Origin of the sequence: Pseudodonghicola xiamenensis DSM 18339 (assembly GCF_000429365.1) — a bacterium.
GTDB classification, from domain to species: domain Bacteria; phylum Pseudomonadota; class Alphaproteobacteria; order Rhodobacterales; family Rhodobacteraceae; genus Pseudodonghicola; species Pseudodonghicola xiamenensis.
In genome coordinates this window covers 56,893-238,609 of the sequence record NZ_AUBS01000005.1, presented here as the reverse complement: position 1 = coordinate 238,609, position 181,717 = coordinate 56,893, and the positions used below count along the sequence as shown (strand labels likewise).

Genomic DNA, 181,717 nt, shown 5'->3' with positions numbered 1-181,717 from the left:
TCGGCCCTCGGAAGAGCCGAAACCGAAGTCGCCGCCTGAAGCCAGCAGGGAAAGGGGCAGCTCAATCTCAGCGCCGAATAGCGCAACAAGCCCTCTGAACGGGACGAAATTCCCATTTATCAACGCCCACATTCACGCTGTTTCGCGAGCCTGCCCATTGGTCGTGGACGTGGCCGAACAGCTGTAGGGCGCCTCTGCGTGCGCCGTTCCAAGTGATCATCGGATAATGGCACAGGACGAGGCTGTAATCGCCGTCCTGGATCTCGGCCATGTACTCTGTGCTGGCCCAGGGGAGCGAGATTACTGCTTCATCGTCGTGGTTGCCGATGATCAGATGCTTGCGGCCGGGCAGGCTGTGAAACCAGTTCTCGAACTGTGCCGTATCATCAGCGCGACCGAAGGCGAAATCTCCCAAAATCCAGAGGTCATCATCATGCGCGACACAGGCCTGGAAGTTGGCGATCAGGACCGCGTTCATCTCTGCGGTTGAGGCGAAGGGGCGCTTGCAGAAGTCGATAATGCGGTGGTGGCCGAAGTGCAAGTCGGCCGAATACCAGTTGGCCATACCGGCGCCCTCCCGTGTTCGTCAGACCACAGTTTAGGGACGAGATCACACCGGCGCAAATGTCTGTCAGTTCAGAAGGATTCTGGAAAGCGAGACGTTCGGAATATCAGCAGATGCCAGTCTTGCCCGAGCAATATGCCAAATAGAACCGGATAGGCTCCAATCTTCGGCGAATGTCACAAAAAGGGAACTGGCTGGGGTGGTAGGATTCGAACCTACGGTACACGGTACCAAAAACCGCTGCCTTACCGCTTGGCTACACCCCAACAGTGAGCGGCTATCTACGCGGCTTGTTCGGAGGGATCAAGGGCCCTTTTGAAAAAAAATCACGGCGTCGGTGTCCGGTTGGTATCTGGCAGTGCCTGGTTGGAAAATCGGCCCGCCGGGGGGGCCTTCGGGGGGCTCTCATGGGGCCATGATGACAGGGCTGGGCGCGCGGGTGGACGGCTCAGTCGCGAATCTCGTCGTCGTCGACGCCCCAGAGATTGGTCTTCAGTGTCCAGCCGCGATAGCCGCCTGAGGAAATCCGGCACCAGTCCCTGGTGCATTCGCCGAGTCGGGCGATCACCCCCAGTTCGAACCGGGCGTTGAGCTGGGATTGCGGATCGGGGCGGTTGTAGATCGGGATCATATCCTGTTCGACCAGCACCGTGCGCACCCCCGAGAGCAGCGCGTAATGGACCCAGCCGCCGGCGCCGTCGCGGTCCTGCACCCTGCGCCAGTGACCGTGTTCGGCGGTGACCTGCAGCGGCATGTCGCGGCGTTTGAACACCCAGTCGATGCGATGGGTCAGCGACGGGCCGCGCCTGACGTTGCCCTCGTCCGTCTTCAGAGAGACATAGCGCGGCAGCGGCAGATGGGTCACCGGGCCCAGATTCTGCTCTTTCGCCTGTGCCGGCAGGGTGAGAAAACTGATCGCCAAGAGCGCCATGGTTCGGCGCGTGATACCTGATGCCATGGTCAAAGACGGCCTGCCCGCAATTTTCTTTCGTCTCGGATGAAAAAGCCTGCGTCATAAGTGCATGGGGTTCTTGTGCCCCGGCTGTTCCTGCGCCACGATGCCATGGCGCAGGCAAGTTTGGAAGCTTTGGAGGAGCAGAAGTGTCAAGAGAACGACTGAGTGTTGTTGTCACGCGACGGTTGCCGGAGGCCGTGGAAACCCGGCTGAGCGAGCTTTTCGATGTGCGTCTGCGCGAGGACGATACGCCGATGACCCGCTCTGAACTGGTCGAGGCGGTGAAACAGGCCGACATTTTGGTGCCGACGCTGACCGATTCGATTGATGCCGGCCTGATCACCCAGGCGGGTGAGCGGCTTAAGCTGATTGCCAACTATGGCGCCGGGGTCGATCATATCGACGTCGCCACGGCGCGGCAGCGCGGGGTGCTGGTGTCGAACACGCCGGGCGTGCTGACCGACGATACCGCGGACATGACCATGGCGCTGATCCTCGCCGTTACCCGCCGCATCCCCGAGGGCCTTGCCCTGATGCAGAAGGGCGACTGGAGCGGCTGGGCACCGACCGCGCTGTTGGGCGGGCGGATCAGTGGCCGGCGGCTCGGCATCCTCGGCATGGGGCGGATCGGTCAGGCGGTGGCGCGCCGCGCCGCGGCCTTCGGCATGCAGGTGCATTATCACAATCGGCGCCGGGTGCGCCCGGAGATCGAACAGGCGCTTGAGGCCACCTATTGGGAAAGCCTCGATCAGATGGTGGCGCGGATGGATGTGATTTCCGTCAACTGCCCCTCGACCCCCAGCACCTTCCACTTGATGAACGCGCGGCGGCTTGGGCTGATGAAACCCTCGGCGGTGATCGTCAACACCTCGCGCGGCGAGGTCATCGACGAAAGCGCGCTGGCGCGGTTGATCCGTGCGGGCGATATCGCCGGTGCCGGGCTCGATGTTTACGAACGTGGCAGCGATGTCGCCGCCAAGCTGCGCGATCTGCCCAACGTGGTGCTGCTGCCGCATATGGGATCGGCCACCATCGAGGGGCGGATCGAGATGGGCGAGAAGGTGATCATCAACATCAAGACCTTCGAAGACGGTCACCGGCCGCCCGATCTGGTGGTGCCGGGGATGCTGTAACCCCAGAGCGATGCGGGCCTTTCTGGCCATCGCCCTCTCTGACGCGGCAATCGCCGCGCTGAGCCGGCTGCAGGCGGGGCTGCCCCTGGGCCGCCCCGTGGCGCCGGAGAACCTGCATCTGACCCTGGCCTTTCTGGGCGATCAGCCGGAGGAGGCGCTGGAGGCGCTGCATGAGGAGCTTGAACGCCTTGCGGTCAAGCCCTTTACGCTGCACTTCACTGGCCTGGGCCGTTTCGGTGCCGCCAAGCCCCGACTGATCTTTGCCGATGTCGCGCCCGATCCGGCCTTGTTGAAATTGCGCGAGGATATCCTGCGCGCGCTCCGCCGTGCCGGCCTCTCCGCGCCGAAGGAACGGTTCCATCCCCATGTCACCCTCGCCCGGTTGGGCGGGAACGCAGGCAGCGGACGCGAGGCCGAGGTGCTGCAGGGCTTTTTCGAACGGTTCGGCGATACTCTGCTGCCGGAGGTGCCGGTGACTTGCTTTGGACTCTATCGGTCGGTCCTGCATCCGAAGGGGGCCCGGTATGATCGGCTGGCAGACTATGGGGCCGCGGCGATCTGAGGGCTTCTCCGGATTGCCTGCCGGCGCCGATCCGCTACACTCCGCCAACTCATCGAAAGGGGAGAGCATCCCATGCGTCAGTTCACCTTTGCCTGTCTTTCCGGGCTGCTCCTCGCCTCGCCGCTTGGCGCGCAACAGGCGGCCGATACCGTCGCGCCGGAAGAGGCGACAGAGGCAGGTGGTGGATTTGCCGCACTGTCTCCTGCGGTGGCGGCGGCATTGGAGGCCAAGGCGGCGGGCCGGCCGGTCGAAGCCACGCATTGGATGATCGCGGTGGCCAACCCGCATGCGGCCGAGGCCGGTGCCGCCGTGCTGCGCGCCGGCGGCACCGCGGCGGATGCGATGGTCGCGGCGCAGACGGTGCTGGGGCTGGTCGAGCCGCAATCCTCGGGGCTGGGCGGCGGGGCCTTTCTGGTCTGGTACGATGCTGCCAGCGGTGATCTGACCACGCTCGACGGGCGCGAGACCGCGCCGCTCGACGCCCGTCCACGGCTGTTCCAGGATACCAGCGGCCAGCCGCTCGGATTCTATGATGCGGTGGTCGGTGGCCGGTCGGTCGGCACCCCGGGGACGCCGGCGCTGCTGGCCGAGGCGCATCGCCGCTGGGGGCGTACCGACTGGCGCGATCTGTTCCGGCCTGCCATCGACCTGGCCGAGGGAGGCTTTGCGGTCTCCGCGCGCCTGGCGGCGCTTGTCGAGGCGGATGCCGAACGTCTGGCCCGGTTCCCGGCGACGGCGGAATACTTCCTGCCGGGTGGTCAGCCCCTGGCGGCGGGGCAGCGGCTGACCAATCCGGCCTATGCCGACACGCTGAGACAATTGGCGGATAACGGCGCGGCAGGTTTCTATGCCGGTCCGGTCGCTGCAGATATCGTCCGCACGGTGCAGGAGGGGGCAGGGGACAATCCCGGGGTGCTCTCGGGGCTTGATCTGGCGCTTTACCAGGTGCGGGAACGGGCGCCGATCTGCGTGCCCTATCGGACATATGAGGTCTGCGGTATGGGCCCGCCGTCCTCCGGGGCGCTGACGGTGGGGCAGATCCTCGGCATGCTCAACAGTTTCGCGATGCCGGGGCCTGACAGCCCCGAAGCCTGGCGGCTGATCGGCGATGCCTCGCGGCTCGCCTTCGCGGACCGGGGGCGGTATATGGCGGATGAGGATTTCGTGCCGATGCCGACCAAGGGGCTGGTCGACCCCGCCTATCTGGCCGAGCGCGCCAAGCTGTTGGAGGGGGGCGATGCCCTGCCCGAGGTGGCGCCGGGCAATCCGGTCTTTGATCACGCCTTGTTGCAGGCCGATGACGAGGCGATCGAATTCCCCTCGACCTCTCATATCTCCATCGTCGATAGCTATGGTAATGTGTTGTCGATGACCACGACGATCGAAAACGGCTTCGGGTCGCGGCTGATGGTGCGCGGCTTTCTGCTGAACAACGAACTGACCGATTTCTCGTTCCGGACCCACAAGGACGGGTTGCCCATCGCCAATCGGGTGGAGCCGGGCAAGCGACCGCGGTCGTCGATGGCCCCGACCATCGTGATGGCCGAGGGCAAGCCGGTGCTGGCGATCGGTTCGCCCGGGGGCAGCCGCATCATCGGCTATGTGGCGCAGGCCATCGTCGCCTGGGCGGACTGGGGCATGGATGTGCAGCAGGCGGTGGCGCTGCCGCATGCGGTGAACCGCTTCGGCACCTATGATCTGGAGGCCGGCACCGGGATCGAGGCGCTGGCGCCCGAGCTGGAGGAGATGGGCTATGAGGTGGCGCCGAAGGTGCTGAATTCGGGCCTGCATGCGATCGAGATCGGCCACGGGCTGAAGGGGGGCGCCGACCCACGTCGCGAGGGGATCGCTCTGGGCGACTGAGGCGCTGCCCGCCACCGCCAGCGATCCGGGTGGCCGATTGACGAGGGGGGGAAACCGGGTATTGTCCGCCCCCTAAACGGAGTGAGAGACATGGTGCAAGCAACCGCGCTGCCGCGCAATGAAACCGGTATCGAAACCGCCGTCGGCATCCTGAAGCAACGTTTCGGCGATCGCTGCCAGACCGGCCTGTCGATCCGAGAGCAGCACGGCCATACGACGACCTATATCCAGAACCAGATCCCCGATGCCGTGGTCTTTCCCGCAGGTACCGAGGAGGTTTCCGAGATCGTCAAGATCTGTGCCGAACACAAGGTGCCGGTCATCCCCTTTGGCACCGGTACCTCGCTGGAGGGCCATGTGAACGCCCCCGCCGGCGGTATCTCGGTCGATTTCACCCAGATGAACCAGATCCTCGCCGTGCATGCGGGGGATCTCGATTGCGTCATCCAGCCCGGGGTGACGCGCGAACAGCTCAATACCCATTTGCGCGATCAGGGGCTGTTCTTTCCGATCGACCCGGGCGCCAATGCCTCGCTGGGCGGCATGGTCTCGACCCGCGCCTCGGGCACCAATGCGGTGCGCTATGGCACCATGAAGGACAATGTCGTCGCGCTCGAGGTGGTTATGCCCGATGGCGAGGTGATCCGCACCGCGACCCGGGCCAAGAAAAGCTCGGCCGGTTATGACCTGACCCGGCTGATGGTGGGATCGGAAGGCACCTTGGGGCTGATCACCGAGATCACCCTGCGCCTGCAGGGCATCCCCGAGGCGATCTCTTCGGCGCGCTGTTCCTTTCCTTCGGTCGATGCTGCCTGCCAGGCGGTGATGATGACGATTCAATACGGCGTGCCGGTGGCGCGGATCGAGCTGCTGGACGAGTTGAGCGTGAAGGCGGCCAATATCTATTCCAAGCTCGATCTGCCGGAAACGCCGCTCCTGCTGCTGGAATTCCACGGGTCCGAGGCCGGGGTGCAGGAGCAGGCGGAGACTTTCGGGTCGATCGCCGAGGAATTCGGCGGCAACGGCTTCCAGGCCACCACCAGCACTGAAGAGCGCAACAAGCTCTGGCAGGCGCGCCATGACATGTACTGGGCGTGCCACGGGCTGCGCCCGGGCGCCAAGGGACTGTCGACCGACGTCTGCGTGCCGATCTCGCGGCTGGCGGAATGCGTTGGCGCCGCGACCGCCAAGGCGGCCGAACTGGGAATGATCGCTCCCATCGTGGGCCATGTGGGCGACGGTAATTTCCACTGTCTGCCGCTGATCGACATGGAGAGCGCGGAGGAGATCGCAAAGGCCGAGGAATTCGTCGGCTGGCTGAATGACCTGGCGATTTCGGTCGAGGGCACCTGTACCGGCGAACATGGTATCGGCCAGGGCAAGAAGCCCTATCTCTACAAGGAGCTGGGGCCGGCGATGCGCTACATGGCGGCGATCAAGGCGGCGTTCGATCCCGACAACATCATGAACCCCGGCAAGATCGTCTGATCCGACCTCAGGTTTTCATATGCCTCCTTCCCATGCGGGGAGGGGGCGTGATGGCGCGCGGCGCCTGCGGGCCCTTGTGCAAGCTTTGACTGAGGGAGTCTCCGGCGAGAGTATCGTCGCAGAGAGGAAACTGCGGTGGCGTCTCGGACGCTTGATCGGCAGGGCCGGGGGCGCGCCGATCTGGCTTGCCGGGCACCGGGCTTCCGGTGAAGATACTGCACCGGCTCCGGGATGCGACGATCACCGAGGACAGCCCCAATGACCCGAAGACCCGAACCAACCGCGTCGACGGCTGAGACAGGCGCCTTCCGCAGGCTGGCGCTGGTCCTGTTTGCCGCGCTGGCGCTGGTCGCTGCGGCTTATTCCGACAGCAACCCGCTGACCCGGCGCGCGGAGGGCTATGCCCGCACCGTCGCGGTGGCGAGCGCGGGAGTCTATGTCACCCTGCGGACGTTGAATGCCGTGCTCTCAGCCGCGCAGGAGATCGAGGTTGGCGGCTCCATGGTGGTTTCCGGTACCGCGCAACCGCTGAAGCTGCTGGAGCCGATCGACGACACCGTCGAACGGGTGGCGGGTGGCGTTTTCGCCCTGATGGTGACGACCGGCATTCTGTCGGTGTCGATGGCACCGGTCGGCGCAGTGGGGTTTGGTCTTCTGGCATTGGGGTGCGGGCTGGCGGCTCTGGGGCGGGGGGCGCTGCAGGCGCCGGCGCAGCGGCTCGGATGGTACGGCGGCAGCCTTGCGGTGATGCTGCCGCTGGCCTTCGTTCTTTCGGGGGTGATCGCCGATCCGATGACGCAGGCGGCCTGGGATCGCAATATGGCGGTGATCGAAGATATCACTGCGCAGGTTAACGGGACAGCCCCCACTGCGACTGAGCCGGGCGGTTGGGGGGCCAGCCTGCGGTCCGCCCTGGGGGAGGTCGATCGCTATCAGGAACTGGCACGAAACCTTTATACACGCGCGGACGAGATGGTCGGCAGTTTCGTTGCCATCTTCGCGATTTTCGTCTTCAAGCTCTTCGTGCTGCCCCTGCTGCTTCTGGGCGCCTGCTGGGGGGCGCTCAGATCCTTCGCGCGCCCCGCGGCCTGAGAGGCCCTGCCGGCGGGCGGCGAAGCCCCCGGCTGGGCCGGTGCGACCGGGTTAGGCGGCGCTCAGCTCGTCATAGCATTCCAGTGCCTTGGCGGCATACATCATGGCCGGGCCGCCTCCCATCTGGATGCACATGCCGAGAACGTCTGCCACCTCTTCCCGGGTGGCGCCGGCCTTGATCAGCGCGTCGATGTGCAGCCCGATGCAGGCCTCGCAGCGTTCCGCCACGGCGATGCCGAGTGCGATGAATTCCTTGACCTTGAAGTCCAGCACGCCGCCGTCCTTGACCGCCTTGCTGAGCGATCCGAAGCCGCGCATCACCTCGCCGTTGGCGCCGTTGAAATTGCGCAGGCCGTTGCGGGTGTCAGCGATCTTGTCTTTCCAGCTCATTTTGATGCCTTTCACAGTTAGGTTTGTTCCCACTGATCATGGCGATGCGGGTAGGACATTGATCTTGATCAGAAAGCCGGCTTTTCTGCGACGACGGCCAGATTGTTGGCGGGCATTTCCTTCTGGGTCCTGACAGTCAACCCGGCGGTGATGAGCAGGCGCAGGATATCGGCAATTTCCTTGTAGCCGATGCGCGGGTCCTGCGCCGTCAGGCTGGCATGAAAGGCGCGATCGCCGTCGCTGATGAGCTGGCCGTCGCGCAGGAACGGCCCATAGAGGACGAAGCGTCCACCGGGGGCGAGGGCCTGGGCAGCCTCGGCGATCAGCACCTTGACCCAGTCCATCGGGATCAGGTGGAGCAGGTTGACCAGCAGGATCAGCTCCTGCCCGGCCAGCCGGCGGCCCCAGCCGGGGGTGGCGGCGTCGAGGTCGAGCGCGGGGGAGATATTGTCCCGGCCGCTTTCGGCGGCATAGGTGTCGATGCTGGCACGGCGAGTGGGGTCGGGATCGCTCGGCTGCCAATGCAGCCCGGGCAGGCGCGCCGCGAAGGCCGCAACATGCTGGCCGGTGCCGCTGGCGATCTCCAACGCGCGGCCGCAGCTGGGGGCCTCTTTCGCCAAGAGTGCCGCGATCGGTTCCAGATTGCGACTGGCCGAGGGGGCGACCAGCTTGCCGCCTTGGGCCTGAGTGGCAATGCTGGCGGTGTCGGGCAGGGTCAGACGGTTGGTCATCTGCCGAACCTCCCGGGGCTGAGCGCGGCGCGGATATCGGCCTCCAGTTGCGGCGGGCGGCCGAGGATCAGATCGGCGGCCAACTGACTGGCAGCGGGGCAGGTGAGAAAGCCATAGCCACCCTGGCCGGCCAGCCAGAAGAACCCCTTTGCCACCGGATCGGCACCGATCACCAGATTGCGGTCGGGGGCGAAGCTGCGCAGCCCCGCCCAGTTCGAGATCATCCGGGTGACCGGAGTGGTCACGAAGGCCTCGTATCGCGCGATCCCCTCGGCCAGCACCATGTCGTCGGCCCAGGCATCATGCGGCGTGGTCGGATCCTCTTCCGCCGGAGAGATCAGAAGCGCGCCGGCGTCGGGTTTCATGTACCATTCCTCCCGCACGCCGAAGATCATCGGCCAGGGGGCGGGGTCCATCCCCTCGGGGGCGGCAACCCGCGCCATGGAGCGGCGCATGGGGGTGAGGCCGATGGGGGCGACGCCGGCCATTTGCGCCAGTCGATCGGCCCAGGCGCCGGCGGCATTGATCACCAGGTCGGCCTCGTAACGGGCTCCGGGCGTGGTCACCTGCCAGCGGCGGCCGGGGGTGATGGCGGTCACCGGCGATTTGGTCAGGATCTGGCCGTCATGAGCGCGGATCGTCTTGGCGAAATCCTGCATCAAGCGGTCGGTGTCGATATCCCAGGCCTCGGGGGTGTAGCCGACCTGCGCGGCGATCTCGGGGTCCAGAATCGGCAGCTGCTTCAGCGTCTCGGCGGGGCTCAGCCGTTCCATCCCCATTTCGGCGCATTCGCTGGCAAAGGCTTCGGCCTGATCGGCGCGACCTGCCAGCATCAGCCCGCGGGGGCTGAGGTAATCGCTCTGGTTCAGGAAAAAATCGCCGCTGGCACGGGCCAGCGCCATGATGGAGGGCTTGCCATAGCTGGCTTCGTAAAGCGCGGCGGACCGGCCCGAGGCGTGATAGCCGGTGGCGGTTTCCGCCTCCAGCAGGGTGACAGTGGCATGGGGGGCGAGGCGCGCGCCGGCGGAGAGCCCGGCGATGCCGCCGCCGATGATCAGGATATCGGTTTTCATATCGGTCATGAGCGGGAGACTGCCATGGGGCGAGGAACGGGGGAAGGGGAGAGTGCAGGTCGGGGGTATTCAGGAGGCCTTCGTTGTTGTCCCCGGCGAAGGAACACTGGGCGGACGAGATGAGAGTTCGGTTTGATCGTGTCAATGTCGCTGGCTTTGGGATCAGAAAGTTCCGATGTATATCGAACCGTAGGCCTGCTGGGTCTACGCCAATGCCACAGCTGCGTTCGAATGAACTCACGTCCGGAAAGAGACATGCTGCATGATTGCCTACGTCACAGTCGGTGCGGATGATATCGCGCTTGCAAAACGCTTTTATTCCGCGCTCTTGCCAGCCCTTGGCTACGAGCTGGCGGAGGGGCAGGAGGGGCTGAGCTATTCTCTGCCCAAGGCGCAGGGGCAGTCTCCTGTTCTGCCCGATTTCTACGTCAAACCACCCTTTGACGGATGTCCGGCTTCGGCCGGAAACGGGGCCATGGTCGCCTTCGAGGCGGGCAATCAAGGCCAGGTTCGCGACCTCCATGCCGCCGCCCTTCTCGCTGGCGGGACCGACGCGGGGCAGCCGGGCTTTCGTGCCGCCTATGGACCCCATTTCTATGTCGGTTACCTTCGCGATCCCCAAGGCAACAAGATCGCACTTTTCTCCAGCAATCCCAACGAAGCGGGACGAGACGGATAGGCGGGAGACATGAATGTCGGAGGCCCTTCGCCGCTGATGGCGGTCCGACGACCGCAAAGGGGCGACTGCTTGGGCCGATCTTGGAGCGATATTTGGCAGCTCGTGATCTTTCATCACGCGTTGGCTCCGCGAGACAGAGTGAGATAAGGGGGCGGCCTCGATCCGCCCGTCCCGGCACAGGGTGCGATAGTCCCGAGACCCGCCCCCAACGAAAAAGGCCCCGGGAGGGTTCAACCGCCCGGGGCCTGATGAGCGTCGCGTTCGAAACCCTTATTGCGGGATGCTGCCCTCGACGCCTTCGACATAGAAATTCATGCCGGCGAGCGTGCCATCGTCAGCCACTTCGCCAGCGGCCAACCAGGGGGTGCCGTCCTGCTTGTTCAGCGGGCCGGTGAAGGGGTGGTATTCGCCCTTGGCGATCGATTCTTTCAGCGCCTCGGCCTCGGCCTTCACGTCGGCCGGCACCGCATCGGTGATCTCGCCGATGCCGACCATGCCGGTGCTGATGCCGTCCCAGGCGTTATGGCTTGCCCATGTGCCGTCGATTACCGCCTGAACCTCTTGGATATAGTAAGGCGCCCAGTTGTCGATGATCGAGGACAACCGCGGTTTCGGCGCGAATTCGATCATGTCGGCCGCCTGACCGAAGCCATAGCCGCCGTTCTTTTCCAGCACCGCCAGCGGTGCGGTCGAATCGGTATGCGCCAGCACCACGTCGACGCCCTGGTCGATCAGCGTCTGGGTGGCATCGGCCTCTTTCGCCGGGTCGAACCAGGTGTTCAGCCAGATCACCGAAAGCTTGACGTCCGGGTTGGCCTTCTTGGCATGGATATAGGTCGAGTTGATGCCGCGGATCACCTCGGGGATCGGGAAGGACCCGATATAGCCGATCTTGTTGGTCTTGGTCATCTTGCCGGCAATGAATCCGGTCACCGCACGGCCTTCATAGAAACGAGCGGAATAGGCCGACATGTTCGGTGCGGTCTTATAGCCGGTGGCGTGTTCGAATTTCACCTTGGGGAATTTCTTGGCCACGTTCATCGTCGCATCCATGAAGCCGAAGGAGGTGGTAAAGATGATATCTGCCCCCTGCAGCGCCATCTGGGTGATCGCCCGTTCCGCATCGGCACCTTCGGGCACGCTTTCCCGATAGACCAGCTCCACCTTGTCGCCGAAATGCTCTGCCATCTTCTTGGCGGATTCGTGATGGTGTTGGCTCCAGCCGCCGTCGTTGATCGGGCCGACATAGATAAAGCCGACCTTGGTCTTATCCGCGGCCATGGCGGTCGAGGCCAGGCCGATCGCCAGCGCGGCGCCGGCAAGCAGTTTGCTGAGTTTCATACGAAAAGGCTCCCTTCGTTCGTATCGTTGCTGTTGGCTCGCCCTCAGGACGAAGCGTGGAAAATCCGTCCCAGCGATCCCGGCGCACTGGATTTGTCCCGGGACAGGAGCACCAAGACGATGATGGTGATCACATAGGGCGACATGGAAAGATATTCGACGGGAATGGCAATTCCGACCCCCTGCAGGTTGAACTGCAACACGGTGACGCCGCCAAAAAGATAGGCGCCGGCCAGCACTCGCCACGGCTTCCAACTGGCGAAGACCACCAGCGCCAGGGCGATCCAGCCAACCCCCGCGGTCATCCCGTCGGTCCATTGCGGCACCCGGATCAGGCTGATGTAGGCGCCACCCAGGCCGGCACAGGCGCCGCCGAAAAGGATCGCCAGAACCCTTATGCGCACCACCTTGTACCCCAGGGCATGGGCCGCATCGTGGTTTTCACCCACCGCTCGCAGGACCAGGCCCATGCGGGAGTATTTCAGCACCGCCCAGACCGCGGCCACCAGCCCCAGGCTGAGGTAGAGGATCGGGTCATGACCGAAGAGGATCGGCCCCACCACCGGCAGATCGTTCAGCGGGCCGAGATCGACCTCGGCCATGGGTGGTGGCTTCTGGCCGCCATAGCTCTGTCCGATCAGCGCGCTGAGTCCGAGCCCGAAGAGGGTGAGCGCGAGGCCGCTGGCCACATGGTTGGCCAGCGCCACCTGGGTCAGGATGGCGAACAGCACCGACAGCAGCGCACCACCGGCCGCCGCCGCCAGGAATCCAAGCCAGGGCGATCCGGTTTCGACCGCCACGGCGAAACCGCTGATCGCGCCGGTGATCATCATCCCCTCGACCCCGAGGTTCAGGACACCGGCCTTCTCGACGACGAGTTCGCCGATCGCCGCCAGCAGAAGCGGGGTGGCCGCCACCATCAGCGTGGCGATCAGCTTTATCGGGTCGATATCGCTCAAATCCATCTCAGGTTCTCTCTTTCACGGCCAGCCGAAGCCGGTAGTTTGTCAGCAAGTCGAGCGCCAGCAGGAAGAACAGCAGCATCCCCTGGAACATCTGGATGGCGGCGGCGGGCAGTCCCAGATTGTCCTGGGCGATCTCGCCGCCGATATAGGTCAATGCCATCAGTGCCGCGGCCAGCAGGATGCCCAGCGGATTGAGCCGGCCCAGAAAGGCCACGATGATCGCGGTAAAGCCATAGCCCACGTTGAAATCGATGTTGATTTGGCCGGCAGGCCCTGCCACCTCGAACAACCCCGCCATGCCGGCCAGGGCGCCCGCCAGCCCGAGGCAGAGCAGGATCAGCCGCGCCGGGTTGACGCCGGCAAAACGCGCCGCGCGCGGTGCCTCGCCGCTCAGCCGGATGTGAAAGCCCAGCATGTGGCGGTTGAGAAGGACATAGGCAAAGATCACCGCGATCAGCGCGGCGGCGACGCCCCAGTGCATCCCCAGATCCTGCGCGATCCAACTGTTTCCCGCCGGGTAGTCATTGAAATTCCGGCTGCCCGGGAAACCATAGCCCTCGGGGTTCTTCAAAAGCCTCGTCGACATCGAGCCCAGGATCAGTTCCGCGACATAGACCAGCATCAGCGAGACGAGGATTTCATTGGTGCCGAATTTCACCTTCAGCAGCCCCGGGATCATCGCCCAGGCCCAGCCGCCAAGCGCGCCTGCAATCACCATGAGCGGAAAGACATACCAGGCGTCCAGCGGATAGAAGGCCAGCCCGACACCGGCGCCCGCCAGCGCCCCCATGATGTACTGGCCTTCCGCCCCGATGTTCCAGATGCCGGCCCGAAAGCCCAGCGACAGGCCGATGGCAATCAACACCAGCGGCGCGCCCTTCACCAGCAACTGCGGCCGATAGAAAAAGGAATATTCGCCGAACAGAGGGTCCCAAAAGATCGTCTGGATCGCGACAAAGGGGTTCTTGCCAAGGGCCGCGAACAACAGCCCGCCGAAGACCATCGTCGCGACCACGGCCAGCAGCGGGGTCGCCATCGACCAGGCGCGTGACGGCTGCGGTCGTTTCTCCAGCCGGATCATGCACGCTCTCCTGTCGGTCTTCTTCTCGTTTCAAATACGGCCGCCGGAGGCGGAATTTGGCGCCAGGTCTCACGCATGCGCCACCTCCATCCCATGGGCCCCACCCATCATCAGCCCGATTTCGTCGACGCTCAGCCCCTCGGTCGGGCGCGGCTCGCTCAACCGGCCCTCGTTCAGCGCGGCGAAGTTGTCGGCGATCTCCATCAACTCGTCCAGATCCTGGCTGATGCAGATCACCGCTGCGCCGCCGGCGGCCAGATCCAGCAGCGCCTGCCGGATCGACGCGGCGGCGGCGGCATCGACACCCCAGGTCGGCTGGTTCACCACCAGCACCTTCGGGTCCTGTAACACCTCTCGCCCGATGACGAATTTCTGCAGGTTGCCGCCCGACAGCGACCGCGCCGCATTCTCCGGTCCCGGGGTGCGCACATCGAAGGCCTGGATGATCCGCTCCGCGAAGCCCCGTGCCGCGCCCCATTTCAGAAAGCCGTGGCTTTCCAGCCTCTCGCGTACCACGCCGGTCAGCAGCGCGTTTTCGGTCAGGCTCATGTCCGGGGCGGCGGCGTGGCCCAGCCGCTCTTCCGGTGCTGTCAGCACCCCCAGTTGCCGTCGCGCCGTGGGCCCCATGCGTCCGATCGGCTGGCCGGCCATCTTGACCGCCCCGGCATCGGTCGTGATTTCCCCTGAGAGGACGCCCAGCAGCTCTTCCTGCCCGTTGCCGGCCACCCCGCCAATGCCGAGGATCTCGCCCACGCGCACGATCAGATGCAGGTTCTTCAACGCAGTGCCGAATTCGGTCGGAGAGGACACTGACAGCCCGGTGATATCGAGCGCGACGGGGCCAAGCGTTCGGCCGCTGCGCTCCGGCGTCTTCAGGCTGCTGCCCACCATCATTTCGGCCATCTGCCGCGCGGTGGTCTCGCGCGGGATGCAGTCGCCCACAACCTGGCCCAGTCGCAGAATGGTGGCCGTGTCGCAGAGCGTGCGAATTTCCTCCAGCTTGTGCGAGATATAGAGGATCGAGGTGCCCTCGGCCTTCAACTGCTGCAGTGTCTTGAACAGGATCTCGACCTCCTGCGGGGTCAGCACGCTGGTGGGCTCGTCCATGATCAACAGCTTCGGATCCTGCAACAGGCAGCGGATGATCTCGACCCGCTGGCGTTCGCCGGCCGACAGATCGCCCACCGTGCGAAACGGATCGAGCGGCAGCCCATAGGTTTCCGACACCTCGCGGATGCGGCTGGCCAGATCGCGCAGGGCGGGCGGGTTCTCCATCCCCAGCGCGATGTTCTCGGCGACGTTCAGCGCGTCGAACAGGGAAAAGTGCTGGAACACCATGGCGATGCCGTCGGCCCGCGCCACCCGCGGCTCGCTCGGTGCATAGGGCGCGCCGCGCAGGGTCATGCCGCCGCTGTCGGGTTTCACCAATCCGTAGATCATCTTGACCAGTGTCGATTTCCCGGCGCCGTTCTCGCCCAGCAGCGCGTGCACCTCCCCCTCTCCGATATCGAAGGAGATCTCGTTATTGGCGATCACGCCGGGATAGGCTTTGGTCAGCCCCTTCAAGCTCAACAGCGGCTGGCTCACGCGCGCTCCCTCGTTTCCGTTGCGGCCGTGGCGGCGCGGTGCAAAAGCTGCGTGGCGACGCCGATGGCGATCTGTTGCGGGTGTTTGCCCAGGCCGGGCTCTCCGATCGGGCAGGTGATGCGGGCGATGACATCGGGACCATGCCCCAGCGCCGCCAGCCGTGACCGGAATCGCGCCCATTTCGTAGCCGATCCGATCAGCCCCGCAAAGCCAAACCCGTGGGAAAGCAGCTGGTGGCAGAGCTCAAAATCCAGGGCGTGCGAATATGTTAGCACCAGATGCTCGGCATCGCGGGGGGCATAGCGGACCAGATCGGCCGGCTGCGACGTGGGCAGGGGGGTGACACCCTCGGGGATGTCTTGCGGGAATCGTTCCGCCCTGGTGTCGATCCAGGTGATCGCCAGATTCGGCAGGGGAGACAGAACCGACACCAGCGCGCGCCCGACATGGCCTGCGCCCCAGATCCAGAGCTGCCGGTCAGGGCGGCTGACCGGCTCGATCATCCAGCCGTCGATCAGTTGCGGCTCGGGCCGTTCGCCCTGTGCCCGGGCCCGGTCGAGCAGACGCCGAACGCTCAGCGGCAGGGGACCATCCCCGGTTACCGGGCGGGCGATCACCTCGCCCTTGAACGCCGCCAGCGCTGCCACGTCATAGACCTCCGACAGCAGAATGACCGACCCGCCGCAGCATTGCCCCAGCTCCGGCCCCAGCGCATGGCGGGTCAGCCGCCGCGCGCCCTCTTGCCCTCGCGCGGCTTGCGCCGCCGCATATTCCAGCGCGCCGCCGCCGATGGTGCCCGATTGCCCGCCGCTCGCCGCATCGCCCCAGACCAACATCGCGGCCCCCACCTCGCGCGGGGACGAACCGCTCAGGCCCGCGATCACCACCCGGGTGACGCGGCCATGGGCCTCTATGGCGGATTTCAGCGCTTCGAGTTCGAAACTCATCCGCGCACCCTCCGCACCGCCGCCCAGACCCGCTCGGGCGTTGCCGGCGCATCCAGCGCCGGATAGGCGCTGCCACAGGAGGCCACCGCATCGCTCAAGGCGAGAAAGGCCGAAATCCCCAGCATGAAGGGCGGCTCCCCCACCGCCTTCGAGCGATAGATCGTCTCCTCCCGGTTGCATCCATCCCAGAGCGCGACGTTGAAGATATCGGGCTGATCGGAAAACGCAGGGATCTTGTAGGTCGAGGGCGCATGGGTACGCAAACGCCCCTGCTGATCCCAGACCAGTTCCTCCGTCGTCAGCCAGCCGGCTCCCTGGACATAACCGCCCTCGACCTGGCCCAGGTCCAGCGCCGGGTTCAGGCTGGCGCCGGCGTCATGCAGGATGTCGGCGCGCAGGATGCGGTATTCCCCGGTGCGGGTGTCCATGGCCACCTCGGTCACCGCCGCGCCATAGGCGAAGTAATAGAACGGCCGCCCCTGTCCCTTGACCCTGTCCCAGGACACCTTGGGGGTCTTGTAGAAGCCGGTGGCCGACAGGCCCACGCGCCCCTCGTAACAGCGCTTGGCCGCCTCGGCAAAGCTCAGCACGGCACTGCCGACACGTACCTCGCCCGCTTCGAACCGCACCTCCTCCGGCGCCGCCTGATGCGCCTCGGCCAGATACGCCGCCATCCGGTCCCGGATCGCGTCACAGGCGATCTGCGCTGCCATCCCATTCAGATCGGACCCCGACGAGGCCGCGGTGGCCGAGGTATTGGGCACCTTGCCGGTATCGGTTGCGGTGATCTTCACCGCCTCCAGTCCGACACCGAAGCGGCTTGCCGCCACCTGCGCCACCTTCTGGAACAATCCTTGCCCCATCTCAGTGCCGCCGTGGTTGAGGTGGATCGACCCGTCCTGATAGACATGCACCAAGGCGCCCGCCTGATTGAGATGGGTGAGCGTGAAGGAAATCCCGAATTTCACCGGCGAAAAGGCAATCCCCTTGCGGATCGCGCCGCCCTCTGCGTTCCACTCCGCCACAGCCTGTTTCCGCGCCGCGTAATCACAGCTTTCCAGCAGCGCGGCGGTGATCCCGTGCAGCGCGAAATCCTCCACCTCCATCCCGTAAGGCGTGGTCTGGGGCAGGGCGCCGCTCCCCCCCTTTTTCTGGCCGGAAATATCCCGGGGGGGCTCCGCAGGAGCGGGGGCAGGGCCCCCCGTGGCCTCGGCGTAATAATTGCGCCGCCTGAGCTCGACCGGCTCCAGCCCCAGTTGATGGGCGGCGTGATCCATCAACCGTTCCATCCCCAGCATGCCCTGCGGCCCGCCAAAGCCACGAAAGGCGGTGGCGCTCTGGGTGTTGGTCTTCAGCCGGTGGCTCTCGATCCGGGCTTGGGGCAGCCGATAGGCGCTGTCGGCATGCAGCATGGCTCGGTCTGCCACCGGCAGCGACAGATCCTGTGCCCAGCCGCAGCGGGCGTATTGGAGGAATTCCACCCCCTCGATCCGCCCGTCCGCATCGAAGCCAGCGCGATAGCTGACCCGGAAGTCATGCCGCTTGCCGGTGATGATCATGTCGTCGTCGCGGTCATAGCGCATCTTGCAGGGCCGCCCGGTCAGACGCGCCGCGACCGCGCAAGAGACCGCCAGCGCATTGCCCTGGCTTTCCTTGCCGCCGAAGCCGCCGCCCATCCGCCGCACCTCGACCCGGACGCCATGCATCGGCAGGCCAAGCGCCTCGGCCACCTTATGCTGGATTTCGGTGGGATGTTGGGTGGAGGAGTGGACGACCATGTCGCCGCCCTCCTGCGGCAGGGCAAGCGCGGCCTGGCCTTCCAAATAGAAATGCTCCTGCCCGCCGATCTCGAAACTGCCCTCGATCACATGGGCCGCCCCGGCGATGGCGGCGGCGGCATCGCCCTTCTGCCAGATCACCGGGCCGCCCTCGAACCGGCTGTCGGCGGCCAGGGCCTGGTCGATGGTCAGAATCGGCGTCTCCTCGGTGATCCGGATGTCGCCCAGCTTCGCCGCCTTGCGCGCCGCCAGATGGGTTTCGGCGACCACCAGGAACAGCGGCTGGCCGACGTAGTTCACCCGATTCACCGCCAGCAGCGGCTCGTCATGGATGGAGGGCGAGACGTCGTTGGCAAAGGGCAGATCGGGCGCGGTCAGCACCGCGACGACACCCGGCGCCGCGCGAACAGCGGCCAGATCCATCGCCTCGATCACCCCGCGCGCCACGGGGCTCAGGCCGAAGGCCAGATGTAGCGTGCCGCGCGGGGTCGGGATATCGTCGATATAGCGCGCCGCACCCGTCACATGCAGGCGGGCGGCATCATGGGGCAGGGGGCTCGTCACGCTCATGCCGACACCTCCAGCACCGTGCCGGTCTCGCCCTGATCCTCGGCGAAATAGCGGCCCAGCATCGCCCGCGCGGTCTCCAGCCGATAGGCGGCGCTGGCGCGCATGTCGGAGAGCGGCGCGAAATCGGCGTCGAACCCGGCCTCGGCCATACGGATGGTGCCGGCCTCCCAGGGTTGGCCCAGAAGGGCGCTTTCCACATGGCGGGCGCGTTTTGGAATGCCCGCCATGCCGCCGAAGGCGATCCGCGCCCCGGTGACGATGCCGCCTTCGACCGTGATGTTGAAACAGCCGCAGACGGCCGAGATATCCTGATCGAAGCGTTTCGACAGCTTGTAGCATTTCAGCCGGTCGGGCTGGCGCGGGATGCTCACCGCCTCGACGAATTCGCCCGGGCCGCGGTCCTGCTTGCCGTAGTCGACGAAGAACGCCTCGATCGGCAGGCTGCGCCGCGCGTCGCCTTTCCGCAAATGCAGATGCGCCCCCAACGCGATCAGCGCCGGCGGGTTGTCCCCGATGGGGGAGCCATTGGCGATATTGCCGCCGATGGTTGCCGCCGCCCGCACCTGGGTGGAGGCATAGCGTCGGATCATCTCGGCATAAGAGACGAAATGCGGCGCCAGCGCCGCGCGCACCGCGTTCATATCGGTCATCGCGCCGATGCGGAGTTCCGCATCGGCGATCTCCACGCCCTTCAGATCGTCGCAGCCAGCCAGAAAGATCACCGGATCGAGATCGCGCAGCGCCTTGGTGACCCAGAGGCCCACGTCGGTGGCACCCGCGACCAGCGTTGCCTCTGGATGGGCGGTATAGATCTGCGCCAGCTCGTCGGCGCTGGCGGGGCGGAAGGCGTCGCCCGTGTGGCCGGGCAGGTCATCGTCCAGCCAGCCCGGCACGGGCTGATCCGCTGCAGCCTCGGCCGCGCGCAGGATCGGGGCATAGCCGGTGCAGCGGCAGAGATTGCCGGCGAGCGTGGTGGCATGATCGCGGTCGCCGTTCAGATGCGCCACCGCCATCGACATCACGAAGCCGGGGGTGCAGAAACCGCATTGGCTGCCGTGGTGATCCACCATCGCCTGTTGCACCGGGTGCAGCTGACCCTCCGGACCAGAGAGCCCCTCGACCGTGCGCACCGCCTTGCCGTCGAGCTGCGGCAGCAACAGGATGCAGGCGTTCAACGCCCGGGCGCCATCGCCATCGCGCAGCATCACCGTGCAGGCGCCGCAATCGCCTTCGTTGCAGCCCTCCTTGGTGCCCGTCAGCCCGCGCGTCTCGCGCAGCCACTCCAGCAGCGTGAGCGTCGGCGCACTATCCGACAGCTCAACAGTCTCTCCGTTCAGAAGAAACCTGATCGTCATCCGTGAAACCCGTCGCCTTACCCCGTTATACCCTGAAATGCCCCCTTCGATGCGACGTAGAAGGACAGGCGGGCCTTGTTTTCCCTGGGCAACAGGTTACGGACAGCCCGGTTCGTTAGGCAAGGAAAACTGCGGCCTGGGGGGCGCGCGCCGCAGTCGGAGAAACCGGCGTCGCCAGGGCGAGAGCGTGAAAATTCAACGTTTTTGACCCCCGGCGGCGCTGGCAGGCCCGCTGGTGGCGTTGAAACTCCTTCAGGAAAAACGATAAAATTCTGCCATATTTTTCAGCTTTTCCGGTTGGTCTCACTGTGGGGCTGCCGGTCAGGCCCGTTCGGCTGCCGCCGGGTAGACGCCAAGGATGGTGACATTCGTGGTGAAATAATCCAGCTCGTCCAGCGCCAGCTTGACCATCGGATCCTCTGGGTGGCCTTCGATATCGGCATAGAACTGCGTCGCGGTGAAGGAGCCTGCGACCATATAGCTTTCCAGCTTGGTCATGTTAATCCCGTTGGTGGCGAAGCCACCCAGCGCCTTGTAGAGCGCGGCGGGAATGTTGCGCACCTGGAACACGAAGCTGGTGATCATCCCGTGCTTGCCTCGGCGCGAGAAATCGGCCTCGGGCGACATCAGCAGGAAACGGGTGGTGTTGTTCGACTGATCCTCGATATGCCGTGCCAGCACGTCGAGCCCATAGATCTCGCCCGCCAGTTCGCTGGCCAGCGCCGCGGTGGTGGGATTGCCCTCTTCGGACACCTGCCGGGCCGAGCCGGCAGTATCGGCGCCGGTGATCCGGCGGATGTCATGGGCGTGCAGGAATTCCTTGCATTGCCCCAGCAGCACCGTGTGGCTCATCGCGTGGGTGATGTCGGACAATTGCGTGCCGGGCAGGCCGAGCAGGTTGATATGCACCCGCACGAAGGCCTCTTCGATGATCTTCAGCCCCGAGCGCGGCAGCAGGGTGTGGATATCGGCCACCCGGCCATAGGTCGAATTCTCGACCGGCAGCATTGCCAGATCGGCGCGGCCGGATTTCACCGCCTCGATCGCGTCCTCGAAGGTGCGGCAGGGCAGGGCCTCCATGTCGGGGCGGGCCTTGCGGCAGGCTTCGTGGCTATAGGCGCCGGGCTCTCCCTGAAAGGCGATGCGGTTTGTCATACCTTGGTTTCCATGCAACATTGGGGCGTATTGGGTGGTTGGTCGTGGTCTCTATACCTTGCCAGACGCAAGGGGAAGCCTTAGACAATCTGCTAATGCGCAGCTAGATAAACAGCTAGAACGGACAAGAGAACCATGTTTGACACAATGACAGTGACGAAGGCCGCTGCCGGTGTTCTCGGGGCCTTTCTGGTGCTTCTGCTGGCGAAATGGGGGGCCGAGGGAATCTATCACACGGAGGCGCATGGCGCTGCTTCCTACGTGATCGAGACGGCGTCCGACGAGCCCGCCGAAGCTGCCCCGGAAATGAGCTTTGAGGAGATGCTTGCATCCGCCGATGTCGGCAAGGGCGCAAAGGTGTTCAAGAAATGCCAAGCCTGCCACAAGATTGAACCGGGCGTGAACTCCACCGGCCCGTCGCTTTATGGCGTGGTGGGGCGGCAGGTCGCTGCGGTTAGCGATTTCGGCTATTCGGCGCCGATGTCTGAACATGGTGGCGCCTGGACGCCGGAAAACCTGGATCATTTCCTGACCAAGCCGAGTGCAGAGGTGCCGGGCACCGCGATGAGCTTTGCCGGCCTCAAGAAGCAGGCCGACCGGGTCAATGTGATCGCCTATCTGCAAAGCGTGGCGCAGTGATCCCGGCGCAGTGATCCCGGGCGTCACAGGTTCGGAGGGCGCCCGTTCCGATCATCAAGGACAAAACGCCGCGGCCCGGTTTTTCCCCGGGGCGCGGTTTTCACGTTCCTCTGTCGGCCTACTCACGGAAACTCAACTTGAACATTCCTGCCGCAGACCATTAGCTTGTGGCGCAGTACCGCCCAACGGAGGAAGCGCCAGATGACCCCACCCCGTGCCGCCACGCGCGTGTCTTCGCCCGCAAGGGCCGTTGTCAGCAGTGTGGAGGGGCGGCTTTTGCCGGTTCTGGCCCTGTCCCTTCTGATGCTGCTGGCCTGGACCGGGCTATTGGCGGCACAGCAGGAAAAGATCATCAAGAGCCATGGCTTTTCCGAATTCGGCGACCTGAAATATCCCGAGGGGTTCGCGCATTTCGATTATGTGAACCCGGACGCGCCGAAGGGGGGGGAACTGTCCTACGCCGCGCAGGGCACCTTCGACAGCCTCAATCCGTTCAGCCGGCAGGGCCGGGCGGCGGCGCGGTCGGGCGACCAGTATGAATCGCTGCTGACCCCCTCCTATGACGAACCGGGAACCTATTACGGTCTGCTCGCCGAGAGCCTCGAATATCCAGAAAGCCAGGACTGGGTGATCTTCAACCTGCGCCCCGAGGCGAAGTTCTCCGACGGCACGCCGGTGACGGCGGAGGATGTGGTCTTCTCGCACGAACTTTTGCTGGATCAGGGGCTGAAGTCCTATGCCGACGCCGTGCGCAAGCGCATCCCCAAGGCCGAGGCGCTGGGGCCGCATCGGGTGAAATTCTATTTCAGCCCCGATTATCCGCGTCGGGCGATGATCAGCCAGGTCGGCGGCACCCCGGTGTTTTCCAAGGCATGGTTCATGGCCGACCCCGAACATCGCCGGCTCGACAAGTCGCGGATGGTGCCGGGGATCGGCTCGGGGCCCTATGTGCTGGAAAGCTATGATACCAACCGGCGGGTGATCTATCGCCGCAATCCTGATTACTGGGGCGATCATCTGAATGTGAATGTGGGCCGGAACAATTTCGATACCATCCGGATCGAATATTTCTCGGATTCCATCGCGGCACTGGAGGCTTTCAAGGCCGGTGAGATCACCTTCCGCCGCGAGAACAATTCCAAGAGCTGGGCCTCGGCCTATGACTTTCCGGCGATTTCCAACGGTTGGGTGGTGCGTCGTGAGCTTGAGGACGGTAATGTCCCCAGCAACGCCGGTTTCGTGATGAACCTGGACCGACCGCAGTTCCAGGATATCCGAGTGCGCGAGGCGGTGCAGCTTGCCTATAACTTCGAATGGACCAACGAGAGCCTGCAATACGGCCTGTTCCGGCACCGGTCGTCCTTCTGGCAGAACAGCCCGCTCGAGGCCAAGGGCCTGCCCGAGGGGCGCGAACGCGAGGTGCTCGATGCGCTCGGCGACAAGCTCGATCCGGCGATCCTGACGTCTGAGCCGGTGATGGCGCATGAAAGCCGCGCCGAGCGGCCCAACGACCGCAAGAACCTGCGCGCAGCGATGAAGCTGCTGGACGATGCCGGCTGGGCGGTTGGCCAGGACGGTATCCGCCGCAACGCCTCGGGCGAGGTGCTGAAGATTGAATTCCTGTCGGCGGATCCGGTGATGGACCGCCTGGTGATGCCCTTCGCGGAAAACCTGCGCACCATGGGGATCGACGCCAGCTATAACCGCATAGACGACGCACAGTTCACCTTGCGTCGGCGCGAGCGTGACTTCGACATGATCTATGCCGCTTATCCCAGTTCGCTGGAGCCTTCGACCGGTCTCTATCAGCTTTATGGCGAAGAGGCAGCGAGCTATAGCGTGTTCAACCCCTCTGGCGTCCATGGCCCCGATATCGAGGCGCTGATCGACAATATCGTCCAGGCCAAGACGCGCGAGGATCTTGAGGCCAATGCCCGCGCTTTGGACCGGGTGCTGCGGTCGAAACGCTTCATGGTGCCGACCTGGTATCTGGGCAAGTATTGGGTGGCCTTCTGGGACATGTACGAGTATCCGGATCTGCCGCCCTATGCGCTGGGGTTTGAGGACCTGTGGTGGATCAACACCGACAAGGCCGCCAAGCTGAAATCCTCCGGCGCGCTGCGCTGAGCTGAAGAAGGTCCGCCGCCCCGATGGGAGCCTATATCCTCCGCCGCCTGTTGTTGGTGATCCCGACGCTGCTGGGCATCATGATCATCAACTTCACGCTCGTGCAATTTGTCCCCGGTGGGCCGGTGGAGCAGATCATTGCCCAGATGGAAGGCGGCGGCGATGTGTTCCAGGGCTTTGCCGGCGGCGGCGCCGATGTGAATACCCAAGGGGCGGGGAACGAACGCTATGTCGGCGCCCGCGGTCTGCCGCCAGAGTTCATTGCCGAGCTTGAGAAGGAGTTCGGTTTCGACAAGCCGCCGCTGGAACGGTTCCTCAACATGTTGTGGAATTACATGCGGCTCGATTTCGGGCAGAGCTATTTTCGGTCGATCAGCGTGACCGATCTCGTGCTGGAGAAGATGCCGGTGTCGATCAGTCTGGGTCTGTGGTCCACCATCATCGCCTATCTGGTGTCGATCCCTCTGGGTATCCGCAAGGCGGTGAAGGATGGCAGCCGTTTCGACACCGGGACCAGTGCTCTGATCATCGTGGCCTATGCGATCCCGGCGTTCCTGTTCGCCATTCTGTTGCTGGTGCTCTTTGCTGGTGGGTCTTATTGGCAGATCTTTCCGCTCAGGGGGCTGGTATCTGACAATTGGTCCGATTTCAGCCTGTTGGGAAAAATCGTCGATTATTTCTGGCATATCGCCCTGCCGGTTGTCTCGCTGACCATTTCCGCCTTTGCGACGCTGACATTGCTGACCAAGAACAGCTTTCTCGACGAGATCAAGAAACACTATGTCATGACTGCCCGCGCCAAGGGGCTGTCCGAAAGCAAGGTGCTCTACGGCCATGTGTTCCGTAATGCGATGCTGATCGTGATTGCAGGCTTTCCGGCGGTTTTCATCGGTGTCTTCTTCTCCGGTTCGCTGATTATCGAGACCATCTTCTCGCTCGATGGGCTGGGCCGGCTCGGGTTCGAAGCGGCGGTGGCGCGGGATTATCCGGTGATCTTCGGAACACTCTTCATCTTCGGGCTGCTCAGCCTGGTGGTGGGGATCCTGAGTGATCTGATGTATGTGCTGGTCGATCCGCGCATCGACTTCGAAAAGCGGGAGGGGTGAGGAATGGCGCTCTCCCCCCTGAACCAACGCCGCTGGCGCAACTTCAAGCGCAACCGCCGGGCCTTCTGGTCGCTGTGGATCTTCGCCGTGCTCTTCGGTCTGTCGCTGTTTGCCGAGTTTCTGGCCAACGACAAGCCGATCCTGGTGAACTATCGCGGTGGCTATTACATGCCGATCTTTCGCTTCTATCCTGAAACCGCTTTCGGCGGCGATTTCCAGACCGAGGCGATCTATCGCGATCCCGAGGTGCAATGCCTGATCGTCTCCGGCGGGGTGGAGGACTGTTTTGACGAACCCGAAAAGATCATGGCGGCGATCAAGGACAGCAGCTTCGACCAAAACACCGAAGGGTTCCGGAAGGGCTGGGCGATCTGGCCACCGATCCCCTATTCCTTCAACACCACGGTCGACCGCCCCGGCGCGGCGCCGCTGCCGCCGAACCGGCAGAACTGGCTGGGAACGGATGACACCAAGCGCGACGTGCTGGCCCGGGTGATCTATGGTTTCCGGCTGTCGATCCTCTTCACCCTGATGGTGACCAGCGCCGCCAGTCTTGTCGGTATCTTCGCCGGCGCCATTCAGGGGTTCTTCGGCGGCAAGATCGACCTGATCTTCCAGCGGCTGATCGAGATCTGGGGGGCGACGCCGTCGCTTTACGTCATCATCATCATGTTCGCCATCCTGGGCCGCAGCTTCTGGCTGCTGGTGGCGCTGATGGTGTTGTTCTCCTGGACCTCGCTGGTGCATGTGGTGCGGGCTGAGTTCCTGCGCGCCCGCAATCTGGAATATGTCCGCGCCGCCAAGGCGCTGGGGGTCGGCAACCTGACCATCATGTTCCGTCACATGCTGCCCAACGCCATGGTGGCGACGTTGACCATGCTGCCCTTCATCGTCACCGGCACCATCGGATCGCTGGCGAGCCTCGACTTCCTGGGCTTCGGTCTGCCGTCCTCGGCCCCCTCGCTGGGCGAGCTGACGTTGCAGGCGAAACAGAACCTTCAGGCGCCCTGGCTGGCCTTCACCGCCTTCACCGTCTTCGCGCTGATGCTGTCGCTGCTGGTCTTTATCTTCGAGGGCGTGCGCGATGCCTTCGACCCCAGAAAGACCTTCTCATGAGCGGCTTCACCTGTTCGTCCCGTGCCCAATGCCGGCTGAACGGCCTGTTCGGCACCGCCGTGGCGCTTTGTACGCTGATGCTGCTGTGGAGCGGTGTCGCCATGCTGACCTCGGGTGCGGCGCCGCTCGCCGCGCTGGGGCGCATGGCCGGCGTCTGGCTGACGCTGCTGGCGCCGACCAGCCTGTCTGTCCTGCTCTGGGTCGCGATGCGCGCCACCGGGCGCCAACCGGGCTGGCTGACCTCCGGCTTTGTTCTGATCGGGGCGGTCTGGGGAATTGCCATGCTGAACGGGGTCGCGCGGCTATGAGCGTTCTTGAGGTTCAGAACCTGCGCGTGGCCTTCCGCCAGGACGGCGAGACCATCGAGGCGGTGCATGGGGTGTCCTTCTCTGTCGACCGGGGCGAGACGGTGGCGCTGGTCGGCGAAAGCGGTTCAGGCAAGTCGGTTTCGGCGCTTTCCACCCTGTCGCTCTTGGGCGAGACGGCCGAGGTTTCCGGGTCGGTCACCTATCGCGGCACCCAGATGATCGGTGCTGCCGAGGCCGATTTGCGCCGGGTGCGTGGCAATGACATCAGCTTTATCTTTCAGGAGCCGATGACCTCGCTCAATCCGCTGCACACGATCGAAAAGCAATTGGCGGAATCGATTGCGCTGCACCAGGGGCTGGCGGGCGAGGCGGCGCGGGCGCGCATTCTGGAACTGCTGACCAAGGTGGGCATCCGCGATCCCGAAAGCCGGCTGGGCGCCTATCCGCACCAGCTTTCCGGCGGGCAGCGGCAGCGGGTGATGATCGCCATGGCGCTGGCCAACAAGCCCGAGATCCTGATCGCCGACGAACCGACAACCGCGCTCGACGTCACCATCCAAGCGCAGATCCTCGATCTGCTGGCCGAGCTGAAGGACAGCGAGGGCATGGGGCTGTTGTTCATCACCCATGATCTGGGCATCGTGCGCCGCATCGCCGATCGGGTCTGTGTGATGAAGGGGGGCGAGATCGTCGAGGAAGGCCCGACCGAGGCGATCTTCTCCAACCCGCAGCACCCCTATACCCGCAAGCTTCTGGCCGCCGAACCCTCGGGTGAACCCGAACCGGTGGCGGAAGACGCGGCAGAGATCCTGAAGGCCGATCACCTCAAGGTCTGGTTCCCAATCCAGCGCGGGTTGATGCGCAAGACGGTGGATCATGTGCGCGCGGTCAACGATGCGACGCTTTCGGTGCGGGCAGGTGAGACGCTGGGCATCGTCGGTGAAAGCGGCTCGGGCAAGACCACGCTGGCGTTGGCGTTGATGCGGTTGATCGGGTCAGAAGGCGGCATCATCTTTCAGGGCCGTGACATCCGCAGCTATAGCACCCGGCAGCTCAGGCATCTGCGCAAGGACATGCAGATCGTGTTTCAGGATCCCTTCGGCAGCCTCAGCCCTCGGATGACCTGTGCCCAGATCATCGCCGAGGGGTTGGCGATCCACAAGGTCGATCCGCACCGCGCCCCGCGCGATCTGGTGGCCGAGGCGATGCGGGAAACCGGGCTCGATCCGGCGGCGATGGATCGTTATCCGCATGAATTCTCCGGCGGGCAGCGGCAGCGGATCGCCATCGCGCGGGCCATGGTTCTGCGTCCCCGCCTGCTGGTGCTGGACGAGCCGACCTCGGCGCTCGACATGACGGTACAGGTGCAGATCGTCGAGCTGCTGCGCGGTCTACAGCGCAAATACGGTCTGGCCTATCTCTTCATCAGCCACGACCTGAAGGTGGTGCGGGCGATGTCGCATAAGGTTATGGTGATGAAGCAGGGCGATGTGGTCGAGGCCGGCAGCGCCGCGCAGATCTTCGAAGATGCGCAAACCGACTATACCCGGGCGCTGATCGCCGCCGCCGGCTGATCTGAGAGGGATTGCCGAGGGGCGATATCGCCCCTCAGATTGCCGAACTGTGGCCGGCCTTGCTCAGATCATAGGCATCGAGGGCGCGGGCGATCATCCGGGTCAGCGGATAGGCCTCGTGCCGGATCGCCAGTGCGTCGGGGCCGATTTCCAGCATGCCGGGAAAGGCCTGCGCCACTTCTTCGAACATCGCCTGCAGCGCTGGCGCGGAGATATGGAAATCTTCGCTGATCTCTCCGGCGTTGATGCGGCGATCGCACATCAGCATCTCGATCATCCGGCCCCGCATCAGATCCTCTCCCTGGAATGCGTGTCCCCGGCTGGTTGAAAGCCGCCCCTCGCGGATTGCCCCGGTATAGGCGGAGGTCGCCGGTGCGTTCTGGGCGTAGCCTTGTGGAAAGCGCGAAATCGACGAGGCGCCGACGCCGATCAGAACCTCGGCCTGGTCGTCGGTATAGCCCTGGAAGTTGCGCTTCAGCGTGCCGGCCTTCAGCGCTCGGGTCAGCCCGTCTTCGGGGCGGGCGAAATGGTCGATGCCGATCTCGGCATAGCCGTCCCAGAGGAACAGCCGTCGCGCGGTATCGAACAGCTCAAGCCGCGCCTCTGGCGTCGGTAGGGCATCAGAGGGGATCAGTTGCTGTCGCTTGGCCATCCACGGCACATGCGCATAACCATACAACGCCACCCGGTCGGGGTTGAGCGACAGCAGCTTCTGCACGCTTTCGGTCATCCGCGCCTTGCTTTGATGCGGCAGGCCGAAAAGGATATCGGCGTTCAGGCTGTAGATGCCCCGAGCGCGGATCATCTCCACTGCCTGGCGTGTCACGTCATATCCCTGAATGCGACCGATGGTCTTCTGAATCTCAGCGTCGAAGTCCTGCACCCCGATCGAGGCGCGGTTCATCCCCGCTGCCGCCAATGCGTCGAGCCGCGCCTCGTCGATCTCGTTCGGGTCGATCTCGACCGAGAATTCGGCCTCCGGACCAAGCGGGGCCAAGGCGAAGATCGCCTCTGCCAGTTCGGTCATCAGGGCCGGTGTCAGCAGGGTAGGGGTGCCGCCGCCCCAGTGCAGTCGCGACAGGGTCACGCCAGCAGGCAATCGGCGGGCCAACAACGCCAGTTCCGCCTTCAGCGTTTCGACATAGGCCGCGACTGGGGTGTCGCTTTGGGTGCCCTGGGTCCGACAGGCGCAGAACCAGCACAATCGCCGGCAGAAAGGCACGTGGACATAGAGCGAGATCGAGGCGCGCTCGGGGATCGCCTCGATCCAGTTGGCATAGGTATCGGGCCCGACCGCCGCGCTGAAATGCGGTGCGGTGGGATAGCTGGTGTAGCGCGGAACCCGCGCGTCAAATAATCCCAGCTCGGCCAATTGTGATTTCACGGACATGTGGCTAAGCTATCGGGGAACGAAGGCGCCATGCCTTGACGCAGATCAACTGGGGCTGAGATGTCTGTGCAGAGCCAAGCATTCACCGGCAATTGTTCGGACTGCCCGGTCCGGCATCGAGCAGTCTGTGCGCATTGCGAGATTGACGAGCTCGATGAGCTTGAGAGCATCAAGTATTACCGGACTTTCGAGGCTGGACAGACCATCATCTGGTCGGGTGACAAGATGGCCTTTGTCGGTTCGGTCATTGCCGGCATCGCCTCTCTGACCCAGACGATGGAGGACGGGCGGACCCAGATGGTCGGTTTGCTGTTGCCATCGGATTTCGTCGGCCGCCCAGGGCGCGACGGATCGGCCTATGATGTCACTGCGACCACCGATGTGGTCATGTGCTGTTTCCGCAAGAAACCTTTCGAGCAGCTTATGGCGCGGACGCCGCATATCGCCCACCGTCTGCTGCAGATGACATTGGACGAGCTGGACGCGGCACGGGAATGGATGCTGGTGCTGGGACGCAAGACCGCGCGCGAGAAGATCGCTTCGCTGTTGTCGATCATTGCCCGCCGCGATGCCTCGCTCAGCCCGAACGGGCCGTCTGGGGCGATGGTGTTCGACCTGCCCCTGACCCGGGAGGCGATGGCGGATTACCTTGGCCTCACGCTGGAAACCGTCAGCCGCCAGATGTCGGCGCTGAAGCGGGACGGGGTGATCCTGCTCGAGGGCAAGCGCCACGTCACGGTGCCCGACATGGGCCGGCTGATGGAAGAGGCCGGCGACGACAGTGACGGCGGCCTGATGGCCTGACGGCCTTCCTGTCTTTCGTGGATGTGCGATGCGCCGCGCCGCTTGGCGTTGCGGTTCGCGGCAGGGCCTTGCCGCGAACTCCCGCTTGAACAGCCCATGAGATCATCGGGCGCGCCGCCAGAACGATCAGGGCGCTGGTGGCCTGTATGGGATGGAGGTCGCCGCGCCTACAAGGTCACGACGGACATAAGACATACCGGGGTGCAGAGACAAAGCGCGCCCCGGGGCTCTCAGGCCGCGGGGCGCGTAATCTTTCCGATGCCGTCGGTCGGCAGGTCAGCGCGACATGAAGACCGGCACGGTGGCCTGTTCCAGCATGTTTCGGGTCGCTCCGCCCAGGATCGCCTCGCGGAAGCGCGAATGGCCATAGGCGCCCATCACGATCAGGTCCGAACTGGTATCGGTCGCGTGACGGTTCAGGATGTCCGAAATCCGCGGCATCGTCTTGCTCAGCACGTCGATCTCGCAGGTCACGCCCTGACGCGCCAGCATCTGCGACAGCAGCCCGCCCGGATCAGAGCGTTCCGGCCCGTGTTGCGGCGGGTCGATCACCACGATGCGCACTTGTTCGGCCGCGGTCAGGAAGGGCATCGCCTTGCGGATCGCCGCCATCGACTCGACGCTTTCGTTCCAGGCGACCAAGACGTTCGAGAACGTGCCTTTGGGCGTATTGTTGTCGGGCACCACCAGAACCGGGGCGTGGCCTTCGAACAAGGCGGCCTCGACGATCGGTTCGGCCTCGGCGCCGCGATCTTCGCCATAGGGGCGCGGCAGCACCACCAGATCAGAGAAGCGTGCGCGATAAGCGATATGACGGCCCAGATCGGCGATCTGGGCGACACCGTCCTCGACCGACCAGCGGACATCGGACAGGCCAAGCTTTTCTTTCGCGTAGGCGAGGGTCGCTTCGGCCTCGGCACTGGCGCGTTCCAGGGTCTCCTGGAGGATCATCGCATTGGCACCAGCGTAGTAGTACCCGGTCTGGGTACGGTCGACGCCCAAGCAAAGCGCTTCGGCGTGGGCGTCCTGCGCCTCGGCCAAGGCAACAAGCTGCGCCATGGTGGCGTCTGACACCTTCGGATCGGTCAGAACGGTCAGCAGGGATTTATAAGCCATTGGAACCTCGTTGTATTCGGGCATTTCTCAGAATGAGCGTCTGGACAGCCTTCGACCCCCAGTTTCGATGCCTGCCACGGAAATGGCAAGGGCGTCTTGACGCAGATCAAAGCGTGCAAGAAAGCCATCTTGCAGGTAAGCTTGTAGTCTGAACCCGTCTGACGCGGCGGCAGAATCGCGTGGGACTAGGCAAAGGGACGAGGAATGTCTAACACAATCAAGCTTATTGCGCTTGGTCTGGTCACATTGTTCGCAGCAATGGCGGCAAACTATGCGCGAGATACGGCCTATATGGTTCACGCCATCATTGTGATGCTCGTGGCCGGCGGTCTGTTTCTCTTCACATTGCGGCGGACCGGGGAACCGGTGCTGGCTGCTCCGCAAAATGAATATTTCGATAGCGTCGTGCGCGCCGGGGTCATCGCCACCTGCTTCTGGGGCGTCGTCGGCTTTCTGGCGGGCACGTTCATCGCCTTTCAGCTTGCCTTTCCGCATCTGAATTTCGAATTCCTGCAGGGGTATGGCAACTTCGGGCGGCTGCGTCCACTGCATACCTCGGCGGTGATCTTCGCCTTTGGGGGGAATGCGCTGATCGCCACTTCGTTCTATGTGGTGCAGCGAACCTCCGCCGCGCGGCTCTGGGGCGGTAACCTCGCCTGGTTCGTGTTCTGGGGCTATCAGCTCTTCATCGTGCTGGCGGCAACCGGTTATCTGCTGGGCGCCACCCAGTCCAAGGAATATGCCGAGCCGGAATGGCATGTCGATCTGTGGCTGACGATCGTCTGGGTTGCCTATCTGGCGGTCTTCCTCGGGACCATCATCAAGCGCAAAGAGCCGCATATCTACGTCGCCAACTGGTTCTATCTGTCCTTCATCGTCACCGTGGCCATGCTGCATGTGGTCAACAACATCTCGATCCCGATCTCGATCTGGGGATCGCGGTCGGTGCAGGTGATGAGCGGCGTTCAGGACGCCATGACGCAATGGTGGTACGGCCATAATGCGGTGGGCTTCTTCCTGACCGCAGGCTTCCTGGGGATGATGTATTATTTCATCCCGAAGCAGGCCGAACGCCCGGTGTTCAGCTATAAGCTGTCGATCATCCACTTCTGGGCGCTGATCTTCCTGTATATCTGGGCCGGTCCGCACCACCTGCACTACACCGCGCTGCCGGATTGGGCCTCGACGCTGGGGATGGTGTTCTCGATCATGCTGTGGATGCCTTCCTGGGGTGGCATGATCAACGGTCTGATGACGCTGTCGGGCGCCTGGGACAAGCTGCGCACCGATCCGGTGATCCGGATGATGGTGATCTCGGTCGGCTTCTACGGCATGTCCACCTTCGAAGGTCCGATGATGTCGATCCGCGCGGTGAACTCTCTGTCGCACTATACCGACTGGACCATTGGTCACGTCCATTCCGGCGCTCTGGGCTGGAACGGCATGATCACCTTCGGCGCACTTTATTTCCTGACGCCGGTGCTGTGGAAGCGTGAGCGGCTCTATTCGCTGCAGATGGTGTCCTGGCACTTCTGGCTCGCCACCGCCGGCATCGTGCTCTACGCCGCCTCGATGTGGGTGTCCGGGATCATGGAAGGCCTGATGTGGCGCGAAGTGGATGCCAACGGTTTCCTGGTGAACTCCTTCGCCGATACCGTCGCGGCCAAGTACTGGATGTATGTGGTGCGGGGCCTGGGTGGGGTGATGTACCTGAGTGGTGCGCTCATCATGGTCTATAACCTGTACATGACCGTTCGTAAGGCGCCGGCCAAAGAGGCCAGCCTCGCGGTCACGGTTCCCGCCGAATAAGGGAGGAGGGAACAATGTCCATTCTGTCAAAGCACAAGTTCATCGAAACCAACGCGACCCTTTTGCTGGTCTTCAGCTTTCTGGTCGTGACCATCGGCGGCATCGTCGAGATCGCGCCGCTGTTCTGGCTGCAGAACACCATCGAGAAGGTGGATGGCATGCGCCCCTACACCCCGCTGGAGCTGGCCGGGCGCGAGATCTACGTCCGCGAGGGCTGCTATGTCTGCCACAGCCAGATGATCCGCCCGATGCGGGACGAGGTCGAACGCTATGGCCATTACAGCCTAGCGGCTGAATCGATGTACGATCACCCGTTCCAATGGGGGTCGAAACGGACCGGGCCGGATCTGGCCCGGGTTGGGGGTCGCTATTCGGATGAATGGCATGTCGACCACCTGACCAACCCGCAATCGGTTGTGCCGGAATCCGTGATGCCGAAATACGGCTTCCTCAAGCACAAGATGATCGAAGGTCAGTACATCGAGGACGTGATGAAGAGCCATGCCTTCGTCGGTGTCCCCTATACCGAAGAGATGCTGGCAAGCGGTCAGGCCGATTTCCTGGCCCAGGCCGATCCGGATAGCGATTACGACGGGTTGCTGGAACGCTACGGGGAAGACAGCGTGAATGTGCGCAACTTCGACGGGCAGCCGGGCGTATCGGAAATGGATGCGGTCATCGCCTATCTGCAGATGCTGGGCACTTTGGTCGATTTCTCGACCTTCACGCCTGACGAAAGCCGCTGAGGAGGGCCGAGATGGATCATTATTCGTTTCTGAGGCAATTCGCGGACAGTTGGATGCTGCTGGTCCTCTTCTTCTTCTTCGTGGGGGTGGTCTTTTGGGTGTTCCGCCCGGGCAGCAGCAAGACCTATCGCGATACGGCGGATATTCCGTTCCGACACGAGGACAAACCCGCGACGGATAAGACGGATAAGGAGGCGCGGACATGAGCAAGGCACCCCAACATCACAAGGGCGACCCGCAAACCACCGGCCATAACTGGGACGGGATCGAGGAATTCGACAACCCGATGCCGCGCTGGTGGCTGTGGACCTTCTATGCCTGCATCGTCTGGGCGATCGGCTATTCCATCGCCTATCCAGCCTGGCCCGGGATCAAGAGCGCCTCGGCCGGTCTGCTGGGCTGGTCTACCCGCGCCGATGTCGCCCGGGAGATCGAGGCGGTCAACGAGGCCAATGCCGCGATCAATGCGCGGCTGGTGGCGGCTGATCTGACACAGATCTCGAATGATCCGGAACTGAACAGCTATGCAGTGTCCGCCGGGGCCGCGGTCTTCAAGACCTGGTGCGCCCAATGCCACGGGGCCGGCGCTGCCGGCGCCAAGGGCTATCCCAACCTGCTGGATGATGACTGGCTGTGGGGCGGGGATATCGAAAGCATCCATTACACCGTCACGCACGGGGTGCGGAACGAGGATGACGGCGATGCGCGTTATTCGCAGATGCCGGCTTTCGGTCGCGACGATCTGCTGAGCGACGAAGAGATCGACCAGGTCACGAACTTTGTCATGTCGCTGTCTGAAACGCCGATGGATGCGTCCCTGGTGGCAGCTGGCAAGGTGGTGTTCGAGGACAACTGTGCGTCTTGCCATATGCCCGACGGCACCGGCGACCGGACGCAGGGGGCGCCGAACCTGACCGATGCGATCTGGCTGTATGGTGGGGATTACGACACCATCAAGGAGACCGTGACCAATGCCCGTTTCGGCGTGATGCCGGCCTGGGGGTTGCGGCTGAACGAGGATCAGATCCGCGCTGCCGCGCTCTATGTCCACCAATTGGGCGGTGGCGAGTGATCTGAGATAACGAATACCTGCGGGCCATTTCCGTGGCCCAAAGGGGCGGCGCCGGCTTTTCGATCTGTTCGCGCGTTTCCTGGAAAGCCGGCGCCGATTTATTGTAACTCATAGGCAAGATTCAGGGGCCCGTCCACAGATGTCGCTGTGGGCGGGCCCTTTGTCATTCGGCCGCATGTGCTGGCGGGCGGGGCGCTGGGGCGAGACGGGGCCGCGCCAACCGGAAACGCCGGGGTAACCAGCCGCGCCGCCGGGGCCTTGGCGCTTCGACCTTGCGTGTTGGCGCAGGGGGGAAGTCGGCGTTCACCCGCGTCGCAATCATGAAAGTTTTGGCATAGATTCCCAACATGTTCCGCTCCTATTTTGGGTTTCCATCTCCTGTCATTCTTGTCTGATGGGGGATTTCATGCCATTCAATTCCCTATCCATCGTGTAATCTGGGATTACATATGAACTGGCTCTCCTTGCCGCCGCTCTCATCCCTCAGGGCCTTTGCCGCCTTTGCCGAAACCGGCAACCTGGCGCGGGCGGGGGGCGCATTGAATGTCAGTCATGCCGCGATAAGCCAGCAAATTCGCGCGCTTGAGGGGCATCTGGGCGTCGCGCTTGTCGACCGCTCGGGCCGGGCCATGGTGCTGACGGCAGAGGGGCGGCAGCTTTCTGATGCGCTGGCGCTGGGATTCGGCGCGATCGGGGCCGCGGTGCAGGATCTGGCGGCGCAGACGGCGGATCGGCCATTGCATGTCAGCGTGACGCCCAGCCTGGCGGGCTATTGGCTGTTGCCGCGGCTGGCCGGGTTTTCGCGCCTGCATCCCGAAATCAGCCTGCGTGTGGACCCCTCCCCGGAACTGGTCGACCTAAAGCCCGGAGGGATCGACCTGGCGCTGCGTCATGGCGAAGGGGGCTGGCCAGGGGTGGAAAGCGAGCCGCTGTTGCCGGCGCCGCTTGCGATCGTGGCGGCGCCGCAGCTCTTGCAGGGGCAGCGGGTGGCGACGCCCGCCGATCTGGCCGATCTGCCCTGGATCGAGGAGCTTGGCACCACCGAGGCCAGCGCCTGGCTGGCCGAGCAGGGCGCGCGGATCGGGGCCGGGCGCAGCACGCAATTGCCGGGCAATCTGACACTGGAAAGCGCCCGTGCCGGGCAGGGCTTGTTGCTGATCGTGAGGCTTTTCGTCGAAGCCGATATCGCCGCAGGCCGCTTGGTCGAACTGTTCGCGACACGACAGAACAGCCATTATCACATCATCACCCGCCCGGGGGTGCAGCGTCCCGCTGCCCGCGCCTTTATCGCCTGGCTTCGCCGGGAGGCGCGAGGGGCGGGCGCGGCAGGGCGCTCCGGGGCCGAGGCGAGGGATGGGGGCGGACAGTAGCGCCCCCGCCACTGCGGTGTCTGCGTCAACTGGAACATGGGCAAAGATGCGTGTCGAATGCTATGATTGACTCAAATCAATGTGTGTAGGCCACCGGAATGGGACAAGGCGTGCACCCCAGAGCTTGACGCCGGAGAGCTTACGTGACCGAAACCAATCCCGCCCCCAGCTTGTATTCCGCCAGGGAGCCGATCTTTCCCCGCCGCGTGTCCGGCAAGTTTCGCAGCCTGAAATGGGTGCTGTTGTCGCTGATGCTGGGGATCTATTACCTCACCCCTTGGATCCGATGGGATCGTGGTCCGGAACTGCCGGATCAGGCGGTGTTGCTGGATCTGGCAAACCGGCGGTTCTATTTCTTCTGGATCGAAATCTGGCCGCATGAGTTCTATTTCGTTGCCGGTCTGCTGATCATGGCGGGGCTTGGGCTGTTCCTGTTCACCTCGGCGCTCGGTCGGGTCTGGTGCGGTTATGCCTGCCCGCAGACGGTCTGGACCGATCTTTTCATCCTGGTTGAGCGTTGGGTCGAAGGCGATCGTAACGCGCGGTTGCGGCTGCACCGGCAGAAAAAGCTGGATTTCCGCAAGGTCCGGTTGCGGCTGACCAAATGGACGATCTGGTTCCTGATTGGTCTGGCCACCGGTGGCGCCTGGGTGTTCTATTTCGCCGATGCGCCGACCCTGCTGCACGATCTGGTCACTGGCCAGGCGCATCCGGTGGCCTATACCACCATGCTGGTGCTGACCTTCACCACTTTCTTCTTTGGCGGTTTCGCCCGCGAACAGATCTGTATCTATGCCTGCCCCTGGCCGCGCATCCAGGCCGCCATGATGGACGAGGATACGCTGGTCGTCGGCTATCGCGAATGGCGGGGGGAGCCGCGTGGCAAGCACCGCAAGGCCGATGGCGCAGAGCAGCTGGGCGACTGCATCGACTGCAATGCCTGCGTCAACGTCTGTCCGATGGGGATCGACATCCGCGACGGTCAGCAACTGGCCTGCATCACCTGCGCGCTGTGCATCGACGCGTGCGACGATGTGATGGCGAAGATCGGCAAACCACGCGGGCTGATCGACTACATGGCGCTGAGCGACGAGGACAACGAACGCTCCGGTCAGGCGCCGCGCAGCGTATGGAAACATATCCTTCGACCGCGCACCATTCTTTACACCGTGATGTGGTCACTGGTGGGCTTTGGCCTGTTGTTCGCGTTGTTCATCCGGCCCGATATCGACCTGACGGTCGCGCCGGTGCGCAATCCGACCTATGTGACCCTGTCCGACGGCACCATTCGCAATACCTATGATATACGGCTGCGCAACAAGCATGGCGAGCCGCGGATGTTCGAATTGTCGGTGGTGGGCGATCCCTCGATGCAAATCCAGCTTGAAGGTGTCGATGGCAGCAAGGTCCAGGTGCCCGCCGATACGGCTTATTTGCAGCGGGTCTATGTGACCTCGCCCAAGGGGGCTGCACCGGCTGCGGCCGAGGCAACGCCGCTGCGCTTCTGGGTGGCGGATCTGGTCAGTGGCGAGCGGGCCTATAAGGACAGTACCTTTAACGGCAGGGGGCGTTAATAGATGGCAGAACGGGAATTCACCGGACGGCATGCGCTGATGGTTTTCGTCGGGGCCTTCACGGTGATTATCGGCGTCAATATCTGGATGGCCTATAAGGCCATCCGCACCTTTCCCGGGCTGGAGGTCAAGAATTCCTACGTCGCCAGTCAGGAGTTCAACACCCGCCGCGCCGCGCAGGAGGCCTTGGGCTGGACCGTCAATGTCCGCTACGCTGGTGGGCTGGTGATCATGACGGTCACCGATGGTGCAGGCGCGCCGGTTCGCGCAGCCGAGATCGCGGCGACCATCGGGCGGGCCACCGAACGGCAGGACGATTTCGTCCCGGCGTTCGACTTCGACGGGGTTGCCTATGTTGCCCCGGCCGAGCTGCGCCCGGGCAAATGGGATCTGCGGCTGAAGGCGCAGGACCGTGACGGCACCGAATTCGTCCAGCGCCTGGTGTTTCACGTGAATGGCTAGGCTAGGTGCGCCTCGTCTTTTTCCGGTCGGTCCGCCTGAACCGGCCTCGGTTCGGAGCCCTTGGAGCGCCTTATGACGGCAGAGTTTCGCCCCCCTTCGGCCGCCGCCTGCCAGGGCTGTCTTGCAGCCCCGGTCGGGCCGGTAGAGGATGCGCCGAAAGACGCGCGCATCGCCCTGTCGCTGCCTGGGGTTCACTGTCAGGTCTGCATCACCACGGTCGAACATGCGCTGAGCGATCTGCCCGGGGTGCATTCGGCGAGGGTCAACCTGACCCTGAAACGCGCCCTGATCGAGGCCGATCCGGAGGTGCGCGCCGCCGATCTGATCCCGGTGCTGGAAGGCGTCGGATACGAGGCGCATGAGCTTGATTCCGGTGCGTTGCAGGCCACCCAGACCGACAGGGCCGGGCGCGATCTGCTGATGCGCCTCGCAGTCGCCGGCTTTGCCTCAATGAATGTGATGCTGCTGTCGGTGTCGGTCTGGTCGGGGGCGACAGATGCGACCCGGGACATGTTCCACTGGATTTCGGCGGCGATCACCCTGCCGGCCATCGCCTTCGCCGCCAAACCCTTTTTCGTGAATGCCTGGAGCGCGCTGCGGGTCGGGCGGCTGAATATGGATGTGCCGATCGTTCTGGCCATCGTCCTGGCGTTGGTGACCTCGCTTTGGGAAACCTCGCTTTCCGGCGAACACGCATATTTCGATGCGGCGCTGACGCTGACCTTCTTCCTGCTGGCGGGCCGTTACCTCGATTATCGCACCCGGGCCGTCGCCCGATCGGCGGCCGAGGAGCTTTCGGCGCTGGAAGTGCCGCGGGCCCTGCGGCTGACCGGCGATGGGCAAGAGGAAGAGGTTGCTGTCGCCGCTCTCGGGATCGGCGATCTGATCCGTATCCGCCCCGGTGCGCGGATGCCGGTCGATGGCGAAATCACCGAGGGCCGGTCTGAACTGGATCGCTCCCTGCTGACCGGAGAGACCCTGCCGGTCTTCGCCGAGCCGGGGCTTGCGGTCAGCGCGGGGGAGGTCAACCTGACCGGCCCGTTGACGATCCGCGCCACCGCCGTCGGCAAGGATACCTCGCTGCATCGGATGGCCGATCTGGTGGCGATCGCTGAATCGGGCCGTTCGCGCTATACCTCTCTGGCTGACAGCGCCGCCAAACTCTATGCGCCGGGGGTGCATATCCTCGCGGCGCTCAGCTTTCTGGGCTGGTATCTCTATTCTTGGGATGTTCGCACGGCGCTGAACATCGCCGCTGCGGTGCTGATCATCACCTGCCCCTGCGCGCTTGGGCTCGCGGTGCCGGCAGTGACCACCGCCGCCTCGGGACGGCTGTTCCGCAAGGGGATGCTGATCAAACATGCCACCGCGCTGGAGCGGCTGGCCGAGGTCGATACCGTGGTCTTCGACAAGACCGGCACGCTGACCGCGGGCACGCCTGAACTGACCAACCTGCAAGATCACGCCAGCACCGATCTTGCCGTCGCGCTGGCGCTGGCCGAAGTCTCGGCGCATCCGCTTTCCGTCGCGCTGACCCGCGCCGCGCGCGCCGCCGGGATCGTTCCCGCCGAGATCACCGATGTGACTGAAGTGCCGGGATACGGCACTCAGGGTCAATGGCAGGGGCGCCTGGTCCGTCTTGGTCGTGCTACGTGGGTCGGGGCGGCTCAGGGCAGCCAAACGGCCGCCTGGCTGTCGGTGGGGGAGGGGGAGGCGCGGCCGTTCTTCTTCTCTGACGCGCTGCGCCCGGGGGCCACCGAAGCGGTGGCGGCGCTGCAGAAGGCCGGGGCGGAAGTGGTGCTGATGTCGGGGGACACCACGCTGGCGGTGGAAGCGCTGGCCCGGCGTCTTGGGATTTCCCGCTGGGTGGCCGAGGCACTGCCGCAGGACAAATCCGCCCGTATCGTCCGCTTGTCGGAAGAGGGCAAAAAGGTGCTGATGGTGGGCGACGGGCTGAACGATACTGCGGCACTGGCTGCGGCCCATGTCTCGATCTCGCCGGCCTCGGCGTTGGATGCGGCGCGTGTGGCGTCGGATATCGTGCTTCTGGGGCAGGATCTGGCACCGATTCCCGAGGCCTGTGACGTTGCCCGCAAGGCGACCCGACGCATCCGCGAAAACTTCCGGATTGCCACGGTTTATAACCTGATCGCCGTACCTCTGGCGGTGGCCGGGCTGGCGACGCCGCTGATGGCCGCGCTGGCGATGTCCTCCTCCTCGATCACCGTTTCTCTCAACGCGCTCAGGCTGAGGTAATCGCCGATGGACGTTCTGGTTTTCCTGATTCCGATCTCGCTCTTTCTGGGCGGTGTGGGGCTGCTGGGGTTCATCTATACTGTCAGATCCGGCCAGTATGACGACCCCGAGGGCGATAGTCACCGCATTCTCAGCGATGAATGGGACGATCACCCCAGGCCGTGATTCAATCCGTCCTTTCGGCGCTCGCCGGTTACCGCCGGGCGGCAGGCAAACAAAAAAGGAGTGGCCGGGCCACTCCTTTCTTCTTTGTCAAAGATCAACTGCTGGGGCCGATCAGGTCGGGCCGATCAGATTGCAGGTCACGTTGCGCGCCTTCAGGCGGCGGCAGGCCAGATCGGCAGTTTCCTCGCTCATGCCAAGGAAATTCGCGTCAAAACCGCGAGGGCTGTGAACCACCTTGCGCAGGGTGCCGTCGAGAGTTTCCATTTCTGACAGAGCTGTCCGCAGCAGTACTTTTTCAGCGTCATACCGGCTGGAATAGCGGCCGACGTTGATGCCCCAGTGCCGGCCACCGTTGGTGGATACGCGGGTCACGACCTCAAGTTGTTCGGCTCCGGCATCTGCCACGACCAGATCATCGCGCAAATCCTCGGGGCGCATGGCTGGGCGCGGTGCCGTGGCGGGTGCCTCTCCGTCCGACGAGCTCAGGATGGCTTCGGCGACGGCGGCGGCGATGATATCCGCGTCCGGCGTGGTGTCGGCGCGGGCCACCAGTTCGGTTTCAGCCGAGGCGGGGGCCGAGGAGCCGCCCGGGCGCGGCACCGGGCGCAGGCTGGCGACAACGGCACCGTTCACGCGAATGGTCTTGCCTGCGGGGCCTGTGTCCTTGCCGACATAGGCCGGCGGCGAGGGTTTGCGCAGCGGTGTCGACCGCGGTGCCCGGCGGAACCCGACATCCAGAAGCTCGGCCACCTTGGCATTGCGCCAGGTCGAGGATTTGCCGCCGAAAACTGTGGCGATGATGCGCGTATTTCCCCGTTGGGCCGAGGCCACGAGGTTGAAGCCAGCGGCCCGGGTATAGCCGGTCTTGATGCCGTCGGCGCCGCGATAGCTGTCGAGAATCCGGTTGTGAGAGGTCACCGTCTTGATGCCCGCATTGGTGCTGCGGCGCGAGAAGAGGTTGTAATATTCGGGGTAATCGTAAAGCAGATGCCGCCCCAGGATCGTCATGTCCCGGGCGGTGGAGAGATGGCCGTTTTCGGTCAGGCCATGGGCGTTCTTGAATGTGGTCCGTTTCATGCCCAGGGCCTTAGCGGTCCGGGTCATCCGGAGGGCGAAGGCGTCTTCCGATCCGCTGATCGCCTCGCCGATGGCGGTGGCGGCGTCATTGGCGGATTTCACCGCCGCGGCCCGCACCAGATAGCGCAGCGCGATCTTCTGCCCAGGTTTCAGGCCCAGTTTGGACGGGGGTTCCGACGCGGCATGAGACGAAACCCGCACCATCGTATCCATGGAGATCTCGCCATTGCGCACCGCTTCGAAGGTGACGTAGAGCGTCATCATCTTGGTCAGGGAAGCCGGATGCAGCCGGGTATCAGCGTTGCGGGATTGCAGGATTTCGCCGGTACGGGCGTCCATCACGACCTCGGCATAGGGGGCTGCCTGCACCCTGTTTGCACTGGCCGTGACCAGTAACACGCCCCAAAGCGACGCCAAAAGGAGTGCGAAGAAGAGATTCAGCCCTGACCGGGCCGACCGAATACGCCGGACCTGCACGATATTGCCTCTGTCTGCCTCGTCGGGCCCGGTTGATCCCGACCCGTTTGTGGATTTGTTTCGACCAAGATATCATAGGAAATAATCAAAATAAACCCGCAGCTTGTGAGGGGATGTTGAAACGCCGTGATGGCTAATTCCCACATCTTGGGGTGTAGGGCTCGGCATCCGCAACACCGGCTAAACAGGGCCTGAGGCGGGGCGTGCAGGCCGATCACATTTTATTCAATATATGCCAAGTCTTTCATCAATCCGCGCCACCAGGCCAGGCAGGTCTCCCAGGGTGTCGATGCTGTGATACCGGGGCGATCCCTCGGGGGTGTCGGCCCGCTCGATCTCCCAGATCAGCCCATGCGGGACATAGACGCCCCAACCGCCGGCCGCGATTGCCGGCACCACATCCGAACGCATGGAGTTGCCCACCATCAGTGCCCGGTCGGGGCCATCCCCATGGCGTGAGAAGATCTCGGCATAGATTGCGGGGGTCTTCTCGGATACGATTTCGACGCCGTGAAACAGGTCTCCCAGGCCGGATTGCGCCAGCTTGCGTTCCTGGTCGATCAAATCGCCCTTGGTGATCAGGATCACGCGGTGGCTGTCGGCCAGGGTTTCCACCGCCTCGCGGGCATGGGGCAACAGCTCGATCGGATGGGCCAGCATTTCCTGCCCGGCCTCGATCAATTCCCGGATGACGTTGGCGGGCACGCGGTCTTCGGTCACCTCGATCGCGGTCTCGATCATGGACAGGACGAAGCCCTTGATGCCATAGCCATAGTGCTGGATGTTGCGCCGTTCCGCCGCCAGCAGCCGTGCTGACAGAAGGTCCGCCTCGGCGAAATCCTTAAGCAGGTCGGTAAAGCGGGCCTGGGTCAGGCGGAAAAAGCGCTCATTATGCCACAGGGTGTCGTCCGCGTCGAAACCCACCGCCGTCAAACTGCCCGCCATGGCTTGCTTCTCCGCTTAGGCTTTTCTAAACCCCACGGAGCGTTATATATAGGGGACCCATAAATCCCCATACCCCGGATTAGAGCTTCGCGATGCTGCTACAGCCATTGAGGATGTCGGACAAGCAGGATGACGAAGGCGATACCTCGATCCTGCTCAAGACCCGGCCCAAGACCCAGCGCCCGCCCCTGTACAAGGTGCTGCTGCTGAATGACGACTACACGCCGATGGAATTCGTCGTCCACGTGCTGGAGCGGTTCTTCAACATGACGCACGCCCAGGCGTTCGAAGTGATGCTGACCGTGCACAAGAAGGGCGTCGCCGTTGTCGGCGTCTTCAGTCATGAGATTGCCGAGACCAAGGTGGGACAGGTGATGGATTTTGCCCGTCGGCATCAGCATCCGCTGCAATGCACCATGGAAAAAGAGGAATAGGGGCGCTTGACCGTCCGTCTTGCACTTGCTGTCGGTGAAGGAGGGCTGACCCTTCCCGAGACCGGCCCGTTGGCGGTGTTCCACCCTCGCGCAAGCGCCGATCTGTCGGTGCTGCCACGCGATCGGGCGCTGCTGATTCAACCCTTCCGCCCCGATTATGATGCGCTTGCCGCCGCTGGCTGGGCGGTGGATAGCCAATTGCCGCAGGATATGCGCTGTGCTGCCGCGCTGGTGTTTCTGCCCCGTGCCAAACGTCAGGCTCAGGCGTTGATCGCCCGCGCTGCTGCCTGCTGCGACGGGCTGGTGGTGGTCGATGGTGCCAAGACCGACGGGGCCGATAGCCTCTGGCGTGAGGTGCGCAAGCGGGTGCCGGTGCTGGGCAGCCTGTCGAAGGCGCATGGCCGGCTGTTCTGGTTCCAGGCCGATGAGGGCGCCTTCGCCGATTGGGTCGAGCCTGCGGCACAGGGCGTCGAGGGATTCGTGACCGCCCCGGGCGTGTTCTCGGCCGATGGTGTCGATCCGGCCTCGCGCCTTCTGGTCGAGAGCCTGCCGCCGCATCTGGGCGCCCATCTGGCCGATCTGGGCGCTGGCTGGGGCTACTTGTCCACGCATCTTCTGCGGGACGATCGGCTGAAGACGCTGGAGGTGGTCGAGGCCGACCGCATCGCGCTGAACTGCGCAGAACGGAATATCACGGATCCTCGCGCCCGGTTCCATTGGGCCGATGCCACCGGTTTCAAGCCGGATCAGCCGCTGGATGCGGTGGTGATGAATCCGCCGTTTCACACCGATCGCAACGCCGATCCGGGGTTGGGGCAGGCCTTTATCCTTGCCGCCGCCAGGATGCTGGCGCCGCGGGGGCAGCTCTGGCTGGTGGCCAACCGTCATCTGCCTTATGAGACGACGCTGGCACAGGTCTTCGCTGAACATCAGGAAGTGGCCGGCGACAGCCGGTTCAAGATCCTTCATGCCGTGCGTCCCGTGCGGCTTCGTGCCTGAACGATCCACAGGAGAGTTGAGATGTCATTTTCCATCGCCGGCAAGACTGCCATCGTAACCGGCGCCGCCAATGGCATTGGTCTGGCTATCGGTCGGCAATTTGCCGGAAAAGGGGCGAATGTCATGTTCGCCGATATCGACGAAGCCGGCCTGATCGAAGAGTTGGGCGAACATGTCGAGGACAGCAATGTCCGTTATTTCGCTGGCGACCTGCGCGAAAGGTTGACCATCGCCAACCTGCTGTCAGCCACGATCGACGCCTTTGATCAGGTCGATATCCTGGTCAATGGGGCACGGCAGGTGACCCCCTCTGATCCGCTGGATCCGGACGACGATTCGGTGATCGCGTTGCTGAACCAGAACGTGTTGCCGGCGATGCGGCTCAGTCAGCTTGTCTCTCGGCGGATGATCAAGCAAGCCAAGGAACGGCCCGGCGCGGGCTGCGCTGGGTCGATCATCAACCTCAGCTCGATTGCCGCGCGCCGGACACACCCTGATCTGATGGCCTATTCTGTCAGCTCGGCGGCGCTGGATCAGTTGACCCGGTCGTTGGCAGTGGCGCTGGCGCCGCATCGGATTCGGGTCAACGCGGTCGCCATCGGCTCGGTCATGAGCGCGTCTCTCAAATCCACGCTGAAGGACAATCGCGAATACCGTCAGGAAATCGAGGATCACACGCCGTTGGCGCGCATCGCCGCCCCCTCCGAACTTGCCGATACCGCGCAATTCCTGGCTTCGGACGCTTCCGGTTTCATGACCGGGCAGATCCTGACACTCGACGGCGGGCGGACGCTGCTCGATCCTGTTACCGCCCCCGCGCATTGACGCGCCCCCCTTCCAGCGCTTGCCGGGTGTGCCGGCAGGCAGCAAGACATCAACCGGGGAACAGCCATGACAGATTCGTTCGACCGTGAAAAAGCCCGTGCCGCGGCCTGGTTCCGCGATCTGCGCGACCAGATCGTCGCCGCCTTCGAGGGCCTGGAGGACAGCCATGCAGAAGGTCCCTTCGCCGATGAACCGCCGGCGCGGTTCGAGGTGAAACAGACCCGGCGCGTCTCGGAGGACGGTAGTGACGCCGGCGGCGGCCTGATGAGCGTGATGCGCGGCGGTCGGGTGTTCGAAAAGGTCGGTGTCAATGTCTCCACCGTCTATGGGCAACTGGGAGAGCGGGCCCAAGCCGCGATGATGGCACGCAAGGGGCTGCCGGGAATGAAGGATGATCCGCGGTTCTGGGCCTCGGGGATTTCGCTGGTCGCGCATATGCGCAACCCGCATGTTCCTGCGGTTCACATGAATACCCGAATGTTCTGGACCCCGCATGCCTGGTGGTTCGGCGGTGGCTCGGATCTGAACCCCTGCATCGAATATGCCGAGGATACCGCGCATTTCCATGCCACCCAAAAGGCGCATCTGGACCCGCATGGGGCGGGTCATTACCCGCGGCTGAAAGCCTGGGCGGATGAATATTTCTATATCCCCCACCGCAAGCGGGCGCGCGGTGTCGGCGGGATTTTCATGGACGATTATTGCACCGGCGATTGGGAGGCCGATTTCGCCCTGACGCAGGACATCGGCCGCGCCTTCCTGCCGGCCTTCCTGCCGCTGGTGGAAAAGCGCCGGGGGCACAGCTTTTCCGAGGCGGATCGCGACACCCAGCTTATCTATCGCGGTCAATATGCCGAATATAACCTGGTTTATGACCGGGGGACCAAATTCGGGTTGGAAACCGGTCACGATCCGGAAGCGGTGCTGATGAGCCTGCCGCCCCTGGCGAAATGGCCCTGAGCCGTCTTCCCCGGTGATTGCCCGCCCCAGTCGTGGGGCGGGATCGGGAGTTGTTCAGTCGAAGGTGCCCGCGACCCGGCCCACCAGCATGAAGGCGCGGGCGGTGCGGGTTTCGGCCAGCGCGGTGATTTCGGCATCTGTGGCCTCTTCCGCGAAGGCTGCGAACATCTGATCGAAGCGGCGCAGGAAATGGTGGACCGCATCGCGAAAGATCGGGTCCTGTTTCATCCGCGCTGCCGTCAGCGCCAGTGAAGACCTATCACGCACGCCGCCAAGTGCTGCTACTGCACGACCGCGGACGCCTTGCGCGAATTGCCGCCACACTTCCGGACGGGCGCGGTCCGGGTGCAGGTCATCCATATAGATGCCATCCTGGCTGAGCAGGGTCAGAACGTCCTGTGCAGCCTGAATCAACTGTGCGGCCTTGCGATCCTTCAACGTCCGGCGCAGCGCACCGAAGCCTTCTTCGTCTTCTGCGGTTTCCGGGAAATGCAGTGCGCGGACGAAATCCTCGATCACCAGTGGTGCCGAAAGCGCCTCGGCCGGGGTGCCCAGTTCCAGTGCCGCCTGATCGTCGCTGTCGCGGGCTGGTGCCGGGACGGGCGGGGTCACCGGGCGGGGCTCGGACTGCCGGATGGTGTGGAAGGTCGCCAGCGCGGTCTCGGTCTTTTTCGCCGTCGCGGCGATTTCATCCAGTTTCTTCTGGATCGCGCCATCGGCCGGAATCGCGCCCCGCTGGGCCTGGGCAATCTGCGCCTGGCGGATCGCGTCGACCGCCATCTGCAGCCGTGCGCTTTCCTCGCGCATGACCCGCGCGGTGCGCAAGGTGGTGGCTGCGACCCAGATCATCGCCACGGGCAGGAAGATTGCCATCAGCGTGACGACAAACCGCAATCCGTCAACCGCCGTCTCGCCGGAGGCAGGGCGCGTCAGGAGATACAGCGCCGAACCGGCCAGCCAGATCAGGCTGAGCGCGCCGGCGGTCAGCTCGATCCCGGACAGTCGCGCGGCGCTGGGGCGGGCATACATGCCCAGGGGGGTGCTGCGGTCCCGGTCGCCGGGGCGCGATTCTGAGCGAGGGTCAGACATTCTGTTCGACCCCGTCAGATATATGCAATCTTCAGCACCTCGTAGGATCGTTGGCCGCCGGGCGTGCGGACCTCGACGCTGTCGCCTTCGTCCTTGCCGATCAGGGCACGGGCGATCGGTGATTTGATGTTCAGCAGGCCGTTTTCGATATCGGCCTCATGCTCGCCGACGATCTGCCAGGTCTTTTCCTCGTCGGTATCCTCATCCACCAGGGTGACGGTGGCGCCGAACTTGATCGGACCGGAGAGTTTCGAGGGCGTAATCACATCGGCCAGGGACAGAACGCCTTCAAGCTCTTTGATGCGGCCTTCGATGAAGGACTGTTTTTCCCGTGCAGAGTGATATTCCGCATTCTCCGACAGGTCGCCATGTTCGCGGGCCTCGGCAATCGCCTTGATGATCGCGGGGCGCTCGATGGACTTGAGCTGTTTCAGTTCGGCCTCGAGCGCGGCGAAGCCCGTTGGCGTCATCAGGATTTTTTCCATATCTTTCGCTTCCACGCATGATTTTCGCCCCGCCGCACGATGCGCCGGGGCGATTGATAGGTTGGCGAATACCTGACCCAAACGCATGGCAGAATGCAAGGGGGAGTACGCAGGTTGGGGCGGGGAGCTGCCTATCGCCACTGCTCAGGCGGTGGTGGCGGCGGTGGCGGCCCCCAATAGAGCGGTGAGCTGATCCGCAGCTGACAATCAATCATCATAGGCCACCACTTCGAATTCGACGCCGTCGGCATCGTGAAAATAGAACCGCTTGCCAGGTTCGTAATCGGCATGGCTGTGTGGAGCGAACCCCGCCGTCCTGACCCGCGCTTCGGTGGCGTCAAGGTCATCGACGCGGATGCCGATGTGGTTTAGCCCGCCTAGCTGGGTATAGCTGTCGTTGCCCGACCGCAGTGGTTCGGCCGGACGGTAGAGCGCGAGATAGTCCGACCCGTTGCCCACATGCACGGTATACCCGCCGCCGAGCGCCGGCCCCGACCAGCGGACTTGCCATTCGAACACCTGCGTCAGCCAGGCGGCAGTGGCATCCGGATCGGTGACGGTGAGATTGCCGTGTTCCAGTTCAGAGGTCATCGGCCAGTCCTTTTCGTTTTGCCTTGACCTGATCGAGTCTAATTTCTCAACCTAACTTGAGGTCAAGATGTTTTTGAAAGGTGGGCAATGGCGCTGCAGAAGGATACCCGGAAGGGGCTGTCGATCGGGGCGCTGGCGGCGCGGACCGGGGTGGCCGTCTCGGCGATCCGTTATTACGAAGAACAGGGGCTGATTACCCCGTGGCGCAACTCTGGCGGGCAGCGCCGGTTCCTGCGCGCCGATATCCGCCGGCTCAGCTTTGTTAGGATCGCACAGCAGTTTGGGTTCACCCTGCCGGAGATTCGCGACCTTTTGGCCGAATTGCCCAATGGGCGCACCCCGACACCTGCAGACTGGAGCCGCATGGGCAACGGCTTTCGGGCCAGGTTGGACGCGCGAATCGAGACCCTGCAGCGGCTGCGCGACAATCTGGATGGCTGTATCGGCTGCGGCTGCCTGTCACTGCCGAAATGCGCGCTCTACAATCCCGGCGATCAGGCCAGTCAAAAGGGCGATGGGCCACGCTATCTTATGGGGGACAAGCCGGAAATCTGAGCCGAAATGTCGTTTCCGTGGGAGTCGTGCTGACGCGGTGTTGCGATTGACCGAAGGGGCTGCCAAAAGGTAACGAGCCACGAAAGATTGTTGCCCACAATATGGGCACTCGAAGAAGATCTAGCCAGGGAGCCGCTCAATGGCCGAAATTGAACGCGAAGCGATGGAATATGATGTGGTGATCGTCGGGGCTGGCCCTGCTGGTCTCTCCGCCGCCATCCGCCTGAAACAGCTCGACGCCGATCTGAATGTGGTCGTTCTTGAAAAAGGTTCCGAAGTCGGGGCGCATATCCTGTCCGGTGCTGTACTGGATCCGGTCGGTCTGACCGCGCTGATTCCCGACTGGAAGGAAAAGGGCGCGCCGCTGAACACGCCGGTGAAGGAAGACAACTTCCTGATGCTGGGCGAGGGCGGCAAGATTCGCATTCCGAACTGGCCGATGCCGCCGCTGATGAACAACCACGGCAATTATATCGTGTCGATGGCCAATGTCTGCCGCTGGATGGGCGAGCAGGCCGAGGAGCTGGGCGTCGAGATCTTCCCGGGTATGTCCTGTTCCGAGCTGGTCTATGGCGAGAACGGTGAAGTGAAGGGCGTTGTTGCCGGAGAGTTCGGCAAGAACCCCGATGGCACCCCCGGCCCCTCCTATGAGCCGGGGATGGAACTGCACGGTAAATATGTCTTCCTGTCGGAAGGGGTGCGCGGTTCGTTGGCGAAAGAGGTGATCGCCAAATACGATCTGTCCAAGGGACACTGCCCGCAGAAATTCGGTCTTGGCATGAAGGAAATCTGGGAGATCGACCCGGCCAAGCACAAGGAAGGCTCGGTCACCCATACGATGGGCTGGCCGCTGGGATCGAACGCCGGCGGCGGGTCCTTCATCTATCACCTTGAGAACAATCAGGTTTACATCGGGTTCGTGGTTCACCTGAACTATCAGAACCCCTATCTCTTCCCCTATATGGAGTTCCAGCGCTTCAAGCATCATCCGATGATCGCTGAACTTCTCGAGGGCGGCAAGCGGGTGGCCTATGGCGCCCGGGCGATCTCGGAAGGCGGCTGGCAGTCGATGCCGAAGATGGTCGCCCCGGGCGTGGCGCTGCTGGGCTGCTCGGTCGGCATGGTCAACGTGCCGCGCATCAAGGGCAACCATAACGCGATGCTGTCGGGCAAGGCCGCGGCCGAGGCCGCCTATGAGGCGATCCAGGCCGGTCGTTCCGCCGATGAGCTGACCGCCTATGAGACTGAAGTGCGTGAAGGCGCCATCGGTCAGGACCTGAAGAAGGTCCGCAACGTCAAGCCGATGTGGTCGAAATGGGGTCTGCTGCCGTCGCTGGCCTTTGGCGGGCTCGATATGTGGACCAATACGCTGGGCTTCTCCTTCTTCGGTACGCTCAAGCATGGCAAGACCGATGCGGCGGCCACAGGCGAGGCGAAGAACTTCAAGCCGATCGACTATCCCAAGCCCGATGGCAAGATCAGCTTTGACCGGCTGACCAACGTGTCGTTCAGCTTCACCAACCACGAGGAAAGCCAGCCCTGCCATCTGCAGCTCAAGGATCCGTCGATCCCGCTGCAGGTGAACCTGCCGAAATACGCCGAGCCGGCGCAGCGCTATTGTCCGGCAGGTGTCTATGAGGTGGTCGAGGAAGAGGGCAAGGATCCGCGCTTCGTTATCAACTTCCAGAACTGCGTCCACTGCAAGACCTGCGATATCAAGGACCCGAGCCAGAACATCAACTGGACTACGCCGCAGGGCGGAGACGGCCCGAACTATCCCAACATGTAAGAATGCATAGACAGAACGCGCCCCAAGTCGGGCGCGTTCTTGCCCTTGTCTGCCGATCAGCCTAGCTTGGGGCTGTCGCATGAAGAGAGGCAGATTTCTGGTGACATCCCTGTTCCGTTGCGCGGCCACCGCCCTTCTGGCCGTGTCGGTCGCATTTCCCGCGCCGATCTGGGCGCAAACCGCAGACACATCGCCCCAAAAGCCCATCGTCGAAGTCGGGGCTGGCGCCTATCTGGCGGGGCGCCATGCATTGTTCGACAGTGATTTTTCGGCATCTGCCGGGTATTTCGCGCGGGCGCTGGCCGAGGATCCCGATAATCCGGGCCTGATGGAAAGCCTGGTGCTGTCGCAGCTTGCGCTGGGGCGGGTCGATCTGGCGCTGCCCGTGGCCCAGCGGATGACCGCGATGGGGCTGCAAAGCCAGGCGGCGCGGATGGCCATCGCGGCCGATCGGATCATGCGCGAGGATTTCATGCCGCTGACCACAGCGGATGGCGACAAGGACGGCATCGGCCCGCTGATCGACGGGCTGCTGGCAGCCTGGGCCTATATGGGCACGGGGTCGGTTTCCAAGGCGCTCGAGCGGTTTGACGCTCTGGCCGAGGAAAAGGGGCTGCGTGGCTTCGCGCTTTACCAAAAGGCGCTGGCGCTGGCGCTGGTCGGTGATTTCGAGAGCGCCGAGGCGATCTTTGCAAATGATCGCACCGGGCTGTCAGGCTTGTCGCGGCGGGCGGTGATCGCACGTGTTGAAATCCTGTCTCAGCTTGGCCGCGATGATGATGCGCTGGAGATCATTGCTGACGCCTTCGGGACCGGCCTCGATCCGGCGCTGAGCGCCCTGGCTGAGCGCCTGACTGCAGGAGAGACGGTGCCTTTCGATCACGTCACCAGCATCCGCGATGGCATGGCAGAGGTGTTCTTTACCATCGGCGCGGCGCTGAGGGGGGAGGGCTCGGAAGATTATGCGCTGATCTATGCCCGCATCGCCACCTATCTGCGTCCGGGTCATGTCGATGCGGTGCTGCTGAGTGCCGATCTTCTGGACAAGCTGGGCCAATACGACCTTGCGGTGGAAACCTACAAGCAGGTGCCGATCGGCAGCCCGGACAGGCATGCCGCGGAGCTGGGCCGGGCGGAGGCGTTGCGGCGCGGCGGCAAGTCCGAGGCGGCGATCGAGGTGCTGGAGCGGCTGGCGCGGGATTACCCGGCACTTCCCATGGTGAACAGCGCCTTGGGGGATCTCCTGCGTCAGCAGGAGGATTATCAGGGCGCCGTCGCGGCCTATGACAAGGCGCTGGAGTACACCGAAGAAGGGGCGCCGGGCGAATGGTTCCTGCTCTATGCCCGGGGGATCGCGCGAGAGCGGCTGAAGCAATGGGACAAGGCCGAGGCCGACTTCCGCCATGCGCTGCGGCTCAATCCCGACCAGCCGCAGGTGCTGAATTACCTGGGCTATTCCATGGTCGAGCGGCAGACCAATCTGGACGAGGCGCTGGCGATGATCGAGCGCGCCGTCGCTGCACAACCCGACAGCGGCTATATCGTCGATTCGCTGGGCTGGGTGCTGTATCGCATGGGGCGCTATGACGAAGCGGTCGAGCATATGGAGCATGCGGTTGAGTTGATGGCCGTCGATCCGGTGGTCAACGATCACCTGGGGGATGTCTATTGGGCGGTCGGCCGCACGCGCGAGGCGGAATTCCAGTGGCGGCGGGCGCTGTCCTTCATCAAGCCGGACGACACCGACGGCGAGGCTGACCCGGCCCGGATCCGGCGCAAGCTGGAGGTCGGGCTGGACGTCGTGTTGCAGGAAGAGGGCGCCCCGGCGCTGCATGATCCGCATGGCGATTGAACTGGCGGCCCCTGTCAAGATCAACCTGACATTGCATGTCACCGGGCGGCGCCCCGACGGGTATCATCTGCTCGATTCCCTCGTGGTCTTCGCTTCTCTGGGGGATCGGCTGTGGGTGGAACCTGCCGAAGAGATGGCGCTGCAGCTGAGCGGCCCTTTTTCCCGAGGGGTGCCGGCGGATGGGCGAAACCTGGTCTGGCGTGCGGCTGAACTGGCAGGGCAGGTTCTGCGAATCCGGCTGGAAAAGAACTTGCCGCATGGCGCTGGGATCGGCGGTGGCTCTGCCGATGCGGCGGCGATCCTGCGGGCCTTCGACGCGCCGCAGCGCGCGATCGAACTGGGGGCAGATGTGCCGGTCTGCCTGTCATCGCGTCCGCAGCGGATGCAGGGGATCGGTGACCGGTTGAGCCGGGCCGAGACGGTGCCGGCGCTGCCTCTGGTCCTGGCGAACCCAGGGGTGTCATTGCCGACCCCCGCCGTCTTCAAGGCGCTGTCCGAGCCGGAAAACAACGATATGGGAGAGCTGCCGGCCTGGCCGGATCGGGATGGCTTTCTGGACTGGCTCGGCGCGCAGCGCAACGATCTGGAGCGACCGGCGCGCGGCCTGGCGCCGGTGATCGGCGATGTCCTGGCGGCCTTGAGCGGGGCCGGGGCCGGACTGGCGCGGATGTCCGGGTCGGGCGCGAGCTGTTTTGGCCTGTTCCCTTCAGAAGCGGCGGCAGAGGCCGCTGCCGATCGGATATCCCGTGCACATCCCGGCTGGTGGGTGCGCTCGGCGGTTACCATTCCGGGGGCTGACCTCTGAACCTGGCCGTTTCCCCGCTCTGAAAACGATCCGGAATTCCTGCAACGTTCGACGCGCCCGCCGGGCGGCGCCTTGGCTGCAAAGATCGCAGCCCGTCAGGGTCTCGGGGTGGGCCCTGCGGTGGACTGGCCGTCAGGGCAGGACGTCAGGACAGCCGCGAGACCACATAGGCCGAGAGATCGTGCAGCATATCCCGGATCTCGTGATCGGGCAGGGCAGTCAGCGCTGCCTGCGCCTTTTTCGCCCAAGCCTCGGCGTCGCGGCGGGTGGCGGTGAGCGTGTCGTATTTCGCCATCAGCGCCAGCGCCTGATCCAGGTCGCCATCCTCTTGCTGCCCCTTCTCGATGGTCCGTTTCCAGAACGCGTGTTCTTCGGGCGTCGCCTTGGCCACGGCCTTGATCACCGGCAGGGTCAGCTTGCGTTCGCGGAAATCATCGCCAACGTTCTTGCCCGTGGCAGAGCTGTCGCCCTGATAATCCAGCAGGTCGTCGGCGATCTGGAAGGCGATCCCCAGCGCATCCCCATAGTCGAACAGCGCCTTGACCTCTGTTTCTGAGGCTTGGGCAATGACGCCGCCGGCCTCGGTCGCCGCCGAGAACAGCGCGGCGGTCTTGCCGCGGACCACTTGCAGATAGACGCTTTCATCGGTGCGCAGATCGGTGGCGGCGGTCATCTGCAGGACCTCGCCTTCGGAAATCGTGGCCGAGGCGTTCGAGAGGATTTCCAGCACCCGCAGGCTGCCGGTCTCCACCATCAGCTGGAAGCTGCGGGAGAACAGGTAATCGCCCACCAGCACGCTGGATTTGTTGTCCCACAGCAGGTTGGCGGTGGGCCGGCCCCGGCGTTTTTCACTTTCGTCGACCACATCGTCATGCAACAGCGTTGCGGTGTGGATGAATTCCACCGCAGTGGCGAGGCCGATGTGATGTTCGCCCTGATAGCCTGAGAGCTTGGCCGCTGCCAGGGTCAGCATCGGGCGCAGCCGCTTGCCACCGGCTTCGACCAGATGGGCGGTGATTTCGGGGATGCGGGGCGCGTGATCCGAATGCATCCGGGCCCGGATCAGCCGGTCGACCGCGGCCATTTCCTCGGACAAGGCCGAAGCCAGCCGGTCATGCGGTTTCGTGACGATAGTGATATTCATGGCGCTTTCATCCCCGAGGCTCGACATCGCGCGTAGCTTGCCCTTACATCCCGTCTTATGAAGGAACTTTTGCGCAGCACCGACCCGACCGTCCTGGCCTTTGCCTCTGCCCTTCTCGAGGGTGAGGGTATAGACTGCTTTCAAATGGACGTAAATATGAGCGTTCTCGAGGGCGGCATCGGAATCTTTCCCCGCCGAATGATGGTGCGCGAGGATGATTATGACGCGGCGCTGCGTGCCCTGCGCGACAATGATGTTCCGCTGGGCCGGTGATCCATTTCGCCGATCATGAGCTGAGCCGGGATGCCTTTCTGGGCGGGCGGCTGCACCTGTATCAGCCAAAGGCCGGCTATCGTGCCGGGGTCGATCCGGTGCTGCTGGCTGCGGCCGTTCCGGCCCGACCGGGGCAGAGCGTGCTGGAGCTGGGCTGTGGTGCCGGGGCCGCGATTTTCTGTCTGGGCGCGCGTGTCGCCGATCTTGCGCTGACCGGGGTGGAGCTGCAGCCGGCCTATGCCGAGCTGGCGCGGCGCAATGCCGCGGAAAGCGGGCTGCCGTTCGAGATCTTTTGTGCTGATCTGGGCGCATTGCCTGCCGCATTGAGGCAACGTCAGTTCGATCATGTGATCGCCAACCCCCCGTATTTCAGGCCTGGGGCGCATTCTCGGGCGGTTGATGCCGGGCGCGCCACGGCCCTGAGCGAGACTGAAACGCCACTTGCTCTCTGGGTGGCGGTGGCGGCCAAGCGATTGGCACCAAAGGGATATCTTCACATGATCCAGCGTGTCGACCGGCTGCCCGAGATGCTGGCGGCCTGTGAGGGGCGGCTGGGGGCGCCGGAGGTGTTGCCGCTTGCTGCGCGTGCCGGCCGGGCACCGGAGCTGGTGATTCTGCGCGCCCGCAAGGGCGGGCGGGCCGCGTTCCGGCTGCATGCGGCGACCATTTTGCATGACGGTGAACGGCACCTTGAGGATGGGGAAAGTTACTGCCCTGAAATCATTGATATTTTGCGGGGTGGTGCCGGGTTGTCCTGGCCGCTGTGAGCGTAACGTTACCTAGGGTCGCAACACCGTTAAAGGCAATATGTCGCTTTTGTAAAAATCTAATGCGACTGCAGCGTGACAGGGGGGCAAACTTGTGCTCCACTGATCTTGCATCACAGTCAGAGGAGGATTGCCATGAGCGTAAGTTCGTATCTGTCGGAACTGAAGCGGAAGCATGAAAGTCTGAGCTCCGAAGTGGAGCGAGCGCAACGGACGCCGAGCGTCGATGCGCTGCATCTGGTTTCCTTGAAGAAACGCAAACTGAAGCTGAAAGAAGAAATCGAACGCCTGTCAAACTGATCCGGCGCAGGTTGCAACCGGAAAGGACGGGAATACAGGAAAAGCTGTGCTCCTTTCGGGGGGGGGGGGCTTTCCTCCGCTGAGTGTTTCAGAGGATTCTATTTTGTCGCCGGCCAATCCCTTTGGGATGGCTTGTGGAGTTGTCATGCGGGCCGGTCCCGCGTGGTGGGAAACGAGAAGGGCCGGCCTGGTGGGCCGGCCCTTTGTCTGCGTCATGCCGGGATCGGTGGGGTCAGACGAAGAACTGGCCGCCGTTCGCGGTGAGGGTCGATCCGGTGATGAACCCGGCGTCATCGGCGGCAAGGAAGGCCACGCAGCGGGCGATTTCCTCAGGCTCGCCCAGCCGGCCCACGGGGATCTGGGCGATGATCGACTCGCGCACCTTTTCCGGAACGGCCATCACCATGTCGGTCCCGATATAGCCGGGGCAAATGGCGTTGGCGGTGATATTGAACCGGGCGCCTTCCTGGGCCAGCGATTTGACGATACCCAGATCGCCGGCCTTGGTGGCGGCGTAGTTCACCTGGCCGAACTGTCCCTTCTGCCCGTTGATCGAACTGATCACGATGACCCGGCCGAACTTGCGCTCGCGCATGCCGGGCCAGATCGGGTGGATGGTGTTGAACACGCCGGTCAGGTTGGTGTTGACCACGTCGTGCCATTGCTCGGGCGTCATCTTGTGGAAGGGGGCATCGCGGGTGATGCCGGCGTTGGCCACCACCACGTCGATCGGGCCCAGATCGGCCTCGACCCGGGCGATGCCGGCCTTGCTGTCTTCATAGTCACCGACATTCCATTTGTAGGTCTTGATGCCGGTTTCTTCGCTGAATTTCGCCGCGGCCTCATCATTGCCGGCATAGGTGGCTGCAACCGCATATCCCTGGGCCTTCAGGGTCTGCGAAATCGCCGCGCCGATACCGCGCGAACCGCCGGTGACGAGTGCTGTACGTGCCATTGAGGTTTCCTCCACTCTCAAATTGCCTAAGTAATGCTGTTACATATCCTTGCCGTTATGAGCAACAATATTTCGTGATGAAACTCCAGGACGAGCGGAAAATATTCCGGTTTTCAGGCAAATCCTTGCTGGAAAAAGAAAAGGGCGCCCAAAGGCGCCCTGTCCGTCTGTTCTGTCAGCGTTGCTGTTACGGCCGCTCAAGGCACATCGCAACACCCATGCCGCCGCCGATGCACAGGGTGGCCAGGCCCTTCTTGGCGTCGCGGCGCTTCATTTCGAACAGCAGGGTGTTGAGGATGCGGCAGCCCGAGGCGCCGATCGGGTGACCGATGGCGATGGCGCCGCCGTTGACGTTGACGATGGCCGGATCCCAGCCCATGTCGGCGTTGACCGCCAGCGCCTGGGCGGCAAAGGCTTCGTTGGCCTCGACCAGATCCAGATCGGAAACGCTCCAACCGGCCTTTTCCAGCGCCTTGCGCGACGAGGGGATCGGACCGGTGCCCATGATTGCGGGATCGACCCCGGCAGTGGCCCAGGATGCGATGCGGGCCAGCGGTTCGATGCCGCGTTTCTCGGCCTCGTCGGCGGTCATCAGCAGCACTGCGGCGGCGCCATCATTGATGCCCGAGGCATTGCCGGCGGTGACGGTGCCGTCCTTCATGAAGGCCGGGCGCAGACGGGTCATCGCTTCCAGCGTGGCGCCGTGACGGATGTATTCGTCGGTGTCCATCACCGTTTCGCCCTTGCGGGTCTTGATGACAAAGGGGACGATCTCGTCGGCGAACTTGCCAGCAGCTTGCGCGGCTTCGGCCTTGTTCTGGCTCGCCACAGCGAATTCATCCTGCATTTCGCGGGTGAGCTGCCATTTGGCGGCGACGTTCTCGGCGGTTTGCCCCATGTGATAGCCGTTGAAGGCATCCCACAGCCCGTCCTTGATCATGGTGTCGATGAACTTCATGTCGCCCATCTTGTGGCCGGCGCGCAGCGCCGCGGCATGGGGGCTGAGGCTCATGCTTTCCTGACCGCCTGCGGCCACGATGGCGGCGTCGCCAAGCTGGACATGCTGCGCCGCCAGCGCCACCGTCCGCAGACCCGAACCACAGACCTGGTTGATGCCCCAGGCAGCGCTTTTGATCGGCAGGCCTGCGTTGATATGGGCCTGACGGGCCGGGTTCTGCCCCTGCGCCGCAGTCAACACTTGCCCAAGGATGGTTTCCGAGACCTCCTCCTTGGCGATGCCGGCACGTTCGACCACGGCCTCAAGAACGGCCGCACCCAGCTCATGTGCCGGGGTGTTGGCGAATGATCCGCTGAAGCTCCCGACGCCGGTACGCGCCGCCGATACGATAACTACATTTGTCATGTGATCCGGTCCTTTGCCATCCAAAGGGCGGTATCCTCCTGATCCGGCCTCGCGGACGGGTCTCTCCTCCGTCCGGGGGACCGCCGCCCCGATATTTCAGGTGATACCGGATTGCTGCGCGCGCAGCAACAACAGCCGTGCGCCTGCGGCATTCGGGGGCAGGGCGGGCCCGCCGCAGGGGCCCGTGCCGGTCAGCCGGCGGCGCGGGTTCCGTCCTGCGCGGCCCAGTCCGGTCGCAGCGTCGGGGCACCGAACAGATAGCCCTGCATGCAGTCGATCCCCAGCGTCATCAGGTATTCGGCATCCTCGCTCTGCTCGACCGACTCGGCGATGATCAGCATGTCGAATTCGCGCGCCATGGCGATCAGGGCCCGCAGCATGGCCTGGGTGTCGTGATCGCGATGCACGCCCCGGATATACTGGCCGTCGATTTTCACCGCATCGAAGAAGAAATCACGGAAATGCCGGATGTTGATGGCCCCGGAGCCGAAATCGTCCAGCGCGAAGGCAATGCCGTGACCCTGCAGCCGGTCCATGAAATCGATCACCAGTTCGGGCACCGTCATGGCTGAGGTTTCGTTGATCTCCAGCGTCAGCCGTTCGCCCAGCCGTTCGTCCCGGCGCAGTGCGCCGTTCAGCGTCTCCATCCAGCGGCTGTAGCCGATCGATCGGGCCGACATGTTGATCGAGAGCCGCAGCGTCGGATGCTGGATCAGGGCCTGCAACCCGCTGTCGAGAGCGAGGCAGTCGATTTCGCGTCCGAGTTCGGTATTTTCCACCACGGGCATGAAGTCTCGGGCGGGAATGACCCGGCCGGTTTCATCCAGAACGCGAATCAGCCCTTCGTAGAAGGCGGTGTTATGCGGCGGTCGGGCCTGAACCACGGGTTGGAAGGCCAGCAGGCATTGCTTGTGACGCACCGCCTGGGCCACCATGTCGAGGGTGGAGCGATCACGCGCCACAAGCGCGGCGTTCAGCGGGCTGTCGAAGCCTTCGGGCTGGTCGGCAAAGCGGGGGCGGGAGCTGTTCATTCCGGTCTCTCGGATTCTGGGGTAAGGGTCAGTTCCAGACCAGCGTCGGCCAAAATCCTTTAGGGGCTATTAACGCTGTCGCAAATTGCATGTTGCCGGAGGAGAGTTTGATGGAAACCACCAGCGGACGTTGCGGTTGGGCCGGGTCGGAGCCGATCTATGTTGCCTATCACGATACCGAATGGGGCGTGCCAGAGCGAGACAGCCGGGCATTGTGGGAGAAACTGGTGCTCGACGGGTTCCAGGCCGGGTTGAGCTGGATCACGATCCTGAAGAAACGCGATAATTTTCGGGCTGCCTTTGCCGGGTTCAATCCCGATGTGATCGCCACCTGGGGCGAACAGGAGGTGATGCGCCTGTTGGCCGATCCGGGAATCGTGCGCCATCGCGGCAAGATCGAGGCGACCATCGGCAATGCGCGCGCCTGGCAAAAAATCGAGGCCGAGCAGGGCTTTGATCGGTATCTGTGGGATTTTGTCGGTGGCGCGCCGATCCAGAATCGCTGGGCGACGCTTGCCGAGGTGCCGGCGGCAACCCCGCTGTCCGCGGCCCTGTCGAAGGATCTGAAAAAGCGGGGGTTCCGTTTTTGTGGCCCAACGATTGTCTACGCCTTCATGCAGGCGGTGGGGATGGTGAACGATCATCTGACCTGTTGCCCCTGCCATGACCGGGTGCGGCGGCTGGGGACGCACGTTTAGGGCGCGTTCAGCAGGTTCAGCCAATGGGCGCGTTCGCTGGTGTCGAGCGTCAGGACGGCTGCGGGCGTGTCATAGTCGTGAAAGATCAATCGCAGCGTTTTGCCTTCGTCGAGAAGGTCGTAATCCAGTAATCGGCGCAGCAGAACCTCCTGACCCGAGGTCCAGACCAGCGCCGGTCCTCCGTCGCCGAGAATCAGGGCCGCGTGTCGGTCGCGCGACAGAGTCATCTGGCGGATCGGTGCGCCGGCGGTGGCGCTTTGCCAGGCTTCGCGGGCGCGGTCCTCGTCCAGAAGGGCCCGGCGCGGTCGGCTGGCGAGGGCCAAAAGGCCGGCTAGGACAGCAATGGCAAGAGAGACCAGCGGAACAATCAGATAGGCTGACATTTCATACCCCTTCGCCCGATCATAGCCGGGGGCAAAGGGGGGGTGTCAAAAGAGAACGTGCCGCTGTCGGCCGGTTTGCCGCCCGTCGTGGGGGAAGACGGGCGGCCGCGGCCGTCAAATCCAGGCGAAGATATCGGAGCCGTCGGTTGCTTCGATCTGGGTTTGAACGGTGCGTATCTCATCGGCCAGCCCGTCACCGTCGACGTCGAAGCTGGCAGTGGCGATCACGGTATTGACGGCGCCCGCCGTGGTGTCGAGCCCGCTCAGCGCGCCGGAAAAGCCAAGGTCGCCGCCGCCAAGATCGACCAGGTCGGCGCTGTTCAGGCCGGTATCGGTTCCGTTAACGCTGAGATTGAATTCGATCACATCCGCCGGAAAGAGCGGCGAGGCGCCAAGCGCGTCCCCCAACTGTGAGGCATTGGCGAAGACCTGCGCGCCGCCGGTGTTGTCGATCTGATCCAGCCGTGGCTTGTCGACCGAGCCGAAGCCGAGCGCGGTGACAGAGGTGCCGGCCGCCCAGATCGCCTGAACTTCGTCCATGTAGTAGCTGGGGCTGGAGGAATTGATGGAGGTGCCGTTGCCGTTCGGGTTGTAGGCGGTCAGGGGCACCCCGTCCGAGATGAAGACCATATAGTTTTCGTCGCCATCCTGCGGCACCAGGAAATCCCTGGCCAGGCGCAGCCCGGCCTCGTAATTGGTGACCTGGCGCAGTTGCGAGGACAGCGGCGTTCCGGTGGTGATATCGTCCAGCGTATGGTCGAAAAGGCCAAAGCTGGCGCCGAAGGCGTCGGGGGTGGAGCTCGGTTCGCCCGAGAATTGCACAAGCTGGATTTCGACATCCGTACCGGTGCCGTCGAAGCGACTGCGCAGCAGGTCGATGGTGTCCTGCACGGCGGCAAGTTGTTGCGCCCATTCCGCCGCGTTGATCGACCCCGAACCGTCGATCACGAAGGAGACATTCACATCCTTCTGCGCCAGGTCGCCGAAATTGATGGTCCCCGCCACCTCGCTTTCGTCGTTATAGGTGCGGTCCTCTGTGGTCAGGCTCATCGCGATGGTCTGACCGTTCAGCGCCGCGACAGAGGAATCGGTGTCGGTTTCGATCAGCGGGTCGATCACATGGACGTAGGCATAGGCGGTATTGCTGGCCGTGCCTTCATTGTCATCGACCGTATAGCCGATGGCGCCGACGCCGGACCCATCGCTGCTGTCGCCGCCTACATCATTGGCGTGAAATTCGATCTGGCCGCTGTTGATCGAGGCGGAACCGAGCGGGGTAGGCGCGACGATCGTCAGTGTCGCGGGATCGAGACTGCCGTCGCGGTCCTCGTCATTGGCGAGCACGTCGATGCTGATGCTGTCGCCGCTTTCCACCACCAGGCGATTGTCCGCGCCGAGACCGTCGTCATAGGCATCGGGCGGCAGGTTGATATAGGGCGCGTCGCCCACGACCTTCTGGCCGCCGTCGCGATCGAGATCGCTGCCGATCGAGGTGACCCGGACGCCGAAGCGCATCTCGCTGAGCAGATCGAGGTTCAGATCGCCATCGGTCGACGCCAGCGTAAAGCTGGTGTGGTCGATGTCGTCCCGGGCCATGCCCGGGGTGCCGAAACCGACCCCGGCGTCAAAGCCGTTGCCCTTGTTGGTGTGTTTGCCGTTCATATTGTTGCCGCGTCCCAGATCGGTGACGTCATTGGCGGCAAATTGCGATCCGGTCACGTCGGCGCCACTGATCGAGAGGGAGCCGAGAGCGCTTTCATCGGCGAGATCGAAATACAGCCCGCGCAGATCGCCCTCGGTGCCGGCGCTTTCGTCGACGCTGACGTCGAACTGCAATTCCCGCAGGCCGGTAAGGGGATTGATGACTTCGGTGACGGTAACGATGGTGTCGACCGTGCCGGGAATGGTGAATGTGACGCTGGCCATGAGCTTGCTCTCCCTGAAAATGGACTTGATCTAATAAACAAGGGCCATTGGAAGGCCCGTAAACTTGTCAACACGCGTGGAAAGAGGGGGGATCCCCTTGGGGCCGAGGTCGGTCGCGGCACATAAACATCCACTCACGACAATCCTGGGATGTCGCGTTGACCTAACGTCTCCTGGCGCAGGTAATCGCGCCGATTTTTTGGGAATCAGTCTCCTTCCATAACGAAAGTTATGCCATGATTCCCGATTTGGGTCACCTGTTGGGTGACTTAGCGTAAACTTTGTGCTGATGGCCGGACTGACGCGGCAGGGGAGGGGCTCAGGCGTCGTCGAGCAGCAGGGCCGAGATGATGGCCTTGGCGCTGTCCGAGCTCCAGTCCGCGTCCCCCATCAACCGGCCGATCTCGCGCCCCTCGGGGTCGACAATCACGGTGACGGGCAGGCCCAGCACCGCCATGTCACGGGCCAGCGCCTGTTTCGGATCCTGATAGCGCGGTAGGTCGGTCACGCCGATCTCGTCGAAGAACTTCCGGATCCCGGCAGGAGAGTTGCGGCCGGTGGCGATGGTGACCACCTGGAAGCGGTCGCCGCCGAACTCCTCCTGCAGGGCGGCGAGCATCGGCATCTCCTTGCGGCAGGGGGCGCACCAGGTGGCCCAGAAGTTCAGCAGCAGATATTTGCCGCGAAAATCGGCCAGCGTTGCGGTTCCTGCGCCATCGGCAAGCTGGAAGGGAAGTTCGGACACCGGTTTCGGCTCGGCGTGGAGGGCCAGTTTCTTCATGTCGCCCTCGCGCAGCGCCCCGAGTTCAGAGAGATCGGCGGCAAAGGCGGCGTTTGCACCCAGAAGCAGGGCCATATAAAGGGTGAGGGAACGGAACAGGCGCATTTTACCTCCACGGGTGCAGAACATGGCAGATCAATCCTCGAACCAGATGTGGGGCGGCCGCTTCGCCGCCGGACCGGACGCGATCATGGAGGCGATCAATGCCTCGATCGGGTTCGACAAGCGGATGGCGTCCCAGGATATCGCCGGTTCCAGGGCCCATGCCGCCATGCTGGCTGCGACGGGCGTGATCAGCGATAACGATGCCGAGGCCATTCGGGAAGGGCTTCTCACGGTCTTGTCAGAAATTGAGGCCGGAACCTTCCAGTTCTCCACCGCGCTGGAAGACATCCACATGAACGTGGAAGCCCGGCTGAAAGAGATCATCGGAGAGCCGGCGGGCCGGCTGCACACCGGCCGGTCGCGCAACGACCAGGTGGCGACCGACTTCAAGCTCTGGGTGCGGGACCAATTCGATGCCGCCGAAGCCGGGCTCATCGCGCTGATCCGCGCGCTTCTGACGCAGGCCGAGGCCGGCGCCGATTGGGTGATGCCGGGCTTTACCCACCTGCAGACCGCCCAGCCGGTGACCTGGGGCCACCACATGATGGCCTATGTCGAGATGTTCGGTCGTGACCTGTCCCGCGTGCGTGACGCGCGTAAGCGGATGAACGAAAGCCCGCTGGGCGCCGCCGCGCTGGCTGGCACCTCCTTCCCGATCGACCGGCACATGACTGCCGAGGCGCTGGGCTTTGATCGGCCGTCTGCCAATAGCCTGGATGCCGTGTCCGACCGTGATTTCGCGCTGGAATTCCTGTCGACTGCCTCGATCAGCGCCATGCACCTGAGCCGCTTCGCCGAGGAACTGGTGATCTGGTCTTCGGCCCAGTTCCGTTTCGTGGCGCTCAGCGATCGCTTTTCCACTGGCTCCTCGATCATGCCGCAGAAGAAGAACCCCGACGCGGCCGAGCTGATCCGCGCCAAGATCGGCCGCATCTTCGGTGCCAATACCGCGCTGATGATGGTGATGAAGGGGCTGCCCTTGGCCTATTCCAAGGATATGCAGGAAGACAAGGAACAGGTCTTCGACGCCGCCGACAACTGGATGCTGGCACTGGCCGCGATGGAAGGCATGGTCAAGGACATGACCGCCAACCGCGAAAACCTGGCCGCTGCCGCGGGCTCGGGCTTTTCCACCGCCACCGATCTGGCCGACTGGTTGGTGCGGGTGCTGAAAGTACCGTTCCGCGATGCCCATCACGTCACCGGTACGCTGGTCGCCATGGCCGAAAAGAAGGGCTGTGATCTGCCCGATCTGACGCTGGCTGAAATGCAGTCGGTCCACGCTGGCATCACCGAGGATATCTTCTCTGTGCTCGGCGTCGACAACTCGGTCAATTCGCGGCTGTCCTATGGCGGCACTGCGCCCAAGCGGGTGCGCGAACAGATCGCCCGCTGGAAAGAGGCTCTGGCATGATCCGTGCGGGTCTGCTGATGCTGGTGGCCTGCGCCGGGCTGGCCGCCTGCGGCGTCGATGGGGAGCCGATCCCGCCCAGCCGGATGGCTCAGTCGGGCCCGGCAGCAGTATTCTAATCCCGGCATTCCTCCGGCCCCGCCCGGGGCCGAGGGCTATCCTGCACCGGTGTGAGAGATGGAGTTGCCGATGTCGCCCCTGCGCATGATCTATCTGGCCCTGGCGATCTGGGGGGCCGCCCATCCGATGGCACATCTGGCGCGCTGGGCGTCGCAGAACGGTTTCTCCCCCTCCGGGCTGATCGCCGAATGGCTGTCCTCCCCCGCCAGCGCGGCGCTGACCTGGGATCTGGTGATCTCGGCCATCGCGCTGAGCGTCTTCATCCTGGCGGAGGTGGCAGTGCGGCGGAACTGGATCGCGCTTGTCGCCCTTCCGGCGACCTTCCTGATCGGGGTGAGCTGCGGCTTGCCGTTGTATTTGTTCCTGCGCAGCCGCCCGGTGGTGTGAGCCCGGGGCGCTTGGGCTTCGCCTCCGGTTTCGGCTTTCCGCGGCCGGTGCTGGCCCAAAGGCCCCTGGGAGGACAGGGGAAAGGCCCCCGCGCGTGTTTATAATTGAACTGTAGCGCGGATTCTCTTAATCGCGCGGTATGGATCATTTTCTCTACAGAGATGGCGCTCTCTACGCCGAAGATGTCCCGCTGACCGAGATCGCGGCTGCGGTGGGTACGCCCTTCTATGTCTATTCGACCGCGACGCTGCTGCGTCACTTCCATCTGTTTGATCAGGCTTTGGAAGGGTTGGATCATCTGGTCTGTTATGCGGTCAAGGCCGCGTCGAATCAGGCGATCCTCAGGACCCTGGCCGAGGCTGGGGCGGGGATGGATGTGGTCTCTCAGGGAGAATACCGCCGCGCTAAGGCGGCTGGTGTCCCGGGCGAGCGGATCGTCTTTTCCGGCGTCGGCAAGACGGCCGAGGATATTCGCGTCGCGCTGAGCGGTGGTATTCGCCAGTTCAATGTCGAATCAGAGCCCGAGCTCGAGGTGATCAGCGCCGTGGCGCAGGAGCTGGGCGTGATCGCGCCGATCACCGTCCGGGTGAACCCCGATGTCGACGCCAAGACCCACGCCAAGATCGCCACCGGCAAGTCCGAGAACAAGTTCGGTATCCCGATTGCGCGCGCTCGTGAGGTTTATGCCCGTGCGGCCAAACTGCCGGGCATTGATGTGATCGGCATCGACGTCCATATCGGCAGCCAGCTGACCCAGCTGGAGCCATTCGAGATGGCCTACCATAAGGTCGCCGAACTGACCGAGCTGCTGCGTGCGGACGGTCACAATATTCGGCGGCTGGATCTGGGAGGCGGTCTGGGGATCCCTTATGCGCGTTCGAACGAGGCGCCGCCGCTGCCATCGGATTATGGCGCTCTGGTGCGGCGCACCCTGGGCCATCTGGGCTGCGAGATCGAAATCGAGCCGGGCCGTCTGGTGGTCGGCAATGCCGGGCTGCTGGTTTCCGAGGTCATCTATGTCAAACATGGCGAGGGCCGGGATTTCCTGATCGTCGATGCCGCGATGAACGATCTGATCCGCCCCGCCATGTACGAGGCGCATCACGATATCGTCCCGGTGATCGAACCAGCGCCAGCGGTGGAATTGGCTCCGATCGACGTCGTCGGCCCGATCTGCGAGACCGGCGATACCTTTGCGCGGCAACGCCCGATGCCGCCGTTGGCGGCCGGTGATCTGATCGCGTTCCGCAGCGCGGGGGCTTACGGCGCCGTGATGTCGAGTGAATACAACAGCCGTCTTCTGATCCCCGAGGTGATGGTCAAGGGCGATCAGTTTGCGGTAATCCGCCGACGCCCGACCTTTGACGAAATGATAAATCGCGATACCATCCCGGAATGGCTCTGACCCCTCGCAGGGCTGTGATGGAGTGTGATCGCTTATGTCCCGGGCGCCCGATGACGACCCTGTGAGCAAGACGCTGCGCCTGCCGCTTGCGCTGACGTGGGTCGGCCTGCTGGCCGAACGGCTATTGCGGGCCTTCTGGCCGGTGACCTCGATCGTCATGGCCGTGCTGGCGGCGCTGATGCTGGGGCTGCACGAGCTTGCGCCGATCGAAGCGGTCTGGATCCTGGGCGTGATCGCCATTCTGGCAACGCTCTGGTTCACGCTGCGCGGCGGGCGGCGGTTCCGCTGGCCGCGCCGGGCCGAGGCGTTGGCGCGGTTGGACGAGACCCTGCCGGGCCGGCCGATCCAGGCTCTGCTGGACGATCAGGCTGTTGGGGCCGGGGATGCGGCTTCGGCTGCGGTCTGGCATGCCCATCAGGCCCGGATGCAGGCCAGGTTGGCCGAAGCGCGTGCGGTCCATCCAGATCCTCAGCTTGCCCGCCGGGATCCCTTTGCGCTGCGCTATGTGGCGCTGTTGGCGTTGCTGGTCGGTCTGATCTTCGGATCGGTCTGGCGCGTGGGCTCGGTTGCCGGAATGGCGCCGGGCGGGGCGCCTGCCGTCGCCGGCGGCCCGGCTTGGGAGGGTTGGATAGAGCCGCCACGCTATACCGGTTTGCCGACGCTTTATCTCAACGATATCTCCGGATCTGACCTCCGGTTGCCCGAGAACAGCCAGATTACCCTGCGGTTTTATGGTGAGATCGGTGCGCTGACCCTGGCCGAAACCGTATCGGGCCGTATCGGAGAGGTGCCGTCCGCATCGGATCCGCAGCAGGATTTCACGGTGACGCGCAGCGGCGATTTGCGGATCGACGGGCCGGGCGGACGTGCCTGGAAGGTCTCGGTTATCCGCGATGCGGTGCCCGAGGTGGGCATCGCTGGCCCGGCCGAGGTGGGACCCCAGGGGCAGATGACACTGCCGTTTCGGGCCCGCGACGATTATGGCATCGTGTCGGGCCAGGCGGTGATCGCCCTGGATATGGATCAGATCGCGCGCCGCTATGGTCTGGCGGTGGCGCCTGAGCCGCGCGATCTCATCACTGTCGATCTGCCGATGCCGATCACCGGGGATCGCAAGGACTTCAGCGAAAAGCTGATCGAGGATTTTTCCAAGCACCCCTGGGCCAATCTGCCGGTGACCGTGACCCTGAGCGTGATGGACGCTGCCGGGCAGACGGGGGTGTCCGCGCCCTTTGCCTCGCCGTTGCCGGCGCGGCGTTTCTTCGATCCGCTGGCGGCTGCGGTGGCGGAGCAGCGGCGCGATCTGCTGTGGTCGCGCGAGAATGCGGTGCGGGTGGCGCAGGTCTTGCGCGCAATCTCGCATCGCCCGGATGAGGTGTTCCGGTCGCAAACGGCTTATTTGCGGCTCAGGGTCGCGCTGCGCCGGCTGGAGAATTACACTGCGCATGGGCTGACCCCGAGCGAACGCGATGAGGTGGCCGAGGCGCTGTGGACGTTGGCATTGGCGCTGGAAGAGGGTGATCTGGGCGATGCGCTGGAGCGCTTGCGACGGGCGCAGGAGCGGTTGAGCGAGGCGATGAAGAACGGCGCCAGCGATCAGGAGATTGCTGAGCTGATGCAGGAGCTGCGCGACGCGACCGACGATTACATGCGCCAACTCAGCCGCCAGGCGCGCGAAAACGGTGAGACCGGCGAACAGGCGACGCCGTCGGGCGATGCGGTTCAGATGACGCAGAACGATTTGCAGCGGATGATGGATCGCATCCAAGAGCTGATGGAGCAGGGCCGCATGGCGGAGGCGCAGCAGGCGCTGCAGGAATTCCAGCAGATGATGGAAAACATGCGCGTGACTCAGGGCGAGGGGCAGGACGGTTCCTCTGAAGGTCAGCGCGCGATGGATGGGCTTGCCGATACGCTGCGCAATCAGCAGGGACTGAGCGATCAGGCCTTCAGAGACCTGCAGCAACAGTTCAATCCCGACAGCGGCGCCGGCCAGTCACAGCAGAATCAGGGGCAAAGCGGCGGTCAGGGTCGGGGTCAGAGCCATGAGGGTCAGCAGGGCCAGGGCAGCGGTCAGGGCGGTGAGACGGGTGGCGAAACGGGGCAGCGCCCGGGCGAGGAGGGCGCGCTGGCGGAGCGTCAGCAGGCGCTGCGGCGTGAGCTGGACCGCCAGCGCGGTGGCTTGCCCGGGGCGGGAACGCCGGATGGCGATGCGGCGCGTGACGCGTTGGACCGGGCCGGGCGGGCGATGGACGGTGCCGAGGAAGCGTTGCGCGGCAACGATCTGGCCGAGGCGATCGACCGGCAGTCCGAGGCGATCGAGGCCCTGCGCGAGGGGATGCGCTCTCTCGGTGAGGCGATGGCACAGCAGCAACGGCAGACCCGTCAGGGACAGGGTATGGCCGAGGGCGATGCCCAGGGCCGGGCCCGCGATCCGCTGGGGCGTGAGGCGGGGGCAAATGGCGCCGTCGGCTCGGATCAGGGGCTGTTGCAGGGCGAGGACGTTTATCGCCGGGCGCGGGAGCTGCTGGACGAAATCCGCCGCCGTTCCGGTGAGGGCGCGCGGCCCAGGATCGAGCTTGATTATCTGCGCCGCTTGCTGGACCGCTTCTGAACCGCGCCCAAGCACCGGGGTCCGCGCACCGGGGTCTGAGCTCCGGAACGGGCCGGAAAATTCAGAATGTTCCGGCTTGGAAACCTTGAAAAATTCCGGCCGCCGTCCGGACTGGTGCCGATGGGATCACTCGCTCGGTTGGCCGCCGAGTTTGGCGTCTATCCAGTAGCGTGCCTGATCGACCATCGCCACATAGGCGCTCAGGGCCGGATCAGCCTGTGGCACGGCGCGGGCGATACGTGGGGCATTGGCATAGGCCAGCAGCAGCAGCGCGCCCAGAACCAGCGCCGCCGCAAAGCCACGCATGAAGCTGCTGCCTCGTGGAACATCTGCATCCTGCACCGGGGTGTCGGCCCCGGTGGTCCGAGCGGCGGCGCCGCCGGTTCGCAGAGTCGAATTGATCTCTTCGATGTCAGGCAAAAGGTCACGACGCGAGGACGAAGAGGGCAGCGGCGCATTGTCCGCGTCCTCATCCTCGAACTGATCGACGGGTCGGCCACGCCGCCGGTCGCGGGGCTCCGGCGCCGGCGTGTCGCTGTAATCGTAATTCTCCAGCCCCAGATCGGGCTGGCTTTCCAGTCCGCTGGCTGTTTCCTTCGCGCGAAGTCGGGTTTCGCGCTCGGCCTCCTCGCGCAGAATGTCCGAGATCGAGGTGTCGATCGTCGGGCGGGCCGTGCCGACAGGTGCAGGAGAGATGTCTTCCTCAGCCTGCTCCTCATCGTCGTACTCGGTAGCCTCGTCCTGCTCTTCCGGCCTCACCACAATCTGTTCCGGGGCCCGCGCCCCGGCGGCGGCTGGCTCTGGTGCGACGGATTGCAGCTGACCAGAGGAAGAGGTCTCATCCGTTTCGGGGACGGGCGCATCTTCGTCGGTGCCGTGGTCCCAGTCCTCGGAACTCTCCGGCGTCTCTGCGGCTTCTTCGCTGGTCGGGTGGTCAGAGATCTGGGGGTGGGGTTCGCCGGCCTGCATGGCCCCTGCTTCGAACAGCTCGTCGCTCAGATTCTGCGGTTCCTGAAACCAGGTGTGGCCACAGGCGGAACATTGCACATCGCGCCCGTCGAGGGGGATCACATCGTCCGGCACTTCATATTGTGCCCCGCAGTTCGGACATGTCAGACGCATGCAGCCCTCCTGGCTTCGGCGAAATTCCTGAGCGTTTGCCCGATCATAGGGCGCAACGCTGGTTCGGGGAAGAGAGGAAACCTGCCCGTTTCACGCCGCGGCCCCGGTGGCGGCGCTCTTTTCATTGAAACTGCGCGGGCGCTGGGGCACAAGACCGTGTGAAACCAAGGGGGCATCGCGTGATCGAGCTGGAGGATGTTGGCTACAGCTATGGCGGTGGTGAGCTGCTGAGCAATGTCTCGGTCAAGCTGGCGCCGGGATCGTTCCATTTCCTGACCGGCCCCTCCGGCGCGGGCAAGACGACATTGCTCAAGCTGTGTTATGGCGCGCTCACCCCCAGTTCGGGCCGGGTGCTGGCGTTCGACGCGGATATGCGCGGGTTGGACCGTGACCAGATGGCACTGCTGCGGCGGCGGATCGGGGTGGTGCATCAGGATTGCCGGTTTCTTGATCACCTGCCGGTCGCGGACAATATCGCCCTGCCGCTGGTGGTCTCCGGCCGGGACATGCTGCGCGAGGCGGAGAACCTGCGGGAACTGATGTCCTGGGTCGGCCTCTCGGCGCGGGCCGATGCACGCCCGCCCGAGTTGTCGGGGGGCGAGCGCCAGCGCGCAGCGCTGGCCCGCGCGGTGATCATGTCACCCGATGTGGTGCTGGCGGACGAACCGACGGGCAACGTCGACTGGGATATGTCAACGCGGCTGCTGCACCTTCTGGTTGAGCTCAACCGGATGGGCAAAACGGTGCTGATCGCCACACATGATCTGTCGTTGATCCGCGCCGCCAAGAGCCAGGTTCAGGCCCGGGTGTTGCGGATTTCGAACCGGCGGCTGCAACTGGCGGGGGCGGATCTGTGAACCGGGGGACCGTCCGCAGCTATTTCATCGGCGACGCGCAGGCCGACCGGGTGGTGCCGCCCTCGGGCTTTACCGCACAGCTCACCCTGTTCGCCGCCGGGGCGATGGCCTTTCTGGCGGTCTTCGCGCTGGCGCTGTCGCTGGCGTCGGGACGGCTGGCGCATCGCTGGGCCAGTGAACTGGCCCGCAGCGCCACCATCCGTATCTCCGCGCCGCAGGACCAGCTTTCGGATCAGACCGCGGTGGCGCTGAAAATCCTGCGCCAGACCCCGGGTGTGGCCCGGGCTAGGGCGCTGAGCCAGAAGGAACAGGCGGATCTCTTGTCACCCTGGTTCGGTCCCGGGCTGGATTTGACGACCCTGCCGGTGCCGCAACTGATCGAAGTCACTGAGGACGAGACCGGCTATGACGCGCAGGGGCTGCGGCTGCGGCTGGCGGCTGAGGTGCCCGGAGCGGTGCTTGACGATCATACCCGCTGGCGCAAGCCGTTGGTCGAGGCGGCCAGCAGCCTGCGGCGGCTCGGGCTGATCTCGATCCTGCTGATCGGCGGGGCGATGGCGGCGATGATCACGCTGGCGGCCAATGCGGCGCTGGCGGCCAATGCCCAGGTGATCGAGGTGTTGCGCCTGGTCGGGGCCCGGGATGTCTATATCGCCAGCGCCTTCGTGCGCCGCTTTACCCTGCGGGCGCTGATCGGCGCGGTGGCGGGCACCGTGCTGGGCGTGGCGGGGCTGTTGCTGTTGCCCGCCGCCTCGGATGAAGGCGGATTTCTCACCGGTCTCGGCTTGCAGGGGCTGGACTGGCTTTGGCCGTTGCTGATCCCCGTGCTGGGCGCGCTGGTGGCCTTCGGTGCCACCTGGGCCGCCGCCCGCCGCCGTCTGAAGGAGCTGACGTGATGCGCAAGCTGCTGCAACCTCTGTTGTCGCTGACCTATGTGGTCCAGGTCTATGTCGCCATGGCTGTGCTGGGGGTTTCCTTCACGCCCTGGGCGCTGGTGTCGAAACGCGGCGCATTGGTCGCCTGCAAGCTCTATGCGCGCTATGCCATCTGGACGGCGCGCTGGATGCTGGGCCTGAAGGTCGAGGTTCGCGGCCCGGTGCCGCAGGGCGAGGTTCTGGTCGCTGCCAAGCATCAGTCGTTCTTCGATATCCTGATCATCTTCAGCGCCTTGCCGCATGCCAAGTTCATCATGAAACGTGAGCTGATGTGGACCCCCTTCATCGGGCTTTATGCCAAGCGGCTGGGCTGTATCCCGGTCAATCGTGGCAAGCGCGGCGGAGCGATCGCCAAGATGGTCAAGGATGTGGCGGCGGAATTCGCCGAACCCGGCCAGCTCGTGATCTATCCGCAGGGTACCCGGGTCGCGCCGGGCGAACACAAGCCTTACAAAGTGGGCCCCGCCGTTTTGTACGAGGGCACGGGCTATTCCTGCGTGCCGGTGGCGACCAATGTGGGGCTGTTCTGGCCGCGCAAGGGGATCATGCGCTATCCCGGGTTGGGAGTGGTCGAATTCCTCGACCCGATTGCGCCGGGGGTGGAACGGCATGCCTTCATGGCGCGGCTTGAACAGGACATCGAAGCACGTTCGGATGCTCTGATGGCCGAGGCGGAGGGGCGAGGACATGGAGTTCGTTGACAGTATCGAGGCGCTGGAAGCGCTCTATGGGCGGCCCCCGGAGGCGGCCATCGTCAAGGTCGCGCGGCGGATGACGCCCTGTTATCGGCAGTGGATCATGGCGTCGCGCCTGTGCGTGCTGAGCACGGTGGGCCCGGAAGGCACCGACGCCAGCCCGCGCGGCGACGATGGTCCGGTGGTGCTGGAGCTCGACCCCGGAACGCTGGCGCTGCCGGACTGGCGCGGCAACAACCGGATCGACAGCCTGCGCAATATCGTCCGCGATCCGCGGGTGTCGCTGATGTTCCTAGTGCCGGGGTCGAACAATGTCATGCGCGTGAACGGTATTGCACGGGTGAGCGCGGACGACGGGTTGCGGGCCAGGTTCGACAAGTCCGGGCGCCGGCCGGTGACGGTGATCGTGATCGAGATCGAAGAGATCTACAGCCAATGCGCCCGGGCGCTGATGCGGGCGCGGACTTGGGCCAGCGGCGATGAAAGCGCCGGCCTGCCCACCGTCGGACAGATGCTGAGCGAGATGACCAAGGGCGGTATCGACGGCGACGCCTACGATCAGGCTTGGCCGGCACGGGCCGCAGACACCCTGTGGTGAACTGGGCGCCCGGGGAATGTCGTCGGGGACGGTGACGGGTGGCTCTTCGACCATCGCGGTCTCATCGCCGTTCTTCCCGGTGCCGCCAGCTTTCCGCCGCGAGGGCGTGAAGCCTGATGCCTGAAGCTTTTTGTGGCAGTGTTCTGAATTGTTGTTTTGCTGTCAGAGCCGCCTCGGCGTCTTCGGGGCCAGAGAGGCGTGTTTCGAACTGCTCAATAGTCGTCAGGCCATCGACCGTCCCATGCCTGACGGGGTCGAAACGGGAAATATCAGGACGCTGCTGGATGATGTCCCAAGGTTTGCGGTCCCCGAAGCCTGACCATGTGCGGCGATCCAGGAGGAGCGGGATCGAGGCGTTCAATTTGGCATGATGCGCTGGCGGCGACGCGCCGCGCCGCCATGGCTGGTGCTTTCGCTTGGCCAGGTCGGCGGAGGATGTTCCTGGAGCTTGGTTCGGCTTTACCGCGCTCGGAGGCTTTCCTGCGATCATGGCGCCCGGGAGGGAGGCCCATGTAGGGGCGACGCGTCGTGGAAAAGGCATCTCGGCTGGAGGGAGAGGCGTGAACGCCCGCGCCGGGCGAAAGGGACGCCCGCCACGCAGATGCGCGGCGGGCGACAGGATCAGATGTGGATCGGGCCGTCGCCGCAGGCCAGGGCCGCCTCGCGCACCGCTTCCGAATAGGTCGGGTGGGCGTGGCAGGTCAGTGCGATATCCTCGGCCGCAGCGCCGAATTCCATGGCAACGCAGATCTCGTGGATCAGCTCACCCGCCGACGGGCCGATGATATGGGCACCGAGTACCCGGTCGGTATCCTTGTCGGCGAGGATCTTGACGAAGCCCTCGGTCGAAAAAGTTGCCTTGGCGCGACCGTTGCCCATGAAGGGGAACTTACCGACCTTATAGGCACGGCCCTCTTCCTTGAGCTGTTCTTCGGTCTTGCCGACATTGGCGACCTCGGGGTTGGTGTAGATCACGCCCGGGATGACGGCATAGTTCACATGACCATGCTTGCCGGCGATTTGTTCGGCCACCGCCATGCCTTCGTCTTCGGCCTTATGGGCCAGCATCGGGCCGGGGATCACATCGCCGATGGCATAGATGCCGGGAACGTTGGTCTGCCAGTCGGCGCCGACCTTGATCTGTCCGCGCGGCAGCATCTCGACCCCGAGCGCTTCCAGACCCAGGCCTTCGGTATAGGGTTTGCGGCCGGTGGCGACCAGCACGGTATCGGCGTCGATCTCATGCTCGCTGTCGTCCTTGCGCAGCTTGTAGGTGACCTTGGCCTTGCCACGGGCGATCTCGGTCTTCTGCACCGCGGCGCCCATGATGAACTCCATGCCCTGCTTTTTCAGGATGCGCTGGAAGCTCTTCTGCACTTCGCCGTCCATGCCGGGGGTGATGAAATCGAGGAATTCGATCACGGTGACTTCGGCGCCCAGGCGCGAGTAGACCGAGCCCAGTTCCAGCCCGATGACGCCGGCGCCGATGATGACCAGCTTCTTCGGAGTCTTGGCCAGTTCCAGCGCGCCGGTCGAGGTCACCACGGTTTTCTCGTCAACTTCGACGCCCGGCAACGATGCGGGTTCGGAGCCGGTGGCGATGATGATGTTCTTGGCCTCGTGCACCTCGTCGCCGACCTTGACCTTGCCGGCCTCGGGGATCGAGCCCCAGCCCTGCAGCCAGTCGATCTTGTTCTTCTTGAACAGGAACTCGATGCCCTTGGTGTTGCCTTCGATCACCTCGTCCTTATAGGCGAGCATCTGTTTCCAGTCGACGCTGGGCGCCTTGCCCTTCAGGCCCATCTTGGCGAAGTTGTGTTCCGCCTCGTGCAGCTGGTGGGTGGCGTGGAGCAGCGCCTTCGAGGGGATGCAGCCGACGTTCAGGCAGGTGCCGCCCAGGGCGCCACGGCCCTCGACACAGGCGGTCTTCAGGCCCAGTTGGGCGCAGCGGATCGCGCAGACATAGCCGCCGGGGCCGCCGCCGATGATGATCACGTCATATGTTGCCATGGGTAGGCTCCTTTCGTTGAAGGGGGAGGGGGCGCTGCCCCCACCGCGCTTTGCGCGGCTCCCCCGGGATATTTGGGGCCAGAAAAAGGCCGGGAAAACGGGTGGGTGTCATATCAGCGCCGCCAGCAGCATCACGATCGTGGCGAGAAAGCCGGCGGCCCAGATGATCGAACGTCCCGGCGCCCAGCCCCGCGCATAGGCGGGGATATAGAGGATGCGGGCGCCGAGGTAGACCCAGGCGCAGGCGGCGGTGAGGGGCGAGGACTGGCCCGAGAGGGTGATCACCACCGCCGCGATGGTGAAGAGCGCCAGCCCCTCGAAATGGTTATCGAGCGCGCGCTGTAGTCGTCCGGCGGTGCCGGTGAGCTGCTTGGCCTCGTCCCGGGGGGAGGCGGCATAGGCGCCGCCGACCTGTTTCTGCGCGCTGGCGGAAAACAGACCGATCTGGACCACCTGCAGCAGGGCGGCGAGGGTGAGGGCGGTGAGTTCGGGGGTCATGGTGCACGCTCCGTGGATCGGAAATCCATCGCCGTCTCGGCACAGGCTGGCAAGCCAGGGGGCCCTGGACCTGATTGGTGCCTGAGGCGGACTTCGGCCCGCCCCGGGCAGGCTGGGCCGAAGCCCGGCCGTCTTTACTTACAGGTCCATCAGCAGGCGACGGGGATCTTCCAGCGCTTCCTTGACGCGCACCAGGAAGGTCACGGCGCCTTTGCCGTCGACGATGCGGTGGTCGTAGGACAGTGCCAGATACATCATCGGGCGGATCTTGATCTCACCGTTGATGACCATCGGGCGATCCTGGATCTTGTGCATGCCGAGGATGCCGGATTGCGGGGGGTTCAGGATCGGCGAGGACATCAGCGAGCCATAGACGCCGCCGTTGGAGATGGTGAAGGTGCCGCCCTGCATTTCCGCCATCGACAGCTTGCCGTCCCGGGCGCGCTTGCCCTTTTCGCCGATCGCCTTCTCGATCTCGGCGAAGGACATCTGGTCGGCATCGCGGATGACCGGAACCACCAGGCCCTGGGGCGTACCGGCAGCCACGCCCATGTGGACGTAGTTCTTGTAGATGATGTCGGTGCCGTCGATCTCGGCGTTGACTTCCGGCACTTCGCGCAGCGCATGGATGCAGGCCTTGGTGAAGAAGGACATGAAGCCCAGGCGGACGCCGTGTTTCTTCTCGAACAGGTCTTTGTACTCTTTGCGCAGTGCCATCACCTCGGTCATGTCCACCTCGTTATAGGTGGTCAGGATCGCGGCAGTGTTCTGTGCATCCTTCAGGCGGCGGGCGATGGTCTGGCGCAGGCGGGTCATCTTCACCCGTTCCTCGCGCGCGGTGTCATCTGCAGACACCGGCGCACGCGGCGCGGCGGCGGCCGGTTGTGCCGGAGCAGCGGCGGTGATGCCGGCGGCCAGTGCCTTTTGGACGTCTTCCTTCATCACGCGACCGTCGCGACCGGTGCCGGTGACCTGATCGGCCGAGAGGCCGGCAGCCGCCATTGCCTTTTGCGCCGAGGGGGCGTTTTCCACATCCTTGGCACCGGACGCTGCCGGGGCTGCTGCCGGGGCGGGGGCTGCGGCGGGGGCCGCGACCACACCGGCAGCGGAGCCGGAGATCACCGCCAGTTTGGCGGCGGCGTCGACCGTGGTGCCTTCGGGGGCCACGATTTCAGCCAGGACGCCGGCGGCAGGGGCGGGAACCTCGACGGAAACCTTGTCTGTTTCCAGCTCGCACAGCATTTCGTCCTGGGCGACGGTGTCGCCGACCTTCTTGAACCAGGTGGCGACGGTGGCCTCGGTCACGGATTCGCCCAGGGTGGGGACCATGACGTCGACACTGTCGGCACCGCCGGCGGCTGGCGCCGGAGCGGCGGGGGCTGCCGTGGCAGCCGGCGCCGGGGCAGCCGCTGCGCCCGCACCTTCGGCGATGGTGGCCAGCAGTGCGTCGACGCCCACAGTCTCACCTTCTGCGGCGACGATCTCACCCAGGGTGCCGGCGGCCGGGCTCGGCACTTCGACGGTCACCTTGTCGGTTTCCAGCTCACACAGCATTTCATCGACCGCGACGGCATCGCCCGGTTTCTTGAACCAGGTGGCGACGGTCGCTTCGGTGACGGATTCGCCGAGCGTGGGGACGCGAACTTCGATAGTCATGTTCCGTTATCCTTCGATCGTGAGCGCTTCGTTCACGAGCGCTTCTTGTTGGGCTTTGTGTTGGCTGGCCAGACCCGTCGCGGGCGAGGCCGATGTGGCGCGACCGACATAGCGCGGCCGTTGGTGCTGGGCCCCGATGCGGGTCAGCGCCCATTCGATATTGGGCTCGATGAAGGTCCAGGCGCCCTGGTTCTTGGGCTCTTCCTGACACCAGATCATCTCGGCGCCCTTGAAGCGTTCCAGTTCCTTGACCAGCGAGATCGCCGGGAAGGGGTAGAACTGTTCGATCCGGAGCAGATAGACATCGTCGATGCCACGTGCGTCGCGTTCTTCCAGCAGGTCGTAATAGACCTTGCCCGAACACATGACGACGCGCTTGATCTTGTCATCCGCAGCGAGCGTGGTGGAGGAGCTGCCGGTTTCCGCATCGTCCCAGAGAACGCGGTGGAAGCTGGAGCCGGTGGTGAAGTCCTCGGCCTTGCTGACCGCCAGCTTGTGGCGCAGCAGCGACTTCGGCGTCATCAGGATCAGCGGCTTGCGGAACGAGCGGTGCAGCTGACGGCGCAGGATGTGGAAGTAGTTCGCCGGGGTCGAGCAGTTGGCAACGATCATGTTGTCCTGACCGCACATCTGCAGATAGCGTTCGAGCCGGGCAGAGCTGTGTTCCGGGCCCTGACCTTCGAAGCCATGCGGCAGCAGGCAGACGAGGCCCGACATCCGCAGCCATTTGCTTTCGCCCGAGCTGATGAACTGGTCGAACATAATCTGCGCGCCGTTGGCGAAGTCGCCGAACTGGGCTTCCCACAGCGTCAGCGCATTCGGTTCCGCCAGCGAATAGCCGTATTCGAAGCCCAGCACCGCATATTCCGACAGCATCGAGTCGATGACTTCATAATTCGCCTGACCCGCGCGAATGTGGTTCAGCGGGTAATAGCGTTCTTCGGTGTTCTGGTTGATCAGGCCCGAATGGCGCTGGCTGAAGGTGCCGCGGGTGGAATCCTGACCGGCCAGGCGGACGCCGTAACCTTCGGTCAGCAGCGAGCCGAAGGCCAGCGCTTCGCCGGTGGCCCAGTCAAAGCCTTCGCCAGTGGCGAACATTTCCTTCTTGGCCTCGAGCAGACGTGCGACGGTCTTGTGCAGAGCGAAACCGTCGGGCACCGTTGTCAGGCCGCGACCGACCTCTTGCAGCGTTTCCGGAGAGATCGCGGTTTCGCCGCGAACATATTCCTCGCCCTCGCGGTTCAGCCCGGACCAACGTCCGTCCAGCCAGTCGGCCTTGTTGGGCTTGAAGTCCTTTCCGGCCTCGAACTCTTCGTTCAGATGCGCCTGGAAGGCGGCCTTCATATCCTCGATTTCGCCTTCCGGGATCAGGCCATCCTTGACCAGCCGCTCGGTATAGAGGCTGAGCGTGGTCTTGTGGGTCTTGATCTTCTTGTACATCACCGGGTTGGTGAACATCGGCTCATCGCCTTCGTTGTGACCGAAGCGGCGATAGCAGAACATGTCGATGACCACGTCCTTGTGGAACTTCTGCCGGAATTCCGTCGCTACCTTGGCGGCATGCACGACAGCCTCGGGGTCGTCGCCGTTGACGTGGAAGATCGGCGCTTCGACCATCAGGGCGATATCGGTCGGATAGGGCGAGGAGCGCGAGAAATGCGGCGCCGTGGTGAAACCGATCTGGTTGTTGACGACGAAGTGGATGGTGCCGCCGGTGCGATGGCCGCGCAGGCCCGACAGGCCGAAGCATTCCGCAACGACGCCCTGGCCGGCAAAGGCCGCATCCCCGTGCAGCAGCACGGTCAGAACCGCGGTGCGGTTTTCCTTATCGTTCAACTGGTCCTGCTTGGCCCGTGCCTTGCCCAAGCAGACGGGGTTCACCGCCTCGAGGTGCGAAGGGTTGGCGGTCAGCGACAGGTGAACCTTGTTGCCGTCGAATTCACGGTCCGACGAGGCGCCGAGGTGATATTTCACATCGCCCGACCCATCGACGTCATCCGGTTTGAAGCTGCCGCCCTGGAATTCGTTGAAGATGGCGCGGTAGGGTTTGCTCATCACGTTGGCCAGCACCGAAAGCCGGCCGCGGTGCGGCATGCCGATGACGACTTCCTTGATCCCCAGCGCACCACCGCGCTTGATGATCTGTTCCATCGCCGGGATCAGCGCTTCGCCGCCATCAAGACCAAAGCGTTTGGTTCCCATGTACTTGACGTGCAGGAATTTTTCGAAGCCCTCGGCCTCGACCATCTTGTTCAGGATCGCCTTGCGGCCTTCGCGGGTAAAGGCGATTTCCTTGCCCAGCCCCTCGATCCGCTCTTTCAGCCAGGCGGCTTCCTCGGGGTTGGAGATATGCATGTATTGCAGCGCGAAGGTGCCGCAATAGGTGCGTTTCACGATGTCGATGATCTGCCGCATCGAGGCGATCTGAAGGCCCAGCACGTTGTCGATGAAGATTGGTCGGTCCATGTCGGCATCGGTGAAGCCGTAGGTCTTGGGATCAAGCTCGGGGTGCGGCACCTTTTCGGAATCGCGCATGTCCAGCGGATCGAGATCGGCGATCAGGTGACCACGGATGCGATAGGCGCGGATCAGCATCAGCGCCCGGATCGAATCCAGCACCGAGCGTTTCAGCTGTTCGTCAGAGACGGCGACGCCCTTGGCTTCGGCCTTCTTGGCGATTTTCTCGCCAGCGGCCTTGGCTTCGGTAGCCGCCGGCCATTCGCCGGTCAGCGCTGCGGTCAGATCGTCATTCGGCATCGGCGGCCAGTCGGTGCGGGCCCAGGAGGGGCCCTGCGCCTCGGCCTTCACGTCCAGCTCACTGTCGCCGAGCTGGCGGAAGAATTCGGCCCAAGCGGCGTCAACCGCGTTGGGGTCGCCGGCATACTGCGCGTAAAGCTGGTCCAGATATTCCGCGTTCTGCCCCTGCATAAAGCTGGAGGCGTGGAAAAAGTCGTTGGGGGAGTGCTCTGTCATCTTGCTACCTCTGAGCGTCTAGCGCACGGATATTCGTGAATTGGGGGCGGGGCCGGATCGGTCACGCAGTCTTGTCCCGGCGGGGCCGGGACTGAACCCTGCGGTCCAGATCCGAACGGTGGTGGCGGAAATCTGATGGCGGGCGATCGCCACGCCTGTGGCGCCGGCGGGCCGGGACATGGAAGAACGGCGATGTCCGGAAAGGCCGGTCGTCATTGCGGCCTGAAGCGGGCAGGCATCTGCTGCCGGGACGGCTAGGGGAACCTTCATGGCTGCACCCCACAGGGGCACGCTCGACCGGCTGCGCGTCCTGCGCTTGGCCGGAGGGAGGTCCGTTCTTGCGACATGTCGACTGGCATCTGCCAAGCCTCCAGGGGAATGCGCCGCCCGTCGCGGGCGGCGCTAGTCATACAGAACAGTTGCGCCGGGCGACAGGGCCGCCCGATGCTGCATCTATGTATTAGCCGATTGCTTTCAACACGGCTTCGCCCAGCGTGGCGGGGCTGTCGGCAACGACGATCCCGGCCTTTTGCATGGCTTCGATCTTGTCTTCGGCGCCGCCCTTGCCGCCGGCGACGATGGCGCCAGCGTGGCCCATGCGACGGCCCGGAGGGGCGGTGCGGCCGGCGATGAAGCCTGCGGTCGGCTTCCAGCGGCCCTTTTTCTTCTGGTCGGCCAGGAATTCAGCGGCTTCCTCTTCGGCAGAACCGCCGATTTCGCCGATCATGATGATCGCCTGGGTTTCCGGATCATCCAGGAACATGTCGAGCACGTCGATGTGCTCGGTGCCCTTGATCGGGTCACCGCCGATGCCCACGGCCGAGGATTGGCCCAAGCCCAGATCGGTGGTTTGCTTCACGGCCTCATAGGTCAGCGTGCCCGAGCGGGACACGACGCCCACCTTGCCGCGCTGGTGGATGTGCCCGGGCATGATGCCGATCTTGCAGGCGCCGGGGGTGATGACTCCGGGGCAGTTCGGGCCAATCAGCCGCGACTTGCTGTCCATCAGCGCGCGCTTCACCTTCATCATGTCCAGCACCGGAATGCCTTCGGTGATGCAGACGATCAGCTCCATCTCGGCGTCGATCGCCTCGAGGATCGAGTCGGCCGCGAAGGGCGGCGGAACATAGATCACGGTGGCGTTGGCTTCGGTCACGTGCTTGGCTTCGTGAACCGAGTTGAAGACCGGCAGGTCCAGGTGGGTGGTGCCACCTTTGCCCGGGGTCACGCCGCCGACCATCTTGGTGCCGTAAGCGATTGCCTGTTCAGTGTGGAAGGTGCCCTGGGACCCGGTGATCCCTTGGCAGATGACTTTGGTATTTTCGTCGACGAGGACTGCCATGCTGGCGTCTCCTGATATCTTGCGGCTAGGCCGCTTATGTTCTCAACTGGTGAGGCGCAGGGGCAGGGCCCGGGTACGCCTCAAACGCTCAGCCCTTGACCGCTTTCACGATCTTCTCGGCACCGTCGGACAGGTTGTCGGCGGCGATCACGTCCAGACCGGACTCGTTGATGATCTTCTTGCCGAGTTCGACGTTGGTGCCTTCCAGACGAACGACCAGCGGAACCTGCAGGCCCACTTCCTTCACCGCGGCGATCACGCCCTCGGCGATGACGTCGCAACGCATGATGCCGCCGAAGATGTTCACCAGGATGCCCTTCACGTTCGGGTCCGAGGTGATGATCTTGAAGGCTTCGGTCACCTTTTCCTTGGTGGCGCCGCCGCCGACGTCGAGGAAGTTGGCCGGTTCCGCGCCGTAGAGCTTGATGATGTCCATGGTGGCCATCGCTAGGCCGGCACCGTTCACCATGCAGCCGATCTCACCATCCAGCGCGATGTAGTTCAGATCGTATTTCGAGGCTTCCAGCTCTTTCGGGTCTTCCTCGGTGGTGTCGCGCAGCTCGGCAATATCGGGGTGGCGATAGATCGCGTTGCCGTCAAAGCCCAGCTTGGCGTCCAGCACCTTGAGGTTGCCGTCGGTCATCACGATCAGCGGGTTGATTTCCAGCATCTCCATGTCCTTCTCGACGAAGGCTTTGTAGAGATTGCCCATCAGCGCCACGCATTGCTTGACTTGCGCGCCGGTCAGACCCAGCGAGAAGGCGATGCGGCGGCCGTGGAACGGCTGGTAGCCGGTGGCCGGATCGACCGAGAAGCTGAGGATTTTCTCTGGGGTGGAGGCAGCGACTTCTTCGATGTCCATGCCGCCTTCGGTCGAGCAGACGAAGGAGATGCGGCTGGACTGACGGTCCACCAGCAGCGCCAGATACAGCTCACGCTCGATGTCCGAGCCGTCTTCGATGTAGATGCGGTTGACTTGCTTGCCGGCTGGGCCGGTCTGATGCGTCACCAGGGTCTTGCCCAGCATCTGCTTGGCCAGTTCGGCGGCTTCTTCCACCGATTTGGCCAGACGCACGCCGCCCTTTTCACCCGCTTCGGGTTCCTTGAATTTACCTTTGCCGCGACCGCCGGCGTGGATTTGCGCCTTGACGACCCAGAGCGGACCGTCGAGCTCGCCTGCGGCGGTCTTGGCGTCTTCGGCTTTCAGGACCGCGCGGCCGTCGGACACCGGCGCGCCGTAGCTGCGCAGAAGTGCCTTGGCTTGGTATTCGTGGATGTTCATCGGTAGAATGTCCTCCCGTCGGGGTGCGATTTAGTTGTGTATAGGCAGGTCTGTGCGCGGCGTTAAGGGAATTTTGGGGCGAGTAAAAGGTTTGGGCGCAAAATCGCGCAGTTTGTGATCACAGATTTTTGTCGTGTGATCACAAAGATGATTTCCGACCGAAAACCGAATATGAGAAAAGGAATCAAACTGTTCGCCGGCTGTGTATTGCCGATCGCCAGGCGGTCACGAGTCGTTCACGGGACGCTGATCCCACGCCATCTGGGGCGGAACGTTTGGGGCGGTTCGGAGAGGCTGCGCCGGGATGAGCCGAGATCCGGGGGAGGGGCGGGCAGTCAGCAAGGCCAAAAGGCCAGGTGCGCACGTCGTGTCCGAAATGAGCCGTGCCCGAAATGAAAAGGGCCGGTCCCTTCCTTGGGCCGGCCCTGTCAGTCTTACGATGCGATGTGGCCTCAGGCCAGGGTGCTGTCGATACCCTTGCAGGCTTCGACCAGGCCTTTGACGGCCGCGACCGATTTGTCGAACATCTCTTGCTCTTCTTTGTTGAGCTTGATGTCGACGATCTTTTCGATGCCGCCGGCGCCGATCACGGTGGGCACGCCCACATACATGTCTTTCACGCCGATCTCGCCGTTGCAGTAGGCGGCGCAGGGCAGAACGCGCTTTTGGTCTTTCAGATAGGCTTCGGCCATTTCGATGGCCGAGGTGGCCGGCGCGTAGAAGGCAGAGCCGGTTTTCAGCAGGCCGACGATTTCGGCGCCGCCGTCACGGGTGCGCTGCAGGATGCCGTCCAGTTTTTCTTGCGTGGTCCAGCCCATTTCGATCAGGTCGGGCAGCGGGATGCCGGCGACAGTCGAATAACGGACCGAGGGAACCATGGTGTCGCCGTGGCCGCCCAGAACGAAGGCGGTGACGTCTTTCATCGACACGCCGAATTCCAGCGACAGGAAGTGACGGAAGCGGGCCGAATCCAGCACGCCGGCCATGCCGCAGACCTTGTTCGCCGGCAGGCCGGAGAATTTCTGCAGGGCCCAGACCATCGCGTCGAGCGGGTTGGTGATGCAGATCACGAAGGCGTCGGGGGCGTGTTTGCCGATGCCTTCGCCGACCGATTTCATGACCTTCAGGTTAATGCCCAGCAGGTCATCGCGGCTCATGCCCGGCTTGCGCGGTACACCTGCCGTCACGATGCAGACGTCGGCGCCGGCGATGTCCTCATAGGACTGGGTGCCTTTCAGCGAGGCGTCGAAACCTTCGGCGGGGCCGGATTCTGCGATGTCGAGCGCTTTGCCTTCCGGCGTGCCTTCCGCGATGTCGAACAGGATAACATCGCCGAGTTCTTTCAGAGCGGCGAGGTGGGCGAGCGTGCCACCGATCTGACCTGCGCCGATCAGCGCAATCTTGGGTCTGGCCATGGAACTAATCTCCGGTCGGGTTGGAATTGCCGGTTGCCTAGTGCCAATCGGACGCGCGCGCAAGGCTTCCGCGTCTGCTCGTGCCGCGGCGCAGCGGCGCAGTGTCAGGGCGGTTTGGCTGAATTGTATCAGGATTCCACAATCTTAGCGCTCAGTGTCTCGCTCCGAAAGGACGTGCTCTTTTTCCCCTCAAGTCCCGAAGCTGTGATCGTTCCATGTGCTTCGGTGCGGCGTTTCGCCCTGTCTCGGCGCCCCGTTTCGATTCTGGTGGCGGTCTGGGGTGGTTGCCCCTGGCCGGCATGGGAGGGGCCGTGTGGCGTGCCGATCCCGCCTTTGTGCTGCGGCGCGGCGATTTTCTCTTGAATTTTCCGGAAAAGAATGCCCCTTTCGCGCGCAACATTATGACCCGAGGAGAGTTTCATGGACCCCCGTTCGCGCCCTTACCGTTCCGTCCTCTATATCCCCGGCTCCAAGCCGCGCGCTCTGGACAAGGCACGTGGCCTGCCGGTGGATGCGATCATCTTCGATCTCGAGGACGCGGTTTCCGCCGATGAAAAGGAAAACGCCCGCGATACGTTGAAAGAGGCGCTGGCGCAGGGGGGCTATGGTCAGCGGATCAAGATCGTGCGGATCAACGGGCTCGATACCCCCTGGGGGCATGATGACGCCCGTGCCGTGCGCGAGATGGACGCCGATGTGGTGCTGCTGCCCAAGGTGGGCTCGCCTGCAGATATCGACGCGCTGGCCGCGATCACTGGCGATCTGCCGATCTGGGCGATGATGGAGACCCCCCGCGGCATGCTGAATGCGGCCGCGATTGCGGCCCATCCGGTGCTGACCGGTATGGTGATGGGCACTAACGATCTGGCCAAGGAATTGCAGACCCGCTTCCGTGCCGACCGGCTGCCGATGATGGCGGGGCTTGGCCTCTGCCTGCTGGCGGCCAAGGCCGAGGGGCTGATCATCGTCGATGGTGTTTATAATGCCTTCAAGGATGACGAGGGGCTGGCTGCGGAATGTGCCCAGGGCCGCGACATGGGCTTTGACGGCAAGACGCTGATCCACCCGGCGCAGGTGGATGTCGCCAATGCCGCTTTCGCGCCCTCGGCGGAAGAGGTCGACCTGGCACGCCGTCAGATCGCTGCCTTCGAAGAGGTTGAAGCCTCAGGCCAGGGGGTTGCGGTGGTCGATGGCAAGATCGTCGAGAACCTGCATGTTGCCACGGCGCGGGAGACTCTGGCAAAAGCCGAAGCAATCGAGGCATTGCAAGCGGGGTAAGCCGACATGGGCTTCACACTTCTGATCCTTGGGCTGGCCCTGTGGTGGGCGGCCCATTTGTTCAAGCGGCTGGCGCCGGCGCGCCGTGCCGCCATGGGCAACGCCGGCAAGGGCGTTGTCGCACTACTGCTGGTGCTGGCCGTCGTGCTGATGGTGATCGGCTTCCGCGCGGCGCCGTTCATTGCGGTCTGGACGCCGCCGGCCTTCATGATCCACATCAACAATCTGCTGGTGCTGATCGCGATCTTCCTGCTGAGCCCGGCGGGCAAGCGGGGCCGCATCCTGCATGGGGTGCGCCACCCGATGCTGGGCGGGATTCATGCCTGGTCGGTTGCTCACCTTCTGGTGAACGGTGATCTGGCGTCGATTGTCCTCTTCGGCGGCATCTTCCTTTGGGCGCTGGTCGAGATGAAGGTGATCAACCGGGCTGAACCGGCCTGGACGCCGGGACCGGCTGGCACCTATGCCAAGGACGTGATGTTCCTGGTCGCTTCAATCGTGCTGATGGGCATCATCGGCTATATTCACGGCCTTCTGGGCTATCCGGTGTTTGGATCATGACCACACTTTATCGTTTCCTGACCGAGGATGATACTTCGGCCTTCTGTCACAAGGTCAGCAAGGCGCTGGCCCAGGGGTGGGTACTGCAGGGCACGCCCACCTATGCTTTTGACGCGGCGCGCGGCGTGATGCGCTGCGGCCAGGCCGTCACCAAGGAGGTGGAGGTCGCCTATACCCCTGAGCTGAAACTGGGAGAGCAATGATGGCTGCCAAGACCAACCCGGGCCGGTTTTTCGAAGATTATGCCGTCGGCGACGTGCTGAAACACGCCGTCCCCCGCACCGTCTCGGGCGGGGAACGGGCGCTGTATCACGCACTTTATCCGGCGCGGCATGCGCTTTATTCCTCGGACGCCTTCGCGCAGGACTGTGGTCTGCCGAAATCGCCGATCGACGATCTGGCGGCTTTCCATGTGATCTTCGGCAAGACCGTGCCGGATGTTTCGCTGAACGCAGTGGCCAACCTTGGGTATGCCGAAGGTCGTTGGCTGCTGCCGGTCTATGAGGGCGACACCCTGCGGTCTGAATCCGAGGTGATCGGGCTCAAGCAGAACTCCAACGGCAAGACCGGCGTGGTCTATGTCCGCACCCGTGGCCTGAACCAGCGCGACGAGGTGGTGATGGACTATGTGCGCTGGGTGATGGTGCGCAAATCCAACCTCGATGCGCCGGCGCCGGAGACCGTTGTGCCGGAGCTGAAAAAGGCGCTGACACCTGCCGATCTGGTGATCCCGGAAGGGTTGGATTTCTCCAACTACGATTTCACCCTGGCGGGGGAGCCGCATCGTTGGGGCGATTACGCCGTGGGTGAGACGATCGACCACGTCGATGGTGTCACCATCGAGGAGGCCGAGCATATGCTGGCCACCCGCCTGTGGCAGAATACCGCCAAGGTGCATTTCGACCTGACCTTCCGTCCGGAAGGCCGGCTGATCTATGGCGGTCACGTGATTTCCATGGCCCGCGCGCTCAGCTTCAACGGGTTGGCCAATGCGCAGATGATCGTCGGGCTGAACGGCGGGGCGCATGCCAACCCCTGTTTCGCTGGTCAGACCGTCAAGGCCTGGTCCGAGGTGTTGGACAAGGCCGAGACCGCGGCGCCGGGCGTCGGCGCGATCCGACTGCGGCTGGTCGCCACCAAGGGCGGTGCGCCCTTTGAGCTGAAGGGCGAGGACGGCAAATACAAGCCCGAGGTTCTGCTCGATCTCGATTACTGGGCCTTGATGCCGATGTAAGGCGGGCAGGTCAGCCCCCCTTGCGCTGCTCTCCTTTGAGTTGAGGCCCCTTGCGCGGAACAAGGCCGGAGGCCGCCGCTTGGCCGACGTAAGCGCGCCGATCAAACCCAGCTCGGATTTGGCTGGGATAAACCGCGCCGATCAGAGGGGGCTGCGCGGCCCCATGATCTGGCACTCGCGCAGCTTGCGCTTTGGCGGCGGGGCTCAGGCCCCGCCGTTTTCTTTCAGCCACTCCGCAATGATCGGCCAGGCCTCGGCCAGGGTATGCGATCCCATGAACAGCCCGATATGGCCCCCGGGCACCAGCTTTTCGACAATATGCTTCTTCGGCGTGCCGATCAGGTCGCGCGCGGCGAAGACCTGTTCCTTGGTGGTGATGTCGTCGGATTCGCCGGCCAGCAGATAGGTGGGGCAGGTGATCGACTTCAGCGACAGTTTCTGCCCCAGCGCGGTGAATTCGCCCTTGGCAAAGAGGTTCTGTTTGAACAGCAGGTCGATGGCCTGCATGTAATAGACCCCTGGCAGGTCGACCGGGTTCTCATACCAGCTTTCGAAATGTTCGGTCCGCTTCAGATAGCTGGGGTCGTCGACATGTTCGTAGAGGTCGAGGTATTTCTCCACATACTGCTTGTCTGGGTGCATGTTCTTCCAGCCAGCCAGCATGTTCTTGCCCAGCATCCGGCCGCCGCCCTGCTTCACCAGTTCCTTGTAGAAGCCGAGCGGGAGGCTGTGAGCCATCTCGCGGATCGGGCCCTCGCCGGCATTGGTGTCGATCGGAGAGCCGGCCAGCACCAAGCTGGCGACCTTGGCAGGGAAACGGCTGGCGTACATCGCCGACATCCAACCGCCCTGACACAGGCCGACCAGATTCACCTTGCCGCCGAGTTCGTCCACCACCACGTTGATTTCGGCCAGATATTTGTCGATATCGAAGTCCCGCATCTCCTGCGTCGCGGTTTTCCATTCGGTCACCAGAACCCGGTCGATGCCGTTGTCGAGCAGGGTCTTGACCAGGCTCTGTCCCTTGCCGAAATCGGCAATGGTCGAGCTGTGCCCGGCGAAGGGGGCGTCGATCAGTACGGGCGTGCCCGTGGCCCCGGAGGCCGAGAAATCCCGTAGCCGCATGGTATCGAGGTCGAGCAGAACCTTGTTCGGCGTCGCCCATTTGGGTTCTGGCGGGTGATCGACCTTTTCGGCCAGGCTGACGAACTTCATGTTGTGCCGGAACATGTCCAGCGCGGTTTCACCCAACTCCATTCCGGCCGCCATGGGCCAGAAGAACGGAACGCTGATCTCTTGGTTGGATTTGTCTTGGCTTGACCGCGTCATCGGAAAACTCCTTTTCTGCCGGGTCCTTCCCTGTCTTCAGATTTGGACAGGATCGCGCGGGATGCAAGTGCAGCATTTCGGACGTGGCGAATTGCTGCGGTGTGGTGTCGGGAAACGGAGACTCAGGGGCGGGGGCGGGTGGTTGCGATCACAAAACAGATGATATTTGTGATCACGGCTGCGTTTCATGTGATCACATTTGAAATATTCTGCATAACCGCGTCAAAAAACCGTAGATTTTGATGTGGCCCGCGCGTGACAGATGCGCCAAAAAGAGTACAAACGGCGCAGCCAATCGGAAAGGAGCCAACATGGCCGATGTCAATCGGGGCAATCGCCCGCTTTCGCCATTCATGCTGGGCAAGTACTACAGGTTTCAGCTCAATTCCGTCACCTCGATCTTGAACCGCATCACCGGCAACGCGATGATCGTCGCCGCGCTGTTGATTGCCTGGTGGTTCCTGGCCGCCGCAACCGCGCCGGAATATTACGCGTTTGTGGATTGGGTCATCACTAGCTGGTTGGGCGATCTGGTGATGTTCCTGTCGGTCCTTGGCATGTGGTATCACCTTCTTGCCGGCATCCGGCACCTGATCTGGGAAAACGCGAAGGGGCTGGACATTTCCACCTCGGACAAGATGGGCTGGGCCGCACTGATCGGCTCGGTCGTGCTGACCCTGATCACTGTCGCGGTTATCTGAGGAGACCTCCCCCATGCGTTATCTGACCGACCGCAAGCGCGTTGACGGGCTGGGCACCGCCAAGTCCGGCGTCCATCATTTCTGGGCGATGAAGGTAAGCTCCATCGCTCTGCTCGTGCTCATTCCTCTGTTCATCTTCACCTTTGGCTCGATTCTCGGGGCGCCTTACGAGGCGGTTCTTGAATATTATTCGCGGCCGTTCCCGGCGATCGTGGCAGCGCTGACCCTGGTCGTGGGGATGCGTCACTTCCACCTCGGCGCGCAGGTGGCGATTGAGGATTACGTGCACGGCTGGAAACAGCGCGGGCTGATCATCGCGGTGATGTGCCTGAGCTATGCCGTGATCGCGGTGGGGCTGTTCGCCATCGCCCGCATCGCGCTCTAACCCCGAACGGGAGACTACAAGCAATGGCTGCTTACGAATACGAGACGCATAATTATGACGTCGTGGTTGTCGGTGCCGGCGGTGCCGGGCTTCGCGCCACGCTCGGCATGGCGGAACAGGGGCTCAAGACTGCCTGTGTGACCAAGGTCTTCCCGACCCGTTCGCATACCGTCGCGGCACAGGGGGGCATCGCTGCCTCGCTGTCGAACATGGGGCCGGACAATTGGCAGTGGCACCTTTACGACACCGTGAAGGGCTCTGACTGGCTGGGCGACACCGACGCGCAGGAATACCTGGTGCGTGAGGCGCCCAAGGCGGTTTACGAGCTGGAGCACTACGGCGTGCCCTTCTCGCGGACCGAGGAAGGCAAAATTTACCAGCGGCCCTTCGGCGGCCATACCACCGAATTCGGTGAAGGCCCCCCCGTGCAGCGGACCTGCGCTGCCGCCGACCGGACCGGTCACGCCATCCTGCACACGCTCTATGGCCAATCGCTGAAGCAGAAGGCGGAATTCTATATCGAGTATTTCGCCATCGACCTGATCATGTCCGAAGACGGGCAGTGCCAGGGCGTGGTCTGCTGGAAGCTCGATGACGGCACCATGCATGTGTTCAACGCCAAGATGGTCGTTCTGGCCACCGGCGGTTATGGTCGTGCCTATTTCTCGGCGACCTCGGCCCATACCTGCACCGGTGACGGTGGCGGCATGGTGGCCCGGGCGGGTCTGGCGCTGCAAGACATGGAATTCGTCCAGTTCCACCCCACCGGCATCTACGGCTCCGGCTGTCTGATCACCGAAGGGGCGCGCGGCGAGGGCGGTTATCTGACCAACTCGGAAGGCGAGCGGTTCATGGAACGCTATGCGCCGACCTACAAGGATCTGGCCTCGCGCGACGTCGTGTCTCGCTGCATGACCATCGAGATCCGCGAAGGTCGCGGCGTGGGCGAACACAAGGATCACATCCACCTGAACCTGTCGCACCTGCCGAAAGAGGCCTTGGCCGAACGTCTGCCGGGGATCTCGGAATCGGCGCGTATCTTCGCCGGTGTCGATGTCACCAAGGAACCGATCCCGGTTCTGCCGACGGTGCACTATAACATGGGCGGCATCCCGACCAACTATTGGGGCGAGGTCATCAACCCGACCGCCTCCGACCCCGATGCAATCGTGCCCGGCCTGATGGCCGTGGGCGAAGCTGGTTGTGCCTCCGTCCATGGGGCGAACCGCCTCGGCTCCAACTCGCTGATCGACCTCGTGGTCTTCGGTCGGGCCGCCGCCATCCGCGCCGGCAAGGTCGTCGATCCCGAGGCGCCGAACCCGGAGCTGAACCAGGCCTCGGTCGACAAGGCGTTCGAACGCTTCGACGGGCTGCGCTATGCCAAGGGCAATATCGCCACCGCCGAACTGCGGCTCGAGCTGCAGAAGACCATGCAGGCTGACGCCGCCGTCTTCCGCACCGAGAAAACGCTGGCCGAAGGGGTGGAGCGGGTCAAGGCCGTGGCCGCGAAGATGGATGACATCCATGTGACCGACCGCTCGTTGATCTGGAACTCCGACCTGATGGAGACGCTGGAGCTGACCAACCTGATGCCGAACGCTCTGGCCACCATCGTCGGTGCCGATGCGCGCAAGGAATCCCGCGGCGCCCACGCGCATGAGGATTACCCCGAGCGTGACGATGCCGAATGGCGCAAGCACTCGATCATGCATGTCGAAGGCAACCAGGTGGATCTGACCTATCGTCCGGTTCACATGGATCCGTTGACCTCGGAAGAGGATGGCGGGATCGCGCTGAAGAAGATCGCGCCGAAGAAACGGGTCTACTGATGATGCACCCCGGTTCCCAATCGCTCGGGCTTCGGCCGGCACTCCGCTTCGCGCGGGTCGCCGGCTGTTACCGGTGCGGTGGGGCCGGGGAGGCCTTCAGCGCCCCTGGGTGCGCCCTGACCGGGGCGGCCCTCGTCTGGGGGGCCGGGGCATGACCCGGCTCGTCCTGCATTGTGGCCTGCAAAAGACCGGCACCACCTCGTTCCATCACTTCGTGCAGAGGAACGCCGGCGCCCTGCCGGAGGGGCTGCGCATCCTGACGCCCGAAAAAGGCACGGTGGCCCGGGCCGCCGGGCGCCGTTCGGTCCTCTGGACCAGTGCGCCGGACGACAAGACCCGGGCTGAGTTCGTCGCTGCCATCACCGATTTGCGCCAGGCTATCGAAGCCGAGGTGGAGGCCGGGGCTGAAACCGTCCTCGTCTCGCATGAAAACCTGCCCGGTGCCATGCCCGGCTATTGGGGCGAGACCCGGCTTTATCCGCATCTGGAAGAGGTCATCGACCTTCTCGATACCCATCTGGCGCCCTTCGTGCCGGAATATGTGTTCTATGTGCGGGAGATGAACGGCTGGAAGCGCAGCGTGCATAATCAGGCGGTCAAGTCGGACGGTTATACCGGCGACTGGGACCAGTTCCTGACCGAAACTGCGGCCTATCCTGACTGGTCCGGCTTTCGTGCCCGTCTGGAAGCTGTGCTGGGGGATCGTCAGCATGTCTTTGCGCTGGAGGACGAAGCCGACGCCAGCCGCCCCGGCACGCAGCTTTTGCAGCATGTGGGATGCCACGAGGACGCCCTTGGCGCGATGACCTTCAAGCCGGCGCGGCTGAACCAGAGCCTGAACGCCGGCGCGCTGGAGTTCATGCGCCAGATCAACGCTCAACACCTGGATCGCGTGGCGCGGCGGAAGGTCGCCCAGCTCGTCCGCGATAATCAGGCCCTTTTCAAGACGGTAGATCCGTAGAGCACCGCCAACCGTAGAGGAAAGCTCAAAATGGTACAATTCTCGCTACCCAAGAACAGCCGTATCACCACCGGCAAGACCTGGCCGAAACCGGAAGGCGCCAAGAATGTGCGGACCTTCAAGATCTATCGCTGGGATCCCGATACCGGTGAAAACCCCCGGGTCGACACCTATTTCCTCGACATGGACAAGTGCGGTCCGATGGTTCTGGACGCGCTGATCAAGATCAAGAACGAGATCGACCCGACGCTGACCTTCCGCCGTTCCTGCCGTGAGGGTATCTGCGGCTCCTGCGCGATGAACATCGACGGGCACAACACCCTGGCCTGCATCTTCGGCCTGGACGAGGTCAAGAAATCCGAGGTCACGATCTATCCGCTGCCGCATATGCCGGTGGTCAAGGACCTGATCCCCGACCTGACCCATTTCTATGCTCAGCACGCCTCGATCATGCCCTGGCTGGAAACCAAGACCAACCGCCCGGCCAAGGAATGGCGCCAGTCGATCGAAGACCGCAAAAAGCTGGATGGTCTTTATGAATGCGTGATGTGCGCGTCGTGCTCGACCTCCTGCCCGTCCTACTGGTGGAACGGCGATCGGTATCTCGGCCCGGCCGCGCTGCTGCACGCCTACCGCTGGATCATCGACAGTCGTGACGAGGCCACCGGCGAGCGTCTGGATGGTCTGGAAGACCCGTTCAAGCTTTATCGCTGCCACACCATCATGAACTGCACCCGCACCTGCCCGAAAGGCCTGAACCCGGCCAAGGCGATCGCGGAAATCAAGAAGATGATGGTCGAGCGCGCAGTCTGATTCCGCAGACGGCTTTCGGTTCATGGCCCGGTCTTTGCGCCGGGCCGTTTGCGTTTTCGAACATCTCAGATGCTGCAATGCAGAAAGCGCATGGCAAGGTTGCGGTTTTTCCGGGGTGTGCCAGCGCCCCCGGCCCATTAGGTAGCCGCTCAGGGAGGACATTGTCCTGCAACGGAGTGTCCGATGGAACGTCGCACCGAAAACACCAAGGTCTCCGCCGAGGCCGCACTGCACATCCTGGAAGAAGCCTGGGCGTATTACACGCCGCTGCCGCTGCCGGCTGAGGCCGAGCATGTGGCCGATCAGGAAGAACTCTTCCACTACCACAACGCGGCCTGATCTGGCTGTGGCGGTTACGACCGGATAGGCAGGGGATATGATCGTTCTCCTGCCCCTTCTGGTTCTCGCCTTGGTCGCCTATTTCACCTGGCGGCATTTCACGTCTTCACTGACCCGAGACTGCCGGTGGCGCCTGGACCGCGCCAGCGGCGTCTGGCGTTGTTCGGCCTGTGGCGCCGAATTGCCCTGCGAGGGAAGCGCGCCACCCCGAATCTGCGCCAACCGAAGCCAGTGAATTTTGATCATATATCCATTTAAGATTTTGATCATATTGAACTTTTTGCGGCTTCAGAGGTGGTTTGGCCGGGTGATGCGGGGAAATTTGCCCTCGGTCGGCTAAAAAAGTGGGTCGGATGCAAATTACCTCTTGATCGACTCGTCATTCGCGACGATATGCGCGCTCAAGACGCCAACGCACGCGCCTCTGGCGAGAGGGGTAAGTCCCCTGCGGTTACGTAGCGACGGTAACGTCTCCCGTGGAAGTGAGCGGTCTGCGCCGGGAAACCGGAATGGCCGGGTCTGATGGAGATGACCAATGAACGCATACGTAACCGGGTTTCCGGTGGCGCAAGACGTGCGCCCGCAATCCCGCATCGAGAACTTTATTCGCTCGACCCAGTTCGATCGTCCGACCTTGGTTCTGGACGTCGATCGCGTCGCCGATCAATATCACGCGCTGAAGGCCGGTCTGGGCCGCGCGCGCATCCACTATGCCGTCAAGGCCAACCCGGCGCGCGAGATCATCGAGCGTCTGGTGAACCTCGGCTCGGGCTTTGATGCCGCTTCGCGTGCCGAGATCGAGCTGTGCCTGTCCTTGGGTGCGCATCCGGATCACATCTCGTTCGGCAATACCGTGAAGAAGCCGCGCGATATCGAATTCGCCTGGCACGCTGGGATCACCCTCTTCGCCGCCGATGCCGAGGAAGAGCTTGAGAAAATTGCCGAATTCGCCCCCGAATCGCGAGTCTACATCCGTCTGATCGTCGATGCCTCGGAAGCCGACTGGCCGCTGAGCCGCAAGTTCGGCTGTGCCCGCGACAAGGCGATCGCGCTGATGGATTATGCGGTCGAATTGGGGCTGAGCCCGGTCGGCATGTCGTTCCACGTCGGCAGCCAGACCCGCCGTGCCGAGATGTGGACCACCACGCTGGATCAGGTTGCCGCCGTCTGGCACGCCGCCCGCGAGGCCGGCCATGCGCTGGAGCTGCTGAACATCGGCGGCGGTTTCCCGGCCTATTACGGTGAGGAAATCGAAGGTCCGACCGCCTATTCCGCGCGGGTGATGGAGCTGATCGGGGAACGTTTCGGCGATGTGGCCGAGGTCATGGCGGAGCCAGGGCGCGGTCTGGTGGCCGAGGCTGGCATGATCGCCGCGGAGGTGCTGCTGGTGTCGCGTAAGTCCGACAGCGATCTGCATCGTTGGGTCTATCTGGACATCGGCAAGTTCTCCGGGCTGGCCGAGACCATGGATGAGGCAATCCGCTATCAATTCGTGACCGAGCGCGATCACGAACCGATGGGGGCCTGCATCCTGGCCGGGCCGTCGTGCGATAGCGCCGATGTGCTTTATGAGAAGCGCCCGGTCGAGCTGCCGCTGGGGCTGAAGGCGGGCGACCGTTTTCTGATCCGCAACTGTGGCGCCTATACCTCGACCTACGCTAGCATCGGTTTCAATGGCTTCCCGCCACTGGACGTGATCGCGATTTAAGCGACGCGCCCAGAGACAGAACAGAGCCAGAGACAGAACGGCGCCCGGTCCTCCTTCGGCCGGGCGTTGGTCGTTGCGGCTGGGGGCTCTGCCCCCCACGGCCTGTGGCCTCCCCCCGGGATATTTTCGGCCAGAAAAAGAAGGGCAGGGGAAAAGATGGGAAAGCGTGCTTGCGATTTCGGGCGGGGCGCGGTTTGCTGAGCCAGGTCCCTGTCGAGGTCATGATGACATTGCCACCCCCAGATGCCGATGCCCGCCGCGCGATCGCGCCGGTGATCTGTTATCCCGCCGATGGGTTGCCCCGGCCTGATCTGGCGCTTTATGCCCGGGCACGGGCCGGGGCGCGTAAAGTGGAGGAAGTGGTCGCGCCGCCGCGTGAGGCTGTCTGTTTCGAGGTGGCGGCAGGGCAGGTTGTGCGGATTTCCTGCATCGAGGGGGCGCAGGTTGGTGATCTGAACCTATGGAATGCGCGGGATCTGCGCGAGCGCTTTTATTCCGGTAAAACGCGGGCGCTGCATGGCAGCCATGTAAGCGTCGGCGACCGGCTGTGGAGCAGCTTTCCGTCGCTGCGGCCGATGGCGACGATCCTTGAGGATACGCTGGGCTGGTATGGGATCGACGAGCATGGCGGCGCGGTTCATGATGTGATCGGCACCCGCTGCGATCCTTATACGCATAATCTTCTGTCGGGCGGTCAGTATCACCATTGCTGCCATTCCAACCTGATCCGCGCCCTGGCGGATCACACAGGCATGAGCCTGCAGGAGGCGGAACCGCATGTCCATGACGTGCTGAATGTCTTCATGTGTACGGGCTTCACCCGCGACACCGGGCAGTATTTCATGAAGGCGAGCCCGGTGCGGCCGGGGGATTATCTTGAGCTCTTTGCCGAGATCGACCTGCTGGGTGCACTCAGCGCCTGTCCGGGTGGGGATTGTTCGTCAGAGCATTCCAGTGACACTGCCGCCTGCCATCCGCTGCGGATCGAGGTTTTCGCGCCTGACGAGGGCGCGCTGGAGGGATGGGCGCCGCCGGCCGTGAACGGCTATGATCGCGGGCATGGACGGTAGCGATCAGCCCGGAAAGGCGGCGTGGAGCGCGATATCCACCATGTCGGAGAAGCTGCGCTCGCGATGCTGCGCATGCAGCGCTTCGCCCGTGCCGAGATGGTCGGAGACCGTCAGTACCGCCAGCGCGCGGCGACCGTAGCGGGCGGCCAGCGTGTAGAGCTCGGCTGCTTCCATCTCGACCCCGAGGATACCGTGGCGGACCATCTGTTCATTCAGATCGGGGCGTTCGTCATAGAAGGTATCCGACGAATAGATGCCGCCAACATGGGTGGGAACGCCCTTGGCCGCCGCCGCATCGGCTGCAGCGCGCAGCAGTGACCAATCGGCACAGGGGGCGAAGTTCACCTCGCGGAAGATCGCCGAAGAAGGGGAGCCGAGGGTAGTGGCGGTCATTGCCAGGATCACGTCGCGCAGGCCCACCTGAGGCTGCATTGCCCCGCAGGAGCCGATGCGGATCAGCGTCTGGGCGCCAAAATCCCGGATCAGTTCGTTCACATAGATCGACAGCGACGGCATCCCCATACCGCTGCCGTGGATCGTGACGCAATGGCCGCGCCACAGCCCGGTAAACCCGAGCATGCCGCGCACCGCGTTGATCTGCCGGACATCGGACAGGAAATGTTCCGCCGCCCATTTCGCGCGATAGGGATCCCCGGGTAATAAGACCGTTTCGGCAATATCGCCCGGTTCTGCGCCAATATGGATGGTCATGTCCGACAGGGTCCGTTCAGATTTCCAGATCCGTTATATCGGCCCCGGCGGTCAGTGCCTCATGCACCCAGCGGGGTTTGCGACCGCGACCCGACCAAGTTTCTTCCGGGTTGTTCGGGTTGCGATATTTCGGCGGCGTTTTCGGTTGTTTCGAGACCGGTCGCATTTTGCTGTCAGTGGCGAGTTCCGACAACGAGAAGCCGAATTCGGCTGCGGCTTGTTCGGCCGCCTTCAAGGCTTCGCGGCGTTCACGAACCTCAGCATCCTTGAGCGCCTTTTCCACGCCCGCTTGAAGCTCAATTAATTCTTTGCGGGACAAGATAGAAAGGTCGATCGCCATTTGAATCTCCATATACCAAAATGTGTGCCGGTGCATAGCGCCGGCACAATGTTGGCACAATAGCGATCAGGCTGACGCTAATCAGCGTCAAAGTGAATTGTGTCTATTCCGCTGCGATTTGTTGGGGGTCAACGAGCGCCACAATGTCGCTCATAATTACGTTGAGCTCAAAATCCTTGGGCGTATAGACCTTTGCGACGCCCATGGTTTTCAATTTCTGAGCATCGCTTTCCGGAATGATGCCGCCGACGATCACCGGAATGTGATCCAGTTCTGCCTTTTTGAGCCGCTCCATCACCTCTTCGACCAGTGGAATATGGCTGCCGGAAAGAATCGACAGGCCGATTACATGCGGGTTTTCGGCCAGGGCTGCGGAAATGATCTCCTCCGGCGTCAGGCGGATACCTTCATAACTGATGTCCATGCCGCAATCGCGGGCGCGGAACGCGATCTGTTCGGCGCCGTTGGAATGGCCATCGAGCCCGGGCTTGCCGACCAGGAATTTCATTCGCCGGCCCAGCCTGTCGCTGACCATGTCGACGGCGGCACGCAGATCCTCCAGCCCTTCTGTCTTGTTCGAAACCGCCCGCGACACCCCGGTGGGACCGCGGTAAGTGCCGTGAACTGCACGCATTTGTTCGGCCCATTCGCCGGTGGTGGCGCCAGCCTTGGCGGCGGCGATCGAGGCGGGCATGATATTGACACCGGTCGCGGCAGCTTCGCGAAGGGCGGTCAGGGCCTTTTGAACGGCTGCTTCATCGCGCGCGGTGCGCCAGTCGTTCAGGCGGGCGATTTGTTCCTTTTCCACCGCCGGGTCGACCACCATGATGCCGCCATCTTCGGTTTGCAGCGGCGATGCCTCGCCCTCGGTCCATTTGTTGACGCCGACAACGATGGTTTCGTTGCGTTCGATCCGGTTCAGCCGGTCGGCATTGGAATCGACCAGGCGGGCTTTCATATATTCAATTGCCGAAATGGCTCCGCCCATGGAATCGAGGTTGGCCAATTCGGCGCGGGCCCCTTCTTTCAGCTCTTCGACCTTGGCGTCGACCGCCGGATTACCGTCGAACAGGTCACCATATTCCAGCAAATCGGTTTCATAGGCCAGGATCTGTTGCATCCGCATCGACCATTGCTGATCCCAGGGGCGGGGCAGGCCCAGGGCCTCGTTCCAGGCGGGAAGCTGCACGGCCCGGGCCCGGGCCTTTTTCGACAGCGTCACTGCCAGCATTTCGATCAGGATGCGATAGACGTTGTTTTCCGGCTGCTGTTCGGTCAGGCCGAGAGAGTTGACTTGGACCCCATAGCGGAAGCGGCGGAATTTCGGATTCTCGACGCCATAGCGGTCGCGGCAGATTTCGTCCCAGAGATCGACAAAGGCACGCATCTTGCACATTTCGGTGACGAAGCGGATGCCGGCGTTCACGAAGAAGGAAATGCGGCTGACCATGGCCGGGAAATCCTCGGCCGGGACCCGTGGGCGCAATTCGTCCAGAACCGCGATTGCGGTGGAAAGGGCGAAGGCCAGTTCCTGCTCGGGCGTCGCGCCGGCTTCTTGCAAGTGATAGGAACACACGTTCATCGGGTTCCATTTCGGGACGTTGCGATAGCAGTATTCGGCAACGTCCGCGATCATTTTCAGCGACGGCTTGGGCGGGCAGACATAGGTGCCGCGGCTGAGGTATTCCTTGATCAGATCGTTTTGCACGGTGCCTTGAAGCTTGGAAATATCCGCGCCCTGTTCCTCGGCCACGGCGATGTAGAGCGCCAGCAGCCAGGGCGCGGTGGCGTTGATCGTCATCGAGGTGTTCATCTGCTCCAGCGGGATCTGATCGAACAGCATCCGCATGTCGCCCAGGTGGCAGACCGGCACGCCGACCTTGCCGACTTCGCCATGCGCCAGTTTGTGGTCGCTGTCATAGCCGGTCTGGGTGGGCAGATCGAAGGCTACTGACAGCCCGGTCTGACCCTTGGCCAGGTTGCCACGGTAAAGCGTATTCGAGGCCTGGGCCGTGGAATGGCCGGCATAGGTGCGGATCAGCCAGGGGCGGTCTTTCTGCGTCTGCGTCATCGGGAGCCTCTTGAATCGTGGTCGCAACAATCTTTCACTTTTTTGTTCTAGATCGTAATTTTTGGCCTCTGTCAATTCGCCGCAACGCGGCATCGAGCGAAGATGCCGCCTCGGGGTGCCCTGTCTGAGGTGAGCCCGGGGCCAATCTGGGCCAGTCCGAGGCCAGCTTGCCCGCTTCGGGGCGGCTTGCCAAAGGGAATCCTTTGTCGGCAGGGCCCGGTATGAGACGCTGTAGGGGGGAGGGGACGAGATGAAGACGCTGAGCGTGCAAAACCTGGAGAGAAACTGTGCACTTCGCGGGCGCAGCGCTGGCGCTTGGAGATATGCTGCATCCGCAAGGTCATAAAGTTTCAAAATTACAACTTGATGTATTGCAATGTTGCGCGGCCATGTTTATCCCACCTGCAGGGCCGCGATTCTGCATCGCGGCGGAAAGGCTAACTGAGGAGGCCGGCATGGCTCTGGACACCAACGGTGGAATCGCGCCGTATGAGGCGCCCGAAAAAGACCTGTACGAGATGGGCGAAATGCCCCCGCTCGGCTATGTGCCGAAGCAGATGTACGCCTGGGCCATTCGCAAGGAACGGCATGGTGAACCCGATACCGCGATGCAGCTCGAGGTGGTGGATACGCCGAAGCTCGACAGTCACGAGGTGCTGGTTCTGGTGATGGCTGCCGGGGTCAACTACAATGGCGTCTGGGCCGCTCTGGGCAAGCCGATCAGCCCCTTCGATGGGCACAAGCAATCTTATCATATCGCCGGTTCCGATGCGGCGGGCATCGTCTGGGCCGTCGGCTCGGCGGTCAAGCGCTGGAAGGTCGGTGACGAAGTCGTCATTCACTGCAACCAGGACGATGGCGACGACGAGGAATGCAACGGCGGCGACCCGATGTTCTCCTCCTCCCAGCGGATCTGGGGATACGAGACGCCTGATGGGTCCTTTGCGCAGTTCACCCGGGTGCAGGCACAGCAGTTGATGCCGCGCCCGCGGCACCTGACCTGGGAAGAAAGCGCCTGTTACACGCTGACGCTCGCCACCGCCTATCGCATGCTGTTCGGCCACCATCCGCACGAGCTGAAGCCGGGTCAGAACGTTCTGGTCTGGGGGGCTTCGGGCGGTCTGGGGTCCTTCGCGATCCAGCTGATCAACACCGCCGGTGCCAACGCTATCGGCGTGATCTCGGATGAGGACAAGCGCGAATTCGTCATGGGGCTGGGCGCCAAGGGCGTGATCAACCGCAAGGACTTCAGCTGCTGGGGCCGTCTGCCCACCGTCAACACGCCGGAATATAATGACTGGCTGAAAGAGGCGCGCCGGTTCGGCAAGGCGATCTGGGAGATCACCGGCAAGGGCGTCAGCCCAGACATCGTCTTCGAACACCCCGGCGAGGCGACCTTCCCGGTCAGTTCGCTCGTCTGCAAGAAGGGTGGCATGGTGGTGATCTGTGCCGGCACCTCCGGCTTCAACTGCACTTTTGACGTGCGCTACATGTGGATGCACCAGAAGCGTCTGCAGGGCTCGCACTTCGCGCATCTGAAGCAGGCGGCGGCGGCCAACCGGTTGATGATCGAACGCCGGATCGACCCCTGCATGTCCGAAGTCTTCACCTGGGCGGAACTGCCCCAGGCGCATATGAAGATGCTGCGGAACGAACATAAGCCCGGCAATATGTCGGTGCTGGTGCAGTCGCCGAAAACCGGTTTGCGCACCTTTGAAGAGGTGCTGGAGGCCGGCCGCGCCTGAGCTGAACCAGCATGGTCAGAAGCAATGAAAGCCGCGGGGGCGCTCTGACCCCGCGGCTTATTCGTCATGCCCGGAATGATCTTTTGATTTATTATTACTTTAAGTTGTGCTAGCCTGATATTCCTTCTTCCTTAAGGTGAATTATGGCTGGCCCTGATTGGATTCTTGCAGTGCTGGAGGACCTGCGATCCTGTGCAAAGACCAACGGGATGAGGGGGCTTGCCGCGCAGCTCGAACGTGCAAGCGAGATCGCGATAGAGGAGCTGGCGCAATCGGAGAGCCCGCGGTCCGCCGCCACGTCGGAGCCTGTAAATTCGCGAAACCACGCGTGATCTGCCGGCCTGGTCCGGGGTGCTTGTCTCTGGCGCCGGGACATGGGGCAGGGTAGGGTCGCGCCATGACCAAACCGCCCATCACATTTTCCGAAGATCAGGCCGCGGCCTTCGATCACGTGGCCGAGATGCTGCGCCAATCCGGCGTGAATATGGAAGATGGGCTGCTGGTTCCCCCGCGTGAGGCCGGCAGCGGTGTGATGGCCGTGATCGGCAAGGCGGGATCGGGAAAGACCCTTTTGTTGTCAGAGCTTTACAAGACCCTGCAGCAGTCTGGCGTGGATATCGTTTCGGGCGATTTCGAAAGTCGCAAGCGACGGGAGGAGCGCCGCACGCTGGCAATTCTGGCGCCGACCAACAAGGCGGCGAGCGTGCTGCGGTTTCGCGGAGTGCCTGCGACGACGATCCACCGGATCCTCTATACCCCGGTCTACGATCCCGAATACGAGCGTATCGCCGAATGGCTGGCCGGGAACGACGAACGCCCCGAGATCGAAGGGTTGACCGATCAGGCGTTGGACCGGGCCTTTGCCTTCTATCAGACCAACAAATCGATTCCGGGTGCGCTGGCTGCGGCGGGATTGCGTGGATCGGATTTCATTACCGGCTGGAAACGGCGCGAGGACCCGCTCGATATCGGTTTCGTGGATGAGGCCTCGATGCTCGACGATCGGCAGTTTCAGGACCTGAAGGAGATTTTCCCGAATCTGCTGTTGTTCGGCGATCCCGCGCAGTTGGCGCCGGTGAACCAATCGGGGGCGATGGTCTTCGATGGCCTGCCGGAGGATCGCAAGCTGATCCTCCACCGCATTCACCGGCAGGAAGCGGATAACCCGATCCTCGACCTGGCTCATGCCCTGGCCGATCCGCAGCTTGGCTTCGAGGAATTCGAACGCATGATCGAAGAGACCGCGCGCCGCGACGAGCGTGTGGTCTGGGGGCAGCGGGTCGAGGTCGATCTGATGGCGCGCAGCCCGGTGCTGGTCTGGCGCAATGCCACCCGGATCCGGCTGATCACCGCCTTTCGCCATGTCTATGGCGCGCCCGAGGATGATCTGCTGGAAGGGGAGCCGCTGATCTGCGATGGGATCGAACTGCCGATGAAGCACCGCAAGAAGCGTCTGGACCTCGAGGCGCGCGGGCTGATCAAGGGGGCGCAGGTGATCTATCTGGGGCCGGGGCGCAAGCCGGGGTTTTCGCGCCTGCATGTGATCGGCGCCGAGGATCCCCAGGTCTCGGCCGCCTCGATCATCAAGATCGAGAAACCGGACGAGGAAGAGCCCTTCATTCCCTTTGCCGCCCGCATGGGCGCGGCCTTTCTGCATGGGGCAGCGGTGACCATCCACAAGGCGCAGGGCAGCCAGTGGGATACGGTGCAGGTCTTTGCCCCTGATCTTTACGCTGCTGCCCGCATGGGCCGGGTCGAGGCCGGCCAGCCCTTGTGGAAGCGGCTGGCCTATGTTGCCATCACCCGGGCACAGGAGCGGTTGATCTGGGTGGTGCGCAATCGGCTGTCGAAACCCACGCATCCGCTGACAGTTGACGATTTGCGTGCGGCCCCTGCCGCGACCCTGACTCTGGAGGCGGAGGAGAGCCTGCTGTGAAAACCATTCTGATCACCGGCGCGAGTTCGGGCATCGGCCGCGCCACCGCGGAACTGTTCCTGGCCGAGGGCTGGCAGGTGGGCCTGCTGGCGCGCCGCGCCGATCTGTTGCAGAAGATGGCGGAAGGGCAGCCCAATGCGGTGCCGCTGGTCGCCGACGTGACCGATCCGTCGGCGGTGGAGCGGGCCTTTGCCGATTTCATCACCCAGGTCGGTCGGCTGGATGTGCTGTTCAACAACGCCGGCATCTTCACCCCGCCGGCCACGATTGACGAAATGCCGCTCGACGATTGGTATCGTTCGGTCAACGTCAATCTGAATGGCATGTTCCTGGCGGCGCGGGCCGCCTTCGCCGCAATGCGACGCCAGAGCCCGCAGGGCGGGCGGATCATCAACAACGGCTCGATTGCCGCCCATGTGCCACGGCCGGGGTCGATGCCCTATGCGGCGACCAAGCACGCGATCACGGGCTTGACCAAATGCCTGTCGCTGGATGGGCGGCCCTTCGATATCGCCTGCGGCCAGATCGACATCGGCAATGCCCGCACGCCGCTGGTCGAGGATATGGCCGAGAAGCTGAAGGCCGTCGATCCGGGTCAGCCCGAGCTTGAGACCATGGCGGTCGAGGATGCGGCGCGGTCGGTCCTGCACATGGCGGAGTTGCCCCTGCAGGCGAACGTTCAGTTCATGACAGTGATGGCGACCAAGATGCCCTATATCGGCCGCGGCTGAGGCCTGGCCGTTCATCGCCCCGGTCGGGGCTTTTCGCGTGGCTCAGCGGTTGCGCAGCAGCGAGAAACCCGCCGAGGCACCCCAGCCCGCGACGATGGCGATCGTCAGCGACAGTAGGCCATAGAGCACCGCGTGCTGGCGCGATAGCACATAGAGCCAACGTTCCAGCCCGACCTTGCGGACATTGATCACGGTTTCATATTGCGACACTACGGCGCCGCCACGGGTCAGGAAGATGCGGGTGGAATAGTCGCCCTCGGTCAGGTCGGCGGGCATGTCGATGGCGGTCCGGAACAGCGTCTGCTGGTCGAAGGCAACCGTTCCCTCCAGTTCCTGATAGAGGCCGTGATCGTCTCGGATGCGGATCAGTGCATCGGTGAACCGGGCTGAATCGCGGATATTGTCGGGCGCTCCGACCGAGCGAATGGCGCGTTCGATGCTTATCTTGTGGCGCAGATCCTCGGTCTGCGATAGCACTTGCCGCAGCGGTCCGGTGGTCGCGACCGCATAAAAGCTGGGGGCTGCATCGACCATCACCGCATCGGTGTTGATCCACATGCCGTAACGATGCGCCTTGCGTCGGACCAGCACCGGATCCGACGGGCCGGCGACGGTGATCACGATTTCAAGCGGTTCATCCTTGATCGGGGTTTCGCGTTTGATCGCGCCGAAGATCAGGATTTCCGATCCGTTGAAACTGGTGGTGATGGCGACCTTGTCGGTCGACAGGCCTAGTACTACCTCTTCGGTGCGACCGGGCAGTGCGCTCAGGCAAAGCAGGAACAGGGCCAGCAGCAGCCGCATCACATCGCTCCGACCTTGGAGAGGTTGTAAAGTTCTCCCGGTTCGATCAGCAGATCCAGTGCCAGTTTGGCGCAGACGGCCAATACCATCGCGGCCAGCAGGACGCGCAGTTGTTCGGCCTTCAGCTTCAACCCGATCTGGGCGCCGATCTGCGCCCCGATCACCCCGCCCAGGATCAGATAGACCGCCAGCACGATATCGACGGTCTGGTTGGTGACCGCGTGCAGCATGGTGGTGAAGGCGGTGACAAAGATGATCTGGAACAGAGAGGTTCCGACCACCACCTTGGTCGGCATGCCCAGCAGATAGATCATCGCCGGGACCATGATGAACCCGCCGCCGACCCCCATGATCGCCGATAGGATCCCCACGGCGAAGCCGACCAGCAGCGGCGGGATGACGGACATATATTGGCCCGAGGCGCGAAACCGCATCTTGAAGGGCAAGGCATGGATCAACGTGCGGGGCCGTCGCCGCGCCGGTTTCGACGGCCCTTGCCGATGCGCTTTGCGCAGCGCATTCAGGCTTTCGATGAACATCAGCCCGCCGATGATACCCAGAAAGACGACATAGCACAGGCTGACCAGAAGATCGACCTGGCCCAGGCTTTTCAGGTAGTTGAAGATCCAGACCCCCAGCGCCGAACCGCTCAGCCCCCCGACCAGCAGCACGGTGCCCATACTGAGATCGACCGTTCGTTTCCGGAAATGCGCCAGAACCGCCGAGAAGGATGAAGCGACGATCTGATTGGCGCCTGTGGCCACGGCGACCGAGGGGGGGACGCCGATGAAGAACAAAAGCGGTGTGATCAGAAAGCCGCCGCCGACGCCGAACATGCCCGAAAGGATCCCGACAAGCCCACCCAACCCAAGAAGAAGCAGGGCGTTGACTGAGACTTCGGCGACCGGCAGGTAGGTTTGCATAGGGCTAGTTAGGCTCCGTTGGAGAATGCGTCAATTCACAATTCCCGATTGGTTCGGGGCGGTTGCGCGCGGTGGATCAGCGCTCTTTCACATAGGGTTCGCCGCCGGCGCGGGGTGGGATTGCCTTGCCGACGAAACCGGCAAGGATCACCACGGTCAGGACGTAGGGCAGGGCGTCTATCGCCTGCACCGGGATCACCAGCCCCCAGATATCTATCTTCTGATACCACAATGCGACAGCCTGCAGGTAGCCGAACAACAGGCAGGCCCACATCGCCTGCCAGGGGCGCCATTTGGCGAAGATCAGCGCGGCCAGCGCGATATAGCCGCGGCCGGCGGTCATGTCTTTGACAAATCCGGCCTGCAGTGCAGTGGCCAGATAGGCCCCGGCCACACCGCAGAGAATCCCGCAGATCATCACTGCCGCGAAGCGCAGCCCGACAACCGAAACGCCAGCCGTATCGACGGCGGCCGGGTTCTCTCCCACCGCGCGCAGGCGCAGACCGAAGCGGGTGCGGTAGAGGACCCACCAGCTTGCCGGGACGGCAAGAAAGGCCAGATAGGCCAGCGCCGAATGGCCGGACAGCAGGTCGGAATAGATCGGCCCGATCACCGGCACCGGGGCAAGGGTCTGGGCCAGTGGCAGGTCGATCGGAGCGAAGCGGCCGCCGCCGATCAGTGACGGGGTGCGACCGCCCTGTTGGAACCAATGCTGAGCGATCAACAGGCTCAGCCCGGCGGCGAGGAAATTGATCGCCACCCCGGAAATAAGCTGGTTACCCCGGAAGGTGATCGCCGCCACTCCGTGGATCGCGGCGAGTACCATCGAGGCGGCGATCCCGGCCAGCAAGCCCAGCCAGGCCGATCCGGTGACCGCGGCCACCGCCGCCGAGAAGAAGGCCGCCATCAGCATCTTGCCCTCGAGCCCGATGTCATAGACGCCGGCGCGTTCGGAAAAGAGCCCGGCCAGACAGGCTAGCAGCAGCGGCGTAGACAGGCGGATGGCGCTGTCGAGCACCGGGATTGCAATGAAATCCATCATGCGCGCATTCTCCCGAGGGTCACGAACAGCTTTTCAATCGGCATCCGCACCATGTTGTCGAGTGCACCGGTAAACAGGATCACCAGCGCCTGGATCACCACGATCAGCTCGCTCGGGATCTGGGTCATGAGGGCGAGCTCGGCCCCGCCCTGATAGAGAAAGCCGAAGAGGATGGCGGCAAGGAAGACGCCAAGGGGATGGCTGCGCCCCATCAGGGCCACCGCGATGCCGATGAAACCGGCCTCTTCTGTCGCGTTCAGTACCAGTCGTTCCGCCTCGCCCATCACGTTGTTGATTGCCATCATGCCCGCCAACCCGCCCGAGATCAGCATGGTGATCATGGTGATCCGGACGGGAGAGATGCCGGCATAGAGCGCACCGGTTTCGGAATGGCCATAGGCACGGATTTCGTATCCCAGCCGGCTGCGCCAGATCAGCAGCCAGATCAGCAAGCAGGCGGCCACCGCCACCAGCAGGCTGACATTGGCCGGTCCTGCCTTGGAAAAGGGGACGCCGATCGGCGCCAGAAGCTCGTGCAGGGTGGGCAGATGGACGCTGTCGGGAAACCGCGCGGTCGCGGTATCCCTTGCCCCCTTGGGGCGCATGATATCGACCACAAGATAGTTCAGCACCGACGCCGCGATGAAATTGAACATGATGGTGGTGATCACGATATGGCTGCCGCGCCTGGCCTGCAGCCAGGCCGGGATGGCGGCCCAGGCGGCGCCGAAAAGGGCCGCCAGCGTGCCGGCGCCGATCAGTGCCAGGCTCCAATGCGGCCAGGGGATATAGAGACAGGCGACTGCCACGCCCAAACCGCCCAGCATCGCCTGACCTTCGCCACCGATGTTGAACAGTCGCGCATGGAAGGCCACCGCCACCGCCAACCCGGTGAACATGAAGTTGGTGGCGTAATAGAGCGTATAGCCCCAACCAAGGGTCGACCCCAGCGCGCCGGAGACCATGATCTTGACCGCTGCCACCGGATCTTCGCCGATGCCGAGGATCACCAGCGCCGAAATCGCCGTGGCCAGGATCAGGCTGATCAGCGGGATCAGTACCACATCGGCCCATTTGGGCATCTTGTCCATCACGAGGCCTCGGTAACTGTGTGAGTGCAACGCTTAAGGAGCGCCCGCCCGCGGACAGGCGTACACCGACCGGCGGCCTGGTCAATGAGTGGTCCAATCAGCATCACGCCGCCTCCCCCGACACGCCGGCCATCAGCAGGCCCAGTTCCTGTTCGTCGGTCTGGTCGGGCAGGCGTTCGCCCATGATGCGGCCGTCGAACATCACCGCGATACGGTCCGAAAGCGACAGGATTTCATCCAGCTCGACACTGACCAGCAGGATCGCGGCGCCCTGATCGCGCAGCGCCACGATCTGCTTGTGAATGAATTCGATCGCACCGATATCGACGCCGCGGGTCGGCTGCCCCACCAGCAGCAGGTCGGGATTGCGCTCGATCTCGCGCGCGACCACGATCTTCTGCTGGTTGCCGCCCGAGAAGTTCCTGGCCGCCAGCGCCGGAGCCGGAGGGCGGACATCGAATTTCTTCATCTTCGCCTCGGTGTCGCGGATCAGTGCGGCGTTGTCCATCAGCAGCCCACGCTGATAGGCCGGATCGTGGTGATAGCCGAAGGCGACGTTTTCCCAGGCGTGGAACTCCATGATCAGCCCTTCGCGTTGGCGATCCTCGGGCACATGGGCGATGCCGGCCGCACGCCGCGCCTGGCCGTCTGCGCCGCGACCGTCCAGCGCCAGCGCCGTGCCGTTCAGCAGCACGGTGCCGGCCCCGGAGCGCATGCCACCCAGAACCTCCAGCAGCTCCGATTGCCCGTTGCCGGCCACCCCGGCGATGCCGAGGATTTCACCGGCCCGCACCGTCAGGTCGATGCCCTTGACCCGCTCCACCCCCTGGTGATCGCGCACGTGCAGGCCCCGTACCTCCAGCACTGTCCGGCCAGGGTGGGCAGGGGCCTTGTCAATCTGCAGCAAGACCTTGCGGCCCACCATCAGCTCGGCCAGTTCGTCGGGGGAGGTCTCCGAGGTTTTCACTGTCGCCGTCATCTCGCCGCGGCGCATCACGCTGACGGTATCGGTGGTCTCCATGATCTCGCGCAGTTTGTGGGTGATCAGGATGATCGTCTTTCCTTCCGCCCGCAGGTTATCGAGAATGCGAAACAGGTGGTCGGCCTCGGCCGGTGTCAGAACGCCGGTGGGCTCGTCCAGGATCAGGATATCGGCCCGGCGATAGAGCGCCTTGAGGATTTCGACCCGCTGCTGCATGCCGACGCCGATCTGGTCGATGCGGGCGTCGGGATCGACGTTCAGCTCGTATTCCCGGGCCAGATCGGCCAGGATCCTGCGTGCCTTGGCCAGAGAGGGGCGCAACAGGCGCCCGTCCTCGGCCCCCAGCACGACGTTTTCCAGGACAGTGAAATTTTCCACCAGTTTGAAGTGCTGGAACACCATGCCGATGCCAGCGGCGATGGCCGCCTGGCTGTCGTGAATCTCGGTCTTGCGACCGTTGATGAAGATGTCGCCCTTATCGGCTTTGTAAAAGCCGTAGAGGATGCTCATCAGCGTCGATTTCCCGGCGCCGTTCTCGCCGATGATGCCGTGGATCGTCCCCGGTCTCACCTGGATCGAGATATCCTTGTTGGCCTGTACCGGGCCGAAGGCCTTGGAAATCCCGCGCAGTTCTATGGCTGGAGGAGATATGCCGGTCATGCGACCCCCGCTGTCAACTGGGGCCATGCGCACCAAGAGGCGGCACGGCCCTCAGGTCGTGTCTGGTGGCGTCAGATCAGAAGTCGAGAACCGGGCAGTTGTCGTTGTCGTAATAGCTGGCGACCTTGATCTCTCCGCTGATGATCTTCGCGCGCGCCTCGTCCACCGCCGCCTTCATTTCGGGGGTGATCAGATCGGCGTTGTATTCGTCCAGCGCATATCCGACGCCATCTTCGGCAAGCCCCAGGATGAAAACGCCGGTTTCCACAGTGTCACCGGCTTTCATGGCATCATAGACCGCCACATCCACGCGTTTGAGCATCGAGGTCAGGACCTGGCCCGGGTGCAGGTAGTTCTGGTTGCTGTCGACGCCGATCGACAGGATATTTTCATCGGCTGCGGTTTGCAGCACCCCGACGCCGGTGCCACCGGCAGCGGCATAGATTACATCTGCGCCCTGGCTGATCTGTGCCTTGGCCAGTTCCGACCCCTTCACCGGATCGTTCCAGGCGGAGGCGGTGGTGCCGGTCATATTGGCGATGATCTTTGCATCCGGATTGGCGGCCTTGGCCCCCTGGGCATAGCCGCAGCCGAACTGCCGGATCAGGGGGACGTCCATGCCGCCGATAAAGCCGACGGTGCCGGATTTCGATGCCATTTCGGCCAGCAGTCCGACCAGATAGGACCCTTCGTGTTCTGCAAATCCGATCTGGCGGATATTGTCGCCTTCGATCCAGGTGACATCGACGACGACGAATTTCGTGTTGGGGTAATCGGGGGCCACCGAGGTCAGGGGATCGGCCATGGCAAAGCCCATGGTGATGATCGGATTGGCTCCGGCCTCGGCGAAACGGCGCAGTGCCTGTTCGCGCTGGGCCTCGGATTTCAGTTCGATTTCGCGGAATTGGCCGCCGGTTTCCTTGGCCCAGCGTTCGGCGCCATTGAAGGCGGCCTCGTTGAAGGATTTGTCGAATTTGCCGCCGAGATCGTAGATCAGCGCCGGCTCTGCAATGGCGGCGCCGGCCATCAGGGCGGAGGTGGCGGCGGTGCTCAGAAAGGATTTGAGGAAAGTCATAAGAAAGGCTCCCGGTTCGTTTTCTTTCGTGGGGCGATGGGGCACAGCCGCAGGCCCGGTCCGGCATCCTGGCCGGCCAAGAACGATTAAGGCCGGAGCCCCGGCAGGGGGTCAACAGGTTTTTGACCGGCTGGTAGAGGATTAGGCGTCTGCCTGGGAGCGCAAGCTTCGGGCCATCAAAATGGCATCACTTGGCGCCAGATCTGGGCGCGGATAATAACCGCGTCTGAGCCCGACAGGATCGTAGCCGCAGCTTTCATAAAGCGACAGGGCCGCCGGGTTGTCAGCCGCGACCTCCAGAAATGCGCGGGCGGCGCCGCGCGCCGCTGCCTTGGCCTGCCACTGCGCCATAAGGGTGCGGGCACGGCCCTGGCGTTGGTAATCCGGGTGGGTGGCGATGGTCAAAAGCTCCGCCTCGTCGGCAATCACCCGGATCAGGGCGAAACAGCGGGCATCGCCACAGGCGAAGGTTCCGCTCATGGACAGGAGGTCGGCGAATTCCTCGGCGCGCCAGGGGCGGGACTGGGTGAAGGCGGCGGCATGGGTGGCTGCCATGTCCTCGGGCGTCATCAGTCCAGCAGCGCCGGCGGTGCGTCGCGCGCCGGTGCCGCGTCGGCGGGGCGCAGATAGAGCGGGCGGGGCAGCGGGGCGTCGCTGTCCAGACGCGTGGCTGCGACGCGGGCGATGGCCTCGGCCAGGGGCCAATGGGGCGGCAGGGCGCGACCGCCGGTCAGCGTCGCCAGCGCCTCGGCCTCGGCACCGGCGACGGCAAGGCCGCTGCCAAGCAGATCGGCGGGCAGCTCTCCGGGTGAAAGTGGGCCTAGCGGTGTCGCGCCGGGGGGCTGCAGATAGACAGCCCCACGCGGCGCCGCCACAGAGGCGATCGCCGGTTCGGTCAACCCGCAGACCAGCGCCTCGAAGGTCGAAACCCCGATCGCCGGAACCTTCAGCCCCAGGGCCAGCCCGCGCGCGGCGGCCACTGCGATGCGGATGCCGGTGAAGTTGCCGGGGCCTTCTCCTACCGCCAGCGCTGCCAGATCGTGCCAGCCGTGGCCGGACTCGGCTAGGAGCTCCTCCAGCAGCGGCAGCAACCGTTCGGCCTGACCGCGCCCCATCTCCTCGGTGCGGGAGGCAACCAGATCCTCGCCCGAGACGAGCGCGGCCGCGCAATGCGCGGCCGAGGTGTCGAAACCGAGGATCAAAGGGGGAGTGTTCATGACGTTGGGATCAGGCCGGTCTCGGGATCAGACCGAGACCGGGCGTACTTCGACCACTTCGGGAATATAGTGGCGCAACAGGTTTTCGATGCCCATCTTCAAGGTCAGCGTTGACGAGGGGCAGCCGGCGCAGGCGCCTTGCATGTGCAGATAGACCACGCCGCGATCGAAACCGTAGAAGGTGATATCGCCGCCGTCCTGGGCCACCGCCGGGCGCACCCGGCTGTCGAGCAGTTCCTTGATCTGGCCGACGATCTCCTCATCTTCGCCGCTGAATTCGGCATGGCCGGAAGCTGCGGCTTCCTCGCCTTCCATCACCGGGGCGCCGGATTGGTAATGTTCCATGATCGCGCCGAGGATCGCCGGTTTCACGTGATCCCATTCCACCGCGTCATCCTTGGTCACGGTGACGAAATCATTGCCGAAGAAGACGCCGGTCACGCCCTTCACGGCAAACACGCGGGTTGCCAGCGGCGACTTCTCAGCAGCTTCGGCCGAGGGGAAATCGGCAGTCCCGACCGCGAGCACGGTCTGGCCAGGCAGGAATTTCAACGTCGCCGGGTTCGGGGTCGATTCGGTCTGAATGAACATTTTTTGCACACCTTTCCTCGGTTGCAATCTATATGCGCTCCGGCCCTGATCGCGTCAAGCTTTGGAACGATTCTAAATGTGTGGCCTGGCGCCGCTCGTCGCGCCCGAGGGCGCTTCTCGCGGGAGGGGCGTCAGGTGATCGCTTCCAGCTTTTCCTTGCTCAGATCGCCGGGCACGATGGTGATCGGGATCGGCAGGCTGCCCGCGTTTTTCGACATTTGCGTAACCAGCGGCCCGGGTCCCTTGCGGCCGGTGCCGGCGCCCAGCACCAGAACACCGATGCTGGGGTCGCGCTTGATCTGTCCGATGATCTCGTCAACCGGCTGGCCCTCGCGGATCACCAGTTCGGGATCGACGTTCTGCTTGTCGCGCATCCATTTGGCGAAGACCTCGAAATGCGCATGAATGCGTTCCCGCGCCTCTTCGCGCATGACCGCGCCGACGCCGATCCAGTGATTGAACTCCTCGGGCGGGATCACCGACAGGATGGTGACCCCGGCACCGGTATGGGCGGCCCGCATCGCGGCGAACCGCATGGCGTTCAGGCATTCGCGGCTGTCGTCGAGCACGACGAGAAACTTGCGCATGTGGGGTTCTCCTTCCGGCGGATCATGCCGCAAGCCCCGGGGGCGGGCAAGTAGCTGCTGCCTGGTGCGACGGTCTCAGCGTGTCGAAGCCGCCCAGTCCCAGTAGAGTTCGCGCGCGCGGCGGGTGACCGGGCCGATCTGGTATTGCGTGTCGTCAAAGCCGGTCACCGGGGTCACCTTGGTCAGGTTGCCCGACAGGAAGACTTCGTCGGCGGCATGGAAATCCTCGAAGCTCAGCACCGCCTCATGCACGGTGAAACCGTCGGCGCGCAGATTCTTGATATGGCGCGCCCGGGTGATGCCCGACAGGAAAGTGCCATTGGCGATAGGGGTGAAGACCTCTCCATCCTTGACCATGAAGACGTTGGCAGTGGCGCTTTCGGCGACATTGCCCATCGCGTCAGACACCAGCGCGTTGGAAAACCCCTTCGATCGCGCTTCGGCCAGCATGCGGGCATTGTTGGGGTACAGACAACCGGCCTTGGCGTTGCAGACCGCGTTTTCCAGCACAGGGCGGCGGAACCGGGTGCGGGTCAGCGTGGCGCCGGCATCTGCGGGCGGCATCGGGATTTCTTCCAGGCTGATGGCAAAGCCGGTCTGGTCGGGGCTGGGGATGATGGCAGAAGGATCGCCGTCGATGCCCCAGTACATCGGACGGATGTAGACAGCGGCATCGGGTCCATAGGCCTTGAGCCCCTCCTCGACGATCTCGACCATCTCGGCATCGCCGACCGTCGGGGTCAGCATCAGCGCCTTGGCCGAACGGTTGATGCGGGCGCAATGCAGGTCGAGATCCGGGGTCATGCCGTTGAACAGACGCGCCCCGTCGAAGACGGTCGAGCCGAGCCAGGCGCCATGATCGGCCGCCTGCATCACCGGGACGTCGCCGTCATGCCAGGTGCCGTTGAAATAGGTGCGGATGTTGGTGCCGGTCGCCATATGCGTTCTTCCTCGGATCGGGCCATTCAGTTGGCGCGACCCTAGGCAGAAGGCGCGGCAAGGTCCAGTCCCGCAGATGTCGCGGCAGGAGGGGACGGCGGCCCGCCGGAGCAGGCCGCCGATTGGATCAGAGCTCGACCGGGCCGACCATGCCGACGATCTCGTAAGTCTTCTTCAGGATCGGCGCGGTGATCTCGCGGGCACGTTCGGCGCCACGGGTAAGGATGCGGTCGATCTCGTCCTGGTTGTCCATCAGTCGTGACATCTCGGTCGAGACCGGAGACAGTTGTGCCACCGCCAGATCGGCCAGCGCCGGCTTGAATTCCGAGAACGGGCGGCCACCGAAATCGGCCAGCACCTGATCGACCGTCTGATTGTTCAGCGCCGCGAAGATATTGACCAGATTGCGCGCCTCGGGCCGGTCCTCGAGCCCCTTGGCCTCGGAGGGTAGCGGCTCGGGGTCGGTCTTGGCCTTGCGGATCTTCTTGGCGATGGTGTCGGCATCGTCGGTCAGGTTGATCCGGCTGGCATCCGAAGGATCGGATTTCGACATCTTCTTGGATCCGTCGCGCAGGCTCATCACCCTTGTGGCGGCGCCTTCGATCACCGGTTCGGTCAGCGGGAAGAAATCGACGCCATAATCATGGTTGAACTTGGTGGCGATGTCGCGGGTCAGCTCAAGATGCTGTTTCTGATCCTCGCCCACCGGCACATGGGTGGCGTGATAGACCAGGATGTCCGCCGCCATCAGCGACGGATAGGCGAACAGCCCCAGCGAAGCCGCTTCGGCGTTCTTGCCGGCGGTCTTGTCCTTCCACTGGGTCATGCGGCCCATCCAGCCCATGCGGGCGACACAGTTGAACACCCAGGCCAGCTGCGCATGCTCGGGCACCTGGGACTGGTTGATCAGGATGGATTTCTCGGGGTCGATGCCGCTGGCGATGAAGCCGGCGCAAAGCTCGCGCGTCGCGCGGCGCAGATCTGCGGGGTCTTGCCAGACGGTGATCGCATGCAGATCGACCATGCAATAGATGGTCTCCGTGCCGCGCTCTTGCCAATCGGCAAAGCGCTTCAATGCGCCAAGGTAATTACCAAGGTGCAGGTTGCCCGAAGGCTGGATGCCGGAAAACACGCGGGGCGTGAAACTGGTCTCGATCATGTGAGACAACTCCCGTCTGGTAAAAAGACCCTGTGTCGCTTACCCATGCGCCCAGGTGGCGTCAACAGCCGCCAGCGTGTCGGCGTGCAGGGCCGGCATGATCGACAGGCAGGACAGAGAAGCCAGGGAGCCGCGCAATGCAGCCGAACGAAAGACATCCCGCAGTCAATCCGTTGCCGCCGGTGGTGGTGGCGCTGTTTCTGGTGATCATGGGAATCGAAATGACCTTCTGGCTCGGCTCGCAGGGGGTGATCGGTGGGCCCGCCGCGATCGGCTGGCGGCTGGAGGCGATCCAGCGCTATGCCTTTTCCGCGCAGATTCTCGACTGGATGATCGAAAGCGGTCATTGGCCGGTGCAGCATCTGCTGCGCTTCGTCTCTTATGCCTTCGTGCATGTGACCTTCACCCAGGCGCTGTTCGTCGGCGTTTTCGTGCTGGCCATGGGCAAGATGGTGGCCGAAATCTTCGGCAGCCTGGCACTGGTGGCGCTCTATGTGGTCTCGGCTGCCGGCGGGGCGTTGATCTACGGGCTGATCCTGCCCGATCCGCTGCCGCTGGTGGGCGGTTTCCCGGCGGTCTACGGGCTGATCGGCGCCTTCACCTATATCCTGTGGCGCCGGCTGGGCGCGGTGGGGGCCAACCAGACACGGGCATTTTCGCTGATCGCGACGCTGTTGGGGATCCAGCTTCTGTTCGGCCTGATCTTCGGAGGCAATTTCGACTGGGTAGCCGATCTGGGCGGTTTTCTGACCGGCTTCGTGCTGTCTTTCTTCGTCGCCCCTGGCGGCTGGGCCCGGTTCCGGAGCAAGATCCGGCACGATTGATCCCGGTTCAGCCGGGATCGGCCCGATGGTGGCGCCCCCCCCGATCCCCGGCGGGGCTGGAGGCGCCAAGCGTTCAGGTGATCACTTTTTCATCGGGCAGGTGTTCAGCCCGAAGATCTGATACAGCGGGCAATAGCCCAGCACCCCGGTGAGCAGCGGGATCAGTCCGATCAGCCCCCACATGGTCTTGGGGCCGACGAAGACCAGTGCCAGCAGGATCAGACCGACAATGATGCGGATGGCACGGTCGAGTGTACCTTCGTTGCGCGGCATGACGTTCTCCTTCAATGAGACTCAGCGTTTCATGCGCAATGATAGACCCGTTTTTTGCCGGCGTCTCGGATACCGTGCCGACGCGGCCATCAGCCGCGCCGGCGCCTGAGTGCCCCGGCAAATTCGGCCAGCCGGACGCCACCGATCACCTGTGCGGTGCCGAAATAGACCACGATCCCCAACCCGATCAGCCCAGCTAGCGCCAGATAGCGCAGGCCGCCGGTCTGCAGGGCATCTGCCAGCAGCCGCGCCGCGGCCCAGAGCGCGGCCCCCATGACCCCGGCCGCCAGACAAATGCGCCAGATGCGGGCGCGGAAACGGTCGTCGAAACGGGCGACATCGCCGAAGCGGCGACCGCCGATTGCCAACAGGATGACCATCGCCCAGCCGGCCGCCGTGGTGGCGATCGCGGGGGCGATCCAGCCGAAGACCGGGGCGAGCCCGATGGCCGCCGCCGCGTTCAGCACCATCGCCACGATCGCATAGCGGAACGGCGTCGTTGTGTCCTCGCGGGCGAAAAACAGTGGTTGCAGGATTTTCTGCAGCACGAAGGCGGGCAGGCCCAGCCCGTAGATCGCCACCGCCAGCGCGATGGCGCGGCTGTCATCGGCCGTCATTTCGCCGCGCTGGAACAGCACTGACACCAGCGGCAGCGGGATCGCCACCAGCGCCACCGCCGAGGGAATGGTCAGGGCCAGAGACACCTCGCCCGCACGGGAAAACGCATGGCGGGCGCCGGTGTGATCCTCGGCCGACAGGCGCCGCGACAGATCCGGCAAGAGAACCACGCCGATGGCGATGCCCACCACGCCCAGTGGCAGTTGATAAAGCCGGTCGGCGGCATAGAGCCAGCCTACCGCGTGCTGGAAATAGCTGGCCACCTGTTGGCCCACCAGCAGGTTCACCTGCACCACCCCTCCGGCCAGCGCCGCGGGAATGGCGATCTTGACCAGCCGGGCCAGCTCCGGCGTCCAGCGCGGTCGCTTGAACCGCAGGGCAAAACCGGCGCGGGCGGCGGCGATCCAGACCAGGGCGAGTTGCGCTGCGCCCGAAACCGGGATCATCCAGATCAGCGCCCGGGCGACGTCGCCGCCGACCAGATGCGCCACCGCCATGCCTGCGACCAGAAAGATATTCAGTACCACCGGGGCGGCGGCGGCGGCGGCAAAGCGCCCGGTGGCGTTCAGGATGCCGGAAAACAGCGCCGCCAGCGAGATGAACAGCACATAGGGAAAGGCGATCCGCCCGAATTCCACCGACAGCGCGAATTGCTCCTGTCCAGTGAACCCGGAGGCGGTGGCAAAGATCAGCCAGGGCATTGCCACCTGGGCGATCAGTGTCAGCACGATCAGTACCGAGGCCAGGCCGCTCAGCGCATCCTCGGCAAAGGCGCGCGGGTCTTCCTCGCGTTCGAACTTCTTCGAGAACATCGGCACGAAGGCCATGTTAAAGGCGCCCTCGGCGAAGAAGCGGCGGAACATGTTGGGCAGCCGGAAGGCGACCACATAGGCCTCGTAGAGCGGACCGGGCCCGACCAGAGCCAGGATCATCGCATCGCGGACAAAACCCAGGACGCGGCTGCCCAGGGTCCAGATGCCGACGGTGAAAAAGCCGGCCATCAGGCGGATCGGTTTCATGGAGCCCTCATCCTCGGCGCGGCATCTTGGCGCCGCTGTCTTCTGCTGTGTCGCAGCTTTATCCGTGGCGATGTGCCGGGGGAAGGGGGCGCATCAGCCGTCGGCGCGTTCCGCCCCCTCGATGATCGCCTGCCTGAGCTTGGCCTCAAGCGACTTCTGCTTCGATTGCGAGTGATATTTCAGCCCGAACATGTCCTTGACATAAAAGCTGTCCACCACCTGCTCGCCATAGGTGGCGATCACCGCATTGGCGACATAGACGTTGGCCGAGGCCAGCGCACGGGCCAGATCGAAAAGCAGCCCCGGACGGTCGCGGGTCTCGACCTCGATGATCGTGTAGATGTCCGACCCTTCGTTGTCGAAAGTGACATGGGTGGGCACGTTGAAGGCCTTTTCCCGCTTCTTGATCTTGTCGCGGGACTTCAGCGCATCGGCTGTCAGAACCTCGCCCTTCAGGGTCTTGTGGATCATCTGGCTCAGCCTGGGCAGTCGGCTTACCTCATAGGGGCGCCCTTCCACATCCTGGATCCAGAAGGCATCGGTGATATAACCGTCCTTGGTGGTGTAGCTGCGCGCATCCACCACATTGGCCCCGACCAGCGCCAGCGCGCCGGCGATGCGGGCGAAGATCCCCGGGTGGTCGCCCATGACAAAGCTGGCCCGGGTGGCATCGCGGTCTTCATCCGGATACAGCCGGATCACGATCTCGGCGGGATCGCCCTTGCTCTCCAACTCGTGCAGCATTTCGGCGAAATCCACATGGGCAGAGACATGCAGCCCCTGCCAATAGGGGGCATAATGGCGCGCGGTTTCAGCCTTGAGTTGTGCCTTGGGCCAGTCGGGAAGGGCGGCGCGCAGGGCGCGCTTGGCCTCGGCGCCACGGTTTTCGCGGGTCAATGCCTCCATGCCGCCTTGCAGCGCATGGCTGGTCTGATTGTGCAGCGTCCGGATCAGCGCCGCCTTCCAGTTGTTCCAGGTCGAGGGGCCGACGCCGCGGATGTCGCAGACGGTGAGCACGGTCAGAAGCTCCAGCCGCTTGACCGTCTGCACCGCCTTAGCGAAATCACGCACTGTGCGCGGGTCCGAGATATCGCGCTTCTGTGCCAGGTCGGACATCAGCAGGTGATAGCGCACCAACCATTCGACGGTTTCGGATTCCGATTTGTTCAGCCCCAGCCGTGGCGCCACCTGACGAGCGATCTTGGCGCCGAGGATCGAATGATCCTCGGGCCGGCCCTTGGCGATATCGTGCAGCAGCAGGGCCACGTAGAGGATGCGCCGGTTCACCCCGCGCTTGAGGATGGTGGTCGAGGTCGGCAGCGCATCCTGCAACTCGCCCTTCTCCAGTTTGGCGAGCTGGGCAATGCATTGGATGATATGTTCGTCGACGGTGTAGCTGTGATACATGTTGAACTGCATCATCGCCACGATGGGTTCGAATTCCGGGATGAAGGCGGCCAGCACCCCCAACTCGTTCATTCGCCGTAGCGCCCGTTCCGGATTGCCATGCTTCAGCAGCAGATCCAGAAAGATACGTTGCGCTTCCTTGTTGTTGCGCATCTCGTCGTCGATCAGATCGAGATTCGCCGTCACCAGCCGCATCGCGTCGGGGTGGATCAGCATGCCGGTGCGCAGCCCTTCCTCGAACAGGCGCAGCAGGTTCAACTTGTCCGACAGAAAGGCCGTGGGATCGACGATGGCGAGCCGATTGTTGATCACCTTGTAGCCGGCCCGCACTTTCGGGCGGCGCCGGAAGATGCGTTCCAGCAGCGGTTCGCTTTTCAGGTGGATCGCTTCCAGTTTGGTCAGGAAAATCCGGGTCAGATCGCCCACCGCGGTGGCTTCGCGGAAATAGCGCTGCATGAAGATTTCCACGCCGCGCCGGCCGGCGCGGTCGCGATAGCCCATGCGCTCTGCCACCTCGACCTGCAGATCGAAGGTAAGCTGCTCGGTCGCGCGTCCGGTCAGCAGGTGCATATGCGATCGCACCGCCCAGAGGAAATCCTCTGCCTGCACGAAGCGGGCGAATTCATCGGGGCGGAACACGCCAAGAGGCACCAGTTCGGCCGCGTCCTCGACCCCGTGGATATACTTGGCGATCCAGAACAGCGATTGCAGGTCACGCAACCCGCCCTTGCCCTCTTTCACGTTGGGCTCCACCACATAGCGTTCGCCCTGCTTGCGGTGGCGCGCCTCGCGTTCGGACAATTTCGCCTCGATGAAAGCACGGGCGCCATCCGAGAACAGTTCCTGTTTGAGGGTCTTGCTGAACTCTGTCGCCAGGCTTTCGTCGCCGTCCAGGAACCGATGCTCCAGCAGCGCCGTGCGGATGGTGAAGTCGTCATGCCCCAGCCTGACGCAATCGCGGATGGTCCGGCTGGCGTGGCCGACCTTCAGCTTCAGATCCCACAGCATGTAGAGCATTGCCTCGATCACATTTTCCGCCCAGGAGGTGATCTTGTGAGGCGTGAGGAACAGCAGGTCGACGTCGGAGTAGGGCGCCATTTCGCCCCGACCATAGCCGCCGACGGCGATCACCGCGATAGGTTCTGCCGATCGCGGCGTGGCGCTGGGGTGCAGATAGGTGATCGCGACATAGAGTGCGGTGGTGACCAGGCCGTCGGTCAGAAAGGTATAGGAGCGGGTCAGTGGGCGCGCGGCGAAGGGATGGGCGACGAAGGCCGCCGCAATCGCCGCGCGACCCTGATCCTTGGCTGCGCGCAGGATAGAAAGCGCCTCGGCTCTCACTGCGGCGGTGTCTTGCGCGTCGCGGGCAGCGGCGTCGATGCGGGCCCGAACTGCGTTCAGGTCGAAGACGGCCTGCGGATCGCAGATCAGCAGGCCGTTCGGGTCTGGTGCAGGCAGGGCGGGAGAGGCCGGTTCAGAAACCGGCGCCAGAGAAGCTTGCGGGAGCCGGGTCAATCACAACCACCTGTTTGTTCTGGATCGTGGCCACGGCAAGACCACGTTCGTTGGTGCCGTCCGGGCGCAGGCGGAAGATGCCGCCGACGCCCTTGAAACCGGCGTTCTGGGTCAGCGCCGCACCGGTCAGCGCGTTCGACTTGCCGGCGCCGACAAGGGCGCCGATCGCGGCGATACCGTCATAAGCCAGCCCGCCGATAGGATGGGGAAGTCCGCCGTATGTCATCGCATAGCGGCTGCGGAATTGATCCGACAGCACCGGGTCGGGCATGGCGAACCAGCCGCCTTGCACGCCGGGCAACTCCAGTGTCTGGGCCGGGATGTCCCAACGGGTCAGGCCGATGTATTGCACCGTCGCGGGCGAAACCCCGGCCTCGGGCAGAAGCTGCGAGAACAGAGGCAGCGCGCCCGCCGTGGTCGCGGTCAGGAAGATCGCATCGGCGCCGCTGGTGGTGACGGTCTCGCGGATGGTGGGGATCGAGGCGATCACCCCCTGTTGAGACAGCTGGTGGCTGACGCTGCCGGCATCGCGCAGGCCGGCCTGCGCCAGGGCCTGCTGGATTGCATCGCGGCCAAGCTGTCCCGCGACATCGGTGGAATGGACGATGACCACGTTGCTCTTGCCGTGGCGGGCAGCATAGGTCGACAGCCGCTTGGCGGTGTTCAGGAAGGTCGGCCCCAGCACGAAGACATTGCCGCCGGCGATCGAGGCATTGTTGGAAAAGGACAGCACGTTGATCTGGCGCGACGCCACGGCCAGCCCGGCGGCATTCGCGGCCTCGGCATAGACCGGTCCGAGGATGATCTGGGCGCCGTCATTCACGGCCTGCGTGGCCACGGAGGCCGCGGTGGCGGCATTGCCCTTGGTGTCGTAAACCCGCAGGTCGATTTGCACGTTCTGCAGATCGGCGATCGCCAGACGGGCCGCGTTTTCAAGGCTCTGCGCCAGGATGGCGTCGCCACTTTGTCCCGATCCCTTGGGAACCAGAAGCGCCACCGGCACCGGTTTGCTGGTGTTGATGGTCGGGCCGAGAGAGTCGATCATGGACGTATCGCAGGCGGCGACCAGCACCAATGCGGCAAGGGCAAGGAACCTCGTGGCGACAATCCTTGTCACTGCCTTGCGGGCGGTGGCGAAACGGGCAAACATGTCCTAATGAACTCCTGAATCCGGCAGCGGCGGGACCGCATGTAAATCAGTTCCGGATAATAGACGTCAGAAAGGTCGGGTCCAGCGTTGAATCACCAAAAGGTCAGTTTGGCCCCCGGGCTCTATTTCCTCGCCACCCCGATCGGAACGGCGCGCGACATCACGCTCAGGGCGCTTGATATCCTCGCCTCGGCGGATGTCATCGCGGCCGAGGACACCCGCAGCCTGCGCCGGCTGATGGAGATCCATGGCGTGCCGCTGGAGGGGCGGCGCATCTTCGCCTATCACGATCACAGCGGCCCGGCGGCCCGCGCGCATCTGATCGAGGCGCTGCGAGAGGGGCATTCGGTCGCCTATGCCTCCGAGGCCGGCATGCCGCTGATCGCCGATCCGGGCTATGATCTCGGGCGTGCGGCAGCCGAGGCGGGCTTTGCCGTGACGGTGGCGCCGGGGCCATCGGCCGCACTGGCGGCACTGACGCTGGCCGGCCTGCCCACCGATGCGTTCTTCTTTGCGGGTTTCCTGCCCAACGCCAAGGGCGCGCGCCGGACCCGGCTGGAGGCGCTGCGGGACATTCCCGGAACGCTGATCTTTTACGAATCGCCGAAACGGATCGAGGCAAGCCTTGCCGATATCGCCGAGGTGCTGGGGGAGGAACGCTCCGCCGCAGTCTGCCGTGAACTGACCAAGAAATTCGAGGAAATCCGCCGCGGCTCCCTGGCCGAACTGGCTGAGGGCGCCCGCTCGGACCCGCCGCGGGGCGAGATCGTCATCCTGGTGGACCGCAGCCATTCAGAGCCCGTTAACGCTTCTGACATAGAGTCGGACCTGCGTGCCGCGCTGCAGGACCACAGCGTGCGGGATGCTGCTGATCTGGTGGCCAGGATGCACGGGCAGAAGCGGCGTGAAGTGTACCAATTGGCGTTACAATTGTCGAAAGGGTAAGGGGATGGCGGGCTTCGGGACAAGGCGGATGGCGAATCGGCGTGACCGGGGCCTGCGGGCGTATCTGGCCGGAGAGGCTGCCGAGGCGCGTATCGCCCAGGATTACGAACGCCGCGGCTTTACCATCGCCCGCCGGCGCTGGCGCGGTGAGGGCGGTGAGATCGACCTGATCGCGCGCTTGGGGGATGCGGTGATTTTCATCGAAGTGAAATCGGCCCGCGATTTCGCCACGGCGGCCGGCTATCTCGGGACGCGACAGATGGCGCGTTTGTATGATGCGGCGAATGAATTCCTTGGCAATGAACCCGCCGGTCTGTTGACCGAGGCGCGGTTTGATGTGGCGCTGGTGGACGGGCAAGGCGCCTTTGAGATCGTCGAAAACGCCTTTACGGCCTGAACCTGATTGATCCCCATTGATCCCCTGGCGCGGCTGCGCCATGTATCCCCTGCAGCCGACAGAGGGGAAGCGCCATGAAGATCGCCTTTCAGATGGACCCGATCGGGGACGTGAACATCAATGCCGACAGCACCTTCCGGCTGGCCGAAGAGGCGCAGAAGCGGGGGCACGAGCTGTTTTATTACGGCCCCGACCAACTGGCTTATCAGGAAGGGCGGATCACGGCACGGGGTCAGGATTTCACGGTGCAGCGGGTGGCCGGGACGCCGGCGATCCTCGGCGAGGAGCGCGAGGTCGATCTGGCCGATTACGATGTGGTCTGGCTGCGTCAGGACCCGCCCTTCGATATGCATTACATCACCTCGACCCATCTGCTTGATCGGCTGAAGGGCCAGACGCTGGTGGTCAACGATCCGTTCTGGGTGCGGAATTATCCTGAGAAGCTCCTGGTCCTGAATTTCCCCGAGCTGACGCCGCCGACCGCGATTGCCCGCGATCTGCGCACCATCCGTGCCTTCAAGGAAAAGCACGGCGATATCATCCTCAAGCCGCTTTACGGCAACGGCGGCGCCGGGGTGTTCCGGCTGGACGAGAACGACCGCAACCTCGCCTCGCTGCACGAGCTTTTCACCGGCTTCTCGCGCGAGCCGCTGATTGTGCAGAAATATCTGCCCGACGTGCGCAACGGTGACAAGCGGGTGATCCTGGTTGATGGCGAGGCCGTTGGCGCGATCAACCGGGTGCCGGCCGCTGGGGAAACGCGGTCGAACATGCATGTGGGCGGGCGGCCCGAAAAAATCGGCCTGACTGCGCGCGATCTGGAGATCTGCGCCGCCATCGGGCCGCTTCTGAAGGAGAAGGGCCAGGTCTTCGTCGGCATCGACGTGATCGGCGATTACCTGACCGAGATCAACGTGACCTCGCCCACCGGCATTCAGGAACTGGAACGGTTCGACGGCACCAATGCTGCCGAGAAGATCTGGCAGGCGATCGAAGCCAAAGTGGGATGAGCTGGCAGGGCGCCGTCTTCAATCGCCTGCTGCGGTTGACGGAAAAGCCCTATCTGTCGCGCGCCTCGGACCCTGAGGCGATGCGCGCCCGGTTTCTTGGCCGGGCGCGTTTGTTTTTCCCGGTTCCGCGCTCGGTGCCGGTGACGGCGGTGCCCGGCGGGCTCTGGGTCGGTGGCGCGCCGGGGCGGGGGCCGGTGATCCTTTATTTCCATGGCGGCGCCTTTGTCTTCGGCGCGCCGGAGACCCACAAGGGGCTGGTGGCGCGGTTGGCGCAATTGGCTGGGATGCCGGTGGTCCTGCCGCGTTATCGGCTGGCGCCCGAGGGGCCGTTTCCGGCGGCGCTTGTGGATGCACGCGCCGCTTACGAGAGCTTGCTGGCGCGAGGTGTGGCGGCCGAGCGGATTGTGATCGGCGGCGACAGTGCCGGCGGTGGGCTGGCGTTGTCTTTGCTGGGCGATCTCTGTTCCCGGGGGGCGCCACAACCGGCGGCCAGCTTTGCCTTTTCGCCAGTGACCGATCTTACCTTTTCCGGGGAGAGCATCCTTTCCAACGCGGTCAGGGATGTGATGCTGCCGGCGGCGCGCACCCGGGATTTGGCCACGATCTATCTGCAGGGCGCCGATCCGCGTGATCCGCGCGCCTCGCCGCTGTTTGCTGATTTCACCGGTGCCGGACCGGTCTGGCTGACTGCAGGACGGACCGAGATTTTGCTGGACGATACCCGGCGGATGGCCGAACTGCTCCGTCAGCAGGGGGTGCCGGTGGAGGAAATCATCGCCGGCGACCTGCCGCATGTCTGGCCATTTTCCTGGCGCTGGCTACCCGAGGCGGATCGGACCCTGCGCGATCTGGCCGGCTGGATCAGGACGGCAGTTGCGCCGTCAGTCGAAAGCTGAGCGCTTCGGCCAGATGCGGCCGGCGCACCGCCTTTGATCCGTCGAGATCGGCGATGGTGCGCGCCACCCTGAGGATGCGGTGATAGCCGCGGGCAGAGAAGCCGAAGCGTTCGGCGGCCTTGATCAGCAATTCGCGCCCCTCGGTATCGGGGGTGGCGATCTGCTCGAGCAGGCGGCCTTCGGCATCGGCGTTCTGCCGGGCGGTGGCGTGGCCGTCGAAGCGTGCAGCCTGCCGGGCACGGGCCTTGGCCACCCGCCCCGCGATGGTTTCGGAGCGTTCGCCATCGGCGGGCAGGTCGAGATCGGTAAAGGCTACCGGGGGCACCTCCACCCGCAGATCGAACCGGTCCATCAACGGTCCCGAGATCCGGCCGAGGTAGTCGGCGCCACATTGTGGAACCCGGGCGCAGGCGCGGGAGGGGTCGGAGAGATAGCCGCATTTGCAGGGGTTGGCAGCGGCCACCAGCAGGAAGCGGCAGGGATAGGTGACATGGGCATTGGCGCGGGCGACCATGACCTCGCCGGTCTCGATCGGCTGGCGCAGGGTTTCCAGCACGGTGCGGGAGAATTCGGGGAATTCGTCCATGAAGAGGACGCCGTTATGGGCCAGGCTGATTTCCCCCGGTCGGGCGCTGCGGCCGCCGCCGACGATCGCTGCCATCGACGCGGTGTGATGCGGTTCGCGAAAGGGCCGGGTCCGGCTGATGCCGCCCTCTTCCAGCACGCCGCAGAGCGATTGGATCATCGAGGTTTCCAGCGCTTCGGGGGGGGAGAGCGGTGGCAGCAGGCCGGGCAGCCGGGCGGCCAGCATGGATTTGCCCGACCCGGGCGTGCCCACCAACATCAGGTGATGGCGCCCGGCGGCGGCGATCTCCAGCGCGCGCTTGGCGCGTTCCTGGCCCTTGACCTCGCTCAGGTCACGATCCGTGGGTGGTGCGGTCACCTCTCCGGGGCTGGCGGGGGGGATCGCCGCCTGGCCTGTGGCGTGGCGGATCACCGCGCCCAGATCCTCGGCGCCGATCACCTGGCAATGGCCGACCCAGGCGGCTTCTGGCCCGCAGGGGGCGGGGCAGATCAGGCTGCGGTCTTCTTCTGCGGCGGTCATCGCTGCAGGCAGGGCGCCGGGCACCGCGACCAGTCGGCCGTCGAGCGACAGCTCCCCCAATGCCACAGCGGTTTCTGCGGCGTCGTCCGGGATGATGCCGATCGCCGCCAGTAGAGCCACCGCGATCGGCAGGTCGAAATGGCTGCCCTCTTTCGGCAGATCGGCGGGGGAGAGGTTGACGGTGATCCGCTTGGCAGGCAGCGCGATGGACAGCGCGCTCAGGGCGCTGCGCACCCGGTCGCGCGCCTCGGAGACCGCTTTGTCGGGCAGGCCGACGATGGCGAAGCCGGGCATGCCGGCGGTGACGGCGCATTGCACCTCGACCAGCCGGGCCTCGACCCCCTGGAAGGCGACGGTATAGGCGCGTGAGACCATGCGGACATCCTGCGTTTCTGGGTCTCTATCGCTAGCGGGGGGTGGTTTCCAAATTGTTAACGGCGCCACGAGGGGCGCCGTCGGAAAGTGTGTATTTGGGCAGGGGGAGGGATCAGGCCGGGATCGGCCAGTCGGTGGCAGGCAGATCGCAGCCATAGGGTTCGGGATCGTAGGAGACCTTGAGGCCCTCGGCCCGCCAAACACGCACCGAAGGATCGCCGAGCAGGGCCAGCGCATAGCTGCGGGCGGCGTCGCTGACCGGCAGGTCATAGCCGATGATGCGGGCGGCGACCGGAGTGTAGAAGACATCGGCCAAGCTATAGTCGCCGAAAAGCCAGCCCTCGGTCGTGGCGGAGAGGGTACGGGCATGGGCCCAGAGGGTTTCCAGCCGGGCGAGATCGCTCCGCACCGCTTTGGACGGCTCGAACCCCCGGTAGACGCGCAGAAGCTGCATCGGGCAGGCGCCGCGCAATGCGGCGAAGCCGGTGGCCATTTCGGCAGCCAGCCAGCGGGCGGTGGCGCGCTGGGCCGGGTCGGCGGGCCAGAGGCCGGCGTCCGGGTGACGTTCGGCCAGCGTCTCGGCGATGGCGAGGCTTTCGCCCACCACCGTGCCCTCGGGCGTGCGCAGCACCGGCACCAGCCGGGCCGGCGCGATGTCGGCCAGATCCTGGGCCATGGTTCCCGAATAGAGGCCCACCATATGGAGGCGGCAGGGGAGGCCGAATTTCTCGAGCATCAGCCAGCCGCGCAGCGACCAGCTCGAAAAGCTCCGGTCGGCGATATAAAGATCATAGGTCATGGGGGGAGCCTAGACCGGCCATGGCGCTGAGGGGAAACGACATTTCGTGACGATCCTCGTCACGGGCAGTGATTGATCCGGCCCAACCGCCAGCCCGCGCCCTCGCGGTGGAGTTCGGTCAGAGACAGGTTGTCGATTTTCTGGCCGAAGGCTTCGGTGGCTGAGAGGCCGAGTGCGCGTTGGTACTGGCTGAGGATCAGGCCGAAATGTGCCACCACCACCAGATCGATGCCGGGGTGGCGGGCGACCAACGTGTCGATGGCGGCATCGGCGCGGGCACGCAGATCGTCCCAGCTCTCTCCCTGTGGCGGGCGCACCTTGCCGGGAGTTTCCCAGAAGGCGCGGATGCGGGCGGGATCTTCGGCTTCGATCTCCTTGAAGCGGCGCAGTTCCCAGGCGCCGAAGTTCATTTCTCGCAGGCCGGCATCGTGCGGCAGCCGGGGACGGGCCCCCTGGATCGCGTCGGCGGTGGCGACCGCGCGCACGAGGTCGGAGGAGATTACCGTCGCATCGCCGGGCAGGGCGGCCGAAAGGCGGGCGAGCGCGGCGGTGTCGGAAAGATCGGCGGGCAGGTCGGACCAGCCGACCATGGACTTCGCGTGGGTCGGTCCGTGACGAACCAGATACAGCCGGGTCATGGCAGATGTCCTTTCAGCACCAGCGGTAGCCCGGCCACCACCTGCACCGCCAGGTCGGCTTCGCGCGCCAGGGCGATGTTCAACCGGCCCTGCGCTTCGCGGAAGCGGCGGGTCATCGGATCGGCCGGCACGATGCCCTGACCCAATTCGTTCGACACCACGATCACTGGCGCCCGGCAGGCGGCCAGTACGGCGATCAGCTGGGTCTGGCGGTCTGCGAGATCGCGGTCCGCCATCATCTGATTGCCGAGCCAAAGCGTGGCGCAGTCGAACAGGCACACGCAATCGTGATGGAGTCCGGCAAGCACGGGTTCGACATCCAGGGGCGCTTCATGGGTGACCCAATCGGGGCCGCGCCGGGCCTTATGTCGTTCTATTTTCTCGTCCATCTCGCGGTCCGAGGCCTCGGAGGTGGCAAGATAGTGCTTTGCCAGGCCGGAGCTTTCGGCCAGCCCTTCGGCAAATTCCGATTTGCCGGAAGCGGCGCCTCCGAGTATAAATGTAAGTCCGGGAAACATGTTTTTTCCTCGTGTCTGCCCTACCGGTCCCCGGGCAGGGGTATCAGGATTAGGGCCCAAGACAAGATGCGCCGCCACAGACCGGAAAGGGAAGGGGGACGACATGGCACTTGATCTGACCGAAGACACCTCGATATCCCGCCAGGCCAGAAAGGCCGAGCTTCTGGATGCCGAAACCGAATTGGCGCTGGCCCGCGCTTGGCGCGATCAGCGCGACGAGGCCGCGCTGCATCGTCTGATTACCGCCTATATGCGGCTGGCGATCTCAATGGCGTCGAAATATCGCCGCTACGGGGCGCCGCTGAATGATCTGATCCAGGAGGCCGGGCTGGGCCTGATGAAGGCCGCCGACAAGTTCGATCCAGATCGCGGTGTGCGGTTTTCGACCTATGCGGTCTGGTGGATCAAGGCCTCGATCCAGGATTACGTGATGCGCAACTGGTCGATGGTGCGCACCGGGTCGACCTCATCCCAGAAATCGCTGTTCTTCAACATGCGCCGGGTCCAGGCCAAGCTTGAACGCGAGGCCAACGCCGAGGGGGCAGCGCTGGACCGCCACCAGCTGCACCAGATGATCGCCTCGGAAATCGGTGTGCCGCTCAGGGATGTCGAGATGATGGATGGCCGGCTGTCGGGCAGCGATTTCTCGCTGAACGCGGTGCAGGCGGCGGATGAGGATGGGCGCGAATGGATCGACACGCTCGAGGACGAGGCGGCGCAAAGCGCCGAGATCGTGGAAGAGCATCACGATACCGAACAGTTGCGGCAATGGCTGATGGTGGCGATGAAGACGCTGAAGCCGCGGGAGCAACTGATTATCCGCGAACGCAAGCTGCGCGACCCGCCGCGCACGCTGGAAAGCCTGGGCGAGGAATTGGGTCTGTCGAAGGAACGGGTGCGTCAGCTTGAGGCCGCAGCCTTCCAGAAGATGCGCAAGAGCCTTGAGGCGCAGTCCGAAGAGGTGCAGAACTTCTTGCTATGAGGAAGCTTCTGGGGGCCTTCGCCCTGATCCTTTCCGCCACCCCGCTGTGGGGGGCCTCGCTGTCCGACCAGATGCCGGCGGACGCCCTTGCGGCGATGCGCGCCGCAGATGTGGTGTTCCTGGGCGAACTGCACGACAATCCTGCGCATCACCAGATCCAGGCGGAGGCCGTTGCGGTGATCCGTCCCAAGGCGCTGGTCTGGGAAATGATGACTGCTGATATCGCCGCAACGGTTGACCCTGCGGTGATTGCCGATCCTGAGGCCTTGGAGCGCTTGACCGGCTGGGCCACCAGCGGCTGGCCGCCCTTGGCCGATTATCTGCCGGTGTTTCGGTCCGTCGGTGAGGCCCGCCATTATGGCGCCCTGATCCCGCGTCAGGCGTTGGGACAGGTGATCGCCGAGGGGGCCGTTGCCGCCTTTGGGCCCGAGACCGGGCGCTTTGGTCTGGCGCTGCCGTTGCCGGCGGACGAGCAGGCCGCGCGCGAGGCCGACCAACAGGCGGCCCATTGCGGTGCCATGCCGGCGGACAAGCTGGGGCTGATGGTCGATATCCAGCGGCTGCGCGATGCCACCCTGGCGCGTACCGCCCTGCAGGCCCTGGCGGAAACTGGCGGGCCGGTTGTGGTGATCAGCGGCAATGGCCATGCCCGCCGCGATCGCGGCGTGCCGCTTTACCTGTTGCGCGCGGCGCCCGAAACAAAGGTCTTCGCGCTGGGGCAGGCCGAGGCCGGGCGGATCGAGGGCAGCTTCGATGCGGTCGTGGACAGCCCCGCCGTCGACCGCCCCGATCCCTGCGCCGTCTTCACCAAATCCTGATAGCCGCATTCTGCGCTGGCGATTCCGGCGGCGCTTGCCTAGGGTCCGGGCAAAGGCCGGGCCTGTGCCGGCGATGAGGAGAGCTGAGAAAACATGCTGGCCGGAAAGCGTATTCTGCTGATCGTCGGAGGCGGAATTGCCGCCTTCAAATCGCTGGAGCTGATCCGCCGCCTGCGCGAACGCGGGGCCGAGGTGGTGCCGCTGCTGACGGCGTCGGGGGCGGAATTCGTGACGCCCTTGTCGCTGGCAGCCCTGGCCGGGCACAAGGTCTATCAGGAGCTGTTCGATCTGACCGAAGAGGCCGAGATGGGGCATATCCAGCTGTCTCGCAGCGCCGATCTGATCGTGGTGGCGCCGGCCACCGCCGATCTGATGGCGAAGATGGCGAACGGGCTGGCGAATGATCTGGCCTCGACCCTGCTGCTGGCGACCGACACGCCGGTACTCCTGGCGCCGGCGATGAATGTGCGGATGTGGGATCACCCGGCGACCCGACGCAATGTGGCGCAGCTCAAGGCCGACGGGATCGGCTTTGTCGGCCCCAACGAGGGCTCCATGGCCTGTGGCGAATTCGGGCCCGGGCGGATGGCCGAGCCGATGGAGATCCTCGCCGGCATCGAGATGCGCTTTCGTGAGGGACCACTGAGCGGTAAGCGCATTCTGGTGACCTCGGGCCCCACGCACGAACCGATCGACCCGGTGCGCTATATCGCCAATCGCTCCTCCGGCGCGCAGGGCAGGGCGATCGCTTCGGCGCTGGTCGGGCTGGGCGCCCATGTGGTCTTTGTGACCGGCCCCGCCGAGGTGCCGCCGCCCGAGGGGGTCGAGCTGATCCGGGTTGAGACCGCGCGGCAGATGTTGGCGGCGGTGCAATCGGCGCTGCCCGCCGATGCCGGGGTTTTCGTCGCCGCCGTCGCCGATTGGCGGGTGGCGAGCGAGGCGGACACCAAGTTGAAGAAAAGCCGCGATGGCCTGCCGGTGCTCGAATTCGCCGAGAACCCCGATATCCTCAAGACCGTGTCACGGATGGCCGAGGGCCGCCCCGGGCTGGTGGTGGGCTTCGCGGCCGAGACCGACAATGTGCTGGAACACGCCACCGCCAAGAGGGCGCGCAAGGGGTGCGACTGGATCGTTGCAAATGACGTGAGCCACGCGACCGGCATCATGGGGGGCAGCGAAAACGCTGTCACCCTGATCACCGATGAAGGGGCCGAGGGCTGGCCGCGCATGGGCAAGGATGAAGTGGCCCGGCGTCTGGCCCATCGCATCGCCGCGGCGCTGGCGGAGTGAGAGAAAGGACAGAACATGGTTGCCATCCGCCTGATCTATGATGAAGACGCCGACCGGGACATGGCGCTGCCGGCCTACGAAACCGAAGGCTCGGCCGGCGCCGATCTGCGTGCCAATTTCTCCGACCGGGGAGAGGTGGTGCTGGCGCCCGGTGCCCGGGCGCTGATCCCCACCGGGCTCAGGATCGAGATCCCTAATGGCTATGAGGCGCAGATCCGTCCACGGTCCGGCCTGGCGCTGAAGCATGGGATCACCCTGCCGAATGCGCCCGGCACCATCGACAGCGATTATCGCGGGCCCTTGGGGGTTATCGTGATGAACGCGGGCAGCGAGGCCTTCACCATCTCTCACGGCGACCGGATCGCCCAGATGGTGGTGGCACCGGTGGTGCAGGCCCGGTTCGACCTGGTCGACGACCTGAGCGAGACCGATCGTGGAGCCGGCGGTTTCGGTTCGACCGGGCGGCGCTGATGCTGCTGGTTTTGGCGCTGGGCGCGGCGATCTGGGGGCTCGGCTGGGCACTGCGTCTGCCGCAGCGGTTGCGCTGGGCTGGGATCGCGGTGCTGTATGGCGCGGTTCTGGGGTTGCACCTGACCCTGCCCGGCGGCCATCCGCTGCGCCAGGCCACTGGCGAGAGCGCGGCGCTTTGGCTGATCCTGGGCGGCGTGGCCTTGGTCGGGCTGCTCTATGCCGGGGCGGTGGCGGCGCTGAAGCGGCGGGCGAAGAAGATGGCGCCGCCGCCGCCTCCCGCGCCGGAACCCGGGGGCAGCTTTTCCGATGCCGAACTGACCCGCTATGCCCGCCATATCGTGCTGCGCGAACTGGGCGGTCCAGGGCAGAAGCGGCTGAAGAATGCCCGGGTGCTGGTGATCGGCGCCGGGGGGCTGGGCTCGCCTGCGCTGATGTATCTGGCCGCTGCCGGGGTGGGGACCATCGGGGTGATCGACGGCGATACCGTCGATGCCTCGAACCTGCAGCGCCAGATCATCCATGCCGAGGCCCGGGTGGGCATGGCCAAGGTGTTCTCGGCCCAGGTCGCGCTTGAGGCCTTGAACTCCCATGTCACCATCCGCCCCTATAATCGCCGGTTGGACGAGGATACGGCGGCCCAACTTTTCGCCGACTACGACGTGATCCTCGATGGTACCGACAATTTCGACACCCGCTATCTTGCCAACCGTACCGCCGTGGCGCTGCGCCGGCCGCTGATCTCCGGCGCCTTGGCGCAATGGGAAGGGCAGGTGAGCGTCTTCGACCCCGCCCATGGTGCGCCCTGCTATCAATGCATCTTCCCCGAGGCCCCGGCCGAGGGGCTGGCGCCTTCCTGCGCCGAGGCCGGCGTGGTCGCGGCCCTGCCCGGGGTGATCGGGGCCATGATGGCGATGGAGGCGATCAAGGTCATCGCCGAGAGCGGTGAGCCGCTCAGGGGGGCGATGCTGATCTACGATGGCCTCTATTCCGAGACCCGCAAGATCGGTTTGAAACCGCGCCCCGATTGCCCGATCTGCGGCGGACTGCACCGGGCCTGAGCGAAGAGATTGCCCCGCCTGCGGCGGCGCAAACCTCCGGCGGGGATATTTGAAGCCAGAAAAAGCCGCAAGGCGGCGTGGCGCGGTCGGGGCCTCTGGACCCCGGGAGGCGCCGCCCCTAGCTTGTGCGGCAAAGGAGATACCCGATGACCAACCCGATCCTCTCTGACTGGAAGACCCCGTTCGAGATTGCCCCCTTCGACCAGATCGGCGACGAGGATTTCGCCCCGGCGCTGGATGTGGCGCTGGCCGAGCATGACGCCGAGATGACCGCGATTGCCGAAAATCCCGAGGCGCCGAGCTTCGCCAATACCATCGAGGCGCTGGAAGGCGCCGGGCGCGATCTCGACAAGGTTCTGTCGGTCTTCTTCACCGTGGCGGGTGCCGACAGCAACCCCAAGCGGCAGGAGCTGCAGCGCGATTTCTCCCCCCGCCTCGCCAAGCACTGGGCCGAGATTTCGGCCAACAAGGCGCTGTTCGCCCGGGTGGCCGATCTCTGGGCCCGCAAGGACGATTTGGGGCTGATGCCGGAGCAGGAGCGGGTGCTGATGCTGACCCATCGCGGCTTCGTCCGCTCCGGCGCCGCGCTGGAGGGGGAGGCCGAGGCGCGGATGAAGGAAATCAAGGCGCGGCTGGCGGTGCTGGGCACCGAATTCACCCAGAACCTGCTGGCCGATGAGAGCGAGTGGTTCATGGAACTGTCCGAGGCCGATCTCGATGGCCTGCCCGACTTCGTCCTCGCCGCCGCCCGCGCGGCGAGGGAGGAGAAGGGCGCCGAGGGGCCGGTGATCACCCTGTCGCGGTCGCTGATCGTGCCCTTCCTGCAATTCTCCTCCCGCCGCGATCTGCGCGAGAAGGCCTATCTGGCCTGGGCCGCGCGCGGCGCCAATGGCGGCAAGACCGACAACCGCGCCATCGCCGCCGAAATCCTCAAGCTGCGTGAGGAACGCGCGCATCTGTTGGGGTATGAGAATTTCGCCGCCTTCAAGCTGGAAACCGAAATGGCCAAGACGCCCGCCCGGGTGAAGGAGCTGTTGATGGACGTCTGGGGCCCGGCCAAGGCGCGGGCGGAGGCGGATGGCGAAATCCTGACCCGGATGATGCATGCCGAGGGCGGCAATGGCGATCTGGAGCCTTGGGACTGGCGCTACTATGCCGAGAAGCGGCGCCGCGCGGACTATGACCTCGATGAAGCGGCACTGAAACCCTATCTGCAGCTTGAAAAGATGCGCGAGGCGGCCTTTGCCTGCGCCAACCGCCTGTTCGGGGTGGAGTTCGAACCGCTTGACGTGGAACTCTATCATCCCGATTGCCTGGCCTGGAACGTGACACGGAACGGCCAGCATCTGGCGATCTTCATCGGGGACTATTTCGCGCGCGGCTCTAAGCGCTCGGGGGCCTGGTGTTCGGCGATGCGCAGCCAGGCGAAATACCCGGACGTTCAGACGCCGGTGGTGATCAACGTCTGCAACTTCGCCAAATCGACGCCGGCGCTTCTGTCCTATGACGATGCGCGGACGCTGTTTCACGAATTTGGCCACGCGTTGCATCAGATGCTGTCGAATGTGACTTATGAGAGCATCTCGGGCACCTCGGTGGCGCGCGATTTCGTCGAATTGCCGAGCCAGCTTTTCGAGCATTGGCTTGAGGTGCCCGAGGTCTTGAGCGAATTCGCCACCCATGTTGAGACCGGCGCGCCGATGCCCGAGGCGATGCGCGACAAGGTGCTGAAGGCCGCGACCTTCGACATGGGGTTCCAGACGGTGGAATATGTGGCCTCGGCCCTGGTCGATCTGGAATTCCACGACGGCCCGGCGCCGGTTGATCCGATGGCGAAACAGGCCTCGGTTCTGGCCGAGCTGGGGATGCCGCACGCCATCGGCATGCGCCACGCAACGCCGCAATTCGCCCATGTCTTCTCGGGCGATGGCTATAGCTCGGGCTATTACAGCTACATGTGGTCCGAAGTGATGGATGCTGACGCCTTTGCCTCTTTCGAGGAGGCGGGCAACGCCTTTGATCCCGCGCGGGCCAAGTCTCTGGAAGACAACATCCTGTCGAAGGGAGGCTCGGAGGATCCGGAAGAGCTCTACAAGGCTTTCCGCGGCCGTCTGCCGGGAGTCGAGGCGCTGCTCAAGGGGCGTGGCCTGGCGGTCTGATTGCGCCTGCGGCGCAAGCCTCCGGCGGCCGTACTTGGACCGAGAAGAAGCGGCGGCCCCGCTTAGGGGCTGCCTCGCGCTGGCTGGGAGGGGCGCGGCGCCTTCCGGCTTCTTCTCGTCTCAAATACGGAAAAACCGACAAGAACGCCGGGCGCCTCAATAGCCCAGAGCGCGGTCGACCAGATGCAACAGCGGCTCTCCCGCCTCGCCACGCCGGACGTTTTCCGCGATCACTTCCGATGCGGTGGTAGCGCGTGTTTCCGATGCGATATGCGGGGTGACGGTAACCTTCGGGTGCGCCCAATAGGGATCATCGGCGGGCAGCGGTTCGATCCGGAAGGCGTCGAGCGTGGCGTGTGCGATCTGGCCGCTGTCGAGCGCTGCCAGCAGCGCTGCATCCTCGATCAGCGTGCCACGTCCAGGGTTCAGGACGACGGAGCCTTGGGGCAGTTGGGCTATCGTCTGTGCATTCAGGAGGTCGCGGGTTGCCGGGGTGTCGGGCAGCAGCAGCACCAGGATATCGGCTGTCGACAGCGCCTGTTTCAACCCGTCGGGGCCGGAGAGGCAGGTAATGCCCTCGACCGTCTTGGGGTTGCGGCTCCAGCCGCTGACCGGGAAGCCGAGAGAGGCGAGCGCCCGACCGCAGGCGGTGCCGAGCGTGCCGAGGCCAAGGATTGTTACTCTCCGGTCCCGCGCCAGGGGGGGCGCGATCGGCTCCCAGATGCCATTCTGGCCGAGGATATGGGCATCCATCCCCAGATGATGGCGCAGCACATGGCCGGTGACCCATTCCACCATGCCCTGGGTCAGACCATGATCGACCATTCGCGCCAGCGGCGCCGTCAGGGTGGGGTTTTCGATCACCGTCTCGATCCCGGCCCAAAGGCTGAGCACCGCCTTCAATCGGGGGAATTGGGTGAAATCGTGATCGGTGGCGCCTCCGGGCGCATAGACGATGTAGTCGACCTCGGCTGCCGGCAGCTCCTCGGCCAGCCGAAAGTCGAGGCCGGTGGCGGCAAGCGCATGGGTCAGCGGGGGCTCATATTCGGCCCAGCGTTTCGGGGTGGAGAGAAAGAGGATATTGGTGGTCATGAATACTTCCGTGTGATCTGGATCAGCGCGGTCGGTGGACATGCGCACTTTGCACGATGCCGAAGGCGGCCATCAGGACAAGCATGGCTGAACCGCCATAGCTGACCATCGGCAGCGGCACGCCCACCACCGGCGCCAGTCCCATCACCATCGACATGTTCACCGCGAAGAACAGGAAGAAGGTGATGGCGATCCCCATAGTGGCGAGCGATGAGAACCTGTCGCGTTCTGAGATCGCCGAGGCGATGCAGAAGACAATGATCAGCGCATAGAGTGTCAGAAGCGACACTCCGCCGATAAAGCCGAATTCCTCGGCCAGGGTGGTAAAGATGAAGTCGGTGTGTTTCTCGGGCAGGAAGTTCAGCCGCGATTGCGTGCCCTGCATGAAACCGCGTCCGGCCCAGCCGCCCGATCCCAGGGCGATCTTCGATTGGGTGATGTGATAGCCCGCCCCCAGCGGGTCGCTGCCGGGGTCGAGGAAGGTGTCGATCCGACGGTATTGGTAATCCTTCAGCAGTTGCCAGGGGGTGCCGCGGGATTCGAAGACTGCGGTGACAAGGCCGATGCTGATGGCCAGGACGAATGCGAAATAGCCCCAGTGAACGCCGGCCAGGAACATCACGCCGGCCCCGGCGATCAACAGCAGCAGCGCGGTGCCGAGATCGGGCTGTTTCAGCACCAGAAAGGTCGGTAGCAGGATCAACACCACCGGCACCAGCACCCAGAACAGGCGCGATGTCTTTTGTGCGGGCAACCAATCGTAATAGGCGGCCAGCATCATCACCAGGGTGATCTTGGTCAGTTCGGAGGGCTGCAGCCGCATGAAGCCCAGGTCGATCCAGCGCTGTGCCCCCATGCCGATCGACCCGAAGAACTCCACCGCGAACAAGAGCAGCACCGACAGCCCATAGGCCACCGCGGCCATGTTGCGCCAGAACCAGATCGGCACCATGGCGATGGAGAACATCACCGCCAGTCCGAGCACGAAACGCTTGATCTGCGGTTCGGCCCAGGGGGTGAAGGAGCCGCCGGCGACGGAATAGAGCATCAGGACACCGACGCCGGCGACCGACATCAGCAGCAGCGTCAGCGGCCAGTTCAGATAGAGGACCTTGCGAAATCCGGTTGGCGCGGATTTGACGGCATATTCGAGATAACTCATGCGCGGCCGCTTTCCTCTTCGTCGCGGCGCAGGCGTTCGCGGCGCAGGCGGTCCTGCAACTCTTTCACTCGCGACCGGTCCTTGGCCGGATAGGCGGTCAGCGGCGGGGTATCGCCGTAAAGCGCCTGGAGCATGATGTCGCGGGCCACCGGCGCCGCCACCGACGAGCCGCCGCCGCCGTGTTCGATCACCACCGAGACCGCGTATTTCGGCTTGTCATAGGGGGCGAAGCAGACGAACAGCGCATGGTCCCGCCGTTCCCAGGGCAGATCCTCGTTGCGGACCACGCCTGAGGCGCGTTCGGCGGCGGTGATGTTGCGGACCTGGCTGGTGCCGGTCTTGCCGGCCATGCGGAATGCGTCCTCGATGATCCGGCTGCCGTAGGCGGTGCCGCGCCGGTCGTTCGAGACCGCATACATCCCCTTGCGCAGCATGCGCAGGTTGACCGGGTTCAGCTCCATCGCCTCGCCCGCGCCCGAGGGTTGTTCGATGCCGTCGATCGACTTGATCAGCCGCGGCGTGACCGACCTCCCGGTGGCGACACGGGCGGTCATCACCGACAGTTGCAGCGGCGAGGCGAGCATGTAGCCCTGGCCGATCGAGGCGTTGGCTGTATCGCCGATCAGCCATTCCTGACCGTGCACGCGCTGTTTCCAGTCGCGGTTCGGGGCCAGGCCGCGGGCAACGGCGGACATCGGCAGATCATGGCGCACGCCGATGCCAAAGCGTTGGGCCATGGCAGAAATCTTGTCGATCCCGACCTTCATGGCGAGATCGTAATAATAGACGTCGCAGCTTTGTTTCAGCGAGGTTTCAAGGTCCACATGGCCATGGCCGCCGCGCCGCCAGCAGTGGAACCGGCGGCCCGAGACCTCAAGATACCCGGGGCAATAGACGGTATCGGTGGGGCCGATGATGCCCTCCTCCAGTGCCGCGAGCGCGGTAATCACCTTGAAGGTGGAGCCGGGCGGATAGACCCCCTGCACCGATTTCGAGGACAGGGGGCGGTGTGGGTCTTCGGTCAGCTTGCTGTAATCGGCGACCGAGATGCCGCGCACGAAAAGATTGGGATCGAAGCTCGGCGCCGAGACGATGGCGCGCAGGTCGCCGGTTTCGCAATCGAGCACCACGGCGCTGGCGCTTTCGCTGCCAAGCCGGGCCTGGACGTAATTCTGAAGTTCGGCATCCAGCGTCAGTTGCAGATCGGCGCCGGGCTGGCCTTCTCGGCGGTCGAGCTCGCGCATGACGCGACCGGTAGCGTTGACCTCGACCCGCTTGGCACCGGCCTTGCCACGCAGCATCTCTTCGCGTTTCGCCTCGAGCCCGACCTTGCCGATCTGGAACCGCGGGATGCGCAACACCGGTTCGGGGTCTTCCAGCTTGCTGAGATCGTAATCGCTGACCGGGCCGACATAACCGATCACATGGGCGAAATCGGCGCCACGGGGATAGATGCGGGTCAGGCCCACCTCAGGAGTGATGCCGGGCAGGGCAGGGGCGTTGACCGCGACCTTCGAGATATCGTCCCACCCTCTCTGGTCGGCAAGCGTCACTGGCAGAAAGGGCGGGCTGCGGCGCATTTCGGTCAGCGCCCGGTCAAGCTCTTCCTGATCCAGCGGGATCAGTTCCGAGAGGTGTTGCAGCACCTGATCGACATCGCCGGCATCCTCGCGCACGATGACGATGCGGTAGCTGGGAGAGTTCTGCGCCAGCACATTGCCGTTGCGGTCGAAAATCTTGCCGCGCGCGGGGGGGATCAGGCGGATGTTGATCCGGTTCTCTTCGGCCAGCAGGCGAAACTGATCGGCCTGGTCGATCTGCAGATAGCGCATGCGCAGGGCCAGGCCTCCGGCAAAGGCCAGTTGCAGGCCGCCGACCAGAAGGGTGCGGCGACTGGTGCTGCGTTGCAACAGCGACAATTCGCGGGGATTGCGTCTCATGCGCGGCCTCCCATGGCTTCGGCATCGCTGGGGGTCAGTTTGCTCACCCCCATTAGGGATTGTGTCACCAGTACCACCGGCGGATAGGCCAGCATGGTCATCAGCATCTGGATCAGGCTGAGGCTGAGCTGCGCCTGTTCGACCGCGAGGATCGACAGGACCAGCCGGTTCAGCACGGTGATCGCCAGCAGGGTCAGACAGACCGCCAGCCATTCGGCGACAAAGCTGGCCCCGCGCAACGTCGCGGCGCGGCTTTTCAGATACTCGCTGCCCAGAACCACCAGAAGCGCCATCAGCCCGGGCGGGCGCTGGAAAAGCAGATCGGCCAGCAGCATGACACCGGCAATGATCAGCAGCGGCGCATAGTCGGGACGACGCAGGCACCAGGCGAAGGAAAAGGCGATCAGAAGATCGGGAGGCGCCCAGCGGCGCGGGACGGTATCGAGCGGCAGCAGGTGGAAGAAGATGATCAGCACCCCGAGGCCGAGAAAGGCGGCCCGCATCAGCCACAGACGAGATGCGGAGAAATTAGCCATTGCCATCCGCCCCGGTCTGCGCCGCGCCCTCCCCGGTGTCGGGGGCAAGCGGAGCGGGATTGTCCGGGCCCGAGGGCAGCACGATCCCGCCGGGGTCGGTTACCGTCTCGGTGCCATGGTGGCGCAGTACCCGCAGGAACTCCAGCCGTTCGTAATCTGCCGCCAGTCGCACCCGCAGCCGCCCCGTCGGATCGGCCGCGACCTGTCCGATCAGCAGCCCGGCGGGGAACACGCCACCATCGCCCGAGGTGATCACCCGGTCGCCGGGGCGCACCAGGTCGGGGTTTTCCAGAAAGTCGATCAGCGGAGCGGCGGTGTTGTTGCCGGTGATCAGCGCGGTCTGTCCCGACGGCTGGATGATCGCGGGGATCGAGCTGGAGGCATCGGTCAGCAGGATCACCCGGGAAGTGTTTTCTCCGGTGCCGGAGATGCGCCCGACCAGGCCGATGCCATCCATCGCCGCCCATCCATCGCGGATGCCGTCGCGGGCGCCGACGTTCAATAGGACCGATTGACGGAACGGAGAGCCGCTGTCGGCCAGCACCACGCCGGTGATATAGGTCAGCCGCGGGTCGAGCCGGACATTGTTCAGATCCAGCAGGCGGGCGTTTTCCTGCTCAAGCTGCAGCGCCGCCTCTTTCCAGGCCTTCATCTGGCGTAGCTCGCGGCGCAGTTCCTGGTTCTGCTCGGCAAGCTGGCGATAGCTTTTGAAATCGCGCAGCAGGTTGATGGTGCCGGTGACCGGGGCCATCGCCCAATCCATCGACGGCACCACCCGGTCGACCACCTGGGCGCGAAACCGCTCGACCCGCGGGCTGTCGATGCGCCAAACCAGAAAGATGCCGATCAGGCAGAGAACGACAATCCCAAGCACCAGCCGGCGCAGGGGGGCGGTGTAATCGTCGCGCTGCGAACGGTCTCTGGCCAATGGCTTCCTTCCGTCATGCCGGGCGCGAACACCCGGCTGCCGTCAAACCTTGCGCCGGGCTCAGCTATCGTAGTCGATGGCGTGGCGCAGTTGTTTTTCGTATTCCAGCGCCTTGCCGGTGCCAAGGGCGACGCAGTTCAAGCTTTCGTCAGCGATCGACACCGCCAGCCCGGTCTGTTCGCGCAGCGCCAGATCCAGATCGCCCAGCAGCGCACCGCCACCGGTCAGCATCACGCCGCGGTCGACGATATCGGCGGCCAGATCGGGGGGCGTGGTTTCCAGTGCGGTCATCACCGCCTCGCAGATCTGCTGTACCGGTTCGGCCAGCGCCTCGGCGATCTGCGCCTGGGTGACCTCGATCTCCTTCGGGACGCCGTTCAGCAGGTCACGCCCGCGGATCTGCATCGAGGTGCCGCGCCCGTCGTCGGGCATCCGTGCGGTGCCGATGGTGGTCTTGATCCGCTCGGCGGTGCTTTCGCCGATCAGCAGGTTCATGTTGCGCCGCAGGTAGGAGATCACGGCCTCGTCCATGCGGTCACCGCCGACACGGACCGAACGGGCATAGACGATATCGCCCAGCGACAGCACCGCCACTTCGGTGGTCCCGCCGCCGATATCGACAACCATGTTGCCGGTGGGATCGGTGATCGGCATGCCGGCTCCGATGGCGGCGGCGATCGGTTCGGCGATCAGCCCGGCGCGGCGGGCGCCGGCGGACAGAACCGACTGGCGGATCGCACGTTTTTCAACCGGGGTGGCGCCATGGGGCACGCAGACGATGATCTTCGGTTTCGAGAAGGTCGAGCGTTTGTGCACCTTGCGGATGAAGTGCTTGATCATCTCTTCGGCGGTGTCGAAGTCGGCGATCACGCCTTCGCGCATCGGGCGAATGGCCTCGATCGAGCCGGGGGTCCGGCCCAGCATCAGCTTGGCATCCTCTCCCACGGCCAGAACCTTCTTCACGCCGTCCTTGACGTGATAGGCCACCACCGAGGGTTCCGACAGGATCACACCCCGGCCTTTGACATAGACCAGCGTATTCGCCGTGCCGAGGTCGATCGCCATATCCGAAGAAAAGAGACCGCCCAGATTTCCAAACACCGCCATTCCTGTGAGATCCTGCTGAAATGCTACAGATGTGCCCCTCGATTCCCGGGGACGCTTGACTTTTGCCTTATATGCGGCAGCGGCATCGGGCGAAAGGGTGGAATCCGGCGGGGCGCGCCTTTTCGCCGCCCGCTGCCGGCAGACGCCCGGCAGGCGCCCCTGCTGTGCATTTTCGGGGCGGACAGTCGGCGGAGGGAAAGCTGTTTCGCCATCGCGCGATCATGTGACACGCCACTGATCGTGGGGGACTATTTTCAGCTGGTGGGGAGTGTGCCGGCCTGTCGGGGATGGGGGCCTCGCTTCGAAGCGGCGCAGGCGGAGGCCAGAGAGATTGCCGGCGCGAAAGGGGGCCTTCGCGCCGGCGGCACAAGATCAGTGCATGTCTTTGTAAGAGATTTCACGGGTATCTGCGCCGGGACCGGTCTTTTGGCGGCGTACCGCCAGGCGGTTCAGCGCGTTGACATAGGCGCGGGCCGAGGCAACCACCGTGTCGGTATCCGCCGACTGGCCGGTGACGATCATGCCGTCCTCTTCCAGACGCACGGTCACGGTGGCCTGGGCATCGGTGCCCTCGGTCACGGCACTGACCTGATAGAGCTGCAGATGCGCCTTGTTCGGGTAAAGCGCGCGCACCGCCTTGAAGCTGGCATCGACCGGGCCGTCGCCATGTTCGGTGGCGATCATCTCCTTGCCGTCGATTTCCATTTCCAGCGTGGCTTCCGCCGGGCCGCCGGTGCCGCAGAGCACCTTGAGCGACACGATCTGAAGCTTGTCCTCTCCCGCATCCGATGTGGCGCCGACGAGGGCGACGATATCGTCGTCGTAGACCTCTTTCTTGCGATCAGCGAGCTCCTTGAAGCGGATAAAGATGTCGCGAAGCTGGTTGTCGCCAACCTCATGGCCGAGCTGTTTCAGCTTGTCGCGCAGCGCCGCGCGGCCCGAATGCTTGCCAAGCGGCAGGCTGGACCCGGTGAGACCCACGTCCTCGGGGCGCATGATCTCGAACGTTTCCTTGTTCTTCAGCATGCCGTCCTGGTGGATGCCGGATTCATGCGCAAAGGCGTTCTTGCCGACGATGGCCTTGTTGAACTGCACCGGAAAGCCCGACACCGTGGCGACGCGGCGCGAGATATGCATGATCTTGCTGCTGTCGACGCCGGTGGTCCAGGGCATAATGTCATGGCGCACCTTCAGCGCCATCACCACCTCTTCCAGCGCGGTGTTGCCGGCGCGTTCGCCCAACCCGTTGATGGTGCATTCGATCTGCCGTGCGCCGCCGGCGACGGCGGCCAGCGCGTTCGCCGTCGCCATGCCCAGATCATTGTGGCAATGGGTGGCGAAGATCACCTCATCGGCGCCGGGGACGGTCTCGATCAGTCGCCGGATCAGCGAGGCACTTTCTTCCGGCGCGGTGTAGCCGACGGTATCGGGCACGTTGATGGTGGTGGCGCCGGCCTTGATGGCGATTTCCACCACCCGACAGAGGTAATCCCATTCCGTCCGCGTCGCATCCATCGGCGACCATTGGATATCGTCGCACAGGTTGCGGGCGTGGCTGACGGTTTCGTGGATCTTCTGCGCCATCTCGTCCATCGTCAGGTTCGGGATGGCCCGGTGCAGCGGCGAGGTGCCGATAAAGGTATGGATGCGCGGCTTGGCGGCGTGTTTCACCGCCTCCCAGCAACGGTCGATATCGGCAAAATTGGCGCGGGCCAGCCCGCAAATCACCGAATTCTTCGAATTCGTCGCGATCTCGGACACCGCGTGGAAATCGCCTTCCGAGGCGATCGGGAAGCCGGCCTCGATGATATCGACGCCCATGTCATCGAGCAGGCCGGCGATCTCCAGCTTCTCGTTATGGGTCATGGTGGCGCCCGGGCTCTGTTCGCCGTCGCGCAGAGTCGTGTCGAAAATCAAGACGCGGTCTTTGTCGGATGCAGTGGTCATGTCGGTAACTTTCGTATCTGTCCTAAAGCCTCGTGGCGCGCAGGCGTCCTCCTCTGAGCGGGCGCGCCGAAGGGCACGCTCAGAGGCGGGTTAGGATCAGTAGGCCACGCAGCGACGCGCCGCAAAAAGCGGTCCGGGTCGGGATATGTGCGTGGCTGGTCATGGGGCGAACCATATACCGGGAGCTGCAGAAAAGAAAAGGCCAAACTTCGCCGCGTGGGGGCAAGACGTCGGATGGCGGCGGTGCCTGCCCGGTGGATTCTCGGTTCCGGGGAAGCGTTCCTGTTTGATATGTTTTGATTTTCGAATATGTTCAGGATCAGGGAGGCCCGCCGGATGGTTCGGCGCGGAGGATCTGCGACAGGCAGGGGGCCCGATCGGGGTGCGACCGGTCGCTGGCAGTATCTTGGAGGATCGAAAATGACGCATGTGGTTATCCTGGGGGCGGGGCTGGGCGGAACCATCCAGGCCTATGAGCTGCGCGACGCTCTTGCCGCGACGGACAAGGTCACGGTGATTTCGAACAAGCCTTATTTCCAGTTCACGCCCTCGAACCCCTGGGCCGGGATCGGCTGGCGAAAGAAGGAAGAGATCACCATCGACCTCGCTCCGGTGATGTCCCGGCGTGATATCGACTTCATCTGCGACGGCGCGGTCAAACTCGATCCCGACGCCCAGATCATCCATCTGCAGAGCGGCCGAGAGGTCAGCTATGATTATCTGGTGATCGCAACCGGCCCCGATCTGGCCTTTGACGAGATCGAGGGCTTCGGGCCCGAGGCGCTGACCAATTCGATCTGCCAGATCGAACATGCCGAGATCTCGGGCAAGAATTGGGAGGCCTTCTGTGCCAACCCGGGGCCGATCGTGGTGGGGGCGGTGCAGGGCGCCTCCTGTTTCGGGCCGGCCTATGAATTCGCCATGACGCTGGATACAGACCTGCGCCGGCGCAAGATCCGCGACAAGGTGCCGATGACCTTCGTGACTTCGGAACCCTATGTCGGTCATATGGGGCTCAATGGTGTCGGCGATACCAAGGGCATGATGGAAAGCATCATGCGCGACCGGGATATCAAGTGGATCACCAATGCCAAGGTCGACAAGTTCGCCGACGGCACCGTCTATGTCACCCAGGTGGATGACGACGGCGCCGAGAAGAAGACATACGAACTTCCCTTCTCCTATTCGATGATGCTGCCCGCCTTCCGCGGCATTCCGGCGCTGATGGGGCTCGAGGGGCTGGTGAACCCGCGCGGCTTTGTCCTGACCGACGAATATCAGCGCAACCCGAAATACCCCAATATCTTCGGGATCGGGGTCTGCATCGCCATCGCGCCGCCGGACCCCACCCCGGTGCCGACCGGCGTGCCGAAGACTGGCTTCATGATCGAAAGCATGGTGACGGCCACCGCCAAGAACATCCCGCTGCTGATCGCGGGCCAAGAGCCGACCTATCAGCCTACCTGGAACGCGCTTTGCCTAGCCGATTTTGGCGATCGTGGCGCCGCATTCCTGGCAATGCCGCAGGTGCCGCCGCGCAACGTCAACTGGGCGGCAGAGGGGCGCTGGGTCCATTGGGCCAAGCTGGTCTTTGAGTGGTATTTCATGCGAAAGATCCGCACCGGCGTCAGCGAGCCGTTCTATGAACGCTTCGTGATGAAGCTGGCCAAGATCCACAAGCTCAAGGGGGAATGAGCCCGGGATCATGCCGGCCCTCGTGGGCTCACATGGCTCACATGGGGCCGGATGCCAGGGGCGGTTTAGCGCCGGTGACCGGCCTCAGTCGCCGGTCTTCAATGCGCCGTTTTCCCAGGTGCCGCTGGCTTCCTGACCGGTGGCGTAACGCATGGTGCCGTCGCCCTGCCGCTTGCCGTTCTTGAACGTGCCCTCATAGACATCGCCATTGGCATAGGTGGCCACGCCCTTGCCGTTGATCTCGCCGCCTGACCATTGTCCCTTGTAGTGGAAGCCGTCGGTCATGGTGATCTCGCCTTCGCCATCGCGCTGGCCCTGAACGAACCGCCCCTCATAGACCGAGCCGTCGGCATAGGTGGCCTTGCCCTGACCGTCGCGCTGGCCCTCTTTCCACTCGCCCTCGTAGCGATAGCCGTCGGCATAGGTCATCACCCCATAGCCGTCGTTCTTGGCGTTCTTGAACTGCCCCTTGTAGACGATGCCATTGGGATAGGTGGCGGTGCCCTCGCCGTCGATCACCCCGGCTTTCCACTCGCCCTCGTAGGTCGAGCCATCGGGATAGGTGATCTTGCCGGTGCCATCGGCCAGATCGGCGCGGAACTGGCCCTCATAGACCGAGCCGTCGGGATAGGTGACATGACCCTGGCCCTCGATCTGTCCGGCCACCCAGTCGCCAGTATAGATATAACCATCCCTGCCGGTGAAGGTGCCCTGACCGTTGCGGCGGTCGTCGGCGAATTCGCCCTCGTAGGTATCGCCATTGGCATAGGTGACCTTGCCCTTGCCCTCGCGCCGGCCGGCGACCAGATCGCCGACATAGACGTCGCCATTGGCCTGGGTCAGCGTGCCCTGGCCGTTGATCTGCCCGTCGGCCCAGTTCCCCACATAGCTCAGCCCGTCGGGCAGGGTCAGCTTGCCCTCACCCGAACGCTGGCCGGCCTCGATGGCGCCGTCATAGACCGCCCCATCGGGATAGGTGATCACCCCATGGCCCTGTTTCTCGCCATTCACCCAGTCGCCGCGGTATTCATAGCCGCCGGGGCTTGTCATCACCCCGTAGCCGTCATGCTGGGCGTTCTTGAAGCCACCCTCGTAGCGCACGCCATTGGCATAGGTCGCCACCCCCTGGCCGTTGATCACCCCGTCGGCCCAGTCGCCTTCATAGGTGCCGCCGTCGGCAAAGGTGATCTTGCCCAGTCCGTTCGGCTTGCCCTTGGCGAACTCACCCTCATAGACCGAGCCGTTGGGAAAGCGCGCGGTGCCCTTGCCCTTGATTTCCCCGTCCACCCATTCGCCGGTGTATTCATAGCCGTTGGGCAGCCGGTAGGTGCCGGTGCCATGCTGCAACCCGCCGCGGAAGGTGCCCTCGTACACGCCGCCGATATCGTCCTCGGTGGTCAGAACTTGAGAATCCTGCGCCCGCGCCGCGCCGCTCAGGGCCAGTCCGGTCGCCGCCGCCGCCAATGCCATGCCAAGATTTTTCATCGGACGTCCTGCCTGCTTCAACGTTGTGCCGCGATCCTGCGAAAGTCTCCCGGAAACTAGGCGAGGGGCAGGGGACAGGCAATGTCTTTTCCCCCTCTCGGCTGCTCTCGGCCTTTCCCTCGGGGCGGGATCTGTTAAATGGCCTTCAGAGGACTTGGAACGCACAAAGGGCACGAGGTCAGGATGGAACAGGGGATGTCGGGCCGGTTTCGCGTGACGCTGGCGCAGCTCAATCCGGTGATGGGCGATCTGAAGGGCAATGCGGCGCAGGCGCTCGCGGCCTGGGAGGAGGGACGTGCCGCCGGGGCCGATCTGGTGGCGCTGCCCGAGATGTTCATTACCGGTTACAACACCCAGGATCTGGTGATGAAGCCGGCCTTCCAGATCGACGCGATGGAAGCGATCAAGGCACTGGCGGCCGAGGTCGCGGATGGCCCGGCGCTGGCCATCGGTGGCCCCTGGGTCGAGGGCGATCAGCTTTTCAACGCCTATTTCATCCTCAAGGGCGGGCAGATCGCCAGCCGGATGCTGAAGCATAACCTGCCCAATGAGCTGGTCTTCGACGAGGTGCGGATTTTTGATTCCGGTCCGCTGGGCGGCCCCTATTCGGTGGGCAATACCCGTATCGGCAGCCCGATCTGCGAAGATGCCTGGCACGAGGAAGTGGCTGAGACTCTGGCCGAGACCGGGGCGGAATTCCTGCTCGTGCCCAACGGATCGCCCTATTTCCGCGGCAAGCATGACGTGCGGCTGACCCATATGGTCGCCCGCGTGGTCGAGACCGGTCTGCCGCTGATCTATCTGAACATGGTGGGTGGTCAGGACGATCAAGTGTTCGATGGCGCCAGCTTCGGGCTGAACCCGGGCGGCAAACTGGCGTTCCAGATGCCGCAGTTCGACGAGGCGATCGCCCATATCGACCTGGAACAGGGCGCCGATGGTTGGCGCATCCTGCCCGGTGAGGAGCATGTCCATGCTTCGGATTGGGAGCAGGACTATCGCGTGATGGTGCAGTCTTTGCGCGATTACATGGGCAAGACCGGGTTTTCGAAAGTGCTGCTGGGGCTGTCGGGCGGTATCGATTCGGCCATTGTCGCGGCCATCGCCGTCGATGCCCTGGGGGCGGAAAACGTGCGCTGCGTCATGCTGCCGTCTGAATACACCAGCCGGGAGTCGCTGGAGGACGCCGAGGCAGTCGCCAAGGCGCTGGGGTGCCACTACGACTATGTCCCGATCGCCGAGGGACGCGCCGCCATCACCAATACTCTGGCGCCGCTCTTCGAGGGGCGTGAACCCGATCTGACCGAGGAAAACATCCAGTCGCGCCTGCGCGGGCTGCTGCTGATGGCAATGTCGAACAAGTTCGGCGAGATGTTGCTGACAACCGGCAATAAGTCCGAAGTGGCGGTGGGCTATGCCACCATCTATGGCGACATGGCGGGCGGCTATAACCCGATCAAGGATCTCTACAAGACCCGGGTGTTCGAGACCTGCCGCTGGCGCAACGCCAATCACCGGTCCTGGATGAAGGGCCCGGAAGGCGAGGTGATCGCGCCGCGCGTGATCGACAAACCGCCAAGCGCCGAGTTGCGCGCTGATCAGAAAGACAGCGACAGCCTGCCGGATTATCCTGAACTGGATGCAATCCTCGATATTCTGGTGGACCGGGACGGTTCAATCGCTGATTGTGTCGAGGCGGGCTTTGACCGGGCTACGGCCAAACGGGTGGAGCATCTGCTTTATATCAGTGAATACAAACGCTTCCAGTCCGCTCCCGGGGCGCGGTTGACCAAACGGGCGTTCTGGCTCGACCGCCGGTACCCGATCGTCAACCGCTGGCGGGACCCAAGCTAAAAAGGACCAGGCATGACCGCGCCAGACCTCAGCCTTCGCCCCGCCGCGCCGCATCTCTGGCAACTTCGGGCGATGGTTGCGCTGGCGGGGTTTGCCTGGGGAATGACCGGCCCGCTGACGAAACTGGCGATTTCGACAGGGCATAACGCCATCGGCATTTCTTTCTGGAGCACGCTTTTCGCCGCCGGAATCCTGAGCGGTGTTCTGTTGCTGCGCGGTCAGCGGTTGCCACTGGGCGGGCGCCATATTCGGCTTTACCTCAGTGCCGGTCTTCTGGGCACGGCGCTGCCCAATGCGCTTTCCTTCACGGCCTATGGTCATTTGCCCATCGGTATCATGGTGATGCTCTTGTCGCTGCTCCCGATGGTGACGCTGTTGATGGCCTGGCCGCTGGGGCTGGAGCGACCGACGCCGCGGCGGCTGGCGGGCATCGTGCTGGGCATGCTCGGCGTGGCGCTGATCGTGCTGCCGGGTACCAGCCTGCCGGACCCGGCGCAGGCGATCTGGATCCTGGCGCCGCTGATCGTGGCGATCTCCTATTCCGGGGAAAGCATCGTGATCGCCTGGGCCGATATCCGCGATATGGGGCCCACCGCCACGTTGTGTGGCATGAGCTGGGGCGCGCTCAGTCTGATTACCCCGGTGATGCTGATCACCGGCACCGGTTTCGACATCACCGCTTTCGGCGCGCCGGAGCTGGCCGTGATGGGGCTCGCGCTGCTCAATCTGGTGGCCTATGCGGGCTATATCTGGCTGATCGGGCATGCCGGGCCGGTCTTTGCGTCGCAGACCGGTTATGTGGTGACGGGCACCGGGGTGCTGTTGGGCATGATTTTTTTCGGCGAGCGGCATTCGATCTGGGTCTGGGGCGCGCTGTGCCTAATCGTCGTCGGCGTGACCATGGTGCAGCCGAAACAGGACGACCCCTAGTCCGCGCCCGCCGCCGGGGTTTCGTGTCCCGGGGCGGGCGCGGGTGGGGTGGTGTCACATCATCTGATAGCTGACCGGGACGAAACGGAAGCCTTCGCCGCGCGTCTCCACGTATCCGGCGGCAGGGAAGGGCATGTGATAGCCGATCATCGGCAGCTTTTCTGTCGCCAGCATGTCCAGCACCCGGCGGCGCGAGGCGGTCGCATCGGCCTTGTTCATGTCAAAGCTCACCTCCCATTCCGGATGGGCGAAACACCAGACATAGTGGTTCGCCAGATCGGCGGTCAGTATCAGCCGCTGTCCGTGGTTCTCCAGGTGATACGACATGTGCCCCGGCGTGTGGCCGAAGGTCGCCATCGCGGTGATGCCCGGCGCTATCTCGGCCCCGTCCTCGATGAAACTCATCTTCTCGGCCAGCGGTGTGACGTTTTTCGCCACCAGCGCGCCGGCGCCCTTGCTGGCATCGGCCTTTGACCAGAAATCATATTCCACCCGGCCGGTGACATATCGCGCATTGGCGAAGGTCGGTGCGCCGTCGGTCATCAGCCCGCCGATATGATCGGGGTGCATGTGGGTGATCACCACCAGGTCGATCTGGTCAGGTGTGACGCCGGCCTGCGCCAGCGCCTGGGCGATGCCGCCCTGGCCGAGCCCGGTGTCGAACAGCACCCGCTGGCCGTTCACCTCGACCAGCGTGGGGGTGAAATAGAATTGCGCCATGTCGGCGGGGATGAAGTTCTCGGCGGAAACACGGGCGAATTTCTCTTCCGAGGCGCCGCCGCCGAAGATCGCGCGCGGGTTCTCGCGCGGGGCAGAACCGTCGAGCAGGGAGGTCACGCCCATTTCGCCCAGCTTGAAGCTGCGGGCGCGGGGCAGGTGGGGCGCGGATTGCGCGCGCGCCGCCCCGGGTAGGGAGAGGGTTGCGGCAGTCAGGGGCAGGGCGGCGGCGCCGGCCAGGGCGGCACGGCGGGTCAGGCTGGTCGTCATGGTCTTCACTCCTCTGGAACTCTGCGTCCTATGTAGGGCCGCAGCCTGGTTGGGCGAGGGGAAGGCGGGCAAAAGTCAGACGATGCGAGGGCCCAACTCGGCGGGGTCGGCATCGGTGTGCCAGAATTCTACCGCGCCCACCGGGCAGGCGGCGACGGCGCGCTCGAAGACGGCGGGCAGCACCGCGCGGCGCAGGGTCCAGGCGGTGGCCTCGATCGCATTGTCGGGGGTCAGATTGTGATGGGGGCGCAGCGCCTTGGCCTCGACGGTCATCTCCTCGCGGCTGCCGAAGGGCAGTTGCGGCAGCGCGATATCCCAATCCTCGACAAAGATCGCGCGCGGCACGCAGGGCAGCATCGAGGCGAAGATCAGCCCCTGCTGCACGGTGACGCGGCGGCGGAACACGTAAAGCACCCCCTGCAGGGCGGTATAGGCCGAATTGTCGGAAATCAGCCCCATCCGGTCCTTGGCATCGTCCATCATGGCGCGCCATTCACGGCTGGCCTGGCGGTAAGTGTGCGGCATCGGCATGGCGGAATCCTCCTTGCCGCAAGCCTAGATCGCCGGCCCGAACTGGACAACCGGCCCCCTCTGTGACAAACGGCAGGCAATAGGAGACGCCCAATGATCACCACCCGTTTCGCCCCGTCGCCCACCGGCTATATCCACGTCGGCAACCTGCGCACCGCGCTGATGAATTACATGATCGCCCGCAAGGCTGGCGGCACCTTCATCCTGCGGATCGACGACACCGATCAGGAACGGTCGAAGCAGGAATATATCGACGGGATCATGGAAGATCTGGAGTGGCTGGGGATCGGCTGGGACCGGATCGAATATCAGTCCAAACGGCTGGACCGCTATCACGAGGCCGCCGACAAGCTGCGTGCGATGGGCCGTTTCTATGAGGCCTTCGAGACGCCGACCGAACTGGATCTGAAACGCAAGAAACAGCTCAACATGGGCAAGCCGCCGGTCTATGACCGCGCCGCGCTGGAGCTGTCGGATGCTGAAAAGGACGCGCTGCGCGCCGAGCGGGGCAATGGTGTCTGGCGCTTCTTGCTGAACCGCGAGCGGATCGACTGGGAGGATGGCATTCTCGGCGCGATCTCGATCGACGCGGCGTCTGTCTCCGACCCGGTGCTGATCCGTGGTGATGGGCAGATCCTCTATACACTGGCCTCGGTGGTCGATGACATGGAAATGGGCGTGACCAATATCGTTCGTGGTGCCGATCACGTGACCAATACCGCGACCCAGATCCAGATCATCGAAGCGCTGGGTGGCACCGCCCCGGCCTTCGCGCACCACTCGCTGCTGACCGGCCCGCAGGGTGAGGCGCTGTCGAAACGTCTCGGCGCGCTGTCCCTGCGCGACCTGCGCGCGCAGGGGATCAAGCCGATGGCGCTCCTCAGCCTGATGGCGCGGCTCGGTTCGGCCGATCCGGTAGAGCTGCGCTCCTCCATGGATGAGTTGATCGAGGGGTTCGACATTTCCCGCTTTGGTGCGGCGCCGACCAAGTTCGACGTCAATGACCTGTTCCCGCTGACGGCGCATCACCTGCAGTCGCTGCCGCTGGAGGCCGTGCGGGCCGAGATCGACGCGCTTGGCGTGCCGGCCGATCTGGCCGAACCCTTCTGGCTGATGGCGCGGGACAATATCTCCACGCTGAAGGATCTCGATGGCTGGTGGACGCTCTGCCGCGACGGAGCGGAGCCGCTGATCGACGACGAGGATAAAGAGTTCATCGCCGAAGCGATGACGCTGTTGCCCGAACCGCCGTTCACCGCCGAGACCTGGGGCCAATGGACCGCAGCGGTGAAGGCCGCCACCGGTCGCAAGGGCCGGGGCCTGTTCATGCCTCTGCGCAAGGCGCTGACGGGCATGAACCATGGGCCCGAGATGGCGGCGCTGATGCCGCTTTTGCAAAAGGTGCGGGCGAAGGCCTAAGCCTCCGGCACGACCGTCGCACCCAGGGTGGTGAGGCGGTCGTCGACAAAGGCTGCCTCCGCCGGGCTCAGGTGCTGGTGGCGGGGATAGCGCGGCGCCGCCCGATCGTTCAGGATCGGTGCGTCCCAGCCGTCGGTGGTGGCGAAGAATCGCGCTGCGCCCTCGGCCCCGAACTCCCGCAGATAGCCCTGTACCACCACGTCCAGATAGCTCAGGAGGATGGGGTGGCGGATCGTTTCGTTGCTCTGCCGGTGATCGGGCACGGCATAGACCGCGATGTCGATCTCATGCGGGATCGCATGGCTGACGGCATCGCTCGCCGGCAGCCGGTCATAGGCCCATTCCCTTTGATCCAGTGCCACCCAGTCGCCGTTTGGCACATGGGCGATCATGCCCTCGATGACGGCCTGCGGATCGGGGATCGCGGTGAGGAAGGCGACCGGGCGCAGATCGGTATGCCGCCAGGCCCGGCGCCAGCCAGTCAGCCGGGCCGGGCGGGGATCGTCGAAATCATGGGTAGAGGTGTTCACGAGGCTGCCGTAGCCGAAGAAATAGGGGTCTGCCATATCTGTCCGTCGTATCGTTACGAGGGCGGTATTGATGTATGTCAAACCGCCATTTCGGTAAGACTGGCATAACTGCGCAAATCATCCAAGTCGGGGGGATTGTCTCGGCCGGCCAAGTAAGAGGGTTTCCAGTGCGGATCACCAAACGGACCAATATCGCCATTCGGTTGCTGATGTATTGTGCCGCGCATCCTGAGCGGCTTGTCACCAAGTCCGAGATTGCCCAGGTTTGCAACGTCTCGGAAAACCATCTGGCGCAGGTGATCAACCAGCTTGGCCAGCTCGGATACCTGCAAACGCATCGCGGCCGCAATGGTGGCATGAGCCTGGCACGGTCCGCCGAAACGGTGCAGATCGGCGAGGTCTTCCGCCTGATGGAGGGCAGCCTGCCGTTGGCCGAATGTTTCGCCGATGCCGAAAACACCTGTCCGCTGGTCAGCGCCTGCCGGTTGCGGCTGGCACTGATGGATGCTGCCCAGGCCTTTTATGCTTCGCTGGACGAGGTGACGCTGGATGCGCTGATCTGCGACAACCTCGATCTGGTGGAGCTGTTGCAGCCGGTCGGCTGCAACCGTGCCAAGACCGTGTCTATTCCCGCGATCTGAGAACGCGGGCTGGCCGTGCCTTGAGCGGCAGCCAGGCAAAGACCAGACCCGCGATCAGCGTGGCGAGGATGCCGCCTGTGACCACCAGCAGGGCGGCGGGCCAGATTACGGTGAAGGCGGTCTCAAGCACCTTATGCGATACTGCCCAGGCGCCGGCGATGCCGGCTGCCAGGGCGACAAGCCCCGCCGCGGCGCCGAGAAGCGCGCTGCGTAGGGCAAAGCTCAGCAGGATGCGGGCGCGGGTGGCGCCCAGTGTCTTCAGGATCGCGGCCTCTGTCGTGCGCGCACCCACCCCGGCGGCGGCGGCGCCGATCAGCACCAGAAAGCCGGTCAGCAGGGAAATTCCCGCGCCCCAGCGGGTGGCGCCGGCGATGCCCGATAGGACCTCGGCCACCCGGTCGATGGCGTCGCGCACCCGGATCGCGGTGATATTGGGAAATTCCCCGGCCAGGTCGCGCAGGATCGGTGCCTCGGCCGCCGGATCGGCATAGACGGTGGCGATGAAACTGTGCGGTGCGCCGGCCAGCGCGGCCGGGTCCATCGTCAGGATGAAGCCCATCCCGGCGCTGGAGAAATCGACCTCGCGAAAGCTGGTGATGGTGGCGGTGATGTCGCGGCCCAGCACATTCACCGTCATGGTGTCGCCAAGTTTCAGCCCCATCTCGGCGGCTTCCTCGGCGGCAAAGCTGATCTGCGGCGGACCGGCGTAATCTTCGGGCCACCACTGGCCGGCGGTGATGCGGGTGTTGGCGCCGGGGGTGGCGGCATAGGTGATGCCGCGGTCCCCCCGGATCACCCAATGATTGCCGGCCACCTCGCGCGCGGGCCGGTCGTTGATCCTGGTGATCACGCCGCGCAGCATGGGTGCAGTTTCGACGCGGTGCACGCCGGGGTCGCCCGTCACCCGGGCCAGAAAGCCGGGCATCTGATCCTTCTGGATATCGACGAAGAAGTAAGACGGCGCGATCTCGGGCAGATTGCCCGAGATGGCGTTGCGCAGGGTGCCGTCGATCTGCCCCACGGCGGAAAGGACAGAAAGGCCAAGACCCAGAGACAGCACCACCGATCCTGCGCCTTCCTGCCGGGCCGCGATGGCGTCGAGCGCCCACCGCAGCGCCGGGCGGCCATGGGCGAGGGGGGCGGCGCGGCGTGCGATCCAGCGCATCGCCCCGGCGGTGAGCGCCAGCAGCACCAGCGCCCCGGCGATGCCGCCGGCGGTCCAGAGCGTCAACGCCCAGGTCCCTGAGAAGAGCGCCGCCAGCGCGATGAGCAACGCCAGCGCGGCACCGATCGCCAGCAGATAGCGCGGCGCCGGGATCAGCCGGGCGCCCGACAGCGCGTCACGATAGAGCGTGGCGGCGCGCACCTCTTCGGTGCGGGCGAGTGGCCAGAGGGTGAAGATCAGCGCGGTCAGCAGGCCATAGATCGCAGCCTCTCCCAAGGGCTTGGGATAAAGCGCGAAGATCGCCGGCACCGGCAAGTCTGCCCCGATCAGAGGCCCCAGCAGCAGCGGCAGCCCACCGCCCAGCAGCACCCCCATGGCAATCCCCAGCACCGACAGCGCGCCGATCTGCAGGAAATAGGTCAGGAAGATCGTCGCCCGATCCGCCCCCAGCGTGCGCAGCGTTGCGATCACCGCGGTCTTTCCCGCCAGATAGCTGCGCACGGCGGAAGAGACGCCGATGCCCCCCACGGCGAGGCCCGACAGGCCGACCAGCACCAGGAAGGCGCCCAGCCGGTCGACGAATTGTTTCACCCCCGGCGCGCCATTACGGGAATCGCGCCAGCGCATGCCGGTTTCCGCAAAGCGTTGCCGTGCCTCCCCGGCAAGCTGATGCAGATCGTGGCCCGCCGGCAGCAGCAGCCGGTATTTCGTTGAAAACAGCGTCCCCGGCGCCAGCAGACCGGAGGCGGCGAGCGCCCGGGTCGCCACGATGGTCCGGGGACCGAGGCCGAAGCCTGCCGCGGCGCTGTCGGGTTCCTTGGTCAGTGCAGCCATCAACACGAAGTCCTGCGTGCCCAGCCGGAAACGATCGCCGGGGGCCAGGCCCAGACGGTCGCTCAGCACCCGTTCCATCACCGCGCCGGGCAGGCCGTCCCGCCCGGCAAGCGCCTGATCCAGTGGCATGTCAGGCGCCAGTTGCACCCGGCCCACCAGCGGATAGGCGTCGTCCACCGCCTTGACCTGGGTCAGCGCCCGCTCCGCACCGGCAGTGCCATCGACCACGGCCATGGAGCGGAAATCGACGATCTCCGATGTCTTCAGCGCGGTCCGGGCCATCCAGTCGCGTTCCTCCGCCGTGGCGAAGCGATAGGTGAACTCCATCTCGGCATCGCCACCCAGAAGCGCCGCACCTTCACGCGTCAGTCCCGCCTCGATCGCGGCGCGGACCGATCCGACAGCGGCGATGGCGGCAACGCCCAGCGTCAGGCAGGCCAGGAAGATGCCGAAGCCGCGCAGGCCGCCGCGCAGCTCGCGCCGGGCAAAGCGCAGGGCGAGGGTGAGCGATCTCATGCCTCGATCACCTCGTGGTCGATCTGGCCGTCACGCAGCCGCACCACCCGGTCGCAGCGCGCCGCCAGTTCCGGCGCATGGGTGACCAGCACCAGCGTGGCGCCATGGCGGTCGCGCAGATCGAACAGCATGTCCATGATCGCCCGGCCGTTCGCCTCGTCGAGATTGCCGGTGGGCTCGTCCGCAAGCAGGATCTGCGGCCGGGGTGCTGCGGCGCGGGCCAGCGCCACCCGCTGCTGTTCACCGCCCGACAGCTCCGACGGGTAATGTCCGGCGCGATGCGCCAGCCCCACCGCCTCAAGCTCGGCCCGGGCGCGGTCAAAGGCGTCGCGGGCGCCGGCCAGTTCCAGCGGCGTGGCCACATTCTCCAGCGCGGTCATGGTGGGGATCAGGTGGAAAGATTGGAACACCACCCCCATGTGATCGCGGCGAAACCGCGCCAAGGCGTCTTCATTCATCGCGGTCAGATCGCGATCCAGCGCCCAGACGCTGCCGCCGGTGGCGCGCTCCAGCCCGCCCATCAGCATGAGGAGCGAGGATTTGCCCGATCCAGACGGGCCGGTCAGCCCCAGGGTTTCGCCCGCCGCGACCTGCAGCGAGATGCCGCGCAGGATATCGATCCGCCCCGCATTGCCATCCAGCGACAAAACCGCATCTTTGAGCATGAGGATCGGGTCGGGCATCGGCGGCATCCTTGTCTGGCACCCTCGGGATATGGAGCGCGCGGCGAAATGTACAAGTTTATCATGACATTGATCCTGGCCCTTTGTGGCGTGGCGGCAACGGCCGGGCCGGTGACCGTGGCGGCATTGGGCGACAGCCTGACGCAGGGCTATGGTCTGCCTGAGGGGGACGGCTTCGTGCCGCAGCTTCAACGCTGGCTTGGCGATCACGGCGCCGATGCGGTGCTGATCAACGCGGGCGTCTCGGGCGATACCACCGCCGGGGGCGCCGCGCGGGTCGCCTGGACGCTGAGCCCCGAGGTCAAGGCGATGATCGTGGCGCTCGGCGGCAACGACATGCTGCGGGGGCTCGACCCGGCGGTGACGCGCGCCAATCTCGAAACGATCCTGACCACGGCGGATCAGGCCGGGGTCAAGGTGCTGCTGATCGGCATGCAGGCGCCCGGCAACTACGGGCCCGACTACAAGGCTGAATTCGATGCGATCTATCCCGATCTGGCGGCGGAACATGGGGCGCTTTACGCTGCGAGTTTCTTCGAGGGGTTGCAGGAGATCAGCAGCGATCCGGCGGCGCTACAACCTTTCATGCAGGCTGATGGCATCCATCCCAACGCCGAAGGCGTCACTCGCATCGTCGCGGCGTTGGGCCCGAAGGTGCTGGAGCTGGTCCGCGCGGCACAATAGGGGGTGGCGGGAAACCTACGTGCCGCGTCCCGAAACGCCGCGTCTGATGGGCAAAATCACCTGCCGGAGGGGCTTGCCGGCGTGGGGTCCGGGCGGTGGACTGAGCCCCGCGCTGTCGGCGCCTCTTTCACCCGGGGCCGATATCCGCTAAAGCCGCTCTGACCCATGACAGACACGCGGACCGCGACCGATGAAATTCACCCTCTCCTGGCTGAAAGACCACCTCGATACCACCGCATCGGTGGAAGAGATCTCCGAGGCGCTGACCGACCTCGGGCTCGAGGTGGAAGAGATCACCAATCCGGCAGAGCGGCTGAAGGATTTTACCATCGGCCGTGTCACCCATGCTGAACAGCACCCCGATGCCGATCGGCTGCGGGTTTGCACTGTGGCAACCGATAGCGGCGAAACCCAGATTGTTTGCGGTGCGCCGAATGCGCGGGAAGGCATCACCGTGGTGGTGGCCAAGCCCGGCACCTATGTCCCGGGCATCGACATCACCATTCAGGTCGGCAAGATCCGCGGCATCGAGAGCCACGGCATGATGTGCTCGGAACGCGAGATGGAGCTGTCGGACGAACATAACGGCATCATCGAGCTGCCCTCGGGAGAGGTCGGTCAGCGTTTCATCGACTGGCTGGCCGAGAACGATCCGGCCAAGGTCGATCCGGTGATCGAGATCGCCATCACCCCCAACCGTCCCGATGCGCTGGGCGTGCGCGGCGTGGCCCGCGATCTGGCCGCCCGTGGCCTTGGCACGCTGAAGCCGCGCGAAACCGTGCCGGTGCCGGGGGAATTCCCCTGTCCGGTCAGCGTCACCATCGACGAGGATACGCTGGATGGCTGCCCGGTCTTCGCTGGCCGGCTGATCCGGGGCGTCAAGAATGGCCCGTCGCCGCAATGGCTGCAGGATCAGCTCAAGGCGATCGGGCTGCGGCCGATTTCGGCGCTGGTCGATATCACCAACTTCTTCACCTTCGACCGCAACCGCCCGCTGCACGTCTTCGACGCCGACAAGGTCGGTTCGGAGCTGCGGGTGCATCGCGCCAAGGGCGGTGAGACCCTGCTGGCGCTCGATGAGAAGGAATACACCATGCCCGAGGGCGCGATGGTGATTTCCGACGACAAGGGGATCGAAAGCATTGCCGGTATCATGGGCGGCGAGGACAGCGGTTGTTCCGATGCCACCGTGAACGTCTTTGTCGAAAGCGCCTTTTGGGATCACATCCAGATCGCGCTGACCGGCCGGGCGCTCAAGATCAATTCCGACGCGCGCTATCGGTTCGAGCGTGGCGTCGATCCGGCCTTCACTATCGAGGGGCTGGAGCTGGCGACGCAGATGATCCTCGATCTCTGCGGTGGCGAGCCCTCCGAAATCGTGGTGGCTGGTGCGATCCCCGACGTGTCGCGTGCCTATCGGCTGGACCCGGCGCGGGTGCAATCGCTGGTCGGCATGGATATTCCCGAAAGCGATCAGCGCCAGACGCTGACCCGGCTGGGCTTCCGGCTGGAAGGCAACATGGCCCATGTGCCGAGCTGGCGCCCCGATGTGCAGGGCGAGGCCGATCTGGTCGAGGAGGTGGCGCGGATCGCGTCGTTGACCGGGCTGCAGGGCCGGCCGTTGCCGCGTCTGACCGACGGGGTGTCGAAACCGGTGATGACGCCGATGCAGCGCCGGTTGCAGATCGGGCGGCGCACCGTGGCCGCGCTCGGCTACAACGAATGCGTGACCTATTCCTTTATTGATCAGGCTTCGGCGGCGTTGTTCGGTGGTGGCGACGACACGACCATGCTGGAAAACCCGATCAGCAGCGACATGTCGCATCTGCGCCCGGCGTTGCTGCCGGGGTTGTTGCAAGCGGCGGCGCGTAATCAGGCGCGTGGTTATATGGACCTGGCGCTGTTCGAGGTGGGCCCTGCCTTCCACGGTGGTGAGCCGCAGCAGCAGCACGAGCTGATCACCGGCCTGCTGGTCGGTCGCACCGGCCCGAAGGATGTGCATGGGGCCTCGCGGCCGGTCGATGTCTTTGACGCCAAGGCCGATGCCGAGGCGGTACTTGCCGCCATCGGCGCGCCGGCCAAGGTGCAGATCCTGCGCGGCGCGCGCGAGTGGTGGCATCCCGGCCGTCATGGCAAGATTTGCCTCGGGCCGAAGAAGGTTCTCGGGATCTTCGGCGAGTTGCACCCCCGCGTGCTCGAGGCGATGGATGTGAAGGGACCGGCGGTCGCCTTCACCCTCTGGCCGGGCGAAGTGCCGTTGCCGCGCAAATCGGGCGCCACCCGCCCGGCGCTGGAATTGCGCGACCTGCAGGCGGTGGAACGCGATTTCGCCTTTGTCGTCGATGCCGAGGTCGAGGCGCTGACGCTGGTCAATGCCGCCGCTGGTGCCGACAAGACGCTGATCGAAGAGGTGCGGGTGTTTGATGAATTCGTCGGCGGCAGCCTGGGTGAGGGGAAGAAATCCCTGGCCATCACGGTGCGGCTGCAGCCGAGCGACAAGACCCTGACCGAAAAAGAGATCGAGGCGGTCGCCGTCAAGGTCGTCGAGAAGGTCACCAAGGCGACCGGCGCCACCCTGCGCGGCTGAGGTCATCCCCTGCGGGGGAAAATCGGAATGAAGGAAAGGGGGCGCGCTGGCGCCCCTTTTTGCATTCTGTTCCTCGGGGGTGGCTGCAAAGGGCGGCATGGGGCATCATGTGGGCGGACTTAGGAGCAGGAGCCGGGAGAAGGCACATGTTTCAGGACCGTGACGATGCGGGACGACAGTTGGCCAGGGCCGTGATCGCGGCGGCACCAGCGGATCCGGTGGTTCTGGCGCTACCGCGTGGCGGGGTGCCGTTGGGGGTGGCGGTGGCCGGGGCCCTGGGCGCGCCGCTCGATCTGTTGATGGTACGCAAGATCGGGATGCCGGGACAGCAAGAGGTGGCGGCAGGCGCCGTGGTCGACGGTCCGGCGCCGGTCACGCTTTTCAATACGGAACTTCTGCGCCGCACCGGGCTGAGCGAGGCGGATTTCGCCCCACGGATCGCCGAGCTGAAGGACGAGATCGAGGCGCGCAGAAGCCGGTATCTCTCCGGGCGGGCGCCGGTGCCGGTGGCGGGCAGAACCGCCATCGTGGTCGATGACGGCATTGCCACTGGCGCGACCGCGCGCGTGGCGTTGCGGGCGCTCAGGGGGCAGAATCCGGCGGCGATCTGGATCGCGGTGCCGGTGGTGCCCACCGCACTGCTGCCCCGGCTGGAGGCCGAGGCCGATCGGGTGATCTGCCTGGATGCCCCGCAGCAGTTCTGGGCGGTGGGGGACGCCTATCGCGATTTCTCGCAGGTCGGGGACGCGGCGGTTGTCGATTGCCTGCGCCGCTTCGACCGGGGCTAGTGGTCATGGCCGGCGTGGCAGGCTATGCCGGGGCGGAGCGAATTTAGAGGAGATGCCGATGGCCCTGAACGTATATCTTTCCGGTGAAATCCACACTGATTGGCGCGACCGCATTGTCGCCGGGGCCGCAGGGCTCGATATCGCGTTCGAGGGGCCGGTGACCGATCATGCGGCCAGCGATGATTGCGGCGTTCGTATCCTGGGCGCCGAGCTGAACAAGTTTTGGCACGATCACAAGGGGGCCAAGCTGAACGCGATCCGGACCCGCAGGGGTATCGCCGGTGCGGATGTCGTCGTGGTCCGGTTCGGTGAGCAGTACAAGCAATGGAATGCCGCTTTCGACGCAGGCTATGCTGCGGCACTGGGCAAGTCGCTGATCGTGCTGAGCCCGCCGGACCATCAGCATGCCCTGAAGGAGGTTCACGCCGCCGCGCTGGCGGTGGCGCAGGAGCCCGAGCAGGTGGTGCAGATCCTGCGCTATGTGCTGACCGGGGATTTGCCGGGCTGATATTGCCGTAGCGCGGCGGCAAGGCGCGCGACACCGGTTTCCAGCGCATCGGGGGCGAACCCGGCATAGCCCAGCACCAGCCCCTGGGGGCCGTCTCCGTCGGGCCAATAGGCCGAAAGCGCCCGCAAGGTGATGCCGGCGGCCTGCGCGATGGCGGAAATCTGCAGGTCGGGGACGCCGCTCAGCGCTGGTCCGATCCGGCAGATCAGATGCATCCCGGCCGGATCCGGCGCGGCGATCAGATGTTCGGGCAGGTGTCGGGCCAGGGCCGCGCGCACCGCCGTTTGCCGCGCGGCATAGAGCCGCCGCATCCGGCGCAGATGGGTGGCGAATTCACCGCTGTCCATGAACCCTGCCAGCGCGGGTTGCGGGATCAGCGAGGCGCGCGGCCCGGTCTCTGCCAGTGCCGCGCGCATCGGGGCCAGCAGCCGCTGCGGCAGCAGCACATAGCCGAGGCGCAGCGCGGGAGAGAGCAATTTCGAGAAGCTGCCGACATAGATCACCCGGTCTGCATCAAGCGCGGCGAGTGGTGGCAGGGGCGTGCCAGTATAGCGGAATTCGCTGTCGTAATCGTCTTCGATCACCCAGGCATCGGTGCGCCGTGCCCAGTCGATCAGGGCCAGCCGGCGCGCCAGCGGCAGGGTCATGCCCATGGGGTAATGACGTGACGGGGTGACGATGACGCCGCGGGCCCTGGCGCCCGGGGGCAGGACGGCGCCGTCGTCGTCCAATGCCATCGCAACCGGGGCCGTTCCGGCGCGTGTCAGCGCCGCCCGCATTGGTGCATAGCCGGGGCTCTCCGTCAGCACCTGGTCGCCGGGACGGAACAGGATGCGCGCGAGAAGCTCGAAGGTTTCTGTCGCGCCGGAGGTGATCACCACCTGGGTGCCGGATCGGTCAAGCCCGCGCCAGGCAGCCAGATGGGCGGCGATGGCGGCCCGCAAGGGGGCCCAGCCGAAGGGGTCGGCGCGGGCCAGCAGCGCCGGTTCCGGTCGGCGCCAAGCGCGGTCCAGGTGGCGGGCCCAGGCGGCATGGGGGAATTGCGCCATGTCGGGGGCACCGGGCTGAAACATCCTGAGTGGCTCGGGCGGTGGTGGCGTGGTGTCGATGGCCGGTGCCGGAGGCGGTGCCAGATGCGGCAGATCGCGGGCGACATAGGTGCCGGCCCCGGGGCGAGTTTCCAGGTACCCTTCGGCCAGAAGCTGGTCGAGGGCGGTCAGGGCGGTCTGCCGCGAGACGGAGAGATCGCGCGCCAACTGCCGGCTGGCAGGGAGCCGGGCGCCGGGGTGCGCGCGTCCCGAGAGGATCATCTGTCTGAGAGCTTCGGCCAGTTGCTGGTGCAGCGGCGGGCCGGCAGCGCGGTTGAGGCTGAGGCCGAACAATGCAGCCTGAAAATTGGTCCGTTCTGATTTATCAAAATTGGCCATTTCTAGAAGACCAATCTCATGCGAGGGAGGGCAGCACAAGCCATTCCGGAAAGGACCGCCATGGATCTGAAGATCACCGACCGCAGCCGGTTGCGCCGCGCGCATGAGCGGGGGCACTTCGACCGTGCCAGCATCGACGCCATTCTCGACGCCCAGCCGACGTGTTCGGTGGGCTATGTGATGGAGGGCAAGCCCTATGTCACCCCCACGCTGCAATGGCGCGAGGGCGATCATGTCTATTGGCACGGCTCCAGCGCCAGCCGGGCGCTCCGGGCGGGCAAGGAGGCGGAGGTTTGCCTGAACGTCTCGATCCTCGATGGCTTCGTGATGGCGCGCTCGGGGTTCCACCATTCGGTCAATGCGCGGTCGGTCACCCTGTTCGGCACCGCTTTCGTGGTGCCGGAGGAGGAAAAGCAGGATCGGCTGTCCACCTTCATCGACGGGCTTTGGCCCGGGCGGGCGGCGATGCTACGGCCGAACAACGCGCAGGAGCTGAAGGCGACGATGATCCTGGGGTTGGAGATCAAGGAGGGGGCGGCCAAGGTGCGCAGTGGCCCGCCGGGCGACGACGAAGAGGATTACGCGCTGCCGATCTGGGCGGGCGTCATTCCGATCGAAAGCCGCGCCGGCGCGCTGGTGCCCGATCCGCGCAATCTCGAGGGCGTCGAGCCGCCCGCGCATCTGACCGGGTTTCGCTGGCCGCGCTGAGCACGGCCAGCCAGAAAATCAGGGGCGGGGCGGGATGTTCATCCCGGCCTGCACCGCCGGACGGGCGAGGAAGCGGTCGAGATAGGCGATCACATTGGGAAAGCCGGTCCAGCCCACCACCTCCTTCGCGCCATAGAAATCGAGCGCGTTCAGCCAGGGGGCGATGGCGATATCGGCGATGGAATAGGCGCCGCAGACCCAATCGCGCCCCTCAAGGCGGTTCTCCAGCACGCCGAGCAGCCGCTTGGCCTCGGCGATGTAACGCTCGCGCGGGCGGGGGTCTTCGATCTCGCTGCCGGCGAACTTGTGGAAGAAGCCAAGCTGCCCCAGCATCGGGCCAAGGCCTGCCATCTGCCACATCAGCCATTCGATGATCTCGGCCCGCTCGGATGCGGTCGTGCCGATCAGCTTGCCGGTCTTTTCGGCCAGATAGATCAGGATGGCGCCGCTTTCGAACAGTCCGAGCGGCCCACCGTCAGGCCCCTGCGGGTCGATGATCGCGGGGATCTTGTCGTTGGGATTCAGCGACAGGAATTCCGGGCTTTTCACATCGGTGTCGTCCAGCGTGACCAGATGCGCCTCATAGGGCAGGCCGGTTTCCTCCAGCATGATCGCGACCTTCACGTCGTTCGGTGTCGGATAGGAATAGAGCTGCAGGACGCCGGGATTGGCGGCGGATCATTTCTGGTCGATGGGGAAGTCGGAAAGATCGGGCATAGGAGCTCCTTTCAGGTAGGTCCTGTCCTAGTGGGTTTTGCGTCTGGCTGACAGGGGCAGGCGCGTCAGCGCTTGGCCTCCCCGGGGCTGGCGTTTCGATTCACCGGACCTGCAAATCGCAGGGTCTTGCGGTTCACGAGACCTTGAAACTTGATTACTGTAGAAATATCGCGCGGTTACTGTGCGTTCTGGGGGCAAGAGGAACAAGGGACATGATTCAGGAATTTCGTAAATTCATTTCCAAAGGCAATGTGATGGACATGGCCGTGGGGATCATCATCGGTGCCGCTTTCACCGCAATCGTCAAGTCCATGGTCGACGATCTGGTCAATCCGATTGTCGGGTTGTTCACCGGCGGAATGGATTTCTCGGACCGCTACGTGGTGCTGTCCGGTGAGGTGCCGGCGGGATCGACGCTGGACGCGGCGCGCGAGGCCGGAGCCGCGATTTTCGCCTACGGGTCATTTATCACTGCCGTGATCAACTTCCTGATCATCGCCTTCGTGGTGTTCATGCTGGTGCGCTATGTCAACAAGGTGAAAGAGATGGCGCAGTGCAAGGACGAGGCGCAGGCCGAGGCCGCGGCGCCCGCGGGTCCGACCGAGCTTGAGGTGCTGCTGGAAATTCGCGACACGCTGAAGAAGGGCTGAGGCCGCCGCCGGGAAGTGCCGCGACCCGCTGTTCAAGTACGATTGAAAAGGAAAGGTAAGTAGAATGCAGGAAACGATCTCGGGGCTGAGCAGTGAGCTCAGCAACGAACTGGGCTGGCTGATGCCCTTGCTGACCAGCGCGGTGAAGGCGCTGGTGGTTCTGATCGTTGGTTGGATCGTTGCCGGGTGGGTTGGCAATGTGATCCGCCGCCGCATCAACAGAACCCCGCATATCGACCCGACGCTGGGAAATTTCGTCGCCAGTACGGTGAAATGGGTCGTGCTGGCAATGGTGCTGGTGGCGATCCTCGGGATCTTCGGGATCCAGGCGACCAGTCTTGTCGCCATCATGGGCGCTGCCTCCCTGGCTATCGGTCTGGCCCTGCAGGGCACATTGTCCGACCTGGCCGCTGGGGTGATGCTGGTGGTCTTTCGGCCCTACAAGCTGGGGAATTTCGTCGATATCGGTGGCACCTCGGGCACAGTGAAGGATCTGACGCTGTTCACCACCGAACTGGCGACAGGTGACAACATCCAGATCATCATTCCCAACGGCAAGGCCTGGGGTGCGGTGATCACCAATTATTCGGCCAACCCGACCCGGCGGGTCGATCTGACCTTCGGCATTGATTACGGTGATGATATCGACCGGGCGATGGAAATCATCCTTGAGCTCGCCAATGCCGATGCCCGGGTTCTGAGCGATCCGGAGCCCTGGGTGCGGGTGACCAATCTGGGTGACAGTTCAGTCGATATCACCACCCGGCTGTGGTGTGCCTCTGCGGATTACTGGGAGCTGAAATTCGCCATGACCAAGGCGGTGAAGGAAGCCTTCGACAAAGGCGGCATCTCGATCCCCTATCCGCATCAGGTCGAGGTCCGCAAGGAGGGCTGAGCGGGTCTTTCACGGGCATGACGACCGGCCGGGGATATCCTTCCCGGCCGGTTTTCTTTTGCCTTGCCGCTCGGCGCCCCGGGGCGGGGGCTTTTCGCCAGGGGCGGCTCAGGAGCGGACGGCGCTGGCTGGCGACAGCACCTTGATCCCCTGCGCCGCGCCGACGGCGGCATAGGTCAGATGGCCGGCGTGGACGTTCAGCCCGTTCAGCAGGTTCGGATCGTCCAGACAGGCCTGGCGCCAGCCCTTATCGGCCAGGGCCAGAAGGAAGGGCAGGGTGGCGTTCGACAACGCGATGGTCGAGGTTCGCGCGACCGCGCCGGGCATATTGGCGACGCAATAGTGCAGGATGCCGTCGACCTCGTAGATCGGGGCGGCGTGGGTGGTGGCGTGGGAGGTCTCGAAACAACCGCCCTGGTCGATCGCCACATCGACCATCGCCGCGCCGGGTTTCATCAGCGCCAGATCGGCCCGGTGCACCAGCTTGGGCGCTTCGGCCCCGGGGATCAGCACCGCCCCGATCACCAGATCGGCCCGGGCCAGATGTTCGGCCAGCACCCCGGCCGAAGAATAGCCGGTGCGAAAATCCCGCCCGAAGACATCGTCGAGATAGCGCAGCCGGGGCAGCGAACGGTCCAATACGGTGACATCGGCGCCCATGCCGGCGGCAACCCGGGCAGCATGGGTGCCGACCACCCCGCCGCCGATCACCAGCACCCGGGCGGGATTGACACCGGGCACGCCGCCCAGCAGCACGCCGCGGCCGCCATTGGCCTTTTGCAGCGTCCAGGCGCCGACCTGCGGCGCCAGCTTGCCGGCGACCTCGGACATCGGCGCCAGGAGCGGCAGGCCGCCGCGATCGTCGGTCACCGTCTCATAGGCGATGCAGGTGGCGCCGGAGGCCAGCAGATCGCGGGTCTGATCCGGATCGGGGGCGAGGTGGAGATAGGTGAACAGAACCTGACCCTTGCGCAGCAGGGCGCGCTCACCGGCCTGGGGTTCCTTGACCTTCACGATCATCTCGGTTTCGGCAAAGACCTCTTGCGCGGTCCGGGCGATGCCGGCGCCTGCGGCGATATAGGCCGCGTCGTCGAATCCCGCGCCGACCCCGGCGCCGGTCTCGACCAGCACCTTGTGCCCATGGGCCGCCGCCTCGCGGGCGGCGTTGGGCGTCAGGCCGACGCGGAACTCCTGCGGTTTGATTTCTTTCGGGCAGCCGATTTTCATCCTGAGTCCTCCCATTCTGAATGTGCTTATAAAATAGGCTGAAATGACCGCAATTTCTGGGAAATTTTAGCTCGCATAGCAGGGGTGATTTCGAATATTCTTCTGGGGTAAGTCTTGTTTTCGCAAAGGACGTGCGCAAATGTCGCTGGACGATACCGATAAACGCATTCTGACCCTGCTGCAGAAGAAGGGGCGGATGTCGAATGCGGATTTGTCCGAGCAGGTGAACCTGTCGCCTTCGGCCTGTCACCGGCGGGTGCAGCGGCTGGAGGCGGATGGCTATATCCGCGATTACGTGGCGCTGCTGGACGCGCGCAAGATGGGCGTGCCGACAACGGTTTTCGTCGAGATCACCCTACAGGCCCAGGCCGATGAGGTGCTGGATGCCTTTGAACGCGCGGTGGCGCGGATCCCGGCGGTGTTGGAATGCCATCTGATGGCGGGCAGCGCCGATTACATCCTGAAGATCGTTGCCGAGGATACCGAGGATTTCGCCCGCATTCACCGGCAATATCTGTCGCGTCTGCCTGGCGTGGCGCAGATGCAGTCCAGTTTCGCGCTGCGCACGGTGTTCCGCACCACTGCTCTACCGGTTTGAACGCCTCGGGTCACCGGGGGCTCAGTCCCTGTCCGTTCGGGGAGTGGGCGTCGTGATTGGGGCCTGGCGCTGATCCTGTGACAATTGCGCCATCGCCTGGGCCACATCGGCCGCCGCCGCGGTTTCTCCCAGATCTGTCAGCATGATGTGGCAATCCTCCAGCGCGAGCAGCACGGTGGTACGTTCTGATCGAACGGCAGCTGCGGAATCGTGACCGCCCGCGGCCTCGCGGACCGCCTGAAGTGCGGAGCTCAGGTGTTTGCTGACGGTATAAAGCTGCGCCTCCATGGCGTGCCGGACCAGTTCTGCAAGCGAATCCTGCAGCCAGGCATAACGCGATTGGGTCATGTGCCGCCTTTCATCGTCAACAGAACTTACCTGCGCTTCCAGGCGGGGGACAGGGGCAGCGAAGGCGGGTACCGTTTAAACATTTTTCAAATACATTTAAGGAGTTTGCCGTGATTCCTCTGCATCGGCAAGCCGGATGCGGGGTCTGCATCGCCGACGGGATCGCGCAGTCTCGCGGGGTTCTCTCTTGTGTCCGATGGCGAGTGATATCAACTATCCGGTGCCGGTTGCCCGTCGTGCTGGCGATTGACACCTAGAATTTACATCGGGGCGCTAGCCCCCAGCTGAGACGCGTCAGAGACGAGAAAAGGAGCAGACCTTGACCGAGGATAACGGGGCCCAGTCGATGGACTGGCTGGAAGCCGAATTGCAGGACACCTTTGACGAGGATCTGGAAATCGAATTCGCGGAGCCGATGCTGTCGCTGGAGATCCGCAAGATCTATAACGAGGCGCACCCGGACCTGCTGGATCGCAAGGTTTATTTCCGCAACCTGCTGAGGCTGCAGGCGGAGCTGATCAAGATGCACTATTGGGTGCAGCATACCGGTGCCAAGGTCTGCATCCTGTTCGAAGGGCGGGACGCCGCCGGCAAGGGGGGCGTGATCAAGCGGATCACCCAACGGCTGAACCCGCGGGTGGCCCGGGTCGTGGCCTTGCCGGCGCCGAGCCGGCGGGAACAGAGCCAGTGGTACTTCCAGCGTTATGTGCCGCATTTGCCGGCCGCGGGCGAAATCGTGCTGTTCGATCGGTCCTGGTACAACCGCGCCGGGGTCGAGCGGGTGATGGGCTTTGCCTCGGACGATCAGGTCGAACAGTTTTTCCAGGACGTTCCCGAATTCGAACGCATGCTGGTGCGCTCCGGCATCATCCTGTTGAAATACTGGTTCTCGATCACTGACGAGGAACAGCAGTTCCGCTTTCTGATGCGGATCCACGATCCGATGAAACAGTGGAAGCTGTCGCCGATGGATCTGGAAAGCCGGATCCGCTGGGAGGATTATACCAAAGCCAAGGAAGAGATGTTCGCCCGCACCAATATCGCCGAGGCGCCTTGGTACATCGTCGAGGGCAACGACAAGAAACGCGAGCGGTTGAACTGCATCGAACACCTGCTGACCAAGATCCCCTATGAGGATATCCCGCAGGAGAAGGTCGAACTGACCGAGCGCATGTATAATCCGGATTATGAACGTCAGGTCCTGCCGGATGAGCTCTACGTGCCCAAGATCTACTGATCCTGGTCAGCGACGCGCGTCCAGAAACGCCTCGAATGCCTTGAGCGTCACGTCTGAGACGTGATGCTCCATCCCTTCTGCGTCCAGTTCGGCAGTTTCGGGCGGCACGCCGAGCGCCGTCAGCACTTCGACCACCACCCGATGCCGGGCCCGGACCCTGTCGGCCAGGGCCAGTCCATCTTCGGTCAAAAACACCCCGCGATAAGGGCGCGAAACCGCAAGGCCTTCGCGCTTCAGTCGGGCTACCGCCTTGGTGGCTGTGGGGTGGGTGACCCCCATGCGCTTGGCGATGTCGGTGATTCGGGCCTCGCCCATCTCTTCCATCAGATCGCCGATCATCTCGGCATAATCTTCGAGAATGGCGACCGATTGCGCCGCGCGGGCCTGGTTGAACCGGTCGGCGGCCTCTGATTCGGCTGCGGTGCAGGTCTGCTCGGTCTGCGGCATGGGGGCAATCTCCTGCGGTTGCGGCGGTCCGCCTCTCCGACGTGGTCGAAAGCGGGGGTACATATTGCAGATGCTACTTCATTTTGCAAACCGGCTTTCAAAATTTTGAGGGAGACGGGGCGACATGTCGTTGCCTCTTGTCAAAAATGTAGCTTTGGCTTTATTTCGTCATTGCCAGGCCCGAAGGCCAGATATTGAAGGATGAGTTCCGATGACCACGGGCCGCGCTCCCAAGCTTTCTCGAAGTACCCGCAAGACCCAATTGGGGATGGCCCAGGTTCTGTCCGGCCACCGGCGCGGGGTGAGGGCGGCGCTGCTTTTTGCAGGGCCCGCGATCATCGCCTCGGTCGCCTATATGGATCCGGGCAACTATGCGACGAACATTCAGGCCGGTGCCGGCTATGGGTACAAGCTGTTGTGGGTGGTGCTGGTCGCCAACCTGATCGCGATGCTGTTTCAGGGGCTGTCGGCCCGGCTTGGGATCGTCACCGGCAAGAACCTGGCCGAACTCAGCCGCGATCACTTTCCGCGTCCGGTGATCTGGGTCATGTGGGCGGTGAGCGAGGTGGCCGCCATGGCCACCGATCTGGCCGAGTTTCTGGGCGGCGCCATCGGTCTGGCGCTGTTGTTCGACATGCCGCTGCTGGCGGGGATGGGGATCACCGCCATCGTCACCTATGCATTGCTGCTGTTCGAAGGGCGTGGGTTTCGCCCGATGGAGCTGATCATCGGCGCTTTCGTCGGCACCATCAGCCTGTGCTATCTGGTCGAGGTCTTCATTGCGCCCATCGCCTGGGGGGAGGCCGGGGCTGGGCTGATCACGCCGGATCTGCCGGACCTGGCGGCTCTGACCATTGCGGTGGGGATCATCGGGGCGACGGTGATGCCACATGCGATCTATCTTCATTCGGGACTGACCCAGCACCGGGCCCTGGTGCATGACGATCGGGAGCGGCGGCTGGTTCTGAAATTCTCGAATATCGAGGTGGTGGTGGCGCTGGCCGCTGCCGGTCTGGTGAATATGGCGATGGTGATGATGGCGGCGAGCGCCTTTCATTCCGGCCACAGCGAAGTGGCCGAGATCGAGACCGCCTATCACATGCTGACCCCGCTTCTGGGCGGTGCGGCGGCTGCGGTCTTCCTCATCTCGCTGATTTCCTCGGGGATCTCCAGTTCGGTGGTCGGCACCATGGCGGGGCAGTTGATTATGCAGGGGTTCTTGCGTGTCAGCTTGCCGTTGTGGTTCCGCCGCGCGGTGACGATGGTGCCGGCCTTCGCGGTGGTGGCAATGGGGGCCAATGCGACCGATGCGCTGGTGATTTCCCAGGTCATCTTGTCGATCGCCTTGCCGGTGCCGATGGTGGCGTTGATCATCTTCGTCTCGCGCCCTGACATCATGGGGGCCTTCCGCATTCGGCGCCCGACCCAGGTTGCCGCCGTGTTGGGCGCGGCGCTGGTGTTGTCGTTGAACATGGTGCTTCTGGTGCAGGCCTTCGGGATCGACTTGCCGGGGCTGGGGTGACGGCGGAAGGGTGGAAGCGGGCCTTGAGGAAACAGGGGCCTAAAACGACAAACCCCCGGGGCCGGGCCGCGGGGGTCGTCTGAAACGTATTTAAGCGCCGGAACTGGCTGCTTGACGAAGGGCTTAGAGAAGACCTTCGCGCTGGGCTTTCTTGCGCGCCAGTTTACGGGCACGACGGATCGCTTCAGCTTTCTCGCGCGCTTTCTTCTCGGACGGTTTCTCGAAATGTTGCTTCAGCTTCATTTCACGGAAAACGCCTTCGCGCTGCAGCTTTTTCTTCAGGGCACGAAGCGCCTGATCGACATTGTTGTCGCGAACACTAACCTGCATGTGGTTGTCACCACCTTTCTAGATTCGAGTTGCAAGGATTTGCAGGAAGTGGCCGTATAGCAAGCAAAGCCTATTTTGTCTAGTGTGCAGGTAGATGGCGAAGGAGGCCTGATCATGCAATCCGATGACACCCCGATTCCGACCCAGGACGAGATCAAGGCGCGGCTGCTGGACGCGGCGCTGATCCATGTGGCTTTCGATGGCTGGACCGAGGCGACGTTCAGGGCCGCGGCGCAGGATGCCGGGATCGAGCCGGCGATGGCCCTTGCCCTGTGCCCGCGCGGTGCGGTCGATCTGGCAATCGCCTATCACAAGCGCGGCGATCTGGCGATGGTCGAGCGGATGAAGATCTCCGACATGACCGGGATGCGCTATCGTGACAAGGTGGCGCAGGCGGTGCGGTTCCGGCTGGAGGCGGCCACCGACAAGGAGGCCGTGCGGCGTGGCGTGACGCTGTTTGCCTTGCCACAGCACGCCGCCGATGGCGCCAAGCTGATCTGGGGCACCGCAGATGCGATCTGGACCGCGCTTGGCGATACCTCTGAGGATGGTAACTGGTATTCGAAGCGTGCGACGCTCTCGGCAGTCTATTCCTCGACCGTGCTCTATTGGCTGGGCGACGACAGCCCGGAGCATGCGGCGACCTGGGCGTTCCTTGATCGGCGGATCGACGATGTGATGCGGATCGAAAGCTTCAAGGCGCAGGCGCGGCGCAATCCCCTGCTGATGCCCTTCATGATCGGCCCCGACTGGCTGGCCAAGCAGATCAAGGCGCCGAAGGAGCGGGATCAGGATTTGCCCGGCTCTCTCCAGCCGCGCGCCTGAGAGGGACTCGTCACGAGGGGGCAACCCGTATATCCCTGATGCGAAACAGCAATGGGCGCGCCGGGCAGGCGCGCCGCGGGAAGGGAGAGCCCAGATGTCCGAGACCATGCGCGCCGTCGAGATTGCCGATCCCGGCGGGCCGGAGGTTCTGAAACTCACCTCGCGCCCGATGCCACGACCGGCACCGGGACAGGTGGTGTTGAAGGTCGCCTATGCCGGGGTCAACCGTCCCGATGCGTTGCAACGGGCGGGCAAATACGCGCCGCCCCCGACCGCCAGCGATCTGCCCGGGCTCGAGGCCTCGGGCGAGGTGGTGGCGCTGGGTGAGGGCGTGTCAGGTTGGGCAATCGGCGACAAGGTCTGTGCCCTGCTGCCCGGCGGCGGCTATGCCGAATATGTGGCGACGCCGGCGGTCCATTGCTTGCGGGTGCCCGAAGGCATGGGGATGAAACAGGCGGCCTGCCTGCCCGAGACCTTCTTTACCGTCTGGTCGAATGTCTTCATGCGCGGCGGGCTGAAGGGCGGTGAGCGGTTCCTGGTCCATGGCGGTTCCTCCGGCATCGGAACGACGGCGATCCAACTGGCCAATGCCTTCGGTGCGCGGGTCTTCGCCACCGCCGGGTCGGCCGAGAAATGCGCGGCCTGTGCCGCGTTGGGGGCGGAGCGGGCGATCAATTACCGCGACGAGGATTTCGTCGAGGTGCTGCGCGCCGAGGGCGGGGCGGATCTGATCCTCGACATGGTCGGCGGCAGCTATATTCCCCGCAACGTCAAGGCGCTGGCCGATGACGGGCGGCTGGTGCAGATCGCCTTTCTGACCGGTCCCAAGGTGGAGCTGAACTTCGCCCAGGTGATGACCCGTCGGCTGACGATCACCGGATCAACACTCAGGCCGCAAAGCGATCTGGCCAAGGCGCGGATCGCCGGAGAGCTGTCCGAAGCGGTCTGGCCGTTGCTGGATGCGGGCAAGGTCGCCCCGGTGATGGACAGTGAGTTCCCCTTCGAAGACGCCGCCGCCGCCCATGCACGGATGGAAACCTCCGGCCATATCGGCAAGATCGTCCTGAAGGTCGCATAAGTGCGCCAATTTTCTTGAAACGAAAATTGCCCGGAAAATTCATAATTTTCCGGGCCTTTGTCTGGCGTTCCGCTGTTTTCTATCTGCGGTGCGAGAGGCTCAGCGCAGCAGCGGCAGGCGTCCGCAAATCCGGTCGACCGCCTTGCGCGGTCCGGCCAGAAGGATCGCCTGCGGTGCATGATCGGCGAGCGGGGCGGCAGCGATGCGCGCGGTGTAATCGGTATAATCCCGGGCCCGGAAGGCGGCCTCCATATAGGCCAGACGGACCGGCAGTTCGGCCGCGGCTTCGTAGAGCGTGCCGAGCGTTTCCGCAGGGGCTGAGAGGATCGGCAGGGCGACGGTGGTGATGCCCGGAACGATCTCCTGATCCTGGGTTGGCGTATCTGCCCCGACCAGTTCGGGGTGGCGCTGACCCAGGCTCATTCCCAGGACGGCGGCGAAATTTGCCTTGAGCCCCAGCGGAAGCGTTTCGGCAAGGATGATGACGGGTTTGACTGACATGAGCGGCTCCTTTCGGGGCTGCTCTGCCATGGTGGCGGTGGCAAGGATTGGACGAAATTGACCTTTGGCCGGTCTCGGTGATCAGTGCCGGACCAGTGCCCCGGGGGTTACGCCGTAATGCCGCCGGAACTGACGGATCAGATGCGATTGATCGCAGAAGCCGGCGGCCAGAGCCGCCTCTGCCGCTGTCATTCCGTTGAGCAGTTGGCGGCGGGCGTGATCGACCCGGGCGCGCAGCAGATGGCCGTGGGGCGTCAGCCCCGTTGCGCGGCTGGTGCTGCGGATCAGATAGGAGGGGCTGAGCCCGACCTCTGCCGCCAGTTCTGTCAGGCTGGGGGCGGAGCCCTCCGCCACGCTGGCGGCCAGCCTTTCACGCAGATATCGGATCGCGGCAGGCTCGCTGCCGGGCTGGCGTAACGTTGCGCCGCCGTAATGGGCGAAGGCCTGGGCCAGCACCCGGTGCGCGGCCTCCTCGACGCCGAGGCGCCAGCCGGGGCTCTGTGGGCTGTTCAGCCGCTCCGCCAGTATCGCCAGCGCGCGGGTCAGCCGCAGCCCCTTGTCCTGCGGCGCGATGGTGGCGAACCCCCGCAGGTCGCGCAGGCCGAGAATTTCGCGCACCGCCTGTTCCGAGGCATAAAGCATGTTGTACCGGACCCGTCCGGCGGCGGCGTGTCCGGTGTGGGGTTCTTCCGGGTTCATCAGCGACAGCGATCCCCGCGGCAGGATCATGCTTTCGCCGCGGCAGATATAGCCGCCGGTGCCTTCGGCGATGGCGCCGATGGCGAAGCCTTCATGGGCATGGCGGGTGAAGGTCTGGGTGCTGAAGGCGGCCTCGAACAGCTCGAGCCCGTGATGCCAGCCGAGATGGTGATAGCGGTTGCGCGGCATGGTGGTGGCTTATCAGCCCGAATGGGCGGAGGGAAGCGGTTGCCGCGATGGGGAGGGGACTTGGCGCTGTCGCGAGGCATTCAGAGGCATGGACAAGCTGGATGAATTCGGCATGATCAACGTTCCGCGCCACATACGCGCGCTCCAAGAGGGAGAGCAATCATGACCGAAACCGCCCGCACCGTTGTTTTCGACGCCCCTGGAGGGCCTGAGGTGATGCACATCGTGGATCGTCCGGTGGGGGAGCCCGGCCCGGGAGAACTGCGCATCCGTCATCGGGCCATCGGGTTGAATTTCATCGACACCTATCAGCGCTCGGGTCTCTATCCGATGGATTTGCCGCATCCTCTGGGGATGGAGGCCGCGGGCGTGATCGAGGCGGTGGGCGAGGGGGTTACTCATCTCAAGCCCGGAGATCGCGTGGCCTATGCCTGTCAGCCGCCCGGTGCCTATGCCGAGGCACGGGTGATGAAGGCCGATCAGGTCTGCCCGTTACCGGGGTCGATCAGCTTTGAACAGGGGGCGGCGATGATGTTGAAAGGGATGACGGTGGAATATCTGTTCCATCGCACCACGCCCCTGAAACGCGGCGACACGGTGTTGTTTCACGCGGCCGCCGGCGGGGTCGGGCTGATCGCGTGTCAATGGGCGCGGTCCGAGGGGATCACCCTGATCGGAACAGCCGGCACCGACGAGAAATGCCGTCTGGCGCTGGATCACGGGGCGAGCCATTGCATCAACTACCGGACCGAGGATTTCGTCGCGCGGGTGCGTGAGCTGACCGGCGGGGCAGGTGTTGACGCGGTGATGGATTCGGTGGGCAAGGACACGTTCGAGGGATCGCTCGATTGCCTGAAACCGCTGGGTATGATGATCTCCTTCGGCAATGCCTCGGGCCCGGTGCCGCCGTTCGATATCGGCATTCTCGGGCGGAAAGGATCGCTGAAGCTGACGCGTCCGGTGCTGTTCACCCATCTCGCCGATCACAAGACCTGTCAGGACATGGCGCGACATCTGTTCACCAAGGTGTTGGACGGAGATGTGACGATCCGGATCGACCAGCGGTTTCCGCTCGATCAGGTGGTCGAGGCGCATCGTGCGCTGGAGGCCCGCACCACCACCGGTAGCACCATTCTGGAGCCGTGATTGCTGGGCTTTCCCACGTGGGGCTGGGCGGAAAATTCAGAATTTAATTCTGAATTTTCCTGGGAATTTTCTTTGAGGAAAAATCTCCCCGGCGTTCCGCGCGCGGCCCGGTCGGCCAGCGATTCGCGCTGACACGATCTGTTGGCTGGAAAGCTGAGGGGATGAGGTGAGAGGCTGGACAACGACCCAAGCGGGGCTCGTTACGGCTGCTTCCTTCCGGACCTGACCGGGTTGGCGAGGCGCTCGCCCGCGCCAACCTCTCGCCGGACTACATAGTGGGGTGGGGGGCGGATGGCAAGGCCGCCTGGGCGCTGGGGGTGTTGGCTGGGACAGAATGTCCAACGGGGCCGTCCTGGTGCCCTGTCGCGTCGGGGGAGGCAGGCGCGTCTCCTCTCGGTTAAGCCTTTTGCGCTTGTGGCCGTGGCGGGATGATCAATTCGCCAGTGCTGCCATGCATGTCGCCGGAGCGTAGGACCGGCTTGAGCGGTCGGAGCTCCGGTTCGGCTGTTCCGGTTCGCTGGGCGCGAGCACATGGTCGGCTGGCTGCGGCGGAACCGCACCTCGCGCGGTGTGACGTGACGGGCCAACAGGACAAGCGGCCCGTGTTGCATCGGCGCGTGGAAGAGCGCAGAAAACGGGGCGGAGAACATTGGTGAGAGGCAGGGTATGAAAACGGCGGAACAGGTGACCTTTGGTGGATCGGGTTTGAACCGTGCGGCGGAAATTCGCGGTGATCGGGACCGGCTGGCGGTGCTGCGACGGGACGCGACCGCGCGTTGCCTGCCGGTCTGGCGTGGCAAGCCCTTGCTCTGCGGCGAGGGGTTTTGCGAACTGGCGCTGCTGGAGATGGATCACCCGGTACTGACCGCCGATTATGGCGGGGTGTTGTCCGAGCCGATGTTTCTGGGGCTCGAAGACGATGGAGCGCCACGCTTTGCCGTCGATCTGTCGGGCTGGAGCCCCGAAGAGGTGGACCTGGCCGCGCTCGGGGCCTTCTTCGATCCGACAGAGCAACACCATCCGGATTTGCCCGACGATACTGCCTTTGTCGAATTGCGCCGTGCAATGACGCGGCTCGGCCCGCGCGACGCTGAGCTTGCCGCCACTGCCAAGGCGGTGATCGGCTGGCATGGCAGTCACCGTTTCTGTTCCGCCTGCGGCAAGGAAAGTGTGGTGTCACAGGCCGGCTGGCAGCGTGACTGCCCTGCCTGTGGCACCCATCACTTCCCGCGCACGGATCCGGTGGTGATCATGCTTGTCACCCGTGGCGACACCGTGCTGATGGGGCGGTCGCCCAATTGGCCCGAGGGGATGTATTCCTTGCTGGCGGGCTTCATCGAACCGGGAGAGACGATGGAGGCCGCGGTGCGCCGTGAGGTGTTCGAGGAGGCCGGTGTCCGGGTCGGTCGCGTCCGCTATCTGGCCAGCCAGCCCTGGCCGTTTCCGGCCTCTTTGATGTTCGGCTGCATCGGTGAGGCGCTGACGCAGGAGATCACGGTCGATCCGAAGGAAATCGAGGACGCGATGTGGGTCGGGCGGTCCGAGATGATGGCGGCTTTCGCGGGTGAACACCCTTTGCTCAAACCCGCACGCAAGGGGGCAATTGCGCATTTCCTGCTGCAAAACTGGCTTGCGGACACCCTGGATTAAAGGGAGACTTGCGCTCAGGATATTGAACATGGACCAGGCATGCAGTTTTCGAGCAAGGAAGATATTGACGCCCCCGTCGATACGGTTTTCGCCGCACTAAGTGAATTTGAGGCTTTTGAACGTTCTGCAATCCGCCGAGGCATCGAGGTGCGGCGCGTTGACGAGGACTTGAACACGATCCGGGCCGGCATGGCCTGGGATGCGGCCTTCGATCTGCGTGGCAAGCGGCGCGATCTTCACCTGAAGCTCTGCGATTACGAGGCGCCGAGCAACATGCGGTTCGAATCCGAAAGCTTCGGCCTGATCGGGACCCTGACCATCGACCTGGTGGCGCTGTCGCCGAAGCGGACGCGGATGGGGATGGTTCTGCATCTGGCCCCCAAGACGCTGTCGGCGCGCCTGTTCCTGCAGTCGCTGAAACTTGCCAAGTCCAATCTGACCAAGCGGTTCAAGCAGAAGACCGCTGATTTTGCCAAGAGCATCGAGACCGGCAGACCGCGCCGTCTGTAATCCGGCAAGAAACCGGGAGCGGCTGCCGCCTTGCGATTGAGCCGGGCGGCGGCTGTAGTTAAGGTCGCGGCATGAGCAGCTCCCCCCGATTCATTCACCTCAGAACCCATACCGAATACTCTCTTCTCGAAGGCGCGGTGCGGCTGAAAAAGCTCCCCGCCCTGTGCGAGAAGATGGAGATGCCGGCGGTCGCGGTCACCGACACCAACAACATGTTCTCGGCGCTGGAACTCGCGGTCACCCTGTCAGGGGCCGGTATCCAGCCGATCCAGGGGTGTCAGGTCGATCTGGCCTTCGAAGAGGCCGACCCGACCAGCCGCCAGCAGGGCCCCTCGATCGGGGCGCTGGTGCTGCTGGCGCAATCCGAGACCGGGTACGAGCATCTGATGAAGCTCAACTCCTGCCTCTATCTGCGCGACGACGGCCAGGTGCCCCATGTCACGCTTGAAGATCTGGGGCAGCATTGCGACGGGTTGATCTGCCTCTCCGGCGGGCCGGACGGCCCGGTCGGCCAGTTGTTGCAGCAAGGCCGCCGCGACGAGGCCGAGGCGCTGATGCGCCGGCTGCAGGGGATGTTCGGCGACCGGCTTTATATCGAGCTGCAGCGCCATCCGGGCGAGGATGGTCAGCCCGAGGCCGAGCGGCTGACAGAACGCGGTTTTGTCGAGATGGCCTATGCGATGGATATCCCGCTGGTCGCCACCAATGACGTCTATTTCCCCGCCACCGACATGTACGAGGCGCATGACGCGCTGATCTGCATCGCCGAGGGCGCCTATGTCGACCAGGCCGCGCCGCGCCGCCGATTGACCGCGCAGCACTATTTCAAGTCGCAGCAGGAGATGATCACGCTGTTCGCCGATCTGCCCGAGGCGATCGAGAACACTGTGGAGATTGCGCGCCGATGCGCCTTCATGGCCTATAAACGCGCGCCGATCCTGCCGAAATTCGCCGATGACGAGGTTGAGGAATTGCGCCGCCAGGCCAAGGAAGGCCTGGAAAAACGCTTGGCCGTGATCCCCCATGCCGCGCCAGTCGAGGAATACGAAAAGCGCCTCGCCTTCGAGATGGGCATCATCGAAAGCATGGGGTTTCCGGGCTACTTCCTGATCGTGGCCGACTTCATCAAGTGGTCCAAGGAACACGACATCCCGGTCGGCCCTGGGCGGGGATCGGGCGCAGGCTCGCTCGTCGCCTATGCGCTGACCATCACCGACCTTGATCCGTTGCGCTATTCGCTGCTGTTCGAACGCTTCCTCAACCCGGAACGGGTGTCGATGCCCGACTTCGACATCGACTTCTGCATGGACCGGCGCGAAGAGACGATCCGCTACGTTCAGGAGAAATACGGCCGCGACAAGGTGGGGCAGATCATCACCTTCGGTGCACTTCTGTCCAAGGCGGCGGTGCGCGACATCGGCCGGGTGCTGCAGATGCCCTATGGCCAGGTCGACCGGCTGTCCAAGCTGATCCCGGTCGAAGGCGTCAAGCCGGTGTCGATCAAGCAGGCGCTCGAGGATGAGCCCCGCCTGCGCGAGGAGGCCCGCAACGAAGAAGTGGTCGAGCGGTTGCTGACCTATGGCCAGCAGGTCGAGGGGCTGCTCAGGAACGCCTCGACCCACGCCGCAGGCGTGGTGATCGGCGACCGGCCGCTGGACGAACTGGTGCCGCTCTACCGTGATCCGCGCTCGGACATGCCGGCGACCCAGTTCAACATGAAATGGGTCGAACAGGCCGGTCTGGTGAAATTCGACTTTCTGGGTTTGAAGACGCTGACGGTGATCCAGAATGCGATGCATCTGATCTTCAAGTCGGGCCGGCCCCTGCATGTGGCGCCGGATGGCACCCAGCTTTATGAACCCGCCCCGGGGGCGGAGAACCAGATCAACGCCATTCCGCTTGATGACGAGAGGACCTACAAGCTTTATTCCGAGGCCAAGACGGTCGCGGTGTTCCAGGTCGAAAGCTCGGGCATGATGACCGCGCTCAGGCAGATGAAACCCACCTGCATCGAGGATATCGTCGCGCTCGTGGCGCTTTATCGCCCTGGCCCGATGGAAAACATCCCGACCTATTGCGATGTGAAGCACGGCCGCAAACCGCTTGAATCGGTGCACCCGACGATCGACCATATCCTGGCCGAAACCCAGGGCATCATCGTCTATCAGGAACAGGTGATGCAGATCGCCCAGGTGATGGCGGGCTATTCGCTCGGCGGTGCCGACCTGTTGCGCCGCGCCATGGGGAAGAAGATCAAGGAGGCGATGGACGCCGAACGTCCGAAGTTCGAAGCCGGCGCCGCCAAGAACGGCGTCGACAAGAAGAAGGCTTCCGAGGTCTTCGACCTGCTGGAGAAATTCGCCAACTACGGGTTCAACAAATCCCACGCGGCGGCTTATGGGGTGGTGTCCTACCAGACCGGCTGGCTGAAGGCGAACCACCCGGTCGAATTCATGGCCGGCATCATGAACTGCGATATCCATCTGACTGACAAGCTGTCGATCTACATGGA

The 181,717-nt window shown here is 64.1% G+C and carries 169 protein-coding genes, 1 tRNA gene, 1 other RNA gene and 1 pseudogene (1 of these 172 cut by a window edge); 89 read left to right on the top strand and 83 right to left on the bottom strand.

The annotated features are described in order from the left end of the window. Positions 1-67: 67 nt before the first annotated feature. The 3 genes from G455_RS23670 to G455_RS0108665 form a co-directional block, all read right to left on the bottom strand. On the bottom strand, positions 68-565 hold the full coding sequence (locus tag G455_RS23670; protein WP_035366407.1) for a metallophosphoesterase: 498 nt from the start codon (positions 563-565) through the stop codon (positions 68-70). 191 nt (positions 566-756) lie between these two features. After that, positions 757-831 (bottom strand) — tRNA-Gln (locus G455_RS0108670). Positions 832-1,013: 182 nt separating this feature from the next. After that, positions 1,014-1,496, bottom strand: a complete 483-nt coding sequence (locus G455_RS0108665) for an SH3 domain-containing protein (protein ID WP_229861746.1) — start codon at positions 1,494-1,496, stop codon at positions 1,014-1,016. Positions 1,497-1,666: 170 nt separating this feature from the next. Between G455_RS0108665 and G455_RS0108660 the strand changes: the two genes are divergently transcribed. The 5 genes from G455_RS0108660 (at position 1,667) to G455_RS0108640 (ending at position 7,658) form a co-directional block, all read left to right on the top strand. Then, on the top strand, positions 1,667-2,653 hold the full coding sequence (locus tag G455_RS0108660) for a 2-hydroxyacid dehydrogenase (protein WP_028093342.1): 987 nt from the start codon (positions 1,667-1,669) through the stop codon (positions 2,651-2,653). Positions 2,654-2,663: 10 nt separating this feature from the next. Then, on the top strand, positions 2,664-3,215 hold the full coding sequence (thpR, locus tag G455_RS0108655; RefSeq protein ID WP_028093341.1) for an RNA 2',3'-cyclic phosphodiesterase: 552 nt from the start codon (positions 2,664-2,666) through the stop codon (positions 3,213-3,215). 72 nt (positions 3,216-3,287) lie between these two features. Further along, a complete protein-coding gene (ggt, locus tag G455_RS0108650) occupies positions 3,288-5,078 on the top strand; it encodes a gamma-glutamyltransferase (RefSeq protein WP_028093340.1) in 1,791 nt (596 codons plus the stop codon). Positions 5,079-5,168: 90 nt separating this feature from the next. Then, the gene (locus G455_RS0108645) at positions 5,169-6,566 is read left to right on the top strand and encodes an FAD-binding oxidoreductase (RefSeq protein ID WP_028093339.1); all 1,398 of its coding nucleotides are present in this window, start codon (positions 5,169-5,171) and stop codon (positions 6,564-6,566) included. 258 nt (positions 6,567-6,824) lie between these two features. Continuing rightward, entirely contained in the window at positions 6,825-7,658 is an 834-nt protein-coding gene (locus G455_RS0108640; RefSeq protein ID WP_028093338.1) for a hypothetical protein, read from the top strand. A 51-nt stretch (positions 7,659-7,709) separates the two neighbouring features. Here the strand turns inward: G455_RS0108640 and G455_RS0108635 are convergent, their stop codons facing one another. The 3 genes from G455_RS0108635 to G455_RS0108625 all read right to left on the bottom strand — a co-directional run bounded on the left by G455_RS0108635 (position 7,710) and on the right by G455_RS0108625 (position 9,852). Further along, positions 7,710-8,048 carry a carboxymuconolactone decarboxylase family protein gene (locus tag G455_RS0108635; protein ID WP_028093337.1) on the bottom strand — a complete coding sequence of 113 codons (339 nt, stop codon included), beginning with the start codon at positions 8,046-8,048 and terminating at the stop codon, positions 7,710-7,712. A 68-nt stretch (positions 8,049-8,116) separates the two neighbouring features. Next, a complete protein-coding gene (locus G455_RS0108630) occupies positions 8,117-8,779 on the bottom strand; it encodes a DUF938 domain-containing protein (protein WP_028093336.1) in 663 nt (220 codons plus the stop codon). Beyond that, positions 8,776-9,852 (bottom strand): NAD(P)/FAD-dependent oxidoreductase, encoded by a 1,077-nt coding sequence (locus G455_RS0108625; RefSeq protein WP_051312297.1) that lies wholly within the window; start codon positions 9,850-9,852, stop codon positions 8,776-8,778. The genes G455_RS0108630 and G455_RS0108625 overlap by 4 nt, the downstream gene beginning before the upstream one ends. A 262-nt stretch (positions 9,853-10,114) precedes the next feature. Here G455_RS0108625 and G455_RS0108620 point away from each other — a divergent pair, with 262 nt between their 5' ends. Next, complete coding sequence (locus G455_RS0108620; protein WP_028093334.1) at positions 10,115-10,531, top strand: VOC family protein; 417 nt, start codon at positions 10,115-10,117, stop codon at positions 10,529-10,531. Between the two features lie 270 nt (positions 10,532-10,801). Here G455_RS0108620 and G455_RS0108615 read toward each other — a convergent pair whose 3' ends face one another. From G455_RS0108615 to G455_RS0108580, 8 genes are all read right to left on the bottom strand, one after another. Next, complete coding sequence (locus G455_RS0108615) at positions 10,802-11,872, bottom strand: BMP family ABC transporter substrate-binding protein (RefSeq protein ID WP_028093333.1); 1,071 nt, start codon at positions 11,870-11,872, stop codon at positions 10,802-10,804. 44 nt (positions 11,873-11,916) lie between these two features. After that, complete coding sequence (locus G455_RS0108610; protein ID WP_028093332.1) at positions 11,917-12,837, bottom strand: ABC transporter permease; 921 nt, start codon at positions 12,835-12,837, stop codon at positions 11,917-11,919. A 1-nt stretch (position 12,838) separates the two neighbouring features. Beyond that, entirely contained in the window at positions 12,839-13,918 is a 1,080-nt protein-coding gene (locus tag G455_RS0108605) for an ABC transporter permease (RefSeq protein ID WP_028093331.1), read from the bottom strand. A 69-nt stretch (positions 13,919-13,987) separates the two neighbouring features. Then, positions 13,988-15,505 (bottom strand): ABC transporter ATP-binding protein, encoded by a 1,518-nt coding sequence (locus G455_RS0108600; RefSeq protein ID WP_028093330.1) that lies wholly within the window; start codon positions 15,503-15,505, stop codon positions 13,988-13,990. After that, positions 15,502-16,452, bottom strand: a complete 951-nt coding sequence (gene xdhC, locus G455_RS0108595) for a xanthine dehydrogenase accessory protein XdhC (RefSeq protein ID WP_028093329.1) — start codon at positions 16,450-16,452, stop codon at positions 15,502-15,504. The genes G455_RS0108600 and xdhC overlap by 4 nt, the downstream gene beginning before the upstream one ends. After that, positions 16,449-18,800 carry a xanthine dehydrogenase molybdopterin binding subunit gene (xdhB, locus tag G455_RS0108590; RefSeq protein WP_028093328.1) on the bottom strand — a complete coding sequence of 784 codons (2,352 nt, stop codon included), beginning with the start codon at positions 18,798-18,800 and terminating at the stop codon, positions 16,449-16,451. The genes xdhC and xdhB overlap by 4 nt, the downstream gene beginning before the upstream one ends. Further along, the gene (xdhA, locus tag G455_RS0108585; RefSeq protein WP_028093327.1) at positions 18,797-20,155 is read right to left on the bottom strand and encodes a xanthine dehydrogenase small subunit; all 1,359 of its coding nucleotides are present in this window, start codon (positions 20,153-20,155) and stop codon (positions 18,797-18,799) included. Before xdhA ends, xdhB begins: the two co-directional genes overlap by 4 nt. Before the next feature lie 321 nt (positions 20,156-20,476). Beyond that, positions 20,477-21,310, bottom strand: coding sequence for a prephenate dehydratase (locus G455_RS0108580; RefSeq protein ID WP_028093326.1), 834 nt, complete (start codon positions 21,308-21,310; stop codon positions 20,477-20,479). Between the two features lie 135 nt (positions 21,311-21,445). On the opposite strand from G455_RS0108580, the gene G455_RS0108575 reads away from it, so the two are divergent. The 6 genes from G455_RS0108575 to G455_RS0108550 all read left to right on the top strand — a co-directional run bounded on the left by G455_RS0108575 (position 21,446) and on the right by G455_RS0108550 (position 28,180). Next, positions 21,446-21,949 carry a c-type cytochrome gene (locus G455_RS0108575; RefSeq protein WP_028093325.1) on the top strand — a complete coding sequence of 168 codons (504 nt, stop codon included), beginning with the start codon at positions 21,446-21,448 and terminating at the stop codon, positions 21,947-21,949. A gap of 201 nt (positions 21,950-22,150) precedes the next feature. Beyond that, positions 22,151-24,076: an extracellular solute-binding protein gene (locus tag G455_RS0108570; RefSeq protein ID WP_028093324.1), complete on the top strand. Its 1,926-nt coding sequence runs from the start codon at positions 22,151-22,153 to the stop codon at positions 24,074-24,076. A gap of 23 nt (positions 24,077-24,099) precedes the next feature. Further along, positions 24,100-25,182 carry a microcin C ABC transporter permease YejB gene (locus G455_RS0108565; protein WP_028093323.1) on the top strand — a complete coding sequence of 361 codons (1,083 nt, stop codon included), beginning with the start codon at positions 24,100-24,102 and terminating at the stop codon, positions 25,180-25,182. Positions 25,183-25,185: 3 nt separating this feature from the next. Next, a complete protein-coding gene (locus G455_RS0108560; protein WP_028093322.1) occupies positions 25,186-26,298 on the top strand; it encodes an ABC transporter permease in 1,113 nt (370 codons plus the stop codon). Continuing rightward, positions 26,295-26,606, top strand: coding sequence for a hypothetical protein (locus G455_RS0108555; protein WP_028093321.1), 312 nt, complete (start codon positions 26,295-26,297; stop codon positions 26,604-26,606). Before G455_RS0108560 ends, G455_RS0108555 begins: the two co-directional genes overlap by 4 nt. After that, positions 26,603-28,180 carry an ABC transporter ATP-binding protein gene (locus G455_RS0108550; protein ID WP_028093320.1) on the top strand — a complete coding sequence of 526 codons (1,578 nt, stop codon included), beginning with the start codon at positions 26,603-26,605 and terminating at the stop codon, positions 28,178-28,180. The genes G455_RS0108555 and G455_RS0108550 overlap by 4 nt, the downstream gene beginning before the upstream one ends. Positions 28,181-28,214: 34 nt before the next feature. On the opposite strand, the gene hemN is transcribed toward G455_RS0108550, so the two are convergent. After that, positions 28,215-29,570, bottom strand: coding sequence for an oxygen-independent coproporphyrinogen III oxidase (gene hemN, locus G455_RS0108545; protein WP_028093319.1), 1,356 nt, complete (start codon positions 29,568-29,570; stop codon positions 28,215-28,217). A gap of 66 nt (positions 29,571-29,636) precedes the next feature. Here hemN and fnrL point away from each other — a divergent pair, with 66 nt between their 5' ends. Beyond that, entirely contained in the window at positions 29,637-30,374 is a 738-nt protein-coding gene (gene fnrL / locus G455_RS0108540; protein ID WP_407636242.1) for a transcriptional regulator FnrL, read from the top strand. A 276-nt stretch (positions 30,375-30,650) separates the two neighbouring features. Here fnrL and G455_RS0108535 read toward each other — a convergent pair whose 3' ends face one another. After that, on the bottom strand, positions 30,651-31,490 hold the full coding sequence (locus tag G455_RS0108535; protein WP_028093317.1) for a universal stress protein: 840 nt from the start codon (positions 31,488-31,490) through the stop codon (positions 30,651-30,653). A gap of 204 nt (positions 31,491-31,694) precedes the next feature. Between G455_RS0108535 and ccoN the strand changes: the two genes are divergently transcribed. The 9 genes from ccoN to ccoS all read left to right on the top strand — a co-directional run bounded on the left by ccoN (position 31,695) and on the right by ccoS (position 40,944). Further along, positions 31,695-33,299, top strand: a complete 1,605-nt coding sequence (ccoN, locus tag G455_RS0108530; protein WP_028093316.1) for a cytochrome-c oxidase, cbb3-type subunit I — start codon at positions 31,695-31,697, stop codon at positions 33,297-33,299. A gap of 14 nt (positions 33,300-33,313) precedes the next feature. After that, positions 33,314-34,045, top strand: coding sequence for a cytochrome-c oxidase, cbb3-type subunit II (gene ccoO / locus G455_RS0108525; protein ID WP_028093315.1), 732 nt, complete (start codon positions 33,314-33,316; stop codon positions 34,043-34,045). A gap of 11 nt (positions 34,046-34,056) precedes the next feature. After that, on the top strand, positions 34,057-34,251 hold the full coding sequence (locus G455_RS0108520; protein WP_028093314.1) for a CcoQ/FixQ family Cbb3-type cytochrome c oxidase assembly chaperone: 195 nt from the start codon (positions 34,057-34,059) through the stop codon (positions 34,249-34,251). Then, positions 34,248-35,117, top strand: coding sequence for a cytochrome-c oxidase, cbb3-type subunit III (gene ccoP, locus G455_RS0108515; protein ID WP_028093313.1), 870 nt, complete (start codon positions 34,248-34,250; stop codon positions 35,115-35,117). Before G455_RS0108520 ends, ccoP begins: the two co-directional genes overlap by 4 nt. Before the next feature lie 449 nt (positions 35,118-35,566). Continuing rightward, a complete protein-coding gene (locus tag G455_RS23665) occupies positions 35,567-36,487 on the top strand; it encodes a LysR family transcriptional regulator (protein WP_051312294.1) in 921 nt (306 codons plus the stop codon). A gap of 143 nt (positions 36,488-36,630) precedes the next feature. Then, positions 36,631-38,061, top strand: a complete 1,431-nt coding sequence (gene ccoG / locus G455_RS0108505) for a cytochrome c oxidase accessory protein CcoG (protein WP_028093312.1) — start codon at positions 36,631-36,633, stop codon at positions 38,059-38,061. Positions 38,062-38,064: 3 nt separating this feature from the next. Then, positions 38,065-38,523: a FixH family protein gene (locus G455_RS0108500; RefSeq protein WP_028093311.1), complete on the top strand. Its 459-nt coding sequence runs from the start codon at positions 38,065-38,067 to the stop codon at positions 38,521-38,523. A 72-nt stretch (positions 38,524-38,595) separates the two neighbouring features. Then, a complete protein-coding gene (locus G455_RS0108495) occupies positions 38,596-40,779 on the top strand; it encodes a heavy metal translocating P-type ATPase (RefSeq protein WP_028093310.1) in 2,184 nt (727 codons plus the stop codon). 6 nt (positions 40,780-40,785) lie between these two features. Further along, entirely contained in the window at positions 40,786-40,944 is a 159-nt protein-coding gene (gene ccoS / locus G455_RS0108490; protein WP_028093309.1) for a cbb3-type cytochrome oxidase assembly protein CcoS, read from the top strand. Positions 40,945-41,055: 111 nt separating this feature from the next. On the opposite strand, the gene G455_RS0108485 is transcribed toward ccoS, so the two are convergent. Both G455_RS0108485 and G455_RS0108480 read right to left on the bottom strand, forming a co-directional pair. Beyond that, positions 41,056-42,498, bottom strand: coding sequence for a D-alanyl-D-alanine carboxypeptidase family protein (locus tag G455_RS0108485; protein WP_028093308.1), 1,443 nt, complete (start codon positions 42,496-42,498; stop codon positions 41,056-41,058). A 225-nt stretch (positions 42,499-42,723) separates the two neighbouring features. Continuing rightward, positions 42,724-43,443, bottom strand: coding sequence for an HAD family hydrolase (locus G455_RS0108480; RefSeq protein WP_028093307.1), 720 nt, complete (start codon positions 43,441-43,443; stop codon positions 42,724-42,726). A gap of 92 nt (positions 43,444-43,535) precedes the next feature. Between G455_RS0108480 and clpS the strand changes: the two genes are divergently transcribed. From clpS to hemF, 4 genes are all read left to right on the top strand, one after another. Next, positions 43,536-43,877 carry an ATP-dependent Clp protease adapter ClpS gene (gene clpS / locus G455_RS0108475; RefSeq protein ID WP_028093306.1) on the top strand — a complete coding sequence of 114 codons (342 nt, stop codon included), beginning with the start codon at positions 43,536-43,538 and terminating at the stop codon, positions 43,875-43,877. 6 nt (positions 43,878-43,883) lie between these two features. Continuing rightward, positions 43,884-44,876: a class I SAM-dependent methyltransferase gene (locus tag G455_RS0108470; protein ID WP_028093305.1), complete on the top strand. Its 993-nt coding sequence runs from the start codon at positions 43,884-43,886 to the stop codon at positions 44,874-44,876. Positions 44,877-44,897: 21 nt separating this feature from the next. After that, positions 44,898-45,701 carry an SDR family NAD(P)-dependent oxidoreductase gene (locus tag G455_RS0108465; RefSeq protein ID WP_028093304.1) on the top strand — a complete coding sequence of 268 codons (804 nt, stop codon included), beginning with the start codon at positions 44,898-44,900 and terminating at the stop codon, positions 45,699-45,701. Positions 45,702-45,767: 66 nt separating this feature from the next. Further along, on the top strand, positions 45,768-46,661 hold the full coding sequence (gene hemF, locus G455_RS0108460) for an oxygen-dependent coproporphyrinogen oxidase (RefSeq protein ID WP_028093303.1): 894 nt from the start codon (positions 45,768-45,770) through the stop codon (positions 46,659-46,661). Positions 46,662-46,715: 54 nt separating this feature from the next. Here the strand turns inward: hemF and G455_RS0108455 are convergent, their stop codons facing one another. The 3 genes from G455_RS0108455 to G455_RS0108445 form a co-directional block, all read right to left on the bottom strand. Then, on the bottom strand, positions 46,716-47,750 hold the full coding sequence (locus G455_RS0108455; protein WP_028093302.1) for a hypothetical protein: 1,035 nt from the start codon (positions 47,748-47,750) through the stop codon (positions 46,716-46,718). Positions 47,751-47,764: 14 nt separating this feature from the next. Then, positions 47,765-48,235, bottom strand: a complete 471-nt coding sequence (gene greA / locus G455_RS0108450) for a transcription elongation factor GreA (protein ID WP_028093301.1) — start codon at positions 48,233-48,235, stop codon at positions 47,765-47,767. A gap of 207 nt (positions 48,236-48,442) precedes the next feature. After that, entirely contained in the window at positions 48,443-48,826 is a 384-nt protein-coding gene (locus tag G455_RS0108445; RefSeq protein WP_028093300.1) for a VOC family protein, read from the bottom strand. Positions 48,827-48,913: 87 nt separating this feature from the next. On the opposite strand from G455_RS0108445, the gene soxR reads away from it, so the two are divergent. The 4 genes from soxR to G455_RS0108425 all read left to right on the top strand — a co-directional run bounded on the left by soxR (position 48,914) and on the right by G455_RS0108425 (position 53,827). Beyond that, the gene (gene soxR / locus G455_RS0108440; RefSeq protein ID WP_028093299.1) at positions 48,914-49,381 is read left to right on the top strand and encodes a redox-sensitive transcriptional activator SoxR; all 468 of its coding nucleotides are present in this window, start codon (positions 48,914-48,916) and stop codon (positions 49,379-49,381) included. 139 nt (positions 49,382-49,520) lie between these two features. After that, on the top strand, positions 49,521-51,170 hold the full coding sequence (locus G455_RS0108435) for an electron transfer flavoprotein-ubiquinone oxidoreductase (RefSeq protein WP_028093298.1): 1,650 nt from the start codon (positions 49,521-49,523) through the stop codon (positions 51,168-51,170). 79 nt (positions 51,171-51,249) lie between these two features. Then, entirely contained in the window at positions 51,250-53,022 is a 1,773-nt protein-coding gene (locus G455_RS23660) for a tetratricopeptide repeat protein (RefSeq protein ID WP_084437029.1), read from the top strand. After that, positions 53,012-53,827 carry a 4-(cytidine 5'-diphospho)-2-C-methyl-D-erythritol kinase gene (locus G455_RS0108425; protein WP_028093297.1) on the top strand — a complete coding sequence of 272 codons (816 nt, stop codon included), beginning with the start codon at positions 53,012-53,014 and terminating at the stop codon, positions 53,825-53,827. Before G455_RS23660 ends, G455_RS0108425 begins: the two co-directional genes overlap by 11 nt. A 145-nt stretch (positions 53,828-53,972) precedes the next feature. On the opposite strand, the gene G455_RS0108420 is transcribed toward G455_RS0108425, so the two are convergent. Continuing rightward, on the bottom strand, positions 53,973-54,971 hold the full coding sequence (locus G455_RS0108420) for a polyprenyl synthetase family protein (RefSeq protein WP_028093296.1): 999 nt from the start codon (positions 54,969-54,971) through the stop codon (positions 53,973-53,975). 57 nt (positions 54,972-55,028) lie between these two features. Here G455_RS0108420 and G455_RS0108415 point away from each other — a divergent pair, with 57 nt between their 5' ends. From G455_RS0108415 to G455_RS25990, 3 genes are all read left to right on the top strand, one after another. After that, positions 55,029-55,244 (top strand): putative signal transducing protein, encoded by a 216-nt coding sequence (locus tag G455_RS0108415; RefSeq protein ID WP_028093295.1) that lies wholly within the window; start codon positions 55,029-55,031, stop codon positions 55,242-55,244. Then, a complete protein-coding gene (locus G455_RS0108410) occupies positions 55,241-56,011 on the top strand; it encodes a tRNA1(Val) (adenine(37)-N6)-methyltransferase (RefSeq protein ID WP_028093294.1) in 771 nt (256 codons plus the stop codon). Before G455_RS0108415 ends, G455_RS0108410 begins: the two co-directional genes overlap by 4 nt. Before the next feature lie 135 nt (positions 56,012-56,146). Further along, the gene (locus tag G455_RS25990; RefSeq protein ID WP_084437028.1) at positions 56,147-56,311 is read left to right on the top strand and encodes a YdcH family protein; all 165 of its coding nucleotides are present in this window, start codon (positions 56,147-56,149) and stop codon (positions 56,309-56,311) included. 232 nt (positions 56,312-56,543) lie between these two features. On the opposite strand, the gene phbB is transcribed toward G455_RS25990, so the two are convergent. From phbB to G455_RS0108390, 3 genes are all read right to left on the bottom strand, one after another. After that, entirely contained in the window at positions 56,544-57,266 is a 723-nt protein-coding gene (phbB, locus tag G455_RS0108400; RefSeq protein ID WP_028093293.1) for an acetoacetyl-CoA reductase, read from the bottom strand. Positions 57,267-57,453: 187 nt separating this feature from the next. Further along, positions 57,454-58,629, bottom strand: a complete 1,176-nt coding sequence (locus G455_RS0108395) for an acetyl-CoA C-acetyltransferase (RefSeq protein WP_028093292.1) — start codon at positions 58,627-58,629, stop codon at positions 57,454-57,456. A gap of 191 nt (positions 58,630-58,820) precedes the next feature. Beyond that, positions 58,821-59,660, bottom strand: coding sequence for an EAL domain-containing protein (locus G455_RS0108390; protein ID WP_028093291.1), 840 nt, complete (start codon positions 59,658-59,660; stop codon positions 58,821-58,823). Positions 59,661-59,770: 110 nt separating this feature from the next. Between G455_RS0108390 and G455_RS0108385 the strand changes: the two genes are divergently transcribed. Next, positions 59,771-60,358 carry a DNA-3-methyladenine glycosylase I gene (locus tag G455_RS0108385; RefSeq protein WP_035366401.1) on the top strand — a complete coding sequence of 196 codons (588 nt, stop codon included), beginning with the start codon at positions 59,771-59,773 and terminating at the stop codon, positions 60,356-60,358. Here G455_RS0108385 and G455_RS0108380 read toward each other — a convergent pair. The 3 genes from G455_RS0108380 to G455_RS0108370 form a co-directional block, all read right to left on the bottom strand. After that, positions 60,355-60,741 carry a hypothetical protein gene (locus tag G455_RS0108380; RefSeq protein ID WP_028093289.1) on the bottom strand — a complete coding sequence of 129 codons (387 nt, stop codon included), beginning with the start codon at positions 60,739-60,741 and terminating at the stop codon, positions 60,355-60,357. The two genes, G455_RS0108385 and G455_RS0108380, sit on opposite strands and share 4 nt — an antisense overlap. 114 nt (positions 60,742-60,855) lie before the next feature. Beyond that, positions 60,856-62,667 carry a vWA domain-containing protein gene (locus G455_RS0108375; protein WP_028093288.1) on the bottom strand — a complete coding sequence of 604 codons (1,812 nt, stop codon included), beginning with the start codon at positions 62,665-62,667 and terminating at the stop codon, positions 60,856-60,858. Positions 62,668-62,986: 319 nt separating this feature from the next. Then, entirely contained in the window at positions 62,987-63,553 is a 567-nt protein-coding gene (locus G455_RS0108370; protein ID WP_028093287.1) for a TlpA family protein disulfide reductase, read from the bottom strand. Positions 63,554-63,575: 22 nt separating this feature from the next. Here G455_RS0108370 and argH point away from each other — a divergent pair, with 22 nt between their 5' ends. The 4 genes from argH (at position 63,576) to G455_RS0108345 (ending at position 69,490) form a co-directional block, all read left to right on the top strand. Further along, positions 63,576-64,967: an argininosuccinate lyase gene (argH, locus tag G455_RS0108365; RefSeq protein WP_028093286.1), complete on the top strand. Its 1,392-nt coding sequence runs from the start codon at positions 63,576-63,578 to the stop codon at positions 64,965-64,967. 186 nt (positions 64,968-65,153) lie between these two features. Next, positions 65,154-65,471 (top strand): DUF2834 domain-containing protein, encoded by a 318-nt coding sequence (locus tag G455_RS0108355; protein WP_028093285.1) that lies wholly within the window; start codon positions 65,154-65,156, stop codon positions 65,469-65,471. A 139-nt stretch (positions 65,472-65,610) separates the two neighbouring features. Then, positions 65,611-66,876, top strand: a complete 1,266-nt coding sequence (lysA, locus tag G455_RS0108350; RefSeq protein WP_028093284.1) for a diaminopimelate decarboxylase — start codon at positions 65,611-65,613, stop codon at positions 66,874-66,876. A gap of 34 nt (positions 66,877-66,910) precedes the next feature. Next, a complete protein-coding gene (locus tag G455_RS0108345) occupies positions 66,911-69,490 on the top strand; it encodes a TIGR02302 family protein (RefSeq protein WP_035366397.1) in 2,580 nt (859 codons plus the stop codon). 126 nt (positions 69,491-69,616) lie between these two features. On the opposite strand, the gene G455_RS0108340 is transcribed toward G455_RS0108345, so the two are convergent. Continuing rightward, positions 69,617-70,612: a zinc-ribbon domain-containing protein gene (locus tag G455_RS0108340; protein ID WP_028093282.1), complete on the bottom strand. Its 996-nt coding sequence runs from the start codon at positions 70,610-70,612 to the stop codon at positions 69,617-69,619. Positions 70,613-70,791: 179 nt separating this feature from the next. Between G455_RS0108340 and G455_RS0108335 the strand changes: the two genes are divergently transcribed. Genes G455_RS0108335 through G455_RS0108320 form a run of 4 tightly spaced genes read left to right on the top strand, consistent with a single transcriptional unit; the run spans position 70,792 to position 73,697 of the window. Next, positions 70,792-71,469, top strand: coding sequence for a cell division ATP-binding protein FtsE (locus tag G455_RS0108335; RefSeq protein WP_028093281.1), 678 nt, complete (start codon positions 70,792-70,794; stop codon positions 71,467-71,469). Continuing rightward, positions 71,466-72,365 carry a cell division protein FtsX gene (locus G455_RS0108330; RefSeq protein WP_028093280.1) on the top strand — a complete coding sequence of 300 codons (900 nt, stop codon included), beginning with the start codon at positions 71,466-71,468 and terminating at the stop codon, positions 72,363-72,365. Before G455_RS0108335 ends, G455_RS0108330 begins: the two co-directional genes overlap by 4 nt. Beyond that, on the top strand, positions 72,365-73,105 hold the full coding sequence (locus G455_RS0108325; RefSeq protein WP_028093279.1) for a lysophospholipid acyltransferase family protein: 741 nt from the start codon (positions 72,365-72,367) through the stop codon (positions 73,103-73,105). Before G455_RS0108330 ends, G455_RS0108325 begins: the two co-directional genes overlap by 1 nt. After that, positions 73,092-73,697: a pyridoxamine 5'-phosphate oxidase family protein gene (locus G455_RS0108320; protein WP_028093278.1), complete on the top strand. Its 606-nt coding sequence runs from the start codon at positions 73,092-73,094 to the stop codon at positions 73,695-73,697. The genes G455_RS0108325 and G455_RS0108320 overlap by 14 nt, the downstream gene beginning before the upstream one ends. Before the next feature lie 61 nt (positions 73,698-73,758). Here the strand turns inward: G455_RS0108320 and G455_RS26370 are convergent, their stop codons facing one another. From G455_RS26370 to mdh, 8 genes are all read right to left on the bottom strand, one after another. After that, a complete protein-coding gene (locus tag G455_RS26370; protein WP_154664355.1) occupies positions 73,759-74,187 on the bottom strand; it encodes a hypothetical protein in 429 nt (142 codons plus the stop codon). 131 nt (positions 74,188-74,318) lie between these two features. Next, positions 74,319-75,707: a dihydrolipoyl dehydrogenase gene (gene lpdA, locus G455_RS0108315; protein ID WP_028093277.1), complete on the bottom strand. Its 1,389-nt coding sequence runs from the start codon at positions 75,705-75,707 to the stop codon at positions 74,319-74,321. A gap of 108 nt (positions 75,708-75,815) precedes the next feature. Further along, a complete protein-coding gene (locus G455_RS0108310; RefSeq protein ID WP_028093276.1) occupies positions 75,816-76,205 on the bottom strand; it encodes an MAPEG family protein in 390 nt (129 codons plus the stop codon). Between the two features lie 138 nt (positions 76,206-76,343). Continuing rightward, positions 76,344-77,861 carry a 2-oxoglutarate dehydrogenase complex dihydrolipoyllysine-residue succinyltransferase gene (gene odhB / locus G455_RS0108305; RefSeq protein ID WP_028093275.1) on the bottom strand — a complete coding sequence of 506 codons (1,518 nt, stop codon included), beginning with the start codon at positions 77,859-77,861 and terminating at the stop codon, positions 76,344-76,346. Between the two features lie 6 nt (positions 77,862-77,867). Then, positions 77,868-80,834: a 2-oxoglutarate dehydrogenase E1 component gene (locus G455_RS0108300; RefSeq protein WP_028093274.1), complete on the bottom strand. Its 2,967-nt coding sequence runs from the start codon at positions 80,832-80,834 to the stop codon at positions 77,868-77,870. A gap of 460 nt (positions 80,835-81,294) precedes the next feature. Beyond that, entirely contained in the window at positions 81,295-82,176 is an 882-nt protein-coding gene (gene sucD, locus G455_RS0108295; RefSeq protein WP_028093273.1) for a succinate--CoA ligase subunit alpha, read from the bottom strand. Between the two features lie 88 nt (positions 82,177-82,264). Continuing rightward, on the bottom strand, positions 82,265-83,458 hold the full coding sequence (sucC, locus tag G455_RS0108290; protein WP_028093272.1) for an ADP-forming succinate--CoA ligase subunit beta: 1,194 nt from the start codon (positions 83,456-83,458) through the stop codon (positions 82,265-82,267). 452 nt (positions 83,459-83,910) lie between these two features. Continuing rightward, positions 83,911-84,873, bottom strand: a complete 963-nt coding sequence (gene mdh / locus G455_RS0108285) for a malate dehydrogenase (RefSeq protein ID WP_028093271.1) — start codon at positions 84,871-84,873, stop codon at positions 83,911-83,913. A 420-nt stretch (positions 84,874-85,293) separates the two neighbouring features. Here mdh and G455_RS0108280 point away from each other — a divergent pair, with 420 nt between their 5' ends. The 4 genes from G455_RS0108280 to G455_RS0108265 are packed head-to-tail and all read left to right on the top strand — an operon-like array spanning position 85,294 to position 87,946. Continuing rightward, positions 85,294-86,151, top strand: coding sequence for an HpcH/HpaI aldolase/citrate lyase family protein (locus G455_RS0108280; RefSeq protein ID WP_028093270.1), 858 nt, complete (start codon positions 85,294-85,296; stop codon positions 86,149-86,151). Positions 86,152-86,157: 6 nt separating this feature from the next. After that, positions 86,158-86,712 (top strand): NnrU family protein, encoded by a 555-nt coding sequence (locus tag G455_RS0108275; protein ID WP_028093269.1) that lies wholly within the window; start codon positions 86,158-86,160, stop codon positions 86,710-86,712. After that, on the top strand, positions 86,709-86,915 hold the full coding sequence (locus G455_RS0108270; protein ID WP_028093268.1) for a DUF1737 domain-containing protein: 207 nt from the start codon (positions 86,709-86,711) through the stop codon (positions 86,913-86,915). The genes G455_RS0108275 and G455_RS0108270 overlap by 4 nt, the downstream gene beginning before the upstream one ends. Further along, positions 86,915-87,946: a MaoC family dehydratase gene (locus G455_RS0108265; protein ID WP_028093267.1), complete on the top strand. Its 1,032-nt coding sequence runs from the start codon at positions 86,915-86,917 to the stop codon at positions 87,944-87,946. The genes G455_RS0108270 and G455_RS0108265 overlap by 1 nt, the downstream gene beginning before the upstream one ends. Positions 87,947-88,150: 204 nt before the next feature. Here the strand turns inward: G455_RS0108265 and G455_RS0108260 are convergent, their stop codons facing one another. Beyond that, positions 88,151-89,275, bottom strand: a complete 1,125-nt coding sequence (locus G455_RS0108260) for an alpha/beta fold hydrolase (RefSeq protein ID WP_028093266.1) — start codon at positions 89,273-89,275, stop codon at positions 88,151-88,153. A gap of 311 nt (positions 89,276-89,586) precedes the next feature. Between G455_RS0108260 and sdhC the strand changes: the two genes are divergently transcribed. The 8 genes from sdhC to G455_RS0108210 all read left to right on the top strand — a co-directional run bounded on the left by sdhC (position 89,587) and on the right by G455_RS0108210 (position 97,081). Then, on the top strand, positions 89,587-89,976 hold the full coding sequence (sdhC, locus tag G455_RS0108255) for a succinate dehydrogenase, cytochrome b556 subunit (protein ID WP_028093265.1): 390 nt from the start codon (positions 89,587-89,589) through the stop codon (positions 89,974-89,976). Between the two features lie 13 nt (positions 89,977-89,989). After that, positions 89,990-90,361, top strand: coding sequence for a succinate dehydrogenase, hydrophobic membrane anchor protein (gene sdhD, locus G455_RS0108250; protein WP_028093264.1), 372 nt, complete (start codon positions 89,990-89,992; stop codon positions 90,359-90,361). Between the two features lie 23 nt (positions 90,362-90,384). Further along, positions 90,385-92,190 (top strand): succinate dehydrogenase flavoprotein subunit, encoded by a 1,806-nt coding sequence (gene sdhA / locus G455_RS0108245; RefSeq protein WP_028093263.1) that lies wholly within the window; start codon positions 90,385-90,387, stop codon positions 92,188-92,190. A gap of 151 nt (positions 92,191-92,341) precedes the next feature. Beyond that, positions 92,342-93,151 (top strand): hypothetical protein, encoded by an 810-nt coding sequence (locus G455_RS0108235; protein WP_028093262.1) that lies wholly within the window; start codon positions 92,342-92,344, stop codon positions 93,149-93,151. Positions 93,152-93,181: 30 nt separating this feature from the next. Next, positions 93,182-93,964, top strand: a complete 783-nt coding sequence (locus tag G455_RS0108230; protein WP_028093261.1) for a succinate dehydrogenase iron-sulfur subunit — start codon at positions 93,182-93,184, stop codon at positions 93,962-93,964. Positions 93,965-94,147: 183 nt separating this feature from the next. Next, positions 94,148-94,303: a hypothetical protein gene (locus G455_RS26675; protein WP_169726936.1), complete on the top strand. Its 156-nt coding sequence runs from the start codon at positions 94,148-94,150 to the stop codon at positions 94,301-94,303. A 535-nt stretch (positions 94,304-94,838) separates the two neighbouring features. After that, positions 94,839-96,011 carry a type III PLP-dependent enzyme gene (locus G455_RS0108215; protein WP_028093259.1) on the top strand — a complete coding sequence of 391 codons (1,173 nt, stop codon included), beginning with the start codon at positions 94,839-94,841 and terminating at the stop codon, positions 96,009-96,011. Positions 96,012-96,235: 224 nt separating this feature from the next. Then, positions 96,236-97,081, top strand: coding sequence for an urea carboxylase-associated family protein (locus G455_RS0108210; protein ID WP_028093258.1), 846 nt, complete (start codon positions 96,236-96,238; stop codon positions 97,079-97,081). A gap of 3 nt (positions 97,082-97,084) precedes the next feature. Here G455_RS0108210 and deoD read toward each other — a convergent pair whose 3' ends face one another. The 3 genes from deoD to G455_RS0108195 form a co-directional block, all read right to left on the bottom strand. Beyond that, positions 97,085-97,792 carry a purine-nucleoside phosphorylase gene (gene deoD, locus G455_RS0108205; protein WP_028093257.1) on the bottom strand — a complete coding sequence of 236 codons (708 nt, stop codon included), beginning with the start codon at positions 97,790-97,792 and terminating at the stop codon, positions 97,085-97,087. A gap of 16 nt (positions 97,793-97,808) precedes the next feature. Beyond that, positions 97,809-98,132, bottom strand: coding sequence for an H-NS histone family protein (locus G455_RS0108200; protein WP_028093256.1), 324 nt, complete (start codon positions 98,130-98,132; stop codon positions 97,809-97,811). A 103-nt stretch (positions 98,133-98,235) separates the two neighbouring features. Beyond that, a complete protein-coding gene (locus tag G455_RS0108195) occupies positions 98,236-100,296 on the bottom strand; it encodes a protein meaA (RefSeq protein ID WP_084437026.1) in 2,061 nt (686 codons plus the stop codon). Between the two features lie 362 nt (positions 100,297-100,658). Between G455_RS0108195 and ccrA the strand changes: the two genes are divergently transcribed. The 3 genes from ccrA to G455_RS0108175 all read left to right on the top strand — a co-directional run bounded on the left by ccrA (position 100,659) and on the right by G455_RS0108175 (position 104,615). Continuing rightward, positions 100,659-101,948 carry a crotonyl-CoA carboxylase/reductase gene (gene ccrA / locus G455_RS0108190; protein WP_028093254.1) on the top strand — a complete coding sequence of 430 codons (1,290 nt, stop codon included), beginning with the start codon at positions 100,659-100,661 and terminating at the stop codon, positions 101,946-101,948. Positions 101,949-102,345: 397 nt separating this feature from the next. After that, entirely contained in the window at positions 102,346-103,884 is a 1,539-nt protein-coding gene (locus G455_RS0108180) for an ATP-dependent DNA helicase (RefSeq protein ID WP_028093253.1), read from the top strand. Beyond that, positions 103,881-104,615, top strand: a complete 735-nt coding sequence (locus tag G455_RS0108175) for an SDR family oxidoreductase (RefSeq protein ID WP_028093252.1) — start codon at positions 103,881-103,883, stop codon at positions 104,613-104,615. The genes G455_RS0108180 and G455_RS0108175 overlap by 4 nt, the downstream gene beginning before the upstream one ends. A gap of 42 nt (positions 104,616-104,657) precedes the next feature. On the opposite strand, the gene G455_RS0108170 is transcribed toward G455_RS0108175, so the two are convergent. From G455_RS0108170 to trpS, 12 genes are all read right to left on the bottom strand, one after another. Next, on the bottom strand, positions 104,658-105,419 hold the full coding sequence (locus G455_RS0108170) for a TIGR02186 family protein (RefSeq protein ID WP_028093251.1): 762 nt from the start codon (positions 105,417-105,419) through the stop codon (positions 104,658-104,660). Further along, on the bottom strand, positions 105,419-106,342 hold the full coding sequence (locus tag G455_RS0108165) for a sulfite exporter TauE/SafE family protein (RefSeq protein WP_028093250.1): 924 nt from the start codon (positions 106,340-106,342) through the stop codon (positions 105,419-105,421). Before G455_RS0108165 ends, G455_RS0108170 begins: the two co-directional genes overlap by 1 nt. Before the next feature lie 76 nt (positions 106,343-106,418). Continuing rightward, positions 106,419-107,381 carry an ABC transporter permease gene (locus tag G455_RS0108160; RefSeq protein ID WP_028093249.1) on the bottom strand — a complete coding sequence of 321 codons (963 nt, stop codon included), beginning with the start codon at positions 107,379-107,381 and terminating at the stop codon, positions 106,419-106,421. After that, positions 107,381-108,475, bottom strand: a complete 1,095-nt coding sequence (locus tag G455_RS0108155; RefSeq protein ID WP_028093248.1) for an ABC transporter permease — start codon at positions 108,473-108,475, stop codon at positions 107,381-107,383. The genes G455_RS0108160 and G455_RS0108155 overlap by 1 nt, the downstream gene beginning before the upstream one ends. A gap of 103 nt (positions 108,476-108,578) precedes the next feature. Further along, positions 108,579-110,108, bottom strand: coding sequence for an ABC transporter ATP-binding protein (locus G455_RS0108150; protein WP_028093247.1), 1,530 nt, complete (start codon positions 110,106-110,108; stop codon positions 108,579-108,581). An 85-nt stretch (positions 110,109-110,193) separates the two neighbouring features. Then, positions 110,194-111,192, bottom strand: coding sequence for a BMP family lipoprotein (locus G455_RS0108145; protein WP_028093246.1), 999 nt, complete (start codon positions 111,190-111,192; stop codon positions 110,194-110,196). Positions 111,193-111,333: 141 nt separating this feature from the next. Next, positions 111,334-111,762: a GNAT family N-acetyltransferase gene (locus tag G455_RS0108140; RefSeq protein ID WP_028093245.1), complete on the bottom strand. Its 429-nt coding sequence runs from the start codon at positions 111,760-111,762 to the stop codon at positions 111,334-111,336. Further along, on the bottom strand, positions 111,762-112,409 hold the full coding sequence (gene tsaB, locus G455_RS0108135) for a tRNA (adenosine(37)-N6)-threonylcarbamoyltransferase complex dimerization subunit type 1 TsaB (protein WP_028093244.1): 648 nt from the start codon (positions 112,407-112,409) through the stop codon (positions 111,762-111,764). Before tsaB ends, G455_RS0108140 begins: the two co-directional genes overlap by 1 nt. Before the next feature lie 27 nt (positions 112,410-112,436). Further along, positions 112,437-113,000 carry a NifU family protein gene (locus G455_RS0108130; RefSeq protein ID WP_028093243.1) on the bottom strand — a complete coding sequence of 188 codons (564 nt, stop codon included), beginning with the start codon at positions 112,998-113,000 and terminating at the stop codon, positions 112,437-112,439. 131 nt (positions 113,001-113,131) lie between these two features. Beyond that, positions 113,132-113,587: a universal stress protein gene (locus G455_RS0108125; RefSeq protein ID WP_028093242.1), complete on the bottom strand. Its 456-nt coding sequence runs from the start codon at positions 113,585-113,587 to the stop codon at positions 113,132-113,134. A gap of 75 nt (positions 113,588-113,662) precedes the next feature. Continuing rightward, complete coding sequence (locus G455_RS0108120; RefSeq protein ID WP_028093241.1) at positions 113,663-114,526, bottom strand: branched-chain amino acid aminotransferase; 864 nt, start codon at positions 114,524-114,526, stop codon at positions 113,663-113,665. A gap of 127 nt (positions 114,527-114,653) precedes the next feature. Continuing rightward, complete coding sequence (trpS, locus tag G455_RS0108115; RefSeq protein ID WP_028093240.1) at positions 114,654-115,685, bottom strand: tryptophan--tRNA ligase; 1,032 nt, start codon at positions 115,683-115,685, stop codon at positions 114,654-114,656. Between the two features lie 137 nt (positions 115,686-115,822). Here trpS and G455_RS0108105 point away from each other — a divergent pair, with 137 nt between their 5' ends. Further along, a complete protein-coding gene (locus tag G455_RS0108105; protein ID WP_028093239.1) occupies positions 115,823-116,509 on the top strand; it encodes a rhomboid family intramembrane serine protease in 687 nt (228 codons plus the stop codon). 81 nt (positions 116,510-116,590) lie between these two features. On the opposite strand, the gene G455_RS0108100 is transcribed toward G455_RS0108105, so the two are convergent. The 4 genes from G455_RS0108100 to G455_RS0108085 form a co-directional block, all read right to left on the bottom strand. After that, positions 116,591-116,782: a YgaP family membrane protein gene (locus tag G455_RS0108100; protein ID WP_028093238.1), complete on the bottom strand. Its 192-nt coding sequence runs from the start codon at positions 116,780-116,782 to the stop codon at positions 116,591-116,593. Positions 116,783-116,871: 89 nt separating this feature from the next. Then, positions 116,872-118,419 (bottom strand): murein biosynthesis integral membrane protein MurJ, encoded by a 1,548-nt coding sequence (murJ, locus tag G455_RS0108095; RefSeq protein ID WP_028093237.1) that lies wholly within the window; start codon positions 118,417-118,419, stop codon positions 116,872-116,874. Positions 118,420-118,512: 93 nt separating this feature from the next. Further along, entirely contained in the window at positions 118,513-121,341 is a 2,829-nt protein-coding gene (locus G455_RS0108090) for a [protein-PII] uridylyltransferase (RefSeq protein ID WP_028093236.1), read from the bottom strand. Continuing rightward, complete coding sequence (locus G455_RS0108085; RefSeq protein ID WP_028093235.1) at positions 121,301-122,491, bottom strand: penicillin-binding protein activator; 1,191 nt, start codon at positions 122,489-122,491, stop codon at positions 121,301-121,303. The genes G455_RS0108090 and G455_RS0108085 overlap by 41 nt, the downstream gene beginning before the upstream one ends. Positions 122,492-122,578: 87 nt before the next feature. Here G455_RS0108085 and rsmI point away from each other — a divergent pair, with 87 nt between their 5' ends. The 4 genes from rsmI to G455_RS0108065 all read left to right on the top strand — a co-directional run bounded on the left by rsmI (position 122,579) and on the right by G455_RS0108065 (position 125,739). After that, positions 122,579-123,436, top strand: a complete 858-nt coding sequence (rsmI, locus tag G455_RS0108080; RefSeq protein ID WP_028093234.1) for a 16S rRNA (cytidine(1402)-2'-O)-methyltransferase — start codon at positions 122,579-122,581, stop codon at positions 123,434-123,436. Positions 123,437-123,464: 28 nt separating this feature from the next. Further along, positions 123,465-123,833: a YraN family protein gene (locus tag G455_RS0108075; protein ID WP_028093233.1), complete on the top strand. Its 369-nt coding sequence runs from the start codon at positions 123,465-123,467 to the stop codon at positions 123,831-123,833. 74 nt (positions 123,834-123,907) lie between these two features. Beyond that, entirely contained in the window at positions 123,908-124,843 is a 936-nt protein-coding gene (gene gshB / locus G455_RS0108070) for a glutathione synthase (RefSeq protein ID WP_028093232.1), read from the top strand. After that, positions 124,840-125,739 carry an alpha/beta hydrolase gene (locus G455_RS0108065; RefSeq protein ID WP_028093231.1) on the top strand — a complete coding sequence of 300 codons (900 nt, stop codon included), beginning with the start codon at positions 124,840-124,842 and terminating at the stop codon, positions 125,737-125,739. The genes gshB and G455_RS0108065 overlap by 4 nt, the downstream gene beginning before the upstream one ends. On the opposite strand, the gene G455_RS0108060 is transcribed toward G455_RS0108065, so the two are convergent. From G455_RS0108060 to cobU, 4 genes are all read right to left on the bottom strand, one after another. Continuing rightward, the gene (locus tag G455_RS0108060; RefSeq protein ID WP_028093230.1) at positions 125,705-127,219 is read right to left on the bottom strand and encodes a YifB family Mg chelatase-like AAA ATPase; all 1,515 of its coding nucleotides are present in this window, start codon (positions 127,217-127,219) and stop codon (positions 125,705-125,707) included. The two genes, G455_RS0108065 and G455_RS0108060, sit on opposite strands and share 35 nt — an antisense overlap. Positions 127,220-127,331: 112 nt before the next feature. After that, positions 127,332-128,018 carry a glutathione S-transferase gene (locus G455_RS0108055; protein ID WP_028093229.1) on the bottom strand — a complete coding sequence of 229 codons (687 nt, stop codon included), beginning with the start codon at positions 128,016-128,018 and terminating at the stop codon, positions 127,332-127,334. 59 nt (positions 128,019-128,077) lie between these two features. After that, positions 128,078-128,656: a histidine phosphatase family protein gene (locus tag G455_RS0108050; RefSeq protein WP_028093228.1), complete on the bottom strand. Its 579-nt coding sequence runs from the start codon at positions 128,654-128,656 to the stop codon at positions 128,078-128,080. After that, positions 128,653-129,174 carry a bifunctional adenosylcobinamide kinase/adenosylcobinamide-phosphate guanylyltransferase gene (gene cobU, locus G455_RS0108045; RefSeq protein WP_028093227.1) on the bottom strand — a complete coding sequence of 174 codons (522 nt, stop codon included), beginning with the start codon at positions 129,172-129,174 and terminating at the stop codon, positions 128,653-128,655. Before cobU ends, G455_RS0108050 begins: the two co-directional genes overlap by 4 nt. Before the next feature lie 103 nt (positions 129,175-129,277). Here cobU and G455_RS0108040 point away from each other — a divergent pair, with 103 nt between their 5' ends. The 6 genes from G455_RS0108040 to G455_RS0108015 all read left to right on the top strand — a co-directional run bounded on the left by G455_RS0108040 (position 129,278) and on the right by G455_RS0108015 (position 135,952). Next, entirely contained in the window at positions 129,278-130,156 is an 879-nt protein-coding gene (locus G455_RS0108040; RefSeq protein WP_028093226.1) for an RNA polymerase factor sigma-32, read from the top strand. Next, positions 130,153-130,974 (top strand): ChaN family lipoprotein, encoded by an 822-nt coding sequence (locus G455_RS0108035; RefSeq protein WP_028093225.1) that lies wholly within the window; start codon positions 130,153-130,155, stop codon positions 130,972-130,974. Before G455_RS0108040 ends, G455_RS0108035 begins: the two co-directional genes overlap by 4 nt. A gap of 93 nt (positions 130,975-131,067) precedes the next feature. Beyond that, positions 131,068-132,264 (top strand): bifunctional phosphopantothenoylcysteine decarboxylase/phosphopantothenate--cysteine ligase CoaBC, encoded by a 1,197-nt coding sequence (coaBC, locus tag G455_RS0108030; protein ID WP_028093224.1) that lies wholly within the window; start codon positions 131,068-131,070, stop codon positions 132,262-132,264. A gap of 15 nt (positions 132,265-132,279) precedes the next feature. Continuing rightward, entirely contained in the window at positions 132,280-132,735 is a 456-nt protein-coding gene (gene dut, locus G455_RS0108025) for a dUTP diphosphatase (RefSeq protein ID WP_028093223.1), read from the top strand. Continuing rightward, positions 132,735-133,793 carry a HesA/MoeB/ThiF family protein gene (locus tag G455_RS0108020; RefSeq protein WP_028093222.1) on the top strand — a complete coding sequence of 353 codons (1,059 nt, stop codon included), beginning with the start codon at positions 132,735-132,737 and terminating at the stop codon, positions 133,791-133,793. The genes dut and G455_RS0108020 overlap by 1 nt, the downstream gene beginning before the upstream one ends. Before the next feature lie 146 nt (positions 133,794-133,939). After that, positions 133,940-135,952, top strand: coding sequence for a M3 family metallopeptidase (locus tag G455_RS0108015; protein WP_028093221.1), 2,013 nt, complete (start codon positions 133,940-133,942; stop codon positions 135,950-135,952). Between the two features lie 156 nt (positions 135,953-136,108). Here G455_RS0108015 and G455_RS0108010 read toward each other — a convergent pair whose 3' ends face one another. The 7 genes from G455_RS0108010 to G455_RS0107980 form a co-directional block, all read right to left on the bottom strand. Further along, on the bottom strand, positions 136,109-137,044 hold the full coding sequence (locus tag G455_RS0108010; protein WP_028093220.1) for a 2-hydroxyacid dehydrogenase: 936 nt from the start codon (positions 137,042-137,044) through the stop codon (positions 136,109-136,111). Between the two features lie 22 nt (positions 137,045-137,066). Then, entirely contained in the window at positions 137,067-138,206 is a 1,140-nt protein-coding gene (gene rodA / locus G455_RS0108005) for a rod shape-determining protein RodA (RefSeq protein ID WP_028093219.1), read from the bottom strand. Continuing rightward, positions 138,203-140,146 carry a penicillin-binding protein 2 gene (mrdA, locus tag G455_RS0108000; protein ID WP_028093218.1) on the bottom strand — a complete coding sequence of 648 codons (1,944 nt, stop codon included), beginning with the start codon at positions 140,144-140,146 and terminating at the stop codon, positions 138,203-138,205. The genes rodA and mrdA overlap by 4 nt, the downstream gene beginning before the upstream one ends. Then, complete coding sequence (locus G455_RS0107995) at positions 140,143-140,682, bottom strand: hypothetical protein (protein WP_028093217.1); 540 nt, start codon at positions 140,680-140,682, stop codon at positions 140,143-140,145. The genes mrdA and G455_RS0107995 overlap by 4 nt, the downstream gene beginning before the upstream one ends. Next, positions 140,675-141,610, bottom strand: coding sequence for a rod shape-determining protein MreC (gene mreC, locus G455_RS0107990; RefSeq protein ID WP_028093216.1), 936 nt, complete (start codon positions 141,608-141,610; stop codon positions 140,675-140,677). Before mreC ends, G455_RS0107995 begins: the two co-directional genes overlap by 8 nt. Positions 141,611-141,670: 60 nt before the next feature. Next, positions 141,671-142,717 (bottom strand): rod shape-determining protein, encoded by a 1,047-nt coding sequence (locus G455_RS0107985; RefSeq protein WP_028093215.1) that lies wholly within the window; start codon positions 142,715-142,717, stop codon positions 141,671-141,673. A gap of 372 nt (positions 142,718-143,089) precedes the next feature. Next, positions 143,090-144,664 (bottom strand): 2-isopropylmalate synthase, encoded by a 1,575-nt coding sequence (locus tag G455_RS0107980; RefSeq protein WP_028093214.1) that lies wholly within the window; start codon positions 144,662-144,664, stop codon positions 143,090-143,092. 420 nt (positions 144,665-145,084) lie between these two features. On the opposite strand from G455_RS0107980, the gene G455_RS0107975 reads away from it, so the two are divergent. Next, positions 145,085-146,359 carry an NAD(P)/FAD-dependent oxidoreductase gene (locus G455_RS0107975; RefSeq protein WP_028093213.1) on the top strand — a complete coding sequence of 425 codons (1,275 nt, stop codon included), beginning with the start codon at positions 145,085-145,087 and terminating at the stop codon, positions 146,357-146,359. A gap of 84 nt (positions 146,360-146,443) precedes the next feature. On the opposite strand, the gene G455_RS0107970 is transcribed toward G455_RS0107975, so the two are convergent. Beyond that, a complete protein-coding gene (locus G455_RS0107970; protein ID WP_028093212.1) occupies positions 146,444-147,844 on the bottom strand; it encodes an MORN repeat-containing protein in 1,401 nt (466 codons plus the stop codon). A 195-nt stretch (positions 147,845-148,039) separates the two neighbouring features. On the opposite strand from G455_RS0107970, the gene G455_RS0107965 reads away from it, so the two are divergent. Next, entirely contained in the window at positions 148,040-149,698 is a 1,659-nt protein-coding gene (locus tag G455_RS0107965; protein ID WP_028093211.1) for an NAD+ synthase, read from the top strand. A gap of 12 nt (positions 149,699-149,710) precedes the next feature. Then, positions 149,711-150,628 (top strand): DMT family transporter, encoded by a 918-nt coding sequence (locus G455_RS0107960; RefSeq protein ID WP_051312289.1) that lies wholly within the window; start codon positions 149,711-149,713, stop codon positions 150,626-150,628. A gap of 54 nt (positions 150,629-150,682) precedes the next feature. Here the strand turns inward: G455_RS0107960 and G455_RS0107955 are convergent, their stop codons facing one another. Further along, positions 150,683-151,615, bottom strand: a complete 933-nt coding sequence (locus G455_RS0107955; RefSeq protein WP_028093209.1) for an MBL fold metallo-hydrolase — start codon at positions 151,613-151,615, stop codon at positions 150,683-150,685. 75 nt (positions 151,616-151,690) lie between these two features. Continuing rightward, complete coding sequence (locus G455_RS0107950) at positions 151,691-152,146, bottom strand: DUF2267 domain-containing protein (RefSeq protein WP_028093208.1); 456 nt, start codon at positions 152,144-152,146, stop codon at positions 151,691-151,693. A gap of 93 nt (positions 152,147-152,239) precedes the next feature. Between G455_RS0107950 and gltX the strand changes: the two genes are divergently transcribed. After that, entirely contained in the window at positions 152,240-153,565 is a 1,326-nt protein-coding gene (gene gltX / locus G455_RS0107945) for a glutamate--tRNA ligase (protein WP_028093207.1), read from the top strand. Here the strand turns inward: gltX and G455_RS0107940 are convergent. Further along, entirely contained in the window at positions 153,562-154,131 is a 570-nt protein-coding gene (locus tag G455_RS0107940) for a gamma-glutamylcyclotransferase (protein WP_028093206.1), read from the bottom strand. The genes gltX and G455_RS0107940 overlap by 4 nt on opposite strands. 131 nt (positions 154,132-154,262) lie before the next feature. Between G455_RS0107940 and G455_RS0107935 the strand changes: the two genes are divergently transcribed. Then, positions 154,263-154,736: an RrF2 family transcriptional regulator gene (locus G455_RS0107935; protein WP_028093205.1), complete on the top strand. Its 474-nt coding sequence runs from the start codon at positions 154,263-154,265 to the stop codon at positions 154,734-154,736. On the opposite strand, the gene G455_RS0107930 is transcribed toward G455_RS0107935, so the two are convergent. Next, positions 154,720-157,251, bottom strand: coding sequence for an ABC transporter permease (locus tag G455_RS0107930; protein ID WP_028093204.1), 2,532 nt, complete (start codon positions 157,249-157,251; stop codon positions 154,720-154,722). The genes G455_RS0107935 and G455_RS0107930 overlap by 17 nt on opposite strands. Next, positions 157,248-157,934 (bottom strand): ABC transporter ATP-binding protein, encoded by a 687-nt coding sequence (locus tag G455_RS0107925; protein ID WP_028093203.1) that lies wholly within the window; start codon positions 157,932-157,934, stop codon positions 157,248-157,250. Before G455_RS0107925 ends, G455_RS0107930 begins: the two co-directional genes overlap by 4 nt. A 48-nt stretch (positions 157,935-157,982) precedes the next feature. Between G455_RS0107925 and G455_RS0107920 the strand changes: the two genes are divergently transcribed. From G455_RS0107920 to G455_RS0107905, 4 genes are all read left to right on the top strand, one after another. Continuing rightward, the gene (locus tag G455_RS0107920; protein WP_028093202.1) at positions 157,983-158,618 is read left to right on the top strand and encodes an arylesterase; all 636 of its coding nucleotides are present in this window, start codon (positions 157,983-157,985) and stop codon (positions 158,616-158,618) included. A 190-nt stretch (positions 158,619-158,808) separates the two neighbouring features. Continuing rightward, on the top strand, positions 158,809-161,205 hold the full coding sequence (gene pheT / locus G455_RS0107915) for a phenylalanine--tRNA ligase subunit beta (RefSeq protein ID WP_028093201.1): 2,397 nt from the start codon (positions 158,809-158,811) through the stop codon (positions 161,203-161,205). A 146-nt stretch (positions 161,206-161,351) separates the two neighbouring features. Beyond that, entirely contained in the window at positions 161,352-161,993 is a 642-nt protein-coding gene (locus G455_RS0107910) for a phosphoribosyltransferase (RefSeq protein WP_028093200.1), read from the top strand. A 58-nt stretch (positions 161,994-162,051) separates the two neighbouring features. Further along, a complete protein-coding gene (locus G455_RS0107905; protein ID WP_028093199.1) occupies positions 162,052-162,501 on the top strand; it encodes a YtoQ family protein in 450 nt (149 codons plus the stop codon). Here the strand turns inward: G455_RS0107905 and pdxR are convergent. Then, positions 162,471-163,928 (bottom strand): MocR-like pyridoxine biosynthesis transcription factor PdxR, encoded by a 1,458-nt coding sequence (gene pdxR, locus G455_RS23655; RefSeq protein WP_051312287.1) that lies wholly within the window; start codon positions 163,926-163,928, stop codon positions 162,471-162,473. The genes G455_RS0107905 and pdxR overlap by 31 nt on opposite strands. Before the next feature lie 60 nt (positions 163,929-163,988). Here pdxR and G455_RS0107895 point away from each other — a divergent pair, with 60 nt between their 5' ends. Beyond that, positions 163,989-164,636: a pyridoxamine 5'-phosphate oxidase family protein gene (locus G455_RS0107895; protein WP_028093198.1), complete on the top strand. Its 648-nt coding sequence runs from the start codon at positions 163,989-163,991 to the stop codon at positions 164,634-164,636. Positions 164,637-164,654: 18 nt separating this feature from the next. Here G455_RS0107895 and G455_RS23650 read toward each other — a convergent pair whose 3' ends face one another. After that, complete coding sequence (locus tag G455_RS23650) at positions 164,655-165,293, bottom strand: glutathione S-transferase family protein (RefSeq protein ID WP_229861744.1); 639 nt, start codon at positions 165,291-165,293, stop codon at positions 164,655-164,657. Between the two features lie 272 nt (positions 165,294-165,565). On the opposite strand from G455_RS23650, the gene mscL reads away from it, so the two are divergent. Continuing rightward, positions 165,566-166,003 carry a large conductance mechanosensitive channel protein MscL gene (gene mscL / locus G455_RS0107885; RefSeq protein ID WP_028093197.1) on the top strand — a complete coding sequence of 146 codons (438 nt, stop codon included), beginning with the start codon at positions 165,566-165,568 and terminating at the stop codon, positions 166,001-166,003. 64 nt (positions 166,004-166,067) lie between these two features. Next, positions 166,068-166,898, top strand: a complete 831-nt coding sequence (locus G455_RS0107880) for a mechanosensitive ion channel family protein (protein WP_051312286.1) — start codon at positions 166,068-166,070, stop codon at positions 166,896-166,898. 108 nt (positions 166,899-167,006) lie between these two features. Here the strand turns inward: G455_RS0107880 and ald are convergent, their stop codons facing one another. Next, complete coding sequence (ald, locus tag G455_RS0107875) at positions 167,007-168,125, bottom strand: alanine dehydrogenase (RefSeq protein ID WP_028093195.1); 1,119 nt, start codon at positions 168,123-168,125, stop codon at positions 167,007-167,009. A 139-nt stretch (positions 168,126-168,264) separates the two neighbouring features. Here ald and G455_RS0107870 point away from each other — a divergent pair, with 139 nt between their 5' ends. Next, on the top strand, positions 168,265-168,723 hold the full coding sequence (locus G455_RS0107870; protein WP_028093194.1) for an Lrp/AsnC family transcriptional regulator: 459 nt from the start codon (positions 168,265-168,267) through the stop codon (positions 168,721-168,723). Between the two features lie 21 nt (positions 168,724-168,744). On the opposite strand, the gene G455_RS0107865 is transcribed toward G455_RS0107870, so the two are convergent. Further along, a complete protein-coding gene (locus G455_RS0107865; RefSeq protein WP_028093193.1) occupies positions 168,745-169,071 on the bottom strand; it encodes a hypothetical protein in 327 nt (108 codons plus the stop codon). 346 nt (positions 169,072-169,417) lie between these two features. Here G455_RS0107865 and ppk2 point away from each other — a divergent pair, with 346 nt between their 5' ends. Further along, a complete protein-coding gene (gene ppk2 / locus G455_RS0107860; protein ID WP_407636243.1) occupies positions 169,418-170,308 on the top strand; it encodes a polyphosphate kinase 2 in 891 nt (296 codons plus the stop codon). A gap of 6 nt (positions 170,309-170,314) precedes the next feature. Here ppk2 and mntR read toward each other — a convergent pair whose 3' ends face one another. Continuing rightward, complete coding sequence (gene mntR / locus G455_RS0107855) at positions 170,315-170,755, bottom strand: manganese-binding transcriptional regulator MntR (protein ID WP_028093191.1); 441 nt, start codon at positions 170,753-170,755, stop codon at positions 170,315-170,317. Between the two features lie 211 nt (positions 170,756-170,966). Between mntR and G455_RS0107850 the strand changes: the two are divergent. Next, a pseudogene (locus G455_RS0107850) lies at positions 170,967-172,190 on the top strand (Nramp family divalent metal transporter); the annotation flags it as partial. 210 nt (positions 172,191-172,400) lie between these two features. Here the strand turns inward: G455_RS0107850 and rpsU are convergent. Further along, positions 172,401-172,607 (bottom strand): 30S ribosomal protein S21, encoded by a 207-nt coding sequence (rpsU, locus tag G455_RS25980; RefSeq protein WP_005614280.1) that lies wholly within the window; start codon positions 172,605-172,607, stop codon positions 172,401-172,403. Between the two features lie 114 nt (positions 172,608-172,721). Between rpsU and G455_RS0107840 the strand changes: the two genes are divergently transcribed. Next, the gene (locus G455_RS0107840) at positions 172,722-173,432 is read left to right on the top strand and encodes a COQ9 family protein (RefSeq protein WP_051312284.1); all 711 of its coding nucleotides are present in this window, start codon (positions 172,722-172,724) and stop codon (positions 173,430-173,432) included. Positions 173,433-173,526: 94 nt separating this feature from the next. After that, complete coding sequence (locus G455_RS0107835; RefSeq protein WP_028093188.1) at positions 173,527-174,510, top strand: NAD(P)H-quinone oxidoreductase; 984 nt, start codon at positions 173,527-173,529, stop codon at positions 174,508-174,510. 99 nt (positions 174,511-174,609) lie between these two features. Here the strand turns inward: G455_RS0107835 and G455_RS0107830 are convergent, their stop codons facing one another. Next, positions 174,610-175,011, bottom strand: coding sequence for a DUF2000 domain-containing protein (locus tag G455_RS0107830; protein WP_028093187.1), 402 nt, complete (start codon positions 175,009-175,011; stop codon positions 174,610-174,612). An 81-nt stretch (positions 175,012-175,092) separates the two neighbouring features. After that, complete coding sequence (locus G455_RS0107825; protein ID WP_028093186.1) at positions 175,093-175,899, bottom strand: AraC family transcriptional regulator; 807 nt, start codon at positions 175,897-175,899, stop codon at positions 175,093-175,095. 162 nt (positions 175,900-176,061) lie between these two features. Between G455_RS0107825 and G455_RS0107820 the strand changes: the two genes are divergently transcribed. Beyond that, on the top strand, positions 176,062-177,045 hold the full coding sequence (locus G455_RS0107820; protein ID WP_028093185.1) for a quinone oxidoreductase family protein: 984 nt from the start codon (positions 176,062-176,064) through the stop codon (positions 177,043-177,045). A gap of 165 nt (positions 177,046-177,210) precedes the next feature. On the opposite strand, the gene ffs is transcribed toward G455_RS0107820, so the two are convergent. After that, positions 177,211-177,307, bottom strand: an RNA gene (gene ffs / locus G455_RS25975) — signal recognition particle sRNA small type. Between the two features lie 404 nt (positions 177,308-177,711). Here ffs and nudC point away from each other — a divergent pair. From nudC to dnaE, 3 genes are all read left to right on the top strand, one after another. Then, the gene (gene nudC / locus G455_RS0107815; protein WP_028093184.1) at positions 177,712-178,695 is read left to right on the top strand and encodes an NAD(+) diphosphatase; all 984 of its coding nucleotides are present in this window, start codon (positions 177,712-177,714) and stop codon (positions 178,693-178,695) included. 39 nt (positions 178,696-178,734) lie between these two features. Next, positions 178,735-179,205 carry an SRPBCC family protein gene (locus G455_RS0107810; protein ID WP_028093183.1) on the top strand — a complete coding sequence of 157 codons (471 nt, stop codon included), beginning with the start codon at positions 178,735-178,737 and terminating at the stop codon, positions 179,203-179,205. Positions 179,206-179,276: 71 nt separating this feature from the next. Then, positions 179,277-181,717, top strand: partial view of a DNA polymerase III subunit alpha gene (gene dnaE, locus G455_RS0107805; protein ID WP_028093182.1) — the 5' portion only. The gene runs 1,087 nt beyond the window's last position; only the first 2,441 of its 3,528 coding nucleotides appear in the window; its start codon is at positions 179,277-179,279; its stop codon lies beyond the right edge, outside the window.

What these genes read in the sequence shown, in the direction of transcription:
- G455_RS23670 (WP_035366407.1), bottom strand. Translation starts at nt 565, where the DNA reads ATGGCCAACTGGTATTCGGCCGACTTGCACTTCGGCCACCACCGCATT.
- G455_RS0108665 (WP_229861746.1), bottom strand. Translation starts at nt 1,496, where the DNA reads ATGGCGCTCTTGGCGATCAGTTTTCTCACCCTGCCGGCACAGGCGAAA.
- thpR (WP_028093341.1), top strand. Translation starts at nt 2,664, where the DNA reads ATGCGGGCCTTTCTGGCCATCGCCCTCTCTGACGCGGCAATCGCCGCG.
- ggt (WP_028093340.1), top strand. Translation starts at nt 3,288, where the DNA reads ATGCGTCAGTTCACCTTTGCCTGTCTTTCCGGGCTGCTCCTCGCCTCG.
- G455_RS0108645 (WP_028093339.1), top strand. Translation starts at nt 5,169, where the DNA reads ATGGTGCAAGCAACCGCGCTGCCGCGCAATGAAACCGGTATCGAAACC.
- G455_RS0108640 (WP_028093338.1), top strand. Translation starts at nt 6,825, where the DNA reads ATGACCCGAAGACCCGAACCAACCGCGTCGACGGCTGAGACAGGCGCC.
- G455_RS0108635 (WP_028093337.1), bottom strand. Translation starts at nt 8,048, where the DNA reads ATGAGCTGGAAAGACAAGATCGCTGACACCCGCAACGGCCTGCGCAAT.
- G455_RS0108630 (WP_028093336.1), bottom strand. Translation starts at nt 8,779, where the DNA reads ATGACCAACCGTCTGACCCTGCCCGACACCGCCAGCATTGCCACTCAG.
- G455_RS0108625 (WP_051312297.1), bottom strand. Translation starts at nt 9,852, where the DNA reads ATGAAAACCGATATCCTGATCATCGGCGGCGGCATCGCCGGGCTCTCC.
- G455_RS0108620 (WP_028093334.1), top strand. Translation starts at nt 10,115, where the DNA reads ATGATTGCCTACGTCACAGTCGGTGCGGATGATATCGCGCTTGCAAAA.
- G455_RS0108615 (WP_028093333.1), bottom strand. Translation starts at nt 11,872, where the DNA reads ATGAAACTCAGCAAACTGCTTGCCGGCGCCGCGCTGGCGATCGGCCTG.
- G455_RS0108610 (WP_028093332.1), bottom strand. Translation starts at nt 12,837, where the DNA reads ATGGATTTGAGCGATATCGACCCGATAAAGCTGATCGCCACGCTGATG.
- G455_RS0108605 (WP_028093331.1), bottom strand. Translation starts at nt 13,918, where the DNA reads ATGATCCGGCTGGAGAAACGACCGCAGCCGTCACGCGCCTGGTCGATG.
- xdhC (WP_028093329.1), bottom strand. Translation starts at nt 16,452, where the DNA reads ATGAGTTTCGAACTCGAAGCGCTGAAATCCGCCATAGAGGCCCATGGC.
- xdhB (WP_028093328.1), bottom strand. Translation starts at nt 18,800, where the DNA reads ATGAGCGTGACGAGCCCCCTGCCCCATGATGCCGCCCGCCTGCATGTG.
- xdhA (WP_028093327.1), bottom strand. Translation starts at nt 20,155, where the DNA reads ATGACGATCAGGTTTCTTCTGAACGGAGAGACTGTTGAGCTGTCGGAT.
- G455_RS0108580 (WP_028093326.1), bottom strand. Translation starts at nt 21,310, where the DNA reads ATGACAAACCGCATCGCCTTTCAGGGAGAGCCCGGCGCCTATAGCCAC.
- G455_RS0108575 (WP_028093325.1), top strand. Translation starts at nt 21,446, where the DNA reads ATGTTTGACACAATGACAGTGACGAAGGCCGCTGCCGGTGTTCTCGGG.
- G455_RS0108570 (WP_028093324.1), top strand. Translation starts at nt 22,151, where the DNA reads ATGACCCCACCCCGTGCCGCCACGCGCGTGTCTTCGCCCGCAAGGGCC.
- G455_RS0108565 (WP_028093323.1), top strand. Translation starts at nt 24,100, where the DNA reads ATGGGAGCCTATATCCTCCGCCGCCTGTTGTTGGTGATCCCGACGCTG.
- G455_RS0108560 (WP_028093322.1), top strand. Translation starts at nt 25,186, where the DNA reads ATGGCGCTCTCCCCCCTGAACCAACGCCGCTGGCGCAACTTCAAGCGC.
- G455_RS0108555 (WP_028093321.1), top strand. Translation starts at nt 26,295, where the DNA reads ATGAGCGGCTTCACCTGTTCGTCCCGTGCCCAATGCCGGCTGAACGGC.
- G455_RS0108550 (WP_028093320.1), top strand. Translation starts at nt 26,603, where the DNA reads ATGAGCGTTCTTGAGGTTCAGAACCTGCGCGTGGCCTTCCGCCAGGAC.
- hemN (WP_028093319.1), bottom strand. Translation starts at nt 29,570, where the DNA reads ATGTCCGTGAAATCACAATTGGCCGAGCTGGGATTATTTGACGCGCGG.
- G455_RS0108535 (WP_028093317.1), bottom strand. Translation starts at nt 31,490, where the DNA reads ATGGCTTATAAATCCCTGCTGACCGTTCTGACCGATCCGAAGGTGTCA.
- ccoN (WP_028093316.1), top strand. Translation starts at nt 31,695, where the DNA reads ATGTCTAACACAATCAAGCTTATTGCGCTTGGTCTGGTCACATTGTTC.
- ccoO (WP_028093315.1), top strand. Translation starts at nt 33,314, where the DNA reads ATGTCCATTCTGTCAAAGCACAAGTTCATCGAAACCAACGCGACCCTT.
- G455_RS0108520 (WP_028093314.1), top strand. Translation starts at nt 34,057, where the DNA reads ATGGATCATTATTCGTTTCTGAGGCAATTCGCGGACAGTTGGATGCTG.
- ccoP (WP_028093313.1), top strand. Translation starts at nt 34,248, where the DNA reads ATGAGCAAGGCACCCCAACATCACAAGGGCGACCCGCAAACCACCGGC.
- G455_RS23665 (WP_051312294.1), top strand. Translation starts at nt 35,567, where the DNA reads ATGAACTGGCTCTCCTTGCCGCCGCTCTCATCCCTCAGGGCCTTTGCC.
- G455_RS0108500 (WP_028093311.1), top strand. Translation starts at nt 38,065, where the DNA reads ATGGCAGAACGGGAATTCACCGGACGGCATGCGCTGATGGTTTTCGTC.
- G455_RS0108495 (WP_028093310.1), top strand. Translation starts at nt 38,596, where the DNA reads ATGACGGCAGAGTTTCGCCCCCCTTCGGCCGCCGCCTGCCAGGGCTGT.
- ccoS (WP_028093309.1), top strand. Translation starts at nt 40,786, where the DNA reads ATGGACGTTCTGGTTTTCCTGATTCCGATCTCGCTCTTTCTGGGCGGT.
- G455_RS0108480 (WP_028093307.1), bottom strand. Translation starts at nt 43,443, where the DNA reads ATGGCGGGCAGTTTGACGGCGGTGGGTTTCGACGCGGACGACACCCTG.
- clpS (WP_028093306.1), top strand. Translation starts at nt 43,536, where the DNA reads ATGCTGCTACAGCCATTGAGGATGTCGGACAAGCAGGATGACGAAGGC.
- G455_RS0108465 (WP_028093304.1), top strand. Translation starts at nt 44,898, where the DNA reads ATGTCATTTTCCATCGCCGGCAAGACTGCCATCGTAACCGGCGCCGCC.
- hemF (WP_028093303.1), top strand. Translation starts at nt 45,768, where the DNA reads ATGACAGATTCGTTCGACCGTGAAAAAGCCCGTGCCGCGGCCTGGTTC.
- G455_RS0108455 (WP_028093302.1), bottom strand. Translation starts at nt 47,750, where the DNA reads ATGTCTGACCCTCGCTCAGAATCGCGCCCCGGCGACCGGGACCGCAGC.
- greA (WP_028093301.1), bottom strand. Translation starts at nt 48,235, where the DNA reads ATGGAAAAAATCCTGATGACGCCAACGGGCTTCGCCGCGCTCGAGGCC.
- G455_RS0108445 (WP_028093300.1), bottom strand. Translation starts at nt 48,826, where the DNA reads ATGACCTCTGAACTGGAACACGGCAATCTCACCGTCACCGATCCGGAT.
- soxR (WP_028093299.1), top strand. Translation starts at nt 48,914, where the DNA reads ATGGCGCTGCAGAAGGATACCCGGAAGGGGCTGTCGATCGGGGCGCTG.
- G455_RS0108435 (WP_028093298.1), top strand. Translation starts at nt 49,521, where the DNA reads ATGGCCGAAATTGAACGCGAAGCGATGGAATATGATGTGGTGATCGTC.
- G455_RS23660 (WP_084437029.1), top strand. Translation starts at nt 51,250, where the DNA reads ATGAAGAGAGGCAGATTTCTGGTGACATCCCTGTTCCGTTGCGCGGCC.
- G455_RS0108425 (WP_028093297.1), top strand. Translation starts at nt 53,012, where the DNA reads ATGGCGATTGAACTGGCGGCCCCTGTCAAGATCAACCTGACATTGCAT.
- G455_RS0108420 (WP_028093296.1), bottom strand. Translation starts at nt 54,971, where the DNA reads ATGAATATCACTATCGTCACGAAACCGCATGACCGGCTGGCTTCGGCC.
- G455_RS0108415 (WP_028093295.1), top strand. Translation starts at nt 55,029, where the DNA reads ATGAAGGAACTTTTGCGCAGCACCGACCCGACCGTCCTGGCCTTTGCC.
- G455_RS25990 (WP_084437028.1), top strand. Translation starts at nt 56,147, where the DNA reads ATGAGCGTAAGTTCGTATCTGTCGGAACTGAAGCGGAAGCATGAAAGT.
- phbB (WP_028093293.1), bottom strand. Translation starts at nt 57,266, where the DNA reads ATGGCACGTACAGCACTCGTCACCGGCGGTTCGCGCGGTATCGGCGCG.
- G455_RS0108395 (WP_028093292.1), bottom strand. Translation starts at nt 58,629, where the DNA reads ATGACAAATGTAGTTATCGTATCGGCGGCGCGTACCGGCGTCGGGAGC.
- G455_RS0108390 (WP_028093291.1), bottom strand. Translation starts at nt 59,660, where the DNA reads ATGAACAGCTCCCGCCCCCGCTTTGCCGACCAGCCCGAAGGCTTCGAC.
- G455_RS0108385 (WP_035366401.1), top strand. Translation starts at nt 59,771, where the DNA reads ATGGAAACCACCAGCGGACGTTGCGGTTGGGCCGGGTCGGAGCCGATC.
- G455_RS0108380 (WP_028093289.1), bottom strand. Translation starts at nt 60,741, where the DNA reads ATGTCAGCCTATCTGATTGTTCCGCTGGTCTCTCTTGCCATTGCTGTC.
- G455_RS0108375 (WP_028093288.1), bottom strand. Translation starts at nt 62,667, where the DNA reads ATGGCCAGCGTCACATTCACCATTCCCGGCACGGTCGACACCATCGTT.
- G455_RS0108370 (WP_028093287.1), bottom strand. Translation starts at nt 63,553, where the DNA reads ATGCGCCTGTTCCGTTCCCTCACCCTTTATATGGCCCTGCTTCTGGGT.
- argH (WP_028093286.1), top strand. Translation starts at nt 63,576, where the DNA reads ATGGCAGATCAATCCTCGAACCAGATGTGGGGCGGCCGCTTCGCCGCC.
- G455_RS0108355 (WP_028093285.1), top strand. Translation starts at nt 65,154, where the DNA reads ATGTCGCCCCTGCGCATGATCTATCTGGCCCTGGCGATCTGGGGGGCC.
- lysA (WP_028093284.1), top strand. Translation starts at nt 65,611, where the DNA reads ATGGATCATTTTCTCTACAGAGATGGCGCTCTCTACGCCGAAGATGTC.
- G455_RS0108345 (WP_035366397.1), top strand. Translation starts at nt 66,911, where the DNA reads ATGTCCCGGGCGCCCGATGACGACCCTGTGAGCAAGACGCTGCGCCTG.
- G455_RS0108340 (WP_028093282.1), bottom strand. Translation starts at nt 70,612, where the DNA reads ATGCGTCTGACATGTCCGAACTGCGGGGCACAATATGAAGTGCCGGAC.
- G455_RS0108325 (WP_028093279.1), top strand. Translation starts at nt 72,365, where the DNA reads ATGCGCAAGCTGCTGCAACCTCTGTTGTCGCTGACCTATGTGGTCCAG.
- G455_RS0108320 (WP_028093278.1), top strand. Translation starts at nt 73,092, where the DNA reads ATGGAGTTCGTTGACAGTATCGAGGCGCTGGAAGCGCTCTATGGGCGG.
- G455_RS26370 (WP_154664355.1), bottom strand. Translation starts at nt 74,187, where the DNA reads ATGATCGCAGGAAAGCCTCCGAGCGCGGTAAAGCCGAACCAAGCTCCA.
- lpdA (WP_028093277.1), bottom strand. Translation starts at nt 75,707, where the DNA reads ATGGCAACATATGACGTGATCATCATCGGCGGCGGCCCCGGCGGCTAT.
- G455_RS0108310 (WP_028093276.1), bottom strand. Translation starts at nt 76,205, where the DNA reads ATGACCCCCGAACTCACCGCCCTCACCCTCGCCGCCCTGCTGCAGGTG.
- odhB (WP_028093275.1), bottom strand. Translation starts at nt 77,861, where the DNA reads ATGACTATCGAAGTTCGCGTCCCCACGCTCGGCGAATCCGTCACCGAA.
- G455_RS0108300 (WP_028093274.1), bottom strand. Translation starts at nt 80,834, where the DNA reads ATGACAGAGCACTCCCCCAACGACTTTTTCCACGCCTCCAGCTTTATG.
- sucD (WP_028093273.1), bottom strand. Translation starts at nt 82,176, where the DNA reads ATGGCAGTCCTCGTCGACGAAAATACCAAAGTCATCTGCCAAGGGATC.
- sucC (WP_028093272.1), bottom strand. Translation starts at nt 83,458, where the DNA reads ATGAACATCCACGAATACCAAGCCAAGGCACTTCTGCGCAGCTACGGC.
- mdh (WP_028093271.1), bottom strand. Translation starts at nt 84,873, where the DNA reads ATGGCCAGACCCAAGATTGCGCTGATCGGCGCAGGTCAGATCGGTGGC.
- G455_RS0108280 (WP_028093270.1), top strand. Translation starts at nt 85,294, where the DNA reads ATGGACCCCCGTTCGCGCCCTTACCGTTCCGTCCTCTATATCCCCGGC.
- G455_RS0108275 (WP_028093269.1), top strand. Translation starts at nt 86,158, where the DNA reads ATGGGCTTCACACTTCTGATCCTTGGGCTGGCCCTGTGGTGGGCGGCC.
- G455_RS0108270 (WP_028093268.1), top strand. Translation starts at nt 86,709, where the DNA reads ATGACCACACTTTATCGTTTCCTGACCGAGGATGATACTTCGGCCTTC.
- G455_RS0108265 (WP_028093267.1), top strand. Translation starts at nt 86,915, where the DNA reads ATGGCTGCCAAGACCAACCCGGGCCGGTTTTTCGAAGATTATGCCGTC.
- G455_RS0108260 (WP_028093266.1), bottom strand. Translation starts at nt 89,275, where the DNA reads ATGACGCGGTCAAGCCAAGACAAATCCAACCAAGAGATCAGCGTTCCG.
- sdhC (WP_028093265.1), top strand. Translation starts at nt 89,587, where the DNA reads ATGGCCGATGTCAATCGGGGCAATCGCCCGCTTTCGCCATTCATGCTG.
- sdhD (WP_028093264.1), top strand. Translation starts at nt 89,990, where the DNA reads ATGCGTTATCTGACCGACCGCAAGCGCGTTGACGGGCTGGGCACCGCC.
- sdhA (WP_028093263.1), top strand. Translation starts at nt 90,385, where the DNA reads ATGGCTGCTTACGAATACGAGACGCATAATTATGACGTCGTGGTTGTC.
- G455_RS0108235 (WP_028093262.1), top strand. Translation starts at nt 92,342, where the DNA reads ATGACCCGGCTCGTCCTGCATTGTGGCCTGCAAAAGACCGGCACCACC.
- G455_RS0108230 (WP_028093261.1), top strand. Translation starts at nt 93,182, where the DNA reads ATGGTACAATTCTCGCTACCCAAGAACAGCCGTATCACCACCGGCAAG.
- G455_RS26675 (WP_169726936.1), top strand. Translation starts at nt 94,148, where the DNA reads ATGGAACGTCGCACCGAAAACACCAAGGTCTCCGCCGAGGCCGCACTG.
- G455_RS0108215 (WP_028093259.1), top strand. Translation starts at nt 94,839, where the DNA reads ATGAACGCATACGTAACCGGGTTTCCGGTGGCGCAAGACGTGCGCCCG.
- G455_RS0108210 (WP_028093258.1), top strand. Translation starts at nt 96,236, where the DNA reads ATGACATTGCCACCCCCAGATGCCGATGCCCGCCGCGCGATCGCGCCG.
- deoD (WP_028093257.1), bottom strand. Translation starts at nt 97,792, where the DNA reads ATGACCATCCATATTGGCGCAGAACCGGGCGATATTGCCGAAACGGTC.
- G455_RS0108200 (WP_028093256.1), bottom strand. Translation starts at nt 98,132, where the DNA reads ATGGCGATCGACCTTTCTATCTTGTCCCGCAAAGAATTAATTGAGCTT.
- G455_RS0108195 (WP_084437026.1), bottom strand. Translation starts at nt 100,296, where the DNA reads ATGCCGCGTTGCGGCGAATTGACAGAGGCCAAAAATTACGATCTAGAA.
- ccrA (WP_028093254.1), top strand. Translation starts at nt 100,659, where the DNA reads ATGGCTCTGGACACCAACGGTGGAATCGCGCCGTATGAGGCGCCCGAA.
- G455_RS0108180 (WP_028093253.1), top strand. Translation starts at nt 102,346, where the DNA reads ATGACCAAACCGCCCATCACATTTTCCGAAGATCAGGCCGCGGCCTTC.
- G455_RS0108170 (WP_028093251.1), bottom strand. Translation starts at nt 105,419, where the DNA reads ATGCGGCTGCTGCTGGCCCTGTTCCTGCTTTGCCTGAGCGCACTGCCC.
- G455_RS0108165 (WP_028093250.1), bottom strand. Translation starts at nt 106,342, where the DNA reads ATGCAAACCTACCTGCCGGTCGCCGAAGTCTCAGTCAACGCCCTGCTT.
- G455_RS0108160 (WP_028093249.1), bottom strand. Translation starts at nt 107,381, where the DNA reads ATGGATTTCATTGCAATCCCGGTGCTCGACAGCGCCATCCGCCTGTCT.
- G455_RS0108155 (WP_028093248.1), bottom strand. Translation starts at nt 108,475, where the DNA reads ATGGACAAGATGCCCAAATGGGCCGATGTGGTACTGATCCCGCTGATC.
- G455_RS0108145 (WP_028093246.1), bottom strand. Translation starts at nt 111,192, where the DNA reads ATGACTTTCCTCAAATCCTTTCTGAGCACCGCCGCCACCTCCGCCCTG.
- G455_RS0108140 (WP_028093245.1), bottom strand. Translation starts at nt 111,762, where the DNA reads ATGACGCCCGAGGACATGGCAGCCACCCATGCCGCCGCCTTCACCCAG.
- tsaB (WP_028093244.1), bottom strand. Translation starts at nt 112,409, where the DNA reads ATGAACACTCCCCCTTTGATCCTCGGTTTCGACACCTCGGCCGCGCAT.
- G455_RS0108130 (WP_028093243.1), bottom strand. Translation starts at nt 113,000, where the DNA reads ATGTTCATTCAGACCGAATCGACCCCGAACCCGGCGACGTTGAAATTC.
- G455_RS0108125 (WP_028093242.1), bottom strand. Translation starts at nt 113,587, where the DNA reads ATGCGCAAGTTTCTCGTCGTGCTCGACGACAGCCGCGAATGCCTGAAC.
- G455_RS0108120 (WP_028093241.1), bottom strand. Translation starts at nt 114,526, where the DNA reads ATGGCGACCGGCACCAACATCCGCACCTATTTCAACGGCACCTGGCAT.
- trpS (WP_028093240.1), bottom strand. Translation starts at nt 115,685, where the DNA reads ATGATCGAGACCAGTTTCACGCCCCGCGTGTTTTCCGGCATCCAGCCT.
- G455_RS0108105 (WP_028093239.1), top strand. Translation starts at nt 115,823, where the DNA reads ATGCAGCCGAACGAAAGACATCCCGCAGTCAATCCGTTGCCGCCGGTG.
- G455_RS0108100 (WP_028093238.1), bottom strand. Translation starts at nt 116,782, where the DNA reads ATGCCGCGCAACGAAGGTACACTCGACCGTGCCATCCGCATCATTGTC.
- murJ (WP_028093237.1), bottom strand. Translation starts at nt 118,419, where the DNA reads ATGAAACCGATCCGCCTGATGGCCGGCTTTTTCACCGTCGGCATCTGG.
- G455_RS0108085 (WP_028093235.1), bottom strand. Translation starts at nt 122,491, where the DNA reads ATGTTTGCCCGTTTCGCCACCGCCCGCAAGGCAGTGACAAGGATTGTC.
- G455_RS0108075 (WP_028093233.1), top strand. Translation starts at nt 123,465, where the DNA reads ATGGCGAATCGGCGTGACCGGGGCCTGCGGGCGTATCTGGCCGGAGAG.
- gshB (WP_028093232.1), top strand. Translation starts at nt 123,908, where the DNA reads ATGAAGATCGCCTTTCAGATGGACCCGATCGGGGACGTGAACATCAAT.
- G455_RS0108065 (WP_028093231.1), top strand. Translation starts at nt 124,840, where the DNA reads ATGAGCTGGCAGGGCGCCGTCTTCAATCGCCTGCTGCGGTTGACGGAA.
- G455_RS0108060 (WP_028093230.1), bottom strand. Translation starts at nt 127,219, where the DNA reads ATGGTCTCACGCGCCTATACCGTCGCCTTCCAGGGGGTCGAGGCCCGG.
- G455_RS0108055 (WP_028093229.1), bottom strand. Translation starts at nt 128,018, where the DNA reads ATGACCTATGATCTTTATATCGCCGACCGGAGCTTTTCGAGCTGGTCG.
- G455_RS0108050 (WP_028093228.1), bottom strand. Translation starts at nt 128,656, where the DNA reads ATGACCCGGCTGTATCTGGTTCGTCACGGACCGACCCACGCGAAGTCC.
- cobU (WP_028093227.1), bottom strand. Translation starts at nt 129,174, where the DNA reads ATGTTTCCCGGACTTACATTTATACTCGGAGGCGCCGCTTCCGGCAAA.
- G455_RS0108040 (WP_028093226.1), top strand. Translation starts at nt 129,278, where the DNA reads ATGGCACTTGATCTGACCGAAGACACCTCGATATCCCGCCAGGCCAGA.
- G455_RS0108035 (WP_028093225.1), top strand. Translation starts at nt 130,153, where the DNA reads ATGAGGAAGCTTCTGGGGGCCTTCGCCCTGATCCTTTCCGCCACCCCG.
- coaBC (WP_028093224.1), top strand. Translation starts at nt 131,068, where the DNA reads ATGCTGGCCGGAAAGCGTATTCTGCTGATCGTCGGAGGCGGAATTGCC.
- dut (WP_028093223.1), top strand. Translation starts at nt 132,280, where the DNA reads ATGGTTGCCATCCGCCTGATCTATGATGAAGACGCCGACCGGGACATG.
- G455_RS0108020 (WP_028093222.1), top strand. Translation starts at nt 132,735, where the DNA reads ATGCTGCTGGTTTTGGCGCTGGGCGCGGCGATCTGGGGGCTCGGCTGG.
- G455_RS0108015 (WP_028093221.1), top strand. Translation starts at nt 133,940, where the DNA reads ATGACCAACCCGATCCTCTCTGACTGGAAGACCCCGTTCGAGATTGCC.
- G455_RS0108010 (WP_028093220.1), bottom strand. Translation starts at nt 137,044, where the DNA reads ATGACCACCAATATCCTCTTTCTCTCCACCCCGAAACGCTGGGCCGAA.
- rodA (WP_028093219.1), bottom strand. Translation starts at nt 138,206, where the DNA reads ATGAGTTATCTCGAATATGCCGTCAAATCCGCGCCAACCGGATTTCGC.
- mrdA (WP_028093218.1), bottom strand. Translation starts at nt 140,146, where the DNA reads ATGAGACGCAATCCCCGCGAATTGTCGCTGTTGCAACGCAGCACCAGT.
- G455_RS0107995 (WP_028093217.1), bottom strand. Translation starts at nt 140,682, where the DNA reads ATGGCTAATTTCTCCGCATCTCGTCTGTGGCTGATGCGGGCCGCCTTT.
- G455_RS0107985 (WP_028093215.1), bottom strand. Translation starts at nt 142,717, where the DNA reads ATGGCGGTGTTTGGAAATCTGGGCGGTCTCTTTTCTTCGGATATGGCG.
- G455_RS0107980 (WP_028093214.1), bottom strand. Translation starts at nt 144,664, where the DNA reads ATGACCACTGCATCCGACAAAGACCGCGTCTTGATTTTCGACACGACT.
- G455_RS0107975 (WP_028093213.1), top strand. Translation starts at nt 145,085, where the DNA reads ATGACGCATGTGGTTATCCTGGGGGCGGGGCTGGGCGGAACCATCCAG.
- G455_RS0107970 (WP_028093212.1), bottom strand. Translation starts at nt 147,844, where the DNA reads ATGAAAAATCTTGGCATGGCATTGGCGGCGGCGGCGACCGGACTGGCC.
- G455_RS0107965 (WP_028093211.1), top strand. Translation starts at nt 148,040, where the DNA reads ATGTCGGGCCGGTTTCGCGTGACGCTGGCGCAGCTCAATCCGGTGATG.
- G455_RS0107960 (WP_051312289.1), top strand. Translation starts at nt 149,711, where the DNA reads ATGACCGCGCCAGACCTCAGCCTTCGCCCCGCCGCGCCGCATCTCTGG.
- G455_RS0107955 (WP_028093209.1), bottom strand. Translation starts at nt 151,615, where the DNA reads ATGACGACCAGCCTGACCCGCCGTGCCGCCCTGGCCGGCGCCGCCGCC.
- G455_RS0107950 (WP_028093208.1), bottom strand. Translation starts at nt 152,146, where the DNA reads ATGCCGATGCCGCACACTTACCGCCAGGCCAGCCGTGAATGGCGCGCC.
- gltX (WP_028093207.1), top strand. Translation starts at nt 152,240, where the DNA reads ATGATCACCACCCGTTTCGCCCCGTCGCCCACCGGCTATATCCACGTC.
- G455_RS0107940 (WP_028093206.1), bottom strand. Translation starts at nt 154,131, where the DNA reads ATGGCAGACCCCTATTTCTTCGGCTACGGCAGCCTCGTGAACACCTCT.
- G455_RS0107930 (WP_028093204.1), bottom strand. Translation starts at nt 157,251, where the DNA reads ATGAGATCGCTCACCCTCGCCCTGCGCTTTGCCCGGCGCGAGCTGCGC.
- G455_RS0107925 (WP_028093203.1), bottom strand. Translation starts at nt 157,934, where the DNA reads ATGCCCGACCCGATCCTCATGCTCAAAGATGCGGTTTTGTCGCTGGAT.
- G455_RS0107920 (WP_028093202.1), top strand. Translation starts at nt 157,983, where the DNA reads ATGTACAAGTTTATCATGACATTGATCCTGGCCCTTTGTGGCGTGGCG.
- pheT (WP_028093201.1), top strand. Translation starts at nt 158,809, where the DNA reads ATGAAATTCACCCTCTCCTGGCTGAAAGACCACCTCGATACCACCGCA.
- G455_RS0107910 (WP_028093200.1), top strand. Translation starts at nt 161,352, where the DNA reads ATGTTTCAGGACCGTGACGATGCGGGACGACAGTTGGCCAGGGCCGTG.
- G455_RS0107905 (WP_028093199.1), top strand. Translation starts at nt 162,052, where the DNA reads ATGGCCCTGAACGTATATCTTTCCGGTGAAATCCACACTGATTGGCGC.
- pdxR (WP_051312287.1), bottom strand. Translation starts at nt 163,928, where the DNA reads ATGGCCAATTTTGATAAATCAGAACGGACCAATTTTCAGGCTGCATTG.
- G455_RS0107895 (WP_028093198.1), top strand. Translation starts at nt 163,989, where the DNA reads ATGGATCTGAAGATCACCGACCGCAGCCGGTTGCGCCGCGCGCATGAG.
- mscL (WP_028093197.1), top strand. Translation starts at nt 165,566, where the DNA reads ATGATTCAGGAATTTCGTAAATTCATTTCCAAAGGCAATGTGATGGAC.
- G455_RS0107880 (WP_051312286.1), top strand. Translation starts at nt 166,068, where the DNA reads ATGCAGGAAACGATCTCGGGGCTGAGCAGTGAGCTCAGCAACGAACTG.
- ald (WP_028093195.1), bottom strand. Translation starts at nt 168,125, where the DNA reads ATGAAAATCGGCTGCCCGAAAGAAATCAAACCGCAGGAGTTCCGCGTC.
- G455_RS0107870 (WP_028093194.1), top strand. Translation starts at nt 168,265, where the DNA reads ATGTCGCTGGACGATACCGATAAACGCATTCTGACCCTGCTGCAGAAG.
- G455_RS0107865 (WP_028093193.1), bottom strand. Translation starts at nt 169,071, where the DNA reads ATGACCCAATCGCGTTATGCCTGGCTGCAGGATTCGCTTGCAGAACTG.
- ppk2 (WP_407636243.1), top strand. Translation starts at nt 169,418, where the DNA reads ATGGACTGGCTGGAAGCCGAATTGCAGGACACCTTTGACGAGGATCTG.
- mntR (WP_028093191.1), bottom strand. Translation starts at nt 170,755, where the DNA reads ATGCCGCAGACCGAGCAGACCTGCACCGCAGCCGAATCAGAGGCCGCC.
- rpsU (WP_005614280.1), bottom strand. Translation starts at nt 172,607, where the DNA reads ATGCAGGTTAGTGTTCGCGACAACAATGTCGATCAGGCGCTTCGTGCC.
- G455_RS0107840 (WP_051312284.1), top strand. Translation starts at nt 172,722, where the DNA reads ATGCAATCCGATGACACCCCGATTCCGACCCAGGACGAGATCAAGGCG.
- G455_RS0107835 (WP_028093188.1), top strand. Translation starts at nt 173,527, where the DNA reads ATGTCCGAGACCATGCGCGCCGTCGAGATTGCCGATCCCGGCGGGCCG.
- G455_RS0107830 (WP_028093187.1), bottom strand. Translation starts at nt 175,011, where the DNA reads ATGTCAGTCAAACCCGTCATCATCCTTGCCGAAACGCTTCCGCTGGGG.
- G455_RS0107825 (WP_028093186.1), bottom strand. Translation starts at nt 175,899, where the DNA reads ATGCCGCGCAACCGCTATCACCATCTCGGCTGGCATCACGGGCTCGAG.
- G455_RS0107820 (WP_028093185.1), top strand. Translation starts at nt 176,062, where the DNA reads ATGACCGAAACCGCCCGCACCGTTGTTTTCGACGCCCCTGGAGGGCCT.
- nudC (WP_028093184.1), top strand. Translation starts at nt 177,712, where the DNA reads ATGAAAACGGCGGAACAGGTGACCTTTGGTGGATCGGGTTTGAACCGT.
- G455_RS0107810 (WP_028093183.1), top strand. Translation starts at nt 178,735, where the DNA reads ATGCAGTTTTCGAGCAAGGAAGATATTGACGCCCCCGTCGATACGGTT.